Here is a 230686-nt window from a genome sequence, read left to right on the forward strand (position 1 = left end):
GAACCCGCAGGGTGAAGAATCTCTGCGTTTGAGACTCTTCGGCTATGCCTCAGAGTGACGTGGCTTACCTTGTGATAGTTGCCGAATAGAGTGACCAATATTTTACGTCACTGCGAGGGCTTTAGCCCGTGGCAGTCTTCCAATTTCATATAACCCGCCGCTTTGGTAAGTTCTACACTCGGGAGTTTCGTATTTCCCCCTTTAATAAAGGGGGACTAAGGGGGATTTACATTCCGGTTTTCCACACGTGGAAGACTGCTTCACTTCGTTCGCAGTGACGGGAAACCACATTTGCTTTTTAGAACCGAGCAGTTCAAGGCGGACGATGAAAAATTGACGAGCGTATATTGAAATACGTGAGGATAATTTTTATGAGGACAACGAAGAAATGCGAAGCGTTATAAAAAGCAAAAAAAAGGCGGGGTTAAAAACCCCGCCCTGCTTACTTAGCCATATTCCTCAGCACATAAGGCAATATGCCTCCATGCTTAAAGTATTCGATCTCGATCTCGGTATCCAGTCTGCACATGACATCAAACTTTATCTCTTTGCCGTCGGGCTTTTTAGCCGTAACAGCGAGGGTGCATCTGGGTGATACCTTGTCCACACCCACGATATCATATGTTTCCGTGCCGTCCAGTCCCAGCGATTTCCAGCTTTCGCCGTTCTTGAACACCAGAGGCAGAACGCCCATTCCCGCAAGGTTGCTTCTGTGGATACGCTCAAAGCTCTCTGTTATAACAGCTTTTACGCCGAGAAGAACCGTACCCTTCGCCGCCCAGTCACGGGATGAACCGGAACCGTATTCCTTGCCGCCCAGAATAACCGTGGGTACGCCCTCTTTGATATATTTCATTGCGGCGTCATAGATATACATATCTTCGCCGTCAGGCATGTGCTTGGTGAAGCCGCCCTCTTTGGGTTCTGCAAGTTTATTTGCGATCCTGACGTTGGCCAGTGTTCCACGCATCATCACCTCATGGTTTCCGCGTCTTGCGCCGTAGGAGTTGAAGTCAACGGGTTTTACTCCGTTCTCCTGAAGATATCTGCCCGCAGGGTAGTCCGCAGGGATGGAGCCGGCGGGTGAGATGTGGTCGGTGGTGATGGTGTCGCCCAGCAGGCACAGGGGCTTTGCGCCCTTGATATCTGTGGGTGCAACTGGTGTCAGGCTGAAATTCTCGAAGAACGGAGGTCTTCTGATGTAAGTTGATTTTGCCTCCCAGTCATAGATGCTGCCTTTGACTGTGGGGAGTGCTCTCCAGTTCTCGTCTCCGTCCAGAATTTCGCTGTAGCGTTTTTTGTACTGCTCGTTGCTGACGCACTTGTTGACCAGCGCCCATATTTCATCGTTAGAGGGGAAAACATCCTTCATGAAAACGTCTTTGCCGTCTTTTGACTTTCCGATGGGATCTTTATAGAGGTCGATGTCCATTGTTCCGGCCAGTGCGTAGACCACGACGAGCATGGGTGAGGCCAGATAGTTCTGGCGAACCTGAGGATGTATCCTCGCCTCGAAGTTTCTGTTGCCCGAAAGAACGGACGCAACGTTCAGTTTATTCTCTTTAACTGCCTTTTCAAGTTCGGGTCTAAGGGGACCTGCGTTACCGATACAGGTTGTACAGCCGTATGCGGCGAGGTTGAAGCCGAGCTTATCGAAGTACACATCCACACCCGCCTCACGCAGATAGTCTGTCACCACCTGAGAACCGGGGGCAAGGCTGGTCTTCACATATGGCTTGATGGTAAGCCCCAGTTCAACTGCCTTTTTGGCAACCAGACCTGCGCCTATCATAACATAGGGGTTTGATGTGTTGGTGCAGGATGTGATGGCGGCGATAACAACGTCGCTCTCTCTGAGGGTGACTTTTTTGCCGTCCAGTTCAACTTCGACGGTTCTGGGAGCGGCAACCTCTTTGGCCACCGTTTCCTTAACTGCATCCAGCGGAACGTGCTGATGGGGCTTTTTGGGACCTGCGATGCATTTTTTGACGGTTGAGAGGTCAAGCTCAAGCACCTGAGTGTATTCGGGTTCCTGCGAATAGTCGTTAAACAGCAGGTTTGCTTTCGTATAGTTTTCAACAAAGTCCGCAACGTCGGCTCTGTTTGTGTTGCGCAGATAGCGCAGGGTCTCGTCGTCCACTGCGAAGAAGCCCATGGTTGAGCCGAACTCGGGAGACATGTTGGAAATGGTTGCTCTGTCGGGCAGAGTGAGTGATTTAAGACCGGGGCCGTACACCTCAACAAACTTCTCAACAACTTTCGCCTTGCGCAGAAGCTCTGTGATTGAAAGAACAACGTCTGTTCCGGTGATTCCCTCTGCTATTTTGCCTGTGAGTCTCAGACCGATAACTTCGGGAATAGGCATATAATAGGGCTGACCGAGCATGACCGCTTCCGCCTCGATTCCGCCCACGCCCCAGCCCATAACGCCGATGGCGTTGATCATGGTTGTGTGTGAATCCGTGCCCACGAGGGTGTCGCAGTAGGCCGTCATTTCGCCGTGGACTTCACCTTTCAGAACCACCTGACCGAGGTATTCAAGGTTCACCTGATGGCAGATGCCTGATTTCGGGGGAACGATGCGCATGTTGTTAAAGCTGGCCTGAGCCCACTTAAGAAAAGCATAGCGTTCGCCGTTGCGCTCATACTCCAGCTTAACGTTCTTATCCAGTGCATCCGCCGTTCCGTAATAATCCACCTGAACGGAGTGATCGACAATGAGGTCAACGGGAACAAGAGGGTTGATGAAAGAGGCGTCTTTGCCCTTTTCCACCAGAGCGTCACGCATGGCGGCGAGATCCACCACGCCGGGAACGCCTGTGTAGTCCTGCATAATCACCCTTGCAGGGTGATAAGGTATTTCATAGGGCACTGCATAGGACTTTTTCCACTGGCCAAGCTCCTTAACAGCGTCCTCCTTAACTACCTTTCCATCGAAATTTCTTACGAGGTTTTCAAGTAAAACTCTTATGGAGAATGGAAGTTTAGCGATGTCGGCAACTCCGGCATCACGAACTTTCTTAAGGTCGTAATAGGCATATATCTTTCCGCCAAACTCAAAATGACTTCTGAATTGCTCTCTGTTCATCTTCGTCTCCTTGTTTATTTTCCGAAAGTATATATAATTTTACTATCATTATCAGAAGACGCAAATGAATAAGATAAGTTTTATGAAATTTTAAGAGGATAATTTGAAGGCTCACCGCTTAACAAGGACACAACTGCTCCCCATATCCATTATTGAGGCATGGAATTTCTTCTCATCCCCTATGAATCTGGCGGATATCACTCCCGAATGGCTGGGGTTTAAAGTTATGTCAGAACCGCCCGCAAAGATGTATGAAGGGCTTATAATTCAGTACAACGTGACGCCCATGATGGGGCTTCCGCTGTGGTGGGTCACCGAGATAACCCATGTCAGGGAGCCTTTTTTCTTTGTGGATGAACAGCGCAAAGGTCCTTATGCCATGTGGCACCACGAACACCACTTCGAAGATACCGCAGACGGAGTTCTCATGACGGATATGGTGCATTACATCCTGCCCCTCTCAACCATCACTCAGCCTGTTCTGGGCGGCTATGTGGCAAAAAAGCTGGACGAAATATTCGACCACCGATACAGGACTCTGGAAACCAGATTCAAGACTTTATAATTTATTTAACAACATCTGACAATTACATAACATTTTCCCACTATTTATGGCAGTATGTTAAAGACACTGGAACTGCCCTCCATCTGGCAGAAAAGACTTTTACATCTCGAACATGCATTTCAGCCCATAATCAATCCCCTCAGCGGCAGACTGTTCGCCGTGGAGGCACTTCTGCGGGGATGGGACAAGGCCGGGTTTGAAAGCATCTTCGACCTGTTCGACACGGCGTTTTCCGACGGCGTGCTCCTTCCTCTTGACATAGAGCTGAGGCGCAGGGCAGTTGAGAAATTCACCCGCATCCACCACCACAAAAAGATCAAGCTTTTCTACAACTTCGACGTGCGCATCACCGACATGGAGGACTACAAACCCGGAGTTTCCGGCCGCCTTATGCAGGATATCGGGCTTGATCCCGGAGTCTTCTGTTTCGAGATAAGCGAAAGGCACAAGATAAACGACAAACACATGAACTGCCTGCTGAACAGCGCAAAGACATCCGGCTGCCGCATAGCCATTGACGATTTCGGTTCCGGATTCGCAAACTTCGAGCTGTTCTATTTCAGCGAACCGGACTACATAAAGCTGGACAGGTTCCTCATCTCCGACATCCACAAGGACGTGCGCAAGCGCAAGTTCTGCTCACATATAATAAATCTTGCACATTTCTTCGGAATCAGCATCATAGCCGAAGGCATAGAGACCGAACGGGAGTTCCTCTCATGCCGGGATATGGGGGTTGACCTCATTCAGGGTTACTACGTCGCCCGCCCGTCACTGAACACCGACGACATGCTCCAGCTGTACAGCCACATTGAGGCACTTTTCGCCGGAAACAGACGACTGAACACACAGGATGCCCATCTGGTGAGCAACGAGATGGTATACATCGACCCCATAGACATAGGCGGTTCCGTTGAGGAGCTTCTGCACAAGATAAGCCTTAAGCCCGACCTGAACTTTGTCCCCGTGGTCGACGCAAACCTGATACCCGTGGGAATAATCAGCGAAACAGATCTGAAACAGTACCTCTATAAGCCATACGGAAAAGAACTGCTCTTCAACAAGAGCCACACGCCGTCCATCAAAAAATTCATGAAAAAATGCCCCATCATAGAGATAACCATCCCCCTTGAGCAGATGCTGGAGATATACGTTGCCAACCCCGAATCCGAAGGCATCATCATCACAAAAGACCTGAAATATCACGGTTTCATGACCGCCCAGTCACTGCTTAACACCCTGAACGAAAAGAACCTCGCCTTTGCCAGAGACATGAATCCGCTGACCAAACTGCCCGGCAACAGCCTTATCAACAACTATCTGAACAAGGCATACAGGGACGAGGACAGTTCATATGTCTTCATATACTTCGATTTCGACAACTTCAAACCCTTCAACGACCGTTTCGGCTTCCGTCAGGGCGACAGAGCCATAATGCTGTTCACCGAAATAATGCGGGAGCGCATAACCGAATCGGGTTCGTTCATCGGACACATCGGCGGGGATGATTTCTTCTGCGGAGTCTCCTTCAGAGCGGATGATCCGGAGAGCGGAGTAAACGTCATGGCTGTCATAAACACCGTCATACACGACTTCACCGATGCCGCCGCCAGCTTCTATGACCCAGAAGAGGTGTCGGCAAAAAGCTATGCCGGAAAGGACAGGGACGGAAACGAGCGCCTGTTCCCTCTGCTGTCTGTCAGCGCAGCCATAATAAGGCTTCCCGAAGGCAAAAGGGACTACACCTCCGACGACCTCAGCAACACCCTTGCGGTATTGAAAAAAGAGGCGAAAAAGTCAACGACTAAAACAGCTTTCATAGATCTCGGTTCGGAAAACAAGGTGGACACACGGATAAATATGCTTCTGAAGCACGCCATTAACACAATTTGATTGCGCACAGCCCTTGACAACCTGTAATATTCAACCTATAAAACCACACCAAATCAGTATTCCGGCATCTTCACGAGGTCAACATGTCAGAAGTTATTATCGTCGGCCACAAAAACCCCGACAGCGACTCCGTCTGTTCCGCATACGGCTATGCACAGCTTAAAAACCGTCTGAACGACGGGTTCCGATATACCCCCGCACGCTGCGGAAACCTGAACAAACAGACCAGATTCATCTTCGAGCGTTTCGGTGCTGAAGTTCCTAAGTTCATAGGCGACGTATACCCGAAAGTTAAAGACGTTATGACACACAAGGTTATAGCAATCGACGAAAACGACCCCATAAAGGGAGTTCTGCGCAATATTGATGAACTGAAGATCCGCATAACGCCTGTGACCACCGGCGGCGTAAAACTCTGCGGAGTCATCAGCATCCTCGAAATTGCACATTTCTTCACACCCGAAGACCCGTCACAGCGTCCGGTCTATCTTTTCAGAGGCTCGAACTTCGAAAAATCAGTTAAAGGATACACCCACATCAGGGGCGAAAAAGAGGAGCTCGAAGCGGGATTCATGATAGGTGCGATGCCCTACGACAGGTTCGTTGAGCGCATGGAGAACGTTGACAAATCACGCACCCTGCTCATTGTGGGCAAGCGACGTGACATAGTGGAATACGCCATCAGCAACGATCTGCCCGCAATCGTCCTTACAGGAATAAGGGGCGAGAGCGATATGGATTTCGACTTTTCCGGCTACAAAGGCTGGGTTTACGTTTCCGAGCTGGACACAGCGGAGACCCTGCGCAACCTTCAGCTCAGCATACCCGCAAAAGCCTTCATGAAAGCCGACATCCCCGAGCTTTCCGCCGAGGACTATCTGGAGGCGGCAAGCAACGTTCTTATGAGTGTTGACCACAAAGGCCTCCCCGTAACCAGTGACGGCAGACTGATAGGCATTTTCACCCGCTCGGACATCATAAAAAAAGCTCAGAAAGAGCTTATTCTGATGGACCACAACGAGCTGACACAGGCGGTTGACGGTGCGGAATCCGCAAAAATCGTTGAAATAGTCGACCACCACAAACTTGGCACAATAAAAACAAAAACACCCATACATTTTTTCGCAAAACCCGTGGGCAGCACCTGCACACTGGTATATCAGCTTTTCAGAATAAACGGACAGGAGGTCGACAGGATCACTGCGGCAATTCTGCTGTCGGGAATCCTCTCCGACACCGTAATTCTGAAATCACCCACAACCACCTCTCAGGACGAGCAGGCTGTTAAAGAACTGGCGGAGGTAGCCGGACTTGACTACACGGCATACGGGGTTGAGATGTTCTCGTCCACCGACAGCCTAAAGGCAAGAGACCCCAGAGATGTCCTGAACACAGACTTCAAGATATTCAGCGAATACGGAATAACTCTGGGCATCGGTCAGGTGGAGGTTGTGAACCTCGAAGAGCTTGCGGATGCGCAGGAATCACTCCTGAAGGTAATCGACGAGCTCAAGAACGAGAAGGGGCTGAACTGGTGCATGCTTCTGGTGACAGACATCATCAAAGAGGAATCGGTGCTTCTGACCAGCGGCTACGAGGCCGCCGAAAAACTGCTGGCATACAAACACATAGCACCGAGAAGATTCTCTCTGCCCGGCGTGCTTTCACGTAAGAAACAGCTTCTGCCGGAGATTCTCAGGGTTCTGGAAGACATAGCGTCTTAAAAGGCAACTGGATATTGCGTCATTGCGAACCTGCCAAAGCGGCGGGCTGTCTGGATTTGGAAGACTGCTTCACTGCGTTCGCAGAGACGGGATATATTTACGTCATTGCGAACCTGCGCAGCAGGTGTGGCAATCTCAACTTGTTTTGCAACAGCCACAGGCATAAAGCCCCCGCAATGATGCTGAAACTATAAAAATATCAAAGATAAGGCAGGCTGATGGTCATAACGGTGCCGACGGGCATTGAAGCGGCTGTCAGTCTGCCGTTCATATGCTCCTCAACAATAACCTTCGACATATAAAGTCCGATGCCCGAACCGCCGGCTTTGGTTGTGAAATACGGATCGAACATCCGTTCCGCAATATCACCGCTGATTCCGCATCCGTTGTCGGTGATGTATAGATTAAGCCTGTCTCCGGCCTCTTCAACCTTAAGGGAGACTCTTCCGTCGCCGGACTCCTTCTCTATGATGGCATCCACAGCATTGTTCAGAATGTTGATTATCACCTGCTTGAACTCCGCCGGAACACCCCTGAGTCTTATAAAATCGTTGCTTTCAAGCACCTGCTGAATATTGTTCTCGTCCGCATGAAGGTTCCTTGCGCCTGCAAAACAGCTGAAAGCCAGAGAAACCCCGCTGTTCTTCATTCTTGCGCTTTGCAGGGTGATAACCTCGCCGAGCACCCTGAACACGGAGAAAATCTCCTCCTCCTGTCCGGAGCGGAAGAAACTGCTCAAATCGTCCATTGTCTTTGAGATGGTCTTTATGAGAGCCATGGAGTCCACCGTCAGCTCTTTAATGTATTGCTCGTCCAGTTCGCCTGCGTTGTATGCGTCTTCAAGGTCTTCAATGTTAATTCCCAGAGCCGAAAGGGGCTGCCGCCACTGGTGGGCTATGGCGCTTATCATCTGCCCCATGGCCATGAAGCGTGACTGCTCGAAAATTATCTGTTCGTTCTTTCTTCTCTTGTCCGTCTCTTCGGCCACAGCCTTCGCCAGCTCAATATTCACCAACTCAAGCTCTTTCTGTTTTGCTATCAGCTGTTTCTCAGCTTCAAGCTGATCTGTTATATTGTGGAAGATGTGGACTATACTGCCGGACGGAAGTCTGTAGAGATAGCTGTTGAACCAGCCTCTGATAACATCGTCCTCGTAGTACATTTTTTCGTTTTTAAGGGGCTGTCCTGTCTCCTGAACCTGCCTCAGTGCCTCCAGAAAGCCGTATTCCTTTGCGTTTTTGTAAACGGCCGTCATTGGGCGGGACACAAGGTCGGTTCTGTCCCTTTTCAGCAGAGTGCAGGCGGCGTTGTTCACATCGGTGAAGATATATTTGCTGCCGAACTCTATCAGGTCGTAGATGGCGACACCGCTGGACATGTTGTTGAAAAGCTCGCGATATTTCAGCTCGCTCTCTTTAACAGAGGTATCGTTACGGAATTTGTGCAGTGCCAGCTCAATTGTCGTTTGCAGGGTGCCTTCGTCAAACGGTGTGTAGATGTAGCCGTAGTGGTTGGTCTTCATGGTCTGATAGAGGGTTCTGCTGTTGATGGCTTCTGTGAAATAGATCACGGGAACAGAGAGCTCTGTCTGAATCAGGGAGACTTTGGCTATAACGTTTCTGTCGGCGTTCACAGTCATATCGACTATGAGTGCATCAGGCATATAGGCCTTAACCTCTTCTGCGATATCGGAAGAACGCAGACCTATAACACGGACGCCGTACATCAGTCCTTTCAGGGCTTTTTCAAGATTTCCGGTGGCATCCTTTTTGGATTCCACAATCATAATGTTTCTGCTTTTCATATATGTTCCGATTTAGCCCAAATTACCGACAAATACAATATTAAACTGACCAAAATAATCACAGACAGAAAAAAAATGCATCAATATTTCAGTATTCCTAAAATTGACGAACGTTGAAAAACTTGATCAGATTCAGGTCGCAGAGCAGGCTGTACAGTTTTTTATCGTGCACCTTCAGCGACAAAGATATTCCGTCCCTGTGTATAATTTTTGTAAAGAAGCCTATGATAGAGGAGTTTATCGACATCGAATCGGTTATTTCGATTGTCAGCTCCTTTTCTCCGGATGCTATAAATTCCGTGAGCCTTCGTTTCAGCTCGACATAGTTCTCAATTGTTTTGACATCGCCTCCGAGGCGCATAACATTTGGTTCAGGAAATTCAACAATCATCATATTCCCCGGCAGCGGTTATCACTTTTTCTTTTTTTCATTTGTAATTATAAACTGAAATTGATAAGATTTCATCAAAATAAAAATGTCTTATTACGGATAGATATGAACGAAATCAGCATTATGACCGACCTGATGCGGGAGCTGACGGTTCTATGTGTGGATGATGAACCGCTGGCACTGGAATACCTGGGCGCAAAACTCGCCCGCAGGTTCAAATCCGTTTTAAAAGCATCCGACGGCACAGAAGGTCTGGAAATGTTCATCGCCCAGAAGCCCGATCTGGTCATAACCGACAACAGAATGGGTTTCATGGACGGCATCGACATGATCAAAGAGATCCGCAGGATCAATGCCGACGTGCCTATCATCCTTGTAACTGCATACACAGAGAAGGACGCTCTGGTTGAGGCGATAAATAACAACGTCACCCAGTTCCTCTCAAAACCTATAGACACTAAAAAGCTGACACAGGCCATTGAGAAATCAATGCAGTCGTTCGTAAACCAGAGACTGCACGAAACAAACCTGCGTCAGGAACTGGAACTGCTGAAATATCAGGAGAAATACCACTCCCAGCAGGAACTTAACGCATTCAAAAAAGAACTTAGCCTTATCCAGAACGATCTGTTCCTCGAAAAATTCGGACTTAAGAACTGCTACGGCGACGAATACAGCGTTTATCTGAACATCTTCTACAAACCGCTGGATATCCTCAGCGGCGATATATACTCAATCAGAAGGCTGGATGACGGTTCGCTGTTCATATTCCTTGCGGATTCAATGGGCAAAGGGCTTTCGGCATCGGTAACATCGATCCTGACCTCCGCCTACATGAATCACATCATAGACACTGAAATGTCTGTGGTGGTGGGGCCTTTAAGAAACTCGGTAAAAATATTCAATAACTACATAAGAAGCATCCTTCTGGATGACGAGATACTCTCAATAACATTCCTGAAAATAGACTTTGCCAAAGAGAAGATGGAGATAGCCAGCTTCAGCTCCCCTCCTGTCTATGTGAAGGACAGAGACGGCAACGTTGAGATAATCAAATGCAACAACCCGCCCCTGACGAAATATATGACGGATTTCTGCACGGACGAAACCGACATAAGGGACGTGTTGGGCATAATGGTCATAACCGACGGGCTTTACGAATGCAGAAGCCACGAGGGCGAAACCATGGTGGACAAGGTCACCGACGGTTTTAAAGCATCGGCAATGAAGACCGACTTCCACAAATACGTCGGCAGCCAGATGGCCACTCCTGAGGACGATATATCGTGCATCCACATCCTTAAGATTGATGAGAAACTTAAGGATGAGCGTGTATTTGAGTTCGAATCCAGCCTCAAAAATGTCGGCAGATCCATTGAATGGGCGGAAACCTGTTTCACAGAGATGCAGAGCGACTTTGAAACCATGAACATGCTCACGCTGGCATTCACCGAGATGGTGATGAACTCCTTTGAGCACTCTGTTCTGGAGCTGGACAACAGACAGAAATATCAGATGATAAATCAGGGCGTTTATGACGATTACATAGCCGCCGCATCATCGGAAAAGAAGATAAAGACCACAATAGGCATTCAACACCTCTGGGACAAGACCGCCATAGTAATCCGTATCGAAGACGAGGGCACGGGATTCAACCCCCATATCCTCAAAACATGGATGTATGACAAAGAGAAGAGCGACGGCAAAGGCATAAAGATATCACGACGTATCACGGACGAGATCTATTATGCCAAAGGCGGCAGGGAATCGATAATCATCAGGGTTCTGGAAGACCATTCATAAACAGTTCAAGAATGAGATTCTTCGTTACACTCACTAGTTATTATTAATTGCCGAATAGAATGACGTTAACCGTACAAACAACGTCACTCTGAGCGCAGCGAAGAGTCTCAAACAGAAGAGAGATTCTTCACCCTACGGGTTCAGAATGACAATAATTACTTTTGCCGTCATCCTGAGGCTTACGCCGGAAGACTGCGTTCGCAGTGACGGGGATTTTACGTCATTGCAAACTCTGCAAGAGTGAAGCAATCTTCCAACTACAGAGCTATCTTAAGTGGCGGTTTATCTATACACGGAAGACTGCCACGGGCTAAAGCCTTCGCAGTGACGGATACATATTCCCATTCGTTTTTTAGAGTCAAGCAGTTCAAGGCGGACGATAAAAAATTGACGAGCATACATAGAAGTATGTGAGGATAATTTTTTGAAGGACAACGAAGAAATGCGCAGACTATAAAAGACGAAAATATGGAATGGCCGCCTGCTCTGACGGCCATCAACATAAGGGGACTGTGTGAGATTAAAACGTAAACCCTGCTGCTCAATTCAGGGCTTACGCCTGATTTAATGATACACCCCTGAAATAATAAAACAAGTCTTTTCTTTGTTTCATTTTTCAAACATTATCTCGCTTTTTTTCATGAAACGCCAACAATTTCCTTGTCACATCCGTCTGTTAATGTATAAAAGACCTATGAAACTGAACATACTTTTCGATCTGGACGGAACACTGACAGACCCGTCCGAAGGCATCACCGGATGCATTGAATACGCATTGAACAGGCTGAACGTCCCCTGCCCGCCCCGTGAGCAGCTTAAAAAATATATCGGCCCTCCCCTCTGGCAGGCGTTCGCAGAACTTCTGAACACCACCGACAAGGCAGAGGCTGAAAACGGTGTATGCATCTACCGTGAGCGGTTCTCAACGATCGGTCTCTTCGAGAACACCGTGTATGAAGGCATAACAGACGCTCTTGAGGCGATCACCGCCGCCGGACACACACTTTTCATCTGCACATCCAAACCGAAAGTATTTGCAGACAGGATAGCCGACAGGTTCGGCCTCAGCCCGTTCTTTAAGCAGATATACGGAAGCGCACTGGACGGAAAGCATGTGGAAAAGGATATGCTGATAGCCCACCTGCTGAACACCGAAGGGCTGGATACCGGAAAAACAGTCATGATAGGCGACAGAATTTACGACATCAAAGGTGCTCTGGCAAACGGGATAAAGGGTTACGGGGTAACTTACGGTTTCGGAGAGAGGGAAGAGTTTGACGGTGCGGCCGGTATTTTTTCAAATCCCGCAGAGATAGCGGCATTTTTCGTACAAAACCCCTCTGCACCGGAAAACGGACGGGAGTGAGTCGTCCGCAGCGGTGCAGAGAAGTTATATCAATGCCGCACAAAACGGCAGTGAGAGCGTATTAAACGGTTCTCGTCTTCGTGAACTTGTCGTTTATGAACGCAGCAAGATCTGCCGCGATCATGTTTATGTTGCCGACATATGTCAGCGAATCTTCACCGGAAAGGTACAGGATCTCCTCTCTGGAGAGTCTTGTCTTTTCGAACTGGTTAACATAGGCCAGCTCTCTGTCTGTCCAGCGCTCGAAAGTTGAAAGGCTCAGGAGCGTGAAGTGTTCCTTTTCGATGATGAATCTGGCGAGGACAACGAGTTTCTCTTTCTGCAGTCCTCTGTCAAAAACCCTGAAAATGTCTCCAACGCAGTACATAGCTTGACTGTGCATCATAACCTCATAGCGGGCTTTGCCCGTCATTGTTGTGTAGCTTCAATTAGAATTATAAAGACTGTATCTGTTTCCGCAAGCAAAAGTTTTTTCTTAATTAATAACTTCTTTATGAAATCCCCCTTCGCTTTCACAAACAATGCAACGGAATGAAAAAAATATGCATGCTCAATATCTTCCGAAGAGGCATGAAAGAAAAGATGTTTTATTCATGAAAAATCGTCATTAAAAAAAATTATAGCGGCGCATAATTTTAACATACACCGAACAGATTGCTGATTTACAGTAATGATATCCGCAATGGGTTTATCCAATGACCATAATATAGTCACTGCTGATTAAAAATTGGATAGCCGGAAAATGTTTATCGTTTAACAATAAGTCTTTGCGGCTTCAAAAATCAATCCAGTACAGGGATACGCCCCATTGTAACAAATAAAACAATCCGGCTCTTTTTTGGCACAATCATTGCAAAACCTACCAAAAGCAGGAGGACGAATATGTGGGGAACGTCTAACAATTATTTCAATAATTTATTTACAAAGCTCGACAAAATGATTAACAGCGGACTGAATCTCAATCTCCGTTTCGAAAATTCCGGCAACAGTCTATGCTCCAAAACCGGCGATGCGCTGAACCGTCTTTTTGAGAGGATACAGACCTCGGTCTTCGACATCTCCTCCGCCTCGGTAAAGCTGTCGAAAACCGCACCTCTTCTGGAATCTGCCGCACACACACTGAAAGGTGCATCGGTTGCTCAGGCGGAACAGGCAATGCAGATTGCCGCCGCATCACGACAGCTCTCGGCAACCGTTGAGAATGTCACAGGAAGCACTGTGGAGGCATCAGAATTTTCATCAACAATAATAAAATCCGCAGATGCCGCAATGCAGAAGAGCAAAAGCTCTTCGGACACCATGCAGGAGGTTAAAAAGCAGGTCACCGAACTTCAGAACCAGATGCGTTCAATGGAGGAATACTCCAAAAGCATCGGTTCCATCATGGAGATGATCAAAAAAATAGCTGACCAGACAAACCTCCTCTCCCTTAATGCTTCAATAGAGGCGGCAAGAGCAGGAGAGATGGGCAGAGGCTTTGCGGTTGTGGCAACCGAGGTGCGCAAGCTGGCAGAGCAGTCCATGGAGGCCACTGACGGGGTGGAGAACATTCTGAACAGCATCCGCTACAGCATAATGTCCTCCAGCAAGTCCGTGAACGACGTTCTCAAGTCAGTGGACGAGAGCGCCGACATCAGCTGTGAAGCCGTGGTGCTTCTGGAAAGCGTTAACCTGAGCATAGAAAAGCTGGATGAAAGGCTGAACATGATAGCTTTGGCAGGCAAGGAGCAGGAGGAGACCGTACGCAGTGTTGCGGATTCCATTGAGCAGATTGCAGTGCAGGCTGATGAGCAGTCCGGTCTGGCATCCCGTCTGGAGGATATCGTAAACACCATAAACGGCGGTTGCGACGATCTTTTGATGGCTGTGGGCAAATTCAGGCTTAAAACACACGAAAAATCCGCACAGACAGCTGAAACAGCGGCGGCGGCAAGAGAGATACAGTCCATGGACGGATACGCCATGGAAAATTTCCTGAACGGTTTCATCTCACGCAACAGCTTCATAGAGCTTGCCTATGTCACCGACAGCAGAGGAAGGCAGATTTCGCCCAACGTCTGGAATAAAGCCGTTAAGGATTCCAACGACCGCTCCGCAGTGGGTTCCGACTGGGGCAGAAGGGACTGGTTCAGCATTCCGGCCAACACGGGAGAAACATATATCAGCGACATATACCGCTCGGTAGCGTCAAACAGTTTCTGCTTCACCGTTTCAGTCCCAGTGAAATCTCCCGAAGGAACTTTAAGGGGTGTTTTCGCAGTGGATATCAACTTTTCCACGATGCTTGACATCTGAAAATTAAAAATTTGACATATCTCAATTGAAACTCACCGAAAATAGTGCGATAAAATAGTAGCGGGCCGATTCGAAATCAACGGATCGGCTCGTTAACCTATTCAGAACTTATTGAGGTCAGAAAGATGGATTTCTACAGAATGCTCTCGGCAGCCTATGATGAAATTTTCCCCTACTCTCCCGACACAGCCTCAATGGTAAAGAGCTTCGCCCCCCACGGAGGGAATATTCTTGATGTGGGCAGCGCAACCGGACAATACGTCAAAAGGTATCTCCGGTGCGGTTACAGCGCTTTCGGTCTGGAATATGTGCCGGGACTTGTGCATTTCCACGAGTATACTGCCGTGGGCGACATGACCAGCCTGCCTTTTCAGCCTGTTTTCGATGTAATCGCCTGCACAGGCAACACCCTCGCCCATTGCAAAAACTACACCCACGCCGAAAGCATCCTCGGCGGATTCCACGACACCCTAAAACCCGGCGGAGCGGCTGTCATTCAGATTCTTAATTACTATAAAATTCTGATGCACAAACCTTCGCAGCTTCCGGAAATCAAGACCAAACACTATATTTTCAAAAGACACTACGAATACGTCAAAAACCATATAACCTTTAAAGGCACGCTGAAGAACGGAAGGGACACGAAAACATCATCCGTGACCCTGTATCCCCTCACCCCCAGAGAGGTTCTGGACGGTGCCCTGGCCGCAGGATTCAGCTATATTGAGTTCTTCGGCGACTTCAAGGGCAAAGGATTTGACATCGAAGAGGATTTTATGCTGGTGGCGGTACTTAAAAAATGAAAACACCCGTACTTTTCGTGGGACACGGCTCCCCAATGAACATAACGCTGGATAACGAATTTACCGGAAGTCTGAAAGAGTTGGGAAAAACACTGCCGAAACCCAAGGCCATAGGGATTTTCTCAGCCCACTGGCAGACGCAGGGAATAAAAGTGCACTGTGCCGACCGTGCCAAACAGATATACGACTTTTTCGGCTTTCCCGATGAGCTTTATCAGGTGACCTATAATCCTGCAGGAGCATCGGCCTACGGAAAAAAGGCTGCGGAACTGCTGGGCGGAAAATGCGACAGCTCATGGGGCAACGACCATGCCGCATGGAGCGTTCTGATGCATATGTACCCTGAAGCGGACATTCCGGTTTTCTATATAAGCTCCGACATGGCGGCGGAATATCAGACACTTCTGGAAACCTCCGCAAAGCTGAAACCTCTGCGTGAGGATGGGGTTCTGTTCATCGGCAGCGGAAACATAGTCCACAACCTGCGCAATGCTGATTTTTACAACATGGACGCAAAACCTCTGCCCAGAGCAACGGAGTTTGACACCGCCATCAAAGGCGCAATAATGTCGGGACTGTCGTCAAGAATATGCGACATTGCCCAATACGGCGAATGTGCAAAATTTGCAGTGCCCACCAGAGACCACTACATACCCTTTATAATGGCATGCGGACTGCGGGACAAGAACGACAGGGTCAGCTTCCCTTGTGAAATTTTCCAGAACGCCAGTATTTCAATGCGCTCGGTAATGTTCTCCTGATTTACCATTTCTTAGCGTTGACAAAGGCGGTTCTTGCCGTTTTAATTTGTGTATAAGGCAGAGGGGTCTGCCGGAATCCTGAAAAGCCCGTACCTTACCCACTAATTATTTATTTTGCGGTGTTTTATGAGTTCAAAACTGAGCAGGGAAGCGAAAATGTTTCTGCTGAAAGCGGCACGAAACAGTATTAAAAGCAGATTATTCGACACTTTGCCGGACATAGGGAAAATCCCCGCCGAGCTGAACTTTAAAAGCGGGTGTTTTGTGACACTCCATCTGCGCAAACGTCTGTGGGGGTGCATAGGCAACTTCCGTGAAGACATAAATATCGTCGACAACGTCATGGACATGGCCTGTCAGGCGGCGTTTTCCGATCCGCGCTTCGGCCCCGTCTCCCGTGATGAGTTCATGATGTGCGACGTTGAGATATCGGTGCTCTCCCCGATGTTGCCTGCAAATGCAGAAGAGATAACCGTGGGCAGGGACGGACTTTATATCATAAGGGGAGCAAACGGCGGCGTGCTTCTGCCGCAGGTGGCAAAGGAGCACTACTGGGACAGAGAAACCTTCCTTGAGCAGACCTGCGTAAAAGCCGGACTGCCGAAGGATGCCTATAAAGACAAAGAGACAGCTATATTCAGGTTTGAGGCCACCGTTTTCGGCGAAGACGACCTCTACCGATCAGAGGAATGATATGGAAAAAACTTTTGTATGGAAAGTGGGCGGCCCCGCCGGTTTCGGCATAACCACGCTAGGGCCTGTTTTCGCAAAGATCCTTAAGGACTGCGGCTACTTCATTCACGGATATCTGGAATATCCCTCACTCATCAGAGGCGGATACAACAGCTATCAGATGGTGTTCGGAAGAACCCCCGTAACAGCTCCGAAAAAGCGTATCGACCTGTACATCGCTCTGGACGATGTCTGCTTTGAGCGGGAAACTTTTGATGACGACACCATCGTAATAGGCGATTTCGACAACCTGAAAAAGGCTGACGGCATAAAGGGCATCAAGTGCAACGTGCCCCTTAAAAAGATTGTGGAAGACCTGAACGGAAAAGATATCATGCGAAACACTGCGGCACTGGGTGCCTCTGTTGCGGCGCTGGGTCTGCCCCGTGAGGTTATGACGGAAATTGTTGCGGCAAGCTACCCCGGCAAGATATCCAAACCCAACGTCGATGCGGCTCAGGCGGGCTTTGATGCCTGCTCATGCAAAATCCAGCTTGAAACTGCAAAGAACGGAGCCTGCAAAAGCATGGCGGTTATGACGGGAAACGAGGCCGTATGCATCGGAGCGATCCGTGCGGGGGTGTCATTTTTCAGCACCTACCCCATGACGCCAGCATCATCCATCCTGCATTATCTGGCAAAGGAAGCCCGCAACTATCATATAACCGTTAAGCACGCAGAGGACGAGATAGCCGGTATCCTTATGGCCATAGGCGCATCCCATGCGGGCGCAAGAGCCATGACAGGAACATCCGGCGGCGGTTTCGCCCTGATGAACGAAGGCTTCGGTCTGGCGGCCATAACCGAGATTCCCCTCGTTGTCGCACTCTCCCAGAGACCCGGCCCCGCAACGGGCATGCCCACATGGACAGAGCAGGCCGACCTGCAGTATGCGCTCCATGCATCACAGGGCGAATTCGTAAGAGCTATCTATTCGCCCGCCGACCTTGAAGAGGCATACAAATTTACAGTGGACGCTTTCAACCTTGCAGATAAATATCAGATACCCGTCATAGTACTTCTGGACAAATTCCTGTCCGAATCCCACTTCATGACGGACAAAATGTCCTCCGACTACGGAACCATGGACAGAGGGCTTATCTTTAAAGGCAATCCCGAAAAACCCAACGAGCATTTCAAAAGATATGAGGAGACTGAGAACGGCGTTCCCACCAGAAGCATCCCCGGCACACCCGGCGGACTCTTTGTGGCTGGCAGCAACGAACACGACAAGTTCGGATTCGTAACGGATGCCGCCGACAACAGGGTATACCAGACCGACAGACGCTTCAGAAAGGAGCCGTTCATTGCGGCTGAGATGCCCCATCCATATCTGATAGGCAAAGAGGATGCGAAACTGACCTTCGTCTGCTTCGGTTCCATGAAGCAGATACTGCTTGAAGCAATGAAGCATGACGACAGGTTCAACTTCATCTATTTCCCCTCCGTGCATCCGCTCAACTGGGAAAAGATAAAGCCGCTGTTCGCAGGCAGAAACCTTGTTGCCTTCGAAAACAACAGAACCGCACAGCTTCGTGCGCTCATAGCCGAAAACACGGGAATATACATTCAGAAGACCTGTCTTAAATATGACGGTCGCCCCTTCTTCACCGAAGAAGTGCTCGAATACGTAGGGGAGGCGCTTAAATGAAACCTGTAGAATACAACACCGGAAAAGTCCCCAACTGGTGCCCCGGATGCGGAAACTTCGCCATCTGGAACAGCATTAAAAAGGCACTCTCAACCCTTGAGATAGAACCCCATAAGCTCGCTCTGGTTTCTGGCATAGGATGCTCCGGAAAAATGGTCAACTATGTCCGAAGCTACGCCCTGCAAACACTGCACGGCAGAACAATGCCCGTAGCAACGGGAATAAAGCTGGCCAACCCCGAAATGACAGTTCTGGTTAACGGCGGCGACGGCGACGGATACGGAATGGGTCTGGGACACCTCATCCATGCCATCAGACGCAACATAAACGTCACATACATAGTCCACCACAACAAGGTATACGGCCTCACCACAGGACAGGCCGCACCCACGTCTCCAGAAGGAACTGTCACCAAATCCACCCCCTTCGGAGTTGTGGACGCAACGCTTAACCCGCTGATCCTTGCCATGGCCGCAGGGGCTACCTTTGTTGCCAGAGGCTATTCCGGCGAATCGGAGCACCTCACCGACCTCATCATGCAGGGAATAAACCATAAAGGCTTTGCCCTCATAGACGTTTTCCAGCCCTGCGTGACCTTCGGCGGCGAATATAAGTATGAATACTACGACGCCAGAGTGACCAGGATGGACAAAATACCCTCCCACGACGAGGCGATAGCCCTCGCCACGGATCAGGAGAAACTCTCCATCGGAATCTACTCTCAATACGAGCGTGCACCATATGAGGACAGGCACCCAGAAATAAGCAAACATACCGAACTGAAGGATATTTCCTCTCTGGTTCAGTCCTTCGTATAACAGATTTCTCTCAGGCTCCTCTTTTAAAGGGGAGCCTTTTTTTTCGTGAAAAACAAAATGAGACTCTTCGCAATGCTCAGAGTGACAACCAGCCGTTTTGGCATGGACACCTGTCATTCTGAACGAAGTGAAGAATCTCTAACACCGAAACTCATCGTAAAGCTCCGTATGACGAAAACCAACGATATTCTGCAAACCATTATCAGCAAACAAATACCGACACACTGCATCCATAATTCAACACTTATCAAAGCATATAAACTTATCTATCAACAACTTCACTGATAAAAAAAAATTTCTGCACGTTTATTTCAGTGCATCAGAACTTTAAATTCGGAGAATTATAAACCGTATTAAACGATAATATTTTTCGTCTTGACATCTCTGCTTGAAAGTGGAAATATTACTCAACGATAATTTTTATTATTCGTTAGAAAATAAAGAGGTGGATCATGAAAGTATTACACAAGAGTAAATGGGCTGATTTACTCGCAGTCGCTTCATTTTTCGCTCTGTTTCTGACATTCGGAACAGCAAGCGCAGACGCCCTTCAGAAAGAGGCACAGTCTCTTTTCAAACCCATTCCTGCAAAGGCTCCCGCCATTAAAGGCAACCCCGCAACACCCGAAAAGGTTGAGCTGGGCAAAATGCTCTTTTTTGAGCCCAGAATCTCAAAAAGCGGATTCATAAGCTGCAACTCCTGCCACAACGTAGGTATGGGCGGTGTTGACTATCAACCCACTTCAACCGGCCACGGCTGGAAACAGGGTCCCAGAAACGCCCCCACAGTTCTGAACTCTGTGTTCAACGTTGCCCAGTTCTGGGACGGCAGAGCAAAAGACCTTGCAGAGCAGGCTAAAGGCCCCGTTCAGGCAGGTGTTGAAATGAACAACACACCCGCAAACGTGGTAATTACTCTGAAAAGCATGCCCGAATACGTTGACCTGTTCAAAAAATCCTTCCCCGGCGAGAAAGACCCCGTTACTTTCGACAACATGGCTAAAGCCATCGAAGTTTTCGAAGCAACGCTCATCACTCCCGATTCAAAATTTGACCAGTACCTGAAAGGCAACACAAAAGCACTTACCAAAGTTGAATCCGAAGGTCTCAAACTCTTTATCGACAACGGTTGTGCGGGATGCCACTCAGGCGTTAACGTAGGCGGCGACGACTACTACACAATGGGCGTTGTTGAAAGACCCGCCGACAGCATCATGAAAGGCGACAAAGGCCGCTTTGCAGTGACAAACGCAAAAGCTGACGAGTTCTCTTTCAAATCTCCCACACTGAGAAACATAGAGCTGACAGGCCCCTATTTCCACTCAGGCTCGGTTTACAGCCTGAAAGAGGCCATCTCCATAATGAACGTGGCACAGCTCGGTTCCAAACTTTCCACAACTGACATTGAGAAGGTTGAAGCGTTCCTGAAAACTCTGACCGGAAAACAGCCCAAGGTTGTTTACCCGATCCTCCCCGCTCCCACTGACCTTACGCTGAAACCCGCTCTCGACTGATAACAAGCCTCCTTTCAAAGGGTGCACTAAAAAAAGTGCACCCTTATGTTCAAATTCACACCATCTTTTGTCAAAAACTTATAAAAATATGATAATATCTATCTGAATATTATTTTACTCCTCTGGAGCTTTAACAAAATGAACATCAGAACAAAACTTCTCGCCGCAGTCACCGCAGTCAATATCATCATTATTTCAATCTACGTTATCTACGCATCGGACATCAAAAGGGATGCGGTTTACAGCAGAATAGACGGAATACTCATCTCCTCTGCGTATTCTGTCACCCCGTTTCTGAGGGAATGGCATGAAAAAACGGCCAAGACGCCGCCCACAGAGGCAGAATATGCCGAGCTTATGGAAACTCTCTCTGAACCTGTTAAAGGTACGGGGGTGGAATATCTCTACGCTGTTATAGAAAAGGACGGAAAACTCTTTTTCACAGCCGATGCCGCAACGCCGGAAGAATATGCAAGCAAGGATTTCAGCGCATACATGAGCGCATATGAGGACGCAAGCCCCAAGGTTGCGGAAGCCATTAAAACCGGAAAACCTCAGTATGACGAATTTACCGATGACTGGGGCACATTCCGCTCAGTCTTTCTGCCTCTGGGCAGCATAGGCGGGTATCAGACTGTAATATGTGTGGACTACTCCCTTGCGGAAATAAAGAGCGAAGTCAACTCCGCCATTCTCGGAGCACTCTGGAGGGGCGGGCTGCTTTTTCTGATATCGACAGCCGCTCTGGTTCTGCTTCTGAATCCCATAATAAAAAATGCACGGTCGATAATAAGCCGTCTGGAGAGCATGTCGTCAGAAGGGCTTGACCTGCGCTCGAAAGTTGACATCAACTCAGGGGACGAGTTCGGAAAAATAGCGAACCATTTCAATAACTTTATAGACACCACCCGTGCCGCACTCTCGGACATCATGAGCCAGGTGGAGGTTATAACAGGTTCCGGCAGGAGACTTAAAACCAGTGTTCAGGAGATATACGGCGGGATAAGCTCGCAGGGGCAGGAGATAGAGATGCTGATGCAGTCGCTGAACGAGATGAACCTCAGCATAACCCAGATAGCCGAAAGCGCAGTGGAGACATCGCAGAAATCCACCGACACGCTTAACATAACCTCCGACAGCAGAAAATCCGTCGACACAACAGTGGCGCAGATCGAGCAGATAGCCGCAAGCGTTGAGCAGAACAAAAAATTCATAGAGAATCTTCAGCAGTCCGCAGAGGCAATCGGCTCAATCAGCAGCGTTATAAACGATATCGCCGACCAGACCAACCTGCTGGCGCTGAACGCCGCAATTGAGGCCGCAAGAGCCGGAGAACACGGCAGAGGTTTCGCAGTGGTGGCGGACGAGGTGCGGAAGCTGGCGGAAAAGACCCAAAGCTCAACCAAAGAGATAGACAGCATGATAGCCGCTCTTCAGGGCGAGATGCAGGGCATAGTTGAGAACTTTACCGAAACGACAAGAAAGTCTGAGAAAGGCAAAGATATAGCCGTTGTTATCGGCGCTAGCATAAGCAGGATAAACGAACATACGAACGTCACATCGGATATGATAGGCAGGATAGCCTCGGCCGCCGAAGAGCAGGCCGCAACCAGCGAGGAAATAACCTGCAAAGTTGGTAACATAAACGAGATAGCGCATAAGAATACTGATGATCTGGAAGAGATAAACAGCTCCGCCGCAGAACTTAACAGCGTTGTGACGGAGCTGAAAAAAGCAGTTTCCGTGTTCAGAATTTAAAGGGCGTTGTTAGGCGTTTTGCCTGCAAAAACAGAGAGAACGCTATCGCAGCAGAGTGCACCCATTGCCGCTCTGGTGTCTGTTGTGCCGCTGCCGATGTGGGGAGCGAGCACCACGTTGTCCAGAGCGAAAAGACGCTCCTCGATGACGGGCTCGAACTCGTAAACATCCAGTCCGGCGGCAAATATCAGCTTCTGCTCCAGAGCATCCGCCAGATCGGACTCCTTAACTATCTCCCCTCTGCCGATGTTCACCAGAACCGAGGTGGGCTTCATCTGTTTAAAGGCATCCATTGTGAATTTATGCTTTGTGCCTTCATTTGCGGGGGCTGTTATGATTATGAAGTCGGATTTTCTCAGCAGTTTTTCAAAGTCCACGAATGAGGCGTTCATAGCCATTTCCGCAGAGTATTTCTTAGAACGTGAGTGATAGAGTATCTTCATGTTGAATCCGGCGGCCATTCTGGCAACAGCCTGCCCGATGCGTCCGAAACCGAATATGCCTATGGTCTTTCCGTAGAAATCAACCCCCAGCATCATGTCGGATTTCCAGCCCCTGAACTTTCTGTCACGGGTGAATTTGTCCGATTCCACTATGCGCCTTCCGGCGGCCATCATCAGCGAAAAGCCAAGCTCCGCAGTGGCCTGAGTGAGCACGTCCGGTGTGTTGCAGACGGTTATTCCCAGTTCTTTTGCCGCCGCAACGTCTATGTTGTTATAGCCAACCGCATAGTTCGCCACAACCTTCAGGTTCGGGCATCCTTTCATAAAATCGGCGGTGATTTTGTCGCTGAGCATTGAAATGACAGCGTCCGCATCCTTCGCCCTTTCGGCAAGCTCTGCGGGTGTCAGCGGATCATCGGTGTTGTTGTAGTCAACTTCATGCCCCTCAAGATGTTTCAGCACATCATAGGGCAGTTTTGCGGTCACAAGAATCTTCATTCTCTCCCCCGTTTCAATTTTTCGAAAAGTCATATCGCATGAAATTAATTAATCGGCATCTTACTCCAATTTTGTAAACAATCAAACTTGAAAAATATCTGAAAGAAAGTCATAATGTCATTTCTCATTAAAACCATAGAGGTATGCAAAGTGTCCCAAACCGTTTCAAAACAGGATGTACTGCACATCGCAACCCTCGCCAGACTGAAGTTTGACGACGAGCAGGCCGAACGATTCACAAATGACCTTAACAACATTTTAGGCTATATCGAAAAGCTGAACGAACTTAATACCGACAACATAGAACCCACTTCCCACGCACTTGACGTTTTCACCGTCACCCGTGAGGACAAAGCCGCACCCTCACTCTCGAACGAAGACGCAGTGAGAAACGCTCCCAAATCTGAAAACGGCATGTTCCGCGTGCCCAAAGTAATAGAATAAGAGGCGCACACATGCTGGGATATACATTAAAACAACTCTCCGAAGCTCTTCAGAAAAAAGAGTTTTCCTCGGCGGAACTTACTCAGTTCTATCTGGACAGAATACAGAAATATGACGGCGAAATAGCCGCTTACAACTTTGTTAACGAAAACGTGCTGACGCAGGCAAAAGCTGTGGACGAAAGACGTGCGAAGGGCGAAGCTCTGCCCGCTTACGCAGGTATCCCCATGGCTCTGAAAGACCTTATCATTCAGAAGGATATGCCCGCAACATGCAGCTCAAGGATCCTGGAAGGCTTCGTTCCCCCTTTTCAGGGAACGGCTGCACAGCTTCTTGAGGACGCAGGGTTCCTCTGCCTCGGCAAACTGAGCATGGACGAGTTCGCAATGGGCTCATCCAACGAAACAGCCTACTACAAAAAGACAAAAAACCCATGGGATACCACCCGTGTTCCCGGCGGTTCATCAGGCGGCTCTGCGGCGGCTGTTGCGGCAGGGCTTACAACTTTCGCTCTGGGCAGTGACACAGGCGGCTCAATCCGTCAGCCCGCTTCCCTCTGCGGCATCACCGGAATGAAACCCACCTACGGAAGGGTTTCACGCTTCGGACTCATCGCATTTGCATCATCACTTGACCAGATAGGCCCCATGACGGCAACCATTCAGGACAACGCCGCCGTGCTCTCTGTCATCGGCAAATATGACAAAAAGGATTCAACCAGCCTCGACGTTGCGCAGGAGGACTACACCAAATACCTCACAGGCGACGTTAAAGGCATGAAAATAGGCGTTCCCAGAGAATACTTTGCGGAAGGTATCACCGCCGAGGTGCGTGAGTGCGTTAACAACGCAATCAAAGCATACGAGGCAATGGGATGCGAGATAGTGGACATCAGCATGCCCCACACGGAATATGCTGTGGCCACCTACTACATCATCGCAACAGCGGAAGCATCAAGCAACCTCGGACGCTACGACGGAATCCGCTTCGGATACCGTGCGGAAGCGGACAGCCTTAAAGACATGTTCTATGAGACCCGCTCCCAGGGCTTCGGAGACGAGGTTAAACGCCGCATCATGCTCGGAACCTACGTTCTCAGTGCAGGCTACTACGATGCATACTATATAAAGGCACAGAAGGTCAGAACCCTTATCAAACAGGACTTTGTGGACGCATTTGAAAAGGTTGACGCCATAATCTGCCCAACGTCCCCCACAACCGCTTTCAAAGCAGGCGAAAAGATGAGCGATCCTCTCCAGATGTACCTCAGCGACATCAACACCATTTCGCTGAACCTCTACGGCGGCTGCGGCCTCTCAATGCCTTGCGGATTCGGAAGCGACGGAATGCCCATCGGCGTTCAGCTTCTGGGCAAATATTTTGACGAGGGCAGACTCTATAACCTCGCATATGCATTCGAACAGCAGGCAAAACTGCCCGTTATGCCCGAAAAACTGAAATAAAAAGAATGTAAATCCCCCTCAGTCCCCCTTTGCCAAAGGGGGAATAAAGCTCCCTCCTTTTTCAAAGGAGGGTTGGGGTGGATTTAAATTATAAGGATAAAGAAAATGAGCTATGAACCCGTAATAGGACTTGAAGTACACGTGCAGATGGCTACCGACAGCAAAATATTCTGCACCTGTTCAAATAAATTCGGCTCAGAGCCGAACACCAACGTTTGCCCTGTCTGCCTCGGAATGCCCGGCGTTCTGCCCGTTCTGAACGAAAAGGTTGTGGAATACACCGTCAAGGCAGGCCTTGCGCTTAACTGCCAGATACGCACAAAAAGCGTATTCGCCAGAAAGAACTATTTTTATCCAGACCTGCCCAAGGCATATCAGATATCCCAGTATGAACTGCCAATCTGCGAGCATGGCTACATCGACATAGAGCTTGAAGACGGCACACAGAAACGCATCGGCATAACCCGTATCCACATCGAAGAGGATGCCGGCAAGCTGAACCACGAGGACGGATACAGCCTTGTTGACCTGAACCGCACGGGAACCCCCCTTATGGAGATTGTTTCCGAGCCCGACCTGCGCAGTGCGGAAGAGGCAAAGGCATATCTTACAAAACTTAAAACCATCCTTGAATACGTTGAAGTTTCCGACTGCAACATGGAAGAAGGCTCAATGAGATGCGATGCCAACGTATCCATCCGCCCCGACTCTAACGCACCCTTCGGAACAAGAGCGGAAATCAAGAACGTAAACTCTTTCAGAAACGTTGAAAGAGCCATAAAGCATGAGCAGAAGCGTCAGGAGAAGGTTCTCTCCGAGGGCGGCAAGGTAGTACAGGAAACACGCCTTTTCAACGCCGACACGGGCACCACAGCCTCCATGAGGGGCAAAGAGGATGCCCACGACTACCGCTATTTTCCCGACCCAGACCTTGTGCCCATCGTCCTTGAGGACAAGTTCATAAACGACCTGAAAGAGTGGATGCCGGAACTTCCTGACGCAAAACGTGCACGCTTCATCAGCGAATACGGCCTGCCCGGCATTGATGCGGATTTTCTTGTGTCCGTAAAGGCATATGCCGAGTATTTCGAACAGGCGGTAAAGGCTCACAACAACCCCAAAGGCGTCTGCAACTGGGTAATGGGCGAGCTGATGCGCAGACTGAACGACAAACAATGCACCATCTTCGAGGCGGGAATAACTCCCGAACACCTTGCAGAAGTGGTCAAACTGATAGATGAAGGCAAGATAAGCGGAAACATCGCAAAACAGGTTTTCGACGAATCCGCCGAAACAGGTAAAAAGCCTTCCGCAATCGTTGAAGAGAAGGGACTGGTTCAGAACAGCAACGAGGACGAACTGGAAAACATAGTCCGTCAGGTGCTTGAGGCCAACCCCGCAGAAACGGAAAGATTCAAAAACGGCGAAGCAAAACTTCAGGGCTTCTTCATGGGGCAGATAATGAAAGCCTCAAAAGGCAAAGCAAACCCCGGAATTGTTGCGCCGATACTTAAGAAATTAACCAGCTAGAGGTGATTTGCATGCTTGAGAAGATCGACCACATCGGTATAGCCGTCAGAAATCTTGAAGAGGCCACTAAGTTTTACGAGTCCATGGGCGCAAAACCTTACCACTACGAAGAGGTTGAAAGCCAGAAAGTTAAGGTTGCGTTTGTGAAGGTCGGCGAGAGCAATATTGAGCTTCTTGAGCCCACAAGCCCCGAAAGCCCCATCGCAAAATATCTTGAGAAGAAGGGCGAGGGTATACACCACATCGCATACAGCGTTGCGAATGTGTCTGCCGCACTTCAGAAACTGAAAGACGACGGCGCATCACTCATAAATCAGGAGCCGATGGACGGCGCACACGGCAAAAAGGTTGCCTTTGTGCACCCGAAAAGCGTGAACGGTGTCCTCACCGAACTCTGCATGGACGGCGACTGCGGCTGTCACCACTAAAATATCAGTCCGGGCGGGGCTTTTGCTCCGCCTTTTCTTTTTAAACACATCTAATGTTATGAGACTGCTTCGTCACTCCATCCCTCGCAGTGACGCTAATCTGCACGCAAAAACGGATGACGTTTCCAGTCATTCTGAACGCAGTGAAGAATCTCTGCCTTTTAATGAGACTCTTCACTTCATTCAGAGTGACCATAAATGTTATTATTGTCATTCTGAGCCCGAAGGGTGAAGAATCTCTCCTTCAGCTGAGACTCTTCGGCTTAAGCCTCAGAGTGACTAAAATAACGTCACTGCGAACGGAATGAAGCAGTAGTACATGATGCGAATGCTGTATCTGTGCGTGGAAGACTGCCACGTCATTACATTCCTCGCAGTGACGGGAATTTGTATTCCATCTTGGCTTTTAGATGCAAGCAGGACAAGGAAGGTTATCAATTTTGAAGGGGAGTGTACACATAAGTACATGACCCGAAAAATTGATAAACTGACGCTGTAATGCGCCGTATATAAGAGCCAATAAAAAAAGGCGGGGTTATTTAACCCCGCCTCTCTATAGTCTTCTGACTGATATAACTTACTTAACTACAGCTTCTACTCTGCGGTTTTTCAGCTTGTTCTCTGCTGTGTCGTTAGGAACGATAGGCTGAGATTCGCCGTAACCAACGCCTGTAAGTCTGTCTGCAGCAACACCGTTTTTAACGAGTTCTTTAACAACTGAATCTGCTCTTTTCTGAGACAGGTTTTTGTTGTAAACATCGTTGCCGTCGCTGTCAGTGTGACCCTGGATCTCTACTTTGATAGAGGGGTTAGCGTTCAGGAAAGCTGCAAATTCTGTGATGTCTTTGTCATAACCGTCAGCAATGATGTTGCTGTTGGTTTTGAAGTTTACGTGAAGTGTTACAGCGATGAAGCAGCCTTCAGCGTTAACTTTAAGACCTGCTTTTGTTCCGGGGCATTTGTCGAGGTAGTCGAAAACGCCGTCGCCGTCAGAGTCAAGGGGGCATCCTGCGATGTCAACGGGTGCGCCGGCGGGAGTTGCGGGGCACTGGTCTTTTTCATCGATAACGCCGTCTTTGTCGCTGTCAACGGGAGCAACAACAACTGCTGCGGGAGCGGGAGCCGCTTCAACTTTTGCAGGAGCAGCGGGTGCTTCTTCTTTAACGGGTTCTGCTGCTTTGGGAGCGGGAGCCGCTACGGATGCAGGAGCGGGCGCTGCCTTAACTGCGGGTGCGGGTTTGCCGAAAGCAATTGTCAGAGCCGCAGAGGGGATGATGTCGTTGAAGCTGTCTGTCATCAGTATATCTTTGACACGAAGGTCAAGACCGAAAGTTTTGTTAAAAGGAACTTTAACACCGACTCCGCCGGCGATTGCCGCACGAGCTTCGTCATAGAACTGTCCGCTTACACCAAGGAGAACATAGGGGCGGAAAAGGCCGTCAGTGTTGAAGTGGTAGAGACCGTTAAGAGCAACAGTGGAAGCGTTCATATCTTCGCCGTTGTCCTTATCCGTTGTTGTGAAGCCGAATTCACCCTCAAGTGCGCAGGTGTTGCTGAAAAATCTGCCCAGTCTGATCGCACCTTCAACGCTGTTGTCAGCATCGAAGTCGTTATCGAAAATGTGATAGCCTAAGGCGGGAGCAACATACATTTCGCCTTTATCATATGCAAAGGCGGTTGACACACATGAGAGTGCCAAAATGGAAACAAGCAATTTTTTCATCTCTGAATTCCTCCTGTATTGCTGGAAAAAAACATTATCACATAAAATAAAATACTAAAACACTCATTTCATGTAGTTATGTTATTTTTCACGTATAAACAAGTCAGCCGATCAGGAATACATCAGAAAACATCTTCTTTTGCCTTATACTCCAGAAGCTTAATGTATTTATCGACATCCTGTTTAGCCACACTCCCCTTTTCGGGAAGTGCACATATTTCTATTCTTTTATACATGTTCCACGAATCAATTTCAAGGATATCTCCGATCTTAAGCTGAGCCGAGGGTTTCGCAACCCGTCCGTTCAGCTTTACAAACCCTTCATCCGCCATCTCATTAGCTACCGTACGACGCTTAATGAGCATCATAACTTTCAGGAATTTATCAAGCCGCATATTTCCTCTGAATGAAGATGCCCTCTTTTTTATCCTGAAGCCACTGCTGAAAAGTTTCCGTGGCTTTTTTATCTTTAATGGCTCTCATTATGTTCTCTTTCTTGTCTGAACCGACCTCGGTCTTCTCTTTATAACTCTCAACATAGAAGACCCTGTAGCCGTCAACGTCTTCCAGAGGCTTTGTTACACCCTGTTTCATACCGACGATAAGTTCTCTGATCTTTTCGTCCAGAAATCCGAGTTCAACCCAGCCCAGATAGCCGCCGTCGGAAGCCAGTTTGTCCTCTGAATACTTTTTGGCAGTGTCTGCAAAGTTTTTGGCAGTGTTGAAATCTTTCAGAGCTTCGTCCAGTTTTTCCTTTGTGGAGACTTTCATCATACGCAGTTCGTAGGTATCGGAAAGGTCGAGGTTTTTTTCGTTCTGCGTAACGAATTTTTTAAAGTCGTCGTCTGTAACAACCACTTTCGCACGGAAGACCGAAGACATGAGTCTGGCTGAGAGGATATCAATCTTAATTTTCCATTTATACTGTTCATAGGTCTGGTGCTGTGCGGCCAGAAGTTCGTCCAGCATCTTTCTTGTTATGTTGTTTCTCTGCATGATGTCCTGAATGGCGGCTTCGGCCTCTGTGTCGGAAACACGGAAACCCTCCGTCTCGGCAGCAATTTCAATGACATAGTTATCTATAAGATTTTCCATGTTCTCACGGTAATATTCTTTTATCTGCGCCTGACGCTCTTCGCCCTGAAACTTTTCATAAATGAGCTTAAGCCTCTGAGGGTTCAGGGTTTCTATGTCGTACTGTGTTATGACCCTGTCACCGACAACAGCAAACACACGGTTAACAATCTCTGCATGTGCGCTATTTAGAGTCAGAATCCCCAGAAGAGCTGTCAGCATAAACAATTTTAGATTTCTGATATAAGCCATCGATATAGTCCTTTATTTTATTTTCCTCTTTTATCTCATAAAGCTCTTCTTTCAGCTGAGCCTTATAATAGTCATATGAGCTGACCTTGTCCTTAACGTCTATCAGCTTGAAAATATGGTACCCAAACTCGGATTTCAGCACACCGCTGACCTCGCCCTTTTTCAGTTTCAGAGCTTCCGAGAAGATGTCCGGATAGGTTGAAATGTCTATATATCCCAGATCGCCGCCCTGTTCGCCCTCGGGAGCTATGGAATATTTCTGCGCCACCTCTTCAAAGCTGATGCCCTTGTTCATCATTACAAGAGCCTCTTTTGCCTTCTTTTCGTCTGCGGTGACAATATGATATATATGAGCAAGCGTCACATCCGAAAGTTCACTTTTTCTCTTTTCATAATACGCTTTGATCTCTTTGTCGGAAACCTCTGTACGGCCTGTCTTTTTGTTCAGAAACTCCGTAACAAGCACACGCTGGCGCAGAATATCCTCTATCTTACTGAAATCAAGGTCATACTGCTTCTGCATCTCGGCTATGGTCTGTTCGCCCTGCTCATTTTTAAAGGCTTCCAGCATTGTGTTCAGTTTCTTTTCGTCGATCTTCGCCCCTTCCTTTTTCGCTGCCTGAAGCAGGAGTCTGTGGCGGACAAAGTCTTTCTTCAGATACTCCATGACAGCTCTGTTGTCTCTGTTCTCAGGATCCATCATGGCATAGGAATAGGATATGAAATCTCTGAAGTCACCGTTGGTCAGTTTTTCGCCGTTGATGGTGACAAAGGTTTCGGCGAGTGATGCGTCGTCGGCTCTGGATGACTGCTCTTCGGCCTGCGGCTCCTGTTTCTCCTTCTTTCCGCAGGAGAGAATCATAAAACAGGAAAAGAGCAGTACAGCGGCTATAAAAATTCTTTTCATATTCACAGATTACTTAATAGAGGCTTATTTTGCAATAGTCTTTATTCCCTTTCGGGCACTATGGACGAAAGGAAAACAGCCGAAGACCGAAGAGTTTTTTCAGCCTTTTCAAAGAGCAGGGAAAGGGTGTATTCGTCCTCAAATTTAAGCATTCCGCCGCATTTTGATGCGCTCTCCATGAGTATCTGCGGAAGTATCGGGCTGTTCTTTGAAAACTTCATTTTAAGTCTGTTGGAATAGATGTATATCTTCTCGATGTTCGCCCTGCCTGCAAGGTTTTTAAGCAGCATTATACGTGCAAAATTCCTCGTCTGTTCGCCGGGATCGCCGAACATTCCCGCCATCTCGTCCAGAAGCCCCAGAGCCTCCTCCTCTGTGACGACGTATGAGAATTTTCTGTAATAGTCCAGTCTCAGGCGTGTGTCCTCGATATAGTCCGCAGGGATGTAGTGGGGTATGCCTGTGATTATCTCGGTGTCGGTGAAGATATCCGTTATGCCTTTCAGCTCTTTAACAGCTTCGTCTATCATTGCTATGAACAGCTCATAGCCCACTTTGACAACAAAGCCCGACTGGTCGGCACCCAGAAGGTCCCCCGCACCCCTGAGCTGTAGGTCATAAAAGGCTATTTTAACACCGCTGCCGAGATCTGAAAGCTGCTGAATTATCTTGAGACGCTTCTGCGCCACAAGGGACAGGCCGGAGAAGTTCGGAACCACGAGGTAGCAGTAGCCCCTGCGCACGGAACGCCCCACCCTTCCTTTCAGCTGATATATCTGCGCCAGCCCCAGATGGGCGGCGTTGTTTATTATTATCGTATTTACGTTGGGAATATCGATGCCGTTCTCTATGATCGCTGTGCATACCAGAACGTCCGTCTCGCCGGAATAAAAATCCATAAGGATCTTTTCCAGCGCCTGAGCCTCCATCTGTCCGTGGGCAAAAGCGACTCTGGCTCCGGGAAGCATACCCCGGACACCTGCGGCAACCTGATCTATATCCTCAACCTTATTATGCAGATAGAAAACCTGACCGCCACGTTCAAGCTCACGCTGAATGGCAATCTTTATCTCCTCATCCTTCTTAACAACCTTTGTGATGACCGGCAGTCTGTCCACCGGAGGAGTGTCTATCACCGAGATATCACGGATGCCCGAAAGAGAAAGCTGGAGTGTTCTTGGAATGGGAGTTGCCGACAGATAAAGAACGTCCACGTTGGTCTTCATGGCCTTTATCTTCTCTTTGTGGGCGACACCGAACCTCTGCTCCTCGTCTATGATGAGAAGCCCCAGATCGGTGAACTCAATCTCCTTGCCGAGGAGCTTGTGGGTTCCCACCAGAACATCTATCTGACCCTTTGCCAGCTTATGCAGAATCTCCCGCACGTCCTTTGCGGAGCGGAAACGGCTTATATAGTCAACGTTTATGGGCAAATCGCCGAAACGCTTCTTAAACGTGAGATAGTGCTGACGGGCAAGAACTGTTGTCGGCACCAGCACCGCAACCTGTTTGCCCCCTGCAACGGCCTTACATGCGGCCCGCATGGCAACTTCCGTCTTTCCGAAGCCTACGTCTCCGCAGACGAGCCTCTCCATGGGAAGCTGATTCTCCATGTCGCTGTAAACGTCGTGTATGGCGGTGAGCTGGTCGTCCGTCTCGTCAAACTCGAAGAGCTGTTCGAACTCCTCAACCATCTTTCCGTCATCGTTGAATGCAAACCCTTTTTCCAGCTTGCGTTTTGCATAGAGCTGGAGCAGGTCGAAGGCTATTTTTTTTGCACGGGTTCTGGCCTGTGCCTTCAGTTTTTTCCATGTCTGTGTCTGTAGAGAGCTGATTCGGGGTCTGCCGCCCTCGGAACCGATATATTTCTGGAGCTGACCGATGGACGACAGCGGAACGTAGAGAAACTCACCGTTCTCGTACTCAAGCTGAAGGAAATCCCCCTCAACCCCGCCGATATTCTCGTGTACCAGTCCTTTGTAGATACCGATACCGTAGTCGACGTGTACAACGTAGTCGCCGCTCTCAAGGTCGGAAATGGAGGTTGAATAAACCTCCTTCTTGCCCCTTTTCGGCTTCTTGCGCGCCACACCGAAGATATCCTCATCCGAAAAAACAGCCAGCAGGCGTTTTTCGTCGATAAACCCCCCTCTTATCTTTTCATTAAAGAGGTAAAGTCCGGCATGGGTAACTTCCGAATGAACGGAGATCTTTGCGGCCGAATAGCCGTAGTCCACCGAAAAATTGTCGAAAAGTCCCATAAGCCGTTCGCTCTCTATGGCGCATACGACCCTGTAGCCCTTGTCGGTGTGACTTTTTATGATATCCATTGCGGCGGCCATGGACTGATATACGTTGCCCTTTTTATGGCCGAACAGCATGGCGCTGCTCTTGTAGGGAACGGAAACGGCAGTCTCCGTGACGATGTCCGCAAGTATCTGGTAGGTTTTTTCAGTATATTCGGGATATATCACCGACTGGTTTATGAAGTTGCGGGCAAAGAACTCCCCCTCAGGCCTGCGCCTGTCCGCCAGAGAGAGCAGATCGGTGAAATGTGTTTTGAAATCTTCAGTGAAAAATACAAAATTGTAGCTGTCCCCTGCATATTCCAGCAGGTTGGACATGCGGCCGTATATTGCGGGAGCAAGCCAGTGGCATCCGGCATATTTGCCGTAAAGCTCGGCCTTATCCAGTATATCTTTGTCCGTTATGTGTTTTTTGATATCCTCAGCGTCAAAGAGAGCCTCGGATGCGGGGAGCAGAACCGCCTGCTTCAGGGTTTTGATGGGCTTTCTGGTGGCTGAGTCGATGAGCGATATTCGCTCCGCCTCGTCACCGAAAAACTCTATCAGGCAGGGGTTGTCGTAGTCCGCAGGGAAAACCTCAAGTATATCCCCCCGAAAGGCATATTCACCCTGTCCGTCAACCAGCTCCACATGAACGTATCCGGCGTAGTTCAGCAGATATTCAAGCTCCTGCCTGTCATAGTCCTCGCCGACCTTTATGTTTATCACAGAGCTTTTGAAGACGTCTGCGGGGGGAAGACCTTTCAGCAGTGCATATGGAGTGGTCACAACGATGCAGGGCGCATCGGACGAAAGAAGAGTGTGGAGAGTTGCCGCACGGGCAGATATCAGCTCCGGCAGAACTCTGGCCTCCTCAAAAGGCTCCTGAGTGTATTCCGGAAACCCCAGCACCGCCGAGCGGGAGAAAAAATACTTGGTCTCCTGCAGAACAAGCTCATATTCCCTTCTGTTGGCGGCGACAAAAAAAGTGACCCGTCCCTCCGGCCTGTGGTTATAAAAATACCAGACGGAGGAACATCCCCATAGGTTGCAGAATCTCTTCATCAGGCAAATTTGCCGAACATCATCTCATCCACAAGCTGGCAGATTATGTGCGCCGCCGCTATGTGGATTTCCTGTATTCTGGGGGTGTTGTCTGTGGGCGACTGGAAAAGGATGTCGCAGAGACCCTTCATTTTTCCGCCGTCCCTTCCTGTGAAGCCTATTATGCGTATTTTCAGCCTGTCGGCCTCACGCAGAGCACGAACAACATTCTCAGAATTGCCGCTGGTGGATATTCCCCAGAGGATATCGTTTTCGTTGCCCAGTGCGCTAACCTGTTTCAGGAATATATCATTGAACTCGTAATCGTTTCCTATGGAAGTTATTATTGATGTGTCGGTGGTTATGGCGATGGCGGGCAGAGGGGGACGCTCCATCTTGAACCTGTTCACAAACTCCGCCGCAATGTGCTGTGCGTCCGCCGCAGAACCGCCGTTTCCGCAGATGAGCAGTTTTCCGCCCTTCTCAAAACACTGGGTTATCTCAGTTGCAATGGCGATGAGCACAGGCATGCTCTCCATAACGAACCTATTCTGAACCTCTTTCATTTCCTCAAAAATAGATGATATGTATTTATCCATAAATTCCCTTTAACAAAAGATTATTACTTTAATATACACCTGATCGGAATATAACAATAGAAAAAAATTATTATCTTACAACAAGCCTGTCCGGCTTAAACTTAACGGCGGCGTTGAGATAATACATCCCTTCGGCGTTTATCCCACATCCCTCGTCCTCTTTGGGGTCTGTGAGGTTGTAGTACATCTCCTCCGCACGGGGGCCGAAAGGACAGACGAAGATTATCTTTTTGGTGTCGGGCAGCAGGGGCATGACCCTTCCGCAGGCTCCAGCCTCTTCAAAAAGCGCAACGGGAATATTTACAGTGCCTTCGGTGTGCTCCTTTTCATACTCCTCCGCAGTCCTGACATCCACAACAACATAGTCGGCAGGCAGACCGTCATAAAACAGCGGTGCGGCATGTTCCACTGTCAGTTCGCCGCTTTCAGGAACAGGCAGGGGATTTTTCACACTTCTGGGGGTATTTTTTATGTAGGCATAAATACCGAAAACGGCCAGAACAAGTACAAGCAAAGCGGATATTATTACTGTTACTTTCTTTTTCATACTTCCTCCCCCTCATTTTTACCCCCGATTGTCGTCAGAATCAATATAAACATCTATATTGCGTAGATGAAACATGGGTAGTAAAATAAATTTTAAACGGTGTAAAGTGTATCAGAATAAAGAAAAGTTTAAACGTTACTACTTTGTGACAACTTTCGCAGTAATAGCGGCGATAGTCATGGCTTTCGGAATCGGATTTGTGGTGGAGGAACACCGTAACTTCGAAGAAACCCTGAGGATCAACCGCATCAACCTGCTGGAAAGCAAAAAAGAGACGCTCAAAGGCGTCGTGGACAGTGTCGCCCAGCAGGTCAGCCTGTCTATTGATGATTCTGAACGCCTTCTTGGCGAAAGAATAGACGAACGCCTCAACATTGCATATGAAGTTGCAATGTCAAACTATAACATAGCCAAGGACGATGCTGATGCCAGAAGGGACATAAAGGCTGCACTCTCCGGCATGGTCTGGGGCAACAACTACGTTTTCATCTTCGATACCGACGGATACGTCATAAGCTCCCCCATCCAGAAACACCTTGAAGGCAGAAACATTCTGGAAAGCCCGAACAAAGCCATGCGGGAGACGATGCTCTCATCAATTAAGAAACTTAAAACTGCGGAAACTGTCAGTGCTGTTTCCCCCTGGAGAAAGCCCGACAGTAAGGAAGTCGCAGTAAAGCATTACAAACTAAGGGTGTTCCGCCCGCTTAACTGGGTTATAGGCTACGGGGAATACGTTGACGATTTCACACTGGAGACCCAGCAAAAGATAATCAAACAGCTTGAATCCATAAAACTCCCTGAAGACGGCTACATCTTCATGGCCGACTATAATGGAACCTCCCTTACGAAACCCGCCAAGGGAAAACTCATGCTGAATATACAGGATTCGGATGGCAAATATATCGTAAAGGATATGATTGCTCTGGCAAAAATGGGCGGCGGATTCTATGAGTATCAGATGCCCCCTTTCCCCGGCTTGAAACCGGAAACAAAACTCAGCTATGTTACGGGTATCAAAGGCTGGAACTGGTATGTGGGAACCGGAATCTACCTGACCGACTTTGAAAACACCTATGCCGCCCGCATGAAAGAAGCAAGAAAAGATGCCCGCAAAGAGCTGATAATGATGATGGCTCTGCTGTCGGCGGTTCTTGCGGTCTCTGGAGTTATTACCTTTATGATGTCGAACCGGATGGAAAAGCTCATAAACAGGCACAGCAAGGAGATGCAACGGAAAAACGAGGAACTGCGCCAGCTGAACACCTCTCTGGAAACAAAGGTTCAGGAGAAGACGGCGGAACTGACAGCACTGAACTCATCCCTAGAACAGCGAATACGCGAGGAGATAGAGAAGAACAGGGAGCAGGAACACATTATGTTTCAGCAGGGCAGGCTCGCGGCCATGGGCGAAATGCTCTCAAACATTGCCCACCAGTGGCGGCAGCCCCTTAACAACATAGGACTTTATATTCAGGATATTCAGGATGCCCACGAAACCGGCAGACTGGACAACGAATATATGAACAGATCGGCAGACACCTGTCTGGACATCATCCAGCACATGTCGCTCACAATAGACAATTTCCGGGACTTCTTCAAACCAGACAAGGAGAGAGTGCTCTTCGACGTTAACGACTGCATAAGACACAGCATAACCCTTCTGGTTGCGGGAATTGAGAACAGCAGAATAGGCATAAGCACCGACCTGAAAGCTGTCGGCAAGGTTACCGGGGTTCCGGGGGAATATTCGCAGGTGCTCATAAACATCATAACAAACGCCAAAGACGCTCTGATAAACAGCAACAGCCCGAACCCGCAGATAAAGATACGCTCTTTCAGCTTCAACGGAACCGTCACCGTTGAAATTGAGGATAACGCAGGGGGCATCCCCGCAGAGATATGCGACAAGATATTCCAGCCCTATTTCACAACAAAGCAGGACGGTCAGGGCACAGGAATAGGCCTCTACTTCTCCAAGATAATCATTGAAAAGAACATGGGCGGCAAGATATCATTCAGCAATTCCGACAGCGGAGCAATATTCACAGTTCAGCTGCCGGAGGTGGCCGAAGAAAGCTCTTATCTGTAGTCCTCACGCACGGGATAAAAAACGTCCAGCATTTCGCAGTCGGATATTGCCCTGCCCTTGTGCTCAACTCCCGAAGGAATCATGGCAACATCGCTCAGGGTCATGACCTTCACCTCATCGCCCACCGTCAGCTCGAAAACACCGCTGAGCAGCTTTGTCATCTGCTCGTGGGGATGGGAATGTGCGGGAAGCTCGGCTCCGGCCTCAAAACGCCACAGAGAGAGCGTCATGTTCTCCGAATGAACAAATCTGGCCTTTGCACCTTTAAACATTTCTTTTTCTAATTTTTCAGTATCAATGAACGACATTTCTGCTCCTTTTTCACATATTTCAACAAAAAACAACATATAGAAATAATCAAATAACCACCATTTCTGGTAATAAAAGAAATTTTACAAAAATACAGGTAACATTCATTTACAAGATATAGTATTTAGGTTAGTATTTCTTGTTAATTTATTTATTTTCAGGAGAAATCATGAGTCAGGTCAAATCTAACCGTTTCATGCTCAAAGTTGTGGGAGTTCTCCTCCTACAGGGAATTGTAGCATTTTTTATTTTCTGGTTCAACTACAGTAAATTATCAAAAGCAGCCTCTCTTGATGCCGAAGCCGCAAAAGCATATCTGGCAGATGCTTCGGGCTCTGCGTTCCTCATTTCAATGCTTCTGCTCATTTTCGGGCTTCTGATAGCTATTGTAGTGGCATATTTTGTCAGCGGGGCATACGGAAAAAGTGTTGCCGAGGTCACAAGCGTCCTCTTCAAGGTTAAACAGGGAGACCTGAGAGTCCGTGTCGACGGAACGGTCGCAAAATCGATGCCTGAGCTGGGCGAGTCCATCAACTCCACTGTTGAGGATTTCGAAACCACCATCGCCAGCTTCGGATTCGCATCGAACAACATCAAAAGCGCATCTAAAAACCTCATCGAAATATATACCAACGTGGGCAACAGAATAAGCAATGTTAACGACAATGTCGTAAGCGTAAGCTCTGCGGCCGAAGAGCTCTCCTCCACAGGCTACAACGTTCTTGAAAAATGCCGGACGTCCTTTGAAAGCATCAGCAAATGCAACGAGGACGTTGTCAAAGGCAAAAATATAGTCTCCCAGAGCAAAGAGAGCATGGAGGAGATAGCAGGAAGCATCAACTCCATAGTAGACGTTGTATCCGGATTTCAGAAACAGTCACAGGAGATAGGACAGATAGTAATCTCCATCAACGATATAGCCGAGCAGACAAACATGCTGGCGCTCAACGCCGCAATTGAGGCCGCAAGAGCCGGAGAACACGGAAAAGGCTTTGCGGTGGTTGCGGACGAGGTTCGCAAACTGGCGGGCAAGACATCTGAATCAACGAAGAAGATCGAAGATGTTATCAAAGAACTTCAGACACGCATCAAAACAGTGTCCACATCCGTTCAGAGCTCCGTTCAAATGGTTGAAAAGGGTATTGAGCTTTCAGAATATTCAGTTCAGTCCATCGAGGCCATCGACAGCAACATAAGAAACGTTGCCCATCAGATAGAGGGTATCGTCCATTCTAAGGAGGAGGAGTCACTCGCCCTTGCCGATGTCACCAGAAGCACAACCGAGATAAGCTCCGAGACATCCGAAATAGTTGCTGTGGTTGCGGAATCTTTCAGCGCAGGGCAAAACCTTGTGGATCTGGCGGACGGACTGAGCGGCAAAGTTAAAAAGTACAAATCCGATAAAATGAACGTATATATGCCTTGGAGTAAAGACCTTGAACTAGGCATCAAGGTTTTTGACGATCAGCACAAAAAGCTCATCGAACTGATAAACCAGCTTTACGACGCAATCCGTGATAACAAGGTAAAATCAGCTATCGACAAGATACTTAACGACCTCGTTTCATACACCGTATACCACTTCAACACCGAAGAGGAAGCGTTCAGAAAATACGGCTATCCCGACTCGGCAAAACATGTCGAAATACACGAAGCCCTCAAAAGAACAGTGGGAGAGGTTAAGGCAAAACTTGATTCCGGTAAAGAAGTTATCGGATTCAACATCATCTCTTTCCTTGAAAACTGGGTTAAAAACCACATTCTGGTGGAAGACAAAAAATACGCCCCGTTCTTTAAGAAAAACGGTATGCAGTAAGACTGTTAAGCCCGCTCAACTGAGCGGGCTTTTTTTATGTCAATGAAGCAGTCTTCCATATTCAGGCAGCCCGCCGCTTTGGCAGTCTTTGCATTTGACGCTTATTTCCCGTCATTCTGAGCCTAGCGAAGAATCTCTCTGCTTATGAGACTCTTCGTTCCACTCAGAGTGACCAAAATGTAAATCCCCCTTTGTCAAAGGGGGAGAGAAAAACAAGTTGCTTGTCAGATGCGAGCAGAGAAAAATTCACAATCGCCGTTTTAATGCGAGCAGAACAAGGCGTTTATGAGGAAATTTCCGCAGTGTACGAGTGTGTACATGAGGAAAATTTCCGAATAAACAACGCAGTTATGCGACACATAAAAACGGTGATCTAGGGGTTTATCATGGGAATGTAGATACTGAACGTCGTCCCTATCCCCACCGTCGACTGCACCTCAATCCTTCCCTTATGCTTCTCGGTTATCTCCTTTGCGATGACCAGCCCAAGCCCCGTGCCTCTGTTCTTTGTGGTAAAGAACGGAGTGAACAGCTTTCCGATGGTCTCCTCGGGAACGCCCGGCCCTGTGTCGGATATTGACACTTTAAGCATGGGAACGGCCTGTCCGCTGGCTCTGCACATATACTTTATCGTGGGGTCAAGCCCGATATGCAGGGTTACCTGTCCTGAGCGCTGAGCCTCACAGGCGTTTTTCAGTATATTGTTGACAGCCATGAACAGTTTTTTCTTATCTGCATAAACAGTGGTGAGATCCGGCTCAACCTGAACGGAGAGCTTTATGTCGGGAAAAAGAACCGACAGCGAATTGAGCATCTCCTCCAGAAACTCCTTAACCTCAAACTCGCCGTATTCGAGAACCATGCCCGAAAGGAGTCTGATGTTCTGAAGCATATGCTTAATTCTCTGTGTCTCGTTCAGGATTATTCCTGCGCATTTTTTGATATAGTCATCGGAGGTTTTAGCAAGAACCAGCTGAGAGGTTCCGTCGATAACTGTCAGCGGGTTTTTCATCTCGTGCTGAAAGGAGCTGATGTCGAACAGTTCCTCCAGACTGGGTCGGAACTCGTCCAGTCCGAAAACAAGTATGCGCTGGGGTGTTGAGGGAGTTATTATCTTTATTCCGAACTCCCTGTGCTGGAGCCTGAAGTTGACCTCACCCGCAGAAACACGGTCGGCCAGCACCTTTTTAAAGTTCTTAATACCCGCCTCAAATGCGAGCTGCAGAAGTTTTTCGGCGGCAGGGTTCATATCGGTGACCCTGCCGTCCTGCAATTCGAAAAAGGCGATATTCAGGTCATTGACACTGCAATCGCTCATCAGTTTTTTACTCCGTAATGCTCATCGGGCGGTCATACGGCTCGAAGGAAAATTCATCGCTGTAGCCGTCCGTTATCTGTTTTGTCTCCGCATCAACACGGAAATATGAAACGTCCTTTGCAACGGGGAACATCTTGCGTCCGAACTTCGGATATACCTTTCCGGTGTAGCGTACCCACTGGGGCAGAGCGGCGTTTGAGCCGGATGCGCCTCTGGGCAGGGGTTTGAAATCGTCAAAGCCCACCCATGTTCCGGAGACGAGATCGGACATATAGCCCACAAACCATGTATCCTTGCTGTCGTTGGCTGTTCCGGTCTTTCCGCCCACAACTCTGGGTATTGCCAGAGCGCGTCGTGCCGTACCGTGGTCAACGGCATTGACAAGTGTATCGGTGATTATCTGCGCTGTGCTCTCTTTGATGACCGGAACGGGCTCGGAGGGAGGAAATTCCTTCTCAGGCTTTCCGTCCGGATAGACCAGCTTAGTTATGAAATAAGGTTTGTATCTTACTCCCATATTGGGAAAAACGCTGTATGCGTATACCATTTCCTGAAGTGTCACTGAGTTTGAACCGATACTGACCGCCAGCTCTCTGTTCATCTCCCCTTCTATGCCGAACTTGCGGGCAAGCTCGATTATTCTGCCGATGCCGACCTGCTCCGCCAGTTTGATGGTCACGAGGTTGCGGGAGTGGGTCAGAGCGTCTTTAAGGGTGGTGTTTCCGAAATAGTCGCCGGAGGAGTTTTTGGGTCTCCAGACCTCGCCCTCTTCGTTCAGCTGTTTCTCGATGGGAGCATCCAGCACCTGAGACATCATGTTCATTCCGCTCTCAAGAGCCGCAGAATAGACTATGGGTTTCTGGAGTGAACCCGCCTGACGCTTGGCCTGATATGCTCTGTTGAACATGGATTTTCTGTAGTCAAATCCGCCCACCATCGCATATATGGCTCCGTCCTGCGGTGCTATTGAAAGCAGTGCGCCCTCGATGGGGGGATCCTGAACCAGTCTGTATTTTCCGCCCTTCATACGGACGTAGACAATATCATTTTCGCTGAGTATCTCGGAAAAGCTGTTCAGCCTGCCTGTTTTGCCCTCGGCGGGTCTCGCCCAGCGGCAGTCTTCTATCTTAAGCTCGGCCTCTTCGGAAAGTGTCGTGACGTATGCCACGGAAGAGGTCACCTTTGTAACCAGCGCCTTTTCGAAGTCCAGTTCCGCCAGATATGATTTATCCATCTTGAGCTGTTCGCTCATTGTTCCGTTCTCTGAGAGGAACTTGGCGACGGGGCCGTAATAGCCGGTCTGTTCGGAAAGCTCCAGAAGGTTCTCTTTAACAGCCTCTTCAGCTTTGGTCTGCATGTCCAGATCGAGTGTGGTGTATATGGCCATACCTGAGTTGTCGAGATCTTCTATCTTTTCAACTTCGGTAAGATATTTTTTAACGTAATCAACGAAATAGCCCGCCAGAAGGTTTTTAGGCTGAATCTTGTCGACTATGACGGGAACCTCTCTTGCCGCTTCCTTGTACTGGGCTTCGGTAATGTAGCCCACTTCCGCCATGCGGTAGAGAACGTGGTTGCGTCTTTTTATTGATTTATCAAGGCTCAGGTGGGGTGCGTATATGCCGGGAGCTTTGGGAATCCCCGCTATCATGGCGCATTCGCCCAGCGTAAGCTCGGAAACGTCCTTTCCGAAGTAGTTCATGGCCGCCGCCTGAACGCCGTACGAGCCTCTGCCGAAATAGACCTGATTCAGGTACATCAGCAGAATCTCTTTTTTGGACAGTGCCTTGTCGATTTTATATGCAAGGATCTGTTCCTTGACCTTTCTTTTCAGTTTCTTTTCCGGGGTCAGATAAAGAATTTTCACAAGCTGCTGGGTCAGAGTACTTCCGCCCTCAACAACCCTTCCCGCGCGGATGTTTGTGACAAACGCACGCATGATGCCCATCATGTCCACGCCGCCGTGCTCATAGAATCTGGCGTCCTCAACGGCCACCACTGCGTTCTGGAGGTTGTCGGGGATCTTTTCCATGCCGACAGGATATCTGCGCTCTTCGCCCAGCTCGGCTATCTGCTTGCCGTTTCTGTCGTATATCATTGTGGGTCTTTTATATTTGAAGTTTTTCAGTTCCTCTGTTGAGGGGAGTTCACGGCTCATCATGAAGAAATAAAACGCAAGGGCGAGCATGCCCAGAAGAGCCATAGCCAGCATGGCCAGCCCCGCAGCCAGAACAACCTGACCTGCGGTGAGGCTCTTGAAATCGAAATCTTTAAAATTGAATTTCATAAAAGGGTTTCCTCTATTTAACGGAAAGCTCAAAAAGCATGTCACGGATCTTGGCCGCCTTTTCAAACTCAAGGTTTTTGGCGTGTTCCTGCATCTGCTTTTTCAGTTTCTCAATATCTTTTTCTTTATTTCCGGATAATGTTATACCGATATCCGTGTCAATATCAACCGTTACATAATCCTTTTCATAAATTGATTCGAGAATATTAACGATCTCGTTCTTAACTGTCTGGGGTGTAATGCCGTTTTCTTCGTTATATTTCTGCTGTTTCGCACGTCTGCGGGCTGTTTCGTCGATGGCGGACTGCATAGACCTCGTTATGTTGTCCGCATAGAAAATTGCCCGCCCGTTAACGTTCCTTGCGGCTCGTCCCACGGTCTGGATAAGCGCCTTGGCCGAACGGAGAAATCCTTCCTTGTCCGCATCCAGAACAGCCACCAGAGACACCTCCGGAAGGTCGAGACCCTCACGCAGAAGGTTGATGCCCACCAGAACGTCAAACTCGCCCATTCTCAGCGAACGCAGAATCTTGATACGCTCTATGGTGTCTATGTCCGAGTGGAGATATTTCACCCGAACGCCCATTCCGTCGTAATATTTGGTCAGCTCTTCCGCCATGCGCTTTGTAAGGGTGGTGACAAGCACCCTGCCGCCATCCGCCGTAACCTTTACAACCTCGGCGTAGAGGTCGTCCACCTGACTTCTGGACGGGCGGATATCGATAGGCGGGTCTATGAGACCCGTAGGGCGGATTATCTGTTCCGCCAGAAGCCCCTGCGAATCCTCAAGTTCATACTGGTCGGGAGTTGCTGAAACATACATAACCCTGTTCACACGCTCCCGGAACTCCTCAAACTTCAGCGGTCTGTTGTCCAGAGCGGCGGGCAGACGGAAACCGTATTCCACAAGGGTAGTCTTGCGGCTTCTGTCGCCGTTGTACATCCCCCGTATCTGGGGAACTGTCATGTGGGATTCGTCTATGATAACAAGAGCATCCTTTGGCAGGTAGCTGAGAAGTGTCGGAGGTGCATCCCCCGGCTTTCTGTTCTCGAAGAATCGGGAGTAGTTCTCAATTCCGCTGCAATAGCCAGTTTCAACTATCATCTCTATGTCGAACATTGTCCGCTGGGTGAGCCTCTGGCTCTCAAGGATCTTGTTCTCGTTCTCAAGCTGGGTGGTGCGCACCGCAAGCTCGCTCTTAATCTTTGCCAGTGCCTCATCCCGTGAAACCGCCGTGGTGACGTAGTGGGTGTTGGGATATATGGCCACTTTGGGTCTGTTGCGTATGGTTTTACCTGTGAGCGGGTCGAACTCGGATATCCTGTCGACCTCGTCGCCGAAAAATTCTATGCGGTATGCAACGCTGTCCTCGTGGGCGGGGAACACCTCAAGGGTGTCGCCCTTCATGCGGTATGTGCCCCTGTGAAAGTCGTAGTCGTTGCGGTCATACTGTATTTCCACCAGTTTCGCCAGAATGCTGTCCAGTTCAACGGTGTCGTTGACCTCAAGCACAACAAGCATGCCTGAATATGCCTCCGGCGAACCGAGGCCGTATATGCATGAAACCGATGCGACAATGACCACATCCCGCCTCTCAAGCAGGCTTCGTGTGGCACTGTGGCGCAGTTTGTCTATGTCTTCGTTGATGGATGAATCTTTCTCTATGAACGTGTCGGTCTGGGGCTTGTAGGCCTCCGGCTGATAGTAGTCGTAGTAGCTGACGAAATATTCCACGGCATTGTCGGGAAAGAACTTTTTAAACTCTCCGTATAGCTGCGCCGCAAGGGTTTTGTTGTGGGCAATAATAAGGGTAGGAACGTTCAGTTCCTGAATGACGTTGGCCATGGTATAGGTCTTTCCTGAACCGGTAACGCCAAGCAGAACCTGCGCCTTTGCGCCGCCGTTGTAATTTTCCACCAGCTGACGCACAGCCTCCGGTTGGTCGCCCGCCATCTCATATTCGGATACCAGTTTAAAACTCATTTGTACTTAAGCACCCTCTTGTTACTTTTGTTGATGAAAAGCCCTGTTTTATCAAGCTGTTCCATCAGAGGTATCAGCAGTTTCCTCGGCAGATCGAAATGCTCCTTCATCCGGTTCAGATCGATCTCTCCGCTCTTCCTTGCCTCCGTCTCCGCCCGCTCCACAAAGCTGTTTATAAGCTCCATTGAGATGAAGACGTTGCCCTCGACTTTTCTGGCCATGCTCCTGTTGCAGAGATATTGCAGGCACTTGCCGACCTTCTCCTCCGGCAGCCCCGTCTTTTCGGACAGGAGCTGTGCGTTTGAAAGGTTCGGTTCCTGCTTCATTGCCGCCAGAACAGAGAGCGACTCCTCCTCGAAGGGGTCTTTTTTGTTCTGTTTCAGCATGTTGCCGTCAAAAATATATCCCATCCTGCGGGCTGTCTCTATGATACGGTTAACAATGTCCGACCGCACCTGCTCCGGCAGCGAGCAGTCCAGTTTAAGCCCGTTCACCGACAGCACCCCTTTATCTTTAAGCTCCTGTATGGAGCTTTCGGCAAAGGAATCTATCATCCGGCTGTCTATAAGGAATCCGTAATAGTTCACAATGTTCAGCTGTGCCAGTTTGCCCGCCAGCTCGTTCCGGAAGAGACCAGAGAACTGGATAGGCTCGGACATCACGAACCCGCACCTGTACACCCGCATTATCTCACGGATGGCCTCGTCATAGTCGTATCTGCTCATGTGCAGAATTATTTCATGGCTGTTTCTGCGGTCTGGATAGGTCTGTTCCAGCCCCAGAACACGCCCTCCGGCGATGCTGTGCAGGGGGCTGGCTCCACGGATGACAAACGGTTCGTTGAAGAACACGACTGCGGGTTTGTCCAGTTTTATAAAACATATGGCCTCGGCTGAGGCTTTTAAGATCTTTTCGTCGTAAAAAATTATTCTGCCCTCGAAGGTTTCGGAGCCTATCACGAGGGAGTAGGTTTTGTTGTGCCTGATAAGTTCGGCATCGGTGCATCCGTCAAACGCTTTCACAATGGCGTATATGCCGTTTGTGTCTGTAATCTTGCCGTTTTCGGAGATTATGTCCCCTTTTTTCACATCATCTGTGGAAAAATCCGGCAGATTAAGAGCCGTTCTCTGCCCCGCAACGGATTTCTCTGCGGGTTTGTCGTGCACCTGAATGCTCTTTATGCGGGCTTTCTGACCTGTGCGAAGGTTATAGACGGTGTTCTCCACCCCTATCTTGCCGAAAAGGGACGTTCCAGTGACAACAGTTCCGTGCCCCTTTACTGCGAAAACCCTGTCCGTCCGCAGAACGTAGCACCTGTTCTGAGTTTTGGGTGTTGTCTTTCTTGCACACTCGGAGATTGCGTTTTTCAGGTTTTCAATGGATGCGTCATTATATATGGATACGGCAAGCACGGCCTCAGCCGTTATGCCGCTGTCTTTGAAAAGCTCACGAACCGCATTCTCTGAGGCTTCAAGCTCGGAAGCTGTGCACTTGTCGGCCTTGGTCAGCACAGCCACCGCATGCTTTATGCCGATGGTCTTTAATATATTGAAATGCTCACGGGTCTGGGGCATGATTCCCTCACGGCCGTCAACGCAGAACAGAACCGCATCAAACCCCACAGAGCCTGCTATCATCGTTTTAACAAGTTTTTCGTGCCCCGGAACGTCCACGAAGGAGACCAGTGCGCTGTCCAGCTCCAGTCCGGCATAGCCCAGCTCAATGGTTATCCCCTTCTCCTGCTCCTCTTTCAGCCTGTCGGGATCTTTCCCCGTCAAAGCCCGAACCAGAGAGGATTTGCCGTGGTCAATGTGTCCGGCGGTTCCCATTATTATGCTCTTTTTCATTTCAATGCACCCAGAGCATTTAAGATTGTCTCAAAATCCCTTTCGTCAAGTGTCCGCACGTCAAAACAGACCTTTTCGCCCACACGGGCTATGACGGGTGTCTCCCATCTTCGCAGATGTCTGTCCAGTGCGGCAGAGGACATACCCTTAACGCTCACTTCAACCCCGAAGGACTTCATCTCCGTCATGGGGCAGCTTCCGCCGCCCACAGTTGACTTTGTGCTTACTACTTTCCCGCCGATAAGAGCGGCAAGCTTGGCCGCACGAAGCCCCAGAACCTCTATGCCTTCGCTCAGCATGCGGTTAACGGGTATTTCGTTCTCCCGTCCGGTGAGATACAGCCTGAAAACAGACTGGAGCACCGCAATGGTCATCTTGTCCACCCGTAGCATCCGCATGAGAGGATTTTTTTTCAGTTTATTTATCAGTGTTTTCTTTCCGGCTATTATGCCCGCCTGACAGCCGCCCGCCATCTTGTCGCCGCTGAAGGATATCAGGTCGATCCCCGAAGACATGAAATCCGCTATGGTTCTGTCACGGCAGATATCGTCCGGCAGATGCTGCACAAACAGCCCGCTTCCCGCATCGTAATATGATATGCACCCCGCCCCGGCGGCCGACTGCGCCACTTCGCAGAGGCTGGCCTCTTCGGAAAACCCCACTATCTCGTAGTTGCTCCGGTGCACCTTCATCATAAGAGCTGTTTTTTGGGTTACGGCATCGTCATAGTCCGCTTTTCTGGTCTTGTTGGTGGTTCCCACCTCGACCATCTTAGCCCCGCTCTGCTTCATAACATCGGGAACCCTGAACGAACCGCCTATCTCCACCAGTTCGCCCCTGCTCACCACCGCCTCTTTGCCCTTCGCAAAGGTGTTCAGCACCAGAAAAACTGCGGATGCGTTGTTGTTTACTATAACGGCATCCTCTGCACCCGTCAGAATTTTCAGATACTCGGCCGCATGGTGATATCTGTCGCCACGCTTGCCGGTTTCGGTGTCGAACTCAAGGTTGGAATATCCGCATACGATGCTTTTAAGCTCGTCTGCGGCGCACTCTGGCAGGGGAGACCTGCCCAGATTGGTGTGTATGGGAACTCCCGTGGCGTTTATCACCCTTTTGAGGCTTCCGCCAGAAAGCTCCGAATATATTTTTGCTGTGTCTGTCAGAATATCTTCATAAACAGGTTCCTTTCCGGCGGCGGCCTCTGCCCTTGCGGCCTCAACAGCACGCTTTGCGGCCTCTTTCAGCAGAAGCTTAGGAAGCCCCTGAAACCGCTGTTCGCCTATGATCCTGTCCATTTTTGGGAGTAGTCTAAAGAGGTTGCTGTCCATTCAGATATAGTAAGCAAATTTCAGGAAATTATAAATACCTATTTAAAATAAAACTATGCGTGGTTATTATATAGAAATCTATGCGGTATGAGATCGCCACGTCGCTGCACTCCTCGCGATGACGCTAATCACACGTCACTGCGAGCGCAAGCGCGGCAGTCTCATAACATTGAACCGCCAATATTGCAGAAAATCGGTAAAGGAACACTCATGGAAACAATAAACATACGACAGGCGCAGCTTGACCTTAAAGAGCTTTTCGAAAGAGCCGAGCCGTCATTCGGCGAATACAGAACATCGGAATACATCAAAGAGCGTCTGAACGCAATGGGACTAACCGACTGGAAGACCTGTAACACCGGAATCTTCGGCACTATAGATGCCGGAAAAGAGAAGACGGTGGGAATCCGTGCCGATATGGACGCACTCCCCGCAAACACTGAAAAGACCGAATATATGCATCTCTGCGGCCACCATGCCAACATGACCACCATACTGGGTGTTCTGGAGAACATCACAAAGAACAGAGACAAGCTCAAATATAATGTCAGATACATCTTTCAGCCTGCGGAAGAGGTAATAGGCGGAGCGGTCACAATGATAGAGGCAGGATGTATGGAGGGAGTAGACGAGGTTTTCGCAACCCACACAACGCCCGACGTTGCCCTCGGCTCCGTCGCACTGATTGCGGGCGGATGCATGGCAGGCTCGAACCATTTCGAGGTGCGCATAAAAGGAAAATCCACCCATGCGGCGATGCCCAGCTCCGGAACGGACACTGTTACAGCGGCATGCGAATACGTCATGTCCATGCAGACGGCCATAACCCGACTGAAAAACCCCGTTGATCCCGGACTCATCTCATTCGGGATGATAAACGGCGGCACGGCGGCAAACATTCTGCCTGAAACGGTCGTGCTCCAAGGCACTTTCAGACACTTCGACCCAGTCGTAAAAGAGGTTATCCATAACGCAATGCAGACCCGTCTGAAAGCCATAGAAGAGTTTTACGGCGTTACGGGTGAGCTTATAATCCATGACGGAACGCCCCCTGTGATATGCGACAAAGACCTTGTGGCGAAACTAATAAACCTCAGCAACGCCAAAGACATCACAGTCTCAAGATATGACCGCAAAAGCATGGGCGGCGAGGATTTCGCTTTTATGACCGAACTGGCGAAGGGCGCATTCATCTGGCAGGGTGTCAGCACAGGAGGATATCAGCCCCCGCTCCACAACAAAGACTACAGAGTGCCGGACGAAGCGGTGTATCCCGGAATAAAGCTTCTGACCGCTTATCTGACGGACTGATATATTGATAAGCTCAAAAGCACTTAACACACTTAAACTGAAATGCATAAAGGGCATGAACGACACAGCCCTTTCCAGAATATATTCCGCCTGCGGAAGCCTCCACGACGCCTTCGGGCTGGACTTCGGCTCGCTGACGGGACTTGGCATAAAAAAAGAGCTGGCGGAGAACATTGTCACCGCAGATATTGACGAAAAGCTTTTTGAAAGGGAACTGGAATCGGTTCACAAACGTGATGCGGACGTGCTCTGCATTGACGATGAGGAATACCCTCAGCTTCTGAAAGAGACCGAGACCGCACCCGCAGTTCTGTTTGTGCGGGGCAGAAGAGAAGCCCTGCAAAGACCGTCCATAGCCGTTGTGGGCGCAAGAAGCGCAACACGTCAGGCATGCGACTTTGCAAAGAAGATATCGCAGGATCTCGCCGAGGTGGGGTTCAACGTCGTGAGCGGCTTTGCAATGGGAATAGACGTCTATGCCCATGCGGGAGCAGTCAACAAGGGAATGACCACCGCCGTCATGGGCTGCGGAATAAACCATTTCTACCCCGAAGCCAACAAACGGTACGAGGCGACAGTGCTTAAAAGCGGCTGCATAGTCACAGAGTTCTTCTCGGACGAACAGCCTAATTCATGGAATTTCCCCCAGCGCAACCGAATCATCAGCGGTATGTCATACGGCGTGATAGTCGTTGAGGCATCAGCCAAAAGCGGCAGTCTGATAACCGCCCGCTACGCCGCCGAACAGGGCAGAGAAGTTTATGCCGTACCCGCCTTTCCAATGTCAAAAAATTGTGCGACCAACCGTCTGATAAAAGACGGGGCGAGGCTCACAGAGGGCTATTACGACATTCTGGATGAGCTGAAATACCGGATTCAGGGACTTAAAGAGGTTGACAAGCCCGAAGCGATTGGGCTACAGTTTGGTAACCCAGATGACGCGAGACTCTATTCACTACTGGAAAACGGTATGCTGAACCCTGATGAACTCAGCACCCTTTCGGGGATGGATATCGGCAGTGTCACAATAAGCCTTGTGCAAATGGAACTTGAGGGCTATGTTATCAGGGAAATCGACGGTAAGTATCGAGCTGCCGGAGGAAACTATGGACAAAATAGTCATAGCTCTTAATCTCGTGATCGACTTTCTGGAATCCAGCGACAAGGTAAACGAAAAAAGTATCAAAGATTACCTCTTCAACACAGGGTTTGACGATCATGTAATCAGACAGGTGATGACTGTGCTGGATATCAGCAATTTTGACGGAAATATATGGTTTCGTGTTTTTACCAGAAAGGAGAAGAATCTGCTCACTCCCGATGCAATAAGCTACCTTCAGAAACTGCATCTGACGGGCATTCTCGACCCTCTGGGACTTGAAGACGTTATTGAAAACGCCATGTCCTCCGAAAACTACAAGGTGGATGTGGAGACTGTAAAAAATCTCGTGCTGTACTCACTTATGGAGAGAAAATCCCTCTATGCCTCAGGCGTGGAGGACGATGAGGAATATCTGCACTGATACGGGAATATAAATGCCTAAAAATCTAGTTATTGTTGAGTCACCTGCAAAAGCAAGGACAATCGAAAAGTATCTCGGAAAAGACTTCAAGGTTCTGGCGAGTGTCGGACACGTTAAAGACCTGCCCGCAAATGATCTCGGCGTGGACATTGAGAACGGATTCGAGCCTAAATACTCTGTTATCAGAGGAAAAAAGAAGGTCATTGACGACCTGAAAAAGGAAGCCGGCACAGCCGAAAAAATATTCCTTGCGCCTGACCCCGACCGTGAGGGAGAGGCCATCGCATGGCATATCGCCGAAGAGCTGGGCAAGAAGAATGCGGCCAAGATAAGCCGTGTTCTCTTCAACGAGATAACCCCCAAAGGTATCAAAGACGGCATAAGCAACCCCGGCCCCGTCAACGAAAACCGTGTGAACGCCCAGCAGGCAAGAAGAATCCTTGACCGCCTCGTGGGCTATCTGGTAAGCCCCCTTCTCTGGAAACCCCTGAAATACGGCCTCTCCGCAGGACGTGTTCAGTCTGTCGCACTTCGCCTTCTGGTGGAGCGTGAGGAGGAGATAGAAAAGTTCAAGCCGGAAGAATACTGGCTCATCGATGTCACCTTCGACAAGCACGAACAGGGCAAGCTGAAAGCCAGACTGGAAAAGAAAGACGACAAAAAGATAAAAGTTGATAACGAGACCGAGGCCAAGAAAGTTCTTTCGGAACTCAAAGCCGGAGAATACATCGTTGCGGACGTTGTGAAAAAGGAAGTGCCCGAAAAAGCACCCCTGCCCTTCATAACCTCCAGACTCCAGCAGGAAGCCAGCCGCAAACTGGGCTTCTCCGCCAAAAAAACAATGATGGTGGCTCAAAGACTTTACGAGGGTGTTGACCTCGGCAAAGAAGGCCCCGTGGGTCTCATAACCTATATGAGAACCGACTCCGTAAGGATATCCCCCGAAGCACAGGCAGAGGCCGCAGACTACGTTAAAAAAGAGTTCGGCGAAAAATTCCTCGCAAAAGCGGGAAAAACCGCCGCCAAAAAGAAAAACGTTCAGGATGCCCACGAAGCAATCCGCCCCACTTCCGTTCTGCGCACCCCCGACAGCGTAAAGAACAAACTCGACAACGACCAGTACAGACTCTATAAACTCATCTGGGACAGATTCGTTGCCAGCAACATGGCCGACGCAATCTACGACCAGAACACCATAAACATCAACAACGGCCCCTATGGCCTGAAATCTCAGGGCAAGGTTATAAAATTCCCCGGTTTCCGCACACTTTACATCGAAGGAACGGACGAAACGGCGGAAAAAGATCAGGAGATCATCTTCGAGACCGAAGCCGGCGAAAAGCTGAAAGCATCCAAGCACGACAGCAAGCAGATGTTCACACAGCCCCCCGCTCGCTATTCAGAAGCGACACTGGTCAAAACCCTCGAACAGGAAGGCATAGGCCGACCCAGTACCTACGCATCCATCATATCCACAATCATCGACCGTGAATACGCAGAGATGGTGGAAAAACGATTCAAACCCACAGAGCTCGGACGCATCGTCTGGAATCTGCTTCAATCCAACTTCGATAAATTCTTCGCCACCAAGTTCACCGCCAACATGGAAGAGGAGCTTGACGGTGTCGAAGAGGGCAAAAACACATGGAAGGGCGTTCTGGAAGACTTCTTTAAGAAGTTCAAACCGGAACTGACAAAGGCGGAGAAGAAATTCACCGTCGATCTCAAGCTCGACCTCACATGCCCCATATGCAGCAAGGAACTGACCATAAAACACGGACGCAACGGCTCTTTCGCCGCCTGTACGTCATATCCGGACTGCAAGTTCACCTCGAACTACGAAAGGCTTGAGGACGGAACCTTCCGCCTCACCGAAAAGCAGGGCGACGAGCCCAGCGGCATAGAGTGCGAAAAGTGCGGAAAGGAGATGGTGTTCAAAGCCACCCGATTCGGCAAGGTTCTGGCATGCCCCGGCTATCCTGAGTGTAAGAACATAAAGAACTACGTCAAACTGGCCGACGGTTCCATAAAGATTCTGGCAACAGGCGAAAAAGCCGCAGTGCCCTGTCCTAAATGCGACAGCGAACTCACTGTGAAAGCAGGCAAAAACGGCATGTTCATCGGCTGTTCAAACTATCCGAAATGCGACTTCACCGCCAACATGAAGGTCACCGACAAGGGCGAGATAATGCCCCACACCGACAAGGTTGACGAGAACGTCACATGTGAAAAATGCGGAAAGAAAATGGCTCTGCGCAAAGGCCCCAGAGGCAGGTTCTTCGCCTGTACTGGTTACCCTGAGTGCAAGAACATCAAGTCTACAAAGGTTCTTGAAGACGGAACCATAACGGTTAAATAATGTCAGAAAAGGTTACGATAATTGGCGGCGGGCTTGCAGGTTGCGAGTCCGCCTTTTTTCTCGCCGAAAGAGGCTTTCAGGTTGAGCTTTACGAAATGCGCCCAGAGCGCATGACACCCGCACACGAAACTAAATATCTGGGCGAACTGGTCTGCTCCAACTCACTGAAAAGCACCGCAGAGGACACCTCAAGCGGTCTGCTGAAATCAGAAATGAAGCTTCTGGGAAGCATAATCCTTAAAGTCGCAGAAAAGACCTCCGTCCCCGCCGGAAACGCTCTGGCAGTAGAAAGAGAACTCTTTGCGGCGGAGCTTGACAGCGTCATACGCAATCACCCCAACATCACCGTCATAAACAGGGAAATCACAGAAATTCCCTCCGACCGCCCCTGTATCATCGCCACAGGTCCTCTAACTAGCGATGTTTTCGCTGATACCATCAGGTCGCAGTTTGGCGGAAATCTGTACTTCTTTGACGCCATAGCACCTGTCATTGCGAAAGACAGCATCGACATGGACAGGGCGTTCTTCAAAAGCCGCTGGGAAAAGGGCGACAACGACTACCTGAACATCGGCATGAATCAGGAGCAGTACGAACACTTCTACAACGAGCTTATGGCCGCAGAGAAAGTTGCTTTCGAGGATTTCGAAAAGCTGAACGTATACGAAGGCTGCATGCCCATTGAGGAGATGGCCGCCAGAGGTATAAAAACTCTCACATTCGGCCCCTTCCGCCCCGTCGGTCTGCGCCATCCCGTCACATTTGAAAAATATGCCGCAGTGCTCCAGCTTCGCATGGAGAATAAAGAGGGTACCGCCTACAACCTTGTGGGCTGTCAGACAAAAATGAAGATACACGAACAGAAGCGTGTCTTCGGGCTGATCCCCGGACTTGAAAACGCCGAGTTTCTCCGCTACGGAAGCATACACAGAAATACATACATCCACGCCCCGAAGGTGCTCAACCGTCTGTTTCAGGTTATCGGCGACGAAAAGCTCTACTTTGCAGGACAGATAACAGGAGTTGAGGGCTATATGGAATCCGCCGCCAGCGGACTTCTGGCCGCCTATTCCCTTGCGCATCCCGAATTTGAAGGCTTTTCAGAGCTGACCGCTCTGGGCGCACTCTCCCGCCACGTTTCCGGCGAAATAGCTGAAAACAAAAAGGAATACGTCCCCAGCAACTTCCATTTCGGAATGCTCCCCCAGTTCGAAAAACGCATAAGAGACAAGAAAGAGAAGAAGGCCGCATACGCAAAACGTGCTCTGGAAGCACTCAGAGCAGACCTTAAACTCATTTGATTTGATATTTCGTTAAGCAAATTAATTTTTATTGACACTATGAACATTTGTGGCAGAATATGTCACGGAATACGAAATGCAACTATACATAATATTTATTCTTATTTTTACAGCTGTTTTCCCCGCCTTTGCCGATGTTACGGCGAACGGCATAAGCGACAGAGACGACCGCACGGTCTATCTTTACACAGGCGACGCATCGGTCACCGACCCTTTTCAGCTTGATGCCGCCAGATTCAAACCAATGCCCGACCGCTTCTCTCTGGGCTATACCAGAGAGCCCCACTGGTTCAAAATATCTTTTAAATCAGAAACAGATACGCCCCTGAAAAGATTCGTTTCCCTTGAGGACGGATTCATGTTCGACAGGGTGGATTTCTATCAGATACGTGACGGGAAGCTGATAAAGGTCACCAACGACGGTGTATACGTTCCCGCAAAAGTTAAAGAAGAGTATTACCACGGAGCGGTAAGCCTTTTGACCGCAGAAGGAAAAGGAGTCACCGACATTTATGTCCGTGCCGAAACAAAGACCCCCTGCCTTATCAACCTGCGCATAGTGGATGAAACGGCTTTCAACCACTACAACAAGCTCCGCATGTTCTTTCTTTCGCTTCTCACAGGTTCAATGCTGGCCATAGCCTTCTATAACCTGTTCATATTTTTCAGTCTCCGCTCAAAGGAATACGTCTACTACTTCATATATGTCATCAGCGCACTGATCTTTATGCAGGCGCAGACGGGGTTCGTAGTCGATATGTACGGAATGTACGGCGACACCCGCACAAACCTTTTCATAAGCGTTTATCTGATGAGCGTCTTCCTTCTGCTGTTCACCCAGCAGGTTCTGGAAACGAAAAAGCACCTGCCGATGCTGCATAAGATATTCAACGCCGTCATAGTAATAGACGTGCTCGGCATTCTGGCGGCTCTGGTTCTGGGCATGAAGGAGACCCTTTTCCTCCAGACGCCGTTCGTAATGCTCACCTCTGTGGTAATGGCGGTTCTCAGCGTTGCGGCTATCATCAAACGCATCCACTCCGCATGGTATTACTTTATTGCGGTGGGCATATCCATAGTAACGATCTTCATCTCCTCCATGATGCTCATGGGCAGGATCGAATATACGATATTCACCCGAAACGCCTATTTCTTCGGCTGTGTGGCCGAGGCAGTTCTGCTTTCATGGCTGCTTTCATACCGTATAAACAGCCTTCGCAGCCAGACCATCGCCGCTCAGCAGGAACTTATCGACATGAAGGACAGGGCGAACAAACAGCTGGAATCACTTGTGTATGAGCGCACGAAAGAGCTGGAGGTCAAAAACGCCGAGCTTGAGAACCTTGCGGTGATGGATGAACTGACAGGACTTTACAACAGAAGGTTCCTGCTTGCAACCTACGACAAAAAGCTGAAAACCTGTGCAGACGAAGGCAAATATCTTGTGTTTATTCTTCTGGATGTGGATTTCTTCAAAAAATACAACGACCTTTACGGCCACCACAAGGGTGACGATGCCCTGAAAAAAGTATCAGGTATCCTTATCCACAGTTTCCGTCGCACCAGTGACCACGTTTTCCGCATCGGCGGGGAGGAGTTTGTAGTCCTCTGCACAGCTGACACACAGGAGGAGGCCTCAGAACTGGGCGAAACCCTCCGCAGAAACATTGAAGCTGCCGATATTGAACACAAAGAGGGAGTGGACGGAAAACTGACATGCTCCGTCGGTGTATATGCGGTGAACGATGCCGAAGTGAATTTCTCAACAGCCTACCGAATAGCCGATCAGGAGCTTTATGAATCCAAGAACGGCGGCAGGAACATGGTTTCCGTGTTCAAAGGCTAGCCGAGAGCGCCGAGTATCTCCTCTGCAAAATCCCAGCACTGCTTCTTGTCCATCATTGTTCTGGGGCTCATGCGCTGAGCTTTTTCAGCTTCGCTGAGAGCTATGGAATGATAGAACTTCTCCAGACGGTGAACATCGCCCTCCGAGAGCCTGCTGAACACCATCTCTCCGCCAAGGATCTTTCCGGCTATACACTTCTGTCCAAGCATTGCGCCGTATCGCTCCAGCATGATAGCTCCGCCGTAGGCATTGCCTTTGCGAAAGAATGTCTCCGTCCGCATGGCCACACCGAAAAGCGCAGTCTTTTTTGTCATGAGCAGATTGATGTTTTCAGCGATATACTGCTCGATGGACGGCAGAAATTTATGGGAATATATACCCGAACCCAAAAGGATGAGATCGCACCCGAAGCACATGGGGTTTGTCTCAACATCCGCACACTCGGCTTTAAAGCCTTCCAGAGCGAATCTTTCGGTTATCCATTCGGCAACTGTTTTCGTTGAGCCGTATTTTGAAGCATAAATCGTAATTACTTTCATTTTTCAACCCTGTTGCGGCCGCTCTGTTTCGCCCTATAGAGGGCATCGTCCGCTCTTTTTACCATATTATCCGTTCCGGCTTCGTCTATCTGCGCCACGCCGAAACTGCATGTCAGCTTGTCCACCTCAGGAAACTCAAACAGCTCCACCTTCCTGCGCAGTTTTGAGGCGAGGTTGAACGCACCATCAAGCTCGGTTCCGCAGCAGATGACAAGGAACTCTTCGCCTCCCCATCTTCCGAAGACGTCCGCTTCCCTGATGGATGATTTTATGAGTTTCGCCAGTGCCTTAAGTACTTCATCACCTGCCAGATGGCCATATGTGTCGTTCACCCTTTTGAAAAAGTCTATATCAAACACTATCAGGCTGTAAGGCTGTCCGAAACGCCTGAACCTTGCGAATTCGGTCAGAAGAACCTCGTCCAGCTTCATTCGGTTGAATATTCCGGTCAGTTTATCCGTCACCGAAATTATCTCTATCCGCTTCTTATCCGTAATATCCGCCGAAATGGACACGAATCCCGTTTTTATGCCGTTTTTAAACACCGGATGCAGCATGCTCTGAGTCCAGAATATGTCGCCGTATTTTGTAACACGCTTTATCTCGCCCTTCCAGACCTTTCCGGCATAGATGTTCTCCAGCAGACCGGAGCGCACCTCGCTGAGAGAATCGTCGTGGAAAAGCTCGAAAGCAGTCCTGCCCAGAAGCTCCCCCTCTTCGTATTCCGATATCCTGCAAAAGGCCCTGCTCACCGACTGGATAACCAGATTTATATCCATGCGCACCACAAGAACGTTGTCGTCAACTATGGCAATATACTCCTGAAGTCTGTCCTCCGCCTCAACCCTTTCGGTGATATCGGAGAAAGCGACCACCCCCATATCGTCAAAGACTGAATAGAGGAAAACTATCTCGCGTTTACTCCCGTCCTTACAGGTCACAGTGGCCTGAACAGGTGTCGCCTGTTCGCCGTTCAGCACCGAACGGGCATATTTTTTCCACCGCTCACGGGTGATCACACGATACTGCTCGTTGGGAAAAGCCAGAGTCCACCAGACCCCTTTATGGGCAAGATCCTCCAGATTATATCCGAAGGTTTCCAGAAATTTTTTGTTCAACGCAACGGGTCTGCCCGTTCTGCTGTTCAGGCTGAGGGGTATCGGCGAGACCTCGAAAAGCTGCCGCAGATATTTTTCGCTTCTGGCGAGTTTCTGCTGATATTCTGTTATGGCCGAAACATCCCGCACCGTCAGCATTATGCTTCCGTTTGGCAGAAGGATCAGGTTCATCTGAACGTTTATCTCCTGACCGCCCTTTTTAATAAGCCTGAGTTCGAACCTGTCGTAATACCCTGTGGTCAGAAGAACCTGAAGCATATCCTCGGCTTTTTCCCTGTCTTCGCTGTGTATAAGCCCGGTAAGGTTTCTGTCGCTCAGTTCGCTCCTGTTGCGTCCTGTGAGGTTTTCAAAGGCTACGTTCATATCCTTTATAGTCCCCTCAACATCCAGAATGGCTATGCCGTCTCTGGACTGGCGGAATATCATCTCACGCTCACGCTTTGCCTTTATGTTTTCGGTGACATCCTCTATTATACCTCTGACCCTGTCCACTGCGGAACCCTCGAACGAAGGCACTGCGGTGAACCGGATCAGCTTCTCTTTTCCGTCCGTTTCGAAATATATCCGTATCTTTTCGCCCTTCTCAATGCAGTTCTGCAACAGCCATGCGGAAACGGAATCACGCTCCTCCGGATCGACCTTTTTCAGAAAGGCATCCAGCCCGGTCTTCCCCGCCTTCTCAAGCCCCATGTGCTCGGCGGCAACATCCGACAGAAACAGCATGCCGTCGCCCCTGCTCCATTCGAAACTGCCTATCCTGCCGATGGATTCCGCAAGGGACACAATGGACACATGTTTCTGGTTTTCTTTTTCCAGCCGATATTTGAATATGACAATGAACACTGCTGTCAGAAGCAGTCCGTAGAGTGCAAGATGTTTAATATGGGCTCTGGGCTGGGTGTCGCCGGAAAGGGACATGACAATGACGCCTGCAAATATGATGATAACCGCAATGAGTGTCAGCATGCTGAAGCTGTACTTTTTCATATGCACCGATGTTAAGTTATTACTACAATTAGGCGTCTAACCTAATATATAGCACCCTTGCATATTTTTAGCACTATAAATTGCTTCCAGATTGTAAAAAATTTCCGAAGATAATTGAGGATAAAAAAAGCGGGTGTTTTTCCACACCCGCTTAAATATGCTTAGCTTTTAAGGATATCCGCTATTTTGCGGTAGATTGCCTCTGTTCCCCTGACTATGTCTTCGGGGAGTTCCGGTCCGGGGGCTGTTTTGCCCCAGTCCAGCGTTTCCAGATAGTTTCTGACATACTGCTTGTCCATGCCCTGCTGGGGTTTTCCTGCGGCATAGTCGGCCTTGCTCCAGAATCTGGATGAATCGGGTGTGAGTATCTCGTCGATAAGGATTATCTCACCGTTCAGCTCGCCGAACTCGAACTTTGTGTCGGCGATGATGATGCCTTTTTCAAGTGCGATGTCTCTGGCGGTTTCGTATATTTTTATGGTGTAGTCTTTCAGCCTCTGGGCTGTTTCAACACCCACTTTCTCTTTCATCTGCTCAAAGGAGATGTTCTCGTCGTGCTCTCCCACTTCCGCTTTTGATGCGGGAGTGAAAAGGGTTTCGGGAAAACACTCGGATTCCTGAAGACCTGAGGGCAGTTTGATTCCGCAGATCTCGCCTGTGGATTTATAGTCTTTCCAGCCGGAGCCTGTTATGTAGCCTCTGGCAACACATTCAACGGGATAAGGCTTGCATTTGTGAACCAGCATTGTTCTGCCTTCAAGGATATCCGCATACTGGCGGCATTCCTCGGGCATTTCGTTCACATCGGCGGTTATAAGGTGGTTCTTGATGATGTGTTTCGTCTTCTCAAACCAGAAAAGGGACAGCTCGGTAAGTATTTTTCCCTTGTTGGGAATGCCGTTGGGCATGATAACGTCGAAAGCTGAGATTCTGTCTGTCGTAACGATGAGCATTTTGTCGCCCATGTCGTAAATGTCTCTAACCTTGCCTCTGCCGAGGAGTTTCAGCCCTTTAAGGTCTGTGGAAAGAACTGTTTCCATTTTATTAAGCACCTCTGTTTTTAGGATATTTTCTTAACCCTGAAATAGGCCTCTATGCCGCCTGTTATGTTGAATGCCTCAAAACCGAGGTTGCGAAGCGTCCGCACGGCCAGATAGCCCCTGAACCCGACAGCACAATATACATAAACGGGGAGGCTTCTGTCAATTTTATCCGTACAGTTTCTTACATCATTCACAGAAATATTAACGGCACCCTCAATTGCATACGCCGCAAACTCAGGTGCGGAGCGTACATCCAGAATCTGAAGTTTTGCGCCGCTTCGAATTTTTTCGTATATAAACTCAGGGGTCACGGTGAAACCTGTGCTTCTGAGGCTGTTCGCCGCAACGAATCCAGCGATGTTCAGGTTGTCCTTTGCAGATGCAAACTGGGGAGCGTAGCAGAACTCAAGATGCTCAAGGTCGTAGACAGTGAGTCCGGAATAGATGGCCACCGCCGCCTCGTCCGCCCTCTTCTCCGTTCCCTCGGCTCCGCATGCGGAAAGCCCCAGCAGACGGCTTGTCTTTCTGTCAAAAACCGTCATCATGAATATATAGCCGTGGCCTGGATAATATGAAGTTGTGTTCACGTCCTCGGTGTAAACGTAGTCCGCATCGAACCCCGCCGCCAGCGCCTGCTCGTATGTAAGTCCCGTCTGGGCGACAACAAAACCCTGAAAACCCAGAACGGATGAGCCTATCACGCCTTTGAATACCATATCTCCGCCCGCCATGTTGCATCCGGCGGTTCTTCCCTCACGGTTTGCAGGACCTGCCAGCGGCAGGAGCATCTTTTTTCCCGTAATGAGGTTGGTCTTCTCCGCAGCGTCCCCTGCGGCGTATATATCCTGTACACTGGTTTCCATCCGCTCGTTTGTGAGTATGCCGCCCTTCTCGCCTATCTGAACTCCCGCCGAAACGGCAAGCTCAACCTCCGGCCGCACACCTGTGCAGAGGATAACAAAATCAGCCTGAACAGTCTGTCCGTCGGAAAGCTCCGCCTCTATTCTTTCTGCTTTTCTGAGGCTTCTGACAAATCTTTTCGTGACGACGGTACAGCCGGACTCCTCCATCTTCTCACGGAGGTTCACGGCTATTATTTTAGGCAGGTTGGGCATTATCTCGTCTGCGGCTTCCGCAACAACAGGCTTTATCCCGCAGTGAAGCATCGCCTCCGCAGTCTCAACGCCTATGAAACCGCCGCCTATGATGAGGGCTGTCTGCGGTCTGTTCTTCTCTATGAAATCCTTTATGCCGTCAGCGTCCTCCACCGTGCGCATGGTGAAACAGGGCACGCTGTCCAGCCCGTCTATCTTCGGGATGAAAGTTTTCGCTCCGGTGGCTATCAGAAGTTTGTCATAAGGTTTTTCGGTGATCTTTCCGCCTGAACTGAATGTGACCCTCTTTGATTTCGGGTCTATGTTGACGGCTTCGGTTCCGGTCAGCACTTCTGCATTGAACCTCTGCCCGAATGACTGTCTGGTGTGGAGCAGGATGTCGCTTCTGCTTTCAATGACACCGCCGGTGTAATACGGCAGTCCGCAGTTTGCGAACGAGATGTACCGGCTCTTTTCGGCCATGGTTATGGAGACGTCCTCGCTGGTGCGTCTCGCTTTTGCGGCGGCTGTGGCTCCCGCCGCAACGCCGCCGATGATTACTATTCTATTGTTCATACCCTATTATCTCCGCTTCCAGTATATTGTCATTTCTGACTATATTAATATATACATCCAGAAGCAGATTTTGTTCAACACCTTTCGGGAACGCCACCGTAAAAAAGTTGTCGGTAAGTCCGGTGTTGTCGTTCTGAGTGAGCACCCTGAGCCGCTTTCCGATCATTCTTTCGGCTGAGGCACGTTTCATCTCAGCCGCAAGCTCACGCAGTGCCTTTGCCCTTGCAGACTTGGTCTTTGCGTCCACCTTGCCCTCCATTCTGCTGGCCTCTGTGCCGGAGCGGTCGGAATAGCTGAAAACGTGTATGTGGTCGATGCCCGCCCTGCGGACGGTATCCATTGTCTCGCTGAAGTTTTTGTCGGTCTCCGAGGGAAACCCGACTATGATGTCCGCACCGATGGTGCAGTCGGGAACAAGGCTTTTCAGCCTCCGCACACGCTCGATATAGTCCTCGGCGGTGTAGCTGCGCTTCATTCTGGCCAGAATCTCCGTAGAGCCGCTCTGAAGAGGGATATGGTAGTGTCTGCATATTCTGTCAGTATTCTGTGTCAGAAGCTCCACCATCTCGTCCGTCAGCTCGTTCGGTTCTATTGAGGTCAGGCGTATACGGCACCCTTCGGTTTCGCTGAGGATCTTTTTGATGAGTGTCACCAGATTTATCCCGCCCTCCAGATCAAGCCCGTACTTGCCCACATGGATACCCACGGGGACTATTTCTTTGTGACCGCTGGCAACAAGCCTTTTGACCTCCGCAACCACTGAATCCATATCTCTGCTGGAAGGTTTCCCACGCAGAGCCGGAATTATGCAGTAGGCGCAGAAGCTGTCACATCCGTCCTGAATCTTTACAAACGCACGGGTACGGGTTGACATTTTCGAATTTTCCGCCAGAACAAATTCGTGAGGCTCTGAAATACTCTTCAGGAAATCGGTATTTTCAGAAATATAACGCAGAATATCCATTTTTCCGGAGTTGGTAACCACAATATCTGCGCCTATATCTTTAAGTTTCTCTTTATCTTTCTCCGCCGCACAGCCTGTTGCGGCGATAATTACATCGGGTTTGTCATTTTTCAGTTTTTTTATGAGATTACGGAACTTTTTCTCTGCATTCTCCGTTACTGCACAGCTGTTTAAAATAACCAGTCCGGCCTCTTCAGGAGCGGCTACGTGAGTAAATCCGCAGGCTTCGGCATTATTCACAATATTCTCACTTTCGACTTGATTTACTTTACAGCCGAAGGTATAAACATAGATATTCATGTATTTCTGTGTATTCCCCTGTAGGTTTATGATAAAAAGAGCACTTTCTCGTTTAATGTGAAGGTGCTTTTTCCTTTTTCTGCAATATAACGGTTTTCATTCAAATGTATAGTGCTATATTAGTATCCAGACCTAAAACGGCAGATGGTCTGAAAATTCCATCAGCCTTATGCTATTCTTTATTATGACGTTATTATTTCTATCAGCCCGGAGATTTTTATGAAAAAAGCAGTTCAGATAGTATTATTTCTGATTTTCATCGTCCTTGTAGCGATCATTGTTTATCTCATGAGCGGAAATCTGTCGCTCAAGATAGGTGCCGTCGGTTCAAAAAAGAATGCCTTTGAGGACTATAAGGTTCAGGTTTTCAGCGGCAACGGAATGCACCGTGTTGAGATGAGAGACCTTGTCACCAGCACAGGATCAGGCAAACAGCAGTATTACAGATACGATATCATGTTCGAAATGGCCGACAAGGGCAGTACAAAGGTGATTCAGAACCAAAGGGATCAGGTTGCGGCGATAATAAACTCTGTCATGTCGACTTTTCCGCCGGAGGAGCTGACCACAGAAGCCCAGCGTCTGCGTGTTAAAAGACTGATAGCTGATAAGGTTCAGGAATTTTACCCTGATATTCAAATTAAGGATTTGTATTTTACAAATTATGTATATAATTAGTGGTTATCCGGTGAGATAACCTGAATAAAGTGCTGTTTGAGAGAAGGTTATAAATGTGCGACTCACAGACTATCAAGAAATTCTATAAAGAGACATGGGAGAAGATAAAAAAGAACCGTTTCTCCTATTCCACATCATGGCAGCTGAGCCAGAGGCTCACCGAGCTTGCCGATGAGATTGTCATTAAAACCTGTCAGGCGGCGGGAGAAACAGACGGTATAGCAGTTCTGGCTCTGGGCGGTTTTGCCCGTGAGCAGATGGCTCCCTTTTCCGATATAGATATCCTTATCCTCCACAAAGGGCGGATGAACAAGAACTATGAGAGGTTCATCAGCGAGTTCACCACTTTCATGTGGGATATCGGCGTTAACCCAGGCATACAGGTCAAGGAGATAAAAGAGGTCACCAAGGCCGCACTGGAGGACGAGGTCGTCCGCACATCGTTCATAGACAACCGGTTCCTCTTCGGCACACGAAAGGTCTATGACGCTTTCCTCAAAATCATCAACGAAAAAGTGATGGAGAAGGGTAAATACGAGTTTCTGCTCATGAAGATAGACGGAGTGCGCACCCGCAACAGCAAATTCCGTGACTCCATCTTCCGTCTTCAGCCCAACATAAAAGAGGGCAACGGCGGCATGAGGGACATAAACACCATCTACTGGATATGCAAGATTCTCTATAAAACAAAAAGCCTCCACGAAACTGTAAAACACAACATTCTGACCCCTTCGGAATATCAGAAACTTATAGAAAACGCCGAGTTCATGTTCCGTGTGCGCAACGAGCTGCACTACTACCACAACAGAAAATACGATGTGATGAGCCTTGAGGCTCAGATGGAGATAGCCAAAAACCTTGGCTACACTGCGACATCAAGCATCCAGAGCGTCGAGATTTTCATGCGGGACTACTACATAATGGCGAAAACCACAGCGGAGATAACTCAGAAGGTCATCAACCGCACACTGGCAGAGCTTTCCCAGAGACGCTTTCAGAAAAAAGTGTTCTCGCTCAAGCTCTCCGACGGATTCGTCCAGTATGCCAACACAATCACCGTTGAAAGTAAGAATATATTTGACGAGAACCCCAGAAAACTCATTTCAGTGTTCACCTATGCCGCCTCAAAAGGGCTTAAACTGGCTGATTCCACAATAGACCTGATAAAAGAGAAAACATATCTCATCGATGCCGAGTTCAACCAGCAGTACGGAATGCTGTTTTTAAAAGCTATATCCGCCTTTCCGGATTCCAGCCGTATCTCATCAAACATGGCGAAATGCGGTGTGCTTCAGGCCATCATCCCTGAGTTTGAATACATAATCTGCCGTGCCCAGTTCGACTATTATCACCACTACACAGTGGACGAACATACATACCTCGCCCTGAGCTATCTTGACAAGCTGACAGGCTCCCTTCCGCCCCATCTGGAACGCTATCAGATGGCCTTTAACAGGCTCAAAAGAAAAGACCTGCTGGCGCTCACCGTCCTTCTGCACGACATAGGCAAGGGGCAGGGCAAGAACCACAGCATTGTGGGCGCACAGATGGCACGCTCAATCTGCAAGTTCCTCGGAATGGGACTTGAGGACACGAACACAGTTTGCAGCATGGTCGAGCACCACCTGCTGATGAGCCATATCGCCCAGAGGCGTGACCTGCACAGCATCGACGTTATAAAGCACTTCGTAAGCTATCTGAACAACCAGCAGGATCTGGATATTCTGTTCCTGCTCACTTATGCCGACATGAACGCTGTCGGCGGGGCGGCCTTTAACGAGTGGAAGAACAGCCTGCTGAAAGAGCTTCATGAAAAGGCCGAACAGGCTCTGAACAACGAAGACCTCGTTCAGGAATACAACGCCGTGGTCGAACTGCGCAGAGAGAAGCTGGAGGAACGCTGCAAGCTGACCCCCGAAATCTTCGAAGCGTCAAAAATGCTGGAAGACGAGTTCATCTATGCAAACAAGGTCGGACAGATACTCAGCTATCTGTCTATGGCACTTAAGATAAACGATAACAACCGCATCCTCGTCGAGCTGGATTCCAGAGATGAACTGGACACCATGCAGGTGATAGTCTGCACCTACGACCACGTGGGCCTTCTGCGCAAAATATGCGGCGCACTGGCATCGCTGGGCTACAACATCAAATGGGCGCAGATCTATACAATGCACAACGACATCACCATCGACAACATCCTTGTGGACAACCCGTTCGCAGGATCAAAAATCCCCGAATCCAAAAAGGAACTGCTCATAAACCGCATAATCGCAACCATTAACGGCGAAACCGACATAGAAAAAATGCTGGAAAAGTCGTCCAGCTCTATTCTTGTCCAGCCGAAACTGGTTAGCAAAAAAGAGAAAATCATATTCGACAATCAGGTGTCTTCGCAGTACACTGTAATAGACATATATGCGCAGGACAGACTGGGACTGCTTTACAGTATTCTGGGCGTGTTTAACCGCATGGGGCTGAACGTTGACAAGGCAAAAATATCCACAGATGTTGACAGGGTCGTCGACTCATTCTACATAACCGACACCGACGGAAAGAAACTGACGGACACGGCACTGCTCGACAACATTAAAAAGGAGCTTCTGAGAGAAATTGAAAGCCGCAATATATAAGAGGCTGGCAAATTTTCGAGAACTGAGCGCAGAGCTTGAGAACTGTTTCCAGATTGCCGGTTCACCCGATGATGCCGACATCATCATAACCGACAATACGGATTTCATCAGGGAGAACAAGCTAAATATCATCATATCCGAACTTACGCCCGAAAATCATATAAGCATTAATCCAAAGATCCCAACGGCTTGCATGCTGAAGGACATTCAGTTGGCTGTCAAAACGTACTCCATATCCCCCAGAATAGACCGCATCAGCTTTCTGCAGGAGCAGAACGCCCTGCTGTCTGAGGCGAACAAGGGACTGGTGGAACTTTACAACCTGATAGACAACAAAAACCACCAGATCGAGTTTCTGAAGAACAAACTGGAGAACATCATAAACTCAGCAGGAGAGAGTATTGTAGAGCTGAACGAAGAACTCTCCATCACCTATGCCAACCTGAAATTCTCCGACACAACAGGCTACGGCAGAAACAACTCTGTGGGCAAAAACTTTTTCAACATGGTGCACCCGCAGGACAGCGACAGCTTTAAGAACTCCCTCGCTCTGGCGGCATCGGAAAAAACAGCCAACCTCCAGATGCGCCTCAGAGTCGATAACGGGGCATTCATAACCATCAATGCATACGTCACGATGGTAAAAAATACCCTGCCCCATTACGAGATAATATTTGAAGATATCAGCAAGAAACTGCTTATCGAACAGCATATGAAAAAACTGGAGGAGAAGGCCATCGTCGCCGGATTCTCAAGGCACCTCTCCCACAACATCCTGAACGCCCTTACGGTTGCCGCAGGCTTTCTGCGCAAACTCCGCACGGAATCCGCCCTGAACGAACAGCAGGAGCAGAAATGGAACGTTGTGGAGCATAAATGCAGGCTTATCGAAGAGATAGTCACAGGATACAACGATTACACCAACGCAATATCAATGCGACCGGATGAGGATTTCGACATCTCGGAGTTTTTGAAGGCGGCGTTCATCGAGATTCGGGACAAGAGCTTTTCGAAGAACTTTTCAGCCTTCCTCTACAACTTTTTAGATCAGTACACCATGACCGCCGAGTTCGGCGAGACCCGACCACGAATAGTTCCCGGCAGCCGCATGTTTCTAAAAATGGCCGCCTGCTACATCATAAAAGATTCCATCCGCTTCTTCGACGAATATGTTCCGCTGAAATTCCATATTTCGGCAGAGGACATAAACGGTAAATTCACCATCAACATACGGCTCCACGATGTCGACGTTGACACAAATATAATCAATACCATGCTCCAGCCATGGAACCATCAGGTTCTCTCCCAGAGCTTCGACTACTGGGGCATTGTCATATCGAACGTTATAGTGGAAAAACACGGCGGCAGCATGCACCTGACCAAGGATGCGGAAGGATTGAGCTTTATCATCGAGTTCTAAGAGAGACTGCGCACCACGCTCAGGCATATCAGCACCGAGCGCAGTGACGCAGCGACCTCATTATTTAATTCTTAACAGTTGTCTTTCGAAACAGCAGGCGCACGCAGAAGCACACTCTTCTGATGCTTTTTCCTCACTTTCGTATTGAGAGCCTCAACAATAAGCGAGAAGCTGATTGCGAAATACAGATATCCTTTGGGGATGTGGAACTGCAGACCCTCGCCCACCAGGCTCATACCTATGAGCATGAGGAAGCTGAGAGCAAGCATCTTGAAAGTGGGGTGTTTTTCGATAAATTCCGCAATGCGTTTGCTGGTGAGCAGCATAACGAGGACGGATATGATGATAACAGCCACCATCATTGAAACGTATTGAACCATACCCACGGCGGTTATGACCGAGTCCACAGAGAACACAAGGTCGAGCATGAGTATCTGGAAAATGATGCCGGCAACGTTAGCCGTAATACTGACCTCTTTTTCCTGTGAACTGCAATCCTCCACAGAGTGGTGGATCTCCATTGTACTTTTTGCGATAAGGAAAAGACCACCCGCAACAAGGATTATGTCTTTCCATGATATAGCTTTTTCAAAAGCGGTAAACACAGGTTCCGTAAGGCTTATCACCCACGAAATACCCATCACAAGCAGAATACGCATTATCATCGCAAGGGATATACCCAGCTTGCGCACTTTTTCCCTTTTTTCCAGAGGGAGTTTGTTTGTCAGAACGCTGATGAAGATGATGTTGTCGATACCAAGAACGATTTCAAGGAGCAGAAGAACCGCAAACGCGAACCATTGAGAAGGATCGGCAAGCCATTCCATATAGTTTTCACCTCAGTGTAGTTTTGTGGAGCGGATTATACATGATTCCACGCATAAATCCACAGGAACTAATTATGGAGAGATTATGGAGAAAAAAGTTCAGTTGGGAAATAATAGGTAGTTACACTAACTGTCATAGCAAATATATCAAATTATATAGCAATATTTTCCCATATAAATGGCAAATAATTTGCTTCTATATACATAATATAATTTTTAGTTTATAATATGGCATGGAGTTTATAAATGAATAATATGGCAAGAGAAGCAATTGGTAATCTAACAACCTATTTATTAGATTACTACTACAATGGAAAAATTAGCTTTCCTCTTAATATTGAAGAAATGATAATCAATAAACTTCAAGGAAGAATTGAACCTGATGCAACATTGGATATGTTTATAGATGCCAAGATTGTTAAATCATCAAGCAATAATAATCACAAGTTCACCATATTCATAAACCCAAACTTACCGCAGACAAGGAAAAACTTTACACTAGCTCATGAATTAGGGCACCTATTTCTCCATATGGGTTTTATGATAGATAACGCAAAGTGGGAAGCAGCCCCAGAATATATAGATGGTGCGTTTGCAAGAAATCAGTATGACACTGGTGAAAATGAAAATCAGGCTCATGAATTTGCTGGTTCATTACTAATGCCAGCTGAACAGTATAAACAGTTTGTTAGAGACAATGCTATAAATAACCAAATTGATGTTCAAGGTATTGCTAATTACTTTGGTGTGTCATACGATGCCGCATTAGTAAGAGGAAAATGGCTAGGAGTTTTTAATTGGTAAATAATACGAGTTTCAATCCGCCAGATACAAGTTTTCTTGAAACATCTGCTAATGAAGGAACATTATTTTTTCTATCTTTTGATTTGGTAAACTCAACTGAGTATAAAAATAGGTTCGCACAAGGATGGGTTAATAAAATCACTGAATTCTATTCTGGCTGCATAAACGGAGTTTCTAAACAGTTAGCAGAGAATTCTTGGCGTGAATGGAAAAAAAATGGTGACGAAGTCCTATTTTATTTCAAAATAGAATCCGATTTTGACCTTTACAAAACCATTCCTAAAATAGCTCAAATACTAAAAGAAATTATATCCATGGTTCAAAAAGGTGATGGAGCAGGCATCTTAAGCGTTAAAGCAACAATTTGGTCCGCTTTTGTTACAACAAAAAAAGAATATGTTGACAACTCAAATTTAGCTATCATTGACAAGAACACTGAAAACATGGATTTTATTGGACCAGATATAGATTTTGGATTTAGAATAGCAAAAGAAAATGCGCCAGGGATTATATGTATTGATCCTAAAATTTTGGCAATGTTTGAAGATATTCCAGCAACAGTTGGATTTCATGTTGTCGATTTCGTACAGGTCAAGGGGGTTTGGAATGGTAGGTATGTTCCTGTAGTTTGGTATCATGAAGATATTAAAACTCCTCAAAAAATATTTGAATTTGATGAATCAAAAAGAAACCACCTTGTCAAAACACTTTTTGAAACTGTCTTGAATTCTACTCAAGTTAGCATGAAACAAGTTATAAAAGACGTCAACATTAAGACTAAACTTGATAAAATTTCAAATAATCTGCAAAAATTTGAAATCCCTGGTTATAAAGACAATAGCAATATAAGAAACGTTGCTATTGATAGAATTTCTGAAACTCATATTGTAGCTATTCTTTTCAATAAAGAATTGAATAAAGTTTTCTGTGCATTAAGAGCCAACGTAAAACCAAATTTTCCTAATCAATGGGAATTTGGTTGTACTCAGCTTATCGCTGGTAATCTTACAGTTACTGAACAATTGAAACAAGCATATAAAGATGAATTTAATTTAAATATAACTAGTTTTTTTGGCGACACTGAACACCCGTATGTCGTTGACAACTATAAATTTATAGATAGTACAACAAAAAGGTGGATTCCTGGTTTCCGCTACACAGGTATCGCAGAAGGGGATCCTTCTTTTAACCCAGCAAAACATTCAAAGTCAGAATGGATTCTTTTATCTGATATTGATACAATAGCACCTGTAACTGCAGTACCCAATTTCCATGATGGCATCAAAAAAGCACATCAATTATTGAGCAAAAGTGTCATTTCTTAATCATTCTTACTCTCACCAAAACTGGCATTTCAAGACTGACGAGAAAAAAAATAACGAGCATACGTATAAGTTTGTGAGCAGTTCCGAGCGAGAACTGACGCCGTAATGCGCCGCATATCAGTGCCGAAATAAAAAAGGCGGAGGTTAGATGCCTCCGCCTTTTTACTTTATACCTGCTGATCCAGCAGCATCTTCCTGATGTTCATTATCGCTTCTGTGGGGTTCAGCTCTTTCGGGCATGCCTCAACACAGTTGTAGATAGTGTGACATCTCCAGACGCCGTGTTTGTCGTTCAGGATAGGCAGACGCTCTTCCGCACCTTCGTCTCTTGAGTCGACAATATATCTCCATGCACGCAGAGCTGCGTTGGGTCCGAGATATTTTTTGTCTGACCAGAAAGAGGGGCAAGAGGATGAGCAGCATCCGCAAAGGATACACTCATACAGTCCGTCCAGTTTCTTTCTGTCTTCCGGTGACTGATAAATTTCTTTATCAGGGTTCGGAGACTTTCTGATGAGGTAGGGTTTAACAGTTATGAACTTGTTGAAGAAGTCATCGACATCGACAACAAGGTCTCTCATAACGTTCATACCGGGCAGGGGCTGAACAACGATGTGGTCAGCACCGAGATCCTCAACTTTTGTCATGCAAGAGAGCATGTTAACGCCGTTAACGTTGAGACCGTCAGAACCGCATACGCCTTCTCTGCAAGAGCGGCGGTATGTCAGTGTGGGATCCTGCTCCCATTTGATCTGGTTAAGAGCATCCAGCATAAGGTAGCCGGGTCTTCTCAGCTCAACCTTATATGTCTGGTAGTAAGGCTCTTTATCCTTATCAGGGTCGTATCTGAATATTTCAAATGTAACTGTATTCATATTTCCGTTCTCCCCTTAGTACACTCTAGCCTTAGGCGGGAAAGGCTCAACTGTGAGAGGTTTCATACGAACGTTTCTGTATTCAACTCTCGGAGTTTTGCCGTCTTCTTCCAGATACACTTCTGTGTGTTTAAGGAAGTTCACGTCGTCCCTGTCCGGATAGTCGTCACGGAAGTGACCGCCTCTGGACTCTTTTCTGAGGATTGCAGCCTGAGTACAAGCCTTAGCAACAAGGATCATGTTGTTAAGCTCAAGTGCCTCGATGAGGTCGAGGTTGTAGACGGATGACTTGTCGTTGACACGGTAGTCGTCCATTTTGGCTTCAAGCTCAAGAAGTGTAGAGTAGCACTCTTTCATGAGTTTTTCGGTTCTGAAAACGCTCATTTTCTTCTGCATAACGTCTGTCAGTTCGCCCCAGATCTCTCCGAAGGAGTATTTACCGTTGGCGTTTCCATATTTCTGCAGAGTTGCGAGGCCTTCAGAGCCTGCATTTTCAGCAAGGGGAACAAGGCTGTTTGCCGCAGCGTATTTAGCCGCCTGCTCACCTGCCGTACGTCCGAAGACAACGAGGTCGAGCAGAGAGTTTGTTCCGAGACGGTTTGCACCGTGAACGGAAGCTGAAGCGCACTCACCCGCAGCGAAGAATCCGGGAACGAATTCCTCTTTCTCCATGTTGCCTTTGATAACCTGAGTGAGGTAGCCTGTGGGGATACCGCCGTTCTGGTAGTGGGCAGTGGGAGTAACGGGGATGGGTTCTTTAGTACAGTCAACACCCGCAAACACGAGAGAAAGCTCGTGGATACCGGGGAGTTTTTCCATAATGTTAGCCGCACCGATGTGGTCGATCTTAAGGAGAACGTGGTCTTTTCTGGGGCCGACGCCTCTTCCGTCAAGAACCTCTCTCATCATTGAGCGTGAAACGATGTCTCTGGGTGCAAGGTCTTTGATGGTGGGAGCATATCTCTCCATGAAACGCTCGCCCTGAGCATTCAGAAGGATACCGCCCTCGCCTCTAACGCCTTCAGTGATAAGGTTTCCTGCGCCGTAGATGCCTGTGGGGTGATACTGGAAGAACTCAGCGTCGCACCATGAATAGCCTTTGCGCATTGCAAGGGCGAGACCGTCACCTGTGTTGATGTGTGCGTTTGAGTTTGTCTGGAAGATACGGCAGTTACCGCCTGTTGCGAAAACAACTGCTTTCGCATTGAAGACGTGGAGTTCGCCGTTCTGTATATCGTAGCAGAGAACGCCGTTCACTGCGCCATCGTTAACGAGCAGTTCCAGAGCGTAGAACTCGCTGTAGAAGTGAGTTCCCTGAGCCACTGATTTTTCATAAAGGGTCTGAAGCATAGCGTGGCCTGTACGGTCGGCCGCATAGCAGGCTCTTTTAACGGCTCTTTTTCCGAACTCTGCGGTGTGACCGCCGAAGGGACGCTGAGCGATTTTGCCTTCGGGAGTTCTGGAGAAGGGGAGACCGATGTGCTCCAGAGCGATGATCATTTCGGGAGCCTGTTTTGTCATGTATTCAGCGGCGTCCTGATCGCAAAGGTAGTCGGATCCTTTAACCGTGTCATACATGTGCCAGTGCCAGTGGTCCTCTTCGAGGTTGCCAAGGGCTGCGGATATACCGCCCTGTGCCGAAATAGTGTGGCTTCTTGTGGGGTAGACTTCGGAAACGACCGCAGTTTTGCAGTACTGAGAAGCAACCTGTGCTGCGTTCAGACCTGCGCCGCCCGCACCGACAACCACAACGTCAAACTTATGATATTCTATTTTTACTGACATACCCTATAACTCCTGTCTTATATTTTAACGGCAAGAATCACAAGAGCGATTCCCAGCAGCCAGTAGATGCCGTAGAGAACAGCTCTCCAGCCTGCGCAGGAAACGTAGTCATCAGTGATCATTTTGAAGCCGTTAAAAGTGTGGAATACGCCGAAAGCTGCGATGGGGCCTGTAACAACCTGCATCATACCTGCTTCGCCGCCTTTCAGCATGGAGAAAAAGTGTACGAACACAACGAGGATCAGGATTATGCCGGATACTCTCTGCATTATCCATCCGATGGTTCCTGCGTCGCTTGTTCCGTTATACTTATAGTGTCTCATTGATATTCCCCCCTTACGCCGCGAATATCGGAATTATTCCGATAATTGTGATTACAAGTGTGAGAAACACAACGGCCATAAAGTATTTCTTGAATGATTCCCTTTCAGCTGCGGCGCCGAATTCCATAAGGACGATGCGCACACCGTTAAAAGCGTGAAAAGAGAAGCTGGCAAGAAAGAGCGCTTTCACAACAGAAAGCTTAGTCACTTCCAGAAAGGGGGCAACCGTACCGGAAACGCCCAGAATGTGAAGGATCAGATAGAGTCCGATTATCACTCCTGTGCCACGGTGAAGAAGCCACGCCACCATTCCGGGGTGTTTGCGGTACCCTGTTTTCTTAGGGTAGGTTTCAAGGTCTTTCCTCGGCATCTTACACTCCTGAAAAAAGTTTTTAAGATACAAACACTGTTAAAATCTCAATTACCACTGTTATCATAATAGTGTTTCCATGTCAACCGGATTGTATACAATATACAGCAATAAAATGAGAAACACCCGCTCAAACAGACTATTACAGAAAGGAGTCCAAGTTTTCGCAAAAACTTAAACCACGTTTTAAAATACATAAAACCCCTCGGAAACGCACTGCATATTGACAGCGTAAATATGCTCGGATGCCCGCTGTGCAATGTTTACCCCCGTTCATAACCCGCCATGAAGCGCATTTTGTTCTGTAAAAATCCATAGACATGATTTATGCTGAACCATGGAAATAATGTTCGGACTCATTCAGGAAATGTCGGTCTTTGCGGTGGCGGCATATCTTTTCAGCAAAACGCCAGCCTTCCGCCCTCTTTCGGCAGGGCTTCTGAAGCCGCTGGACAACATATCGGTCTATCTTTTCTTCACAGCAATAACTATCATGGGAACTTATCTCGGTCTCCACGTCAACGGTGCGATAGCTAACACCAGAGCTATAGGAGCTGTTATGGCTGGACTTCTGGCGGGGCCGTGGATGGGGCTTGCGGTGGGGATAACAGGCGGCCTGCACAGGTTCATGCTGGGCGGATTCACAGCCTCCGCATGCGGAATATCAACAACGGCGGAAGGACTTATAGGCGGTCTGGTGTTTCTGTGGTTCAGACGCAAAGGACAGCCGGACGGCATTTTCAACTTTAAGACGGCATTCGCCACCACCTTCATCAGCGAAATGGTTCAGATGGCGATCATCCTTATATTTGCAAAACCTTTCAGCGAGGCGTGGGAACTGGTGCAGATAATAGCTCTGCCGATGATGTTCGCAAACGCCGCAGGGGCCGGTCTCTTCGTCAGTATATTCAAAGACAGCAAGAACGCTCTGGACAGCTACGGAGCCGAGTTTTCAAGAAAAGCCCTGAACATCGCAAACAAAACTCTGCCGGTGCTTTCAAAGGGTTTCAACGAGCAGTCGGCACAGACTCTGGCAGGAGTTATCCTGAGCGAAACAGGCGTGGGCGCAGTGGCCATAACCGACAGAACACACGTAATGGCATTCAAAGGAATAGACGCAGACCACCATCTGCCCCAAAGCAATATCTCTTCCCGAAAGACTCTGGACTGCATAAACAGCGGCGAGGTAATCTTCATTGACGGAATAACCGAACACTACACCTGTGCAATCCATGAAAACTGCCCCCTCGGCTCGGCACTGATAGTTCCTCTGGTGCTGGAGAAAGAGGTAATAGGCACAATAAAGATGTATGAACCGAAGAACAGACGCTTCCTCGGCTTCAACCAGTCATTCGGCGAAGGTATCGCCGAAGTGCTCTCAACCCAGCTGATGCTCTCGAAATATGAAGAGCAGAAAAGGCTTCTTACTGAGGCCGAACTTAAGCTGATGCAGGCGCAGGTGAATCCCCATTTCCTGTTCAACACACTGAACACCATCGGCGCTGTCGTCCGCAGTCAGCCCGAAAAGGCAAAAGAGCTTATCAATCATCTCTCAATTTTCTTCCGCAGTAACCTGAAACGCTCGTCGGAAACGGCAACGCTTGCAGAGGAGATAGAGCATATCCGCTCCTATCTGGTCATAGAGGAGGCAAGGTTCAGCGACAGACTTAAGGTAGAGATAGATATCGACGACACCCTGCGGCAGGTTGCAATGCCCGCATTCACCATTCAGCCCATAGTGGAGAACGCCATCAAGCACGGACTTTCAAATATTCTGGGGGATGCTCTCATAAAGATAACCGCCAGAGCGGAGGACGGCCGATGCATCATCCGGGTGGAGGACAACGCCGGAATCTGGTGCGAAAGCGGAAAAAGCCGAAACGGAATAGGTATGAACAGTGTTGACACACGGATAAAAAACATGTTCGGCGGCGAATACGGTCTGAGCGTAAGATGTCTGGAAGGCTCGTTCACTATTGTGGAAATACATCTTCCCGTGAGTAAGTTATGAGATACAAGGCACTCATCATTGACGACGAACCCTATGCGAGGGAGGAGTTGCGGTTTCAGTTGGAAAAGACAGGACTTTTCGACATAACCGCCGAGGCGGGAAACGCTGTGGAGGGTGTCAGGCTGGTTAACAGCCACAGGCCGGACATAATCTTCCTGGATATAAATATGCCTGTCATCAACGGGTTCGACATGCTGAGCATGATAGAGAAATCCATAATGCCCTATGTTGTGTTCGTCACAGCATACGATCAGTACGCCCTGAAAGCCTTCGAGGAGAAGGCTCTGGACTATCTGCTGAAACCTGTTGAACAGGACAGACTGGAAAAGACACTGGAAAAGATAATCCGCTCCCTTGAAAAGGGCGAAATTCCCTCCTATGAACGCAAGGACCTGACACGCATCCCCTGCTCGCTCATCAACACAATCAAACTGGTGGATCTCAGCGAAATTGAATACATCTACTCGGACATGACGGGCGTTCACGCCGTCACCGCAGGAAAGGAATACCTGACAGACCTGACCCTTAAACTAATCGAATGCCGCACGGAGCTTTTCCGCTGCCACAGACAATATCTGGTTAATCTGGCGAAGATAGACAGAATTGTGCTGAACGGGAACTTTTCCGCCGATGCCTACACAGCCTCCGGCAGGGTCGTCCCCGTCAGCAGAAGATATCTTAAACTATTGAAGGACGCACTGGGACTATAGACACACTATTCACGCCAAAGGAATGCCGAAGCGACGGGCGACCTCATCAAGGTCAATGTTAAGCCCCATCTCCTTGGCATCTTTGATAACATCCCACGAGGCCTCCGCCTGAGCCGCCAGAACAAACTCCGCCCCGCACTCGCCGCCGAAGTTCAGCTCCCATATCCAGTTTATCAGTGTCGCAGTGATGGTCTCCGCCGCCGCACGGGCTATCTTTCTGCCCTTTCGGTCAAGGGTCTGCTGATGCTGTGCCGCCAGAGAATATGAACCGGAGGAGCCTGTGTCACTGGTGAGCACCTCGCCCGTTATCGCCTTTGAAATCTCTGTGTTGCAGACCTGAACCAGCGAGGAAAAGTCTGCGGAACTGCCCTTGGTCTCAAGTACCTGAACACTGTCAACGTTTGCCAGAGCCACCGCCGCATCGTTCTGAATGTTGTAAAGGTTCTCAGCCAGTTCCCTGGCTCTGGTTCTGGAATCATCATCGTCAGCTGATTCAAACAGCGCAAGCACGGTGGGCACTCCGTATTTCTCAGCAACAGTGAGCCAGTAACGGAAACCCGCCTTCTTGAACATCCACGGCCAGTAGCATTTTGACAGAACCGGCGTGCCGTAGGGGTTCTCATCCTTGGGGCTGTTGCGGTGGACAATGAACTTATAATGTTCATCAAGGGCGGAAGCCGTATTGCCATCAGTCAGCATAAGCCCGCCTTCGGGTGAAAATGCAAATCTGTCCGCACGTCTGGCGAGGGATTTCACAGGCAGCCACCTGCCCTCTTTCAGCTCCCAGACTATCTCCGTCACCGAAAAGCCGTATTCAACGGCTGTCAGAATGTCCTGAATAAGCCCCGCAACACCCAGCCTGCCCATGGCTGTTTTAATGAATGCCGCCTGCTCTGCCGTCTCCTGCGACAGGGGCTTGATGTCCCACTGCATTGACAGCACGGTATCCTTTAGCTGTTCCAGCTTCGCATAGATGTGTGCGTCCTGAAGCATTTCGTCAAAAACACTCATGCGCACTCCGCCCTTGCCGAAAAGTACATCGGGGTTGGGCATTATGTTTCCGAACCAGTTTCCCGTCCCTGCCGTAAGAACGTTTGTAAGTCTTTTCATATTTATAGCTCCGTAATGTAAATCCCCCTCATTCCCCCTTTGCAAAAGGGGGAAGAAAAGCCTCCCTTTGTCAAAGGGAGGTTTGGAGGGATTTTGATTTCTCTTAATACCTGTTTATCATCCTGCCGACACCCCTGCCCGCCCCCGAAAAGGCCGTCAGCGGGGCTGTCCGCTCCTTATTCGCCGAAAGTGCCTGTGTCATGGCATCAACCATGTCGTCGTGCTTTCCTGCCGGAAAATAGACCGCTTCTTCAATAAGCTGCTGGGTAAACGCCGCCCCCCGCTTCAGAAAAACGTTGCCCGCCTCGATAAGGGGACTGACCGCATTGGCTCTCGCCGTCTTGCTCCCTCTGGGATTAACAGCTATAAGCCCGCCCACCGAGCCTTTCAAAGCCGATATCACAGCAGGACCGTTTGCCTTGTCCTCAATATATTTTGCCGCAGCATCTGGATACTGTGCCGAAAGGGCTTTCAAGGCTTTGACAGCCTGTGAGAAATCCATCCGCTCCCGAACCTGATCTATCAGATAATATTCAGAGCCTTTAACTCCCCAGACCTGCCCCACGACATAGTCCGCCCCTGCGCTGTCCTTAAAGGTCATATCCCACGACTGGAACAGCTTAAGCCCCGCAGGCAGCTCATCATAGAACCGCCACCACTCCCGCCGGAAAACAGCTCCGGATGCGGGCGCAGGTCTCTGCTGATACAGTGCGTTCCACACACGTGAGCCAACCGCCTTCTCCATCCGTTTAAGGGTTTCGAGACTGTATTTCTCAGGCCACAGGGCATCGCCTGTGCGCCGGAACTCCTCCTCTTCCTCCGCCACAGCGGGAAAGCTGACCACAGTCCAGTCCTCTCCGCTCTGCTGAAGAAGCCTTCCGGCCAGATCGTCCTCGTGCCATCTGGTGAGTATCACCAGAATTTTGCCGCCCTTTTCGATGCGGGTGTAAAGGGTGGACTGATACCACTCCCACACCTTTTCACGGTAGACCTCAGAATCCGCCTCCTCCTGATTTTTAAATGGGTCGTCAATGATCAGCAGGTCGCCGCCCATTCCTGTGATGGAACCGCCGACACCGGCCGAAACGTAGCCGCCCCCTTCTGTTGTCTCCCAGCGGTTTGCGGCCTTTGCGCCCTCTTTCAGTCTGAGGTTCGGAAAGACGAGCCCAAAGGTTCCGCCCGCCGCAAGGTCACGCACACGCCGCCCGAAAACCTCGGCCAGCCTTGCGCTGTATGATGTGGCGATGATCCTTTTCTGCGGAAAATGCCCCAGAAACCAGGCAGGAAAACGGACAGAGGCAAGTTCCGATTTTCCGTGTCTGGGGGGCATAAGCACCATCAGACGGTCGATTTCGCCATGCATAAGTTTTGTGAGGTTTTCGGCAAGAACCTTATGGTGCCAGTTAGGCCTGTATCCACGGCAGGTCAGAACGGCGAAGGAGGCGAGGTTTTCCCTCGCCATCTTCAGTGCCGCCAGCTTCCTTGCCCGTTTCAGGTCAGGCGTTATCAAAGACTTCGTCAACGTCGGCCTCCGACAGGTTTTCAAGCTCCGCCTGAAACTCTATCAGGGCGGAACGTTTTGAACTGTCGAACATCTCCTCCGTCACTTTTCCGAGGCAGATATCGCGATAGTTCTTCACCGTTTTCGAGTGAAGCTCCACATCCCGCAGGCTGTCGCATTCCGCAAGAAGGTCGTCGGCTTTTTTAAGCCCCTCCATTGTGCTGGTGCAGATCGCCTGAAGCATCTGAACCCTGTGGGCTTTCAGCCTGCGAACCGTTCTGTCGGTTTCGGGGCGTTTCCACCTCTGGGCTGACGACTGTCTGCGCACGGAATCGAAATCGACTCCGTAGTGCTCCGCCAGCTCGGACAGATCATAAAGTCCGTCCTCATAATCCTGTCTCAACTGTTTCCATTTTTCCGCCGTAGGTCTTGCCATATACCTCTCCGTTTCGGCGGATTATACAGGCGGGGGGCGCAAGATATGTTTAAGGGCGAAAGCCTATGTGCGGCTTGCATTGAAAATTTCATATGTTATAATGGATTTATCACACACAAGAGGCTCTCATGATCAGAAAGGTTATCACAGGAAATTACGAAAACGTACACTTCAGCGACAGATACGACAGCGAACAGGTCGCAGTCATGCTGCGTGAGGTGGATGTGCGTTCGTCCCATTTCGCAAAGCTCCCGATCCTCCCCGACGTCCGTGCCTTTCTGACAGGTGAACTTGTGACGGCTTCAATCTTTGCAAACGCATCCATAGGCATGCCGGAGCTTTACGAATCTGAGGCGAGATCGTTCCTTAAAGGCGGAAAATCTATCCTCGAACCACATCAGCAGCGTTTTGTGGGCAACGTCAAACGTGCCTATGAATATATGGACAGAAACCACAAAAAATTTGAGATGAACACCGAAGAACTGCGAAAACTCCATATGATGTTCACTCTGGACACGGAGAACGCCCTGCCGGGAGTCTTCCGCACCCGCAAAAGACAGGAGGAGAACAAGGACTACACTCCCCCTGCAACCTCTCTTCAGGAACTGACAGAAGACCTCTGCAAGTGGTTTTCCACTGACGATATGAAGAAACAGCACCCGCTTATCCGTGCATTCCTCGCACATTACCACATCGGGATGCTACAGCCCTTCACAAACGGTAACGGCAGAACAGCCAGAGCCGCAGAGGGGATGCTTCTCATGCAGAGCGGTCATAAGTATCTGCACCACGCCCTTACGCAGTATTATCACCGCAATCGCAAGGACTACATAAAGGCTTTCATCCAGAACGAAAAGACAGGCGGATTCGATATGACGCCTTTCCTGCTCTTCTGTCTGGACGGAGCCGCCAGAGCCTACAGACTGCTTAACGACATGGCAGTGAGCGGTCTGCGAATGATAGGCGTAAAGGATTACATACGACTGCTTCGCACCCAGAAAAAGATAACCGAGCGCCAAAGGGAGCTTCTGGACATCCTGTTCAGATATGATAAACCCTTTTCCCTGAACGATCTGCTGACAAACCCCGTTTTTGCGGGGCTCTACAAAAGCGTTACGGAGAACACCGCCAGAAACGACATAAAGAGACTGAAAGAACTGAGCATGATAGCTTCTGAGGACGACAGGACGTTCGTTTTCAACCGTTTCGTGCTGGGATAGGCCTATGTATATCTGTTTTGACATAGGCGGAACAAACATTAAGGCGGGACTTTTCAGCCACGACGGCGAGATGATTGAGAAGGTATCCGTCAAAACACCGCCTGAATATGACCGCATTCTGGACATACTTATCAGCATAGCCGAAAGCTACCACAGCCTGAAAGCCTGTGCTGTGGCTGTTCCGGGGACATGTATGCCCGCTGACGGCAAAGTGCTCTTCTGCCCCAACCTTTCAGCTCTGAACGGACATAACCTGAAAAACGACATCGCCGCAAAACTGGGTATTCCGGTTTTTCTTGAAAACGATGCGAACATGGCGGCGCTTGGCGAGTATTTCTTCTTTGAAAAGAACAACATAAAGAACATGATATTTCTGACGCTGGGAACGGGGGTCGGCGGCGGAGCTATCCTGAACGGCCAGCTTCTCACATCCGACATATCCCTCTTTGAAGCGGGGCACATAAACATCAACCCCGAAGGCCCCAGATGCGGATGCGGAAAGCGGGGATGCCTTGAGACCTATGCCAGCGTTAGCGGACTTCTGCGCACCTATGCGAACCTCTCATCGGCACAGGAACTGCCGGACGGAGCGAACAAGGTATTTTCACTTTATAAGTCCGGAGACAGGGTTGCTGGGCTGAGTTTCGAAGTGCTCGGCGGCTGTCTGGGAATAGGAATGGCAACACTGGCAAATATCCTCGTGCCTGAAAAGATTAAAATAGGCGGCGGACTTTCTGAAATGTCCGAAGCTTTCCTGCCAAACACCCTCAAGGTGTTCTCAAAACACATCTACCCTGCCTACAGGGACAAGGTGACCATCGAGCTTTCAGGGCTTAAGAACAATGCGGGACTTTCCGGATGTGCGGCAACCTGCATGCTCGGCAGGTAAATTGATAAATCAGCAGAAATGTTTGATGAACAGGTATATTTTTCTGATACTGCCGTTGTCGGCCTTTTTCAGATATGCCTCAATTTCGGCCAGCAGTTCTGATTTGTCTGCTGTGTGACGGTTTTCCATAAGCTCTGCAACAGTGGTATCAAGGGCGTTCGCAAGCTCTGTAAGCACTGACACAGAGATATTCACCTCTCCCCTCTCAATCTCTCCGACATATTTCGGACTGATATTGGATCTTTGAGCTAACTTCTCCTGAGAAAGGCCTTTTTTCTTCCTAAGTTCTCTTATTCTGTTTCCGAGCATTGTTAGTGTTTCTGACATACTATAAGTATCGGTATTTTTATGCCTATAAATACCTCCTTTAGGTGTTGACTTTGCAAAAAATATGAACTATAGGTGTTTTGAGTGTGAATAATATAACCTATAGCTGTAATTTGCCGATAACAAACGGGGTGGTTTGATGAAAAGTTATATAAGTATAGGGGTGTGCGTAGGGCTTATTTTCTGGCTGTGCTTTATGTTTCACAGGGTATTTCTGAAATGCGTGATGCTGCCTTTCAGGTAAATGTTTTTGGTGTATGGCTGTTCTGTGAATGGAAGTTTGCTTCGCCTGCGGCTCGCAAAGACGGCGACCTCTTAAGCCTGTCTGTGATTAGATGCGAGCAGTACAAGGAAGAGCCTTTGAGCGGGCTGCGAGCATACGCACCGGTATGTGAGCAGTTTCGAAAAGGGGCTGACGCAGTAATGCGACGCAGATAGCCGCAAACAGTCTGTGATTAGATGCGAGTTATGCAAGGCAGCGTATGCGAACCGAGCAAAAGCGTACTTACCGGTACGTGTTGCGAGTGAGCAAACGATAACGCAGCAGAACGAAGTATATAATCGCAGATGGTCTGTGATTAGATGCGAGCAGTACAAGGAAGAGCCTTTGAGCGGGCTGCGAGCATACGCACCGGTATGTGAGCAGTTTCGAAAAGGGGCTGACGCAGTAATGCGACGCAGATAATCGCAGACTACAGGAAGAGGGGGACGAATACGGGAGCCAGTGTTGATAGTATTACACCGTGGACAAACCCAACTATCGCCGCCTTTTTACCCGCATACTTCTCAATGACGGGAAGTGTCACGTCCATCGTGGTGGCTCCGCCGGGCGCAACAGCCGCATAGGGGCCGAAATATCTGACGATGAAAGGCACTGTGAGAAGAGTGATTGTCTCACGGAATATGTTGGACAGGAAGGCTATAGCTCCCAAATCACTGCCCCGCACCTGCGAGATGAGCACTGCGGAGAACGAATACCAGCCGAAGCCGGAGGCTATGGCCAGTCCGTCCTTTACGGACAGAGAGGTTATAAGCGCCGCCATGTATCCGCCGAAAAGCGTTCCGAGGATCGTACCCACGGGAACAAGAATGGTGAACCTGTCCGCAGACATAAGGGTTTTCATGGACTGCTTGTTGTTCCCGATATCGAACCCGATGAGAAACAGAAGCAGAATGAGCGACCAGTCGGTGAGGGATCCGTTTATGCTGATAAGCTGTTCGGGAAGCCAGCCAAGATATGCCGAAACAGCGCCCGCAAGGATAGCGATAAGCATTACAGCTATCATTTTTCCGCCTTTTTGAACAGTTTTGTGATTATCAGCACGCCGATTATACTGAAAACAACAACCGAAACGCTCATAATCCCTGAGATAATGCCGAAATCCGTGATTTTAGACAGGATATCCTTGTCTTTTCCCAGATTCACACCCATAAAGAACAAGAGAGCAATAAGCGAGAAGTTGAATAATAATCCTTTAATCTTCGCCGCGAAGCCAGCAGTGAGGCATATCCCCGCGATCATCCCCGCAGCCAAAGCCACAACATAAGCAAACATCGTCTTCCTTTATCTCTGCGGCCGCAAAGGCCTTTTTTATCTCGTTCAGTGTCAGGATGCTGAAAACATCCTCTCTGCCCGCCTTGTCGATTATAACGGCACGGCCGACTATCTCCGCTCCCGCCTGTGCGGCGATGGATTCTATGGCTTTCAGCGTGTTGCCTCCGGCATAGAAATCATCCACAAACAGAAGTCTGTCACCCTTTTTAAGAACCTCTTCCGAAACATAGAGCGTTGTCTCCTCCTTTTTGGTGAAGGAATAGCTCTTTTCGGAGTAGTGTTTCTCCATGGTGATCGGTATTCTCTTTTTTGCATAGACCATGTCACAGCCGATATACATTGCGGCGGCCATTGCGGGAATAATTCCGCTGGCCTCAACCGTGATTATCTTGTCGATGCTTTTTCCTGCGTAATATCGGGCGATGTCATGCCCGATGTGTTTTGCAAGATTCATGTCCACGCAATGGTTGATGAAAGTATCAACCTTAATAATGTTTCCGGAGACGTTCCCTTTTTCTCTCAGAGCCTTGATTAACAGCCCTCTGGATTCTCTCTTCACTTTCTGTCCTCACGGTCATAGGGTGTTCCCAGAGCTTCCGGTTCGGGAGTTGACCCTTTTTCAAGTCTGAGTGTTGCTATCACAAGCACCACAATTGTAAATATATAGGGAAGCATCATCAGCAGATGGGGCGAAAGGCTTGTGCCCACCGCCTGCATACGAAGCTGCATGGCGTTTATTCCGCCGAACAGATATGCCCCCGCCATTGCTCTGGTGCTGTTCCACTGGGCAAAAATGACCAGCGCAACGGCGATCCAGCCCCTTCCTGCCGACATGTTCTCCACCCAAAAGGGTGTATAGGCAAGGGAGAGGTATGCACCGCCAAGTCCCGCAAGACCTGAGCCGATGAGCACTGCGGACATTCTGTACAGCCCGACGTTGATTCCCGACGTATCCGCCGCTCCCGGGTTTTCGCCCACCGAGCGCAGATACAGACCTGTTTTTGTTTTATAGAAGAAAAGGTGCATCAGAACAACCATCAGGATTGAAAAATACACCAGAACATCCTGATTGAAAAGTGCCTGACCTATATAAGGTATTTTGGAGAGCACAGGTATCTCGAACTTCGAGAATCCGTGTATCGTTATGCCGACGAATGAGCGTCCGAACAGGGAGGTTATTCCTATTCCGAACATGGTGAGCGAAAGTCCGCTCACTATCTGGTTGCCTCTCAGATAGACGCATATGAAGCCGTGGATGGCTCCCGCCGCCATGGCCGCAAAGAAAGCCGCCATAACGCCCATGAAAAGGCTGCCTGTGGTATGTGCGGCGGCGAATCCCGTCAGCGCACCCACCAGCATAAGCCCTTCGACACCAAGGTTTATCACCCCTGAGCGTTCCATAAGGATTGCGCCCAGCGTGGCGAAAAGCAGAGGCGTACCCGCCTTTATTGTTGCAAAGAGCAGTATTTCAATCATTTGCCGCTCCTTTTTATGACGGGTTTGTTGTTTATGAAGAAGTCAGAGGCCAGAATGAAGAACAGTATAAGCCCCTGAAACAGGTTTACGAATGCGACCGGAAGCTGCATGAGGATCTGGAGGCTGTCGCCGCCGACCAGAATAACAGCCATTATGACGGACACTACAAGAACGCCTATGGCACTGCGCCCCGCCAGCCACGCAACTATAATGGCCGTGTAGCCGTAGCCGTGGGATATTCCCTCCTGAAGTCTGCCCTGAACGCCCGCAGACTCGCTGAAACCTGCGATTCCCGCCAGTGCGCCGCTTAAGAACATAACGCCGATTATCTTTTTGTCGATGCTTATCCCTGCATATTTTGCCGCTTTGGGGTTGTTTCCGATAACTTTTATCTCATATCCCCAAACGGTCTTCTCCATGAAAATATAAACCACTGCAACCAGAACCAGAGCCAGCAGGAAACCCGCATGGAGCCTGTAGGTTGAAAGGGTCGGCAGGATAAGGTCGGGCGAAAATCTGGGGGTAAGCGGAAAGTTGAACCCGTTTGGGTCTTTCCAGGGGCCATAGACAAGGTAGGATACCCATGCGATGGCTATATAGTTCATAAGCAGGGTAACGATAATCTCGTTTACTCCCGCCTTTGCTTTCAGAAAACCCGAAACGCTCGCCCAGAGGCCGCCGAACACCACCGCAGTGAGAAACATCACGACTATGCCGGTTATGCCCGTGAGACCTGAATGAAGAGCGATGAGCGATGCGCCCATTGCACCCATATAGAGCTGGCCTTCGGCTCCGATGTTCCATATCTTCATGCGGAAGGCGATGGACACGCCCAGACCGGTCAGTATCAGGGGGGTAGATTTGACCAGTGTCTCGGTGATACCGTAAACGGAGCCGAGAGACTCGTTAAGCATTCCCATGTATGCCTTAAGGGGGTTAACCCCTGCGATAAGCATTATTATTGCCGCCGTTGCCAGTGCAAACAGAACCGACATGAAAGGAGCTACGGCAACAAAAAGTTTTGATGCGTCCTTGCGCTTTTCAAATCTTATCATCGTGCCGTCTCCCCGCTCATGAGAAGGCCAATCTCCTCACGGCTGGTTTTTTCGGGGTCAACGATCCCCGTAATACGTCCTCTGAACATAACCGCTATCCTGTCGGACAGTTTCAGCAGTTCGTCGAGGTCTTCGGATATGACTATTGTGCTCATGTCGTCCTTTCTCGCATCCATGATGACCTTGTGGACATATTCCGCAGAGCCCATGTCCAGTCCTCTTGTGGGATACAGCGCAACAAGAACGCTGGGGCGCATGGAAAGCTCTCTGGCAATTATCACCTTCTGGATGTTTCCGCCGGAAAGCAGTCTGATGGGCGTCCCTTTGGGGCCGGCCTTGATTGCGAATGACTCTATCTGTTTCTCGGCGTTCTCTTTTATGGCTTTAAAGTTCTGGAAGACGAACTTCCTGAACGGCTTTTCCTTGTAACTTTTAAGAATAAGGTTCTCGTCCACAGACATTTCAGGGGCGATCCCCATGCTCTTTCTGTCTTCGGGAACGTGTGCGATGCCTGCGATGTATGCCTTGCGGCTGTCTGCATTGGTGATGTCCCGCCCGTCGGCGAATATCTTTCCTGAGGTCGGGGGCTTAAGCCCTGTGAGCACCTCGGCCAGAGTCTTCTGACCGTTGCCTGCAACACCTGCTATGCCAAGTATCTCCCCTTTGCGGAGGGCTAGGGAGAAGTCGATAAGGTCGCTCATGCCCTTCTCTTTGTCGGCGTTCAGGTTTTCTATGTTGAGCACCGTTTCGGTGAACTCTTTTTTCTCTTTTTCCCAAACGGGGATCTCGTCGGTGCCTATCATTAGACCCGCCAGAACGTTCTCGTCGAACTCGCCTCTGACAAGCTCCTGAACAGTGGTTCCCTTTTTAAGCACCGTAACTCTGTCGGAAAGCTCCATCACCTCACGCATCTTGTGGCTGATGAAAATGACCGCTCTGCCCTCTTTTTTAAGCTGTTTCAGAAAGCCGAACAGTCTGTCGGATTCCTGCGGGGTGAGAACGGCGGTGGGCTCGTCCAGAATAAGCACTTTGCAGTCACGGATAAGCAGTTTGATAAGCTCCACCCACTGCTGCTGACCGATGGAGAGCTTGCGGATGGGTTCGTCCAGCTCAATCTGGAGGCCGAAACGCTCAACTATCTCCTGAATCTGCGCGCGGAGCTTCTTTTTGTTAAGCCAAAAGGACAGGTCGGAAACGGAAAGCAGGATATTTTCAAATACAGTATGGTTGTAAACCAGCATAAAATGCTGATGCACCATGCCGATCCCGGCTTTGATGGAATCTTTGGGCGATCTGAAGATATGCGGCTGTCCGTTAATTCTCAGCGTGCCGCCGTCGGGGCTGTACAGTCCGTTCAAAACGTTCATCAGGGTGGATTTGCCTGCGCCGTTCTCTCCGAGCAGGGTATGTATCTCCCCTTCGAAGATATTCAGGCAGACACCGTCCAGAGCCTTTACCCCCGGAAATGTCTTAACTACGGATTCGACTTTCAGTAGTGCTTCCAATGTTTTTCCTTTTGCTGTAATGTCTCCCCCTTTTTTAAAGGGGGATTAAGGGGGATTAAATTTAAATATAATAAAATCCACCCCGTCCCTCCTTTATGAAAGGAGGGGGAAAGAGGTAAAAAAACAAGTCCCCCCGTCTTTTGGGCGGGGGGACCTGAAATATGAAAATTTCTTTTACTTATTTAGGGATAGTGCCCTGAACGCCCTCAACGAGGAAGTTCATGCTGAGCTGCTCGGGATCTGTCATGCTCTTTCCGGCCTCAACAACAACTTTGCCTGCGTTGTCTTTAATAGGGCCTGCGAAGAGAACGAACTTGCCTGCCTGCATTTCGGCCTTTTTCTCGTTAACGAGTGCCTGAACTTCAGCGGGAACAAGTTTGCTCATAGGAGCAAGGTCAACCAGATTATGCTCAATTCCGTACCAGATCTGCTCGGATTTCCATGTTCCGTTGTGAACAGCTTCAGCAATCTGAGTGTACAGAGGACCCCAGTTCCAGACGGGAGCCGTCAGCCATGCGCCGGGGATCTGAGACGCCATGTCGGTGTTGTAGCCGATGGCGAATGCGCCTCTTTTTTCAGCTGCCTGAAGGGGTGCGGGTGTATCCTGATGCATGGTTATTACGTCTGCTTTAACATCGAGAAGGGACTCAGCCGCATCACGCTCTTTCGCAGGGTCGAACCATGTCTGTGTCCAGACGACTTTAACCACCGCTTTGGGGTTAACACTGCGAGCGCCCATAGTGAAAGCGTTGATGCCTCTGATAACCTCGGGGATGGGGAAAGCGGCAACATAGCCGAGTACGTTTGATTTAGTCATTTTACCGGCAACAATACCTGAAAGGTAACGTGCCTGCTCGATACGGCCGAAATATGTGCCCACGTTGGCGGCAGTTTTGTAGCCTGAGCAGTGCATGAACACTACGTCGGGAAACTTTGCCGCAACTTCAATTGTGGGATCCATATAACCGAAGCTGGTTGTGAAAATAAGGTTGTAGCCTTTCTGTGCAAGGCTGGTGATGATTCTTGTGGATTCAGCGCCTTCCGGAACTGACTCGATGAATGTTACATCTTTAACATAGGGCAGTTTCGCCATAACCTGTCTGCCCATATCGTGAGCAAATGTCCAGCCGCCGTCGCCAACGGGACCGACATATACAAACGCAGCTCTGATCTCTTTGCCCTCGGGAGCAGCTGCTGTTTCAGCGGGAGCCGCAGTTTCGGGAGCTTTCGTTTCCTCTTCCTTTTTCTTGGAACAGCCGGGAAGAACGAGGAAAGCCGCAAGAACCGCCAACAATAACAGTTTTTTCATATAACCACCTCTAAAACGGTCATTACCGTATTCATACATAATTCAGGCCGGAACTTCTGTCAAATTAATTTTGACCCCATGAATCAGCACCGATGTCGATGACGACAGAGTACTCCATAAGAACGTTGAGCATGTATATCTGATTGTTTGAATAGCTAACCTTATATATCTCGTAACCGTCTGTGTCGTAAACTATTTTTGTTTTGCCTTTCATTTCGGTCTTTCCGAACATCTTAACGGAGGATTTGTGAGGATAGTCTCCGGCATAATATATAGCGTATATATCTTTTTCGAACTGCTGAAATTTCGACTCGTCAAGAGGGAGGTTGCGAACCTTTATGGAGTATTTTCCGTCCTCAAGTTTAACATCGGCATTGCCTCTGAAAAACTCGGATTTAAGCTTGAGCGCAAGAAAATCGTCCTCAACCGCAACTTCGCCGTCCAGTGAAAGGGTTCTGTCGCCGCTTGAGATGCTCACTATCTGCTTTGTCACAGGCTTGTTCATAAAGAAATCATAGCCGCACCCGGCAAGCAGAACAGCCGAAAGAACTGAAAACAATATAAGTCTCAAATCGTGCCCCCTTCAAAGAGCGTACTCTATCAGAATAACAGCAAAAAATCAAAAATATTTATGACAATAACCTTACCGTCATGGTCTCCACCTCTTCATCCGTCAGAACCGCCGTTTCCCCGTCCTTCTGAACCTGCCAGCCGTCGTCCGTGTGGGTTATCCTGACGATGTCCCCCGCCGAAATGCCCTTGTCGGTATCCACAGAGACTATCTCCACCTCTTTGTCCGAAAAGCCGTAAACGGCCGTCAGGCAGAAAGAGCCGTCCGCATATACAGGAGGAATCACCGCACCGTGGGGATCCGTAGCGGGGTAGCCCATCTTTCCGTGGATATAATCTATGGCGTTATGGTCGTTAAAGTGCTCCAGAACGTGGGCTTTCGCATGGAGTTCGTTCTCCGGCACGCCCATATAGTGCAGATAAGTTTCCCACACCCTGTGGGCTTTTTTCAGCCTAAGCGCCTCTGTCTTTCCCTTATCCGTCAGTACATATTCTGAACCCTCAGGTTTTGCATATCCCTCTTCGGCAAGGTATTTCATGGCATTGCGCATCACTTTCGCCTTGACCTTCACATATCCTGCGATGTGTTCGGCGGTGACAGCCCTGCCGGATTTATACATACTGGCGATGATATCCTCTATCACCTGCTGGGGAACCATGTTTCTCCTGCGCAGCCAGTCCGCCAGAAGGCCGTATCTGGGCGCAAGCACCAGAACCGCAAGAAACTGCACGGTTGAAAACAGCATGATGGCCCCGCCGCCCGCACTGTTAAGCCAGACCGAAAGATAAAGCCCGCCCAGAATGCTGGTGAACCCGAAAAGCGCCGCAAGCGCCATCATCTTCTCCAGTCTGTCCGTCAGCAGATATGCCGTTGCCGCAGGGGTTATCAGAAGCCCCACGACAAGTATCACACCCACCATGCTCACCGCCGAAACAACTATCAGCGAAACGCACCCTGTGAAAAGATACTTGAACAGCAGAACGGGAATACCTATTGAAGCCGCCATTACCGGGTCGAAACTGGTCAGCTTGAAATATCTGAAAAACAGGATGATAACCGAAAGCACCGCCGCCGAAACGATGGCCGAAACCACCATGTCGAAGTCGGAAATGCCCAGAATATCCCCCATTATGAAGTGCATAAGATCGATATGGATATATTTGCCGAACACCGACACCAGAACAACGCCGCCCGCAAAAACTCCGGTGTACATTATTCCGATGGAGGCATCCTCCTTAATTCTGGATACCTTTGCAACAAAGCCTATCATAAACACTGTGATGAACGCCGAAATGAGCGAACCGACGAGCATTGCCCCCGCCGCCGCCTCCACGCCGAACACCAGTTTCATGAACAGATAACCCGCACCAACCCCCGCTATCATGGCATGGGAGAGAGCATCGCCCAGAAACGCCATCCGCTGAAGTATCACCAGACAGCCTGTCACAGCGCACACCACTGCAACGATACTGCCGCCTGCCAGTGCCTTAAGAAAATATATCTTCGTAAGCGGGTCTATGAATAATGTATATAATGTTTCCATAAATCATCCTTTCAGAAGGTCGGTGAAGACCTTCAGCTTACCTTCATAGACTTCGGAAAGAAGCTCCTGACGAAACACCAGACTGGGAGGCCCCGCCGCATAAAGCCGCTGTTTCACCAGAAGGAGCTTGTCAAAATATTCGGAAGCGGTGGCTAGGTCGTGGTGAACCACAACCAGTGTTATTCCCGCCTTTTTAGCCTCTGCCAGAACATCCAGAATGGCGCTTTCCGTTGCGGCATCAACACCTGCAAAAGGCTCGTCCAGAAGGAGTATCTGCGCACCCTGCGCCAATGCTCGTGCCATGAACACCCTCTGCTGCTGTCCGCCTGAAAGCTGACCTATCTGACGTTTTTTAAAATCGCTCATCCGCACCATCTCCAGTGCGCTGTCGACTATCTCCCTGTCCGCCTTTGATGGGTTGCGCCACCATTTCAGGTGTCCGTAGCGTCCCATCATGGCAACATCCTCCACAGTCACTGGATAGTCCCAGTCAACGGTTCCCCTCTGGGGAACGTAGGCTATCGCCCCTCTGGTCTGCTCAACGGGCTTGCCGAAGACATAAACATCGCCGATATCCCTGCGCACAAAGCCAAGCATTGCCTTCATCAGAGTGGACTTCCCTGCCCCGTTGGGACCTATTATGCCCACCAGTTCGCCCTTCTGTATCATAAAGCTGACGTCGAGCAGAGCGGGTTTAGGTCCGTAGCTCACCGTCAGGTTGCGCACCTGTATTGCGTATTCAGCGTTCATTGTTCTTTTCCTGTATCAAACATAAGGGCGGCGGAGATATCCTGACCGTCCTCAAACCATTTAGTATCCTCGGCGATAACCAGCCCGCCCTCCAGCACCTTTATGCGGACAGCATTCGCCCCGCCTTCTGCCGGAGGAACGGCGTTCACAGCCACCTCATGCTTTCCGCCGCTTATGTGCAGAGCGTTCAGAACCAGCGGAATACCTTTTGTAACTCCCTCATCGGCCTCAAAAACCTTTTTTCCGTCCAGAATAACAGTGAATCCCTTTGTTTTTTCGCCCACATCCAGAGCAAAAGGGTCTTTGGCGGTGGAGAAGGTCGGGGTTATCTCAACGGTTATCTCCCGTTCTTTGGCTATGGTGCGAACATATTCGCCGCCTTTTTCCGCTCCCCGATAGGCAAAGAAAAAGAGGACTATGCCCGCTGTCACAACCCATACCGCAAGGGTCAGTAAAAATTTCATCTGAGCCCCCTTACTATCTTGATAACGTTCTCACGCATCATTCCTATGTAGGTCTCTCCGGCTGTTCCGGTGTCGCCCATTGAATCGGAATATAAAGTTCCGCCCACGGTTACGCCCGCATCACGGGCTATCTCCCGTATCAGCTTGGGGTTTATGGTGGATTCAACGAAAATAGTTTTTACATTGTGCTGCCTGATGGAGCTTACAGCCGCCTCCCGCCTCTGGGGAGTGACCCCGCCGCCAACCTCGCCCCCTGTTGACCAGCCCACGGGAGCCGTGTTGACGAATCCGTACTCCTTGGCAAAATATCCGAACGCATCATGGTTGGTCACCAGAATCCGCTTCTGAGGCGGAATTGCGGCGACCTCTCTGCGTATCCACGAATCCAGCGCACGAAGCTCTGAAAGATAGAGCTTCGCCCGCATTATGAAATTGTCTTTATGTTCAGGGGCTATGCCTATCAGCCCCCTTGTTATGTTGTTGACATACACGGCGGCGTTTGCAGGAGTGAACCACGAATGGGGATCGTTAATCTTCTCTCCCCCCGTCTCAAGGATAAGGGGTTTTATACCGTCTGTGGCGGTTATCAGCGGTTTTTTGGAGTCTACGGCCAGAGAGCGCATCCAGTTCTTGCCCTCCAGATGGAACCCGTTCTCTATCAGCAGGTCGCTTTTGCGCACCCTGTCCATGTCCGCAGGAACGGGAGTATAGGTGTGAGGATCCTGTCCGGGAGCAAGGATGCACAGCACTCGGACATCATCTCCGGCTATGTTTCTGGTGATGTCATATATCTGTGTGGTGGAAACTGTCACGGTTTTTTGTGCCTGTGCGGCGGAAAATGTGAAAAAAACCCAAAAAACCACCAAAAATCTGATAAACATACTCAACTCCGTAAAAAAAACTGTTGATATTTTTTATCATCTTCGAATATTATACACCATATAAATATACAAATCCCATGTATCGGAACAAGTAATTATTTTGCGGAGAGTATAATGTACGACAGAATTTTAAGAGACAAAGAGCTAAAGGTTACACCCCAGAGAATCTTTATTCTGGAAGAAATAAGAAAAATGGGGCACGCCGGAATTGAAGATCTCCACGACAAAGTTAAAGAGGTATACTCTTCCGTAAGCCTTGCAACCATCTACAAGAACATACACATCCTCGTTGAGGAGAACATCCTCAGAGAGGTTCCCGTTCACGGCAGAAAACCCGTTTACGAGATAAACATAGGCGACCACGTTCACCTTTGCTGTTCAAAATGCGGCGAAATATCCGACCTGATGGATGTTGACACTGCGCCCATGCTGGCCGAGGCCGAAAAGCAGACAGGCCACAGATACGAGCGCATCGCAGTCATGCTTCAGGGAACCTGCAAAAGCTGCTCTAACTAGGCACAAACAGAATAATAACAAAGCCCGCTTCGGCGGGTTTTTTTTATGGCCTTATTGACATACGCAGATTTATACGCAATATTATACGCAAGAGGTGACGTATGTACGGCGTAAAATATGAAATTGACGAGATGATGAGTGCAAGCTCCTTCTCAAGAAACATGAACAAGGTCAGTGAACTGCTGGAAACCATGAAAAGGGTCGTTGTGCTGAGAAACAACACTCCCGAAATGGTTGTTCTGCCCATTGCAGAATACGAGCACATAAAGGCTCTTGCCGATCTGGCGGAACATCTTGAGATAGCGCATCTGATTGAAAAGAGAAAAGAAGAAAAATATCACTCGCTTGAAGATGTTCTTAAGGAAAACGGCCTTGGCTAAGGTGTTTCAGATCAGACTGTCGGATTCAGCAAGGGCTGATTTCGGGCAGTTGGAAGGCAGTATAAAAAATCTTGTTGCAAAACAGCTGAAAGCTCTTGAGACAAACCCTTTCAAAGGCGAAGCTCTGGGAAACAAGGCTGGAATCGACCTCACCGGATACTACAAACTGTATGTGTGCAAAAAGCAGGTCAGAATAATCTACAGAGTTGAGAATCACGAACTGATAGTATGCGTTGTCGGGATAGGCAGACGTGATAATCTGGACGTATACAGAAGCACATACGAAAAGCTCAAGCCCGAATAGGATTATTTAACGCAAACCCTGTCACGGCCGGAGTTTTTTGCCTCATACATTGCGGCATCGGCTCTGAGAAGCATACTGTCCGCAGTGTCGCCCTCGCCGAAGGAGGCAACGCCTATGCTCACCGTGTGCTCATGCCCTGTGGAAAACTGCCTGTTCTTAACTGAAATACGAATCCTCTCCGCCAGAATCTGAGCCTGCTCAACTCCCGTTTCAGGACAGATCACCAGAAATTCCTCGCCGCCCCACCTGCCGATGAAATCCGTTGTGCGGATGCTTTCCGAGGCCGCATGAACAAACTCTATAAGCACTCTGTCACCTGCAAGATGCCCGAACTCGTCATTGATTCTTTTAAAATAGTCTATATCCAGCAAAACTATGGAAAGCTCACGCTTATATCTTTTCGCCCTGTCCAGCTCCTGCATGAATATGAAATCCAGACGGGTGCGGTTGCTTATTCCCGTCAGGTGGTCTATCTGTGAGATGCGTACCAGCTCACGGTTGAGCCTTCTTATGCTCACTATCCAAAGCCCCGCCGCAATACCTGTAAAGCAGAAAACGAGCAGAATTATGACAACTGGCTTATAGTCTATGCCTGTCTGGGCTTTGATGTATATGTGTTTATTGACTATGGACTCTCTGTCGGAAGGGGTTATCTTTGATACACCGAAGTTGAGTATTTCAGCCAGAGCAGGCTCGCTCTTAACCACTCCGATGCGCAGTTTGTTGGTATAGTTAGGGAGCTGACCGGATATTTTGAGGTTGAAAAGCCCCTCTTCCTTGATGGTGAATGCCGCCATGATGAGGGAGCGCATGGTCATATCCGCTTTTTTGGTGGAGACCATTTCGAAAGCCTCCCTTTCGCTCCCGCAGTTGAGCACTCGCAGGTTCGGATAGTCTTTGCGGATAAGCTCCTCCATAGCCGTTCCTGAGGGAAATACAATGGTTTCGTCAGTAAGCTCGGCAGGATCTGGGATGTATCTGTGCTCCTCACGGGTGACAAAAACGTTGACATCGGTAAATACGGGTTCCGTGAAGTTAAGCCATGTATCTCTTTCGGGGGTACTGTTCAGAAAGCTTAAAATCTCGCATCTGCCCGTCTGAGCAAATGCCAGACTTTCGTCCCAGTCTCTGGTGGGCACTATCTCAAGCTGCAATCCGGCATTTTTTGCCGCCAGCCGCAGAAGATCCGCTGCGATCCCCTCGTGCTGTCCCTTTTCGTTTATCCTTTCGAAAGGATACCAGTCGGGATCCACACATACCTTAACCGCACCGTGATTCTTGATATATTCTTTCTGGGAATCGCTCAGTTCATCGGCATGACTGAAAAAGACGAATGAAAGGGTGAGAAGAGCAAACAAAAAAACTTTCAATATAAGCCCCGCAAGGAATGTCTATCTGTACATTTTAAGCCTGCGGCAAAAAATTGTCAACTGTGTTGACGATTAATAAACTCCATATCCTCTTCGAGGTCGGGTCCCTTCACCGTAAGATAGTCGCCCACCATCATTCCGCTTGCTCCCGCAGAGAAAACCTTTTCAGCTCCGCCTGATTTAAACACGGCGTTGCGTCCGCCGCAGACCCTGAGGATCCTGTCGGGCAGAACAAATCTGTAAACAGCTATGATGCGCATGGCCTCCTCTTCGGTGAGGATGTCCGTGCCCTCTTTGGGCGTACCTGTCACGGGATTCAGAAAGTTTATCGGAACCGACTGAACGCCAAGCTCACGCAGAAGTACAGCAAGCTCGTATCTGTGCTCCCATTTTTCCCCTATGCCGAAGATTCCGCCGCAGCATACGTCTATTCCCGCTCTCAAGGCCTCTTTAACTGCGTTAACATCGTCTGCGTATTCATGGGTGGTGCAGATGTTGGGGAAAAAACTTTCTGATGTTTCAAGGTTGTGGTGATACGAGTCCAGCCCCGCCTCTTTCAGCTCAATAAGCTGTTCATAGGTGAGGCATCCAACTGATATATCCGTTTGCAGACCGATGGATTTGACAAGCTCCACCGCCGCTTTTATCTTCCTGAATTCTTCATCGTCGGGTCCAAGTCCGCTTGAAACTATGCTGAAACGCTCAACGCCCAGTTCCTTTGTGCGGATGGCTGCCTCTTTAATCTTTGCAAGGTCGATGAAGGGGAAAACCGGTGCTTTTGTGCCGTAGTGTGCCGACTGGGCGCAGAAAACGCAGTCCTCGCTGCAAAGCCCGCTTCTGGCATTGATTATTGAGCAGGTCTTAACCGTTCGCCCTGTGAAACCGTCTCTCAGTTTTTGTGCATAGTCCGTAACAACGGCCAGATCGCCGTCAATAAGCTCAAAGAACTCGGCAGAGGAGATAAGCTCCCCGCCGAGTGCCTTTTCATATATGTTTTCAATCATCATTTTCCGCCGTAAAGTTCAATTATCTCCAGAATATCGTTCAGAATGTCCTTTGTATCCTCAACACCCAGCGAAAGCCTGACCAGACTGTCGCTGATGCCTCTGGCGGCACGTTCCGCAGGGGGCATGGCCGCATGGGACATTTTAGCCGGATAGGAGATGATGCTCTCCACACCGCCCAGACTCACAGCGAAAGCCGCATATTTTGCGTTTTCCAGCAGTTTGTGGGCAAGATCGGCCGTTTCAAGCTCGAACGACAGAACGGCTCCCGCCCCGTCACTCTGCTTTTTGTTTATCCCGTATCCAGGATGGCTCTCAAGTCCGGGGTAGTATACCTTTTTAATCTTCGGATGCTTGGACAGTTCCTCAGCTATTATGCCTGCGGAGCGCTGTCCGGCCTCCATTCTGACTCCGAGGGTCTTAAGCCCTCTTATCACCAGCCAGCAGTCGTTTGGCGGCAGAACCGCTCCCACTGCGTTCTGAATATATTTTATGCGCTTGGCCAGATCCTTGTCCGCCGTCACTGCAAATCCGCAGAGAACGTCGCTGTGGCCGTTGATGAACTTTGTGCCGCTGTGCACCACTATGTCGCACCCAAGCTCTATGGGTCTCTGGAGATAGGGGCTCATGAATGTGTTGTCCACAATGGTGATAAGCTCATGCTCTTTGGCGAGGTTCGCCATAGCTTTCAGGTCGGTTATCTTCATAAGGGGATTCGAGGGTGTTTCCAGATAGAAGGCCTTGGTATTGGGCTTTATTGCCGCTTCAAAGGCCTCAACGGACGTTGCATCCGCAAAGGTGGCCTCTATGCCGAAACGGGAGAGAAGTCCTGTGAGCACCCTCCATGTTCCGCCGTATACGTCCTCACAGACCACGATATGGTCACCGGGTGAAAATATCATCAGAACCGATGATATTGCCGCCATGCCGGAGGCGAAGGCGTAGCCGTGGGTGCCGCTTTCAAGCTCGGCTATAATAGTCTCCAGAGCCTCCCTTGTGGGGTTGCCGGAGCGGGAATAGTCATATTTTCCGAAATGGTCTGCGGAATCCTGCGCAAAGGTTGACGCATGGATGAGCGGAACGCTCAGTGCACCTGTGCCGGGGTCGATTCCGAATCCGTTATGTACCAGACGGGTGTTTCTGCCCGCTTTGTTCGCTTTCGCCATTATCTTACCTCGCTTTCAAGAGCCTGTTTCAGGTCACCTATGAGGTCGTCCGCATCTTCAACGCCTATGGACGCCCTGAGCAGTCTGTCTGTCACACCCAGACGCTCCCTCACCTCCGGCTCGATGTCCGCATGGGTCTGAACGGCAGGGAAAGTTATGAGGGATTCCACACCGCCAAGGCTCTCTGCGAACAGGAACACTTTAACCTTTTCCAGAATAACCGGCAACAGTTTAGGATCGTCCAGTTCAAAAGAGACCATTGCGCCGAACCCTCTGCCCTGCTCTTTCAGCAGTCTGTGCCCGCTGTGGCTCTCCAGCCCGGGATAAAAAACTTTTGTCACTCTGGGGTGGGTTTCAAGAAATTTTGCAACCGCCAAAGCGTTCTCCGCCTGCTTTTTAACACGCAGATGGAGGGTCTTCATTCCTCTGAGCACCAGATATGCATCATTGGGACCGAGGATAGAGCCCACAGCGTTCTGGAAGAATGCCAGTCTGTCGCCCAGTTCCTGAGTCTTTGCCACTATAACGCCTGCCACAACGTCGTTGTGACCGCCGAGATATTTTGTTGCACTGTGCAGAACAACGTCGGCTCCCAGATCCAGAGGATTCTGGAAGCAGGGGGAGAGGAATGTATTGTCCACAACGGTGAGTATGCCCCTTGCGGCGGCCTCAGCCGAAATGGCTTTAATATCCGCAACTTTCAGAAGCGGATTTGTGGGATTTTCAACGAATATCATTTTTATGGAGGCATCTTTCAGGGCTTCTATGACCTGAGCGATGTCCGAAGTATCCACATACACGGCCTCTATGCCGTAAACTGCGTAGACCTGCTGAAAAAGACGATATGTTCCGCCGTAAAGGTCTTCGGTAACAAGGATTTTGTCGGCGGGTTTAAGAAGACGGATGATGTTGTCCACAGCCGCAAGGCCGGACGAAAAAGCAAGACCCCGTGCGCCGTTCTCGGCATCGGCAATTGCATCCTCCAGAGCCTGTCTGGTGGGGTTTTTTGTTCTGGAATAGTCATATCCCGTGCTCTGTCCGAGCGCAGGATGTCTGTATGTTGCGGAGTTATACACAGGAACGGTCACCGCTCCCGTTGACGGGTCACGTCTGCTGCCGGCCTGCGCCAGTCTCGTTTCTATCTTCATAAAACACTCCCCTTAGTCAAATATCTTTTTGTAGTAGGATGCACAGGTGTAGACAGCGGCGGCGGGGTTGTGCGCCAGCACACGATCCTTTACGATAAAGTATGTTACGGGAACTTTTGAGTGGTGGATAAAGATTGAATCGTGACCCACGCAAAGCCCCACGATGATGTTATATTCAGTTCCGTGCTCCGCCAGAAGTCTGGCCTGAAGAGCAGGGTTGCACATTGCCTCGAAGTTTCCGGGGGCAATCTTGTCCCCGTCGGGGATCCCGCCCTCGGTCTTGTCCACAGAGCCTATCTTGCAGATGAAATCGTGAACCTCGAACCCCTTTGAGCGAAGGAATTTGGCGAAGACGGCAGTCTCTTTCGCCAGCCCCACGCAGGAAGCTATTCCAAGTGTCTTATAGCCCATGCGTTTGGCAAACTCGGCTATCTCTTCGATTCGGGTGAGCTTTCCGTAAAATTTCCCTTCGACCTCCGCCGAAGCTCTGGACGCTTCACGTGTGAAATCATCATCAAAATAGGCTTTTAAAACCTCATTTTTCAGAGATTCATCAAGATTTGCAGTGGGACATCCAGCCGGAAATTGCGACTCTCTCTTATAGCAGTTCAGGCTTCCGCAAACGGAGCAGTCGTGGAGTTTTGCAGACATTACTCAACCTCTTTGTAAAAAAACGGAGGCACAATTTTGTCTCCCCCTTTGTCAAAGGGGGATTAAGGGGGATTTACATTTATTTCAATGAAAATCCACCCCAACCCTCCTTTATTAAAGGAGGGAGCAGGAACCTGTGCCTCCGCTTCTGAAATTCTATTAAGCAGTAGCTTCGTTGAAAAGCACCGTAGACAGGTATCTTTCGCCTGTGTCCGGCAGAACAACGACAATCAGCTTGCCTTTGTTCTCGGGTCTTTTGGCAACTTCATATGCCGCATGGAAAGCCGCTCCGGAGGAGATGCCCACCAGAAGTCCCTCTTCTTTGGCCAGTCTGCGGGCGGCGGCGAAAGCCTCCTCGCTCTGCACCTGATAGATCTCGCTGATAACTTCTCTGTCCAGAACTGCGGGAACAAAACCTGCGCCGATACCCTGAATTTTGTGGGGGCCGGGGTTTCCGCCGGAAAGAACGGGTGACTCAACAGGCTCGACAGCGATGACCTGAACTGAGGCTTTTCTCTGTTTCAGAACCTGTCCCACACCTGTTATGGTTCCGCCTGTGCCCACACCGCCGATGATTATGTCGACTTTGCCGTCAGTATCTCTCCAGATCTCCTCAGCTGTTGTTGCTCTGTGGATTGCGGGGTTTGCAAGGTTGTTGAACTGCTGGGGGACGAAAGAGTTGGGGGTTTCAGCCGCCAGTTCCTCAGCCTTCTGCACAGCACCTTTCATGCCCAGTGCGCCGGGAGTGAGAACGATCTCCGCTCCGTATGCCTTAAGCAGTGAACGTCTCTCAACGCTCATTGTCTCGGGCATTGTAAGAATAAGTCTGTAGCCCCTTGCGGCGGCGACCAGCGCCAGAGCGATACCTGTGTTTCCGCTTGTGGGCTCGATGATTATTGTGTCTTTAGTAATAAGACCTTTCTTTTCCGCATCCTCGATCATTGCGAAGCCGATCCTGTCCTTAACGCTTCCGCCGGGGTTGAAGGATTCCAGCTTTGCAACTATCTCTGCGTTCAGTCCGCCTGCGGCTCTGCCGAGTTTCAGCAGGGGGGTGTTTCCTATAAGATCCGTGAGTGTTTGTGCGATGTTAGCCATAGTACCGTCTCCTTGTATTTTTATATATTACCTATCGATTTAGTAGATTTAATGGGATAATACAATCCGGCTTCGATTATGTCAATGGTTTTTTTAATGAAAAAAGCCCTCTTTCGCTGACGAAAGAGGGCAAATGATTTATACTGTTTGCTTTTTAATTTCCCACTTTTTCCATGAGAAATAGATTGCCGGAATGATGATAAGGGTTAGAATTGTCGAAGTGACCATACCTCCTATCATGGGGGCGGCTATGCGTTTCATAACGTCCGCACCGCTGCCCGTAGCCCACATTATGGGCACAAGACCTATGATGAGCGTGGCAACGGTCATTATCTTCGGCCGCACCCTTTGCACTGCGCCGTATATAACGGCATCTTTCAGGTCTTCGTCGGTGTTCATCTGTCCTCTGGCCTTCCAGTCGTCATAGGCCTCGTCCAGATAGACGATCATGACCACCCCCGTCTCTGCCGCAACCCCCGCAAGGGCTATAAGCCCCACCCAGACCGCCACGGACATGTTATACCCAAGCAGATACAGGTAGAGGAATCCGCCCACGAGGGCAAAGGGAACCGAGAGCATCACTATCGCCGTTTTCGCAACCGACCTGAAGTTCAGATACAGCAGCATGAATATCAGCCCGAGGGTCAGGGGCACTGCAAATTTCAGCTTCTCCTTCACCCTCTGCATGGATTCGTATTCGCCGCTCCATCTGAGGGTATACCCCTGAGGCAGTTTTATGCTCTGGCCGACCTCGGCCATTGCTTTTTTGACATAGCTTCCCACGTCAACGCCCGCCGCAAGGTCAACATATACATATGACACAAGCATGCCGTTCTCCTCTTTCAGCATATCGGGTCCGGGCTTGAGATACACGTCCGCAACATCGCCCAGCGGGATGTAGTTTGCCCTGCCCTCCATGCCGCCGATGGGCACAAGAACGTTCTTTATTGATTCAACGTCGTTTCTGAACGATTTTTTATAGCGAACCGCCACTGGATAGCGTTCACGCCCTTCAACTGTCTTTGTCACGGGCATGCCGCCTATTGCGGTCTCTATCACCATGTTTATCTCTTCAACGGTGATGCCGTAGCGAGCCATTTTAAATGCATCCGGCTCGATATACAGATAATATCCGCCGTCCGTCCGCTCGGAATAGACGCTTCGGGTTCCCTCAACGTTTATCAGCGAACTCTCAAGCTCCTCGCCTATTGTCTGGAGCTTCGCAGGGTCGGGACCGAAAACTTTTATGCCCACAGGGGTTTTGATACCTGTTGAGAGCATGTCTATTCTGGCCTTGATGGGCATTGTCCATGAGTTGACCCAGCCCGCAACCTTTGTCTTCTCGTTCAGCTCATCAACCAGTTTGTCAAAGGTCATATCCTTGCGCCACTGGTCGTGGGGCTTCAGAGTAATGACCGTTTCCGCCATGGAAAGCCCTGCGGGATCGGTTGCCGAGTTGGCATTGCCCGCCTTGCCGAACACAGTGTCAACCTCCGGGATGCTCTTTATGAGCTGATTCTGCGTCTGAAGGCTCTTTGCCGCCTCAGCAGCCGAAATTCCCGGCAGAGTTGTGGGCATATAGAATATCGTGCCTTCGTTCAGCACCGGCATGAACTCCGAACCCAGCTTTTTCAGGATGGGATATGCCGCAAGCATGGATATCACCGAGAGGGCGATAACAAGATATCTGAATTTCAGGGCGAACTTTACAAACGGGTTGTAAAGAAACACCAGAACCTTCGTTATGGGGTTGTCCTGCTCATGGCGTATCTTTCCTTTGATAAAAATGACCATCAGAGCGGGAACCAGAGTCACCGACAGGATGGACGCAAAGAGCATTGAAAAAGTCTTTGTGTATGCCAGCGGTTTGAACAGCCTGCCCTCCTGCGCCTCAAGGGCAAAAACGGGCAGGAACGAAACTGTAATTATGAGAAGCGAGAAGAAAAGCGGCTTGCCCACCTTCTGTGCGGCGGCGATTATGACCTCTTTTCTGTCCGCATCTGGGTTATGCTCCAGCTGTTTATGGGCGTTCTCGACCATAACTATGGCCGCATCCACCATGGCACCGATTGCGATGGCTATACCGCCCAGCGACATTATGTTTGATGTTATGCCCAGCCAGCGGAACATGATGAACGACATTATGATTGCCACAGGCAGGGTGAGTATCGCCACCAGAGCCGAACGAAAATGGAACAGGAAGATGATGCACACAAGACTCACGATGATTATCTCCTCGATGAGCTTGTCACGCAGGGTCTTTATTGAATCTATGATAAGGGTGGAGCGGTCGTATACCGGAACTATCTCCACGCCTTCGGGCAGAGAACCTTTCAGCGAGGCAACCTTCTCTTTAACGTTGTTGATGACGTTCAGTGCGTTCTCGCCATAGCGCATCACAACAACGCCGCCCACAGCCTCGCCGTCACCGTTGAAGTCCGCTATGCCTCTGCGCATTGTGGGGCCTGTTTCAACGGAGGCCACATCGCCCACCAGAACGGGAACACCCATTCCGTCGCTGGCGATGACTATATTTCTTATATCGTCCAGATTCTTTATGTAACCGACACCCTTCACCATGAAGTCACGGCCGGAAAGCTCCACCGAGCGTCCGCCTGTGTCACGGTTGCTGTCACGCACCGCCTTAACTATCTGGTTCAGGCTCAGTCCGTATCCTCTGAGTTTGTCGGGATCGATGTTTATCTGATATTCCTTGACATGGCCGCCGATGGAAGCCACCTCGGCAACACCTTTGACCTCTTCCAGAGCGTATTTCAGATACCAGTCCTGATATGAGCGCAGATCCGCCAGATTATGCTTGCCGGATTTGTCCACAAGTGCGTACTGATAAATCCAGCCCACACCCGTTGCGTCAGGTCCCAGAGCGGGGCTGACGTCCGGCGGCAGTTTTCCGCTTATCTTGCTCATGTTCTCAAGCACACGGCTGCGTGCCCAGTAGATATCCGTGCCGTCCTCAAAAATTGCATACACATAGGAGTAGCCGAAGAACGAGTAGCCGCGGACAACCTTTACCTTGGGCGCCGCCAGCAGACTGCTGACGATGGGATAGGTTATCTGGTCTTCGATAAGGTCGGGTGAACGTCCCTGCCACTCAGTAAAAACTATTACCTGAACGTCGCTGAGGTCGGGAATGGCATCAAGGGGAGTTTTTTTCACCGACCACAGACCAAGTCCAACTGTCGCCAGAGTAAAGAGGATTATCAGAAACTTGTTTCTGGCCGAAAAGCCGATAAGTTTCTCAATCATCACTGCACCTTAACGGGTTTAATGCCTTTCAGCTGTGCCTCGGAATCAAGCAGGAAGTTGGCTCCTCTGGCCACTGTGTCGTTCTCTTTCAGGCCTCTGCGGATCTCATAGAACCCGCCCGCCTTAACGCCGGTAACTATCTCTCTGGGCTCAAATTTTCCTGCACCCTTCGAAACGAAGACTATTTTGCGTCTGCCGTCGTCGATAACGGCATCCTCTTCAACTTTAAGAGCCTTGCCGGATTTGACGTTCAGAACTATATCCCCGTACATTGCGGGCTTAAGCAGGTTTCCGCTGTTGCGCACAGGAAATCTGACCTTGAGGGTTCTGGTGCTGCCCGAAACCTCGGGGTAGATGTAGTCGGCTTTTATATCAAAAGATTTTCCGGGCATGTTGGGAAGTGTGAACTTCGCCGTTGCGCCCTGTCTGATGAATTTCATATCCTCTTCGTACACATCCGCAATCACCCACATTCTGTCGGTTCCTGCCAGAGTGAAAAGCTCCATTCCCGGCTGAACCATCATTCCTGCGGCAACCCTCTTCTCCATGACGTAGCCGTTGGCAGGGCTGTATACCGCAACTGTGCGGCGTACCTTTCCGGTGCGCTCAAGCTCACGAATCTGAGCCTCGCTGAGATCCCACCAGCGCAGTCTCGCCCTTGCGCCCTCGGCAAGTTTTCTCGCATCACCGGCGAACATACTGCCGTAGCTGTCGGTGGTCTGCTGAGCGTCAAACGATTTTGCATGGCGCAGGAAAGAGAGATACTCCTCCTGTGCGGCAACCATTTCGGGGCTGTAGATGTCGGCAACCTTTGCGCCTCTGGCAACGGTTTTGCCCTGATAGTCGACATAGAGTCTTTCTATCCAGCCTTCGAACTTGGTGTTAACGGCGAATGTGGATGTTTCGTCCACGTTCACGATACCGGGGAGTTTTATTGTTTTGGAGGCATCGCCGTATTTAACCTTGGTCAGGCGCACGCCCATCTTCTGGAGCATCTGGGGGCTGACCTCAAGGAGCTTCTGCTCCTCGAAAGCGTCGAACTCGTCCGCAAAAGCAGGCAGAGAAATGGCAAATGCCGCCAGCAGAGTAAATATAAAAAGCTTAATTTTCATCGATGATCGTTCCATACAGTGCGCCTCCGGTAAGTACGTTCAGTGCGCTGAGAGATTTTTGTTTCTCAGCATATTTGTCCAGATATTTCATGCCGTATTCAACGGAAGTGTTTACGGCGGTTATAACGTTTTCAGCGGAGCCTCTGCCCTGTCTGTATGATGCGAGAGCCGCATCCCTTGTCTGGTCAGCCTTGGCGGATATGCCTGATTTATAAAGCTCCATTATGCGGCCGGATGCGTCGGCGGAGGCCATCTGCTCGGTTATCATGCTTCTGAGCTCGTGGCGCATGTTGTAGTAAACGGTGTCGGCCTTGAACTTCTGAGCCTTGGCTTCGTTTATTGCCGGAAGCTGTCTTTTGTTGTAGTAAAGGGGGACGTTGAAGGTCACAGCCGCAGAATAGACATCGGACATTGTGAAACCCGGTCTGGGTTCATACCCGAGGCTCACTGTGAAATCGGGATATTTCTCAAGCTCCTTCATCTTAACGTTTGCCTTCATAGCCTCGACCTCGTTCTCCATGCTTTTAAGGGTGTAGGAGTTCTGAGCGGCCATGTTGTAAAGCTCCTGAGCGGAAAGCTTCACCTCTCTTTCGGGCAGCTGAACAAAATCGCCGAACTCGTCCGAGTCACGCCCTGTGGCATGGGCAAGGGAGGTGCGGAGCATCCTGTCCTTCTCCTTCAGCATCTCTATGTCTTCCAGAACCATATATTTCTCACGCTGAATCATCAGCACATCTCTGGAATCCATCATGCCGGAGCTGTATTTCGCCTGAGCGGAGCTTTCGGTCATTTCCAGCAGTTTCAGTTTTGTGTTCTGGAGCTTAAGGGACTCCTGAACAGCATATATATCAAGATATAAAGACTTTACGGTGTGGATAACATTCAGCTTTTCAGCCCTCAGCAAATCTTTCTGGGCAAGTGCCTTATATTTGGCTTCGGCCTCTTTGCTGCCAAGCTTGCCGAAGAAGGGGAACATCTGGCTCACCATTATGGTGTAACGTGACATGCCCTCTTCGCCTATGGTGTAGTATGTGCCTTCGTTAACAACGCCGAGGCTCACCATGGGGTCGTTCAGTGTTCCGGCATATTCGGAGGCATGCTCCAGAGCACGGACATCATATTTCATGGATTCCAGATTGATGTTTCTGGAAAGAGCGGTCTCAATCAGTTTATCTATATCAGCCGTCTCGGCATGGGCTGCCGCTGCGGTCAGGAGAATAAGCATTGCCAATATGTATCTTTTCATGATTTCCTCGTTAATGACTGTCAAAGTAAAGTCCGTCTCTGCGAGGAACGTAGTGATGCGGCAGTCTCATCGGTTGAGTTTGCTTCGTCACGTTGTTCCCCGCAAAGACTTATGCCTGCTTAACAATCTTCCAAACTTCTGATTATCTTACGTCTACAGTGTAGGCCACTTTGCGGAGTTCTTTGTTGGGCAGGATGAACCTTACCTCAACGTTCCAGGGGCCTGACATGCCAAGGTCAAGGGTGGCTGTGTACACGCCGTTCTTGCCGTCGGCAACCGTTTTGTAGTCCATTGCGGGCATGCCTGCCATTGCGGGCATTGAGTAATAGACTGCAACTTTGGCGTCAACGGGTGCCTGTTTGCTGTCTTTGATAGTGACAGTTACCTTGTTTTTGCCTGTCACAGGGGGATTCTTGTCAAAAACTGATGCCACGGTGATGTCGCCTGCTTTTTTGCTGACCTCATAGGGAGCCGCAAATGCCAGCGCCGCAACGCTGAGAATAATAAAAAGTGTCATGATGAGCTTTCTCATTATGTTCCTCCTGAAATGATTTCTGGAAGTGTATTATCATTTAACATGCCAACTCTTCCGCTCACACTGAAAACATACAATAAGCACTTAATTACAAATAATTTAACAATAACTAGAAAAGATGGAGCGGCTGTGTTTATCAGGGTGTTATGACGACTATTCTTCATGCCGGAAAACGGCGGTGTATAATTTTCTACAACGGAGTTGAGTTTGCGTCATTGAGAACCTGCGTAAGCAGGTGTGGCAATCTCATCCGCCAAATTTAAGAAAATGTAAATCCCTCCAAACCTCCCTTTGCCAAAGGGAGGCTTAAATGGCGCATATTTACACGTCACCCTGAGGCGCACGGAGAACAATGACAAAAAAAAGGCGCAGGATGACCTGCGCCCTTAAGAAACGGCTTAGTATTTGCCGTAGTTACGTTTTATGTTCTTGTACTGATCGAGACCGGGAAGATCGGCAAACACGAATTTTGCCAGTTTCTCGGGATCAGTTGAGGGGGCAAGAATATCAACCTTTTTCAGCTCTTTCGCCGCATAAAGAACGGCTGATTTTGCTGCGTTTGTGGAGGGCTGATAGTCGTAGTGTTCAACAATCTGCGCCGCAAACTCTTTGTCGATGGGAACGTATTTTTTCTCTGTAATGATAGCCGCTGCCTCGGCTCTGTTCAGGCTTATCCACTTGGCGGATTTTGCGAAGGCTCTTGTTATCTTGGCCGCAAGTTCAGGGTTTTCTCTGACCAGTTTGCCGTTAACGCCTATCAGACAGCAATATTCATCCACATAGGGCTTTGTTTTTGCGCTGTCAACCAGTGTGACCGCACCGGGAACTCCCTTTTCAATAATTGCGCCGATGGGGTCGGCAACGGCAACAGCATCAACCTCGCCCTTTTCCAGAGCTATCTTAAGCTCGGCGGGAGGGAATATTTTCCACTGAATATCTTTTTCGGGGCTGAGTCCGGCAATTGCTGTGGCTCTGAAAGCCAGCAGATGGGGAGCGGAACCGATTGAAGGAACGCCGACCTTTTTACCCTTAAGCTGTGTGACAGCGGTTATACCGGAGGCTTTCGAAGAAATTATCTTAAGACATCCGGTGTGAACGCCCACTGTGAGCTTAACGTCCAGTCCCTGCTCAATGGGTTTCAGCCAGTTCATCAGAAGCCCCTGAGCTGCGGCAATCTTGCCGGCGGCCAGTCCGTCTTTAACCGTGTTCCAGTCGCCTTTGACCAGTGTCACATCAAGTCCTTCCTCAGTAAAGAAACCCTTTTCCACTGCGATGTAGGTCGCAATTTCACACAGAACGCCCTGATAGCCGATGTTGACGGGTGTTCCTGCGTTTGCCGCCGGAATGACGGTGATGGTCAGAAAGGTGTAAACCATGACCAGTGCGCAAAACTTCTTTATCATAAGACTCCTCCTTTAATCCGCCGTGCGGAATTTTTTTACCATTTAACAAAAGACGGCTGCCATCCCATGAGCTTGTCCCTGAAAAGGAACAGCAGTTTTATGAATCCCGAAAAAATGACAGCAGAGATTATCAGCGTGGCGTAAACTTTCGCATATGCCGCCCAGCCTATCGCCCAGACGATATACCAGCCAAGACCGGAGCTTGCGCCCACCATTTCCGCAGTTATCAGCACCAGAAACGATGCGCCCACACCCATGAACTGTCCGACAAAAATCGTAGGCAGGGCATGTGGAACAGCCACTCTGAAAAACTGCCCCCTCTGGCTTGTGCCAAGGAGTGCGGCGGCTTCGTAATATGCTTTGGGAACGTTATATATTGCTGATGCCGTCATAAGGGTCACAGGGAACCAGACCGCCAGAGACACCAGAAAAACACTTGCCGTGAAAGCGTTCGGAAAGACCAGAAGACAGACGGGGATCCATGCCGTGGCGGGCACAGGCCCCAGAATCCGCACAACGGGTGAGAGCCAGTAGGCCGCCCGTTTGCTCCACCCCAGAAGCGAGCCGCAAACTATTCCGGCCAGAGAACCCAGCAGAAACCCGCCCACAATAAGCTTTAAGGATGAGAGTGCGCTCCTTGTCAGAGTCTCCGTGTCCTCTATGAACACGTTGATCACCCTTTCGGGGCCGGGGAAATAGGGCATGGGGAGGCGTGCCGTCTTTGAGGTGTAATAGTCCCAGACCACCACCAGAAGTACAGCCGCCGCCGCCAAAGGCGCCCTTTCGCCCCAATATTCTCTGAAGCCTTTAACGAAGACCGAAAGGAGGTAAAACACTCCGGTCACCCCTATAAGCCCCAGAATGAAAAGCTCGTAATATTCTGTTGAAATGGGAGAAAATATATCCGTGGGAAATTTCTGAAACTCCTTCAGACCTATTGAGGCCAGAAGGGGCAGAAGACCCGCATTAATAGGTTTTATCTTCATGAAATCCCCCGTTATATTGCGAAATCCTGCGAAAATTCCTTCGCAAAACCGAATGTTTTAAGTATCTGCGAGCGAAGCTCGGTAAACGTAGGCGAGTTCCTCTTGCGGGGACGCTCAAGCTCAACGTTGATTATGTTCTTTATCCTGCCCGGCCTGTCGGACATTATTATGATGCGGTCTGACATATAGATGGCCTCGTCAATGTCGTGGGTGACCATTATCATCGTCGTGTCACGCCTGTTGCGGATGTTCAGGATCTCATCCTGCATCTTCATGCGGGTGAAGGCGTCCAGTGCGCCCAGAGGTTCGTCCAGAAGCAGGATGGAAGGTTCGTTGGCCAGCGCCCTTGCAATGGCCGCCCTCTGCATCATTCCGCCTGAAAGTTTATGGGGATGCGCTTTTTTAAACCCTTCAAGCCCTGTCAGGGTGAGGTATTCGTCCACTTCCTCGTCAGTGATGGTTATGCCCCTCGATCTGGGGCCGAACTTTATGTTGTTCTCCAGAGTAAGCCACGGAAAGAGTGTCGGCTGCTGAAAGATAAGGCCTACCTCGGGGTTTGTTCCTGCGATGGGACTGCCGTCCAGAGTTATCTGACCTGCGGTTGCTGTCTCAAGTCCCGCAACGATCCTCAGCAGAGTGGATTTTCCGCATCCGGAAGGCCCCACGATGCTGACGAACTCGCCCTTTTTCACATCCAGATCAACAGGTGTCAGCGCCTCAAGGGCTGTGCCGTCCGAGTCTTTGAAAACTTTGGATACCCCCCTGACCGACAGTGCGGCGGAATGCGCATGCTGTAAGTGTTTCGTTACCATTTAATCAGCTCCTTCTGCCAAGAGAGAACCTTGTCTCTGAGTTTGAAAAGCAGTGTCATTATTGTAAAAAATATTATTGAAGCCACGATGAGTGACGCATATATCCTTGCATAATCCGCATAGTCCCTCGCCCAGACGATGTAAAAACCTATGCCCGCCTTAACCCCCGCCATCTCCGCCGCAACCAGTGTGAGAAACGATGAACCAAGCCCCATGAAAAGCCCTGTGAAGATGGTGGGCAATGCCGCAGGAAAGGCTACGAAAAGAGCCAGACGAACCCTGCCCGCACCCAGAATCCTCCCTGCCTCAATGACCCCGGAAGAAACGTTCATCACACCCGATGCCGTCATAACCGAGACGGGGAACCACACGGAAACCGCAATAAGAAACAGTGCGGCTGAAAATGATGTGGGAAATGCGACTATTGCTATGGGCAGCCACGCCGTTGCGGGAATAGGCCCGATAAGCTTTATCAGCGGCATGAGCCAGTAGCGGCTGAGGGAGAATGAACCCGCCAGAACCCCTGTCAGAAGCCCGGCTAAAGCACCCAGAAAATATCCCTGCGCCAGAAGGAACAGAGAGTGGGCTACGCTTTTAGCTATCACACCTGAATCGCTGATCAGAACGGTGACTATTCTGTATGGAGATGGGAAATAATCTGGGTTGAGAACAACATACAGCTCAGTTATCAGATCGTAGAACACAAAAAGCCCAAGAACAGTAAACCAGAACGGCAGATTGTGTCTGTATGTTTTTCTGAAACTCTCCGAAACAGATGCATACAGAGCCGAACCCAAAAGCAGGGTGACAAGAATCAGCAGGAGAACCAGAAGCCCGTCGATGCCCTCTGTCAGAGGTTTTGCATATTCACGCTGAATGGTGAATGCGGTCAGGAATACGGCGGGAACAAAGAGGATATGATTGTTCCTCACTGTTTCCGTTATATTCAGAGCGGCAGCCGCCTGTCCTTTTTCCATCAATACCTCCGGCAATATTAATCTATAAAATCTATGGATATTATGTGCAATTAAAAATAGACGAAATAAAACCCGTTGTCAACACGGGTTTTTGAAAACAGAACAAAAAGTTGAAATTGTTTTGAAAATTATGATTAGTAAGAGGTGATTATGCGGCCTCTGCCAAGAACTTTTTCACCGTCATAAATGACAACAGCCTGCCCGGGAGCGATGGCCGAGACTGGTTCTATAAAGTCCACCCTGCCGTTTCCGCCGCCCAGCGATGTATAAACAGCCTTCGCAGGCTTCTGACGGTAACGCACCTGCGCCTGACAGGGAACGGTCTGCCCGTTCTCGTATTCGTACGCCGTCACCATTCCGTCTGCCGTAAGGCCTCTGCCCTGCACGTTATCGGACTTGTCCGTCACTACAACTGTGCTGTCCTCGGCTCTTATGCCTTTCACCCAGTAGGTCTTGTGGGTGTTCAGGTTCAGCCCCCTGCGCTGTCCCACCGTAAATCTGTGTATACCTTCGTGAGGGGCTATCTTTTTTCCTTCCTCATCAACAACTATGCCCTTTTTCGGTTCGCCTTTGAACCTGTGGCGAAGCATCTCCGAAAAACTGCCGAACGTGCCCACAAGGCAGGCATCCTGACTTTCGGGGCTTTCGGCACTGGGGATATCATGGATTCTGGCATATTCACGCACCTGCGGCTTGGTCATTTCGCCAAGGGGGAACAGAATGCGTTTCAGCTGATCTGTGGTCAGACCCGCCAGAAAATATGACTGATCCTTATTGGCATCCAGTCCACGCATAAGGCAGGTGACGCCGTTTTCGTCGGTCTGTATTCTTGAATAGTGGCCTGTGGCTATGTAATCGGCGTTCAGCTCGTCCGCAAATTTCATCAGCAGACCGAACTTCACCTTCTCGTTGCAGTGAAGGCAGGGGCTGGGAGTGCGTCCGTTTGCGTACTCCTCCCATGAAGGTTTAAGAATAAGCTCCTCGAAATCCTTCACGCAGTCGTAAACATAGTGCCTCATACCCAGTTTCCCGGCGGCGGCGGCGGCTTTCAGAATACCGTCAACCCCGCAGCAGGATGGGCTTGTGCCCGTATCGGAGCATTCATGGAGCTTCATGGTGACACCTATCACCTCAAAGCCCTGTTCGCAGAGCATGGATGCCGCAACGCAGGAATCCACACCGCCGCTCATGGCGGCTATTACACGTTTTTTAGCCAAGTCTGCCTCTCATTCTCTCAACAGTTCTGCGAATCCTCTCAACAGCGGTAACAACCTCCTCTTCGGTGTTGTATCTGCTGAAAGAGAAGCGCACGGAAGAGCGTGCCTCGGCGGAGGACATGCACATTGCCGTAAGCACGTGGGATGCCTCCTTCTTGGCCGAACTGCATGCCGCACCTGTGGAAGCGGCTATGTCTTCTATATCCAGATTTATCACAAGCGCCTGATTGTCTATATCTTTGAAGCCGATGTTTGCCGTGTTGGGCACCCTCGGCGCATTCTTTCCGTTTACGAATGAGTCAGGAACGTTTTTAATAATAAGCTCCTCGAACATATCCCTGAGCCTGCTGTCGCAGCACTCGGAAGCCAGTTCGCAGGCCTTGCCTATTCCAGCTATGCCCAGAACGTTCTCTGTGCCGGGGCGCATGGTATGCTCCTGACTGCCGCCCAGAACAACTGGCAAAACCTTCACTCCGCCTCTGATGTAGAGCGCACCTATGCCTTTGGGGCCGTGGAACTTATGGGCGGATATGCTCAGCATGTCCACACCAAGCTCGTCAACGTTCAGCGGGATCTTTCCCGCCGCCTGAACAGCATCCGTATGCACCAGAAGCCCCTGAGCCTTTGCGGCCTCAACAAGCTCACGCACAGGCTGAATAACGCCCGTTTCGTTGTTGGCAAGCATAATGGTGACCAGTCCTTTCTGAACACTGCGGATAGCCCCCAGAGCATCCTTGACAACAATACGCCCGTCGGCATCCGGAAGAAGCTTTATTGCGGTGCGTCCCTGATCCTCCATCCTGCATACGGGTTTCAGAACTGCGGAATGCTCTATCGCCGTGGTTATTATCATTCCGTCAGGTTCCGCCAGAGCATACCCCGCAACGGCAATGTTGTTCGCCTCGGTTCCGCTCCCGGTAAAGACTATCTCCTCGGGTCTCGCTCCTATGAAATCAGCAACCCGCCTGCGAGCCTTCTCTATCACCTGACGGGACTTCTGCCCTTCAAAGTGGAGACTGGACGGGTTTCCGAAGATGTCGAAACAGGCCGCCATCTCATCTTTAACCTCTTTTGCAAGGGGGGTTGTCGCATTGTTATCGAAATAGATCATGGGTTCACCAGTTAAATCATCAGAAATTATATAGCCATTATAGATAATATATACGGGGCATTGGGCTGTCAAGGGTGCAGGAAACCGGATTGAACTATTTGAGGCAGAGCAGGTCAGAATAAATATCAAAACGTGAGGTAACGTATGGCATTGAAAGCAGCTTTTATTTCGCTCATCATGATGCTTTTCGCATATGCGGCTCATGCGGCGCAAAAAGAAACAGATCTCCCCGCTCTGTCCGGCTGTTCTGTCGTGGCGGAAAGAACAGGCAAGGCCGCACTGACCGAGATAGCATATCTGCACAGAAAACAGATCGACGCAAAAGACGCCTACTCTGTTGAATATAAATGCTCAAAAGGCAGTGTTTTCATCTGGGCGTCGTTCTCGAAAGACCAGCATCAGGCACGGAAACTGTTCATGGATATGGACATGAAAATGCCTCAGAGCAAGGTTTTCACAGATATGAAGAGGATGAAGGTAGACGGAATGTCTGTGACCGAGGTTCAGGGAATGGGTATGGACAACTACTATTTTCTGAAAGACACAGCCAACTACTGGCTTGCGGTTAAGGATGCAGACAGCTCAAAATATCTGAAAGAGCTTATCAAAGCGGTTAAATAGTATAGTTTATGATCTTTTTCGAGTTCTGAACGGCTTCGTCCGTCATGGCCTGCATATCCTGCAGGGTGGTCTCACGCAGCGAAGAGACGAACTGATCTGTCAGATTTGACATCACCAGACGGACGCCGCAGACCGAATTGTCGTCGCAGTATTCGCATTTTGATCCGGATTCCTCCGCAACACAGGGAACCAGAGCAACAGAACCCTCCAGAGCGGAAACGATGCGCTCCATCGTTATGGACGAGGCGGGGAAAGCGAGCAGATAGCCGCCGCCCTTGCCTATCTTGCTGGTGAGCAGTCCTTCGTTTTTCAGCGTCAGCAGAATTGTCTCAAGGAATTTTTTCGGAATCTTTTCATGTTCGGCTATTTCGGATATAAGAACGGGATCGTTCGTTCCTCTGGATGCCAGAAACTGAAGTGCTTTAAGTCCGTATACCGTTTTCATCGAGAACATAGTGCCAACCTGCCGTTTTTTTCAATTTTCAAGATATATACATTAGACCGGATATTCAACAGAAATGTGCATAAAATTTATAGGAAATTGCGGAAAATATTATTTTCATATTCCTATGTTTTTTACATTCGTTCTGTTGAAATGAGTTCATTCAGTGTTATAATTTTAATAGATACATGAACTTTAAACGGTGAAGTATGATTCACAAACAACTTAGCCCGAAGTTTATTAATGAACTCAATATCTTTCTCCGTCTGCACACAGAGGATCTGATGGACAGGATATTGAAATATGCCATCGACCTTGACTATTCAAAGTATACATCCACACTGAGGGAAGCATGGAGAGCATCCATTGAGGGGTTGAACACCTCCATTGCGCAATATCTGCAACAGTCTGACGTAACCCCTGAGATAACATGCAGAGATGCGGCAAAGGTTGACCCTGTTGCGGCATTCGGTGTTCTGGAGGCCAGAAAGCACAGGCAGAGAGGGATAACCCTTCAGATGTTTCTGGGGCTGTTCAAGTATTACCTCTGGGCATATCTGGACGAGCTGGAATATTTCGGCGGCTGCGAAGACGACAGAAAGACCGCAAAAGAGCTTATCATAAAGGTATTCAGCAGGATAGAGCATGCCTTCGTCGTTGAGTGGGACACCCTTTCGCCCGAATTAAAAAACAGTGAACTGGCTGTGGAGAACCGTCTGCTGACAAACGAAAAGAATAAATATCTCACCATGTTCGAAAGCGTATTCATTCCCCTGCTCTATCTGGACACCAACGGAAACATCGAGAACCTGAACCATTCCGCACTGAATCTTTTCGCCTCATGCGACAGGTCGGGCGCATTCTATTACAGCGATATGACAGTGGGGCTGCCCGCCGAACTGAACAGAGAGGTTCAGAGATTCATAGGCTCCATAAACGATAACAGCAACAGCATTCTTGAACTGAACCTGAACGGCAGGGCATATGTTTTCGAACTGCGGTTCAAGCGCATGCTGGACATCAGCAGCAAATTTTCAGGAGTTATACTCAGCATGCACGATGTGACCGAGGTGGGAAATCTGCTTTCCGAAAGTAACTCGCTGAAAAAGCTGAATGCCGCTCTGGGAGAAATGCTGGACAAACAGCAGGATATAAGGCGCAAGCACGAGGCCGAGCTTTTCCAGATGAAAAAACTGACGGACATGGGGCTTATGATAAACGCAATAGCCCACCAGTGGCGACAGCCCATAAACGCTCTGGGGCTGTATGTTCAGGATATGGCGGAGGAAGCGGCCTGCGGAACTGTTTCCGGTGAATATATCGATGAGTTCAGAGAGAACGCAATGAGCCTGATATCAAACCTCAGCGAAACAATAGACGATTTCCGCACCTTTTACAAACCGGACAAGGAAAGATCCGACTTTGATGTGATAAAGACCATAGGCGAGCTTCTGCGGCTTGTCGGGGTTCAGTTTTCTTCAAAGCAGATAGATATTTCGCTGGAATGCACCTGCGGGCATAAAAACAGCGGATGCATCAGCAGCCATATGAACATAGCCTGCCCACAGGGACAAACAGCCGTTTTCGGCTTCAGCGGCGAGTTTAAACAGGTATTTCTTAACATCATATACAACGCCCTCTACTCCATATGCGAAAGAATGGAACGGGAAAAAAATCTGAGAGGCCGTCTGGAGGTACACGTCTCCTCTGTGAACGGTTCCGTGTCAGTAACAGTTCAGGACAACGGAACCGGCATCCCCTCCGGCGTTCTTTCGAAGATATTCGACCCTTATTTCACAACAAAATGCGAAGGAAAAGGCACGGGGCTGGGGCTTTATATGTCTAAAATGATAATTGAAGAACATATGAAGGGGAGCATTCTGGCAGAGAACAACTCAACAGGTGCGCTTTTCACGGTGAGAATCCCTTCAAGCACGGTTATCGGCCTTTCACAAAAGGCAAGGAGCGGGGCTTTCGGAGCATAATCATCTATGGATTTTAACAATCCTAACGTTTATACTGTGTGCGGCTGCAAAAGCCTTATTTAAGTTTACAAGGAGGATACCATGCACCCACACGGCCCCATGAGAAGAAAAGAACGCCAGATAACCGAAATGGCGGAGATAGCCGACATTCTTAAGCTCGGAAAGGTTATGAACATTGCCCTTTCAGACGACAACGTCCCCTTCACAGTTCCTGTTTTCTATGCCTACGACGGAAAAGCAGTCTATTTCCACTCGTCACTGGCGGGAACAAAAATTGCAATTATGAAAAAGAACAGCAAGATATGCTTCAGCGTGTCTCTGGACAACGGACACTTGGAAAGCGACAAAGCCTGCGATTTCGAAGCGAAGCACAGAACGGTCATAGGTTTCGGCAACGCAGTTTTTGTCGAGGATGAAGCGGAGAAAACAAAGGCTCTGGATCTTATAGTCGCACTCTTCACCGACAAAAAGTTCGAATATCCCGCAAACAGCCTCAGAGGCACAGCGGTGATACGGATCGACATTGAATCCGTCAAAGGAAAAAAACACGGCATATAAATTAAAAAGGGTGCGTCCGGCAAGCCACTACCCGATGCACCCTCTATAAACCAAAAGGAGGCTGGTTTATTTGTTATTAAGTAAGACAGCCATATCAGAGATTTGTTTTATGAATTTTTCATGGAAATTATTACCCGCCTGAAACTGTAACATTTCTTCATCGGTTGTGCAGATTTTGCACACTGCATTTCATGCAATCATTTGAATATTATGGTGTTACAATATGGCATGCTTATTGCCTTTAAAATCTCCGGAGGTAAGTATGCCGTTAGTTACTGCCGAGAATATATCAAAAGTGTACAGGCTGGGTTCCGAACAGGTCAAAGCCTTGTCAAACGTCAGTTTTTCACTGGAAAAGTCTTCATTCATAAGTTTTGTGGGCCCTTCGGGAAGCGGAAAAACAACTCTGCTTAACATGCTGGGCTGTCTGGACAGACCCACAGAGGGCAGGCTCACTGTCTGCGGAACGGACACAGCCGGACTTAAACCTTCCCAAAGAGCCGATTTCAGAGGAAAAAACATCGGGTTCATCTTTCAGGACTTCAACCTTATCCCCGTTTTAAGTGTTTATGAAAACGTGGAATATCCCCTTGTGATGGTGCAGAACATCTGCGCAAAAGAGCGCAGGGAGAGGATAATGCGCATGCTGGATGCAGTGGGCATGGCGGAACACTCAGAAAAAAGGCCTTCACAGCTTTCAGGCGGACAGAAACAGAGGGTTGCGGCGGCCAGAGCACTGGTGACAAATCCGTCGCTGATTCTGGCGGACGAACCCACAGCAAACCTTGACCACGAAACATCCATGAAAATAATAACCCTTATGAAATCCATGCGGGACGATTTCGGAACAACTTTCGTGTTCTCGACCCACGACCCTAAGGTGGTCAGCGAAGCCGAGCACGTCTTCGTTCTGGAAGACGGAAAGCTCGTTCGGGAGGAGGCGTAATGTTCAACATATTCAAAATGGCTCTGAGAAACCTTATGCGCTATTCCCGCAGAACGATGCTCACAGTTTCGCTGATAGTCATCGGCGTGGTGTTCGTTTCGGTGTTCGTTTCGGTTTCCGGCTCGTTCAAAAACATGATGATATCCCAGATAACCGACTCCATGACCGGACACGTTCAGGTGCACCGCAGAGGCTATATGGGTGCGGCGGAGACACTGCCCCAGAACATGAACATAAAGCTGATGGGGCTTGACAGGTTCGACAATGCCATGAAAGACGTTGAGGGTGTTGAGGCCGTCAGCGAGCGGATAAAGTTCGGCGGAATGTTCTCGACATTCACCGAAACATCAAACATAAGGCTGAACGGAATAGATCCTGTGCAGGAATACAAGGTCGTTCCCCTGCTCCCCTCAAGGATCCTCGAAGGCTCAAAGGAGCTTAAGACCGGATCGATAATCATCCCCAGACTGTTCGCCAACTCCATGAAGGTGAAAGTGGGCGACACGGTGGTGGTGGTTGCCACAAACAGGGACGGCTCGGTGAACGGAAAACAGCTTAAAGTCACGGGAATAATAGAGAGTGCCACAGGCCCGGGCGGGCGTGACGGCTACGTCCACATAGAAGATGCGAAAGAGATACTCCGCATGGACATTCCGGAGATAAGCGAAATTGCCATAAGACTTAAGGATTTCGACAAACTCCACGAGTTCGAGGCGGCTCTGACAAAGAGGCTGTCAACGGAGCTGAACAAAAAGGGACTGCCCATTTTCGACGTCCACACATGGGAGAGGCTCTCGCCGTTTTACAACATAGCCAGAATGATTGACCTTATGACCCTGTTCGTTAAGGTGCTTCTGGTGGCGGTGGTGCTGATATCCATCCTGAACGTGATGATAATGGCTGTTTACGAGCGCATCCGGGAGATAGGCACAGCGGCGGCCATAGGCACCAGACCCCACAAGATCATGCTGCTGTTTCTCATCGAAGGTCTTCTGATGGGGATAATCGGAGCGGCGACAGGCGCTCTGGTGAGCATAGCCGCAGTTTTCATCATAAACGCCCAGAAGTTCACATTCAGCTTCGGACAGCAGAAGGAAATACTGCTGACAGCATCGGTCGATTACAGACAGCTTCTGGCAATCTGCCTCACTGTCGCCGCAGTCGCTGTTGTAGCCAGTCTTCAGCCTGCAATAAAAGCATCACGAACCGAGCCTGTAAACGCTCTCAGACATGTATAAAAAGAGGTGCATCATGAAAAAGTTACTCATTATTATGCTTTCAGTTTTCGTTTCAACGGCGGCCTTTGCCGCCGGCTCACCATATCTTGCCGCCGCCGCAAACGGCAGCAAGCCCTCCTCCGCCATGAGCAATACGCCCGGCAAAGCCCCTTTCTTCATTCTCTTTGACGACAAGGGAGCATACATAGAATCCATCCCAAACCCCTACGCGGGTGAAGAGGGCGCAGGCCCCATGGCCATAGGCATGCTGAAAGATAAGGGCGTGAAGATCTTTGCCGCAGAGAGCTTCCCCGGCGAACGTTTTAAGGGGTTTCTCAGCTCGAAGGGAATGACCTCCGCCGTCTTTAAGGGCAGTGCAGAAGCCGCCGCAAAATCAATAATCAAAAAGAAGTAGGATAACATGCTGAAACTAGCCGCCTTAATGCTCCTTCTGCCTGCGGTGGTGTTTGCCGCAGACGGAACGGCGCTTTTAAAGGAGATAGACAGAAATCTGACCCCCGAAAGCTACGAGTCATACAGGAAGCTCATAAACATCGAGCCTAACGGTGCAAAACGGGAATACACAATGTTCACAGTCAAAAAGGGACTGGACAGAGTGGCCTCGCTGTTTCTGGCTCCGGCCAGCGAAAACGGCAGAAGCACCCTGCGTCTGGGTGAAAATATGTGGCTGTACGTCCCCGGTGTTGGCAAACCCATAAGGATAACCAGTCTCCAGTCGGTTGTGGGCGGGGTGTTCAACAATGCCGACATCCTTCAACTGGACTATGCGGCGGAATATGACGTTTCGGCTGTTGACGAGAAGGACGGCGATTACGTTCTGCGGCTGAAAGCGAAAACCAGAACTGTGGCCTATGACAAACTGGTCATAACCGCTGACAAAGCCGGAAAACTGCCGAAAAAGATAGAATGCATGACTCAGGACGGAATGCTCATCAAAACTCTTTACTTCAAAGAGGTTAAAGACTTCGGCGGCGGAATAGTCCGCCCCTCCGTAATTGAGACCGACTCGCCGCTGTACCGCGGGTATAAATCCGTAATGATCTTTGCGAAGATAAAGAAGCGGGAGTTCAAGGACGAGGTGTTCACCATGGGCTTCATGTCACGCATGGCGGAGCTCAGATGACGAAATATATAAAAGGCGGAGCGTTTCTGCTCTGCCTTTTCTTTTCACCCGCTCTTTTCGGCGGCGAATATGACTTCGACATGAGCGAAATCGAAAAAAAACCCTATTCTTTCGACGGGAGCATCGAACTTTTATCGAATATCTATGGATACGACAGGGATTCAGCCTTTTTCCGCCTGAAATATCCTGAAAAACCGGAAAAATACGACTATTCGGCCGACCTGAGGCTGAACGGAGGATATGAAGCGAACGGTTTCAGATACGTCGTAAAGACATCAACAAAACATACTTCACAGCCGGACGGCGATGACAATTCGGAATTCACATTCATGGAGCAGTATGCAGGGTATTCGTCGGGAAATTTCAGCCTGACAGCGGGCAAAATGACCATGAAATGGGGCAAGGGCTATGCGTTCAACCCTGCGGCGTTTCTGGACAGACCGAAGAACATCGACTCTCCGGAGGATGCAATGGAGGGGTATCAGCTCGTTGCGGCGGACTACACCCGCAGTTTTTCCGGTTCGCTGAAAACCGTTTCATATACCCAGACGGCATACGCCGTGAACGACGACATGAACCAAACTCTGGGGACTGATAACGGCCTGAACCATGCGGGAAAGCTCTATCTTCTCCTGAACGACACCGACATTGATCTGATGTATTCCGCCGGGGAATCAAGGGGCAGAAGGTTCGGGATGGATTTTTCAAAGAATATTCTGACAAATCTTGAGATACATGGCGAATACGCCCAATATAAGGACGTGCGCCGTCAGCTGATAAACGGATATGAAACGACAGACACTAGCAACTGGCTCATCGGAGCCAGATATCTGACAGAAAGCGACGTAACGTACATAATCGAATATTTCCGCAAGTCGGGCGGATATACTCAGGACGAAATGGACAGGTTCTATCAGGCGGCTGAAAACGCAGGCAACCCAGATATGCTCGCCAACAGCCCATATACGAGAAACAACCCCATGCGCAGTTATGTCTATCTGCGGGCATCGGTTAAAGAACCCTTCGACATCCTCTATTTCACCCCCGCCCTGACAATGACGGCCAACGCAGAGGACGGCAGTTTCTCACTGGCTCCCGAAGCTGTCTGGACAGGCATCACCAACGCCGAGTTTAAGCTGAAAATCTATCTGCTGAGCGGAGGAGACAACACCGAGTTCGGCGAAAAGGTCATGGACAGACGGCTTGAGGCACGCTTTAAATACTACTTCTGATAAAAGCACCCGCCAGACAGAAAAGTGTCACAGCCCACACAGGTGTTTTCGAGAACATCAGCAGTCCGAAAGATGCGCAGAACAGCGCAAAGTCAGAAGCGGAAGCCACTCCCTTAACCCATACGGGGTCATAGAGTGCCGCTCCCAGTATCCCCACCACTGATGCGTTTATCCCCTTCATGGCCGCAGATGCGAACCGCTTCTCCGATATTCTGTCCCAGATGGGCATAACGGCGGGAATAAGCAGGAAAGTGGACATGAAAACAGCTGTCAGTGCGGCCAGTCCGCCGAGAAGACCGCCGGAAACCGTTCCGGCAAAGGACGCAAAGGTGAACAGAGGCCCCGGAACTATCTGTGCTATGCCGTATCCGGACAGGAACATTTCATCGGCCATGTAGCCTCCGGCGACTATCTCATCATGGAGAAGCGGCAGAACCACATGACCGCCTCCGAAAACAAGCGCACCCGCCCTATAGAACGTGTCGAAAAGTTTCAGACTCCTGCTGTCATACATTCCAGCAAGCACGGGAAGCAGGATCAAAAGACCGAAAAACAGCCCCAGAAGGAGCACAGCCGGCTTATAGCTGAAACTGCGGCTATTTTCAGGAGTTCTTTCCCCGCCCTCTCTGAACATGAAATAGCCCGCAATCCCTGCGGCAATAATCACAATGACCTGAACGAAAGGAAAGCGGAACACCGAAACCGCAAACAGAGCTGCAACGGCGACGAATCTTGTTTTTGTGTCGGGGCAGAGTTTTGTGCCCATAGCCCAGACAGCCTGCGCAACAACAGCCGCAGTCAGAATGAGAAGCCCTTTGACCGCAAACGAACTTCCGAAATCTGAAAACGATTTTAGTCCGTATGCCGCAGCGGTCATAACCGCAGCCGAAGGCAGGGTGAACCCCAGCCATGCGGCGTATGCACCGGCGATGCCGCCCCTTTTAAGCCCTATTCCGAAACCTGTCTGACTGCTCGCAGGCCCCGGGAGAAACTGGCAAAGAGCCGTCAGGGATGAAAATTCCTTTTCCGACAGCCACTTTTTCTTATTCACGAACTCGCTGTAAAAATATCCGAAATGAGCTATTGGGCCGCCGAAACTGCGAAGCCCCAGCCACAGGAAAGTCACGAAAATATCGGCAATATTTCTCATACTTTCTTATCCGAAAGAGAGTTATTGTTTCTGAGACATTTTTCCGCCCTGTTTCTGCACACGGCGGCGGTGTCTTCATCGCAGAAAGGGCAGAGTGCGAACTTATCCGTGAGTATCACGCTGTTCCCTTTTATTTTAACGCCCAGCCCTTTTATCTGTGCAAGCGTTCTGGAAAAGGTCTCGAATGACATTCCCAGATGACTTGCCACCAGATATCTGCTGAAAGGCATCACAAACTCTTCGGAATTTGCCCCCTGATAAAGCTGAAGCAGATAATAACCCGCCCTCTGGGTTGCGGATTTGATTGAAAGTCCGTCCAGCTGATAGAGAGCGTCTTTGTAATATTTTGCAAGGATATGAAGCAGGTTCACCGCAAAAACAGGATTTGTTGCCGCCATTTTTTCTATGGCGGAACGTTTGATATAAAGCACTTCCGAATTTTTCACAGCCGAAACACTTATGGGCGAGATTGAACCCATGAATATCACTGCGTCCATGCAGGTTTCGCCTCTGCCCAAAAGCCTTATGGCGTTCATGTTTCCTTCGCTTCCGGAACGAAAGGTCATAAGAGCGCCGTCCATAACATAAAGAAGGTGCTGGGGAATATCCCCCTGCTGAACCAGAAGCTGTCCTTTGGCATGCTTTTTAACACTGCCGTTCTGAAGGATCTCCGCTATTTCGCTGTCGGAAAGCCCTTTGAAAAACGATCTGTTCCTATGTTCTTCTGAGATAATGTCAATATTCATACGCTATTATAAAAGCTATTTCAGGAAGTTACAAGGCTTCACATTCTTTACTTTTTTGTTGATGCAGGTCAAATCCTGTGAATCTCCGTCCTGATATAGTTACTCCATGATCCTGAAAAGCTTTTTATTAAAAATACAGGAGTTTTATATGTCGAGGTACATTACGGAGTGGGACGTTGAAAATGCTCAGTTCTGGGAGCAGAAGGGCAGAAAAACGGCCGTAAGAAATCTTTTGATATCGATTCCGGCAATGCTTCTGGCATTTGCCGTGTGGATGATGTGGAGCATCGTCACCACAAAAATGAAGGAGTTCGGGTTCAACTTCGGACTGACGAATCCTTCCATGTCCCCCGAAGAGCTCACCGAAACCCTGAAAAAGGTCAACTCGCTTTACTACACCCTGCCCGCCATAGCGGGACTTTCGGGAGCCACACTCAGGATTCCCAACTCGTTTCTGATAGCACTCAGCGGCGGACGTAACGTTATCTTCACGGTGACCTCCCTTCTGCTGATACCCTGCGCAGGGATAGGCTTCGCCCTGAGAGACGTAAACACGCCCTATTATGTTTTTGCGGTTCTGGCGGCACTCTCCGGTCTGGGCGGCGGCAGTTTCGCATCGTCCATGAGCAACATAAGCTTCTTTTTTCCAAAAAGGATGCAGGGAACATCGCTGGGGCTTAACGCCGGAATAGGAAATCTGGGTGTGGGAGTGATGCAGAAGGCTGTTCCGTGGGTGACAGGTATTGCACTTTTCAGCGCATTCGACAGCACGGGGGCAGTGACAAATTCAGCCATTTCAGGAGTTCAGAACGCAGGATGGCTCTGGGTGATCCCCATAGCTCTGCTGGCTCTGGCGGCCTTTTTCGGCATGAACAACCTGCGGATCGCAACCCCCGGCATGCCCTCGACACTGGCGGGCGTTGCAAAGACCCTCTATCTGCTTGGCATAGGTCTCACCTCAACGGGTATAGGGGCATATCTTCTGATAGGCCTCGGGCTTAACATGTGGGCGGTTCTGCCGCTGGTGGTGATAATGACGCTTCTGCTGATGCGCTATGCCACCCCGAAAGAGATAAAGGGCGGTCTCAGCAAACAGTTCGCCATTCTCCGCCTGAAACATAACTGGATAATGACAGTACTCTACACCATGACATTCGGCTCGTTCATCGGCTTTTCGGCCGCATTTCCGAAGCTGTGTCAGGATATATTCGTATACACCAACCCCAGCGACCCAGGCTTCATGAACCCCAACGCTCCGGATTTCCTCTTCTGGGTATTTCTGGGGCCTGTTCTCGGTGCGGGCGTTCGTCCTCTGGGCGGCTGGCTTGCGGACAAGGTCAACAGCGGGGCGAAAATAACCGCCGTCAGCACTGTTTTTCAGATATGCGCAACTCTGGCAGTGGCCTATTTCATAAAGGCGGCGAAGAACAGCCCCACCCCCGAAGATTACTGGTGGCCGTTCTTCATCATGTTCATGGCTCTTTTCATTACAACCGGAATAGGCAACGGCTCAACCTTCCGAAGCATCCCCTACATATTCAGCAGGGAGCATGCGGGGCCTGTCCTCGGCTGGACATCCGCCATAGCGGCATACGGAGCTTTCCTGATTCCCGGTATCTTCGGACAGCAGATAGCCGCCGGAACACCCGAAAATGCATTATACGGCTTTGCGGTCTTCTATGTGGTCTGCCTTTTCATAAACTGGTGGAACTATCAGAGACCCGGCGCAGAAATAAAGAATCCCTGACACTGCAAAGGAGGCAACATGAGATCATTACTTTTGGCTGCTGTATTGTTTTTGTTCATACAGCAGGGATATGCAAAACAGCCGGACAGCACCTTCGCAAAACCTTTCAGAGACGGCTCGCCTGCATGCACATCCTGCCACTCCATAGCGGCGGCGGGCTACACTGCGACGGCATGGGGGCCCGACATAAGCGGTCTTGCGGATATGCTGGGCGACGACCCTCAGGGATGGGCTGACTTTGCAAAGAGCAGCGGCATCCCCGCAATGGATGCGGCATATGCAGGAAGCAGGCTCACCGCTGAGGATTTCAGAGATCTTGCGGCGGCCTATGCGGCACTCCCCCCCGCAGAGGGCGAACCGAAGCTCACAGGCAGGGAGATAGCAGGCTACGCAGTTCTGGTTCTTTTGATAACGGCAGGACTGGCAAAGATCATATTCCGCAGAAACCCCGAACTGGAGAACGACTGATGAGCACAAAAATAAAAAAGAACGACTGGTTTCAGAAGATTAGAAAAAGCTCCGACCGAAGCTGGGAGGAGATATACCGAAACAGATGGCAGCACGACAAGATAGTCCGCAGTACCCACGGGGTCAACTGCACAGGAAGCTGCAGCTGGAACATATACGTCAAGGACGGACTGGTGATAGGCGAGGCGCAGGCCACCGACTATCCATCCATCGGCGGGGAGATCCCCGGAACCGAGCCCAGAGGCTGTGCCAGAGGCGCAAGTTTCTCATGGTATCTCTATAACCCCATGCGGGTGAAGTTTCCCTATATGCGGGGCGCACTGGTCGACCTCTGGAACGAAGCCAGAAACAGACACAGTGATCCTGTTCAGGCATGGGCGAGTATAATGGAGAACCCTGAGAAACGCTCCGCTTACATCTCCCGCAGGGGAAAGGGCGGATTCCGCAGGGTCAGCAGGGAGCTTGCCGAGGAGCTGATCGCCGCATCCAACATCTACACAATAAAGAAGTACGGCCCCGACAGGATAATAGGCTTTTCGCCCATTCCCGCCATGTCTCAGGTGAGCTATGCCGCCGGAAGCCGATATCTTAACCTCATCGGCGGGGTTGTCATGAGCTTTTACGACTGGTATTGCGACCTCCCATGCGCATCGCCGCAGGTTTGGGGCGACCAGACCGACGTATGCGAAAGTGCCGACTGGTTCAACGCAGGATACATAGTAGTAATGGGTTCAAACGTAAGCGTGACCCGTACTCCCGATGCACACTATCTGAGAGAGTGCAGACACAAAGGCACAAAGGTCGTCGTTATGTCCCCTGACTACAGCACGGTGACAAACACAGCAGACCTCTGGGTTCCCCTGAAAAAAGGCGAGGACGGAGCTTTCTGGCTGGCGGTTAACCACGTTATCCTCAACGAGTTCTACAACAGGAAAAAAACCGAATATTTTGAAGAATATACAAGAACATACACCGACCTGCCCTTCCTCGTCTGTCTGGACAAAGACGGCGAAAACCTTTCAGCAGGCAAATTTCTGAGAGCGTCCGACATGGCGGCTTTCTCCGGCGAGGAGAAGGCGGAATGGAAGATGGCCGTTCTGGACGAGAACACCGGAGATATATGCTTCCCTCTGGGCACAGCAGGCTACCACTACGCCGAAGAGGACAAAAACAAAAAGAAATGGCGGCTTGACCCCGTCTGCGGAATCACCGGAAAAGAGTTCCGCCCCGCTCTCTCACTTCTTGAGAGAACCGACAAAAGGGCGAAGATCAGAATCCCCGTTTTCTACGGCGACAAAAAGAGCTTCCTGCGTGAAGTTCCCGCCGTTGAGATAGACACCGCCGAAGGGAAAAAACTGGTTACAACGGTGTTCGACCTTCTCAACGCCCAGATGGGCGTTGGCAGAGGACTGGGCGGAGACTATCCCGCAGACTACTCAGATGCGTCATCATATACCCCAGCATGGCAGGAGAAGCTGACGGGCATAAAGGCCGAAACTGTCATTCAGGTTGCCAGAGAATTTGCGGAGAACGCCGAAAAGACCCGTGGAAAATCCATGGTGATAATCGGTGCGGGGATAAACCACTGGTTCCATCAGGATCTGATGTACCGCACGGCCATAATGGGGCTGATGCTCACAGGTTCCGTGGGTGTGAACGGCGGCGGACTGGCACACTATGTGGGTCAGGAGAAGGTCGCCATGATATCCTCATGGTCAACGATCGCCATGGCAGGGGACTGGCAGAAGCCGCCGAGGCTCCAGAACACCCCCTCGTTCTGGTATATGCACTCCGACCAGTGGAGATATGAGAACAGCGTCTTCGATTATTTCGAAGTTCCCGATAAAAATGACTTCAAAGAGAGACACAACGCCGATTTCACAGCCAAGGCAGTCCGTCTGGGCTGGCTCCCCTTCTATCCCAGCTTTGCGGAAAACCCCCTTTCGCTGGGCAGTGCGGAAAAGCCTGCGGACAACGTTGTAAACAGACTGAAAGACGGCTCGATGAAATTCGCATCCGAAGAACCCGACAGAGAGCAGAACTGGCCGAGAAACTGGTTCATCTGGCGGGCGAACGCAATAGCGTCCAGCTCCAAAGGGCACGAATATTTCATGAAGCACGTTCTGGGCGCATCGGACAACCTTGATGCCGAAGAGGTGGCGACAAGACTTCAGACCGTATCTGCGGAGGGCAAAGCTCCCTCGGCCAAGATGGATCTCATCGTGGATATCAATTTCCGCATGGACACCTCCGCAATGTTCTCGGATATCATCCTCCCCGCCGCCACATGGTATGAAAAGGAGGATCTGAACACCACGGATATGCACACCTTCGTGCACCCCATGAAAAAGGCAGTGGCTCCCCTCTGGGAGTCCATGAGCGACTGGGACACTTTTAAAGGTATAGCTGAAAAGTTCAGCGAAATGGCAAAGCAGCATTTCAGGGAACCGGTTAAAGACCTTGTGTCGGTTCCGCTGATGCACGATTCGCCTGACGAGATAACCCAGCCCTCGGTAAAGGACTGGAAATACGGCGAAGCGGAAATGATACCCGGCAAGACCATGCCGAAATTCATCGTGGTTGAGCGGGACTATAAAGAGATATACAGCAAGTTCACTTCTCTGGGGCCAAACGCAGGCAAAATGCTTTCCGGTCACGGCGTAAGCTGGAACTCGGAGCAGGAATATGCCGAGCTTAAGGCTATGAACGGCACAAAAAATGCCGCAGGTCACGAATGCCCCGACCTCAGCGAAGACGTACACGCAATAAACGCCATCCTGCACATGGCTCCCGAAGGCAACAGCGCAGTAGCGAAACGTGCCTTCGGAAGACTGCAGGAATCAACAGGCATAGACTTTTCGCCCCTTACAAAAGATGCTGGGAAGAACCGCATGAGCCTCGATGACATAACCGCACAGCCCCGCAGGATACACACATCCCCATGCTGGAGCGGCATAATCGAAGAGGGACGCCCATATTCCGCCTTCACAATAAACACCGAGTTCAGAAAGCCGTGGCACACACTCACAGGCAGACAGCAGTTCTACCTTGACCACGAGTGGTACATCAAGGCGGGTGAAGCGTTCGGCATATACAAGCGGAACCTTTCGGAAGCATCCCTGAACGAGCTGGACGAAAACAGCACAGGGCTTAAGCTCAACTACCACACGCCCCACGGCAAATGGAACATCCACTCCACGTTCTTCGACAACCTGCGGATGCTGACCCTCTCCAGAGGCGGACAGGTGATCTGGCTGAGCAACAAAGACGCAGAAGAGCACGGCATAGCCGACAACGACTGGGTGGAGGTTCACAACAAGAACGGCACGGTGGTCTGCAAAACCGTTGTCTCCGCCAGAATGCCCCGTGGTGCATGCTACATCTACCACGCCACGGAACGCACCATAAACGTTCCCATAGCCGAACGCACGGGCAACAGGGGCGGCAGCCACAACAGCCTTACCAGAGTCAGGCTTAAGCCATTGTGCATGGTGGGCGGCTACGGCCAGTTCAGCTACTATTTCAACTACTGGGGGCCCACAGGCGTGAACAGAGACAGCTACGTCATAGTTAAAAAACTCGATAAAGTGAGGTTCTGATATGGAAGTAAGAGCACAGCTTTCAATGGTGCTGAATCTCGATAAATGCATCGGATGCCACGCATGCAGCGTCGCCTGCAAAAACATGTGGACCAACCGCAAGGGTGCGGAATACATGTGGTGGAACAACGTCGAGACCAAGCCGGGAACAGGATATCCCTCCTCATGGGAGGATCAGAACAAATACAACGGAGGCTGGGAAAAGACCGCAAGCGGCATGAAACTGAAAATGGGCGGACAGGCAAAGCTCTTTTCAAGGATATTCTACAACCCCGACCAGCCGGTTATGAAAAACTACTACGAGCCATGGACATATCAGTTTGAAAATCTGATAAATGCGCCCGACGGCGATGTTCTGCCCACTGCAAGAGCGGTTTCGCAGATAACGGGCGAATTTATGGACATAAAAAAAGGCCCCAACTGGGATGACGACCTCTCAGGCTCCGACCTCTATGCCGTCAACGACCCGAACCTGACGCAGGAGGAACAGCAGATGATAAGGGATTTCGAAACGGTATTCATGTTTCATCTGCCCCGTCTCTGCAACCATTGTCTCAATCCGGCATGCGCCGCTTCCTGCCCCTCCGGCGCTATCTACAAGCGTGGAGAGGACGGCATAGTTCTGGTGAATCAGGAGAAATGCAAATCCTGGCGATACTGCGTCACCGCATGCCCCTATAAAAAAGTATATTACAACTGGAACACCCAGAAGTCCGAGAAATGCATAATGTGCTTCCCCAGAATAGAGAACGGCGAACCCACCCTCTGTGCACAGTCCTGCCCGGGCAAGATAAGAAGCCTCGGCGTTCTGCTCTATGACCTCGACGCTCTCACAGAGGCAATGACAGCCGACGAAAAGGATCTGGTGGAGGCTTTCAGAAGCTGTGTCCTCGACCCCAAAGACCCGATGGTGAAAAAAGCGGCGGCCGAGAACGGAATCACCGCCGAATGGATTAAGGCGGCTGAAAACTCCGTGATCTACTCATATGTAAAGGAACTCGGAATAGCCCTTCCGCTTCATCCGGAGTTCAGAACCTTTCCGTCGTTCTTCTACGTTCCGCCCCTTTCGCCCGTTGTCCGCTCGTCCGAAACACACAGCGGCATTCCGGAGCTGAAAGACCTGAAGATACCCGCCCGTCTGCTGGCGGACAAATTCACTGCTGGCAACGTTGCCGAAATTGAAAGGGTGCTTAAAAAACTGCTGGATATAAGACGCTACAAAAGAGCACTCATGCTGAAAGACGAACACGAGGCCAGGAAGACGGCCGCAGAATCACTGCTGTCCGCTGAGCAGATGGAAAAAGCATACAGGCTGTTCACTCAGGCAACAATGAAAGAGAGGATGCTGATCCCCATGTCCTCCAGAGGCGAGGACGGCGACCCCTACGAAAAGCAGGGATGCACGGGCTTCGGCATTCAGGGGAAAAAGGGGTGGCGCAAATGAATGGAATAACAGAACTCTACAGCAGACTGCTGAAATATCCGTCTGACGAAACCATCCTGATGCAGATTGCGGCGGAAACGGGCGCAGACGTTTCGCAATATTCCCTGAGCAGGCTTCAGGAGGAGTATGTCGAGTGCTTCGACTTCAACCCCAAGGCCGCACTGACCCTTACCACACACACCGCAGGAAACGACAGCGAAAAGAGCGACCTGATGGAGACCATGAACGCCCTGCTCTGCTGTTATGAAATAGCCCGAACGGACAACGCATCGCCGGACTACATCCCCGACGTTCTCAGTGCATACTGTCTGGCCGTTGCCTCGGAAGAGGAGCAGGAAGCCCTGATATTTCTGACGGATATCCTGCTGAAAGGCTGCGGAAATATCCGGACAGCACTGAAAAAGGGCATTTATGCCGACCTGATGAAAAAATTATGCAGCATTCTGGAATCGGAGGTGCGCTATGCTTGATACCCTCTTACTGGTGGTTATCCCCTATATATGCATTGCCGTGATGCTGACGGGCATCTTCATGAACATGTTCTCGTCAAAGCTGAGAATATCCGCTCCGGCAACGGGTTTCTTTGAAAACAAGACCCAGCTGTGGAGCTCCGTTCTGTGGCACTACGGGATATTGACTGTTCTGACAGGCCACGTTCTTGGAGCGGTGTTCCCCGGATTTGTGAAATCGCTGTCCGGAAGCTATAAGGCTATGACCATTCTTGAGACCCTCGCCCTTGCCGCAGGTCTCTCCGCACTTACGGGAGTGGCTGTGTTCATTTTCCGCCGTGTGGCCGAAAAAACGGTTTCGGCAAACTCACGTCCGGCTGACTACGCAGTTCTTCTGGTGCTGGGCGTTCAGATCGTTCTGGGGCTTACCATCGCACTGAAATACAGATGGGGAATAAGCTGGTACGCATCGAACCTGAGCGGATATCTGCACGATATCTTCACACTGAACCCTTCCGCCGCAAAAGCAGCCGGAATGCCCCCGCTCGTGATGGCGCATATCGTCGGCGGATTCGTTCTGCTGGCCATTCTGCCGTTCACAAGGCTTATGCACCTACTTTACGTTCCCGTGGGCTACCTTTTCAGGAAACCGCAGATACTGCTTTATTACGATAAAGATAAATAATATTCAGATGCCGTGTCCCTCTTAAGTGGATGCGGCATCGATTTTTAACGCATACTTATTTTCCGGTTGAGCATATCGGAATTTAACATGTTATACTTAATCAGTTTCACCATTTAAGTTAGGAGGTAACTAAATGAGCATGTTTTGTTTTCAGTGTCAGGAGACAGCGAAAGGCACCGGATGTACTGTTCAGGGTGTCTGCGGAAAAAAAGAAGACACCGCAGGACTGCAGGATCTTCTGGTCTACATTCTTAAAGGACTTGCTGTGGTTTCCGAAGAGGCAAAAGCCAGAGGCATCAAAACAGAATCTAACGGTCTGTTCGTATGTCAGGCACTCTTTGCAACAATTACCAACGCAAACTTTGACAACGACAGAATAATAGAGCTTATCGGCGATGCAATGGCCAGAAGAGACGCTTTGAAAGCGGAGCTGAGCATTGCCGGAGGAATAGACTGTGTTACATGGAAAGGCAGTGTTGCAGACTATCCTGCAAAAGCGGCCTCTGTGGGCGTTCTGTCTCAGGCCAACGAAGATGTCAGATCCCTTCGTGAGCTTCTGATATACGGTCTCAAAGGTATGGCGGCATACACGGAACATGCGGCCATGCTCGGTTTCCAGAAGCAGGAGATCTATGACTTTATGTCTGCGGCTCTGGCCTCCACAACTAAAGACCTCTCTGTGGACGAAATGGTCGGAATGGTGATGAAGTGCGGCGAGGTCGCCGTTACCGCAATGGCTCTTCTGGACGAGGCGAACACCTCAACTTACGGCAATCCTGAAATAACTCAGGTTAACATCGGCGTAAGACAGAATCCCGGAATCCTCATCTCCGGTCACGACCTGAAAGATATGGAAGAACTTCTCAAACAGACAGAGGGAACAGGGGTCGACGTTTATACCCACAGCGAAATGCTCCCAGCAAACTACTATCCCGCATTCAAGAAATATAAGCATTTCGTAGGAAACTACGGAAACGCATGGTGGGAGCAGGCAAAAGAGTTCGAATCGTTCAACGGTGCGATCCTTATGACAACAAACTGCATCACACCCGTTAAAGATTCATACAAAGACAGATTTTTCACAACAGGAATGGCCGGCTGGCCGGGATGCACCCATATCGGCGACAGACCCGAAGGCGGCGCAAAGGACTTCTCAGCCGTAATTGTGAAAGCTAAGACCTGCAAACCCCCTGTTGAAATCGAGACAGGATCGATAGTCGGCGGATTCGCACACGCACAGGTCATGGCTCTTGCGGACAAGGTCGTGGACGCTGTTAAGAGCGGAGCCGTTAAACGCTTCGTGGTCATGGCCGGATGTGACGGCCGCCACAAAACAAGGGAATATTTCTCTCAGGTGGCGGAAGCTCTGCCCAAGGACATGATAATCCTTACAGCCGGATGCGCAAAATACCGCTATAACAAGCTCCCCCTCGGCGACATCGGCGGAATCCCCCGTGTTCTGGATGCCGGACAGTGCAACGACTCATATTCGCTGGCGTTCATCGCCCTTAAACTTAAAGAGGTTTTCGGGCTGAAAGACATCAACGAACTCCCCATATCCTACGACATCGCATGGTATGAGCAGAAGGCCGTTGTGGTTCTGCTGGCTCTGCTCTTCCTCGGGGTGAAGGGCATCAGGCTCGGACCGACCCTTCCCGGATTCCTCTCCCCCAACGTTGCGAAAGTGCTGGTGGAGAACTTTAACATCAGGCCCATCGGCTCCGTTGCCGATGATGTTGCGGCCATCACCGCAGGCAGATAAATATCTTAAAAGGGTACGGCTCCGGCTGTACCCTTTTTTCTCACCGAAGGAGAACAGGTGCTTTCTGATAAATCAAAGAAATTCACTCTGATAGAAATATCCGACGAAGATGTTTTCGAGGCCATGAGATCCATTCAGGGATACATCGACATTACCCCCGCAGACTTTCGTGAAGTATACAAAGCGGCATACGGACTGGCAAAAATGAGATTCATGCAGACACTCACCGCAGCGGACATAATGACCGAAGGAGTGCACGTTCTGGGTGAGAACACGTCCCTTTATGAAGCCGCCCTGTTTCTGGCTGAAAAGGGCATAACCGGGGCTCCTGTGACGGATGCGCAGGGGAAACTCAGCGGAGTGATATCCGAAAAGGATTTCATGAGCTGTATGGGAGCGGAAAAAAGGGATTCCTTCATGCTTATTGTGGCACGTCAGCTCAGAGACGGAAAAAACCTTGCCGAAAACCTGAACGGACGAACCGTAGGCGACATAATGACCGCTCCGGCCATAACAATATCCGCAGACACACCCGTCAGCCGGATATCATCAATCATGGGTGAGAAGAACATCAACAGGCTTCCTGTTCTGGATTCTTCAGGCAGTCTGGCGGGCATAGTCACCCGATCCGACCTCATAAGTTCTTTCAACATGCTTGGTGACGGCGATGCGTAACTTTTTCGGCAAAATGAAAGGCCGCACCCAAAGCCCCCCCAGAGTGGACATGTCGGAGGTTATCTGGTCATGGACAGGCAGTTTCATAGGCATATCCGCCGTGGGACTCATCCATTTCAGCCTGCTGGATCAGACCTCGCTCATTATGATAATCGGGTCATTCGGCGCATCGGCGGTTCTGGTTTACGGTGTCACCCGAAGCCCGCTCTCACAGCCGAGAAATCTCATCGGCGGACACATAATCTCGGCGGCAACAGGTGTCACCGCATATCTCATAGCAGGAAAAATTCCGTGGCTGGCGGCGGCACTGGCCGTTTCAAGCGCCATCGCCATAATGCATATCACAAAAACCCTCCACCCGCCCGGCGGAGCAACCGCTCTCATTGCCGTCATAGGCGGAGATTCAATTCACAACCTCGGCTATCTCTACGTTCTCATGCCCGCAGGACTGGGAGCACTGACCCTGCTTGTAATAGCCCTGCTGGTTAACAATCTGGCTCCCAAAAGGCGATACCCTGAATTCTGGCTGTAAAACCACAGGCGTACGCTTTAAAAAGGAGTTTCAGACTATCCTGTCGGCATCCTCAACAAGGTCGACAAAAGCTCCGGTAGGCTCCACAATTTTTATAATTCTGCTTAAACCGTATACTATTATACTCTTATGCCCTTGCCCGCCGCCCTCTTCAATTATAAACATTTCTATGACACCCACCGCAATCACGGCAACAGCCAGAGAGGTCTCCAGTTTCGGGTGATTAAAAAACCGTGATATTTTCGGAACCAGCTTCCGCATAAATTCGTTTTTATGCTCCTGCTTCCGCATAAAAGTCACTGAATCCAGCAGAACACTCTGACTTTTAAAGAACAATATCAGTCCGCTGAGCACCGCTCCCAGATGCCATACGGACATTTTGTCCTTAACGTCGGAAAACTCCTCGATCATCTCAACCGTGCCTATGATCATGAGCAGAAGAGCAACAGCCAGATTGAAAACCCAGTGTTCGGAAATACTGCGCATAAACGCCAGCACACCCTTTTTTTTATCCACCGTGTCGCCTATGAGCGCAGTTCCCGTCATCAGCGAAAGCAGCCCTTTAAAAAAAATGACAAGGCTGAAAACGGCAATGGCATGGTGGGTTTCAACACCTTCTGAAACCTCCTGCCTGTAGCCGAAAAGCTCCTGAAATTCGGTGAGGGCGCAGACGAACATGAGGATACCCACCGTTACGTCCAGATATTTGTTGGATGCAATCTTTTTTAAAACCATATTTACACAGTACCTGCAGTGTTTTTCTATTTTATGTCGTCGGGACTGTTTATCACTTCGCATTCTTCTTCAAGCTCCTCGCTTCCGATCTCCTCAAGAGGCTGACCCTTTGCCCCGGCTATATAAAATGGTTCGTCGAGGTCGAGCTTCTGCCGCTCAAAAGTTATGGCACGGACACCTTCGGGTGAAATATACGTCAGACCCGACATTACTATAACAACCTTCTCCGCACCGCTGATATCCTCACAAGCCTTACGGAATGCACCGAGGCCTCTGCTGTCGAACTCGCCGCTCATATATATCTTCCCGATATTTCCCGCCATTTCGCCGTAGCAAGTGAAATGAACTGAAAAGCCCGTGGGCACCAGCCGCACCTTGACCCTCACCCTGTCCGCCGATTCGGGCAGCCGAACCGTGAGATTCTCAGCATCAAACTCCGAATAGGGTTTTCCGTCTATCTCAACAGAAGCTATCGAAACGCTGCCCTTTGGAAGAATATCCGGCGAAACACGCAGAATATTGTCGGGCAGGTTGTTCGGATATGGTTTGAAATAAAAATCCATAGGTTCCTTGGTTATCAGCAGATTTGTATAAACCGCCGCCAGATAGCAGAGTTCGAACGAGTGATATCCGCTCATGGAGTGGCTGCCTTTCTCACGCTCCGTTCCCAGAAGATATGGCAGACCGTTTGCAAGAACGTTGAAATATACACCGCCGGAATCATGGTCGAGGAACCATGCGTTATAGAAAGATGATGATTCCCGTGCATATTTCAGATATTCGGGTTTGCCCAGAATTCCGTAAAGAATCAGGTATGCCAGAATCCCCTGCTCCTGCTGCCACCATGCCTTTCTGTCATGCCATGCGAAACGGTGAAATTTTTCTCCCTGCGCCAGTTCGCGCTCAACCACGTCGTACCAGCCGCATCTCTGCTTATCCATTCCGTGTTCCGGCATCAGAGTGGCTATCCGTTCCGCCATCAGCCTGTACTTTTCGTCTCCGGTTTCGGAGATTATACGCATAAGGTTCCATGCTATCTTAAGATTGTGCCCCACAACCGCTCTGTTCTGCTGCCATCCCCATGTCTGGTCTTTGCTCCAGTCCTCGTGGAACTTTTCCTGAACGAAGGCGGAATTTTCATAGTCGGGGAACCTTTCTATTATGGTATCGGCACAGTATTTCAGCATGTCGCCGTATTTTTTCTGGCCTGTTGCAAGATAAAGGTTGATGAGATACGCCGGAGCATGGTCGCCCACGGAGTTCCAGTTTTTTCTGGCTCTGTCATGTGTGAGAGAATCCGCACGGGGATCGAAAGTTATGGGGTCGATATGGGAGAAATAGCCGCCGAGTTCCGTATCTTTGAAATATTTTTCAAACAGGTTGATGGTGAGCCTTGCGTCTTCGGCGATACGCTTGTCACCTGTCGCCCTGAATGTCTGGACGGGACCTGCCAGAGCATATATCTGCTCGTAGGCGGGAATTGCGTCATAATCGTCGCCGAACTCCGAAGCCAGAATTTTTTTCTCTCTGCTGCCTTTAACGTCTATGGCGTGGTACCAGTAGCACATGTCCTCCGATGATTCCAGAGCTCTGAAATGACTTCGGAGATATTCGGTTCCCTTTTCCGCCGCTTCAAGATATTTTTCGTTGCCCGTGATCAGATATGCCGAAGCAAATCCATATACAAGTCTGGAGATCGTGTCGGTTTCCTGACGGAAATCCCCCTCTTTGGAACCGCCGAGAGAGAGATGGGTTCTGTAGTTTCTATAGTCTATCTCGCCGTCGCCGAACTGGGCGTTGATATAAAAATCCGCAAGCTGTTCAACCTGCTTTATCCACCAGTCCTGCTTTTCGAAACGGAACTCGGATCTGGTTCTGCCGACGAAAACAATGTGTTTTGCCTCGAAAGGTTTTCCTTCTTCCGGAAAAAAGATGCCGTAGACGAACAGAAACCGTCCGTTTTCCAGCATATCTCTCAAAGTTCCTGTGCAGTCGAGATACCCCTCGCCGAGGTTTCTGGACATCTCCGCATAAACGGTGGGGGTGAGTTTCACCTGAAAATCCCTGCCGTCGGATGTTTTAAGAACGAAAATATCGGTTTTGAAATCGAAAGACTCCACGTAGCCTGCTATCATGTCCGAAAAAGTAAAATCAGCTTTCATTCAGCCCTCCGTCAGTTTGATAAGAGTATGACAATGCTTCTGCCTTGCACCGTGACCGAATCAGCTTCAACGGAAGGCATGCTTTTGAAATCCGAAAAATCGTCGGGGGAATTTTGTGCGGTATCTGCCAGAAGTCCCCATTTTATTCCTTTAATAGCCGGAACCCCGAACCGAAGAGGTTCCCAGTACATATTCATCATCACGTGCAGATAGGTTTTTCCGTCCATGGCACTGAGGGTGAAAGCAAGCACCCTTGAGCCTTCATCATCCCAGTTCGGTCTGTTAAGCTCCGTCCCGTGCCATGTAACCTCCGGCATGCCGTTCTTGTCCTTTCCGTCGGAGAAAAACTCCGCCGAACGTAAGGCATGGAACCTTTTCCGCATCTTTATCAGTTTCTGCACATATTCCAGAATGTCGGCGTTCTTTTCAGCAAACGTCCAGTCTGTCCAGCTGATTTCATTGTCCTGACAGTATGCGTTGTTGTTGCCCTGCTGGGTGCGGCATATCTCGTCCCCTGCCGTTATCATTGGAACACCCTTTGAAATCAGCAGTATTGTCAGAAAATTCTTTATCTGTCTTTTGCGCAGGCTGTTGACCGCCTCGTCGTCGGTTTCGCCTTCTGCTCCGCAGTTCCAGCTCAGGTTTTCGTCTATGCCGTCCCTGTTGTCCTCTCCGTTTGCATGGTTGTGTTTAGAGTCGTAAGCCGTAAGGTCGTACAGGGTGAACCCGTCGTGACAGGTGATGAAATTCACGCTGTTGACGGGCATACGCCCCGAAGGGCTGTAAAGGTCGCTGCTGCCGGACATTCTGTTCGCCAGCTCTCCGATAACCCCCGCATCGCCCTTAACGAATCTGCGCACCGCATCCCGGTATTTTCCGTTCCATTCCGCCCATCTTATACCCGGGAAAGAGCCTATCTGATAAAGTCCGGCCGCATCCCAGGCCTCGGCTATGAGTTTTGTGTCCGCCAGAGCCTCCGAAAGCTCTATCTGCCACAGAATCGGGGGGAATTTGAGAGGTTTCCCGTTCTCGTCTCTGGAAAGTATCGAACCTTCGTCGAACCTGAACCCGTCCACGTGCATCTCTTCAACCCAGAATTCCAGACACTCCCTTATCAGCTTTTCAGGGATAGGATGGTTGCATTTAAATGTGTTTCCGCATCCGGTATAGTCCATGTAGAACTGTTTTTCGCTCTCCACCAGATGATAATAGACACTATTGTCGAACCCTTTGAAATTTATCATCGGCCCCTTGTGGTTGCCCTCGTCAGTGTGGTTAAAAACCACATCCATAATGACCTCGATGCCCTCTTTGTGCAGAGCCTTGACCATATCCCTGAACTCCTTTATGTGTTCGCCCTCTTCGGGTGAAACGCAGTAGCCGGGGTGGGGAGAAAAAAAGCTGATAGTGCTGTATCCCCAGTAGTTTGTCAGAGGTTTTCCGTCGGGTGAGTGGCCGATGACGGCCTTGTCGTCGAACTGCATTACAGGCAGAAGCTCAACGGCGGTTATCCCCAGTTTTTTGAGATAAGGTATCTTTTCGATAATCCCCTTGTAAGTCCCGGGATTTCTGACCTTTGCACCTTTTCCCGCCGTAAACCCCTTAACGTGCATTTCATATATTATTGTCTCGTTCATGGGACGGTTCAGGGGTCTGTCGCCCTCCCAGTCATAATTTTCTATATCAATGATAACATTGCGCATTGCCGTGGTCAGGTTGCTGCCTTTGACGCACGCATTGCCCCTTACCCACAGATTGTCCGTTGAACCGAATCCGTAAGGATCCAGCAGAAGTTTCTCATGGTCGAACCTGTGCCCCAGTCCTGTATCTCTGGGACCGTCCACGCTGTAGCCGTAGTGCATCCCCTCTTTCAGTCCTTCAACAAAAACGTGCCAGAAATAGAAGGTTCTGTTCTTTTTAGGGTCAAGTTCGATTATCTGAAACGGTTCGGGGTCGTCATGTTCATTGAACAGATACAGACATACAGATGTGGCGCTCTGAGAAAACACGGAAAAGTTGACGCCGTTTTCACAAACCCTCGCCCCGAGAGGATGGGGACAGCCTCTTTGAACCTTATATTTCATTTCCTATCCTCTCTTCCAGCCTGCCGAGCCTGTTTTCAATGTCTGCCAGTCTGTCGGTTTCCCCGCTGTCCGGCTCAACCGCAGTTTCAATATTCATCGCCCCCATAATGATAAAAGCAAAGGCCGCTATTATGTTGAACGCACCCAGAATCAGGTAGCCGTAGGCAATATTGAACTCAACACCCAGAATGTTTTTGAAAAGATTCTCCGAAAGGGATATCAGCCCCATGATTATCAGAACCACGCCGATAAAGAAAACGGTATGGTGGTCTCTGACTATCTTTTTGACAAGGAGGTTCAGATGTTTCATTTTATCATCCCGATTATGGTATGGGCAAAAAGCCCGCAGTGTTCGCCTGTTCTGGCTGTCACAAAGTCGCCGTCGGTGAATACGTCGCTGTCGACGTATTCAAGCCCGTAGTTTTTCGCATCACCCAGAAGATTGTTGTGAACAACCCCTTTGCGCCCCTTAAGAACTTCCGCCACAGGCGACATCAGCCAAAGGCCGTGACAGATTATCCCCTTGATAATATTCTTATTTTCAAACGCACGCTTCATAAACAAAGATGCGGGCGGCAGTTTGGTGATGTCCTCGGTATATCTCAGCCTGTCGGCTGAGTACCCCGCCGGGACTATCACTGCGCTGTAAGATCCCAGCTCTTCGTCCGTCATATTTTCGAAACTTCTGTCACAGTCGAACGGGGCTTTGAACTCGTGTCCGTAAAAGGTCAGTTTGGGCTGCCCCCACAGTCTGGACATGAAATGCGCCTCTATCCCCTCTTCTGCGAAGCGGAAATGATAATAGAATATCTCCTTTTCGAAAAAATCCGTCTCGATGAGTATGGCAACCTTCTTCATAAGCCGCTCCGTTCCCTGATTTTAACCGTCAGAGGATGTTTATCGCCGAACACCTCCAGCGCAAGGTCATAGGGAGTAAGCCCGTCGTGCCCCCTGAGCTTCAGAGCGCATCCGCTGTTGACCAGCACCTCGGCACACTTGTCAAAGCCGTGCCAGAGAGCGTCGTGCAGAGGAGTGTAGCCGTTGGAAGGCCCCTGATAGTCCATGTTTATTCCTGCCTGCGAGCAGAGAAGCTGTGTTATATCCGCAAATCCGTTATAAGTTGCCTTATGGAGAGGTACTGCGCCGAAGGTCGGCTCTATCGCATTGATGTCCGCTCCCGCTTCGATAAGTATTTTCGCTATATCGTAAAATCCGCTTCTGCATGCAACGTGCAGAGGGGTGTGTCCGTCGTTGAAACCGTTCAGAATAGGAGCCCGTTCGTTCACGTCCGCCCCCGATCCGATACATGCTTTCACCTCGTCACATTTATTATCGATAACAGCCTGCATCAGTTTCTGGCTCTCCGCCCTTTTCCTGTCGTCTTCTATGCGTTTGTCAACCATATCCTTGATGGTATACAGCTTATCCTTACACCTCGTTGAAACATTCAGTGCGTAGTTAAGATGATCAAGGAGGCTGAACCCGTAATTGGTCTTAATGTTAAGCCACGCTCCGTTATCCAGAAGATACTGAACTATCTCAGGATATTTGAACCATATCGCCTCTATAAGAGGAGTATGCCCGGTGGAAACCGCCTGCGTGTTTATAAATGCGCCGTGTTCCGCAAGCAGCTTAACGATTTCGAGATAACCGCCCTGACATGCCTTGTGCATTGCGGACGCTCCCGCAAGCTCGTCAAGGGTGTTGGGATTCGCCCCCTTTCTTAGGAGCATTGAAGCTATCTCCGCTTCACCTATTCCTGCGGCGGTCATGAGCAGGGTCAGCTTTGTTTCGGGATTTACATAATTAGGGTCTGCGCCGAATTTCAGAAGCTCCCTCGCCGAATGTCTGTCCTTTGAAAGCACAGCACCCAGAAGCCTTTCGTTCAGATCTCCACGAAAAGCTACTATACCGAAAGCGGTATCCCAGTAAGACTTCCATCTTACTATTTTTCCGTCTTTAACCGTGAGCCTGTGGATGAACTCTATGTCGTAGTACAGTCCGGTGGGGATTATCTTCGCCTTTTCATGGACAAGCCCTATGGCCTCGTCGCCGTTTATAAAAAGTTCCAGCAGCTCAAAGCTCTCCACCTCGGAGAGTTTCGCCCACACCATAAATGTCTGGTGAACTTCGCCCACGCCGTGATATTCGCCCAGCCACGGAATTATCTCGGAAAGCCCGGGAATGGGTTTCGTATTAGACCAGACGACGTTTTTGTCCAGATACTCCATGGCCGAAGCGCCGTCCCTTTCACGCAGTGCTTTGAACCATTTGTCGGCAACCGCTTTCGTATCGTTTTTTAACAAGCTCATATGTCAGTCCATTTTAAGCCCGGAGGCGTAGTATATTTTTATTTTACCGTTTTCCAGAAGCCACGCATCGGAAGTCATCCATTTTCCGGTGTTGGAGGAGGTTACTATCAGCTGGAATGCAATCATGTTGCCCATTCCGATAAAATTAAGCGGTTCGCTGACTGTAACGTCCCCCTGATTTTTCGGGTCGAATATCACTTTCTCCGCCGCAATTATCTCATCGTGTCCCGAGTGAACGTATGGAGCCTCGCCCTCAAAAAAAGGAAAGTTATGATAAAGCACCGCATCTTCCGTATAGGTATCCTTCACCATGTTTTCGAAATCCTTTCTGAAGACATATTCCATGTGCTCTTTGAAAAACTGTTTATGATCCATGATTTACCTCGGCTGTGGAAAGCCGTTTTTAACATCTTCTATGAATCCTTCGTAGTCCCTCAGTGCCCAGACGTGCTCAAACTCCAGATATTCCCGCATGGGCAGCCAGCCCATGGAATTTCTGTCCAGATCCTCAAGGGAATCCACGTCAACAATGGCTATCACCCTGTGCTGGGAAACAACTTTAAAAAGCTGAACCTTCCCTGTTTTTATACCCGCAATGCCGTGGTTGCCCTCTATCGCCTCCATCTCCCAGAGCTGATCCTGACTGATCCTGCCCTGATAATTCCATTTCATCTGTACGAAAAAAAGCATCAGTCCCTCCCTTTGATTATCCAGTTTTCCTGAACAGTCATGGAAAACAGATATCCGGTTTCAACCAGTCCCGCCAGACAGGGCATTATGTCGAAAACGTATTCGCTTGATTCTATGAATGTGTTCAGGTCGTCGGTATTCAGAAACGAAAAAACCTCGACGGAATCGAACCTCGCCTCGCCTACCGCATATGCGCCGTCCACCGCATGGCAAAGCATGTATCTTTTTATTTCGTCAAAATATGTGTTCATGGGGGCGTATACCTTTTGAAGGTCACTTCTGTATGTGCCGAGTTTCAGCCCTTCCTTACGTTTAAGCAGTCTGACCAGCTTAACGTATCCTGTTTCCGTTATCTCCTCATCGCCGAATACATAATCTTCGGTGGTATCGACCACCAATGATTTCCAGAACGCCGCCCAGTTGGGTTCGTCCAGCCTTGCACCCTGAAGAAATTCTTTGGTCTGGAGCGAGGCTATCTGCTCCTCCGGCTTTATCCATATTTCCGCTATGCCGCTGAAAAGCGGTTCGCCTGTCTCGTTTTCCTGTTTTATCCTTGTGTCAACGATGTACTTTTTGATCTGCGGTATCTTCGAGGCATAGTTAACCGCATGATTGTTCACCCAGTAATCCTGAAAGGCCTCTTCCGTCATGCCCGGTTTTGGCGAGGCAAATATAAACTGATGTATCATCACGTCCTCCGAATTCACTGCCCGCAGCGGCATCCCGCCTGATGGTTTTTGTGGTCAGTATCCACGGACAAATCTATGAGAAACGGTTTGTCCGTCGACAGCATGGCGTCTATTGCGCCAGCGATGTCCTCTCTTCGTTCAACCCGCAGTGCATCAACCCCGAACCCCCTCGCTATGGACACAAAATCCACTGCAGGAGAGTCTATGGAAAAGCACTCGGGGAAAATTTCGTTCTCCATTGCCTGCTCTCTCCAGTATTGGCTGATGTTCAGCTTCAACAGTTTATAACTCATGTTGTTGCACACCACGAACTTTGCGCCTATGCCGTGGTGAGCCGCTGTCCAGAGAGCCTGAATCGTATACAGACATCCGCCGTCACCGCTGAAACCTATAACTGTTTTTTCGGGGTTTGCGGTTTTTATACCTATCGCCCCCGGAAAACCCACCCCGAGGGAGCCGCCTCTGGTCTGGAAATAGGTTCCTCTGTCTTTCGGCACGATAAATGCCGTAAGCTCAGGCGATGATGTCAGTGCTTCATCAAAAATAACCGTATCCGCCGGAATCTTTTCCTTAAGAACCTTTGCAAACTCGTGCATCTTTAGAGGCGCATCCTTCTCAAGCTCAGGAAAATCGGGGGACTTGACCGTATTTGCAAGGGTTTCAAACCTGCTGCGGAACCTTTTCCTGTCGGCTTCCGAAGCGTTCTCTTTTATCAGAGCCGTGACCTTTTTCAGTGTCAGCCCGATGTCCGCACTGACGGCGGTGTCGACCCTGTGGTTCTTAGCTATCTCGTAATCGTTGAGGTCGATATGCATGACCTTTGCAGACGCATTGAAAATTTCTCCAGTTTCAGGGAAAACCTCTGGAAGCATATAGGTTCCCAATATCAGCGCCGCATCCGCTTTCATTGTCACTGGAAGGCTCGCAAACCCGAACATATGCCCTGTCATGCCCTTCCAGCAGGGGCTGGTGTTGTCCATATTCAGTTCGCCGCAGTCAGCACCGTACACCTCCGCACCGATAAGCTCCGCAAGTTCCTTAACGGCCTCTTCCGCACCGCAGTACGCAACTCCGTCACCTATGAAAAACACAGGTGTTTCGGCGCATACAAGAGATGCGGCTATTTCGGCACACACGCCGTCGTCGGCGGGAGCTGTCTTTATTACTGATGCGGAAGGGAAAACCTGTTCGGTGTTGATTTCATCCAGAATGTCCGCAGGCAGGCAGACATATACAGGCCCCATTGGCGGTGTTGAGGCTATCTTCACGGCTCTGCGCAGGGTGCGCAGGACACTGTCCTTGTGCAGAACCATCGTCGAATACTTTGTAACGGGCTTCATTATGCCCGTCAGATCCGCCGCCATCTGGGCATCCATGTTCATATATTTCACGCCCGCATCCCCCGCTATTATCACAAGGGGGGAGTGGCCTCTGTATGCCTGATACACCGCGCCGACGGCATTTCCTATGCCGGGGGAGCTGTGGAGCTGAACAACAGTGGGCTTTTTCGTGCTTCTGGCGTATCCGTCCGCCGCCATAACGGCGATACTCTCCTGAAGCGTCAGGATATACTTGAGCTGCGGGTAGTTTTTAAGCTCGTTCAGAAAACCCTGCTCGACAGTTCCCGGGTTGCCGAAGATATATTCGATACCGTCGGCGATGAGCTGTTCAAGGAGCTTGCGGTTTCCCGTTTTACCATCCATATCTCTTAAGTCCTTTGTCGAGCATGTTTACAAGCTGCTCGCCGAACTCGTGCGAACACTGGAGCGAACGGGCGGTTATGAACGGATAGTCCACTATGACCGACGTCTCTTTTCCGAAATTGCCGTGGTATCCTCCGCCGGAACCGACAGCATCCCGAAGCATATACTCAAGCACATAGGGAGGAGGCCCGATGTTGAGGTCTGTTCCCACAAAGCCCGTGCCGTCGTGATAGTCGTATTCTATGCAGTGACCCGTGACGTGCTTGCCCTCAATGATGGGTTTACGTTCGTTGAAATCCCTTGCAAAAACAAGACAGGCAACGCCGTAGCATATTGCCGCTATGGGCTTGTCCATTTTTCTGAATGCAAGGATAAGGTCGTGTACACGCTGGTTGTTCACCATGTCGATAAGCGGACCGCTTCCGCCCACAAGCAGTATTCCTGCGTATTCGGAAAGCTCCGCCTCCAGCTTTTTAAGCTCCGAATAATAGGCTTCGAGCTTGCGGAGAAAATTTTCCGTACTGTAGTAGGGTCTTTCGGGAACCCATGCAGATAAGTTTTTAGGATTGTCCAGTTTGGGTGAATCTTTGATGCTTTTGACCTGCTCTGCATCGAAAGGTGTTGTTACACATTTTCCGAGGGGAGGATCCATATATGAAGTGTCATAGCTCGGGGGAAGAGCTACCGGTCTCATTCCTCTGGGTGTGGCAAATGTCAGCTCATAGCCGGCCTGCTCCAGCTTGACCATGGGTCCGGTAAGCTCAACACCCCAGTATCCGTAATTGGAAAGAATCGCTAAAATTTTCTTAGCCATCTCAAATCTCCTTAGTGTGCTTTTTCCTCCCTAGTGCCCCGAAATCGCAAAAAAAAGTCAGACGTGCCCTGTGCCCCGGTTCTGTATGTTTGCACGAGGGACGGAAACTATCTGACCTGTTTATAGTATAACATTGATGTCAATAATTTTCTGTGGGAAATAAGTCAATAATAATAAGCGTATGGTAAATAAGGGCTTTTAAATATTGAACTTAAAACGCAGAAAAGCCGCCGTATCTTCCGATACGGCGGCTCTATGTTATATGCCTGAATAGATTTCAGTCAGTTCGGTTCAGAAACAGCTCTATGAATATTGAGTTTATATATATCAACTCTTTCTCCGATGCCGGAGTTCAGTATTTATAATCAGCGGCATCGCCAACAAGATTTTCAGTGCAATCAGCAAAATACATTGAAGACAGTAAACCTGTTATCCCTGCTATAATGAAAATACTGCCTATTCCGGCAAACTTCAGTAAAAGCCCGTTTATAATGGGACTGACGGAAAACCCAAGCCCCATGACCGTGTTGAACAATCCGATAGTCCTGCCTGTCTGTCCGTCCGGCGCTGACTCCAGCAGAAGCGCTGCCAAAGCAGGCTGAGAAAATGCGCCAGCCGCTCCTCCTATGATTATGATAAGAATAATCGAAGGCAGGTCATAAGCAAAAGGGATACTGAGGTATGAAGCCGCCGCCACTGCTCCTCCGGTGAAAACCATGGTATTCTTTTTCAGAATATCCGCCAGCCTCCCTGTGAAAAGCAGAAAAAAAGCCATCACAAACGGCGGGATGCTCACTGCAAAACCGATATTTGAAGCAGTGAAACCCTGATTATGCATCAGCACAGGCAGGTATATACACACCGAAGATATTCCCCATGCTTTAAAGAAAATATAGACGAGATAGCCTGTTAAGGCGGGATTGGCGGCTGGTATAAGCCTGTTTGCGGATGGTTTTTCTTTTGCAGTTCCATGTGTTTTAAGGCATTCCCTGAACAGGAGGAACAAAAGCAATGACATTACACAACAGAGGGCAATTGATATAAAAACACCTGTTTTGCCCGATGCATCAAACAAAAAACCACCGTAAAATGTACCAGCCGCCAATGCTAGATAGAACGATATGTCCAGTTGTCCCGCTCTTCTGCCCAGGTTTGAAAATTTTCCTTCGGAGGCTATTGCGCAGAGAAGAACGGGACGGAAAAAAGCACATGCGCAACCTTGAATGATCCTTGCTGTAAGGATTATAATTTTATCATCAGAAAGTATAAAAACGGCGGACACTGCCGTAAACAGCACCAGAGAGAAGCCAAGCACCCTCTCAACCCCCATGCTGTCCAGTATCCGCCCGGCAAAAGGAGAAAATATGATTTTGGAAAAAGAATAGAAAAAAAAAGCAAAACTGAGGAAAATACCATTTCCGACAACATCTTTAAATACAACGGCAAAAAGCCCGTCGCTAACGGAAAAACCGAACGTTATCAAAAAATTTATAAGTATCAGTATAATAGCTTTCATATTTTCTCCATGAAAAGAGGGCGGATGAGCTGAATCCGCCCCTCCCTGTAAAAGTCTCCCCCCTTGGAGGCTTTTATTTTCCCGCTAATGCAAACGTATATCTCAGATATATTCTGGTGTCAGTGTAGTCATCGGCATCTTTGTTATCTATAAAGGCATATCTTGCCCTGACGCTGAATCCGTCCAGAATGCCGCCGAAGTTTTTGCCGAAGTCATACTGAATGTTATAGTCCATTTCGTTGGCGTCAGTAGTTTTTCCGTTGATCTCAGGTGCGTTGTACACACCGTAAAGGACATATGCTGACAGTCCTTTCAACCCGAGCTGACCAAAGTCGTATCCGATTTTTGCCGCGATAGCTTCCTCTTTGGCAAACTGAGAGGCCAGAACCTGCTGGTTGATCACACGACTGTCACCCCAGGGCGTAAGAAGGTTTGTATCGCCGGTTTTGGCGTAATATGCGTTCAGTGAGATGCCGTATGCAGATGCACCCGCAGCAACACCAATCTGGTCGCTGTCCAGATTGCCTGCCAGTTCATCCCCTTTGGATTTTTGAGTGAAATATGTGGGTTCAAGGCTCAGTTTAAAATCGCCGAGCTGTTTTGCGGCAGTGACTTTATAATATGTCATATCCATAACATCGGACATGCTGTACAGCCAGCCCTCTGCTGATACATCCAGAACATTTACAGGAAGTTTGTATTTAGCACCTCCGATCAGCATCGGTTTGTTCTCGTCCGCTGTTTTTGCCGCAGAGTCTGAAACCTGCATGTAGTCATCATCGGCCCACCCCATGTAGCCTGTGATGAAATATCCCTGAAGTTCCAGATTAGGTATGCTTTTATTGATAACAGATGCGCCTTTATAAGATTTCGGAAGCAGACGGATGTCGTTTCCGTTCATAAAGGGCGTGTTGATCATTTGACCGCCGTATTTCAGGGTTGTGTTAAACCACTGTCCCTGAACGTACATTTCCTGCATTCTGGTGACGCTGTCATGGTTTCCGTTCTGATCCTTCGGCAGAAGTCCGTATACGGCTTTACCGTCGCTGCTTCCCGTATCATTTACGGTTGCGAAAGTAACACCAAAGCTGACACCTTTCAGTGCTGCGGACTTATAGCCGAAAAGTCCGCCTGTGGCGTAGTCTTCCCTCTCTTTCTGGGTGGAATCAAAATCCCTGTCATAATAATATGACCTGAGTTCTCCGTTCACACTGCCCTGACTGAACATCTCTTTAAGATTATCTGCAGCAAAGCAGGTGGAGGAGGTCAGAAGAGCAAATGAACCGAGAAGAATCGGTATCCTTTTAAAATCCATGTCACACTCCTTGAGTAAAAAAGTTATGCAAAACCAATACTCAAGAAGCGTGCCAACGGATGCTTCACCTATATATATTTAATAAATAAGCACTTATACCCGAACAACCCAACCGGATATTTTTCAGAAGAGACACATTGTCTCATCAGAAGTGTCTTAATATTCTATGTCGTACTCCTGCATTTTCCTGTAAAGTGTCGCCCTTCCCATTTTCAGAATACGGGCAGCTTTCGCCTTATACCCCTTGGCTTCATCCAGCGCCTTAAGAATCATCTCTTTCTCTTCATCAGGATTCTGCGGCTTGTCGGATGTTAAATCGGCAGGCAGGGCATTTCTGGTTATGAAAGACGTTCCGGTCATGAGGCAGGCATACTCAATAACATGTTCAAGCTCTCTGACATTGCCCGGCCAGTCATATTCGATAAGTATTTTTTTCACATCGTCCGCTATATCCACAATATTCTTTCCGAGTTTTATGTTGAACCTGTTTATAAACTCCATGGCAAGAGCGAGAATGTCATCTTTGCGTTCACGCAGAGGCGGAACAACCAGTGTCACAACCTTAAGCCTGTAATACAGATCCTCACGAAAATTCCCTTTTGACACCATATCTTTCAAATCTCTGTTTGTGGCGGCAATAACCCGCACATCAACCTTGACGGGTTCATTCCTTCCTATGATCTCAACTTCTTTCTCCTGAAGCACTCTGAGGAGGCGAACCTGAACATTAGGCGATATGTCGCCTATTTCATCCAGGAATATTGTTCCGCCATCAGCAGCCTCAAATTTTCCGGTTTTATCCTTATATGCTCCTGTGAATGCCCCTTTGACATGACCGAACAGTTCGCTTTCAAGGAGATTTTCCGGAATGGCTGAACAGTTAAGCTTTATGAAAGGTTTGTTTCTGCGTTTCCCGCTCTCGTGTATTCCTGCGGCCACAAGCTCTTTTCCAGTGCCGCTCTCGCCGAGGACAAGAACAGTCGAATCAACATCCGCAAGGGATCGCATCATGCTGAATACTGACCGCATGCTGTCGCTCCTTCCAATCATCTTTTCAAATGGACTATCCTCACCGGCATCCGGCAAAGCTGCTGTCTCATCTGAAACAACCACAAGAGTTCCGAAATTCTTCCCGTCACTGTCCAGAAGAGGCGTTATATTGAGCTTAAGAAAACGGACTCCGCCTTCAAACTCATATTCAGCCATTACACTCTTGTTCTTTGCAGTTTTTTTGACTGAAGATATCAGGGTTGTCGCAAAAAATTCATTTATATTTTCCATGGATTTGCCCATGTCTTCCGGTTTAAGCAGAAACAGTTTTTCCGCCTCGCTGTTATAACAGCTGAGACAACCGTTTTTATCGAAAGATATGATCCCCTCGGAAACGCTTTTGATTATAGCTTCCATATGCTTGACATATTTGCTTATTTCCGTTTTCACAGCCATACGGCTGAGCTCTTCGTTCCTTTTCATTTTCCCTGTGATGTCCGTTCCGATCACCATGTATCCGGATACGCCGTGTTCTTTGTATGTCAGCATGTTTATATGCCAGAGATAATGGTATACACTGCCGTAAACAATAAGATCGGACTCTATCTCAACGGTCCTTTTCCCTGAATTGGACTGTAAATGGGCTTCTACCCTCTCCTGACTTACGTTAAGGTAGGGGAACATTGCTGAACCGACAGAACATGTAAGAAGGGAATATGCTTTTTCGTTATGTTCCGTGATCAGGAAGTTTTCATCTGTGAAAACAACGGGTGATCCTGAATTCTGTATCAGCATACGATACTTTCTTTCACCGGAGATCAGCTTCTCTTCAGCTGTTCTGGCTGAAGTTATATCAGTGTAAGCTCCCCGCAAACCGATGAAACGATCATTATCGAATATACCTTTGCAATGGTTGCTGAGCCACTTTACAGCCCCATCCCTGCTTATGATCCTTATGTCTGTTTTGCAGGCTTCCCTGTGAAGTCTGGCCGACTGTTCAGTTCTGAGCCATTTTTCATAGTCTTCAGGATGAATAAGTTTTTCATAAAACAAAGGATAATCAGAAAGCTCCTCTTTTGTGTACCCTGTTATTTCTTCTGCGGCGGGAGAAATATAGATGAGTTTTCCCTTATCGTTCACCCAGTAAACCCAGTCGGTGGAAAAGTCACATACTATCTGCAGCAGCTCGTTGCTGCTTTTCAGTTCCTGTTTACCCCTATTTATCTCCTCAAGGAGTTCGTTAAAGGCATCGGCGGTATCCATCACTTCATCATTGGAATCCACTTTTATAACTTTGCCGGAATCCGGATCGCTCAAAAGGCTGCGTACCTGCTCTTTCAGAGATATGAGTGGATTGATGAGGCTTCTAAGCACAAACGAAAGCATGAAAAAAACAATGAACGCACCTGAAATGACAAAGAAAATCAGTGTGGACTCAGCTCTGTATATATGCCTGAAAATACTGTCGGATTTATAGTTGGCTATAACAGTCCATCCGGCGATGGGAATTCTGCTGAACGATGCCTGAATTGTCCGGTTTTTTCCATCCTCATATTCCATGCTGCCTGAGCCGGCTTTTATCATATCTTTTATTCTGGGGTTTTCCACCATATCGACTTTTCCGACGATCTTGCTTCTGTCGGGGTGCATAACCACATTCGCACCTGAATCAACAACATATATCCATCCTTCATTGTTCAGATGGGTAAATACGCTGTTGTCGAATATATTCTTCCTGTAAAGATTCACTGAACCGCATAGAAAACCTTTCAGTTTGCCTTTGATTATCACCGGTGCGGAGATAACTACCATGGGACTTTTAAGCTTCGTGCTTGCTGCGGCCATGAGCGGAGCCGAAATATACAGCTTTCCGGTCTTCATCGGAACGGAAATATAGTCCCTCCAGAGAAAACTCATCATTCTCCTCTCGGGACTGTTGTCGCCGGATTCGGCAAGAAGCTGGCCATGTTCGTTAAATATAAGTATGTTATCATCAAAAACAGAATTGAGTGAAATGTGCTTTCTGATATACAGATCGGCAGATGCATGGTCTTTGAAACTGTCTTCACTCATCATCTGTGCGGATGTACGAAGGACTCTCGTAAGTATCAGCAGTTTCGTGTCAATCTCGTCGGCAAGTTTAGACACAAGCTCAAACTGCTGCGCCCGGACGGATTTTTTGGCATTATATTTAAAATAGTAAATACCCATCCATGTAAACGCAGGAAAAATGAGAAAAAATATAAGAAGAACACTGAATATCACTTTTGTTTTAAGACTGCGCATTTTCATGATACATCCCGATAAAAGACAAATTTGAACCGGCTCACGTTTTTCATGTAATGAATCATATCACTTTTACATTTCCATTTCCATCCCAAAAATAAAACTAAACTATTATCAACAAAGCCAATTTATCCCACAACATGATTATTAACGTCATTATGAAACACTTTTAATGAGACACCCTGTCTCGTCAAATACAGCAAATTTCACAACAAACAACAAATGCCGGAACACAAACCATTGATACTCCAAGATATCGAACCTTCGTCATTATATGGCACGGCAATTGACTATTAGGATGGCATAACAGACCGGAATAACATGCAGATTTCCGGTGTCTGGTATTAATTTTTAGGAGGAAGCAATGAGATTGCTTAACAAAGTTATCATGGTGTGCGCTCTGCTCGCACTCGCAGTCCCCAATGCATTTGCTGTGCAAAAGCTGACGGCGGACATCGTTGTTGTCGGCGGAGGTCTCTCAGGTCTTTCCGCAGCTTTAACAGCTGTTCGCAGCGGTGCTTCGGTGATTGTATTTGAAAAACTCCCGGGGCTTGGCGGCGCAGGCAACTATCCGGAAGGTTCAACAGGTGTAGGAACAAGGATGCAGGCAAAAGCCGGCTACAACGTGACTGTTCAGCAGGTTTTTGATGCAGCAATAGATTTTCACCACTGGAGAGCAAATGCCGCAGTTCTTAAAGAACTTCTGGCTAATTCCGGAAAAACTATAGACGACATCGAAGACATGGGAGTTGAATTTAAAGGCATAAAAACAATGTTCCCTGAAGAAAAATCTCTTCATATCTGGCACTGCTACAAAAACAACGGTGCAAGCGTTGTCAGAGCCATGCAGAAAGAGATTTACGCAAAAGGCGGAAGAATATTTCTTGAAACGCCTGTGACAAAGCTGATGACAGACAAGTCAGGAAGAGTTACCGGTGTTTACGCCACAGACACAGCATACGGCGAAAAATATGAAGCTACTGCCAAAGGCGGTGTCATAATTGCAACCGGCGGATTTCCCACCAACAAAAACATGCTTAAAGACTATGTGTCGGACAGCAGCGGCGAAGGAATGCTGGAACCTATTTTCCTCAGAGGACCTATGCTTGACGGAAGAAACGGCGACGGCATCAATATGGCTAAAAACGCCGGAGCAGGTCTTGCGGGCATGCAGGCCGTTGCAGGAAACGCACCCTACCTTTTTGACAAAGTCAACCCGCTCATCAGACAGTTTAATGGTGCAGATTCTCTTAAACAGACAAGAACAGCCCTCAGTCAGCCATTCCTCTGGGTTAACCAGACCGGCGACCGTTTCTACAATGAATCTCAGGGTTCCAGCTTCACAAACGTATACAACGCCATGACATCTAACGGCGGTGTTATGTACAGCATCTTCGACGAAAGCATGAAACAGAAAATGATAACCAGCGGCCCGCTGACTCCTTTCAACGCTATTGTTGTTGTCGGACAGAAAATGACGGAGCTTGACCATGGTATCGAAAACGGTATCAAACAAGGATACGCTTTCAAAGCCGACACTCTCGATGAACTCGCTAAAAAGATTGGAGTGGATGCAAACCACCTCAAAGCAAGCGTGTCCAACGTCAATAAATTCGCAGCCAATAAGAAAGACACCGAATGGGGACGCAAACCTGAGCACCTGTTTGCATTTCAGGATCAGGGTCCCTACTACGCACTTAAAGGTATCCGTGCATTCTTCCTGACACTGGGCGGAGTTAAGATAAACACAGAGTTTCAGGCTCTCTCTACTCATGGACAGCCTGTTAAAGGCCTCTATGTAACAGGTCAGGATATGGGCGGGCTTTATGACAGCTCATACGATCTGCTCGTAGAAGGTTCTGCAAGCGGTTTTGCACTGACCTCAGGCAGACTTGCAGCACAGAACATCATTAAAAATGAATTAGGCAGATAAGGAGCAGCAGAATGTCCAGAAAATTTTCTATAATCACAACAGCAGTGTTTGCTGTGTGCCTGTTCTTTGCTTTCGCAGGCGGTGCATCTGCTGCCACAAAAGCAATTGTTTCAACACTGGCACACAAAGAGGCAGGGCTTAAATGCATCGACTGCCACGAAACCGATAAGCCGACAAAAATGCCGCACCACAGTGCATGTATTAAATGCCACGACTCAGGCAGCGGTTACTATACCGGAGAAATGAGAACCTACATTAACTCCGGGAAAGAAAGAAAATTCAACATGCACGATTCACACCAGGGTCCTGTCAGATGTACAGTCTGCCACACAGTGCACAAAGCTCCCAACGAAAAGATGCACTGCAACTGGTGCCACCAGATAGAAGTTAAGGTTAAATAGCAAAAAACCCGGCGCAAGAGAGTTACGCCGGGTTTTTATATTCAACTCACCAAACCTCTGTAAAACACCCGAAAAATCCACATATCATACAAACAGAAAAGCCGCCGTATCTTCCGATACGGCGGCTCTATGTTATATGCCTGAATAGATTTCAGTCAGTTCGGTTCAGAAAATTACATTGCTGTTAACGAAGATCTTCGAGCCTGCCTCATCGTGCTCCGGATTTCTCAAGCAACGCAACGAACTTGGTAAAGGGAACTCGCTTCGCAAGAATAAGTGGGGTCGTGTTCGGATTGGGTCCTTCGTTCACGTTAATCCCAGCTTTGATGATGATTTCAAACTTCCTCAGATAAGCGTTCGTGATCCTGTTTTCGTCCATGGAGACCTTGTATGCTTCATTGGCATTCTTCAGGTTATTTACGAGGATGCTTTCCTTCGTTTTGTTCAAATGGTGGACGTTTGCACCGGATTTGAGCAGGAAGGTAACCACTTCAGGATCGGTAACAGCAAAAAGCGGGGTATAGCTCCAATCGCTCTCGTGGTTGACATCGGCTCCGGCAGCAACCAGAGCACGGGACACGGCCATCACATTGGTCTTGAAAAGTGCATTTTCGCCGTACTCGCAACGCTCGTTAACCCTGATGCCATTGACGGCCAGAAGGGTTCCGACCCTGGAGGGGTTCCCCACGACAGCGGCATTACACAGCGGCGTATTATTATTTACGTCTTTACTGTTGATGTCGGCTCCGGCATTGACAAGGGCTTTCACTACCGCTGCGAAGTCGTTGTTTCCGTTCTTGCTCTGACTATACCGTGTGATGATGGCGAGCGGATCGTTGCCGGCCTTGTCCTTCAAATCCGGCCGTGCGCCGGCTGCTATGAGGATCTGCATCAAGGTGAATTTATCCTCCATAGCTGCTATGAGAAGGGGCGTCTGTTTATCTATATTGGATGTCTGGTTGATGTCGTATTTAAAAGACTGGTGGATCTTCACCGTCTCCACCAGATCGGCACGAGTGAGCCACGTCGTATTCTCAAACTGCTCACGTTTCGCTTTAAGTCCCTGACTTTTGATTGCATCCATAACTTGCTTCTTCTCCGCCTCAGTCGTGATATGGGCAGTGGAATAGCACCAAGACTCCAGGGGGGAATAGCGGTTTTTTTCTGTGCGGACAAAAGGATCCGCACCGTTTTCAAGAAGCAGTTTGTGCATCTCAGGCTTCTTCGCCATATGGAGTGCCGTCAGCCCGTCACGGCTGACCAGATTGACATCACCCTTGTTACGCAGCATCATCTTAACTATCTCGATGTGGCCGCTTACTACAGCATTCTGCATGATGCTGTTGCCGTTGGGCACAATTGCGTTTGGCGAAGCTCCCGCCTGAGTGAGGCGTGTTGCCTCGCTGAGATTGTTCCTCAGAACGGCTTCGAACAGTGCCATATCCTGAGGTGCAAGGGGCTTGGGAAACAGATTAAACCAACCTGCCCAGGCGGTAAAAGACAGCATTGTCAGGACAATGGTCAAGAAAAAAATTCTGATTTTCATCATATCTCTCCAGCCTTTCTGAGGCATTTTAATCGTATTATACCAATAATTATCAAACTGCTGTTAATAAAGATATGGGCTGCTTGCCTTGATTGCTTAAAACGTACTTCAATCTGCCCGATACCATCATAAGGCTCACCTGCATAAAAGGTTTGTGTTACTCCGTACACATAAGGTCTAAGTCTATCGCAACTCTGTCGAAGTCGTCAACCGCATTGAAAGTCCTGCCAACAATTTAGAGCAATTCGGAGCAGTTGGAACGAAAAAGGCAACCAGCGTAAACCATTGATTGCCTTTTAAGTTATTGAAATATAAAAGCCCCACTGAAGATATTTCAGCCAGCCCAGTTCAGAAACAGCTCCGAAAATAATGTCGCTGTTTTTGAACTCCTAACCTTTTGATCCGTAGAAATCTGTGATATTCAAAATTTTGTGTATTTATCAAAAATGCACGTAACACTTCAGGCAGATTAATATTTTCTACTATTATCTTTATAGCCATACAAAATAAAATAAGTTGGTGGAACTTATCTTCAATCTATCAAATCAGAGTTTCCAATGTGATATATTATATAATTAATATTAAACAATGGAGCATGGATATAATGCTTGTAAAATACTACGGGTTCTATTTCGACAACAATTCAAATAAACATATATTAAGAGATGATTTTATATCCAATGGTTTTTTCCGCATAACGCAGCCAAAGTTTCTTAATGATAAAGGGAGTGAAGCAAAGCTTTTTCCGTATTTTAACGAATTTTCACCAGCAGATTTAGCATGGGCAAGGAAGCGTCATGACAAAATACAAAAAGATCCAAATTATACTCCTTCTGAGGAAGAGTTAATTAATTTCTTTTTAAAGCCTGTGGGCGAGAGATATGGAGAACATTTTCCACATCTACTCAGAATGGAAACAGACTATGAGACAATGGATGAATATGATAAAGACCAATTTACAAATATTGTAGAAAAAATGAATCACTATATGATAGAAATTATAAGTTGCCAACTCGGAGTACTCTCTTTATGTAAATCTGATACGAACGAACTTATGTGGACACATTATGCAAGCGCAGGCGAGGGAATCGCAGTAACATTTAAAGAAAGTCATGAATTTTTTAAAAAATATGTACCTAAAGATGTCAGTTATCTTCCAGAAAAAAGAGCTTCGCTAACTTATTATAAGGGCAGTATAAGAATCAACGGAGAACCTATCAAAACATTTACACAACCTAACATTACTAATCCATTTGCAGCTTTAATAGTTTTGAATAAAAATGGCGTTGATATTCAAAATTTCACAGAAAGATTGATCTATGCTAAAGCAGAAAAATGGAAATCAGAAGATGAGGTAAGAATAATCTGCATGTTAAATTCTTGTGAACACAAAACAGGAAAAGTAATCACTCCAAAATTAGATATTGATTTCCCTCAGGCTACATTACACAGTTATTCTGAAATTTGCCTAAAAAAAATCCCATTCGATGCTTTTGAAAGCATAGTCTTAGGTTACGGTATTAGCAAAGCTAATAAAAATATGATAATAGAAAAAGTTAAGGCAAACCCAGAGCTGTCACACATCAAGATCAAGATTGCGCAACACAATATATATGGAAATTTAGAAACTACAGAGATAAATACATAATGATACTAAATTAACCTCTTCATGCCCCAATCAGCGACTCATAAGGAATATCAAGTTCTTTGTGGAGGTTTTGAATCATTCTCAGATTGAGTTTACGCTTTTTATTCAGAACTTCGCTTACTCTGTTCTGACCACCGAAGGATTTTTCAATATCCTTGTTGGTAAGCCCCATCTGCTCCATACGGAATTTGATGGCTTCTATAGGGTCGGGCGCATCAATAGGAAAATTATTATCCTCATATTTTTCAACAAGCAGAGCCAGAACCTCAAGTTCATCAAGGCTGTCCTGATCCTCTTTATCCATCAGAAAATCTATTCTGTTAAGAGCCTTATCGTAATCTTCTTCTGTTTTTATCGGTCTAAGCATCTCACACCTCTGAGGCGTTAATTTTGTCATATTCCTTGTGTGTGCCCACGAACCGGACAAACACAATCTCTGCCTTATAGTTTATTTTAACAATCAGCCTGTATTTGTTTCCGCAAATATTAAAAACCACTCTGTTGTCAACAATCAGGCTGGCACTGCCGTATTTTTCTTTAATTGACGAAAAATCATGCCACTTTTCCTGCCTAACCTCGTAATACCATGCTTCCAACTGATTCTTACTGTCTGCATATTTAGAGTAAAACTCAACCAGAGCTTTTTTCGCAATTATTCTCATATCTTAAAATAGTTGAGTGCCATTAAGTTGTCAATAGAATATTTCCCATTCTGGGATATATCAAAAATAGCAACAAAAAAGCCGCCGTATCTTCCGATACAGCGGCTCTATTTTACGCGCCTGAAGAGATTCGAACTCCTAACCTTTTGATCCGTAGTCAAATGCTCTATCCAGTTGAGCTACAGGCGCAGGGAGGGAAGTTATATAGTATTTAAAAGTCTTTGTCAACCACCTAAATCAATAAACTGCCGCAAAATCTTTAATTTTGACCTCTGTCTCTGCTTTCAGCCTTTGCAGCTGCTTTTCGCTGAGGTTTATCCCCGTTCTTTTCATAGCATCTTTCAGCTCTTCGTCAATCTCGTCCATGCGGAAATAGTGCACCATGCTAAATGCGAGATGCAGAATCTTCGTTTCATTCATATACTGATTGTCCTTAAGAGATGACGAAAACAGAAGTGGCATATAAAACTCTTCGCCGAATTTCCATTTTTTCATAAGCGTTCCGCCCACCAGAATGTTATTCTGAGAGGCTATTTTCCTGTAGCTCCCGCCTTTAACATCCTCCGGACGCTCGCCGGAAAGATAATCGGAAATGATGGCCAAAATGAATATCTCCCCTATTTTGGAGAGAAGCCCCACGGAATACATCTGGCTTTTTGAGCAGACCTTGAAAAACTCCGACATGACATAGCAAAGGCTTGCGACTATCTGCGAGTCACGTATTGCCTCCTCTATTTCATCGGCAAAAAGCAGGTTTTTGTTCGCCGCCAGTGATTTATTTATGAAGTTGACCAGATATGCCTTGACGTTGTTAATGCCAAGCCGCACCAGCGCCTTCTGCACATCGGCTATGCTGCCGTAGCTCCCGCTGAAATAGGCGGAGTTTGCCATCCGGATTATTCCAGAATGAAGCGCAGGGTCGAGCTTGGTCATATCGTCTATGGCTTTGAAGGTGATATTATCTCTGTCGAGAACGCTCAGAACACGCACAGCGCACTCCCCCTCTACAGGCAGAGTTATGTTGCCGCGAACGAGCATGAACTTTATATGCTCAAAAATCTTTTCGGGAGAACGTGTTGATGTGCTCTCTTTGAGGTATGGCTTACAGATGTTCGACTTTGCCATGGTTTCGGCAAAATCCATTGTGACCGTTTTATGGCTGAGGGCTATTATCTTCTGGCTGGAAACCTGCTGTATCAGCCCCTCGTCCACACAAATGAGAAAAACTGTCTTCTGCCGCTCATCGATCATATCTTTCAGCTTGTTATAGGTTAAAAGGTCGTCTCTGTTTTCGATTATGACGAGCAACGCAGTGATGCTTTTTTCCATTACAGCCCTTTTAATGCCCACGTTAATGGAATTATAAGACTCATTAAGCACACCAAGCATATCCATGTATGAACTGTAGAAACTGACAATTCTCGGATTTGAGCCAATAATAGAACTTTTCATTTAACCACGCTGATATTACTGTATAGCCTGAAAAAAGTACCATGTATGAAAAAAATGTTCAATGTATTTCCACATATAAATAAACAGCTTGTACACAAACACCGGGCATTAATTATTTATTAATCTCTCAAAAGGTCGAAGTTACGAGCCTGTGACAAAAAATGACTTGTAATAATTATTTTTAACCATATAATTGAAACAATCCATCGGAGTTTAACTTAATGAATATCTTATATGTTGAAGATGAGAAGTTCACGAGAATGCTGGTTAAAAAGCTTCTCGAAAAAGAGGAACTTAATGTCTGGGAAGCTGCGAACGGCGTTCTCGGCCTGAAGAAGTTTCTCGAAGTAAAGCCTGACATCATTATAACAGACCTCGCCATGCCCGAGATGGATGGTTTTGAAATGATTCTCAAAATAAGAGAACACGATCCGAAAATCCCCATAATAATCACCACTGCATACAGAGAAGAAGCGGCAAGGGTTAACGCACAGGTTACGGCCTGTATCTATAAACCCATTATAAAAGAAGACCTTATAGCCGCCATTAACAACATTCAGCAATCGGCCTGATTTTTTTATGTTGACATGGCGTCCGGATTGGAATATTTAGCACTATTGAACACACGGAGATAAATTTACAAATGCTCGGCAGACTTTTTTATGGATTCTTTTTTGGTTACTTTTACTTCTTTAGCCATAGGGGTGTAGCCGTCTGAATCCGGTCTGTCCATTGAGATAAGATTTTTAAGACCGCGGCGGCTGCAAAGGCTTCCGCGGTTTTTTTATGCCTGCGGAGGCGCTTGAAGTCGCTGAAAATTTAAATACCGGAGGTATAAAATGATAGTTGTAATGAAGATCGGAGCCAAACAGGAGGCCATCGCCAGGGTCATAGAGACCGCAGAGGAGATAGGCTTCAGCGCCCATATCATCGAGGGCAAGGAAAGGGTCGTCGTCGGCCTTGTCGGCGTGGACGGCCAGCGGGACAAGATGATAACGATGGGCGAGATGGACGGCGTCGACAAGATCATCCCCATCAGCAAGCCCTACAAGCTCTCCAGCCGTGAAGTCAAAAACGAACCCACCATCGTTGACTGCTGCGGAGTTCTCTTCGGAGGAGAACACATACCCGTCATAGCAGGCCCCTGTTCAGTTGAATCTGAAGAACAGACAATCAAAACAGCAGAATTCGTCAAAGCCGCAGGTGCATCGATGCTCAGAGGCGGTGCATTCAAACCCCGCACATCCCCCTATGCATTCCAGGGTCTCGCCGAAGAGGGGCTTAAAATCCTTGCGAAGGCAAGAGAGGTGACCGGACTTCCCGTTGTGACAGAGGTTACAAACCCCAAATATGTCGATATGGTATACAAATACGCAGATATGTTCCAGGTGGGCGCACGCAACATTCAGAACTTCGCCCTGCTGACCGAGCTGGGCAAGACAGACAAGCCCGTTCTGCTTAAAAGGGGTATGTCTACCACAATCGAGGAATTTCTCACTGCGAGCGAATATATCCTTTGTGAGGGCAATAAAAACGTCATCCTCTGCGAGAGAGGACTGAGAACGTTCGAAACAGCAACAAGGAACACTCTGGACATCAGCGCAGTACCGGTTATAAAGGCGAAGAGCCATCTGCCCATAATGATAGACCCCAGCCATGCCGCCGGACACTGGCAGTATGTTGGGCCGCTCAGCAAAGCCGCAGTGGCCATAGGGGCAGACGGACTTATCATCGAGGTGCACCCCAACCCCGAAAAAGCATGGTCCGACGGAGCACAGTCGCTCACGCCGACACAGTTCATCGAGCTGATGGGCAGCCTCCGTTCGATAGCACTCGCTGTCGGAAGAACGATTTAAGGCGGGTTGTATCAGGCTGAAACTTTTTTATGAAAAAAATGCAAAATAGGTGTTGACATTGCAGAGGTTTTTCGATATTTATAGACCTCGCTTTTGAGAGCGCACCGCCCAGGTAGCTCAGTCGGTAGAGCAGTGGACTGAAAATCCACGTGTCGATGGTTCGATTCCGTCCCTGGGCATTACAAAAATCTGAATAATATCAGAAAGATAAAAAGCCTCTGTTTTCACAGAGGCTTTTGTCGTTTTAGGCTATGTTGTAAATTTGTTGTAAATCACATCCTACTTTATAATCAATTCACATACCTCTTAATAACACCTAATTTATTTGCAGGCAATTCTTCAATCGATGGTTTAAAGTTAATACTATTTTCATCTATAGAATCAACATAATCCTTAACCCATTCAATATCTTCAAATGTAAAACCATATTTAAGTAACCAAATTTCAGTATTATCATTAGTTCCATATTTAATATAATTACTTAATACCAAAGCTCTTCTATCATTGCTTTTTTCCATATATTTTGACAGTGCCGCACACAATGGATCAGCTAAAGACAATTCAATAACTTTATCTAAATAATCATACGTATCATAAACCAAAGTATCATAATCTAATTCAGTAACTTTTGTGTTTTGAGGAAAAAGAATACCACCTGTCAAATTCGAATTAGGCAAAATTGATGCTGTAGGAGAACGTTTAATTGTCATTTTATCAATTGTATTTCTTGCATCCATTTCGGATAATAATTGTTCTCTAACTTGTCTCATAATCACCCTAACCTCTGCCCCCCTTGACAGAAAGCCATGCCTTAATGAAACAATTTCTTTAAAAGATTTACCCTGAATCCTCCAAAGAAGAATTGGAATAGATGCACTTAGAACGGATTGCTCTGCTCTTGAAAGTGTCTGTCTCCTCAAATGGCTTGAGTACACAAATTTAAATGATTCCTTAATTCTTTTTCTTTCTGTTTCCCCTAAGTTATAATACTGGCTACCTGTTATGGGTTTGTCATTAACCAATATATGATCTAAAATATATAAGATATGATTAAAAACATTTTGATTTTCAAGTCGTTCAACTTGGTCATTAGTCAGCTGCAAATCATCATTGAATGAATCATCTTTAATTGCGTTAGCAATGTCAACATAATCAGTATCAATTGTAGTAAAGTCACTATCCAATAATGATTGATCTGAAATTCTAGGCTTCAATAAGAATCTATCACAAAACGTCTCAATATTTTTCTGTTCCACAACAACAAAACCATAATCGAAATAATTTTTACGCTGAGATGTCCTCCCTGCTCTTCCGATTAAGTTTTGCATGGTCAAACTCCGCTCATCCTCAGAGCCTTCAAAACGAAAATTATCAATCCAAACAATATCAAAAGGCATATTGATACCTTGAAGTAATGTTGATGTTGCAAAACAGATACGAGCAAAACCATTATTTATGAAATTTTCTACCAACAATCTTGCCCTAAGCGGCATTGATCCATGGTGTAATACAATACCTTTTTTCATTAATCTTACAAGATTAGAAACTTTAGAACCATCTGTAGCACCAATATAACTTTTTAAAACATCGATAAGCCCTAAGGCAAATTTATCTGTAATTTCTGGGCACAAACCAATGTATTCAGCAAAATCAGACATAAATGTTTGATTAACAATCTTATTTTTAGATGTATATACATATAAACTTCCACCTTCTGATATAACTTTTTTGAGATGATGTTCATCAAAGTTTACGTTAAACTCTCGATTATATGGCGAAAAAAAAGAAATACTTTTATTTGAATGTGCAATAAATATTTTTCCAACTGAAACTTGCAAGAATTGAGAATGGTTAGCAGATGCTGAGAAGTTGTGTTTGAGTAATTGCGCTTCAGGATTCTCTATAAATGGATGTGCAAAAACCTTCTTTGCATTTGGAAGTAACTTTTCAACTCTTCTTACAAAAGAATCAAACCTAACACCTCTTAAACCTGCCTCTGAGATCTGAGCCTCATCAAACAAAAATAACTTGATATCTAAATTTTTCAAATGTTTAAATAACTCAACTCCTCGCTCAGGTGTGATTACATAAATTCTTCTTCTTGCATATTTTCTATTAACATCTTCTATAAACTGTAAAACTAGAACAGATGTATCATCTTCGAAAATACTCAATATCTTAGACATATACTCTGCAATCAAAGCTCTGGAAGGCAAAACAATAACTATATCCCCTTCTATTTCTTTAATAAGCTCTCTAAACAAATGAGATTTACCAGCACTTGTCGGAGCGCTAAAAGAATAGTAACGGTTTTGTTGTATATTACTATTAATACTAGCTTGAGTTGGCGTATAAAAGTGCCCCATTTTCTCATTAAATGTATCAATAAAAACATAATAAACTGCTTCCAATAAAGAAGAAGGCTCAGTAGTTTTATAAAACAACCCCATTAAATACATGATCTTATTTTCGTAAAGCGAAAAAAGATCAGGATTCTTGAGTTTAATATGGGCTAATATTTCGAAGTTATGAATATTTACAGGACCATTACGGTGCATATCTAACAGCACAGCTTCAAGTACTTGTTCATAATCTATTTTATCTTTGTATAAATCAACAAGAGCAGTATTAAGCATTTGTCACAATCCCGAAAACATACACATGATGATATTTCAGCAATTTTTTAAAATCTTTATGATCAAGTACTTTTTTAAATATACTGATTTTATTTACAGCATTTAAACTAAAAGCTGCAATATAAGCTTTTTTACCATTATCGGTGTAATTTTTAAGCGATTCTTTGGATACGAAATGACGTAAATCGGATAAGTCTTGATCATCTTTTTTATCTTTTATAAAAGTATTAATTTGGTTAATCGCATTATCATATGGATTATTGTTACTTGAATACTTTGCCTCACCGAAAGATAATACATTCTGGCTGCACTCAGTATGGAAATCAAAACCAGAATTACCTGACACACGTTTTCCAAATACTTCCGCAAGAACAATCCTTTTATGTTCACATTCGCTTTCAAGTGAATACTGAGCAACAAATGATATTAGATATTCCCCTGCATCCTCAGTCACTTCATTATTTATCTTCTTGAAAATATTATTCACTATCTTATCTATTGTAGGAATTGCTTTTGCTTCATATGCCTTCCGATCAATAATATCCATTTTATTAATCCAGCTAGTATCCAACATGTCAGTAATAATCTGACCTATCACTGGAGTAATATCACTGATTGTCACTTCATAAAGACTCGCATTTTTAGGTATTTCTGCAATATCTATCGGTCTGATATGTAAACTTAAACCACCCATTTAGCCTCTTTCACAATATCTAAAAGAATATAAATAATTAAATACCACCAAAATAAACTAATCAAGACGAATATAAATTAACTCTTTAGAAATCGCGTATTAATACTCTTTTCTTAATATTACCTTCCTCTGCCTCTTTAAATTAATGACTTGATAAATCATACTCAGAACTCTATTTTCATTTTCCATATATAATAATTTCATCTATAGATCATTCACATCATCATCTTTCACAAAACAATTATTGATCATATTCTGAATGAATTGCTTATACTCTTGAGGGTTATCAAACTGAATTTCTCTTTCCTCTATGGATTTGACCTCCTTCATACCAACAAAATAAGTTGCCTGTCCATTTTCAATCATCTTTGTCAAGTCATACAAACCGATGTCCTGCTCCTTGAGTTCCTTATAGAACTTATTAAAAATATAAAACGGCACAAGCGTTCTTGAATATGAAATCATCTTGAGTTTGTTATAGCGAATTAGCACGTCTTCTTTTCTGCTTCTGCTTGTACCTTTGCCATCTTCACGCTGCCCTATGCTCTTCATAACGTACTTGCTGATATAACGCATGACTTGAATGTAATAGTCTTGCTGATGCTTCTTTTCGTCATTAATAAACTTGAGATACAAAAAGTCACCATGTCTGATGTCGATGTCATACTCAACAAAACAGTCCGGCTTTTTCAGGTCAAACGATTCAAAAGTATATTTCCGCATGAAATATTCTTTATATTTCTCAGGAACAACAAACTCAGTTCGCCCAATTACGACATTTCTGTCTTTTTTCCGCTTCACAACTTCGTATAGATTAATGAACGCATCCGGTTCGTCAGGTATATAACAAGCGTAGTGAGAATGAAGCGTGTAGTCTTTCTGAAACTCCAACGTATAGATGTATTGAAAGCGTTCAGGTGATATATAATACCAACCGTCTTTCATACGCAATCTGCGCCTGCGCTCTTCTGTCGGCTCTCTAAATAGTTTGTCGTCTCTGATGCTTCTTGTGAAGCCCCTTAAGATTCTCGACTGTAGTTTTACTACTGCGACATTGCTATCATCAAACCTGTTATCTTTAAGCGTTGCCGTGATGAAAGCCATAGCAAGGCTTTTATCTGCCGCAAACCTGTTCATTGTATCTATCAGGTTGAGATACTGCGCATAGCGTCTCTTCTTATAGACCGCTCTCACATCTTCCAAGCTGAAAAACTTACCGTTAGAGAAAATGAAGTGAGTTTTACGATATATTTTACTCAACTCATCCTTGATGTCATAGAACTGCAAAAGTTGTGTCGTCGTGTATCTGTGCGTTGCTACCGCATTTGGTGTAGAACTAAACAAGCGGTCACCCCTGCGTCTTCTCGCCATGCCTGACCGCACACGCCACGACGTGCCGTGAATCGCTCAGTCATGGCTAACCTCTCTCGGTTTGACCGTGTTTTCTTCAATCAGCCTATCCAGAGTTTCTTTCTTGAAAAACACACGCCTTGAGATTTTCACATACTCAATCTTACGCCTGTAAATCCAGTCGTAAAAAGTCTGTTCAGCGAAGCCCGCATACTGGCTTGCTTCCGCAACGGATAATAGTTTTTTGTCTTTGGGTATTTCCATGATGTCCTCCTATGTTCGATTTGATAGGAGGATTATTTGAGATTTTATTGGAAAAAGTATATCACCATCGCCTTATAAAACTGACGGGAAAAATAAACTTAAATAATTATAATTTATATACTTTTTTTATTTCGCTAAAATCGTTTTGAAGCGTCTTAACAGATATGCCTAGTTCATTTGCCAATGATGCATAACTCTCATCATTACTCATCCCATACAACTCTGTATTCACACTGTGCTGTAGAAATTTAACTGCCCTCAGCTTGTATTCCATATCCTTTTGGAGATTATTCATAAAGTCTCCTTTCTCATACTCTTCAAATTTCAGAAACTGCGGGCAATTTTCATGACTATTTATCAAATTTATCATTTCGGGAGTAAGCATATTGCGAATCAGGCTTCTGAAACTTGCGCCATGGGGTAAAAATGTTTTTCTGATTTGTCTATTATTTCTTGAAATGACTATGAACTCATCGTCTATACCCATCTTTCTCAAATTCTCATTATAATCAGTGCCTTGATATAACAAACCGAGAGTATTCATCACTATAGACAGCTCATAGTATGAAAATATGTTGAAACATAAACCTTTTAATATCACTCTTTCTTCAAAAGAAAAGTCTGCATTTTCTTTATACTTCACAAGTGAATATAAAATTCTAAATGCCATATCTGTACTTATTTTAAGAGAGGTATACTTTTTTCTGCGGAATAAACTGCATAGAGCTTTTAAATAACTCACAGGATACTCGATAGATGTTAGATGCTGGATAAAAATGTGCTGTGCTTCTCCGACAAAATCACGCAGTTTCTTTTTAAAATCAGTTGAATCAACTTCACTGTAAAACTTCTTTGCTTCCCTGCTTTTATCAAGCAACTCATAATAAAGCGGTCTGAATGATACAACAAATTCCTGTCTATCAAGAACCATCGCATTTATACATGCATTGTAAAATATCTCTTCAAACTCATCCTGATATTTATCAAGAAACTCTAAACTCTCATCAGACATAATGATTCACGCACTCTTGCGGATTGCAGTAAACGAATAACCAAGTTCAGAAAGAATAAGCTGAATAGTTTTCAGTTTCGGGTTGCCGTTGCCAGAAAGAGTTTTGTACAAAGACTCTCTGGACAGACCAGTATTTTTTGCAAGGGCAGTAAAACCTATCCCCGCCTGAACAACCTGTCTGATTGCCAGAAGTAACTGGATCTCGTCTCCAGTCTCTGTATATTCCTCTATGGCAAGCTCCAGATACATCTTCCGGTCTTCAGATGTTTTCAACTCTTCCTGAATTATCTCATCAAGGGTTCTGCCTTTCATTGTACATCCTCCAATAACTCTTAGCCTGTTCAATATCTCTGTCCTGCGAACCTTTGTTGCCACCGCAAAGCAGTATTACGATTTTATCATCTTCAAAAGCGTAATAAACCCGATAGCCACCGCCGTATCTGAAACGAAGCTCGTAAACATTATCGCCGACAGATTTATAATCGCCGAAATTGCCATGCGCCAACCTGTCAACCCTCTGCAATATTCTTAACCTGTCCATTTTATCAACAGACTTAAGCCATTCAGCAAAAGGCGACCTGCCATTATCCAGCACAAATTCATTAATTACATACACCATAATGTATCCTATAGACTACGATTGTCAATATTTTTTGATTCATCAAGATATGCCGAGAGCCTATCTATCGTTCTGTGTGCCTCTTTCAAACCAACGTGGGTATACCGCTGAACCATTTTAGCAGTCTTATGACCAGAAATCTGCTGTATCTCTGGAACAGATGCACCGGAAGCAGCGAGACGGGTTATCATAGTGTGGCGCATCTCATGAATGCAAATATAAGGCATATCTGTATTTTTCACGGCAGTTCGGAAAGCCCGCTTTATATAGTCAATCTTTTTACCCGTATCAGGGTTGGTGAGGACATATTCAAAATCGCCTGTTATCGCACGCAACTCTTTCATAGCTTGGTAGAGCTTTTCCATCATGGGAATCTCTCTTATCTCATTTGATTTGGTTTTATACAATTTGATGCTTTTCATCTTAAAGCTAACGTTCGACCATTTAACATCCATTATTTCACTGTAGCGCATACCGGTATACAGACCAATGATAATGAAATAGTAAAGAAGTGGGCTTTTTGACGTGAGGCTTGTTTGCAAGAGTTTATCTTCATCCTCAAGGCTGATTACTTTTCTTTCAGCATGTTCCTCTTTGAACATCTTAAGCCTTCTGGCGGGGTTTCTGTCTATCAGTTCAAGCGATTCCGCATAGTTAAAGGCGAACTTTACAACCTGAATGTATCTGTTGATTGTAGCCTTGTTTCTTTTGCCGTTATTCAGCGAATCACGATAGGCTTCAATATCCGAACGTGTGATTTTATTCATGGACTTGTGGAAGGTCTTAAAGTTTCTGGCTGAATCGAAGCGTGAGCGGGTAAAGCCGGATAAGTTATTAAGGCAGTAATTCAAATACTGGTTATCAAAGAACTCTAACCAATGAATAGACTTTGAATCACCAAAAAACTTACCCTCTCTGACATCAGTCTGCCTTTTTGCCAAAACCTCTTTAGCAAACCCCAGACTATCACCTATCTTTTCGGTCTTCCGTCTTCCGTCAATGGAGTATTGGATATAGAAATCTTTACCCAGTTTCCTACCACATCTTTTGCAGACTTTTGACCTTTGGCTATTAAATGCACTACACTCACAACGGTTGAAAATTGCCATACGAATCTCCCATATGTTGCATATTTGTTGTAAAATGTTGTAAATATACCCTTGAATCAACCGTACATCACAAAATCAGATAGCGCAATATTTATTTTTAATAATAGATACTTAACGAAGTTGCCGTAAGTTCTCAAAAACTTAATTTTCTATTCTGAAAATCCACGTGTCGATGGTTCGATTCCGTCCCTGGGCATTTAACAAAAAAGGCAGTCTTCGGACTGCCTTTTTTTGTTAAATAATCTGGCTCGACGGAATCGAAGCCTGTGAACGCCGACCGAACAGGGAGGATGAGCCGACAGGATGTCGGCGGAAGTGAGCAGGCAGGCCTTTTTGGAGACTGCACGATGCAGGCAAACAAAAAGGATTCCGTCCCTGAGTTTTAAGCACAGGCAGTCTTCGGACTGCCTTTTTTTGTTAAATAATCTGGCTTGACGGAATCGAAGCCTGTGAACGCCGACCGAACAGGGAGGATGAGCCGACAGGATGTCGGCGGAAGTGAGCAGGCAGGCCTTTTTGGAGACTGCACGATGCAGGCAAACAAAAAGGATTCCGTCCCTGAGTTTTAAATACAGGCAGTCTTCGGACTGCCTTTTTTTGTTAAATGATCTGGCTCGACGGAATCGAAGCTACAAGCTCAAACGCAAATTGCAACTTTTTATAGGGTATTTTGCAACCCTCTAGGATAAAATGCAACCTCTCAACCAGAGCTACCTGACGATTTTCTGCCATTTTGCATCTTTTGTCGCTCACGACAGCGAGATAAAATCATCAACATGTACTTTTATATTCTTTATTTTACGGTCAAATCTCTAAGTTAAATACATCAAGAATCACATTTTACAAATTTACACAATTTTAGATGTATAATTTCAGAAAGATTATTATATTTATTATTGCTTTCAGAACTCCATATAAAACATACACAAGGAGTAGCTGTATGAAAATTGATATGTCATTAAAGAAAAAAATTGTACTTTTAGGTGCGACGGTATTCGTCGGTCTGAGTCTCATCATTATTAGTTCGGTTATAAGCTCTACAAAACTCACAAATCTCTTTCAGGACAAGGAACTGACATTGAATATCAAAGCTGAAATGCTTCAGCTTCGCAAAAGTGAAAAAGATTTTATGATGCGTAACGACACAAAATATGCGGAAGAATTCAAAACTCACATAGATATACTGGATGAAAATCTTGATCAGCTTGTGATCCACTACCCTGAAAATAAGGCACTCAGTGGAATTATAGACAATCTTAAAGAGTATGAAACGCAGTTCATAAGCCTTGTGGAACTCAAGAAACAGATAGGTCTCAATGAAAAAGAGGGGTATTACGGAAATCTGCGCCAAAAAGTGCATGAGGTGGAGGACTTCTCAAATAAGCTCGGACTGACGGCAGTCACCAGAGATATGCTTATGTTGAGGAGACATGAGAAGGATTTCATGCTCAGACGCAACATGAAATATAAGGATTCATTTGAACAGGATTTTAATAAACTCATTTCATCTGTAAAATCAAATGTAGCCGACAAAGCTACAGCTGATCAAATGATTGGGTTATCAAATGAATACCGCAATAATTTCCTGAAACTGGTGGAAAAAGAAAAAGAGTTCGGGCTTCAGTCCACCGACGGAGAACAGGGAAAAATGCGCTCAGCCGCACATAATCTGGAGCAGAATGTTAACACTGCAATAGATCATTTTTCTGAAGAGATCACTGCAAAAGAAAAGATCAACCGAATTCTGAATACTACTATTATATCCATAGTCGTAGTCATACTCACAGTGATAATACTTGCACTCCTGAAAAACATAATAGAGCTTATAAACCGCCTTGCAGCAACGACAAAGGACCTTCTCCAGTTCGGCAATCTGGAAAGCAGCGAAACAGCAGAGCAGAAATGTGAGATAAGCACCATTTCAATTCTGTTGGAAAGATTCAAACAAAAAGTATACAACACAATGACAGTCGTCAAATCCAGTTCCCACAGCGTAGCTTCCGGCAGCACGCAGCTTTCAGCGGCAACAGAGGAGCTTTCATCCACATTCACTTCCCAGTCGGAACAGATGACGGCATCCGCAGGAGCAATGGAGGAGATGACAGCTTCGTCAAAACTGGTAATAGACAACATCGAACAATCGGCGACAATGAATATCCGCACACTGACATCCACCGAAACCGGAAGGAAGAAACTGGATACACTCCTGATGAATATAAACAATATCGAACAGGACACTAAAAAGCTCTCCGCAACCATCAGAGAACTTTCAGGCTCATCTGAAGAGATAGGCAATATTCTGGTTGTGATCAACGATATTGCCGACCAGACAAACCTGCTCGCACTTAACGCCGCCATCGAAGCCGCCAGAGCCGGAGAGGCAGGCAGAGGATTCGCTGTTGTGGCGGACGAGGTAAGGAAACTTGCGGAAAAAACTCAGCAGGCTATAAAAAACATCAGCGACATAATCAACACACTTGTAAAAGACACCAGATATGCATCAGAGGACATGGAACGGGCTGCACACACAGTCACGCAGGTATTCACGGCAGCCAACGAAGCCGGCAGATCGTTTAACGAAATAACGGATACTATTCATGAACTTAACCGTACCAACAATAACATTGAGGTAGCAGTGAAAGAACAGGTGGAAGCGATACAGAATATAAACGACAGTTTTCAGGTGCTTGTTTCCGGTATAGAAGAGAGTAACGCAGCAGTGATTGAAATAGGGCACACAGTGAACGACCTTCAGAAGCAGTCCGAAGACCTGAATTCACTGATCAAAGAATTTAATATATAACTGAAATTCCCCGCTCAAAAAGCGGGGTCCATACTAAGGTGGACCAAGGTGGATTTACATTTAATATCAATGAAAACCCACCCCAACCCTCCTTTCCGGCTAGCCCGGTGCAGAAACAGTTGCATAAAATAGTGCAAATGTTTTGACAAAGGAGGGTTCAATATCAGTATCTTTGCCTTGCAAACGACAAGTGAATACTTTACATGATTAAATTTATAACCAGAAAATTTTCAATCAAAATCCAAGGAATTGATAATAGTTTGCCTGCAAATTAAATAACAGTTTTCTTCACTAAAAGCTAATAGTGCCGACCCTCTCAGGAAAATTTTTACAAACTACGGCATACGCTCATGATAACAGGATCAACAATCATATACTTATTTATCAGTATATTATAGCAATACTCACATACAAATTCACATTTACACAAGCACGAAAACATGTTACTTAGAGAGCTAACAATCGACGGATTTCTCTTCTGAAAGTATCTGCAAATACTGCGAAGAGCTCATCCAAACACACACAGTATCATTATATTTTAACCGAAGCCCGTGGACTATTATTCAGCAGGATGTGTATGGTAAAAACTGCTATTGATGAGTTGCATATTGGAGACGAAGTCCTTAAATTTGACAGGGGTTGGCTGTCGACGGACTTTTTGTCGCACAGGGTCACAGTCACAGACAAATCCATAATCGATCGTTTCAGAAAGAACGGCGTACAGTTTGTCTATATCAAACCCAGAAACAAGGAAATTGAACAGATAAACGAGCTGGTCAGCGGAAAATCTGATGAAATAATCAGCATCATTAAGCAGGAAGCTCCTAAAAATCAGATAAACCTCAAAGATTTCAACCTCGGTTCCGAGGTTTACACTGAATCAGTGAAGATAATCGGAAACGTTCTGGGGGATGTTAAAAGCGGAAAGATGTTCAACGTTGGCGCTGTTAAGCATGTTGCAGAGAACATCACCGAAATGACCATTAAGCACAAGGGCGTTCTGGCCAGCATAACAAAGCTGAAAAAGCACGATGACTATACGTTCCGCCACTCTATGAACGTGAGCATCTTTGCCGCCAGCCTTGCGGCTCATCTGGGGCTGAACAAAAAGGATATCAACATTGCCGCCAATGCAGGGCTGATGCACGACATAGGCAAGATGCTGGTTCCGGATGAAATTCTGAACAAGCCAGATCGGCTCTCTGAAAAAGAATATGAAATAATGAAATCCCACGTTGAAAAGGGCTATGAGTTTCTGAAGGCCGACGGAACCCAGAAGGAATATCTCTGTCTGGTGCGGGAACACCACGAAAGACACGACGGTTCGGGATATCCTTTCGGTCTTAAGGACAGCGAAATCAGCATCCACGGGAAAATAGGCGCAGTGGTCGACATTTATGACGCAATCACCAGCGACAGAGTATACCGCAAAGGGATGATGGCCACCGAAGCATTGAAAATGATGTTCCAGTGGACAGACAAGCACATAAACAAATCCGTATTCGAGTTTTTCATAAAGAACATAGGAATTTACCCAGTCGGTTCAATCGTGATGATGGCTTCGCAGGAGCTTGCCATGGTCGGCAAAATAAATCAGGGCAGGCCCACTGACCCCGTCGTAATAGTTTTCAGAAACAAAAGCGGCAGTTACCAGCCGATCAAAGTTGTCGATCTTTCAAAAAGCGCAATAGACAGGCAGAAGATTGTCGGGCTTATAAACCCTGACAACATCAAAGTGCCTGATGATGTTTTGAAATATGTTGATAATCTGAACAGGATGTCATGAAAAAAAGGGCAGCCCGAAGACTGCCCTCATAATCTATTTTTTAAATATCTCTCCCAGATATTCAGTGAATCTGAGCCATGATTTCCGGTCGGCATCCGCACGATAGGCGGGTGAACCGAAAACCGTGAACGCATGGGGTGCGCCGCTGTAGGTGTGCATCTCGTGGCGGATCCCCGCTTTTTCAAGCTCTTCGGCCAGTCCTGCAAACTCTTTCATACTGACAGATGCATCGGCAGTTCCATGGAAAACTACTATCTCACCTTTTGTCTTCGCAAAATCCTGTCCTGCGGGGGTGGCAAGTCCGCCGTGAAACGGTATGAAGGCCTTGAGGGGTGCGCCCGCTCTGGCGTATTCCAGTGCAACTGCGCCGCCGAAACAATAGCCCATCATGACCGCATTGCTGACGTTAGCGCCAAGCTCCTTAGCCTTTGCATATCCTGCGTCGAGAAGTCTGCGCATCTTCGCCCTGTCGGCGTAGAGCTCTCCCGTGAGCCGTTTTCTGTCCTCAACGGCGGCCGGACGTATGCCTTTGCCGAACATATCGATGGCAAACACGGAATATCCGAGTTTATTGAGCATTTCAGCACGTTTTATCTCATAATCGGTGATGCCGTCCCAGTCCTGAATCATAAAGACCAGCGGAGCAGACGCCGAAACAGGGGCATAATAGCTTTCATATTCGCCGTCACCGGATTTATAGACCACGTTTTGCCCTGCGAAAGCCGCAGAGGCCATCAGAAACACTGTAAACAGAACCGTTAAAAATTTCATTTCAGCCCTCCGATATCATGGAATTTCTTTATAATAATATCCTTAAGCGGAAAGTTTGCCAGAATTTCCACAATCTTCGCCGTGTTGTCCCCTTCTCCGTATGGGTTCACCGTTTCGGTCAGAATTTTCTGAAACTCAGGCGTGTCAATTTTTTTAAAAGCCGCCAGAATACTTTCTGCGGCGGGTTCGCAGTCGATAACGCTCTGCGCTCTCAGCCTGCCCGCCTGCCGGCAGCCTATGTTTATCGTGGGCGTCTTAAGGCTCGGAGCTTCCGCAAGGCCGCTGGAACTGTTGCCGACAACCGCATATGCGTGTCTCACAGCCGATAGATACCTTTGCATCCCCAGCGAGTCGAAGGCCGCCGCCCTGCCCCCGCTGTTTGCGACATATTCCGCAAGCATCCGGTTGATAACAGTTCCGCCCGCATCTGCGTTCGCTCCTGTGAAGATGATCTTTCCGTCAAATCTGTCCAGAGCCCTGAGCAGCTGGCCGAGCTGTTCCTCCTCCGGAGTGCTGTCCAGTGTCACCGGATGGAAGGTCACAACGATATATTTATCCCCCAAGCCGAAACCGAGGCTTTTTTCAAGTTCCTCTCTCTCCATCAGCTTCATCCGGCTGATTGCCGCCGCACCCATCCCGCCGACGTTAAAAACTCTTGCAGGGTCTTCACCAAGCTGGATCACCCGCCTGCGGTAGTCCTCTGCGGCCGTAAAATGGAGGTGACTCATCTTGGTTATGCTATGCCTGAACGCCTCGTCTGCGGCACCCTCGGTGGTCTCTCCTCCGTGAAGGTGGGCAACGGGTATTCCTGCGATCAAAGCCGCCGTAACAGCGGCGAATATTTCATATCTGTCCCCGAGTACCAGAAGGATATCGGATTTGATTGTCTCAAGAGCGTCGGCAAAGGCTATCATAGCCCTGCCCGTGGTTTTGGTTATATCGGACGGAGAATCGCCGCCCAGTTGAAGGTCGATTCTGTGCACGTCGGGAAAATCCTCTTCAACGGCATCCACAGTCATTCCGTGAGCAGGGGAAAGGTGTGATCCGGTGGCAATTACAGAAAGCTCAAGCTCCGCCGCCGCCTCTATGCCTTTCAGAAGGTTCCGCATGAGGTAATAGTCGGCTCTGCCGCCTGTCACGGCGCAAATCCTTCTCATATCAGCTCATCCTCCTGATAATCCCTTTCAGCCGGTCTGCCTATTAACTCGTCTATCCGCATGGGGGATATTCCGGTTCCCGGCCGTTTTGCCGTCAGGTTCTCATCGCTGAAAAGCTCCCCTTTCCGTATGGCATATCTCGCCACCAGAGATTTTCTGGCCACCGGCCTGTTGCCGGATTCGCTGGGGCTGGGTTTCTTCTCGGCTGAGCCAAGTGCCTTCTCTATGTTCCTTACAGCCCTGACCATGGCCGCAAGCTCCTGCGGTTCAAGGGATGCCTTATGGTCGGGCCCTTCCATGTTCCTGTCGAGGGTAAAATGCTTTTCAATGACCGATGCACCCAGAGCCGCCGCTGCCACAGGAACCTCTATGCCCGCCGTGTGGTCGGAATAGCCGTAGCAAAGCCCCAGTTCTGCGCCCATAGCGGGCATGGCCAGCAGGTTCACATCCTCAAACGGTGTCGGATACTGAGTGTTTGCGTGCAGGATGGTTATGTGCTCCTTCGGCACTCCTGCTTTATAAAAGACTTCCAGAGCTTCCCTGACCTCGGTCAGGTCGCTCATTCCGGTTGAAATGATATATTTTTTGTTCAGCGATGCCAGTTTCTGCAGATAGCGCAGGTTGGTGATCTCGCCTGATGGAATTTTATAGGTCTGCATGTTCAGCCCGCTGAGGCAGTCGATGCTGGGCAGGTCGAAAGGCGTGGACATGAACTCTATGCCGATTTTCTCCGCCCTTTTCTTAAGATTTTCAAAGGCTTCAGCATCCAGCGAGAGCTTTATCAGCATGTCATACTGCGATTCCGACTCTCCTGCGGCCGCTTTCTGATATTCGGCCTTTTCGGAGCTTTTCGTGACCAGTTCCGCCGCATTGAAGGTTTGAAACTTGATTGCGTCCGCTCCGCATTCTTTCGCCGTATGCACCATTTCAAGGGCAGTTACAAGGCATCCGTTGTGGTTGACGCCCGCTTCGGCAATAATAAACACGCCCATATAAGCCTCCTGTCAGCCTAATGATACACGGGCGGCAGAGGCATTACAACTGTGTTTATCTGCCTATTATCTTTGAAAAATGCCTTTTTGCGGAATCCTGAAGTTTTCCCGCCACCTTAAAGGCCTCCTTCAGCAGAACAGCCTCCTGATCCGTCAGTTCGTCCGGATTCAGGAAATGCCCCGGCGGCAGACCCTTTTCGATAAGGCGTATCTCGTTCTGGATCCGCAGATAGGTGAAGGATTCAAACGCCGCCTTAATGTGGTCGGCTGTGGCCTTGTTAAAAACCTTCAGTTCCTCCAGCCTGTCCAGTCTGTCCAGAGTGCTGACGGCATATATTCCCTTCTCCAGCATATACATCCGCACACAGTCCACTATGAATATGCTTCCGTTTTCTTTAAGCGAGAGCAGACCTTTGTTCTCGCCGCTTTTGTGGGTTATGAACCTGTCCAGCAGGTTCAGAGGCACTTTATGTTTATAGTCCAGTTCCATCATCTGAAACAGAAACAGCGGGTTCTCTTTTATAAGCCTGCTGACGGTCTCACGCAGTTCCCCGCAAAGCGATGAATCGCCCCATATAGGCATAAAGTCAAAAAATATGGACGAATAGCGCACCCTCTGCGGTTCGGGAACCTTTATCCAGCGTGCCACCCGCTCCCGCCATTCACTGATCCGCCCACGCCACATGGGGTTGTTCACCATCACCTGACCGTTGCAGAGATGATAGCCCACCTCCGCCAGAGCATGCACAAGCCGCTCGGCAAAAGGTACAAAGAATGCTTCCACAGCTTCGTTAAGCTCCTGCGGGAAGTCCTCATAGATAAATCCGTTGTCCTGATCAGGTCCCAGAAGCATCTCTCTGCGGCCTCCGCTTCCCATTATCATGAAACAATAGCGGATGTCCGGCTGAACGTAGCCTTCGTCCAGCATCTGCTGACGGATTATCTCGAAACAGCGTCTAATCACATTGTGATGCACATATGAGAGTATCTCCATGGTCTCCGCATGGGAGCGGTTTTCGATGAGCAGAACTCCGGCGATCTTCGCAATCTCCCTGTAAACTTCAGCAAGCTCGGCAACACTTTTCGCCTCGTTAGCCCCGCCCACCAGAAGCATGGATTTCTGGCTGCGAAATCGCATAAGATCCTGCACGGAAACCATACCGACGATGCTTTCGCCATCCAGCACAGGCAAATGCCTTATGCTGTGGCGCAGCATGAAGGTAGCCGCCTCATACATGAACGTGTCCGGAGTCATATAATACGGATCCGGCGACATAACCTGTCTGACACAAATGGCAGAATCGGCTCCTGATGACATCACCTTTCGCACAAGATCCCTCTCGGTAACAATTCCTGTCATTTTCCCTGAACTGTCTGTGAGCACAACGGCGGCAACACCAGATTCGGTCATCCGGACGGCAATATCACGCACAGAAGATGTCACCGGAGCGGTTATCACAGGCTTTGACATAATCTCGCTCAGACGCTTCTGAAAAGGATAAGCCTCCATCTGGGCTGCCGGATTCATAGAGTTGCGCTCAACCATATCCTTATACAGCTTGCGCACCTGCGAAAAGATTGCTTTGTTGAAGAAATTTGAGATTATTGGATACTGCTCTGCACTCTTCAGCACCAGTCCCTTAGGGATCAGCAGACAGGAGGAATCCTCCGCCGCTCTCGCCCCTGCGGTGTAGCCTTCGTTTGTAAAAACTGGTGTCCAGCCGAAATATCCGCCTGCGGTGCGGCTGTCCACAAGCATTTCAACACCCTCCGGTGTCTCCACCATAATGTCGATCCTGCCGCTGCGGATGAAATATAAAAAACCGGAAGGCTCGTCCTTCTGATGAAAAATGACAGTGCCTGCGGTATATTCGGTCATTACCGATGCATTTTCAATTTCCAGTGCCGACTCAGCGGGAATCCTCCCGAACGGCGCACACTCATGAAGCCTGCAAATCAATGCCATCTGTCACCCCCGACAGTATAGTATGTAAGTTTAACAAAAAAAGTCCCCTTACGAGGACTTTTTTTGTTGCAGATTTATCAAAGGAGTTGTGGAAAAGTCATGGTTTCAGGCGGATACCGCCTCTTTTTTCTTCTTTCCGAAAACAAACGGGTGCGCCTGCTGACGGAGGATGAAGTCTGCAAATATCTTCGACCATATTGTGCTGCCTGCCAAAGCCGACCATACCTCATACGGATAGCCCAGAAGCAGAACACCGACTATCGCCCAGCCGCATCCGATTGCCGCCGCAAGGTTTATCAGCCCTGCAAATGGCGCCCATTTCTTCGGGTTGGCAGGCGGTTCGCCCTTTTTTAGGGCAACCTCGGAATAGTCTTTTTTTATAAAAATCCTGTAGGCTCTTCTGCTCCAGTAGAAACACGTCGGGAACAGAGCCAGAAAGAGAATCCATGTTAAAACTACACTTGCATCCAGAACCATATGAAACCCCTTTGATGTTAATCTTTTAAGTTTGCCCCCACAGAAGTTTCCGCAGGGGCATATATATTTTAGTGGTCTATTGCGCCGCCCGCACCTTTGGGGATACGAACGTTTTCAACCATGGCCGCTATGTCGGAGGGAACGGGAGTTGTCATGTTTTTCACTGCGAAAGCCACAGCAAAGTTAACAACCGCACCGATAGCACCGATTGCGTTGGGAGAAATTCCGAAGAAGAAGTCCTTCTTACCGAATATCTGCCAGTATTCTGTTCCGTGGATATAGAATATACCCGTGTGAGCGAACACATAGAACATTGTGAACACCAGACCGGCAATCATGCCCGCAACTGCTCCCTGTCTGTTCATGGTTTTGCTGAATATACCCATCATAAGAGCGGGGAATATGGACGATGCCGCCAGACCGAAGGCTATGGCCACTGTGCCCGCCGCAAAGTCGGGGGGATACATTCCCAGGAAACCTGCAACAACAATTGCGCATGCCATTGCGATTCGTCCGGCCATAAGCTCTCCCTTTTCGGAGAGGTCTTTCATCATCATGTTTTTAAGCAGGTCATGAGATATGGCGGAAGATATCGCCAGAAGCAGACCGGCCGCTGTTGAAAGTGCCGCCGCAAGACCGCCCGCCGCAACAAGGGCGATTACCCAGTTGGGAAGGTTTGCTATTTCGGGGTTTGCAAGAACCATAATGTCGTTGTTGACCGTAAGTTCGCTGCCTTTCCAGCCTGCCGCATCGGCTTTTGCAAGAAACTCTGCGTTCTTGGATGTATCGTTGTAATACTGGATACGTCCGTCGCCGTTCTTGTCTTCGAATTTAAGCAGTCCTGTAACTTCCCAGCGCTTCATCCAGTCGGGGCGTGCATCGTACTGGATGCTGGCATCGGGAGCGAAAACATCGCCGCCGGACTGAACCGCTGTGTTGATTGTTGCATGAAGGTTAAGACGAGCCATAGCCGCAACTGAAGGAGCTGTGGTGTACAGAATTGCGATGAACACCAACGCCCAGCCTGCAGACGAGCGGGCATCTTTAACTTTCGGAACGGTGAAGAAACGGATGATAACGTGGGGCAGACCCGCCGTTCCTATCATAAGTGAAACCGTGTAAACGAACATGTTCAGTTTGTCGCCGGGAACGGATGTGGTGTATTTTCCGAAACCGAGGTCTGTTACGATATGGTCAAGTTTCGCAAGCAGAGCCATGTCTGATCCGGTATACTGACCGCCCAGACCAAGCTGAGGAATGGGATTTCCCGTAAGCTGAAGGGATATGAATATTGCGGGGATTGTATACGCAAGGATGAGTACGACGTACTGGGCAACCTGTGTATACGTTATGCCTTTCATACCGCCGAAAACCGCATAAACAAACACTATAGCCATACCGATAATAACACCCATCTCACTGGAAACACCGAGGAAACGAGAAAACGCAACGCCGACACCGGTCATCTGACCGATGATGTATGTGGTTGAAGCAACCAGAAGACATACAACGGCAACTACTGTGGCTGAGTTTGAATAGTAGCGTGCTTTGAAGAAATCCGGAACGGTGAACTTGCCGAATTTACGCAGATAAGGAGCAAGAAGCATGGCCAGAAGAACGTAGCCCCCTGTCCATCCCATGAGAAACAGCGCACCGCCGTATCCCATATATCCGATCATACCCGCCATGGATATAAACGACGCAGCAGACATCCAGTCAGCTCCGGTCGCCATACCGTTCAGAACAGGGTGAACCCCGCCGCCGGCAACATAAAATTCCTTTGTACTGCCCGCACGGGTCCAGAACGCTATTCCCAGATAAAGTGCAAATGTCAGACCGACAACAAGATAAGTCATAGCTTGCAGACTCATAGGTTCCCTCCTTAATCTTCCGCAACGTCAAAGTCTTTGTCTATTTTCCCCATCATTTTTGCATAAATGAAGATAAGGGCGACAAAGATGTAGATTGAACCCTGCTGTGCAAACCAGAATCCCAGCGGATAGCCGCCGAGCTTGATGTTGTCCAGCGCACCTGCAAACATGATCCCCGCTCCGTATGAGCAGAGGAACCATACAATGAGGACGTTTCTGATAAGTCCCAGAACCTTTTTCCAGTAAAGCTCTTGCGATTGTTCCATAAAATAACACCTCACAAATAATTTGTTGATGACGGGCGGGTCACTCCCACTTTAAATATCCGACCCACTGCCTCCTTTTCCTTATTAACTACAAAACAAAAAACGTAAGTTAAATTTTAAAAACCACCCACACAAAACACACGCTTTCTTATTATGCGTTTTTATAATACATTGTTTGATGTTTAATATCATCTCATAACCCTTAATTCAAGAGGAAATTTTCAAAAGAATCAAGCAGGAACCAAAAGATAAAGAAAAATTATCAAACATAGATTGATTATTTTTTTACACTTGATTAACCAATATGGTTAATAATCAGTTCATGTTAAACCCATGAAAACATAATACAACTAATAATTAATCATCAAAAATCTCAATAATGATATTTCTGAAAATAAATATCCATAATATTAGCAAATTAATTTCATGATTGAAAACTTACATGCATAAGATTTTAATTCAGTATTTGATTAATTTATAATAAACCAGCCAGAATACGCCAAATCCGACAGCTAATCATAATTAAATAAAGCAATATTAATCACTTAGCGATTAAGAGCTAAACAGAATCAAACAGGAAAGACTGATTTTTCATAACTTTTGTTAAAATTGTAAAGAGGGATTGAATGCCGTTATTGCGGCAGGAACTAATTGTTTTGCGATCATCGCTGAGCAACAGCTAACTTTGCTTGATTTTGAGCATCATGGTGCTCATAATTAAGCAGGAGACAACCATGAAGAACATTCTGATTATTGACGATGATGAATATTTCCTTAAATCCGTTTCAAGGGTTCTTAAAACCATAGGGGATTTCAACCCTGTCACACCCGATTCAGGTGTACGCAGCCTCCTTAAAGAGAGCGTTCTGAAACAGTACGACGCTGTTTTTCTGGACATCCATATGCCGAAACCAGACGGCAGAGAATGCCTTTCGATAATAAAAAGCATCGTGCCTTCAATGCCCGTCCTTATAATAACCGGGGAGAACAGCGCCGAAACAGCTGTGGAATATCTCAAACTGGGAGCCTATGACTTCCTGACGAAACCTATCGACATAAACAGGCTGAAAGCCACGCTGGACAACCTTTTCCTGCTGAAATCACTCGAAGAGGAGCTTGATCTGGTAACACGGCATCTGCTGAAAAACGAGTTGGAATATCCGGAGCATTTCCACAGGATAATCACCAACGATGAGCAGATGATGAGGAATTTCAGATACATAGAGGCCATAGCACCTACCTCCAAACCTGTAATGATAATAGGCGAAACCGGAACCGGGAAGGAACTGGCGGCCGAGGCTCTGCACAGATGCAGCGGGAGGAAGGGGCAGTATGTGACCCTTGATGTCTCCGGAGTGGATGATGCCGTGTTCTCCGACACCCTTTTCGGACACGTCAGAGGAGCTTTCACAGGAGCGGACAAAAGCCGCAGCGGACTGCTTGAAACTGCCGCCGACGGAACCATATTTCTGGATGAAATATCCGATCTGCCGGAGGCCAGCCAGATAAAACTTCTGAGACTTCTGCAAACAGGAGAATACTATCCCCTTGGCAGCGATCTGCCGAAAATAAGCAGGGCAAGGATAGTTACAGCGGTTAACAGGCCTGTGGATGAGCTTCTGGCTGGGCGTTTCCGCAACGATCTTTACTACAGGCTGAGCACATTCAAAATAGAGCTTCCGCCCCTGAGGGAACGCAGAGAGGATATTGATGCTCTGGCGAGATATTTTTATGCGGAAACAGCAAGGGAACTGAGACTGACATCGGAGGAACCGCCGAAGGAATTGCTTGATATACTTAGCAATTACAGCTTTCCCGGAAACATACGTGAGCTCAAGAGCATGGTCGAGGATGCACTGCTCAATTTTAAGCTGGGATACAGCATACCCGAAACTCTGAACAGAAAAGTGAATAAAAATCCCCGTCAGAGCAGCTCCAAGTCAGGATTGAAGAGTCTTTTCGGGCATTTTCCCACATTACAGGAGACCACCGACAGGCTGATAACCGAGGCGATGGAAGAAACGGGCGGAAAACAGAAAGAAGCCGCAGATATCATAGGCTTAAGCAGGCAGGCGTTCAACAGGAGGCTGAACATTCTCCGCCGCAGATAGTGGCACGGATTTTGATTAATAAAGGGCAGAGGCTCTTTATGAAATACACAATTATTCTGCTCTTCGGCATTATTATTCTATTTGTTTCGGGCTGTTCAAGGGAGAAGAAACAGCCCATACACATTGGGGTCAACGACTGGCCCCCCTGTGAAATATGGTATATTGCAAAAGCCAACGGCTATTTCGGCAGCGTACCCGTTGAGCTGATCCGTTTCTCTGTGTGGTCGGACAACATGCGCTCACTCTACATGGGCAACACCGATATAACCCATTCAACATATTTCAACGCAATGCATTACAGCGACAAGGGTGAAAAAGCGAAAATAATCCTCTCATCCGACACCATCGAAGGCGGGGACGGACTGGCTGTAAAATCTGAAATTGCCCGGTTAAATGATCTTAAAAATAAGCGTATCGCTGTGGAAATGAACACCGATGAGCATTTTCTGCTTTATAAGGTGCTGAAGCAGAGCGGAATAAGCATCAGCGACGTTACGATAATAAACGTTCCCGCCGCAGAGGGCATGGAGCTTTTCATAGCGGGCAAAGCGGATGCGCTGTACACCTATGAGCCTTTTCTTTCGGAAGCGGCCGCAAAGGGAAACGGACGTATAATCTCCACAACAGCCGATATGCCCGGCTATATGACAGACACCCTGCTGGCATCTGAAAAGCTGATACAAAACAGACCGGAAGACCTGAAAATAATCATTTCTGCATGGTATAAGGCTCAGAATTTCATAAAAATGAATCCGGACGAAGCCTATAAGATAATGGCCGCCAACGAAGGCATGCCCACGGAAGATTTCAAAGGGTTTTATGAGAGCTTCCGCTTCCACACAGCGGAAGAGAACAGAGAAATCGCCGATTCACAGCAGTTTAAAAGAGTTATCGCCGAGGTGTCCGCTTTTCTGAACAAAAAACCGGAAGAATTTGAAAACATATACACAACGGAATTTCTGCCATGAAACATTTTGACCAGAGCAGGATAAAAAGAAAAAATTCGCTGTTCATAACTCTGCCGCTGTACATCATTACCATCATGGTCATTTCAGGGTTCTTCTCCTCCATAATCTTCAACAAGAGGATGGAGGAAAAAACGGCAGAGCAGATATCCGAAGTGACCTCTATGACCCTCACCAGTCTCGACTGGTCGGCGGCATCCCTTATCAATTCGCAGGATATTAAAGGCTTGCAGAGGTTAATTGAAAACGCCGCATCCAACAGGTTCATAAGCTATATGAACGTCTGCGGCGCAAACGGCAGGATAATCGCCAGCAGCAGTCCTGCGGAAATCGGCAAACCATGGAAATCAGAACTGGTTAAGGCCGTTTTTGAAAAACACGCTCTCATACGCCGCAAAATGCACTCGGACAACACCTTCGAAGCCGCAGTGCCCGTTTCCGGCCAGATATTTGACAACCTTTCCCAGAGCAGCATTCAGGCCGTGATATATCTGAAAGTGGATAAATACTATGCCGACCAGATATACAGGGAATACAGCGACTTTTTTGTAACCCAGTATGCGTTTGTCTCCGTTCTGGTAACGATCTGCTTCCTGTTCCTTATCTCCCGCATGGTTCTGAGCCCGCTGAAAAAACAGCAGAATGCCATCAACAGCATAACCACCGGCAACTACGACGTTCATCTGGAAGTGCTCCGCAAGGACGAGCTGGGAAGGTTTGCAGATACCATAAACGCAATGAGCTCTGAAATACTCTCAAACAGACTGGAACTGGAAAAGACCAACAAAAACCTCTCCGAATATCTGAAAGCCATCGACGAAAGCGTCATAGTCATAAGATCTTCTCTGGAGGGCAAAATAACCTATGCGAACAAGAAATTCTACGAGATAACCGGATACACCAAAAACGAGATAATCGGCGCTCCCGTCGGCATGATAAGAAACTACGATACCGATGAAGACACCCTCATCAACTACTGGGAAACGATCCTCAACCGTTTCATATGGCGGGAGGTCATAGAGAAAAGGGCGAAGGACGGCAAAAAGTTTTATGTAAACGCCACCATAAACCCCATAACCGATACAGACGGCGAGGTTATCGAGTTCATAGACATCTGGTATGACATCACGCAGATATACGAACTCAAAGAAGAGCTGAAAATGCATAAGGAGAATCTGGAGGATATCGTCTGTCTGCGCACAAAGGAACTGTTCGATTCCCACCAGAAACTTAAAAACGCATATGCCGAATCCGAACAGCTGAACAACACGCTCAGGCTCACTCAGGCCAGAATGGTTCAGCAGGAGAAGCTGGCATCCATAGGTCAGCTGGCCGCCGGAGTCGCCCACGAGCTGAACAACCCCGTGGGTTTCATCTCCAGCAATTTCGATGTGATGAAAAGGTATTACGACCAGACCTTCTCATATGTTAAGGAACTGGAAAACAGCATAGCCGAAATGGAAAAAAGGTGCGGCAGAAAGTGCGGAAACGATATACAGAGCCTTTTTGACGAAATGGAAAAGAGCAGAAGCAACAGCAGAGTGAATTTCATAATGTCCGACACTCAGGACATCTTTAAAGAATGCGAGCACGGATTCGCCAGAGTTTCAGGGATAATAAACAGCCTCAGGGACTTCTCCAGAATAGACATAGAGGAGAAACTGGCTCCCTATAACCTGAACGAGGGTATCAGAAGCACGGTCACAGTGGCAAAGAACGAGATAAAGTACGTTGCAGATGTCAATCTCGACCTGCGTGACCTACCGGATATACTCTGCAACGGCGGCGAGATAAATCAGGTGCTTCTTAACCTTATAGTCAATGCGGCTCACGCCATTGAGGATTCCGGAGAAAAAAAGGGAACCATAGACATAGCCACAAGGCTGGATCTGGGATTTGTGGTCTGCACTATCAGAGATTCAGGCAAAGGCATCCCTGCGGAATATCTGGGGAAGGTATTTGACCCGTTCTTCACAACAAAAGCGCCCGGAAAGGGAACCGGACTGGGCTTAAGCATTTCATACGATATCATTGTCAACAAACACAAAGGCATGCTCTATGCCGAAAACGACGGCGGAGCAAAATTTACTATCACGCTTCCTTTAAAAAGCGGATCAGTGGAGGAGAAGGATGTTCAGTTTTAACGAAATAGCCGAAATGCTCAAATCAGATATAAAAGATCCGGCGGAATACGTTCAGTATGCGGCGGAAGTTCTGGAACAGGAGATATGCGGACTTAATGCGAAATTCAGACCGGACACCCACGGCGGCAATATGCCCTCTGCCGGAAACCATATCATCTCAGCGGGGGAGGCAGGCCGCATACATATCTCATATTTTCCTGAGATGGCAGAAAGTCTTATACCATTTTTCAGGATCATTGAACTGGAAACGGAGGTCAGACTGGCAAACAGCCGTCTGCGCAGACTGGAAATGTCGCTGGCGGACACGGACACAGAGACTCTGGAAAAACTGAGGGTGACTCAGGCGGCTCTGATAAGGCAGGAGAAACTGGCCTCACTGGGACAGCTCTCCTCCGGTGTGGCGCACGAGCTGAACAACCCTCTCGGTTTCATCTCCGGCAACTTTGACGTCCTGAAGAACTACAGGAACCTTTTTCTTGCCTTTCTGATGCAGGCGAAGGGGCTGATCCCCGCCGACAGGCTTCCTGAATATGAAGAGCTGAAACACCTGCACAGGGTGGATTATCTTCTGCAGGACACCGAAGACATATTCAAGGAATCCTCGGACGGTTTCAGGCGTATATCCCACATTGTAGAGGGTCTGCTGGCATTCGCCAGAAACGACACCGGCCGAATGGAACCTGCCAGCCTGAACGACAGTATAGAATCCACAGTGGACATCTGCCGCAGTCAGTTCAGGTTTGTGGCCAAGGTGACAAAGGAACTGGAGGATATCCCCGATTTCGAATTCTGCTCCGGCGAGATAAATCAGGTGCTCCTCAACCTCATCCTGAACTCTGTTCAGGCCATTAAAGCACAGGAGAGGGACGACTACGGAACCATTGCCATCCGCAGTTTCAAATTCGGAAACATGGCCTGCTGTTCAGTGACCGACGACGGAGGCGGCATAAGCGAAGAGGATCTGGACAGGATATTCAGTGCGTTCTACACCACCAAGCCCGAAAACAGCGGAACAGGGCTGGGGCTTAGCACCTCATACGAAATAATCGTAAATAGACACAAGGGAACCATAGACGCTGAAAGCAGTGACGGAAAGACCACTTTCACTTTCAGAATCCCAATGAGAACTGGCGGAAGGTAACGGATGAACTCAACTCAGGGAAAGATACTTATTGTTGATGACGAACTGAATATAACCAACTCACTAAGGCGCATGTTCGTTTGTGAGGGTCTGGATGTGCTTATAGCCAACAGTGCGGAGGAGGCTCTGGATATCCTGAGCAAAAACGAAGCCGAGCTGATCCTCAGCGACTATAAGATGCCGGATGTTAACGGCATACAGCTGCTGACGACCGTAAAATCACAGTACCCCAACGTTTTCCGTGCCATCCTCAGCGGATATGTGGAAACGGACACCATAACCTATGCCATAAGCAAGGGCATAGCCATGGCCTATTTCAAAAAGCCCTGGACCGACTATAACCTTGCGGAGAAGATAATCCATATCATCCGGACTGTGCGGCAGGTAAAAAACAGAGACCTTGTCAGAATATTCAGCCGGATGGACAAACTGCCCGGCATCCCCGAAATATATCTCAGGCTGGAGCGTGCCATTCAGGCGGGTAAATCCATTGAAAAGATCGCCTCAATAGTGAAACAGGATGCCTCCATGACAGCAAAGATAATGCAGATAGGCAATTCAGTGTTTTACAGCGGAAAGAAATATCTTCCTCTGGAACAGGCCATTCTGATGATAGGGCTGAACACCATAAAAGAGATAGTGCTGATGTATAAGCTTTCAGAGGGGATGGTGCCTTCAAAAGTTAACGAAGACGACCTGAGAGCAATATTCCGGCATGCGCTGATACTGAACAAAGCGGTAGAGCTGTGTCTGCATGATTCGGGCAAAAAATATAACCGCAGCGTATCGGACACGATAGGGATACTCTCATGCATCGGGATGATAATTCTACTTTCATCAAAACCGGATGCATTCAGGGAAATTTACGAAACCGCCCTGAGAAACGGAATAACCTTTCACGAGGCCGAAAACCTCATGGGCATAAAAGAAGACCTGAGCCTGAATATCACATGTCATCTGCTGGATCTGTACAATATGCCGTTTGATATTCTGGAAATTATACACTACAGAAACAACCTTGATTCTGTTTCGCCGGAAAACAGGTTCATTGCCTGCGTGCTTAATGCAGTGTCCTCTGTGGCGGCCAGAGTGCGGGCGGGAATGGAGTCTGAACCAATGCCCGCAGTTGAGGGATTATCTATACAAACAATTGAAAAAGCCGAGCGACTGATTACGGAGGCCTATTATGCATACGATAACAGATTCTGACATCGTTCTCTTTGTTGACGACGAGGAGAGCATTCTTAAAGCGATCGACCGCAGTCTGAGCGACGTCAGGTTCAGCACTATGTTCTGCAGCGACTCAATGCAGGTCATGGATATGCTGGAACAGCACAGAATAAACGTAGTTGTTACAGATTTGAAAATGCCGGGCAAAAACGGAATAGAGCTTGTGCGGATGATAAACGCAAAATTCCCGCATATACGCATAATCGTACTGTCAGGATACTATCAGGTGTCCACTGTGATGTCTGTAACCCGTGCCGGAAAGATCTTCCATTTTTTCACTAAGCCATGGAAGATGGACAACGAGTTTATCTCCGTTATAGAGAAGGCTATAATCAGCAGCAGAGAGAGCAGGGAATCCGCAGACGGGCTGTCTGCTCAGGTCTGACCTGCGTCAGCAGCACTCGGACTCGCATTTCTCCAGAGCGTGTGCTGCGTCCTCATCTGCCACGGCATCAAAGAGTTCTCCGATGTTTGATGCGCAGGAGCAAACCATATAAAGCAGGACCTCTTTGGGGTCCTGTTTTGGGTCTCGTGCGTAGTAAGCATCAGGGATTCTCGTCACAAATCTTTCCCAGTAGGCGTTTGCATTCCGAGGCTCTTTCAGTATCCTCAGAAGATGGTCAATGACAACGCAGGCATTTTCGAAGCAGTTGATGTTCTTAAAGCTGACATAGCTTTCATCAACCTTGATCTCTTTCTTGCAGTTACACATTTTTGTATGTCCTCAGGGGTATTTTATCGCATTATACATGTTTACTACCGCTTTTGTATGCTATATCATGAATTATTACTGACATTTTACGAAAACTCAAAAGGTTGAACAATGACTCTGGTCTCCTCCATAACTTTCCAATACGTTCTGAAAGCTCTGGAACAGAACACAAAAATACCCTCCGGAGAGATGCTCGCCCATGTGGGGCTCAGAGCTGAACAGCTTTCAAAGAACGTCCACGGCATCGACAGCCGCAGGCTCTCCGCCATATTCCGCTACTGCATGGAGAAAACGGACAACCCCTATCTTTCGCTGGATATCGGCCAGTCCATACCCTATCAGTCGCTGGGGATTCTCGGCTATCTGCTGATGAACACAAAGACCCTGCGGGAGATGATAGAAAAATTCAGCGTCTATCAGAAGCTCATAAGCGAACACCTGAAGTTTCATTTCTCTGACGACGGAAAATTCTGTAAATTTGCAATATACATAGACGGCAACAGAAACATTCCCGTGCCGCCTTATCATGCCGAAGTACACATGAGCGGCATTCTGAACATTCTTTCAGGGGTTCTGGGCAGACATGTGTTTCCGGCTCATACGCATTTCACAGGGGAAAAACCGGCCGACTGTGCAAAACACAGGGAACTTTTCGGAGACAGCATCCTTTTCGGAAAAGAGGAGAACGCCCTCTTCTTCAAAAAGGATGAACTTGATATTCCGGTGGACAATGCAAACCAGTCCATGCTGGAATACTTTGAAACTCAGGCCGCAAACCTGCTTCAGGAGCAGGAAAAAAGCTCATGGTTCGGCAGAGTGGAAAAGGAGATACTGAAAAACATAGGCGACAGGGGCACGTCCATAGAGTTTATCTCCTCCCGCCTGAATGTCAGCGTGAGGACACTCCAGAACTATCTGAAAGCCGAAGAAAAAACCTTCATGCAGGCTCTGACAAACGTCCGCAGACGTCTGGCCGAACATTACATCATGCACACAAAACTGGACGACGCATCCATATCCGCCCTTCTGGGCTACAGCGAGGTCAGCGCATTCTACAGGGCATATAAAAAATGGAATAAAAACACACCGAAATATTTAAGGAAAAAATAAGAAAGCACTGGAGCCGGAATAGTCATTATAAATACTAGCGTATAAAAATGGCAAAAGGAGGCTACCTTTTTTATTTTTCCGAATCCAGTGCAAATCGGAGATTCTCTGCCGTATTCTTTCAGGTGCAGACCGGAGAAACCTGTCACCGGATTGCATATGAAAGAATTTAAAAGAGGCTCCGCACCCCTTACAGGGCACGGAGCTTTCTTTGTTTTCAGTTACTTAGAACAGTTTGAACACTGCCTTGACAACATCAAGGTAGCTCATATCGCTTACAGCCACTTTGTAGCCGAAAGTTTTAGTGTGAGCGTTGAAGCTGGCAAGTTTACCTGCGTCGCCGATGATCAGCGGGTATGCTCTGTGGCAGCCGCCGCAAGCAACAGCTGCAGGACCGTATGTGAACTGGTCTGCTGTTGTGTTTTTACCTTCAGATCCGCTCAGTATACCGCCGATAGCTTTAGACTGATCCGGAACTTCATATGTGCCGGAATCGTGGCAAGCAAGGCAGTCTGCTGTGCTCTTAGGATATTCGATCTTAAGTGAACCGTAAGATGCGAATGTTGCCTGTCCTTCGTGGATGGCGTGGATGTAAGAGTCGATGGATCTTGACTGCTGAGGATAGTGACCTGCAGCGGCGCTGGGAACGTGGCAAATGCGGCATACGTCAACTTTTCCGATAGCCGTGTGACCGTGAGCGCCTGTAGATGCTTCCTCAAGGTGGATAGCTATTGAGTTGTGGCAAGCGTCGCATTTTGTGTCGTTCGCAACTGCTCCTCTGGGAGCTGTTACAGCTGTGCCGTCAACGTTGTATTCAGCAGCAACGCTTCTTACGATAGCGTTTTCGCCGTTAACCCACGGAATACCGATGATACCAACGATACCGCCGGTTACGCTGTAGTTAGCGATTGTAGTCGCATTCAGCTTAACGGTTGTTGTGGCTTTGCCAGTTGAAGCGTCATAAGTTGTGTAGCCGGAAGTTGCAGCACTGGTTGTTGTAAGGTTGGTTTTTGTGTAACCGTCGTATGCAACAACATCTTTTGTGCCTTTTCCATAGTAGCCCACAAGGATTCTGACACCGTCAGATTTTGCTACGCCGTCAACAACTCTGTCTGTGTATGACTGCATGAAGATAGGCTTAGTTGTGTCAGTTGTGTTTTTCACATCAACTTTAGTATCTGTACCGGCTTCATATGTTCCGTTGCTGTTTGTGTCGATGAACGCACCCCAGGTAATTGTCATTACGCTGGTAGTTGTGTTGACAGCCACTTCGGGAGTGAAGTAGTAAATGTTTTTACCGTTCTCTCTGGATGCGCTTTTGCCGGTGTGTATTTTGTTGAAGCTGCGGGCGATACCTGCTGCACCGTGGCAAGTGAGGCAGTTGCTGGCTTCTGTCATGCTTGTGTGGATATCACGAACTGCAGTTGTTGAGAAGGGTATGGCTGCCCAAACATCTGCGATAGCATCAGAGTAGCCTGCGCCGGCTGAGTTCCAAACGTTTTTGTTTCCTCTGTGGCAAGATTTGCAAAGAGTCAGGTTCATCTGAGTGTCTGCTGTAACAGCTGCAACCTGAGTTGAAGATGTGTGGCAAACTTCGCAATCAGCTACGTTTGTGGGGAAACCTATAGCAAATGTGCTGCTTCCGTTAGGAGTGGTTGTAGTGGGTTCGTTTGTTGTAGAGTTGTATGATCTTACGAATATTCCGCCGAGCATGTTCTCAGAGTTGTGAACACCGTGGACATAGTTTGTAAGTCTGTGACCAAGCTCTGTGCTGGAACCGGAACCGCCGCCAAGTGTACCGTTTGAATAACCTGCTGCTCTTGAGTGGCAAACAACGCAAGCTTTGCCCTGAGGCTGGTATGCGCCGTGGTGAGCTGTTGCTGTTGCAGCATTTGTTTCAAATACGCTTGTGTGGCATCTTACGCATCCGTTGTCATCAACGAGAAGCTCGGGAAGAGTGCCGGAGTCATAAGTGAAGGTCATGGCCTGGGCAGACTGAGTTGAAGATACAGGCTTATTGAATGTAAGCATGAATCTTACGGGAGTTGTTCCGAGTGTAAGGTTGGGAGCGTTTACTGCCATGTTTGACAGAACTACAGTATAGTTACCTGTTGTTCCTGTCTCAGAAATAGCAACGCTGGCAGAGGGGATGCTTGCGCGTACGAAGCCCCTTGTTGTTTCCTGTGTGCCTGCGATAGCTGTGCTCTGAGCTGCAACATAGTAGTATGCATACGCAGAAACAGTGGGTGTTACACCCTGAGCAGCACCGGAAAGTGCAACGCCGTCAACTTTTGCGCTGAAAGTGATTGTCGCCGTATCAGCACCGTATGTTACGCCGATGCCTGAAGCAGCGGGATATGCTTCAACTTCGTGTGTTCCTGCAACGTCGTTGTGGCAAACGGCGCAAGATTCAACCTGTGTGATCTTTCCTGCTGTTGCAGCTGCCTGCAGGTCTGCAATTGCCTGCTCATACTGAGCAATAGTGATAGCTCCGCTTTCGAGCTGAGCTTTAAGTTCCGCAATGATAGCTGCTGAATCTGCATCTGCGCCATCCTTGCCGTCAGAACCGTCGCTCCCGCCGCAACCCACAAGTAAAAACGTGCAGGTGAGGGCGAGCATCAAAAGAACTAAAATTCTTTTTGACATAAATTAGCCTCCATTGGTATTACGCTTTTATTTCCCAAAATGAAAACAATAGCCGTACTTAATAAAAAGCGGTCAGAAGGTATCCGGACACACCGAAACGAGGCTCCGCAGATAAAACTGCAAACCCCCATTCTTGCGTCATCGCACCTCTGATTTTAATAACTTCCTCTAAAACAAAACCTTTAATGTACGGGCTCAGTCAAAAACTGTGGCTTAAAACTGTGGATTTCTGCATAAGAAAAACACAATTAGGCTTTTGATTTACCCGTAGCTTTTTGTTATAAAAGGAACTGGATGATGTGTTCTTACTGCGTGGATTATATAGCGGCGGGATTTATAAACAATCCGGCTGAAGTGACAATCAATCTCTAAATTCTGACAATGTTCGGATTTAGAGGCTTTATTTGGTGGACACATTATGGATATTTCTTCAAAAAGCGGCCCTTGTGCAAGGGCAATAATTCTCAGCAGAGACAAAGAACACATAAAAGAGAAACACTCGCACCCGGAAGGTGAGCTTGTCCTCAACCTGAAAGGTAATATCAACTGCACAGTTAACAATACCTTATGGGTCATACCCCAGCACTGTGCGTTCTTTATCCCCGGAAACAAACCGCATCAGGTTAAAACAGCTGCACACACAGACTACTGTCTGGCGTTCGTTAACCCCATCATTGATGGGCTGCCTGAAAAGTGCGGATTCCTGACCCTCTCCCCCCTTCTGCGGGAGATGATCCTCCACATGGCAACTATGCCCGAAAACTATTATGAGAACGATCACGACCTGCATTTCGCAAACGTCATGATAAACACTCTCATAAAAATGCCCGTTGCAAGCTACAGCATGTCAATTCCCTACAGCCCGAAACTGAAAGAGATTGCAGACGTGCTCTCCTCGGACCCTTCAGACAGAAGAACCGTTGCCGAATGGGCGAAAACAATGGGCATGTCGGAAAGAACCCTCGCAAGGCTGGTCATAAACGAGACCGGACTGACGTTCGGTCAATGGCGCCAGCAGTTCCAGCTTTTTGCGGCTCTGCGGAAACTGGAAACCGGAAGCTCAATTCAGCAGACGGCCTGGGATCTCGGGTATGAATCCGTTACAGCATTTATAACCATGTTCAAAAAGCACTTCGGAAAACCGCCCCGCAAGTATCTGGCGGAACACGAAGACGAAATTTTATACCCAAGTTTTCACGGAATTTAAAAGTTTCCGGTTTTTTTATATTTTTTAAATGAAAAGAGGGCATCATTCCTGACGGAGTGATGCCCTCTTTCTTTCAAATCGGGATGACAGGATTGATGGCGAAACAAGTTCGCCAAATCTTGCATCCTTCAAATTAAAAAAGGGACATCAGCCATTCGGCTAATGCCCCTTTTTTTCAAATCGGGATGACAGGATTTGAACCTGCGACCACCTGTTCCCAAGACAGGTACGCTACCAAGCTGCGCTACATCCCGAACGTTATATTCATAAGTTAAACTCAAATCCTGAAGATGACAGGATTGAGCCCGAAACAAGTTCGGGCGCCTGCGGCTGAACCTGCGACCACCTGTTCCCAAGACAGGTACGCTACCAAGCTGCGCTACATCCCGAACTCTTTTCAAAGAGATATATCTATAGTTGACCGGAACATAAATGTCAAGCTGATACAAGCATAAAAAAAGGGAGAGCCTCGGCTCCCCTCAGACTGATGACAAACTATAGTTTTGCTTTATTGCACCCTCCTTTGGGAAAGGAGGGCAGGGTGGATTTCCCTGCTAATAAAAGAAAATCCCTCCAAACCTCCCTTTGGCAAAGGGAGGCTTAAGAGCGCAAAGCAAACTTTGTCAACAACATAAGGGGGAGCCTCGGCTCCCCTTATGTTGATTATTTAACTACGTTCAGTGCCCACTCAGGAACAACACCAAACTGTATGCCGAACAGAGGGACAGATATCAGATAGACTATAAGCACAGTTACCACGATACCTATTATATTAAGTCCGAAGCCGCTCTTAACCATCTGCGGGATGGTGACATAACCCGAACCGAAAACTATCGCATTGGGAGGAGTCGCAACTGGCAGCATGAATGCGCACGAAGCGGCTATGGCCGCAGGAATAGTGAGCAGAAGCGGGCTTTGGCCAAGTCCGATTGCAACAGCAGACAGAATGGGCATTACCATTGCCGCTGTGGCGGTGTTTGACGTAAGCTCCGTCAGGAAGATGATGAGCGTTGTGACGGCAACTATCAGAACAAAAATTGAAGCTCCCTCAAGCAGGCTCACCTGATTTCCGATCCACTCCGCAAGACCTGTGGCCTGAAATCCATCGGACAGTGCAAGACCGCCGCCGAAAAGGATAAGAACACCCCAGGGCATTTTGGAGGCCCAGTGCCAGTCCATAACAAAGCTGTTCTTTTTCAGGTCTATGGGAATAAGGAAAAGAAGCAGTGCGCCCATCATGGCCACGGCAGAATCCGTCACCATTGAAGGATCGGGGAAAAGTGCTGAAACAGGCTTAATGAATATCCAGCCAAGAGCCGTTACAGCGAAAACAACTGCGGTGTATCTTTCGCCCTTGTTCATTTTTCCCATCCCTTTCAGTTCTTTATCAATAAGTTCCTTACCGCCTGGAACCCTTTTCAGATCCATGGGGTTTGCGAACTTGACGAGCCATAACCAGCAAAGAGGCAGGAAGATGACCACAAGGGGCACGCCCACAAGGAGCCAGTTGGCAAATGTTATTTCAAAGCCGTAGGTTTTGTTAAGATATCCGGCAAGAACCGTGTTGGGAGGCGTTCCGATAAGCGTTGCGATACCGCCGATGGAAGCCGCATATGCTATACCCAGCATAAGGTTAAGGCCGAAAGTAAATTTTTCGGGTGAAAAGTCTATCTCTTTATCAAGGCCTTCTTTTTTGCCCTCGTCAATAACGTGTGCAATGATAGCAAGGCCTATGGGCATCATCATAACCGTTGTTGCGGTGTTTGAAACAAAAGCGGAAAGAGCCGCTGTTGCAACCATGAAGCCCAGAACTATTCTGTTAGGCGAAAAACCGATGAACTTGACAATGTTCATAGCGATGCGTCTGTGCAGGTTCCACTTCTGCATGGAAAGTGCAATGATGAAGCCGCCCATGAACAGGAAAATAAGGTGGTTAGCATAGGGCGTTGTCGCTTTTGCGGCGGGCAGAAGCCCCAGTGCCGGAAACAGAGGGATAGGCAGAAGGCTGGTTGCAGGAATCGGGAGCGATTCGCACATCCACCATGTGGCCATCAGAAAAGTGATGGCGGCCATTTTCTGAGCCGCAGGCTCCATTCCCGCAGGTGCAGGCAGAACAAGAGCCAGAATGAAGAGCAGCGGACCGAGAAACAGACCGATAAGCTGTCTTCTGGTATAGCCTTTGGGTTCTTCAACGTTCATTCCGCCGGGAGTGGGCTTCACCCTGTTTGAAGTTTCAGCGGGTGATGATTCCATTTCGTCGGCGATGTCCACATCCTTTTCGTTGGACATGGATGACTGCATGGCCTTTCTCATCTTCATGGCCATCGCTTTCGGGCTGAACAGAACGAGAGCTTTCGTCTCGTAGTGCATGTCCCACATACGGGACCAAAATGCTGTTAACATGACAACTCCGTAAATAACGTTTTTTGATTTTTACCTGATGTTGAAATAATCAACTAAAACAAATCATAAAAATACAGCACCTGTTTGTTTCGGGTATGTAATATATCTAAGTAAAAAAACACAATCAAGTTTTATTTTGGCATGCACTTATCAAAAATCCTCATAGGGAACATATGTTTATAAATTTTATTCCGCCGACAGCCTAACTTATTGACTTTTTTCTCCAAAGAGCTTATCCATATCTTTTGCCTGTGGGGATGATAAATGTTAAAAGGAATTATTGCCGCCGCTCTCTCGGCGATCTGCTATGGCACGCTCGTTATTTTCGGCAAAATAGGCATGACGCTGGAGCTGACATCCGTCCGTATGCTCACCCTGCGGTTCATTTTCGCCGCTATTCTGCTGTTCCTTTTTTTCGGGATAAAAGATATCAGACAGCTCCGCCCCACAAAGACCATGCTGGCAAAATGCGCTTTTCTGGGCATATTTTTCTATCTGGGTCAAAGCCTTATGTTTTTCAGATCAATAGAGTACATCCCCGCCTCAACGGCATCTCTGATACTCTATTTCTATCCTCTGGTGGTTCTCATAATTTCTGTGATATTTCTGAAAGAAAAATTCAGGATGTCGTCTCTGTTTTCTGTTCTGCTTATTCTCGGCGGTTGCAGTCTGGTCTTTTTCGATGCGTTTCAGCGCAGTTTTGACATAAGGGGAATAATGTTCGCCGGACTGTCGGTTATACTGTTTTCAACTTATCTTATAGTGGCACAGATAATTCTGAAAAATGAGAACTCAACCACGGCAACATTTTATGTGACGCTCTTCACAGCAATAGGCTACACTGTCTTAAACGGCGGCACAGGCTTGGCAGGGATCACCCAGCAGCAGCTTGCCCTCTGCGTCGCTCTGGGGCTTATCCCCTCTGCACTTGCAATGTGGCTTCTTTATGCAGGCCTTAAAATTATCGGTGCGGCATACACGTCCATTTTCAGCTCCATCGAACCTGTAATGACACTTATTCTGGCGGGAATTTTCCTTGGCGAGGAGATAGTGGCGTTTCAGATATTCGGTGTGATTCTGCTGATAGCGGGAATTATAGTACCGAATTTGAGGCTGTATAAAAGGTATTGAACAAGCAAGGATTTTCGGGTCATTCTGAATGAAATGAAGAATCTCGGCATTAAGAAGCAATTTCTACACCTAGAAACAGCCATCACCTTTATGGCAGTAACTCGTCCAGCTTCTCTAACATCTTGTAAAAAATGACCTCCTGTCATTTTTTACCAACGCTTCGCACAGGTAAAACCTTTGCTCCGCTCACACTACGGCGGTTCTCAGGAATAAATACCTTCAAACCTCCTTCGTGAGGTGCATCCTGCACCTTTATGGCAATAGTTCGTCCAGCTTCTCCTTCCAGTCGTCAGTGTCCGATATGACTATTGTGTTGTAGCCTTTGGCTTTGATGTATGATGTGATGCGGGTGAGGCTGTTTTTGTCCCTTGCCTGAACCACGACAAAATCGCCCTCCAGCTTAGCAGGTTCGCCTATTGAGCTTCTCACCTGTTCAAGGAGCGCAACAAGTCTCTTAACCCCTTCCTGAAAAACGTATTTATCTCTTGAAACTTCTTTTGCATCGTCAAACGACAGACCGCTCATGTCTCTGGCGGAGAAGACTATCATCCCCAGCTTCTGCATATAGATGCTTGTGGAGCCGAACTCCTCGCTGATGAGCTTTCCGGCATATTCCAGCACCTTATCCTTTGCGCTGTGGTCGCCGTATTTCAGCTTTTCGGCCATTTTCACCAGATTGTCGGCGATGTCGTATGTTTTTCCCATTTACCTACTCGCAGCAGAAAACGAATCTGTTTTTGCCGCTGCCCTTTGCAATATACATTGCTCTGTCGGCCTGCGCCATCAGTTTTACTGCATCCCGACTGTCGTCCGGATATATGCTTATGCCCATACTGGCACCGACATGGAACACCTTGCCTTTTATGGTCAGTTCTTTGTTTATGTTCTCAAGGATGCGTTCGGCAACCTCTTCTATCTCCCGCACATCGTGCACGCCCTCCAGAAGCACCACAAACTCATCCCCGCCTATTCTGGCGGCGGTATCGGATTTTCTGACAGACTCATTAAGCCTGTCGGCTATCTCTTTAAGGGCTATGTCCCCTGCGGCGTGGCCGAGGGTATCGTTAACGGGTTTGAAGCCGTCAAGGTCTATGTATATAAGAGCGGAACGCTGTCCGTCCCTTTTTCTGCGCTCAATGGACTGGTTTATCCTGTCGGAGAGCAGGTCACGGTTGGGGAGCCCCGTCAGGGTGTCATGGAGAGCCAGATAGCGGATGTACTCCTCCTGAATCTTCTTCTGAGTGACATCACGGATAACCACCTGCACAGCCATCCGCCCGTCAAGACTGAACGGTATGGAGGCGAACTCTATATGGGCTATGCGTCCGTCCTTGCGCACTATTTTCGATTCGGACAGCGGCATTGAGGATTCCTCTTCGTAGAGCTTTTTCAGCCGCTCGGCTATTCTGGGTCTGTCCTCTTCCGGAAAAAAGCCGAGAACCTCTGCTCCCAGAATATCCTCTGCTGCACCGCCGAATATTTTTGCGGCGGCGGGATTGACGTATTTAACAACGCCGTCACGGTGGATAATGATTCCGTCCGGCGAATATTCCACAAGCTGTCTGTATCTCTTCTCGGAATAGATGAGTTCCTTTTCTATTGCCTTTTTGTCGGTGATATCCCGAACTGAGGCAACTATCATCTTTCTGCGGCTGTCCAGCACACGGGTCAGAAACACCTCGACATCCAGAACAACGCCGTCAGCGGGTCGCTTGATCTGCCATGTAAACGCCTGATCCTGACCGTTCACTGCATCGGCAAAATATTTTCGTCCCGCCTGAAAATTGATATCGTCGGCGGAGAAATGATAGAAATTCGCCAGAATCTGCATCTGTTCATCGCATATTCCGAGCATTTTCAACAGCTTATTGTTATAGCTCAGTATATTGCCCTTAACGTCGTGAACGATTATGGCATCGTGGATACCATGGAGCACCCCCGCCAGAAAGCGTGGATTCTCGTGACCGTCAATGGGTCTGGGAAGCTGAACCGATTTTGTTTTGCCGCCGGACTTCAATGTAGTCATAAAGTTAAAACCCGTATTTAAACACTTTTAATACTCTAATTATATAGCTATAATTCCGTTATGCTCAATATATTTATCGGCAACAAACTGGAAAACCTGCTGAAAGAGATGCAGAAAAGACTTTATAACCCCTCCCGCCCGCTCAAAAAGCCTGTCGTCTGCGTCCAGACGTCCGGTATGCAGAGGTGGATAGGGCTTGCTCTGGCCAGAGAAACGGGCATATGCGCCAATCTGGACTATCTTTTCCCCGCCGCTCTCATAAAGAGACTGGCTGAGCGTCATTTCGGTTCGGAAAAATTATGGGCCGACAAGCAGGAGCTGACATGGCGGGTTTACCAGACATTGCTCTATGCCAAGGACGATGGCAGAAACTCGGAACTTATTGAATATATTGACAACGACCCCTTGCGGATAAAACTGTTCAGGCTGTCCCAGAAGATAGCGGACATCTTCGACCAGTATCAGGTATACAGACCGGAAATGACGCTGGACTGGCTGAACAAAGGATTCAGCAAGCCCACAAAGAGCATCGAGGGTTGGCAGCCCTGGCTTTTCAACGAGGTTTTCCCCGACAGGCGAAGATGCAAGACCCACGTTCTGGACAGGTTCTACAGCGACTGCAAGGCGGGCAAAGTAGACTTTTCCGGCACGGATACACTGCACATCTTCGGAATCAGCGTTATCCCCAGATTTTTCATGAACATCCTGCTTGAGGCGGGAAACCATACCGACGTTAATTTCTATCTGCTCTGCCCCACCATGCAGTATTGGGGCGATTCCATGTCCGACTGGGAGAAACGCCGCTATGAAAAACGGACGAAAATGTCCGCAGAGGAACTTCTGATACTGGAAAACCACAGACTTCTGGACAATCTGGGCACAATGGGCAGGGATTTCTTCGAATATCTCACCGAAAATGCCAGCGCATCCATAAATTCCGACAACTTCGAAGAGCCTCATCCTGAAAGCATGCTGGGCGGGATTCAGGCCGAGATTTATGATTTCACACAGACAACGGACGCTCAGGCGGACGATTCCATATCGATAAACTCATGCCACAACCCGCTGAGGGAAGTGGAGGTGCTCTACGACTTCATTCTGGACACCATAAACCGAGACGGGAGCATCACCCCTGCGGACATTCTGGTAATGACACCGGACATCCGCAAATATGCACCCTATATCCGTTCGGTGTTCGACAATCCATACAGCACCGAAACAGCAGTTCCATACACCATAGCCGACATCCCGCAGAAGATGCAGAGCGGGAACGCAAAGGTGTTCACCGAGATAATCCTCGCCGTGACGGACGAATTCAGTCTGTCGGCGGCGGCAAAACTGATAGAAAGCCCTGTTGTGGCGGAAAAATTCGGACTGACTTCCGTGCAGTATCTTCTGGATATTCTGGAGCGCAACGGAGCCTACTGGGGGCTGGACAGCGAAACCCTGAGAGCGGAAGGCATAACCGCCGACACCCCCTTCACATGGGACAGGGCAATGCGCAGGCTTGCGCTGGGGCTGGCCGAGGGCGGCAGACACACCATCTATTCCGAAGCCGCAGGAGCGGACGTTCCCTTCTCTATGGCGGAGCAGATAGGCGGTCTGATGAGCTTTGCAGAGCAGTGCGCAAAATATGCAAAACTGCTGACAGGTGAGAAGAAACCGGACGAATGGTGCTCTGTTCTTGCCGAAATGGCGGACAGGTTCCTTTCGGACGATCCGAAATATGCCGACGATGCGGTTGAGCTGTCAAAGGCCATCGCCGACATCAGGGAAGAAACGGCGCAATGCCGCATAAAGATGCCTTTCAGACCCGTTTTCGAATCCCTGAACGGCATTCTGGACGAGGTTAAGACCGCCAAAGGGTTCATCACGGGCAAAACCACCTTCTGCGCCATGATGCCCATGCGGAGCATCCCCTTCAAGGTAATATGCGTTCTGGGGTTGGACGACGGCAGTTTCCCCAGAGAAAAAACGTCGCCGGAGTTCGACCTTATCGCCGCAAAGCCCCGGAAAGGGGACAGAACCCAGCGGGAGAGCGACAAATATCTGTTCCTTGAAACGCTAATCAGCGCACAGAAGCGGCTTTTTCTGAGCTACACAGGGCGAAGCGAGACCGACAACAGGGAGCTTGTTCCCTCTATAATTGTTACGGAGCTTATCCGCCATCTTGAAATGCGGTTCGGCGTGGCAGCCCCTGTCACAGAGCATCCTCTGCACAATTTCAGCAGAAGATATTTTGAAAACAACCCGAAACTATACACATACAGCTCACAGCGGTTCAATGCCGCATCGGTTTTCGGCACACAGGCGCAGGAGAAAAAATTCTGTCCCTCGCCCCTTGAGGCGGAGATCCCCGCCGAGGTGACCATCGCCGATCTTGAACGGTTTTTCAGCAACCCTCCGGCCTATTTTCTGGGCAGGACACTGGGAATAGACCTGTCTATTCAACAGACCGCATATCCTGAGACCGAGCGGATGGTGCTGGACAATCTGCAGGAGTTTCAGCTGAGAACCGAAACCACAGCCAGAGTGCTTTCAGACGGAAGCCCCGACGATATTCTGGCCTATGCCGCCGCAACGGCACAGCTTCCTGCGGGAGGACTGGGCGAAGGATATAAAGCGAGGATAGTTGATTCCGCAGTGCAGATGGCAAACGAGATAACTAAACACGGACAGCCCCGCAGTGCGGACATAGACCTTACAGTAAACGGTCTTCGCATCCACGGGCGTATCGAGGGAATAACAGATAACGGGCTGATATATCCCAAAACAGGCGGACTGAAACCCAAAGACCTTATGCGGGCGATGATACGCCACGTTCTGCTTCTCAAAAGCGGGGACAGCATACGCACCCTGCTGGTAAACGACAAAGGGGACATGGCAGAACTATCGGGAGAAGGCTTTAAAGAAACACTTGAAACGCTGGTCAGGCTGTTCATCGATGGGCACAGAGCACCCCTATGCTTCCACCCCACCGAAGGGTTCGCCGCCGCAAAGAAAACACTCAAAGACAGCCGCAAATACAGCGGCATAGGCGGAGACCTTTTCTACAGCGCATCGAACCTCCCGCAATACTCTCTGTGCTTCGGAACAGAGGATATAACCGAAAGGCTCATGCAGACGGGAATTGAGATTTTCAAAGGACTGGAGAACACCGATGACTGGCAGTAACATCGACATACTGAGCTGTCCGCTCAGAGGCACACATCTCATTGAGGCAAACGCCGGAACAGGCAAGACCTACACCATAACCGCCCTCACGGTTCGGATGCTCGTTGAGCTTGATATCCCCATAGAAAAAATTCTGGTGGTCACCTTCACCAAAGCATCTGTGGCCGACCTGAAAACCAAGATATACGACAGGCTTACTCAGCTGAACGATGCTCTGGACGGAAAGGACTGCACCGACGGATTCATAAATGCATACATTAAGGAACATCCGGAGGAACTGCTGAAAAAGCGTATCGGGGCGGCTATCCGTGATTTCGACATGAACCTCATCTGCACCATCCACGGATTCTGCCAGAAAATGCTCACCGAAAACTCGTTCGGCGGCAACATCGCCTTCGGAACCAAGCTGTCAGGCGATTCGGCAAACCTGCTGAAACGCCCTGTTCAGGATTTCTGGCGCAGACGCATCTATCCCCTGAAACCCGAATCCGCAAGGCTCCTTTTGGGAGTAACTCCTGACGATATCGTCAACTTCGTAAAAAAACTGACTGACAATCCCTCCATGCGCATCATCAACCGCCCCCATGTTGAGGAGAGCGAACTTGAGGCGGCGGAAAGGAGCATTAAAGAGGCATTCGAAAGTGTTAAATCCGCTTTTGCCGCATGCGACCTGAAATCTTTTCAGGCGGAGATGGCAGACAGCCTGAACGCCAGAACCTATAAACCGGAAAACACGGATGCCGCATTCAATGAACTTGAAAGGTTCATCGAAAACGATATCTGCAACTTCGGCGAATCCTCAAAAATTGAGATACTCACTTCCGAACGTATTGAAAAAGCCCGTAAAAACAATAAGCAGATACCACAGAATCCGCTTATCTCCGCAGTCGACAGGTGGAAGGAAGCATCGGAGCACAGCTTAGGGCTGAACAGGGATTTCCGCACAATGATATATGCAGAAGGCTATGACCATTGCGCAGAGACCCTTGAAAACTACAAAATGAAGGCCGACAGCCAGTCATACACCGACCTGATAGTGCGTATGCGTGATGCGGTGATGCACGGGCAGGCTATGAAAGAGAGCCTGCGCAGAAGCTGTCACGCAGTCATGATAGACGAGTTTCAGGACACAGACCCCTATCAGTACGATATTTTTTATGAAACATTCGGAACCTCCCCCGCCCCGCTCTTTATGATCGGCGACCCGAAGCAGGCTATCTATGCCTTTCGGGGTGCGGACGTTTTCACCTATCTGAAAGCAGCGGACAACAGGGAATCCAGATACACGCTGACAACAAACCACCGCTCCGGCAGGGGGCTGGTGAACGCTGTAAACAGCCTTTTCACCTCCCAAAACCCCTTCTGCATAGACCGAATAGGCTATAATCCTTCAGAAGCCAGAAAAGACATCAGCCTCAAAGACGGCGAAGACACGTCCAGCCCCATGATAATGTGGCACTCATTACAAGGCTCGAAATGCTCCGTGGCAAACGTTGCGGATGCCTGCGCATATGAGATAACGAGGCTTCTGAACAGCGGTGCACAGCTTACGGACGAAAAAGGGACACGCCCCGTCCGCCCGAACGATTTCGCAGTGCTCACCCAGACCAACAGTCAGGCGCTGACAGTGCGTGATGCTCTTACAAAATGCATGGTTCCGTGCGTCATAACCGGAGCTGAGAGCGTTTTTCTCACCACACAGGCAAGGCAGACGGTTCAGCTTGTGGCGGCAATGGTTCGCCCCTATTCCGAAAAAGCCGTGCGGACTGCACTCGCAACGGATATTTTCGGCTACGATGCCCATGGGATATTCAATCTGAACGACAGTATGGAGCAGATATTTGAGGATTTCGCCGAGCTTTCCGACATAATGAAGACCAAAGGCGTTGCGCCAATGTTCTTCCGTGCGGCGCAGAAATACGGCATGACGGCCAGACTTGCCCAAAGCCCCAGCGGAGAGCGGGTTCTCACCAACTTTGTGCATATAATCGAACTGGCTCAGGAGTATGAAGCGGAACACAAAGCATCCCCGGCACAGCTTCTTCTCTGGCTCACAGACAAGGTTAACGGCGCATCCACCCGTGAGGACGAATATCTGCTGAAGATGGACAGCGATGACAACGCAGTGACCATCACCACCATCCACAAAAGCAAAGGATTGGAATATAATATAGTTTTCACCCCGTTCCTGACTTTCAGCAGAAAGAGCGGTGACGAATTTCCCAAATATCATGACGCTGACCTGAACCTCGTTTTCGACATGAAGCCCGAAGGCACAGCAAAGGAAGAGGCGGCGCAGGAAAACCTTTCGGAATCACTCCGGCTGGCATATGTGGCCCTCACCCGTGCAAAGGCAGTCTGCTATACGATGTTCTCTGATGTGAGAGAGTATTACAGCTCACCCATGTGCTACATTGTTTGCGGAACAACGGGCAAAGGGTCGGTTGAATACTCTACGGATATTGTCCGTCAGTTCCTGTCTGACAAGGGCGAGATAGCCCTTCTGGAAATGCCCGAAGCACCTCTGCAGGTCTATGCCGCCCGCAGAACACCGCCATCAGGCGAAAACCTCGCCTTTTCGGGGCGGGTGAAGGGAGGCTGGCAGATGAACAGCTTCTCAAGGCTGGTTCACAGTGCATCGTCCGACAGGGACGTTGACCAGTTCGCAAAAACAGAGACCGAAAAAGCAGTCTACTACAATATATTCACCTTCCCCAAAGGGGCAAAGGCGGGCAATTGCCTCCACGAATGCATGGAGGAGATCCCACTGAACAGCTTCACTGCGGAGCACATCGAAGACGTGGTTAAAAGCAGGCTTGAGCAATACTTTTTCGATGAGAAATTCGTTCCCGCTGTGGCTCAGAGCATAGAGACCATACTGACCCGTGAACTTAAAAGCGGCCTGCGGCTGGCAGGTATTTCACAGGACGATTTCGTCCACGAGATGGAGTTTTCGCTCTCGGCAGGTCAGTTCAGCTCTGCACAGATAGCCGAAATTTTCGCCGCAGAGGGCGAGGAACTGTTCGCCAGAGCGGCATCAACTCTTGATTTCAACGCTATGGAAGGCATTCTGACGGGATTTGCCGACCTTATCTTCGTTCATGACGGCAGGTTCTATATCCTCGACTGGAAATCCAACTGGCTTGGAAGCACTGCGGAAGAATACTCACAGGTAAGGATGCTTGATGAAATGCTGAACAGCCACTACTACTTACAGCTTTACATCTATACCCTCGCACTGCACATGCATCTGAAATCGAATATGCCCGATTACGACTTTGACACCCATATGGGCGGCGGGCTTTACATTTTCATGCGGGGAGTGGAAAAGATAGGGGATAACGGAATATACTTCCACAGACCAAAAGTCGGAATAATCGAAAAAATGGAAAGGATAATACGGAAATGAACACCGCAGACAGACTATACGAAGAGGGATATCTGAGGGACATCGACATACAGTTTTCAAAACAGATGTGCGCTGTTTTCGGGTACGATGACGCATACCTTTTCTTTGCTGTGCTCTTCTACGCCGTTTCATCCGCCCACACATGCCTGAAAACCGACAGGCTGGACATCCTCCCCTTTTATGCGGAAAACAAAGACGAACTAGAAACCGCTTTTTCAGCGGAGAACATACAGAAAATAGCCCTGACAGGAGCTGTCTCCGACAGAGACAACGCACCGGTAATATTCAGCGGCAGCAGGCTCTATCTCGCATCATTCTACAGAAGCGAGCGCATAGTAGGCGATTTTATCCGACGCAACTGCGAGACACCCGTTCAGCATGACCTGACCAGACTGAAGGACCTTCTGGAAAAAGAGTTCGGTGAAGGGGAGAACATGCAGAAAGCGGCGGCTCTCTGCGCCTGTTTGTCACCCTTCTGCGTCATAACCGGAGGCCCCGGCACAGGAAAGACAACCACCGTAAGGAAACTGCTGAACGTGCTTAAAGGACTGAGCGAAAAACCTCTGAACATAGCTGTCACAGCACCCACAGGCAAAGCGGCGTTCCGCCTCACCGAATCCCTTGCCGAAGCAGACGCAGGGCTTAAGGCCATCACTCTGCACAGGCTTCTGGGAATTTCAGGAAGCCGTGACAGAAGCCGTTTCAGCCCGGAACATCCTCTGGCATACGATATTGTGGTGGTTGACGAGGCATCCATGGTGGATCTGAGGATGATGTCGGAACTGGTCAGCTCACTCAGCCCCGATGCCAGACTGATCCTCCTCGGCGACAAAGACCAGCTCTCTTCTGTTATGCCCGGCTCGGTTCTGGGCGACATATGCACGGCATCCGACACGGAGAACTTTACGCAGGAGCGGGCACAGCTCATAAAAGATTACGCAGAAACATCAGTTGCGGGGACTTCCGCCACTGCTGTTTCCGACATAACCGTTGCGCTTTCCGTCAGCCGCAGATTCGATGACACACTTGGCATAGGCAGACTTGCAAAAGCATGCAGAGACGGTGATTTTGAATCGGCAATGGACGTTATGCTCAGTGACAGCTCGAAACAGATAGAGTTTCTGAACGCAGATACTGACATGAAAGGTTTTTTCAGGGATTATTTCATAGATTTTCACCGGAGGGTCACGGCGGCTGAAACGCCGCAGCATATGCTTTCGGCGGCGGCACAATCGGTTATTCTCTGCCCGAACGTAAAGGGTAAAGGCGGCACAGAGTCTCTGAACACTGCCGCACTCTCAGCTCTGGCCAGAGAGGGAATGCGCAACAGTACGGAAAAATATTTCCACGGCCAGCCCGTGATGATAACCGAGAACGATTACAACCTGAACCTGTTCAACGGCGAAACGGGGCTTATCGTCCGGCAGGACGGGATACGGGCATATTTCCAGAACAGGGATAAGCCTGTGGCAGTCATGCGGATGCCGGTCTGGTCAAACGTTTATGCCATGACGGTTCACAAAAGTCAGGGATCGGAGTTTGAGCACGTGATTCTGGTTCTTCCTGAATGGGAATCGCCCATTGCAACTAGGGAGCTTTTCTACACAGCCGTTACGAGGGCAAAGAACAGACTGACGGTTATTTCAACACCAGATGCGGTTAAAATGTATCTGAGCAGACGGAGCGAACGCTTTTCTGGACTTTCCGACTACCTTAAGTAGGCAGAGACTCTTCACTTCGTTCAATAGCCGAAGGCTGTATGAGTCCACTTTCAACTAGTTGTCGAATAGACTGACTTTAAAGTGTGGTTTTGAGGGATTTTCATTACGGCTTTTTGAGCATGGAAGACTGCTTCGTCGCTACGCTTCTCGCAGAGACGTTTAGCTGTCATTCTGAGTGTAGCGAAGAATCTCTTCTTTTTTCGTCACTGCGAAGCACCGCAGGTGCTGTAGCAGTCGCCTAACACACAAAAAACCGGAAAACAATATCACAGCAACCGTCATGTGATGAGATTGCTTCACTCCGTTCGCAATGACGCAGAACCACCACCACAATGAGACACAATCAAAATTACTCCGGTGATTAGATGCAAGCAGTGCAAGGAAGATTCGATGAGAGGACTGCGAGCATACACATAAGTATGTGAGCAGTTCCGAAGAGAAGCTGACGCAGTAATGCGCCGCATATAATCGCCGGAAAAAAAAGGGGAGCCGAAGCTCCCCTTATTGCCTTACTTCTTATGGCAAGTGTTACAGGAGGCCTTAACCTTCCTTTCTTTGTGACACTTGATGCAGAGTTCATCGTGGAAGACGTTTTTAGAGCCTTTCACTTCTGTTATTTCAAACTTGAGAACACCGGGTTCGCTGTGGCAGTCTGCGCATGCAACCCTTTCTGCGTGGCCTTTGTGGTCAAAGATCACGGCAGGTTTTGTGGGTGCGGGAACGTGACGCTCAGCAAGGTTGATGGTCTCAGAGCCTTCGAGCATAGCCATGTCATCAGCCGAGTTGACAGGACCTGCGGGCTTTGCAGCCTCTTTTTTAGGTTCTTCTGCTGCTTTAGCCTGCACGGGAGCCTCTGCTTTTTTCTCTTCGGGCTTCCATGTGTCGATGGCTGTGGCCAGTTCGGGAACCTTGTCGAACATCAGGTCGAAGTATTCGGGGTTATGGACGCCTTTAGAGCCGTCGTTCTCCAGAACACGAAGGATGTTCTTCATTTCGTTATAGATAGCCAGCTTGGCAGCGGGCATTCCTTTTGTCTGAGCTGCGTATTTGTCACGAACAGCCTGAGCCTGAGCAAGTTTCTGCTTATAAGTGGACTGGATGTCCTTCATTATGTCGGCATAACTCGCATCATGGCATCCTGCGCACGTCTCAGGCGTGGGCAGAGTGAACGCATCTGCGTGGCAGTCCGTACAGTTCAGGTCAGCCATATACCATTTGTCGCCTTTAACAGTTTTTGCATATGTTCCCTGCTGGTTGCCCTTCTGCATTGTGTGGCACTGGGCGCAGTTGTCGTTTGCGGGAACTTTTGCAACGTTTCTGTTCTCGTCGTGACATTTGAAGCAGGTTTCCATTTTGGGCTTGTGGTTTTTAACCCCTGCGTGTCCGATGCCAAGGTGGCAGTCGAAGCAGGTTACGCCGGCCTTATAGTGTTTAAGGTGGTCAGGGTTAACGCCGATAGGCCCTTCGGTCATTATATCGGGTCTGCCGAATTTCTCACGAAACTCGGGGTTCTTTACATCGTCAATGAATCTGAACTCGCCGAGAACTTTGATGACTTTGTCACGTCTCATCTTTTTGTTAAAGTCATCTGAGTGACAGAATACGCAGGACTCAAGAGAAGCGGCATGTTCCGCTGCTTTCGGGTCTGTGGCGAATTTTGTGAGGTCTTTGATGACCTGTTCTTCGGAAGTGAAGATCTCATGGTACAAACTTCTCATACCGGCGACAACGTGGGCATTCAGATAGCCGTCGATGCCGGGTGCGCCGTGACAGTCAAGACAGCTTACGCCTGCCTCACTGTGGATGCCTCTTTTGAAGGAATAGTACTCTCCTCTTACCTCAACAGCCTCTTTCGGGTGGCAGGTTTTGCAGAATTCAGCAGTGCTTGTAGCATGCATCATCTGAATGGAACCGAAACCGCCGACAACCAGAACAACTGCAAGGATAAGTGTGAAAATGAGAGGATCCTTCTTGCTAAAATCTTTCAGCTTTTGCCACATGGCAACCCCCTAGATAAAGCTGAAAGGGCGGACACCCGTTAAATGTCCGCCCGATCATATTTTTTGATATTAAGCTACGAAGAGAAGGATAAGAGCTACAACAAGTGCGTAGATAGCAAGTGATTCGATCAGTGCAAGACCGATGATCATTGTTGTAGAGATTTTACCAGCAGCGCTGGGGTTTCTGGAGATACCTTCAACAGCACCTTTGATAGCGTTACCCTGACCGATACCGGTACCGAGAGCCGCAACACCGATAGCAAGACCTGCTCCGATGTATTTCGCCCATGAAGCGTCGGCAACTGCGCCTGCTTCAGCAGCGGAAGCTACGCCTGCAACTGCGAAAATAGCTGCAACAGAAAGAACGATTCTTACAAGTTTAGACATTTGAGTCCTCCGTGTTTATTATATCTCTTAGTGTGCTTCTTCAAGTGCACCACTGATATAGATCATAGAAAGCATCATGAACACATAGGCCTGAAGCAGACCTGTGAACACGCCCAGCATGAACATGGGCAGCGGAACAAGGAACGGAACGAGTATGAACAGGATCACAATAACAAGCTCTTCACCGAAGATGTTACCGAAAAGTCTCATGGACAGTGAGAGGGGTCTTGCGAGGTGTCCGATAAGCTCGATGATGAGCATCAGAGGTGCAAGCCACACGACCGGTCCGAGGAAATGGTGAATGTAGTGTGCTCCGTGGGTTTTGATACCGATATACTGATAGAGCAGGAAAACCACTATTGCGGGAGCAACTGTGGAGTTCAGGTTTGATGTGGGAGCAAGGAAACCGGGAATAAGACCTATCAGGTTGGAAAACGCAACATACAGTCCGATACCGAAGATAACGGGAATGTAGGGTCTTCCGTGGGGTCCCATCACATCGTCACACATGCCGTATATACCTTTAACCAGCAGCTCGACAGCGTTCTGGCCTCTGCCGGGCACTTCTGCCTTGGCGCGCAGAGAGAAACTGCCTACCAGAATAACCAGAAGCAGTACGATGAAGGTCATCACAACATGCCAGTAGGTATGGGAAAATTCCATGCCGAAGAGCATGGATACATTAAGCGGGTGTTCCATCATTCTTCCCCTTTAAGTTGTTATATATCGCAGTTATGGGCACACACACGGGCATAACAGTGAGCCCGACCAGCATGCCTGCAACATTCATTTTTAACTGCACAAGGCAGTACCATGCGAAAACACCTGAGACCAGAAGCCTTATCTGCGAGTAGATAACGGCGGTTCCGGGTCTCCCCTCCTCCGCAACCTTCCTTACTCCCCTTGCGAGGTACCGGAAGTTCACCGCCCCAAGCAGGTAGCCCGCAGGGATGGCGTTTGAAAACGAGGGTTCAAATATAAACCTGAATACTGTATACAATATTCCGCAAAAAATCAACGACAGAATTAATATTTTATTTTCTATCTTCATCATCAAAAAGGTCTGTTTTCTTTATGAAATAAACCATGTTCTTAAATCCGGCGATGATTCCGCAGACAAGAAACAGCAGGAAAAGCCATGGCTTTGTGTCGAACGTTTTGTCCAGCCACCAGCCCATGGCCGCTCCGATTATAACGGAAAACGCCAGCGATGTTCCCGCCGAACTGGCGTTTGCCATTTTTTTAACAAATTTATCTACTTCTTTCTTCTGCACCATTATCAAAGTGCCTTAAGGCTCTCGTAGTGGGCTTTGGCAGTCTTCTCAAGATCCTCTTCGCTATGCGCGGAGGAAACGAACATTGCTTCAAACTGGCTGGGAGCGAGGTTGATGCCTCTGTTCAGCATTTCATGGAAGAATTTTGCATATTTTTTGGTGTCGGACTTCATTGCATCCTGAAAGCTCTCGACCTTTCCTTCGGTGAAGAACAGGCACGCCATCGACTCGACACGGTTGTATGCATAGTTCAGGCCGAGCTTCTTGCAGTTTTCAGCCATGGCATCATAAAGGATGTCGGACTTGGCTTTCAGATTTTTGTAGAAGTCGGGCTGAGACAGTTTTTTAAGCATTGCGATTCCAGCCGCTGTTGCCAGAGGGTTTCCGGAGAGCGTTCCCGCCTGATAAACAGGTCCTACGGGAGACATCATCTGCATGATCTCTCTCTTGCCGCCGAATGCGCCGACAGGGAGACCGCCGCCGATTATCTTGCCCATGGTGGTTATGTCGGGCATAACATCGTAGTATGCCTGTGAACCGCCCTTTGCGATGCGGAATCCGGTGATAACCTCGTCAAACAAAAGCACTATACCGTCGCTGTCGCAAGCTTTGCGCAGGTCGGCAAGGAATCCCTCTTTGGGAAGCACCAGTCCCATGTTGCCTGCAACAGGCTCAACCAGAAGACATGCTATCTGGCCTTTGTTATCGGCAATGAGGCTTTTAACGGATTCTATGTCGTTGAACTGAGCTATCAGTGTGTGTTTTGCGAAATCTTCGGGCACGCCGGGGCTGGAGGGCTGATTAAATGTCAGCAGACCGCTTCCGGATTTAACAAGAAGGCTGTCGGAGTGGCCGTGGTAGCAGCCTTCGAATTTGATTATCTTGTCCCTTTTGGTGTAGGCACGGGCAAGACGGATTGCGCTCATGAGAGCTTCCGTTCCGGAGCTTACCAGACGAACCATCTCAACGGAGGGAACCATATCGCAGATCATCTTAGCTATGTCCAGTTCAGCCTTTGTGGGTGCGCCGAAGCTCGTTCCCATATCAGCCGCACGCTTAACCTCGCTGATGATATCGTCGTCGGCGTGTCCGGTTATCATGGGACCCCATGAACCGACATAATCTATGTATTCTTTGCCGTCTTCACTGTAAATTTTTGATCCTTTTGCGCTTTTAACGATAACAGGGTCGCCGCCCACAGAACCGTATGCACGCACGGGGCTGTTTACGCCGCCGGGAATAAATTTTTTGGATTCTTCGAAGATATTCATTCAGCATCTCCCGAAAATATATTTGAGCAGATAATACTAAATTCGGGAGCGTCTCTCAACTGTTAGTTTGCCGGAATCCGGATTTTATATGCGTCCTTGACAACTGTGTCGTTAAACTTATTATATCTCTATGAAGTTCTCTAGGGTTCCGCGGGAGACCGGACAGTGACCGAGAGAGAACGGCAGTAAAACAAACTGTTACACGGCGGGATAAAAGCCCGGGAGATGACGCAGATATTGCGCCCTCTTCCGGGCTATTTTTTTGTGAGGACATATGACAAGGACATGGATAACTGTGGTAACAGCCGCATTTTTTGAGGTGGGCTGGGTGATAGGGCTTAAGGCATCCGACAGTTTTACAGACTGGGCGGCAACAGTGTTTGCAGTGGCTGTCAGCTTCCGACTGCTGATAAAGGCCACAAAACAACTGCCCGTGGGCACGGTTTATGCAGTTTTCGTCGGGCTTGGAACTGCGGGAACGACCATAGCCGAGATAATCCTTTTCGGTGCAGAGATTCAGCCTGCAAAGATAGGGCTTATCGCCCTTCTGCTTGCGGGGGTTATAGCCCTCAAGCTCGAAAGCGCATCAGCCAAAGGAACTTGACATGGAATGGATATATCTGATACTCGCAGGAATTTTTGAGATAACAGGCGTAGCCTCAATCAGCATTCTGAACAGAAAGCAAAACGCCGCCTCGTTCTTAGCCATGGTTGCAACCTTCGGGCTGAGCTTTCTTTTTCTGTCGATGGCGATGAAAACAATCCCCATGAGCACTGCATACGCTGTGTGGACGGGGATAGGAGCATCCGGCGGAGCGGCGGCGGGGATCTTTTTATACAATGAACCCAAAAGCTTCATCAGGGTGGCCTCGATTATAATAGTGCTTGCTTCTGCGGTCGGACTGAAACTAATTAACTAGCGAATTTTAAAAAACTTCCGGTACTCTAAAGATATAGTTACCCGTCTAATCAGAACCATATTTTGAAATGCATGCAAATAAAGTTGCGCACTATTCGAACTATGGTAAAATACCCCATGGGTGATTAATTATTCTTTTTGCTTATTGGAGGCTCCTGCATGTCTAAAACCATCGCAATCGAGCCGCTGACTAGAATCGAAGGACACTTGAAGGTCGAAACACAAGTAGAAAACTCAAGAGTGACCAACGCCTTTATCAGCGGACAGATGTTCCGCGGGTTCGAAAAATTTCTCGAAAACCGGCATCCCATCGACGCAGCCAGAATCGCACAGAGAGTGTGCGGTGTGTGCCACGAGGTACACGGCGTAGCGTCCGTTCTGGCTCTTGAAGAGCTCTATTCAAAACCATCGCCAAAAAACGGGCATATCCTGAGAGACATGATTCTTGGTCTGCACCTTATAACAGACCATTTTCTTCATTTCTATACGCTGTGCTTACCCGATTTTATTGATTTTACACAGATACTTAACTACAAAGGAAACGACACCGAGATCAACTCTCTGAAAAGCTGGGTCGCCAGCACCAAGCCCGCCTTTGTTTTGAAGCGGAACGCCGGAAACTATATCACGCATACACCCACTGCGCTGAATATCATGGCAAACTATTTCAAAGCTCTCAAAATACGCAGCAAAGGTGCCGCCGGAATAGCCATTATAGGCGCAAAGGCGCCTTTTTCCCATGCTGTTCTGCCCGGCGGAATAACCACCGACATAACACCGGACAAACTTATGTATTACCACAACGTGCTTGAAGAGGTACGCCAGTTCACGGTCAACTGCTACATTCCCGATGTGATGACCGTTGCCAAGCACTTCAAGGACTATTTCAACATAGGGGTCAGCCATGGAAACTTCTATGCCAACAAGACATTCACCGCTCTCGGCAAACCTGTCTTCGAGGGCGGAGTTTTTCTTAACGGCAGAACCGAACCTTTCTCAATGGCAAACGTAAAAGAATTTGTCGACAATTCATTCTATGACAGCAACGGAAATCCCAACCCAAAGAAAAAAGGCGCATACAGCTGGGTGAAAGCCCCCCGCTATAAGGGCGAGCCTGTTGAGGTAGGGCCTCTGGCAAGGGTTATAATTTCCGACACACCCTATTTCAAAAATCTTATGAAGACCCTGAACGCCCCCGTAAAATCATCAACCATGGCAAGACACGTTGCCAGAGCGGCGGAATCCCGTGTTCTGCTGGATCATATGTACGGCCTGCTCGATGCCTACAGAATCGGCGACCCCACCATAAATCAGGTGGATTTCTCCAAAAAGGTTTCGGGCAAGGGAACAGGACTTTCGCTGGCGGCCAGAGGAGACCTCATCCATCAGGTTGAGGCGTCCGGAGGCAAGATAACCAGATATAACATGATAGTGCCCAGCACATGGAACTTCAGCCCTGCGGCAAATGGCAAAAGGGGCGTTGTGGAGCAGTCGCTGGTGGGAACTCCCGTTGCATACGGCGAAGATGCCATCGAGGTTGGCAGGGTTATTAGAAGCTACGACCCCTGCACAGCCTGTTCCGTACACTGAGAAGGAGCCTGTCATGAATATATCAAGACGCCAGTTCCTGGACAACTGTGCCAAAATATCCTCAATGGTGTTCGGCTCATGCCTGTTCACCAACGAGATAGCCGAAGGTTTCATGAAGCTTTCCGCAACGGAAAGACCGCAGATAATCTTCATACAGTCGCAGTGCTGCACCGGATGCAGTATCTCCGCAACCTACGGTAACGAAGATGATTTCATCAACTTCATCACGAACATAGTCAGGCTTCAGGTTCACCCGAACCTGTCTTTCAGTCAGGGACACACCTATCTGAAGACCATAGAGGAGACGGTCGCATCAGGGCCTTTCTATCTGGTTTGCGAAGGCTCCGTCCCCGCCGGAATGAAAGAGGCCTGCATCTTCAACGACGAACCGATGTACGACTATCTCCATAAGCTCATGAAAAAAGCCGCCGCAATAGTGGCATCAGGCACCTGCGCCTGCTACGGAGGCATTCCGGCATCAAACCAGAATGTCACCGGAGCCATTTCAATGGAAGCCTATATGAAGCGCACAGGGGTCAATAAGCCCCTGATAAAGATTCCCGGCTGCCCCATAAACCCCGACAGGCTTATGGGCACAGTGGCATACATTGTGGCCACGGGGAAGATTCCGGAACTGGTGAAGGGAGTACCGAAAAAATACTATCCCGACCTGATACACAACCAGTGCGGACGCTATCAGGCTTTCAATCAGGGGCACTACACCAAGAATTTCGAAAGAGAGAAGCTGAACTGCCTGCTCAAAAACGGCTGCCGGGGGCCTGTGACCTATTCCGACTGCCCCACCCGCAGATGGAACGGCAAGGTCAGCGTGTGCATCGAAAGCAACGCACCCTGCATAGGATGTGCGCATCCGGAGTTCCCGTTCAAAACAGCCCTCTATCTGGAAGAGGAATCTTTCAAAGACCTGACATGGTCTGAAATGAAGAAAATGATGGAGAAATAGCCGTGAAAATAGAATTAAAGCAGTCCATAAAATTCAGAGCGGCGGTTTATATAATAACGCCCCTGCTGTGCCTTTTTGCGGTTCTCATGTTTATGGATTACAGGAAAAACCAGCTCACCAAGGTGACCATGCACAGATACATGGACTACCTGAAAGAGATGATATTCATGTCCACCTACGACTCGCTGAAAAAAGGGAACATGACCCTGTTCAGCGAGCTTCTGGCGGAGATAGGCAACTATGAACTGGTGAAGGAGTTCTCTCTGCTGACCCCCGAAGGGGTGGTGCGATACTCCTCACACAACGAATCGGTGGGCAAAACAGAAGACCTCTCCCATGCCTCCAAGGAAAAGGAGGTGATGTATGTTGAAGACGGCGTCACAACCTTTTATTACCCTGTCGCAACAGCTCAATACTGCCTGCGCTGCCACAGAGAATGGGACGAGAACAGCATAAACTCATTCTATAAGGTCTCTCTGGATTCATCAGCCATCTCAAAAATAGAAAATGCCTCATACATAAACGATATTCTGCTGATAGCCGCCGGAATACTATCCATCGTGATACTCATTTCCGTCATGCAGAAGCTGGTTTTCGAAAGGCTCCAGAAGGCCAACGAGATAATGGACGACCTCTGCACAGGCGACGGCGACCTGACCATTCAGCTCAAAGTCAGGCGGATGGACGAAATAGGAACCCTGAGAAGCAAGATAAACAACTTTATCAGCCACCTGAGGGGAATGGTATCGGAGCTTAAGGACAAGATAGAGGATGTGGACGGTGACGTTTCGAACATCAGAACATCCCTCACGGCCATAAACAGCTCGGTTCAGGACAACGTTTCAAGTATAGCCACAATATCGGCTTCGTCCGAGCAGGTTTCGGCAACCCTCCACGACAATATTCAGAACCTCACAAGCATAACCGACAGCGTCAACGAGAAGAAAAAATCCATCTCCGCGTCGCTGAACAACGTTATGACCATAACAGGCATGATAAACGAAATGACCTCGTCGGTGGAGTCGCTGAGCAAGACCATCTATAATCTGGAACAGCGGTCGAACGATATCAACAGCATAACCAACCTGATAAACGAGATAGCCGACCAGACGAACCTGCTTGCGCTTAACGCCGCAATTGAGGCCGCCAGAGCCGGAGAGGCGGGAAGAGGCTTTGCTGTGGTCGCCGACGAGATAAGAAAACTGGCGGAGCGCACAACCAGCGCCACCAATGACATCAAATCCATCGTGTCTGACAACACAAAGATAATCACGGGAATAGTCAGCGAGATAGACCGGAACAAAGACCATGCCCAGAGCATGAATCAGGGCATAACGGATATCCAGAACTTCACCTGTGAAGTTGAAAAGACCATGGAGGACATCACCCGCAACATCGTCAACCTCACCCAGATGATGACCCAAAGCATCTCAGCACTGGAGGTGACCCTGAGCAGCATCGAAAACGTCAACGAAAACATGGCGCACACGGGCGAGATTTCGAACAGGATTGCGGAAACGTCGAAATACCTCGGTGAAAAAAGCTCCCAGATGAGGGTTATTGCCGACAAGTTCAGAACGAAGTGACAAAAAAAGCGTCATCCTGAGGTTCAGCCGAAGGATTTCTGCATGAGATTCTTCATTTCATTCAGAATGACGGAGTACAGACAACAAAAAAGCCGCCCCGAAAGGCGGCTCAGGTTGTTGACAAAGTTTGCTTTGCGCTCTTAAGCCTCCCTTTGCCAAAGGGAGGTTTGGAGGGATTTTCTTTTATTAGCAGGGAAATCCACCCTGCCCTCCTTTCCCAAAGGAGGGTGCAATAAAGCAAAACTATAGTTTGCCATCAGTCTGAGCCGCCCCGAAAGGCGGCTTTTCTTTTTTTTATTCCTGAGGAGCCCGCCGGAACTTTGCCCCGACAGCCTTTGTGAGCATATAGATAGCCTTCGACTCCTTTGTGAGCAGAGGCCCCAGAACCGCCAGAATAAGCACATACACCACCGCAAAGGACTGGAGCACGGGAAGAAGCCCGCCCGCCTTGCCGATGCTCGCCATGATGATTGAAAACTCACCTCTGGAAACCAGCGTAAAGCCGATGTTCGCCGACTGCTTATTGGAAACACCTGCGATCTTTCCGGCTATCATGCCCGAAATGGAGTTTGCCGCTATCGTCAGCAGAACGCCTATTACAGCCGCACCCACAGCCCCGCCCAGCGACATGGGGTCGATGCTGAGTCCGAAGCTGAAAAAGAACATTGCGCCGAAAAAATCCCTGAACGGAACTATCATATGCTCAATGCGCTTGCCGTGAACCGAATCCGCCAGCACCAGACCGATGAGCAGTGCGCCGATGGCCTCGGCAACGTGCACTGTTTCGGAGAGTCCCGCCGTTATGAACAGCAGAGCCGAAACAGTGAGCAGAAAAAGCTCCGATGATTTGATCTCCAGAGCGGCATCAATGTACTTCATGAATTTACGTCCCGCCGCAATGAACAGCAGGATAAAGGCCAATGCGAAAACGGATGTTTTCAGAATTGCGCCGACGGATGTTGCCCCGCTGAGCACCAGACCGGAAAGGAACGACATGTGGATGGCAATGAAGAGGTCGTCGAACATTATCATTCCCATGATGATCTCTGTTTCAGGGTTCGCCGTGCGTTTCAGATCCACCAGAACCTTTGCAACAATGGCGGTTGAAGAGCTGGTCATGATACCGCAGACAACCATGGTCTCCTTAAGCGGGAAACCCAGCAGCCAGCCCAGAAGCAGACCCGAAACGAAGTTCAGACCCACATAAAATGCGCCGCCGGCAACAATTGACTTTCCCGACTTCAGAAGACGGCTGATGGAAAACTCCAGCCCCAGATAAAACAGCAGGAAAAGAACTCCCACCCTGCCCATGAACTCTATGAACTCGTAACTCTCTATGAACCTGAAATCCAGTATGCCGAAATGGGGCATATGCGGCCCCATGGCCATACCGACGATTATGTAAAAAGGTATAACCGAGAATCTGAACTTCTCGGAAACCAGTCCCACAAGGGCAATAAGCCCCAGTGCCAGACCTATCTCAAATACGACTGCGTCCATTTATCCCCCGTCAGGCTTTTATAGCCAGAAGCTCCTTAAAGAGTTTGATATGCTGCCTTTCTCCGGCAATGACCAGTACAGAATCGCCAACGAACCTGAAGTCGGGTCCCGGAACTATGTTCTTTTTCTCTTTCTCCACCACCGCAATGATGGATACTCCTGTGGTCTGTCTGACCTTCAGTTCGCCGATGGTCTTTCCGATCCACTCAGAATCCGGATCGATCCTGTGCCATTCGATAACGAGGTCATCTATCTCAATATCAAGATTTTCAAGGGCTTTGGGTTTATACGCCATTCCGCCGATGATGCCCGCCAGTTTTCTGGACTCGTCGTCGGTAAAGGAACCCACGGAAAGCCTCTCATCCGGATCCGCAGGGTCGGGGATATAAAGTTCTCTTGTCCCGTTGTCGTGAACGATGACGATCATTTTTCCCTTTGCCTTGGTCTCCATAACAAATTTGCGGCCGATACCCGGTAAATCAATCTCTTTAACCAGCATTTTTTGTTCCCTCCTGCAAAACTTACACTATGTAATTTTTCGATATGACATAATCTAGAGTTATTTTGTTCAATAGAAAAGCGTTATTTATTATATCATATATATTTGTTTTGATTTTCCTCAGGTTTTGCACTATCTTTTCTGAACACAAATCAGGCGGAGGGTGCGATGATAGTTTCCGTAATCGGGGCAACCGGCTACACCGGATATGAACTAATAAAAATTCTGGCGAGACATCCCCTCTTCCGCATAGGCCATCTGGTCAGCGAAACCTACGAAGGCAAAGCATTCAGCGAGGTTTATCCTTATTTCAGAAATATATGCGACACCGTAATAATCGGCAGGGACTATGAAAAGGTAGCCGCAGAATCCGAAGCGGTTTTCCTCTGTCTGCCCCATGCGGCGGCACAGCAGGCGGCTGAGTTCTTCCACTCCAAGGGACTGAAAGTGGTGGATCTGTCGGCAGATTTCAGGATTAAAGATGCCGTGCTTTACGAAAGCACATACAAAACAAAACACCTGTTTCCGGAGCTTCTGGCTTCGTCCGCATACGGCATACCGGAGATATTCGGCGAAGAGATAGCCAAAGCCTCACTTGTGGCAAACCCCGGCTGCTACCCCACAACGGTGATAATGCCGCTCTATCCTCTGATAAAAGAGGGCATGATAGACACGTCGTTTGTGATAGCCGATGCCAAATCCGGCGTAACAGGCGCAGGGCGCAAGGCCGACCTCTCCCTCTCATTCTCCGAGGTGAACGAGGATTTCAGAGCCTACAACATCTTCGGACACAGACACAACCCCGAAATGATACATATCCTTGAAAGAGCGGGAAAAAGAGCCGACATAACCTTTACGGCGCATCTGCTCCCCGTAAACAAGGGCATCGAGACCACCATATACGCAAAAACCGACAAGAGCCTTGCGGAGCTTGCCTCCTGCATGAAGGCTTTCTATAAAGACCGACGTTTTGTGAGGATATACGACAACGGACACATCCCTTCCATAAAGGATGTCGTTGATACTAATTTCATCGACATATCCCTGTTTGTGAAGGACGGAAAGCTGATAGTCGTTTCCTGCATCGACAACCTGATAAAGGGCTCCAGCGGCGCAGCCGTTCAGAACCTGAATGTCATGTGTCAGCTGGACGAAACGGCTGGTATAATCTGATACAATCATAAACGTAAAACACGGAGAAAAATATGATCCAGAAAATAAATAAAGCGGGCGTATGTGCGCCCCTCGGATTCCTTGCAAGCGCAGTCAACGCAGATGTGAAAGGCAAGGGCAAAGACAAAAAAGACCTCTGCCTGCTCTATTCGGAAGTTCCTTTCAAAACCGCCGCAGTTTTCACTGCAAACACATTCAAGGCGGCTCCCTTAAGGCATGCAATGGAACTTATGAAGCAGGGAAAAGAGTTTCAGGCCGTTCTGGTTAACAGCGGAAACGCAAACGCATGCACAGGGGCACTGGGGATAGAAAACTGCGAAACACTTGCTCAGGCAGTGGCCGACAGCCTCGGCATTGACCCTTCAAAAGTGCTTACAGGCTCAACGGGAACCATAGGCGTTCAGCTTCCCGTGGACAGAATGGTATCCCACATCGAAACACTGGCGGACGAGCTTGACGACGGAAATTCAGACCTCTTCGCAGAGGCCATAATGACCACCGACACCTTCCCGAAGCAGGCGGGTGTGCTGGTTGAAACTGCAAACGGCGCATACGTTGTTGCAGGCGTAACAAAGGGTGCAGGCATGATAGCCCCCAACATGGCCACAATGCTCTGCTACATAACGACAGACGCAATGGTGAACGACAAAAACCTTCAGGCGGCTCTCGACCATGCAGTAAAAGGCTCTTTCAACAGTATCACGGTTGACAACGACATGAGCACCAACGACACGGTTTTCCTCATGGCGAACGGCATGAGCGGAATAATCCCCGACATGGACGAGTTTAAAGAGGCCGTGGCAACGGTCTGTCTTGAACTTGCGAAGATGATAGTCAAAGACGGCGAGGGCGCAACCAAGTTCATCACGGTGAACGTTAAAAATGCCTCTACGGAAGAGGATGCAAAAAAATGCGCATTCCTCATCGCCAACTCACCGCTGGTAAAAACCATGTTCCACGGCGAAGACCCCAACTGGGGCAGGCTGATGGCCTGTGTGGGTGCAAGCGGCGTTAAAGCGGACGAAAGCACGACTGATCTCTATTTCGAAGACCTGCTCTATGCCAAAGGCGGACTGATAATAGACCCCGCAATGGAGCCGAAGGCCGCCGCAATAATGAAGCAGCCTGAAATATCCATAACACTGGATTTAAACACCGGTTCAGAATCGGCCACAGTATACACCTGTGATCTCAGCAGGGAATACATCGCCATAAACGCAGACTACAGAAGCTAAAAATCACAAAGCCCCCTGACCTGAAAGGGGGCTTCTTTAATTTTTTTACACTTCCCTTTCAATTTTTTTATGGTAAAATAATAACATCGTTTCAGAATAAACTATTTTAACGGTTTATTAAGTTGCGACTGATTTCATAATTTATTGTTTTGCGGAGACGTTTATGAATTTTAAAGTGCCCGTATGGGTCAAGATCTTCATGCCTATAGGAATATCCATAGCTCTGTTCCTGTATATCGTCTTCGGAATCCACCTGCCCGATGTTGAGACCCGACTTCTGGAGCAGAAGAAATCTCAGATATACGACCTGACCCAGACCGCAGTCGATGTTATTGAGCATAACTACAAAATGTTCAAAAGCGGTAAAATGACCGAAAAAGAGGCTCAGGCACTTTCAGTCAGCATCATTTCCAGCATGAAGTTCGGCCCTGAGGGCAAGGACTATTACTGGATAACCAATTTTCAGCCTAAAATGATAATGCATCCCTACCGCACCGATCTTGACGGCAAAATGCTGGACAAGTTCGCCGACCCTTCCGGCAACCAGCTTTTCAACGAAATGGTGAAGGTGGTCCGAAAGAGCGGCGAAGGGTATGTGAACTATATGTGGCAGTGGAAGGATGATCCGAACAACATCGTCCAGAAGATATCATATGTAAAAGCGTTTCCAGAGTGGCAGTGGATAGTCGGCACAGGGATATACATAGACGACATCAAAAAAGAGGCATCGTCTCAGGTTCAGAAACTGATGTTCTTCACTCTCATGGTCTTCTTTTTCATTTTGATCCTATCCGGCTACACCATAATATCCGGCGTTGAGACCAACAAAGAACTGATGCGGCGGGAATCGGAACTGGAACAGCTGAACCGCGAGCTTGAAGACAGGGTCGAAACAAGGACAAAAGATCTTAAAAACTCTCTGGAAAACCTGAAAAGAACGCAGAATCAGCTCATTGAGGCGGAAAAGATGGCCTCACTGGGCAACCTTGTGGCGGGCGTTGCCCACGAGATAAACACACCGGTGGGCATTGGGGTCACCACGGCAACCTTCCTTGAGGATAAACTGAAAACAATTACGGCGGCATATCAGTCCGGACAGATGAAAAAGAGCGACCTGGACAAGTTTTTTGAGATAGCCGACCAGTCACTTAAAGGTATAACATCCAACCTTATGAGAGCCGGAACCCTTGTCCGCAGTTTCAAACAGGTGGCTGTCGACCAGTCCAGCGAACACCCCAGGGTTTTCAACGTTAAAAACTATTTCGAAGACATTCTCCAGAGCCTCGGCCCCAGATTCAAAAACACAGGGCATAAGGTTTATCTTAACATCCCCGATGATGTAGTTATAGAATCCTTCCCCGGCGCATTCATGCAGATATACACTAACCTGATAATGAACAGCCTGATACACGGGTTTGACGAGATAGAGAACGGCGTAATAGAAATATCTCTGGAAAAGGGCGACGGCGAAATAAGCATAATCTACTCCGACAACGGCGTCGGAATGGACGAGGATCAGCAGAGCAGGATATTTGAACCGTTTTATACCACAAAGCGAAACGCAGGAGGCTCCGGTCTCGGCATGAACATCGTATATAATCTGGTCAGCAGACAGCTGAACGGTACCATAAAAACATACAGCAAACCGGGGCAGGGAACGACTTTCACAATAACCATGCCCGTCAAGGGGGTCTGAGAATGATTGACAACGGCGATGACAGCCTTATTTTTGCTCCGGAAAACGGGAAAACCGCAGAAAAAGTTCAGGAAGAATACTGGAAAGTGCTCATAGTGGACGACGAACCGGACGTTCACTCCACAACAAAACTTGTTCTGGAGGATTTTTCCTTTGAGGACAAGGGGCTGAAATTCATAAGCGCATACTCGGCAAAAGAGGCCATGGAAATACTTAACAACCAGAAGGATATCGCTGTGATACTCCTTGATGTTGTCATGGAGAGCAACAGCGCAGGGCTTCAGCTGGCAAAGATAATCCGAAACGAAATGGGCAACAGGTTCAGCAGGATAATCCTGCGCACCGGACAGCCCGGCGAAGCACCTGAAAAGAAGGTCATAGCCGAATACGATATCAACGACTACAAAAACAAGGCGGAGCTGACAAGCCAGCAGCTTTACACCAGCATGTTCTCCGCTCTCCGCTCATACAGAGACCTGAAAATAATCAACAAGAACAGCGAAGGTCTGAAACAGATAATAAACTCCACCGCAAACCTCTTTCAGAGGCAGAACGTGGAACAGCTGGCACAGGGTGTTCTCACTCAGGTGGTCTCCATTCTGGGGCTTGAAAACTCTTATTACGTCAGCACATCCGGCTTCACAGCGGCACAGACAAGCGACAGCGATTTCCGTATCATAGCCGCAACCGGACGTTTTACAAAATGCATCGGAACAAAGGTCGAAGACTGCACCCCTATTCCTGCGGATATAGTTCCATATCTTCAGGAGGCCATCAGCAAGGAGAAGAGCGGCTTCATCGACACACACTACGTTGGCTATTTCCCCACAATGAAGGACAAGATACACCTGCTTTTCATTGAGGACTGCTCAAAGGATCTGGGACCTGAAATAGAAAACCTGCTCACCATCTTTAACCACAATGCAGGCATAGCGTTTGACAACGTAATCCTTAACAAAGAGATACACGACACCCAGATAGACATAATCTACCATCTGGGCGAGGTTGTGGAGAACCGCTCAAAAGAGACCGCATACCACGTCAAGCGTGTTTCCGAATACACCTACACTCTGGCAAGGGAGATGGGATTCAGCGAAGAGGAGTCACAGCTTTTCAAAATGGCCTCGCCCATGCACGACATAGGCAAGATAGGCATTGCCGATTCCATTCTGCTGAAACCCGAAAGGCTCGACCACGACGAGCTGAACATAATGCGCACCCATACGGAGATAGGCTACAATATGCTTAAAAGCTCGTCCCGCCCGCTGCTCCAGACCAGTGCCGTGATAGCCCGTGACCATCACGAATACTGGGACGGAAGCGGATATCCCAGAGGGCTGAAAGGCGAAGATATACATCCTGCGGCACGCATTGTTTGTCTTGCGGACGTTTACGATGCTCTGGGCAGCAAAAGGGTTTATAAGGAAGCGTGGAAAGAGGAGGACGTCCTCACTTTTGTCCGTGAGAACAGAGGAAAGATGTTCGACCCCAAGGTTGTGGACGCACTTTTTACAGCTTACGAAAGAATATCCCGCATAAAAGAAAGGTTTAAAGACCCGGAATAAAAAAGGGAGCCGCAAGGCTCCCTTCACTTTTATAGATCAGGCCTGTTTTATGTTGGCCTTTCTGAGTTTTCTCAGGATAACCGCCAGACTATCCTGCTCCTCCTCAGTCAGGCATTCGAAATATCCCTCCATGTTCAGCGCATGGGTGGGGAAGATATCCGCTATCAGCGCCCTGCCCTTCTGAGTTATGGAGGCAACAGTCACCCGTTTGTCGTCATCTCGGCGGACAGTTTCTATAAGTTCTTTCTGTTTAAGATTTTTCAGAACAACTGTCATGTTTCCGGGGGTGCTGATCACCAGCTTTGTCAGCTCGCCCACAGTCAGTTCGCCCATGTGATACAGGGCTTCCAGAACTCCGAACTGCTGAATCGTCAGACCGTTCACCTCTACAAATGCGTTCTCTCTGGCACGCACGGCAGAAAACGCCCTGACAATCTCAATCCACGTTCTCATGGCCATGTCGGCCCGTATTCCGTAAGAGTGTTTTCTTTTCATATTTTTCTCCTATGGAGAGAAATATATTACTAATTAGTAATATTTCAATAGTTTTTTCTGTCGGTATAAAATAAATAAAAAAATCAGCCGAGTTTAAAGATTACGCTTATGACCAGAACGAGGATTATCGCCAGACTGAACAGCACCATAGGTCTGTTCTTCTCGCTCAGATAGTGGAAAAAAGCCAGCAGAACACCTGCGAAAGGCGTAGCTATGAACATGAAGGCGGTTGCCATTGCCGCATAATAGTCGAGACCGGTGTCAGATCTAAAAACACTTCCGCCGAAAAGCGACAGCAGAATAACCCCCACAGCCAGAACTATTCCGGCCTTGGTTGTCATGGTATACAGCTTTGCGATCCTCTCTTTAAGCACTCTGTCCGTCATTGTATCCCCTTGTAGAACATCTGAACGGCTATCACCGACAGCACGGCGGCAAACATTATCCTAAGCCTTTTGTCAGTGATCTTCTGAAATTTCGATGCACCGAATCTTGAACCGAAGATAACCCCGAGAACCATCGTGATTGAGGTTACAGGCGAGGAAGTTCCGTAGATTATATAAGGTATGCTTCCTGCGGCAGCTGTCAGGCCTATCATATAGTTGCTGGTGCCGATGGACACCTTTATGGGTATTCTGGACACCAGATTCATCACCGGAACCTTGATAACCCCGCCGCCTATGCCAAGCGCACCGGAGGCAAACCCCGCAAATGCGGAAACTGCCGCAACTATTTTGAGCTTAACAGGGGTATACTTCACCTCTTCGCCCCGTTCCGCATCGAAATAGCTGTCGGAGAACCGGTTGGAAACGGACGTTTCATAGGTTATAGCATCGGATTTTTTAAGGCTTTCACGCACATAAAGCATCGCTATCATGAACAGCATCACGCCGAAGGAAATCTCAAGAACGTGTTCGGGGGTGTGGTTACCCGCCATTCCGCCTATGAACGCCGCAAGAACTGTAAGCATTTCAAGAAAAAGGCTGAAACGGAGATTAACAAACCCTTTGACGATATTTACAGGCACAACGGAAGTGCTGGTGGAAACTATGGTCATAAGCCCCGCCGCAACCGCATAGTGCATGGGAATATCAAAGAAAAGAACAAGAACGGGAACAATTATGGAACCGCCGCCTATGCCAAGCATAGCGCCGATGATCCCTGAAAAAAAACCCACAAGGAGAAGGAGAATAACCGTCATTTGTTAACTCTGTGATGTAAAAGATTAAACAGGTGTATATACTAGCCCCGTGCACCACTCAAGTCAACCCATAATCACCCGCCGTTGACCTCCAGAGACTCCCTGAGTATGTCTGCGAAATAGTCCCTGACTATGTGAGGCGACAGGATGCGGATGTGGGGAAGCCATTCCAGACAAAGCTTAACGCACTCCAAAGGCGAACCTGCCTGAAAGCTGAACCTGACGCTAAGATTCTCGTACTCTTCCAGAATCTGCTGATGTGGAAAAAACCGCTTCCGCCGCAGAAAATCTGCCATGGGGTGAGCCAGAATGCACTCAACCTTTATCTTTTTGCCTGCGTCGAAGAACATGCTCTTGGCCTCGTCTATCTCAGCATCGAGCCCCTCAGGCACTCCGTCGAATATACTTCCCGTTGCCTTCAGGTTTTCTATCAGATCAAGGCTGAATTTGCGTATCTCTCCGTTCTTGTCCCCTGCCAGATACCAGAAACCGTCGCCGTAAATTATTCTATACGGCTTTATGATGTAGCTCTTGCCGTTCTTGCTGTACAGAAATGATATTTCCTGCCTGTTCATTATAAATGTTTCAAGTTCGGCGAATATGTCCGCTATCTTCTCAAACTCTATGGAATCCTGCTTGAGAAACCGAACCACCCTTTCCCTGTTTGATGCGGAAATGACCTTCTTTTTTATCCTGCGGAGGGTGCCCGAGAACTCATTGTTCAGAATGTTCTCCGCATAGTCGAAAAGTCCGGACAGCACAGCCAGTTCGTCCTGTTTCAGATAACTCTCCGACAGGCCGTATTTTTCAGCCATATACCAGCAGTGGCGTGAATCGTCATAGCAGACGCCCGGCAGACTGCTCATCTCCAGAAGATATCTCTGGGCGGTGCGCAGGCTTATCCCCATGTCCTCTGCCACCAGAGCGGAGGTCACGGTGCGGTTTTCGTTCAGAAGTCTTATCAGGTTGAGTGCTACATAGAGTTTATTCATAAATGCATTATACCATAACGACAATTATTGGCGCATCGAAATTATACAAAGCCGTCATCCTGAGCGAAACGAAGGATCTCAGTCTTACGATGACACGAGACTCTTCGCAAAGCTCAGAGTGACAATCTTTTCGTCTCTGCGAACGCAGTGAAGCATAATTGTCATTCTCAAAAACGCTGAAAGCGGAGTGAAAAATCTCATTTCTCTTTTTTGCAACGACAGAAACTGTCGCCATACCCCTGTATATTACAATAAAAGGAGGACGAAATGGACAAATATGCAATTCACATCGCACTTACTATTTTTCTGGGGTTTCTGGTGCTTTTCTGTGTCAACGGCGGGAAGCCTGCGGAAAGATTAGCCGTAAACGATTCCGAAAGGGTCGTTTCCGCAGGATTTGTCAGGCAGTGAGCCTATTTGAATTTCTTTCTGCGGAACAGGT

At 48.4% G+C, this 230686-nt stretch carries 197 protein-coding genes, 4 tRNA genes and 1 riboswitch (1 of these 202 cut by a window edge); of the genes, 84 read left to right on the plus strand and 117 right to left on the minus strand.

The annotated features are described in order from the left end of the window. Positions 1-442: 442 nt before the first annotated feature. Positions 443-3088 carry an aconitate hydratase AcnA gene (gene acnA, locus C8D98_RS09655; protein ID WP_132873947.1) on the minus strand — a complete coding sequence of 882 codons (2646 nt, stop codon included), beginning with the start codon at positions 3086-3088 and terminating at the stop codon, positions 443-445. Between the two features lie 103 nt (positions 3089-3191). On the opposite strand from acnA, the gene C8D98_RS09660 reads away from it, so the two are divergent. The 3 genes from C8D98_RS09660 (at position 3192) to C8D98_RS09670 (ending at position 7270) form a co-directional block, all read left to right on the plus strand. Continuing rightward, positions 3192-3653 carry an SRPBCC family protein gene (locus C8D98_RS09660; RefSeq protein ID WP_132873948.1) on the plus strand — a complete coding sequence of 154 codons (462 nt, stop codon included), beginning with the start codon at positions 3192-3194 and terminating at the stop codon, positions 3651-3653. Positions 3654-3707: 54 nt separating this feature from the next. Next, positions 3708-5546, plus strand: coding sequence for a GGDEF domain-containing protein (locus tag C8D98_RS09665; RefSeq protein WP_132873949.1), 1839 nt, complete (start codon positions 3708-3710; stop codon positions 5544-5546). An 83-nt stretch (positions 5547-5629) separates the two neighbouring features. After that, positions 5630-7270 carry a putative manganese-dependent inorganic diphosphatase gene (locus C8D98_RS09670; protein WP_132873950.1) on the plus strand — a complete coding sequence of 547 codons (1641 nt, stop codon included), beginning with the start codon at positions 5630-5632 and terminating at the stop codon, positions 7268-7270. 199 nt (positions 7271-7469) lie between these two features. Here C8D98_RS09670 and C8D98_RS09675 read toward each other — a convergent pair whose 3' ends face one another. Further along, entirely contained in the window at positions 7470-9074 is a 1605-nt protein-coding gene (locus tag C8D98_RS09675; RefSeq protein ID WP_132873951.1) for an ATP-binding protein, read from the minus strand. A 97-nt stretch (positions 9075-9171) separates the two neighbouring features. After that, complete coding sequence (locus C8D98_RS09680) at positions 9172-9465, minus strand: hypothetical protein (protein WP_132873952.1); 294 nt, start codon at positions 9463-9465, stop codon at positions 9172-9174. Positions 9466-9570: 105 nt separating this feature from the next. Here C8D98_RS09680 and C8D98_RS09685 point away from each other — a divergent pair, with 105 nt between their 5' ends. Together C8D98_RS09685 and C8D98_RS09690 are read left to right on the plus strand one after the other, a co-directional pair. Continuing rightward, the gene (locus C8D98_RS09685; RefSeq protein ID WP_132873953.1) at positions 9571-11268 is read left to right on the plus strand and encodes a response regulator; all 1698 of its coding nucleotides are present in this window, start codon (positions 9571-9573) and stop codon (positions 11266-11268) included. 694 nt (positions 11269-11962) lie between these two features. Continuing rightward, positions 11963-12634, plus strand: a complete 672-nt coding sequence (locus C8D98_RS09690; protein ID WP_132873954.1) for an HAD hydrolase-like protein — start codon at positions 11963-11965, stop codon at positions 12632-12634. Between the two features lie 61 nt (positions 12635-12695). On the opposite strand, the gene C8D98_RS09695 is transcribed toward C8D98_RS09690, so the two are convergent. Further along, the gene (locus C8D98_RS09695) at positions 12696-13016 is read right to left on the minus strand and encodes a hypothetical protein (protein ID WP_165871272.1); all 321 of its coding nucleotides are present in this window, start codon (positions 13014-13016) and stop codon (positions 12696-12698) included. A 554-nt stretch (positions 13017-13570) separates the two neighbouring features. Here C8D98_RS09695 and C8D98_RS09700 point away from each other — a divergent pair. The 8 genes from C8D98_RS09700 (at position 13571) to C8D98_RS09735 (ending at position 22966) form a co-directional block, all read left to right on the plus strand. After that, positions 13571-14929: a methyl-accepting chemotaxis protein gene (locus tag C8D98_RS09700; RefSeq protein ID WP_165871273.1), complete on the plus strand. Its 1359-nt coding sequence runs from the start codon at positions 13571-13573 to the stop codon at positions 14927-14929. Positions 14930-15054: 125 nt separating this feature from the next. After that, positions 15055-15732, plus strand: coding sequence for a class I SAM-dependent methyltransferase (locus C8D98_RS09705; protein WP_132873957.1), 678 nt, complete (start codon positions 15055-15057; stop codon positions 15730-15732). After that, positions 15729-16493 carry a dioxygenase family protein gene (locus tag C8D98_RS09710; protein WP_132873958.1) on the plus strand — a complete coding sequence of 255 codons (765 nt, stop codon included), beginning with the start codon at positions 15729-15731 and terminating at the stop codon, positions 16491-16493. Before C8D98_RS09705 ends, C8D98_RS09710 begins: the two co-directional genes overlap by 4 nt. Positions 16494-16619: 126 nt before the next feature. Further along, a complete protein-coding gene (amrA, locus tag C8D98_RS09715; RefSeq protein WP_132873959.1) occupies positions 16620-17186 on the plus strand; it encodes an AmmeMemoRadiSam system protein A in 567 nt (188 codons plus the stop codon). 1 nt (position 17187) lies between these two features. Then, positions 17188-18876 (plus strand): 2-oxoacid:acceptor oxidoreductase subunit alpha, encoded by a 1689-nt coding sequence (locus C8D98_RS09720; RefSeq protein ID WP_132873960.1) that lies wholly within the window; start codon positions 17188-17190, stop codon positions 18874-18876. Continuing rightward, positions 18873-19694: a thiamine pyrophosphate-dependent enzyme gene (locus C8D98_RS09725; RefSeq protein WP_132873961.1), complete on the plus strand. Its 822-nt coding sequence runs from the start codon at positions 18873-18875 to the stop codon at positions 19692-19694. Before C8D98_RS09720 ends, C8D98_RS09725 begins: the two co-directional genes overlap by 4 nt. Before the next feature lie 452 nt (positions 19695-20146). Further along, positions 20147-21208 carry a cytochrome-c peroxidase gene (locus C8D98_RS09730; protein ID WP_132873962.1) on the plus strand — a complete coding sequence of 354 codons (1062 nt, stop codon included), beginning with the start codon at positions 20147-20149 and terminating at the stop codon, positions 21206-21208. 138 nt (positions 21209-21346) lie between these two features. Continuing rightward, on the plus strand, positions 21347-22966 hold the full coding sequence (locus tag C8D98_RS09735; protein ID WP_132873963.1) for a methyl-accepting chemotaxis protein: 1620 nt from the start codon (positions 21347-21349) through the stop codon (positions 22964-22966). Here C8D98_RS09735 and C8D98_RS09740 read toward each other — a convergent pair. Continuing rightward, positions 22963-23907, minus strand: a complete 945-nt coding sequence (locus C8D98_RS09740) for a 2-hydroxyacid dehydrogenase (protein WP_132873964.1) — start codon at positions 23905-23907, stop codon at positions 22963-22965. The two genes, C8D98_RS09735 and C8D98_RS09740, sit on opposite strands and share 4 nt — an antisense overlap. Positions 23908-24021: 114 nt before the next feature. On the opposite strand from C8D98_RS09740, the gene gatC reads away from it, so the two are divergent. The 4 genes from gatC (at position 24022) to mce (ending at position 27772) form a co-directional block, all read left to right on the plus strand. Then, complete coding sequence (gatC, locus tag C8D98_RS09745) at positions 24022-24351, plus strand: Asp-tRNA(Asn)/Glu-tRNA(Gln) amidotransferase subunit GatC (protein WP_132873965.1); 330 nt, start codon at positions 24022-24024, stop codon at positions 24349-24351. A gap of 11 nt (positions 24352-24362) precedes the next feature. Continuing rightward, positions 24363-25814, plus strand: a complete 1452-nt coding sequence (gene gatA / locus C8D98_RS09750; protein ID WP_132873966.1) for an Asp-tRNA(Asn)/Glu-tRNA(Gln) amidotransferase subunit GatA — start codon at positions 24363-24365, stop codon at positions 25812-25814. A gap of 96 nt (positions 25815-25910) precedes the next feature. Beyond that, positions 25911-27344 carry an Asp-tRNA(Asn)/Glu-tRNA(Gln) amidotransferase subunit GatB gene (gene gatB / locus C8D98_RS09755; RefSeq protein WP_338156635.1) on the plus strand — a complete coding sequence of 478 codons (1434 nt, stop codon included), beginning with the start codon at positions 25911-25913 and terminating at the stop codon, positions 27342-27344. 11 nt (positions 27345-27355) lie between these two features. After that, positions 27356-27772 (plus strand): methylmalonyl-CoA epimerase, encoded by a 417-nt coding sequence (gene mce / locus C8D98_RS09760; protein WP_132873968.1) that lies wholly within the window; start codon positions 27356-27358, stop codon positions 27770-27772. A gap of 577 nt (positions 27773-28349) precedes the next feature. Here the strand turns inward: mce and C8D98_RS09765 are convergent. The 7 genes from C8D98_RS09765 to C8D98_RS09795 form a co-directional block, all read right to left on the minus strand. Beyond that, entirely contained in the window at positions 28350-29495 is a 1146-nt protein-coding gene (locus C8D98_RS09765) for an OmpA family protein (RefSeq protein WP_132873969.1), read from the minus strand. Positions 29496-29617: 122 nt separating this feature from the next. Beyond that, the gene (locus C8D98_RS09770) at positions 29618-29890 is read right to left on the minus strand and encodes an RNA-binding S4 domain-containing protein (protein WP_132873970.1); all 273 of its coding nucleotides are present in this window, start codon (positions 29888-29890) and stop codon (positions 29618-29620) included. Beyond that, a complete protein-coding gene (locus C8D98_RS09775; RefSeq protein ID WP_132873971.1) occupies positions 29880-30821 on the minus strand; it encodes a peptidylprolyl isomerase in 942 nt (313 codons plus the stop codon). The genes C8D98_RS09770 and C8D98_RS09775 overlap by 11 nt, the downstream gene beginning before the upstream one ends. Next, entirely contained in the window at positions 30754-31728 is a 975-nt protein-coding gene (locus C8D98_RS09780; RefSeq protein ID WP_132873972.1) for a peptidylprolyl isomerase, read from the minus strand. Before C8D98_RS09780 ends, C8D98_RS09775 begins: the two co-directional genes overlap by 68 nt. Before the next feature lie 41 nt (positions 31729-31769). After that, positions 31770-35078 carry a transcription-repair coupling factor gene (gene mfd / locus C8D98_RS09785; protein ID WP_132873973.1) on the minus strand — a complete coding sequence of 1103 codons (3309 nt, stop codon included), beginning with the start codon at positions 35076-35078 and terminating at the stop codon, positions 31770-31772. After that, complete coding sequence (gmhA, locus tag C8D98_RS09790; RefSeq protein WP_132873974.1) at positions 35078-35656, minus strand: D-sedoheptulose 7-phosphate isomerase; 579 nt, start codon at positions 35654-35656, stop codon at positions 35078-35080. The genes mfd and gmhA overlap by 1 nt, the downstream gene beginning before the upstream one ends. 70 nt (positions 35657-35726) lie before the next feature. Then, positions 35727-36203, minus strand: a complete 477-nt coding sequence (locus tag C8D98_RS09795) for a rhodanese-like domain-containing protein (RefSeq protein ID WP_132873975.1) — start codon at positions 36201-36203, stop codon at positions 35727-35729. 106 nt (positions 36204-36309) lie between these two features. Here C8D98_RS09795 and C8D98_RS09800 point away from each other — a divergent pair, with 106 nt between their 5' ends. Beyond that, positions 36310-38295 (plus strand): sensor histidine kinase, encoded by a 1986-nt coding sequence (locus tag C8D98_RS09800; protein WP_165871275.1) that lies wholly within the window; start codon positions 36310-36312, stop codon positions 38293-38295. Here the strand turns inward: C8D98_RS09800 and C8D98_RS09805 are convergent. After that, the gene (locus C8D98_RS09805) at positions 38286-38603 is read right to left on the minus strand and encodes a cupin domain-containing protein (RefSeq protein WP_132873977.1); all 318 of its coding nucleotides are present in this window, start codon (positions 38601-38603) and stop codon (positions 38286-38288) included. The genes C8D98_RS09800 and C8D98_RS09805 overlap by 10 nt on opposite strands. A 170-nt stretch (positions 38604-38773) precedes the next feature. On the opposite strand from C8D98_RS09805, the gene C8D98_RS09810 reads away from it, so the two are divergent. Next, on the plus strand, positions 38774-40420 hold the full coding sequence (locus C8D98_RS09810) for a bacteriohemerythrin (protein WP_132873978.1): 1647 nt from the start codon (positions 38774-38776) through the stop codon (positions 40418-40420). Positions 40421-40793: 373 nt separating this feature from the next. On the opposite strand, the gene C8D98_RS13755 is transcribed toward C8D98_RS09810, so the two are convergent. From C8D98_RS13755 to selA, 5 genes are read right to left on the minus strand one after another with little or no spacing between them, the layout of a single operon-like run. Continuing rightward, positions 40794-41738 carry a two-component system sensor histidine kinase NtrB gene (locus tag C8D98_RS13755; protein ID WP_145065537.1) on the minus strand — a complete coding sequence of 315 codons (945 nt, stop codon included), beginning with the start codon at positions 41736-41738 and terminating at the stop codon, positions 40794-40796. A 7-nt stretch (positions 41739-41745) separates the two neighbouring features. After that, on the minus strand, positions 41746-44025 hold the full coding sequence (locus C8D98_RS09820; RefSeq protein ID WP_243640957.1) for a penicillin-binding protein 1A: 2280 nt from the start codon (positions 44023-44025) through the stop codon (positions 41746-41748). 13 nt (positions 44026-44038) lie between these two features. Then, a complete protein-coding gene (gene uvrB, locus C8D98_RS09825; RefSeq protein ID WP_132873979.1) occupies positions 44039-46009 on the minus strand; it encodes an excinuclease ABC subunit UvrB in 1971 nt (656 codons plus the stop codon). Then, entirely contained in the window at positions 46006-47856 is a 1851-nt protein-coding gene (gene selB / locus C8D98_RS09830; RefSeq protein ID WP_132873980.1) for a selenocysteine-specific translation elongation factor, read from the minus strand. Before selB ends, uvrB begins: the two co-directional genes overlap by 4 nt. Then, positions 47853-49187: an L-seryl-tRNA(Sec) selenium transferase gene (selA, locus tag C8D98_RS09835; protein ID WP_132873981.1), complete on the minus strand. Its 1335-nt coding sequence runs from the start codon at positions 49185-49187 to the stop codon at positions 47853-47855. Before selA ends, selB begins: the two co-directional genes overlap by 4 nt. 210 nt (positions 49188-49397) lie before the next feature. Between selA and C8D98_RS09840 the strand changes: the two genes are divergently transcribed. The 6 genes from C8D98_RS09840 to C8D98_RS09865 all read left to right on the plus strand — a co-directional run bounded on the left by C8D98_RS09840 (position 49398) and on the right by C8D98_RS09865 (position 57527). Continuing rightward, entirely contained in the window at positions 49398-50498 is a 1101-nt protein-coding gene (locus tag C8D98_RS09840) for a M20 metallopeptidase family protein (protein WP_165871277.1), read from the plus strand. A gap of 4 nt (positions 50499-50502) precedes the next feature. Further along, positions 50503-51630 carry a DNA-processing protein DprA gene (gene dprA, locus C8D98_RS09845; RefSeq protein ID WP_132873983.1) on the plus strand — a complete coding sequence of 376 codons (1128 nt, stop codon included), beginning with the start codon at positions 50503-50505 and terminating at the stop codon, positions 51628-51630. Then, on the plus strand, positions 51605-52021 hold the full coding sequence (locus tag C8D98_RS09850; protein ID WP_132873984.1) for a DUF494 family protein: 417 nt from the start codon (positions 51605-51607) through the stop codon (positions 52019-52021). Before dprA ends, C8D98_RS09850 begins: the two co-directional genes overlap by 26 nt. Before the next feature lie 13 nt (positions 52022-52034). Then, entirely contained in the window at positions 52035-54380 is a 2346-nt protein-coding gene (gene topA / locus C8D98_RS09855; RefSeq protein ID WP_132873985.1) for a type I DNA topoisomerase, read from the plus strand. After that, entirely contained in the window at positions 54380-55681 is a 1302-nt protein-coding gene (gene trmFO / locus C8D98_RS09860; protein WP_132873986.1) for a methylenetetrahydrofolate--tRNA-(uracil(54)-C(5))-methyltransferase (FADH(2)-oxidizing) TrmFO, read from the plus strand. The genes topA and trmFO overlap by 1 nt, the downstream gene beginning before the upstream one ends. Positions 55682-55757: 76 nt before the next feature. Next, positions 55758-57527, plus strand: coding sequence for a sensor domain-containing diguanylate cyclase (locus tag C8D98_RS09865; RefSeq protein WP_132873987.1), 1770 nt, complete (start codon positions 55758-55760; stop codon positions 57525-57527). Here the strand turns inward: C8D98_RS09865 and C8D98_RS09870 are convergent. From C8D98_RS09870 to mtaB, 5 genes are all read right to left on the minus strand, one after another. Beyond that, on the minus strand, positions 57524-58066 hold the full coding sequence (locus tag C8D98_RS09870; RefSeq protein WP_132873988.1) for a flavodoxin domain-containing protein: 543 nt from the start codon (positions 58064-58066) through the stop codon (positions 57524-57526). The genes C8D98_RS09865 and C8D98_RS09870 overlap by 4 nt on opposite strands. Then, positions 58063-60171, minus strand: coding sequence for a sensor domain-containing diguanylate cyclase (locus C8D98_RS09875; RefSeq protein ID WP_132873989.1), 2109 nt, complete (start codon positions 60169-60171; stop codon positions 58063-58065). The genes C8D98_RS09870 and C8D98_RS09875 overlap by 4 nt, the downstream gene beginning before the upstream one ends. A gap of 161 nt (positions 60172-60332) precedes the next feature. Continuing rightward, on the minus strand, positions 60333-61211 hold the full coding sequence (locus C8D98_RS09880) for a phosphoribosylaminoimidazolesuccinocarboxamide synthase (RefSeq protein WP_132873990.1): 879 nt from the start codon (positions 61209-61211) through the stop codon (positions 60333-60335). 20 nt (positions 61212-61231) lie between these two features. Then, on the minus strand, positions 61232-62884 hold the full coding sequence (locus tag C8D98_RS09885) for an FAD-dependent oxidoreductase (protein ID WP_132873991.1): 1653 nt from the start codon (positions 62882-62884) through the stop codon (positions 61232-61234). After that, the gene (mtaB, locus tag C8D98_RS09890; protein ID WP_132873992.1) at positions 62874-64148 is read right to left on the minus strand and encodes a tRNA (N(6)-L-threonylcarbamoyladenosine(37)-C(2))-methylthiotransferase MtaB; all 1275 of its coding nucleotides are present in this window, start codon (positions 64146-64148) and stop codon (positions 62874-62876) included. Before mtaB ends, C8D98_RS09885 begins: the two co-directional genes overlap by 11 nt. A gap of 219 nt (positions 64149-64367) precedes the next feature. On the opposite strand from mtaB, the gene C8D98_RS09895 reads away from it, so the two are divergent. Genes C8D98_RS09895 through C8D98_RS09905 form a run of 3 tightly spaced genes read left to right on the plus strand, consistent with a single transcriptional unit; the run spans position 64368 to position 68879 of the window. After that, positions 64368-64826 carry a flagellar basal body-associated FliL family protein gene (locus C8D98_RS09895; protein ID WP_132873993.1) on the plus strand — a complete coding sequence of 153 codons (459 nt, stop codon included), beginning with the start codon at positions 64368-64370 and terminating at the stop codon, positions 64824-64826. Positions 64827-64879: 53 nt separating this feature from the next. Continuing rightward, entirely contained in the window at positions 64880-67459 is a 2580-nt protein-coding gene (glnD, locus tag C8D98_RS09900; RefSeq protein ID WP_132873994.1) for a [protein-PII] uridylyltransferase, read from the plus strand. Then, positions 67440-68879, plus strand: coding sequence for a PAS domain S-box protein (locus tag C8D98_RS09905; RefSeq protein WP_132873995.1), 1440 nt, complete (start codon positions 67440-67442; stop codon positions 68877-68879). Before glnD ends, C8D98_RS09905 begins: the two co-directional genes overlap by 20 nt. A gap of 71 nt (positions 68880-68950) precedes the next feature. Here the strand turns inward: C8D98_RS09905 and C8D98_RS09910 are convergent, their stop codons facing one another. Next, entirely contained in the window at positions 68951-69706 is a 756-nt protein-coding gene (locus tag C8D98_RS09910) for a TerC family protein (RefSeq protein ID WP_132873996.1), read from the minus strand. Positions 69707-69952: 246 nt separating this feature from the next. Here C8D98_RS09910 and C8D98_RS09915 point away from each other — a divergent pair, with 246 nt between their 5' ends. After that, positions 69953-70510 carry an ImmA/IrrE family metallo-endopeptidase gene (locus C8D98_RS09915; RefSeq protein WP_132873997.1) on the plus strand — a complete coding sequence of 186 codons (558 nt, stop codon included), beginning with the start codon at positions 69953-69955 and terminating at the stop codon, positions 70508-70510. Continuing rightward, complete coding sequence (locus C8D98_RS09920; protein ID WP_132873998.1) at positions 70504-71835, plus strand: hypothetical protein; 1332 nt, start codon at positions 70504-70506, stop codon at positions 71833-71835. The genes C8D98_RS09915 and C8D98_RS09920 overlap by 7 nt, the downstream gene beginning before the upstream one ends. Before the next feature lie 167 nt (positions 71836-72002). Here C8D98_RS09920 and C8D98_RS09925 read toward each other — a convergent pair whose 3' ends face one another. The 4 genes from C8D98_RS09925 to C8D98_RS09940 are packed head-to-tail and all read right to left on the minus strand — an operon-like array spanning position 72003 to position 75188. Then, on the minus strand, positions 72003-72710 hold the full coding sequence (locus C8D98_RS09925) for a succinate dehydrogenase iron-sulfur subunit (protein WP_132873999.1): 708 nt from the start codon (positions 72708-72710) through the stop codon (positions 72003-72005). A 15-nt stretch (positions 72711-72725) separates the two neighbouring features. Beyond that, entirely contained in the window at positions 72726-74495 is a 1770-nt protein-coding gene (sdhA, locus tag C8D98_RS09930; protein WP_132874000.1) for a succinate dehydrogenase flavoprotein subunit, read from the minus strand. 17 nt (positions 74496-74512) lie between these two features. Further along, positions 74513-74818 carry a succinate dehydrogenase, hydrophobic membrane anchor protein gene (locus C8D98_RS09935; RefSeq protein ID WP_132874001.1) on the minus strand — a complete coding sequence of 102 codons (306 nt, stop codon included), beginning with the start codon at positions 74816-74818 and terminating at the stop codon, positions 74513-74515. Positions 74819-74831: 13 nt separating this feature from the next. Next, on the minus strand, positions 74832-75188 hold the full coding sequence (locus C8D98_RS09940) for a succinate dehydrogenase, cytochrome b556 subunit (RefSeq protein WP_132874002.1): 357 nt from the start codon (positions 75186-75188) through the stop codon (positions 74832-74834). A gap of 337 nt (positions 75189-75525) precedes the next feature. Between C8D98_RS09940 and C8D98_RS09945 the strand changes: the two genes are divergently transcribed. Together C8D98_RS09945 and btsR are read left to right on the plus strand one after the other, a co-directional pair. Then, a complete protein-coding gene (locus C8D98_RS09945; protein ID WP_132874003.1) occupies positions 75526-77199 on the plus strand; it encodes a sensor histidine kinase in 1674 nt (557 codons plus the stop codon). After that, a complete protein-coding gene (gene btsR, locus C8D98_RS09950) occupies positions 77196-77909 on the plus strand; it encodes a two-component system response regulator BtsR (protein WP_132874004.1) in 714 nt (237 codons plus the stop codon). Before C8D98_RS09945 ends, btsR begins: the two co-directional genes overlap by 4 nt. 9 nt (positions 77910-77918) lie before the next feature. On the opposite strand, the gene C8D98_RS09955 is transcribed toward btsR, so the two are convergent. The 3 genes from C8D98_RS09955 to C8D98_RS09965 all read right to left on the minus strand — a co-directional run bounded on the left by C8D98_RS09955 (position 77919) and on the right by C8D98_RS09965 (position 80956). Next, on the minus strand, positions 77919-79019 hold the full coding sequence (locus tag C8D98_RS09955) for a phage portal protein family protein (RefSeq protein ID WP_132874005.1): 1101 nt from the start codon (positions 79017-79019) through the stop codon (positions 77919-77921). A 103-nt stretch (positions 79020-79122) separates the two neighbouring features. Next, a complete protein-coding gene (gene terL, locus C8D98_RS09960; RefSeq protein WP_207891264.1) occupies positions 79123-80541 on the minus strand; it encodes a phage terminase large subunit in 1419 nt (472 codons plus the stop codon). Continuing rightward, entirely contained in the window at positions 80516-80956 is a 441-nt protein-coding gene (locus C8D98_RS09965) for a hypothetical protein (protein ID WP_132874006.1), read from the minus strand. Before C8D98_RS09965 ends, terL begins: the two co-directional genes overlap by 26 nt. Before the next feature lie 128 nt (positions 80957-81084). On the opposite strand from C8D98_RS09965, the gene C8D98_RS09970 reads away from it, so the two are divergent. After that, positions 81085-82176 carry a Fic family protein gene (locus tag C8D98_RS09970; protein WP_132874007.1) on the plus strand — a complete coding sequence of 364 codons (1092 nt, stop codon included), beginning with the start codon at positions 81085-81087 and terminating at the stop codon, positions 82174-82176. Between the two features lie 4 nt (positions 82177-82180). Next, the gene (locus C8D98_RS09975; RefSeq protein ID WP_132874008.1) at positions 82181-83065 is read left to right on the plus strand and encodes an ROK family protein; all 885 of its coding nucleotides are present in this window, start codon (positions 82181-82183) and stop codon (positions 83063-83065) included. Between the two features lie 9 nt (positions 83066-83074). On the opposite strand, the gene C8D98_RS09980 is transcribed toward C8D98_RS09975, so the two are convergent. From C8D98_RS09980 to C8D98_RS10040, 13 genes are all read right to left on the minus strand, one after another. Continuing rightward, on the minus strand, positions 83075-83392 hold the full coding sequence (locus C8D98_RS09980; RefSeq protein WP_132874009.1) for a helix-turn-helix domain-containing protein: 318 nt from the start codon (positions 83390-83392) through the stop codon (positions 83075-83077). A gap of 692 nt (positions 83393-84084) precedes the next feature. Continuing rightward, the gene (locus C8D98_RS09985; RefSeq protein ID WP_132874010.1) at positions 84085-84678 is read right to left on the minus strand and encodes a LysO family transporter; all 594 of its coding nucleotides are present in this window, start codon (positions 84676-84678) and stop codon (positions 84085-84087) included. Continuing rightward, on the minus strand, positions 84675-84947 hold the full coding sequence (locus C8D98_RS09990; RefSeq protein ID WP_132874011.1) for a LysO family transporter: 273 nt from the start codon (positions 84945-84947) through the stop codon (positions 84675-84677). The genes C8D98_RS09985 and C8D98_RS09990 overlap by 4 nt, the downstream gene beginning before the upstream one ends. Further along, complete coding sequence (locus C8D98_RS09995; protein ID WP_132874012.1) at positions 84868-85506, minus strand: phosphoribosyltransferase family protein; 639 nt, start codon at positions 85504-85506, stop codon at positions 84868-84870. Before C8D98_RS09995 ends, C8D98_RS09990 begins: the two co-directional genes overlap by 80 nt. Continuing rightward, positions 85503-86423, minus strand: a complete 921-nt coding sequence (locus tag C8D98_RS10000) for an ABC transporter permease (RefSeq protein ID WP_132874013.1) — start codon at positions 86421-86423, stop codon at positions 85503-85505. Before C8D98_RS10000 ends, C8D98_RS09995 begins: the two co-directional genes overlap by 4 nt. After that, entirely contained in the window at positions 86420-87478 is a 1059-nt protein-coding gene (locus C8D98_RS10005) for an ABC transporter permease (protein WP_132874014.1), read from the minus strand. The genes C8D98_RS10000 and C8D98_RS10005 overlap by 4 nt, the downstream gene beginning before the upstream one ends. Next, on the minus strand, positions 87475-88983 hold the full coding sequence (locus C8D98_RS10010; RefSeq protein ID WP_132874015.1) for an ABC transporter ATP-binding protein: 1509 nt from the start codon (positions 88981-88983) through the stop codon (positions 87475-87477). The genes C8D98_RS10005 and C8D98_RS10010 overlap by 4 nt, the downstream gene beginning before the upstream one ends. A gap of 178 nt (positions 88984-89161) precedes the next feature. Next, positions 89162-90292, minus strand: a complete 1131-nt coding sequence (locus tag C8D98_RS10015; RefSeq protein WP_132874016.1) for a BMP family ABC transporter substrate-binding protein — start codon at positions 90290-90292, stop codon at positions 89162-89164. A 64-nt stretch (positions 90293-90356) separates the two neighbouring features. Continuing rightward, the gene (locus C8D98_RS10020) at positions 90357-90863 is read right to left on the minus strand and encodes a hypothetical protein (RefSeq protein WP_132874017.1); all 507 of its coding nucleotides are present in this window, start codon (positions 90861-90863) and stop codon (positions 90357-90359) included. 58 nt (positions 90864-90921) lie between these two features. Next, the gene (locus C8D98_RS10025; RefSeq protein WP_132874018.1) at positions 90922-92406 is read right to left on the minus strand and encodes a metal ABC transporter permease; all 1485 of its coding nucleotides are present in this window, start codon (positions 92404-92406) and stop codon (positions 90922-90924) included. Positions 92407-92409: 3 nt separating this feature from the next. Then, positions 92410-93156, minus strand: coding sequence for a metal ABC transporter ATP-binding protein (locus C8D98_RS10030; RefSeq protein WP_132874019.1), 747 nt, complete (start codon positions 93154-93156; stop codon positions 92410-92412). Continuing rightward, the gene (locus C8D98_RS10035; RefSeq protein WP_132874020.1) at positions 93153-93620 is read right to left on the minus strand and encodes a hypothetical protein; all 468 of its coding nucleotides are present in this window, start codon (positions 93618-93620) and stop codon (positions 93153-93155) included. The genes C8D98_RS10030 and C8D98_RS10035 overlap by 4 nt, the downstream gene beginning before the upstream one ends. After that, on the minus strand, positions 93617-94501 hold the full coding sequence (locus C8D98_RS10040) for a metal ABC transporter solute-binding protein, Zn/Mn family (RefSeq protein WP_132874021.1): 885 nt from the start codon (positions 94499-94501) through the stop codon (positions 93617-93619). The genes C8D98_RS10035 and C8D98_RS10040 overlap by 4 nt, the downstream gene beginning before the upstream one ends. A 114-nt stretch (positions 94502-94615) precedes the next feature. On the opposite strand from C8D98_RS10040, the gene C8D98_RS10045 reads away from it, so the two are divergent. The 3 genes from C8D98_RS10045 (at position 94616) to C8D98_RS10055 (ending at position 95701) form a co-directional block, all read left to right on the plus strand. After that, the gene (locus C8D98_RS10045) at positions 94616-95017 is read left to right on the plus strand and encodes a Fur family transcriptional regulator (protein WP_132874022.1); all 402 of its coding nucleotides are present in this window, start codon (positions 94616-94618) and stop codon (positions 95015-95017) included. 101 nt (positions 95018-95118) lie between these two features. Continuing rightward, on the plus strand, positions 95119-95397 hold the full coding sequence (locus tag C8D98_RS10050) for a type II toxin-antitoxin system Phd/YefM family antitoxin (protein WP_132874023.1): 279 nt from the start codon (positions 95119-95121) through the stop codon (positions 95395-95397). A 1-nt stretch (position 95398) separates the two neighbouring features. Beyond that, complete coding sequence (locus C8D98_RS10055; protein ID WP_243640964.1) at positions 95399-95701, plus strand: type II toxin-antitoxin system RelE family toxin; 303 nt, start codon at positions 95399-95401, stop codon at positions 95699-95701. A 2-nt stretch (positions 95702-95703) separates the two neighbouring features. Here the strand turns inward: C8D98_RS10055 and C8D98_RS10060 are convergent, their stop codons facing one another. The 16 genes from C8D98_RS10060 to C8D98_RS10135 all read right to left on the minus strand — a co-directional run bounded on the left by C8D98_RS10060 (position 95704) and on the right by C8D98_RS10135 (position 114801). Continuing rightward, positions 95704-97071: a diguanylate cyclase gene (locus C8D98_RS10060; RefSeq protein WP_207891265.1), complete on the minus strand. Its 1368-nt coding sequence runs from the start codon at positions 97069-97071 to the stop codon at positions 95704-95706. Between the two features lie 56 nt (positions 97072-97127). Beyond that, entirely contained in the window at positions 97128-98075 is a 948-nt protein-coding gene (gene bioB, locus C8D98_RS10065) for a biotin synthase BioB (protein WP_132874025.1), read from the minus strand. Beyond that, a complete protein-coding gene (locus C8D98_RS10070) occupies positions 98075-99241 on the minus strand; it encodes a trans-sulfuration enzyme family protein (protein ID WP_132874026.1) in 1167 nt (388 codons plus the stop codon). The genes bioB and C8D98_RS10070 overlap by 1 nt, the downstream gene beginning before the upstream one ends. Then, positions 99241-100389, minus strand: a complete 1149-nt coding sequence (locus C8D98_RS10075; protein ID WP_132874027.1) for a trans-sulfuration enzyme family protein — start codon at positions 100387-100389, stop codon at positions 99241-99243. Before C8D98_RS10075 ends, C8D98_RS10070 begins: the two co-directional genes overlap by 1 nt. A gap of 12 nt (positions 100390-100401) precedes the next feature. Beyond that, the gene (locus C8D98_RS10080) at positions 100402-101040 is read right to left on the minus strand and encodes a DUF1847 domain-containing protein (RefSeq protein WP_132874028.1); all 639 of its coding nucleotides are present in this window, start codon (positions 101038-101040) and stop codon (positions 100402-100404) included. 159 nt (positions 101041-101199) lie between these two features. Next, positions 101200-102135, minus strand: a complete 936-nt coding sequence (gene cysK, locus C8D98_RS10085; protein ID WP_132874029.1) for a cysteine synthase A — start codon at positions 102133-102135, stop codon at positions 101200-101202. Positions 102136-102273: 138 nt separating this feature from the next. Further along, positions 102274-105402, minus strand: a complete 3129-nt coding sequence (locus C8D98_RS10090; protein WP_132874030.1) for an efflux RND transporter permease subunit — start codon at positions 105400-105402, stop codon at positions 102274-102276. Then, complete coding sequence (locus tag C8D98_RS10095) at positions 105402-106529, minus strand: efflux RND transporter periplasmic adaptor subunit (protein ID WP_132874031.1); 1128 nt, start codon at positions 106527-106529, stop codon at positions 105402-105404. Before C8D98_RS10095 ends, C8D98_RS10090 begins: the two co-directional genes overlap by 1 nt. Further along, a complete protein-coding gene (locus C8D98_RS10100; RefSeq protein ID WP_132874032.1) occupies positions 106504-107760 on the minus strand; it encodes a TolC family protein in 1257 nt (418 codons plus the stop codon). The genes C8D98_RS10095 and C8D98_RS10100 overlap by 26 nt, the downstream gene beginning before the upstream one ends. 142 nt (positions 107761-107902) lie before the next feature. Continuing rightward, positions 107903-108292 carry a FixH family protein gene (locus tag C8D98_RS10105; protein ID WP_132874033.1) on the minus strand — a complete coding sequence of 130 codons (390 nt, stop codon included), beginning with the start codon at positions 108290-108292 and terminating at the stop codon, positions 107903-107905. Between the two features lie 401 nt (positions 108293-108693). After that, complete coding sequence (locus C8D98_RS10110) at positions 108694-109698, minus strand: ABC transporter substrate-binding protein (protein ID WP_132874034.1); 1005 nt, start codon at positions 109696-109698, stop codon at positions 108694-108696. 35 nt (positions 109699-109733) lie between these two features. Beyond that, complete coding sequence (locus C8D98_RS10115) at positions 109734-110684, minus strand: ABC transporter permease (RefSeq protein WP_132874035.1); 951 nt, start codon at positions 110682-110684, stop codon at positions 109734-109736. Positions 110685-110695: 11 nt separating this feature from the next. Beyond that, positions 110696-111496 (minus strand): ABC transporter ATP-binding protein, encoded by an 801-nt coding sequence (locus C8D98_RS10120; protein ID WP_165871280.1) that lies wholly within the window; start codon positions 111494-111496, stop codon positions 110696-110698. Further along, positions 111490-112473 (minus strand): ABC transporter permease, encoded by a 984-nt coding sequence (locus tag C8D98_RS10125; protein ID WP_165871281.1) that lies wholly within the window; start codon positions 112471-112473, stop codon positions 111490-111492. The genes C8D98_RS10120 and C8D98_RS10125 overlap by 7 nt, the downstream gene beginning before the upstream one ends. Before the next feature lie 134 nt (positions 112474-112607). Next, positions 112608-113690 (minus strand): tRNA 2-thiouridine(34) synthase MnmA, encoded by a 1083-nt coding sequence (mnmA, locus tag C8D98_RS10130; RefSeq protein ID WP_132874036.1) that lies wholly within the window; start codon positions 113688-113690, stop codon positions 112608-112610. Next, a complete protein-coding gene (locus tag C8D98_RS10135) occupies positions 113683-114801 on the minus strand; it encodes a cysteine desulfurase family protein (RefSeq protein ID WP_165871282.1) in 1119 nt (372 codons plus the stop codon). Before C8D98_RS10135 ends, mnmA begins: the two co-directional genes overlap by 8 nt. Positions 114802-114945: 144 nt before the next feature. Here C8D98_RS10135 and C8D98_RS10140 point away from each other — a divergent pair, with 144 nt between their 5' ends. Then, a complete protein-coding gene (locus C8D98_RS10140; protein WP_132874038.1) occupies positions 114946-115422 on the plus strand; it encodes a hypothetical protein in 477 nt (158 codons plus the stop codon). Here C8D98_RS10140 and C8D98_RS10145 read toward each other — a convergent pair. Then, positions 115415-115876: an RrF2 family transcriptional regulator gene (locus tag C8D98_RS10145; RefSeq protein WP_132874039.1), complete on the minus strand. Its 462-nt coding sequence runs from the start codon at positions 115874-115876 to the stop codon at positions 115415-115417. The two genes, C8D98_RS10140 and C8D98_RS10145, sit on opposite strands and share 8 nt — an antisense overlap. A gap of 272 nt (positions 115877-116148) precedes the next feature. On the opposite strand from C8D98_RS10145, the gene C8D98_RS10150 reads away from it, so the two are divergent. The 7 genes from C8D98_RS10150 to C8D98_RS10180 all read left to right on the plus strand — a co-directional run bounded on the left by C8D98_RS10150 (position 116149) and on the right by C8D98_RS10180 (position 122946). Next, positions 116149-117849: a sensor histidine kinase gene (locus C8D98_RS10150; protein ID WP_165871283.1), complete on the plus strand. Its 1701-nt coding sequence runs from the start codon at positions 116149-116151 to the stop codon at positions 117847-117849. A gap of 81 nt (positions 117850-117930) precedes the next feature. Beyond that, on the plus strand, positions 117931-118407 hold the full coding sequence (locus tag C8D98_RS10155) for a pyridoxamine 5'-phosphate oxidase family protein (protein WP_207891266.1): 477 nt from the start codon (positions 117931-117933) through the stop codon (positions 118405-118407). A 262-nt stretch (positions 118408-118669) separates the two neighbouring features. After that, positions 118670-119353: an ABC transporter ATP-binding protein gene (locus C8D98_RS10160; RefSeq protein WP_132874041.1), complete on the plus strand. Its 684-nt coding sequence runs from the start codon at positions 118670-118672 to the stop codon at positions 119351-119353. Further along, the gene (locus C8D98_RS10165; RefSeq protein ID WP_132874042.1) at positions 119353-120591 is read left to right on the plus strand and encodes an ABC transporter permease; all 1239 of its coding nucleotides are present in this window, start codon (positions 119353-119355) and stop codon (positions 120589-120591) included. Before C8D98_RS10160 ends, C8D98_RS10165 begins: the two co-directional genes overlap by 1 nt. Positions 120592-120604: 13 nt before the next feature. Beyond that, on the plus strand, positions 120605-120985 hold the full coding sequence (locus tag C8D98_RS10170; protein WP_132874043.1) for a NifB/NifX family molybdenum-iron cluster-binding protein: 381 nt from the start codon (positions 120605-120607) through the stop codon (positions 120983-120985). A gap of 6 nt (positions 120986-120991) precedes the next feature. Next, positions 120992-121714, plus strand: a complete 723-nt coding sequence (locus tag C8D98_RS10175) for an outer membrane lipoprotein-sorting protein (RefSeq protein WP_132874044.1) — start codon at positions 120992-120994, stop codon at positions 121712-121714. Beyond that, on the plus strand, positions 121711-122946 hold the full coding sequence (locus C8D98_RS10180) for a hypothetical protein (RefSeq protein WP_132874045.1): 1236 nt from the start codon (positions 121711-121713) through the stop codon (positions 122944-122946). Before C8D98_RS10175 ends, C8D98_RS10180 begins: the two co-directional genes overlap by 4 nt. Here the strand turns inward: C8D98_RS10180 and chrA are convergent. Together chrA and C8D98_RS10190 are read right to left on the minus strand one after the other, a co-directional pair. Continuing rightward, positions 122930-124096, minus strand: a complete 1167-nt coding sequence (gene chrA, locus C8D98_RS10185; protein ID WP_132874046.1) for a chromate efflux transporter — start codon at positions 124094-124096, stop codon at positions 122930-122932. The two genes, C8D98_RS10180 and chrA, sit on opposite strands and share 17 nt — an antisense overlap. After that, positions 124093-124842, minus strand: coding sequence for a Crp/Fnr family transcriptional regulator (locus tag C8D98_RS10190; RefSeq protein WP_132874047.1), 750 nt, complete (start codon positions 124840-124842; stop codon positions 124093-124095). Before C8D98_RS10190 ends, chrA begins: the two co-directional genes overlap by 4 nt. Before the next feature lie 148 nt (positions 124843-124990). Here C8D98_RS10190 and C8D98_RS10195 point away from each other — a divergent pair, with 148 nt between their 5' ends. The 9 genes from C8D98_RS10195 to C8D98_RS10235 all read left to right on the plus strand — a co-directional run bounded on the left by C8D98_RS10195 (position 124991) and on the right by C8D98_RS10235 (position 136203). After that, the gene (locus C8D98_RS10195) at positions 124991-126589 is read left to right on the plus strand and encodes an MFS transporter (RefSeq protein ID WP_132874048.1); all 1599 of its coding nucleotides are present in this window, start codon (positions 124991-124993) and stop codon (positions 126587-126589) included. 18 nt (positions 126590-126607) lie between these two features. Then, positions 126608-127057 (plus strand): hypothetical protein, encoded by a 450-nt coding sequence (locus C8D98_RS10200; protein ID WP_132874049.1) that lies wholly within the window; start codon positions 126608-126610, stop codon positions 127055-127057. Beyond that, a complete protein-coding gene (locus tag C8D98_RS10205; protein ID WP_132874050.1) occupies positions 127057-130656 on the plus strand; it encodes a nitrate reductase subunit alpha in 3600 nt (1199 codons plus the stop codon). The genes C8D98_RS10200 and C8D98_RS10205 overlap by 1 nt, the downstream gene beginning before the upstream one ends. Position 130657: 1 nt before the next feature. Beyond that, entirely contained in the window at positions 130658-132100 is a 1443-nt protein-coding gene (narH, locus tag C8D98_RS10210) for a nitrate reductase subunit beta (protein ID WP_132874051.1), read from the plus strand. After that, the gene (locus C8D98_RS10215) at positions 132097-132570 is read left to right on the plus strand and encodes a hypothetical protein (RefSeq protein WP_132874052.1); all 474 of its coding nucleotides are present in this window, start codon (positions 132097-132099) and stop codon (positions 132568-132570) included. The genes narH and C8D98_RS10215 overlap by 4 nt, the downstream gene beginning before the upstream one ends. Next, the gene (locus C8D98_RS10220; protein WP_132874053.1) at positions 132563-133234 is read left to right on the plus strand and encodes a respiratory nitrate reductase subunit gamma; all 672 of its coding nucleotides are present in this window, start codon (positions 132563-132565) and stop codon (positions 133232-133234) included. Before C8D98_RS10215 ends, C8D98_RS10220 begins: the two co-directional genes overlap by 8 nt. 139 nt (positions 133235-133373) lie before the next feature. Continuing rightward, positions 133374-134996, plus strand: a complete 1623-nt coding sequence (gene hcp / locus C8D98_RS10225; protein WP_132874217.1) for a hydroxylamine reductase — start codon at positions 133374-133376, stop codon at positions 134994-134996. A 57-nt stretch (positions 134997-135053) separates the two neighbouring features. Then, positions 135054-135671: a CBS domain-containing protein gene (locus tag C8D98_RS10230; RefSeq protein WP_207891268.1), complete on the plus strand. Its 618-nt coding sequence runs from the start codon at positions 135054-135056 to the stop codon at positions 135669-135671. After that, entirely contained in the window at positions 135664-136203 is a 540-nt protein-coding gene (locus C8D98_RS10235; protein WP_132874054.1) for an HPP family protein, read from the plus strand. Before C8D98_RS10230 ends, C8D98_RS10235 begins: the two co-directional genes overlap by 8 nt. Positions 136204-136233: 30 nt before the next feature. On the opposite strand, the gene C8D98_RS10240 is transcribed toward C8D98_RS10235, so the two are convergent. The 14 genes from C8D98_RS10240 to C8D98_RS10305 form a co-directional block, all read right to left on the minus strand. Then, complete coding sequence (locus C8D98_RS10240) at positions 136234-136938, minus strand: hypothetical protein (RefSeq protein ID WP_132874055.1); 705 nt, start codon at positions 136936-136938, stop codon at positions 136234-136236. 26 nt (positions 136939-136964) lie between these two features. Next, positions 136965-139100, minus strand: coding sequence for an AGE family epimerase/isomerase (locus C8D98_RS10245; RefSeq protein WP_132874056.1), 2136 nt, complete (start codon positions 139098-139100; stop codon positions 136965-136967). Positions 139101-139111: 11 nt separating this feature from the next. Continuing rightward, on the minus strand, positions 139112-141184 hold the full coding sequence (gene glgX / locus C8D98_RS10250; protein ID WP_132874057.1) for a glycogen debranching protein GlgX: 2073 nt from the start codon (positions 141182-141184) through the stop codon (positions 139112-139114). Next, complete coding sequence (locus C8D98_RS10255; protein WP_132874058.1) at positions 141174-141494, minus strand: hypothetical protein; 321 nt, start codon at positions 141492-141494, stop codon at positions 141174-141176. Before C8D98_RS10255 ends, glgX begins: the two co-directional genes overlap by 11 nt. After that, entirely contained in the window at positions 141491-142042 is a 552-nt protein-coding gene (locus C8D98_RS10260; protein ID WP_132874059.1) for a DJ-1/PfpI family protein, read from the minus strand. The genes C8D98_RS10255 and C8D98_RS10260 overlap by 4 nt, the downstream gene beginning before the upstream one ends. Next, complete coding sequence (locus C8D98_RS10265; protein WP_132874060.1) at positions 142039-143496, minus strand: ankyrin repeat domain-containing protein; 1458 nt, start codon at positions 143494-143496, stop codon at positions 142039-142041. The genes C8D98_RS10260 and C8D98_RS10265 overlap by 4 nt, the downstream gene beginning before the upstream one ends. A 3-nt stretch (positions 143497-143499) precedes the next feature. Further along, positions 143500-143871, minus strand: a complete 372-nt coding sequence (locus C8D98_RS10270) for a hypothetical protein (RefSeq protein ID WP_132874061.1) — start codon at positions 143869-143871, stop codon at positions 143500-143502. Between the two features lie 3 nt (positions 143872-143874). Then, the gene (locus tag C8D98_RS10275; protein ID WP_132874062.1) at positions 143875-144186 is read right to left on the minus strand and encodes a muconolactone Delta-isomerase; all 312 of its coding nucleotides are present in this window, start codon (positions 144184-144186) and stop codon (positions 143875-143877) included. Continuing rightward, complete coding sequence (locus C8D98_RS10280; protein ID WP_132874063.1) at positions 144186-144875, minus strand: EthD domain-containing protein; 690 nt, start codon at positions 144873-144875, stop codon at positions 144186-144188. The genes C8D98_RS10275 and C8D98_RS10280 overlap by 1 nt, the downstream gene beginning before the upstream one ends. A gap of 14 nt (positions 144876-144889) precedes the next feature. Then, positions 144890-146578: a thiamine pyrophosphate-binding protein gene (locus C8D98_RS10285; protein WP_132874064.1), complete on the minus strand. Its 1689-nt coding sequence runs from the start codon at positions 146576-146578 to the stop codon at positions 144890-144892. Further along, the gene (locus tag C8D98_RS10290; RefSeq protein WP_132874065.1) at positions 146568-147392 is read right to left on the minus strand and encodes a type 1 glutamine amidotransferase domain-containing protein; all 825 of its coding nucleotides are present in this window, start codon (positions 147390-147392) and stop codon (positions 146568-146570) included. The genes C8D98_RS10285 and C8D98_RS10290 overlap by 11 nt, the downstream gene beginning before the upstream one ends. Before the next feature lie 352 nt (positions 147393-147744). Further along, positions 147745-148908: an MFS transporter gene (locus tag C8D98_RS10295; RefSeq protein WP_132874066.1), complete on the minus strand. Its 1164-nt coding sequence runs from the start codon at positions 148906-148908 to the stop codon at positions 147745-147747. A gap of 73 nt (positions 148909-148981) precedes the next feature. Beyond that, a complete protein-coding gene (locus C8D98_RS10300; protein WP_132874067.1) occupies positions 148982-150223 on the minus strand; it encodes an OprD family outer membrane porin in 1242 nt (413 codons plus the stop codon). A 156-nt stretch (positions 150224-150379) separates the two neighbouring features. Further along, entirely contained in the window at positions 150380-153505 is a 3126-nt protein-coding gene (locus tag C8D98_RS10305) for a sigma 54-interacting transcriptional regulator (protein WP_132874068.1), read from the minus strand. A gap of 358 nt (positions 153506-153863) precedes the next feature. Between C8D98_RS10305 and C8D98_RS10310 the strand changes: the two genes are divergently transcribed. Both C8D98_RS10310 and C8D98_RS10315 read left to right on the plus strand, forming a co-directional pair. Next, complete coding sequence (locus C8D98_RS10310; RefSeq protein ID WP_132874069.1) at positions 153864-155432, plus strand: FAD-dependent oxidoreductase; 1569 nt, start codon at positions 153864-153866, stop codon at positions 155430-155432. An 11-nt stretch (positions 155433-155443) separates the two neighbouring features. Beyond that, positions 155444-155833, plus strand: coding sequence for a cytochrome c3 family protein (locus tag C8D98_RS10315; RefSeq protein ID WP_132874070.1), 390 nt, complete (start codon positions 155444-155446; stop codon positions 155831-155833). A 208-nt stretch (positions 155834-156041) separates the two neighbouring features. Here C8D98_RS10315 and C8D98_RS10320 read toward each other — a convergent pair whose 3' ends face one another. Continuing rightward, positions 156042-157379, minus strand: a complete 1338-nt coding sequence (locus C8D98_RS10320) for an ankyrin repeat domain-containing protein (RefSeq protein WP_165871284.1) — start codon at positions 157377-157379, stop codon at positions 156042-156044. A 604-nt stretch (positions 157380-157983) separates the two neighbouring features. Between C8D98_RS10320 and C8D98_RS10325 the strand changes: the two genes are divergently transcribed. Then, a complete protein-coding gene (locus C8D98_RS10325; protein WP_132874219.1) occupies positions 157984-159027 on the plus strand; it encodes a DUF2971 domain-containing protein in 1044 nt (347 codons plus the stop codon). Positions 159028-159046: 19 nt separating this feature from the next. On the opposite strand, the gene C8D98_RS10330 is transcribed toward C8D98_RS10325, so the two are convergent. From C8D98_RS10330 to C8D98_RS10345, 4 genes are all read right to left on the minus strand, one after another. Beyond that, the gene (locus C8D98_RS10330) at positions 159047-159394 is read right to left on the minus strand and encodes a helix-turn-helix domain-containing protein (protein WP_132874072.1); all 348 of its coding nucleotides are present in this window, start codon (positions 159392-159394) and stop codon (positions 159047-159049) included. Between the two features lies 1 nt (position 159395). Beyond that, positions 159396-159689 carry a type II toxin-antitoxin system HigB family toxin gene (locus C8D98_RS10335; protein WP_132874073.1) on the minus strand — a complete coding sequence of 98 codons (294 nt, stop codon included), beginning with the start codon at positions 159687-159689 and terminating at the stop codon, positions 159396-159398. 115 nt (positions 159690-159804) lie between these two features. Then, positions 159805-159878: transfer RNA gene (locus C8D98_RS10340), tRNA-Arg, on the minus strand. A gap of 48 nt (positions 159879-159926) precedes the next feature. Continuing rightward, positions 159927-161141 (minus strand): HDOD domain-containing protein, encoded by a 1215-nt coding sequence (locus tag C8D98_RS10345; protein ID WP_132874074.1) that lies wholly within the window; start codon positions 161139-161141, stop codon positions 159927-159929. 221 nt (positions 161142-161362) lie between these two features. Here C8D98_RS10345 and C8D98_RS10350 point away from each other — a divergent pair, with 221 nt between their 5' ends. From C8D98_RS10350 to C8D98_RS10360, 3 genes are all read left to right on the plus strand, one after another. After that, positions 161363-161713: a response regulator gene (locus C8D98_RS10350; RefSeq protein ID WP_132874075.1), complete on the plus strand. Its 351-nt coding sequence runs from the start codon at positions 161363-161365 to the stop codon at positions 161711-161713. Between the two features lie 267 nt (positions 161714-161980). Further along, positions 161981-162997, plus strand: coding sequence for a 3-deoxy-7-phosphoheptulonate synthase (gene aroF / locus C8D98_RS10355; protein WP_132874076.1), 1017 nt, complete (start codon positions 161981-161983; stop codon positions 162995-162997). Between the two features lie 106 nt (positions 162998-163103). Next, positions 163104-163176, plus strand: a tRNA-Phe gene (locus C8D98_RS10360). 111 nt (positions 163177-163287) lie between these two features. On the opposite strand, the gene C8D98_RS10365 is transcribed toward C8D98_RS10360, so the two are convergent. The 8 genes from C8D98_RS10365 to C8D98_RS10400 all read right to left on the minus strand — a co-directional run bounded on the left by C8D98_RS10365 (position 163288) and on the right by C8D98_RS10400 (position 170681). Further along, positions 163288-165633, minus strand: a complete 2346-nt coding sequence (locus C8D98_RS10365; protein WP_132874077.1) for a DEAD/DEAH box helicase — start codon at positions 165631-165633, stop codon at positions 163288-163290. Continuing rightward, the gene (locus tag C8D98_RS10370) at positions 165626-166327 is read right to left on the minus strand and encodes a Hachiman antiphage defense system protein HamA (RefSeq protein ID WP_132874078.1); all 702 of its coding nucleotides are present in this window, start codon (positions 166325-166327) and stop codon (positions 165626-165628) included. Before C8D98_RS10370 ends, C8D98_RS10365 begins: the two co-directional genes overlap by 8 nt. 204 nt (positions 166328-166531) lie before the next feature. Beyond that, positions 166532-167698: a hypothetical protein gene (locus tag C8D98_RS10375; RefSeq protein WP_132874079.1), complete on the minus strand. Its 1167-nt coding sequence runs from the start codon at positions 167696-167698 to the stop codon at positions 166532-166534. Between the two features lie 36 nt (positions 167699-167734). Next, positions 167735-167941, minus strand: coding sequence for a helix-turn-helix domain-containing protein (locus C8D98_RS10380; protein ID WP_132874080.1), 207 nt, complete (start codon positions 167939-167941; stop codon positions 167735-167737). A 106-nt stretch (positions 167942-168047) separates the two neighbouring features. Further along, positions 168048-168953, minus strand: a complete 906-nt coding sequence (locus C8D98_RS10385; protein ID WP_132874081.1) for a hypothetical protein — start codon at positions 168951-168953, stop codon at positions 168048-168050. Between the two features lie 6 nt (positions 168954-168959). After that, complete coding sequence (locus C8D98_RS10390) at positions 168960-169265, minus strand: addiction module antidote protein (RefSeq protein ID WP_132874082.1); 306 nt, start codon at positions 169263-169265, stop codon at positions 168960-168962. Further along, positions 169246-169572: a type II toxin-antitoxin system RelE/ParE family toxin gene (locus tag C8D98_RS10395; RefSeq protein WP_132874083.1), complete on the minus strand. Its 327-nt coding sequence runs from the start codon at positions 169570-169572 to the stop codon at positions 169246-169248. The genes C8D98_RS10390 and C8D98_RS10395 overlap by 20 nt, the downstream gene beginning before the upstream one ends. A gap of 8 nt (positions 169573-169580) precedes the next feature. After that, the gene (locus C8D98_RS10400) at positions 169581-170681 is read right to left on the minus strand and encodes a tyrosine-type recombinase/integrase (protein WP_132874084.1); all 1101 of its coding nucleotides are present in this window, start codon (positions 170679-170681) and stop codon (positions 169581-169583) included. Positions 170682-171621: 940 nt separating this feature from the next. Between C8D98_RS10400 and C8D98_RS10405 the strand changes: the two genes are divergently transcribed. Both C8D98_RS10405 and C8D98_RS10410 read left to right on the plus strand, forming a co-directional pair. Next, the gene (locus tag C8D98_RS10405; protein WP_165871285.1) at positions 171622-173484 is read left to right on the plus strand and encodes a methyl-accepting chemotaxis protein; all 1863 of its coding nucleotides are present in this window, start codon (positions 171622-171624) and stop codon (positions 173482-173484) included. Positions 173485-174061: 577 nt separating this feature from the next. After that, complete coding sequence (locus C8D98_RS10410; RefSeq protein WP_243640959.1) at positions 174062-175270, plus strand: cyclic di-GMP phosphodiesterase; 1209 nt, start codon at positions 174062-174064, stop codon at positions 175268-175270. A gap of 33 nt (positions 175271-175303) precedes the next feature. Here C8D98_RS10410 and C8D98_RS10415 read toward each other — a convergent pair whose 3' ends face one another. The 7 genes from C8D98_RS10415 to C8D98_RS10445 all read right to left on the minus strand — a co-directional run bounded on the left by C8D98_RS10415 (position 175304) and on the right by C8D98_RS10445 (position 182770). Beyond that, complete coding sequence (locus tag C8D98_RS10415; protein WP_132874087.1) at positions 175304-176041, minus strand: dienelactone hydrolase family protein; 738 nt, start codon at positions 176039-176041, stop codon at positions 175304-175306. After that, positions 176038-177198, minus strand: a complete 1161-nt coding sequence (gene neuC / locus C8D98_RS10420; protein WP_132874088.1) for a UDP-N-acetylglucosamine 2-epimerase — start codon at positions 177196-177198, stop codon at positions 176038-176040. Before neuC ends, C8D98_RS10415 begins: the two co-directional genes overlap by 4 nt. Then, positions 177195-178190, minus strand: a complete 996-nt coding sequence (gene neuB, locus C8D98_RS10425) for an N-acetylneuraminate synthase (RefSeq protein ID WP_132874089.1) — start codon at positions 178188-178190, stop codon at positions 177195-177197. The genes neuC and neuB overlap by 4 nt, the downstream gene beginning before the upstream one ends. Positions 178191-178245: 55 nt before the next feature. Continuing rightward, complete coding sequence (locus C8D98_RS10430; protein ID WP_132874090.1) at positions 178246-180156, minus strand: DUF294 nucleotidyltransferase-like domain-containing protein; 1911 nt, start codon at positions 180154-180156, stop codon at positions 178246-178248. A 105-nt stretch (positions 180157-180261) separates the two neighbouring features. Further along, positions 180262-180633, minus strand: coding sequence for a hypothetical protein (locus C8D98_RS10435; protein WP_132874091.1), 372 nt, complete (start codon positions 180631-180633; stop codon positions 180262-180264). A gap of 68 nt (positions 180634-180701) precedes the next feature. Continuing rightward, positions 180702-182504 (minus strand): sodium:solute symporter family protein, encoded by a 1803-nt coding sequence (locus C8D98_RS10440; RefSeq protein ID WP_132874092.1) that lies wholly within the window; start codon positions 182502-182504, stop codon positions 180702-180704. Between the two features lie 11 nt (positions 182505-182515). After that, positions 182516-182770: a DUF4212 domain-containing protein gene (locus C8D98_RS10445; RefSeq protein WP_132874093.1), complete on the minus strand. Its 255-nt coding sequence runs from the start codon at positions 182768-182770 to the stop codon at positions 182516-182518. Positions 182771-183504: 734 nt separating this feature from the next. Here C8D98_RS10445 and C8D98_RS10450 point away from each other — a divergent pair. Genes C8D98_RS10450 through C8D98_RS10475 form a run of 6 tightly spaced genes read left to right on the plus strand, consistent with a single transcriptional unit; the run spans position 183505 to position 190746 of the window. Next, positions 183505-184881: a sigma-54-dependent transcriptional regulator gene (locus tag C8D98_RS10450; RefSeq protein WP_165871286.1), complete on the plus strand. Its 1377-nt coding sequence runs from the start codon at positions 183505-183507 to the stop codon at positions 184879-184881. Between the two features lie 38 nt (positions 184882-184919). Next, the gene (locus C8D98_RS10455) at positions 184920-185849 is read left to right on the plus strand and encodes an ABC transporter substrate-binding protein (RefSeq protein WP_132874095.1); all 930 of its coding nucleotides are present in this window, start codon (positions 184920-184922) and stop codon (positions 185847-185849) included. Further along, positions 185846-187990, plus strand: coding sequence for an ATP-binding protein (locus tag C8D98_RS10460; RefSeq protein ID WP_132874096.1), 2145 nt, complete (start codon positions 185846-185848; stop codon positions 187988-187990). The genes C8D98_RS10455 and C8D98_RS10460 overlap by 4 nt, the downstream gene beginning before the upstream one ends. Next, positions 187977-189131 carry a sensor histidine kinase gene (locus C8D98_RS10465; protein ID WP_132874097.1) on the plus strand — a complete coding sequence of 385 codons (1155 nt, stop codon included), beginning with the start codon at positions 187977-187979 and terminating at the stop codon, positions 189129-189131. Before C8D98_RS10460 ends, C8D98_RS10465 begins: the two co-directional genes overlap by 14 nt. 3 nt (positions 189132-189134) lie before the next feature. Continuing rightward, entirely contained in the window at positions 189135-190340 is a 1206-nt protein-coding gene (locus tag C8D98_RS10470; protein ID WP_132874098.1) for an HDOD domain-containing protein, read from the plus strand. Then, positions 190318-190746, plus strand: coding sequence for a response regulator (locus C8D98_RS10475; protein WP_132874099.1), 429 nt, complete (start codon positions 190318-190320; stop codon positions 190744-190746). The genes C8D98_RS10470 and C8D98_RS10475 overlap by 23 nt, the downstream gene beginning before the upstream one ends. Before the next feature lie 6 nt (positions 190747-190752). Here the strand turns inward: C8D98_RS10475 and cowN are convergent, their stop codons facing one another. Beyond that, entirely contained in the window at positions 190753-191073 is a 321-nt protein-coding gene (cowN, locus tag C8D98_RS10480) for a N(2)-fixation sustaining protein CowN (RefSeq protein WP_132874100.1), read from the minus strand. A gap of 111 nt (positions 191074-191184) precedes the next feature. On the opposite strand from cowN, the gene C8D98_RS10485 reads away from it, so the two are divergent. Then, positions 191185-192183, plus strand: coding sequence for an AraC family transcriptional regulator (locus tag C8D98_RS10485; RefSeq protein ID WP_132874101.1), 999 nt, complete (start codon positions 191185-191187; stop codon positions 192181-192183). 222 nt (positions 192184-192405) lie between these two features. On the opposite strand, the gene C8D98_RS10490 is transcribed toward C8D98_RS10485, so the two are convergent. After that, the gene (locus C8D98_RS10490; protein WP_132874102.1) at positions 192406-194826 is read right to left on the minus strand and encodes a multiheme c-type cytochrome; all 2421 of its coding nucleotides are present in this window, start codon (positions 194824-194826) and stop codon (positions 192406-192408) included. A gap of 418 nt (positions 194827-195244) precedes the next feature. On the opposite strand from C8D98_RS10490, the gene C8D98_RS10495 reads away from it, so the two are divergent. Next, entirely contained in the window at positions 195245-196033 is a 789-nt protein-coding gene (locus C8D98_RS10495; RefSeq protein WP_132874103.1) for an AraC family transcriptional regulator, read from the plus strand. 180 nt (positions 196034-196213) lie between these two features. On the opposite strand, the gene C8D98_RS10500 is transcribed toward C8D98_RS10495, so the two are convergent. The 3 genes from C8D98_RS10500 to C8D98_RS10510 form a co-directional block, all read right to left on the minus strand. Continuing rightward, positions 196214-196287, minus strand: a tRNA-Pro gene (locus tag C8D98_RS10500). Between the two features lie 31 nt (positions 196288-196318). Then, positions 196319-196421 (minus strand) — tRNA-Pro (locus tag C8D98_RS10505). 275 nt (positions 196422-196696) lie between these two features. Continuing rightward, positions 196697-198436, minus strand: a complete 1740-nt coding sequence (locus C8D98_RS10510) for an SLC13 family permease (protein ID WP_132874104.1) — start codon at positions 198434-198436, stop codon at positions 196697-196699. A 264-nt stretch (positions 198437-198700) separates the two neighbouring features. On the opposite strand from C8D98_RS10510, the gene C8D98_RS10515 reads away from it, so the two are divergent. Next, entirely contained in the window at positions 198701-199567 is an 867-nt protein-coding gene (locus C8D98_RS10515) for a DMT family transporter (protein WP_132874105.1), read from the plus strand. A 252-nt stretch (positions 199568-199819) separates the two neighbouring features. On the opposite strand, the gene C8D98_RS10520 is transcribed toward C8D98_RS10515, so the two are convergent. After that, on the minus strand, positions 199820-200272 hold the full coding sequence (locus C8D98_RS10520; protein WP_132874106.1) for a hypothetical protein: 453 nt from the start codon (positions 200270-200272) through the stop codon (positions 199820-199822). Between the two features lie 4 nt (positions 200273-200276). After that, complete coding sequence (locus tag C8D98_RS10525) at positions 200277-201593, minus strand: diguanylate cyclase domain-containing protein (protein ID WP_132874107.1); 1317 nt, start codon at positions 201591-201593, stop codon at positions 200277-200279. Between the two features lie 60 nt (positions 201594-201653). Here C8D98_RS10525 and recC point away from each other — a divergent pair, with 60 nt between their 5' ends. Genes recC through recD form a run of 3 tightly spaced genes read left to right on the plus strand, consistent with a single transcriptional unit; the run spans position 201654 to position 209897 of the window. Next, positions 201654-204767 carry an exodeoxyribonuclease V subunit gamma gene (recC, locus tag C8D98_RS10530; protein WP_132874108.1) on the plus strand — a complete coding sequence of 1038 codons (3114 nt, stop codon included), beginning with the start codon at positions 201654-201656 and terminating at the stop codon, positions 204765-204767. Continuing rightward, positions 204754-208176: an exodeoxyribonuclease V subunit beta gene (gene recB, locus C8D98_RS10535; protein ID WP_132874109.1), complete on the plus strand. Its 3423-nt coding sequence runs from the start codon at positions 204754-204756 to the stop codon at positions 208174-208176. The genes recC and recB overlap by 14 nt, the downstream gene beginning before the upstream one ends. Then, positions 208173-209897 (plus strand): exodeoxyribonuclease V subunit alpha, encoded by a 1725-nt coding sequence (recD, locus tag C8D98_RS10540; protein ID WP_132874110.1) that lies wholly within the window; start codon positions 208173-208175, stop codon positions 209895-209897. The genes recB and recD overlap by 4 nt, the downstream gene beginning before the upstream one ends. A gap of 509 nt (positions 209898-210406) precedes the next feature. Here recD and C8D98_RS10545 read toward each other — a convergent pair. The 6 genes from C8D98_RS10545 to hemL all read right to left on the minus strand — a co-directional run bounded on the left by C8D98_RS10545 (position 210407) and on the right by hemL (position 214829). Further along, entirely contained in the window at positions 210407-211897 is a 1491-nt protein-coding gene (locus tag C8D98_RS10545; protein WP_132874111.1) for a cytochrome c3 family protein, read from the minus strand. A gap of 69 nt (positions 211898-211966) precedes the next feature. Beyond that, positions 211967-212284 (minus strand): ATP synthase F0 subunit C, encoded by a 318-nt coding sequence (gene atpE / locus C8D98_RS10550; RefSeq protein ID WP_132874112.1) that lies wholly within the window; start codon positions 212282-212284, stop codon positions 211967-211969. Between the two features lie 27 nt (positions 212285-212311). After that, positions 212312-212983: a F0F1 ATP synthase subunit A gene (gene atpB / locus C8D98_RS10555; protein WP_132874220.1), complete on the minus strand. Its 672-nt coding sequence runs from the start codon at positions 212981-212983 to the stop codon at positions 212312-212314. Then, the gene (locus tag C8D98_RS10560) at positions 212967-213338 is read right to left on the minus strand and encodes an ATP synthase subunit I (protein ID WP_132874113.1); all 372 of its coding nucleotides are present in this window, start codon (positions 213336-213338) and stop codon (positions 212967-212969) included. Before C8D98_RS10560 ends, atpB begins: the two co-directional genes overlap by 17 nt. Further along, positions 213319-213561, minus strand: a complete 243-nt coding sequence (locus C8D98_RS10565; protein WP_243640961.1) for an AtpZ/AtpI family protein — start codon at positions 213559-213561, stop codon at positions 213319-213321. Before C8D98_RS10565 ends, C8D98_RS10560 begins: the two co-directional genes overlap by 20 nt. Before the next feature lie 2 nt (positions 213562-213563). Then, positions 213564-214829 carry a glutamate-1-semialdehyde 2,1-aminomutase gene (gene hemL / locus C8D98_RS10570; protein ID WP_132874115.1) on the minus strand — a complete coding sequence of 422 codons (1266 nt, stop codon included), beginning with the start codon at positions 214827-214829 and terminating at the stop codon, positions 213564-213566. A 129-nt stretch (positions 214830-214958) separates the two neighbouring features. Then, positions 214959-215056, plus strand: a riboswitch (guanidine-I (ykkC/yxkD leader). Positions 215057-215103: 47 nt separating this feature from the next. On the opposite strand from hemL, the gene C8D98_RS10575 reads away from it, so the two are divergent. From C8D98_RS10575 to C8D98_RS10595, 5 genes are all read left to right on the plus strand, one after another. Then, complete coding sequence (locus C8D98_RS10575; protein ID WP_132874116.1) at positions 215104-215433, plus strand: DMT family transporter; 330 nt, start codon at positions 215104-215106, stop codon at positions 215431-215433. 1 nt (position 215434) lies between these two features. Continuing rightward, positions 215435-215749 (plus strand): DMT family transporter, encoded by a 315-nt coding sequence (locus C8D98_RS10580; RefSeq protein WP_132874117.1) that lies wholly within the window; start codon positions 215435-215437, stop codon positions 215747-215749. Between the two features lie 158 nt (positions 215750-215907). Continuing rightward, positions 215908-217338 carry a nickel-dependent hydrogenase large subunit gene (locus C8D98_RS10585; RefSeq protein WP_132874118.1) on the plus strand — a complete coding sequence of 477 codons (1431 nt, stop codon included), beginning with the start codon at positions 215908-215910 and terminating at the stop codon, positions 217336-217338. A 13-nt stretch (positions 217339-217351) separates the two neighbouring features. Next, positions 217352-218302, plus strand: a complete 951-nt coding sequence (locus tag C8D98_RS10590) for a hydrogenase small subunit (RefSeq protein WP_132874119.1) — start codon at positions 217352-217354, stop codon at positions 218300-218302. Positions 218303-218304: 2 nt separating this feature from the next. Continuing rightward, positions 218305-219888, plus strand: a complete 1584-nt coding sequence (locus tag C8D98_RS10595; protein ID WP_132874120.1) for a methyl-accepting chemotaxis protein — start codon at positions 218305-218307, stop codon at positions 219886-219888. 294 nt (positions 219889-220182) lie between these two features. On the opposite strand, the gene C8D98_RS10600 is transcribed toward C8D98_RS10595, so the two are convergent. Both C8D98_RS10600 and C8D98_RS10605 read right to left on the minus strand, forming a co-directional pair. Further along, the gene (locus C8D98_RS10600) at positions 220183-221388 is read right to left on the minus strand and encodes a cation:proton antiporter (protein WP_132874121.1); all 1206 of its coding nucleotides are present in this window, start codon (positions 221386-221388) and stop codon (positions 220183-220185) included. 10 nt (positions 221389-221398) lie between these two features. After that, positions 221399-221887: a cation:proton antiporter regulatory subunit gene (locus C8D98_RS10605; protein ID WP_132874122.1), complete on the minus strand. Its 489-nt coding sequence runs from the start codon at positions 221885-221887 to the stop codon at positions 221399-221401. Positions 221888-222055: 168 nt separating this feature from the next. On the opposite strand from C8D98_RS10605, the gene argC reads away from it, so the two are divergent. From argC to C8D98_RS10625, 4 genes are all read left to right on the plus strand, one after another. Further along, positions 222056-223060 (plus strand): N-acetyl-gamma-glutamyl-phosphate reductase, encoded by a 1005-nt coding sequence (gene argC, locus C8D98_RS10610; RefSeq protein WP_132874123.1) that lies wholly within the window; start codon positions 222056-222058, stop codon positions 223058-223060. A 32-nt stretch (positions 223061-223092) separates the two neighbouring features. Beyond that, positions 223093-224295 (plus strand): bifunctional glutamate N-acetyltransferase/amino-acid acetyltransferase ArgJ, encoded by a 1203-nt coding sequence (gene argJ / locus C8D98_RS10615; RefSeq protein WP_243640962.1) that lies wholly within the window; start codon positions 223093-223095, stop codon positions 224293-224295. A gap of 163 nt (positions 224296-224458) precedes the next feature. Next, positions 224459-225991: a cache domain-containing protein gene (locus C8D98_RS10620; RefSeq protein ID WP_132874124.1), complete on the plus strand. Its 1533-nt coding sequence runs from the start codon at positions 224459-224461 to the stop codon at positions 225989-225991. A 2-nt stretch (positions 225992-225993) separates the two neighbouring features. Beyond that, entirely contained in the window at positions 225994-227556 is a 1563-nt protein-coding gene (locus tag C8D98_RS10625; protein ID WP_132874125.1) for a response regulator, read from the plus strand. 36 nt (positions 227557-227592) lie between these two features. On the opposite strand, the gene C8D98_RS10630 is transcribed toward C8D98_RS10625, so the two are convergent. The 4 genes from C8D98_RS10630 to C8D98_RS10645 form a co-directional block, all read right to left on the minus strand. Continuing rightward, a complete protein-coding gene (locus tag C8D98_RS10630; RefSeq protein WP_132874126.1) occupies positions 227593-228051 on the minus strand; it encodes a MarR family winged helix-turn-helix transcriptional regulator in 459 nt (152 codons plus the stop codon). An 83-nt stretch (positions 228052-228134) separates the two neighbouring features. Further along, positions 228135-228437 carry a hypothetical protein gene (locus C8D98_RS10635; RefSeq protein WP_132874127.1) on the minus strand — a complete coding sequence of 101 codons (303 nt, stop codon included), beginning with the start codon at positions 228435-228437 and terminating at the stop codon, positions 228135-228137. Continuing rightward, positions 228434-229252 carry a sulfite exporter TauE/SafE family protein gene (locus tag C8D98_RS10640; RefSeq protein WP_132874128.1) on the minus strand — a complete coding sequence of 273 codons (819 nt, stop codon included), beginning with the start codon at positions 229250-229252 and terminating at the stop codon, positions 228434-228436. The genes C8D98_RS10635 and C8D98_RS10640 overlap by 4 nt, the downstream gene beginning before the upstream one ends. A 74-nt stretch (positions 229253-229326) precedes the next feature. After that, the gene (locus C8D98_RS10645; RefSeq protein WP_132874129.1) at positions 229327-230244 is read right to left on the minus strand and encodes a helix-turn-helix transcriptional regulator; all 918 of its coding nucleotides are present in this window, start codon (positions 230242-230244) and stop codon (positions 229327-229329) included. 267 nt (positions 230245-230511) lie between these two features. Between C8D98_RS10645 and C8D98_RS13760 the strand changes: the two genes are divergently transcribed. Further along, positions 230512-230655 (plus strand): hypothetical protein, encoded by a 144-nt coding sequence (locus C8D98_RS13760; protein ID WP_165871287.1) that lies wholly within the window; start codon positions 230512-230514, stop codon positions 230653-230655. Between the two features lie 2 nt (positions 230656-230657). Here C8D98_RS13760 and def read toward each other — a convergent pair whose 3' ends face one another. Beyond that, positions 230658-230686: the final stretch of a peptide deformylase gene (def, locus tag C8D98_RS10650; protein WP_132874130.1), read on the minus strand. 475 nt of this gene lie beyond the right edge of the window; 29 of the gene's 504 nt are visible here — the last part of the coding sequence; its start codon lies off the right edge, out of view; the stop codon is at positions 230658-230660.

This window comes from Seleniivibrio woodruffii (genome assembly GCF_004339245.1).
In the GTDB taxonomy this organism is placed as follows: Bacteria; Chrysiogenota; Deferribacteres; order Deferribacterales; family Geovibrionaceae; genus Seleniivibrio; species Seleniivibrio woodruffii.

What these genes read in the sequence shown, in the direction of transcription:
- acnA (WP_132873947.1), bottom strand. Translation starts at nt 3,088, where the DNA reads ATGAACAGAGAGCAATTCAGAAGTCATTTTGAGTTTGGCGGAAAGATA.
- C8D98_RS09665 (WP_132873949.1), top strand. Translation starts at nt 3,708, where the DNA reads ATGTTAAAGACACTGGAACTGCCCTCCATCTGGCAGAAAAGACTTTTA.
- C8D98_RS09670 (WP_132873950.1), top strand. Translation starts at nt 5,630, where the DNA reads ATGTCAGAAGTTATTATCGTCGGCCACAAAAACCCCGACAGCGACTCC.
- C8D98_RS09675 (WP_132873951.1), bottom strand. Translation starts at nt 9,074, where the DNA reads ATGAAAAGCAGAAACATTATGATTGTGGAATCCAAAAAGGATGCCACC.
- C8D98_RS09680 (WP_132873952.1), bottom strand. Translation starts at nt 9,465, where the DNA reads ATGATTGTTGAATTTCCTGAACCAAATGTTATGCGCCTCGGAGGCGAT.
- C8D98_RS09685 (WP_132873953.1), top strand. Translation starts at nt 9,571, where the DNA reads ATGAACGAAATCAGCATTATGACCGACCTGATGCGGGAGCTGACGGTT.
- C8D98_RS09690 (WP_132873954.1), top strand. Translation starts at nt 11,963, where the DNA reads ATGAAACTGAACATACTTTTCGATCTGGACGGAACACTGACAGACCCG.
- C8D98_RS09695 (WP_165871272.1), bottom strand. Translation starts at nt 13,016, where the DNA reads ATGCACAGTCAAGCTATGTACTGCGTTGGAGACATTTTCAGGGTTTTT.
- C8D98_RS09700 (WP_165871273.1), top strand. Translation starts at nt 13,571, where the DNA reads ATGATTAACAGCGGACTGAATCTCAATCTCCGTTTCGAAAATTCCGGC.
- C8D98_RS09705 (WP_132873957.1), top strand. Translation starts at nt 15,055, where the DNA reads ATGGATTTCTACAGAATGCTCTCGGCAGCCTATGATGAAATTTTCCCC.
- C8D98_RS09710 (WP_132873958.1), top strand. Translation starts at nt 15,729, where the DNA reads ATGAAAACACCCGTACTTTTCGTGGGACACGGCTCCCCAATGAACATA.
- amrA (WP_132873959.1), top strand. Translation starts at nt 16,620, where the DNA reads ATGAGTTCAAAACTGAGCAGGGAAGCGAAAATGTTTCTGCTGAAAGCG.
- C8D98_RS09720 (WP_132873960.1), top strand. Translation starts at nt 17,188, where the DNA reads ATGGAAAAAACTTTTGTATGGAAAGTGGGCGGCCCCGCCGGTTTCGGC.
- C8D98_RS09725 (WP_132873961.1), top strand. Translation starts at nt 18,873, where the DNA reads ATGAAACCTGTAGAATACAACACCGGAAAAGTCCCCAACTGGTGCCCC.
- C8D98_RS09730 (WP_132873962.1), top strand. Translation starts at nt 20,147, where the DNA reads ATGAAAGTATTACACAAGAGTAAATGGGCTGATTTACTCGCAGTCGCT.
- C8D98_RS09735 (WP_132873963.1), top strand. Translation starts at nt 21,347, where the DNA reads ATGAACATCAGAACAAAACTTCTCGCCGCAGTCACCGCAGTCAATATC.
- C8D98_RS09740 (WP_132873964.1), bottom strand. Translation starts at nt 23,907, where the DNA reads ATGAAGATTCTTGTGACCGCAAAACTGCCCTATGATGTGCTGAAACAT.
- gatC (WP_132873965.1), top strand. Translation starts at nt 24,022, where the DNA reads ATGTCATTTCTCATTAAAACCATAGAGGTATGCAAAGTGTCCCAAACC.
- gatA (WP_132873966.1), top strand. Translation starts at nt 24,363, where the DNA reads ATGCTGGGATATACATTAAAACAACTCTCCGAAGCTCTTCAGAAAAAA.
- mce (WP_132873968.1), top strand. Translation starts at nt 27,356, where the DNA reads ATGCTTGAGAAGATCGACCACATCGGTATAGCCGTCAGAAATCTTGAA.
- C8D98_RS09765 (WP_132873969.1), bottom strand. Translation starts at nt 29,495, where the DNA reads ATGAAAAAATTGCTTGTTTCCATTTTGGCACTCTCATGTGTGTCAACC.
- C8D98_RS09770 (WP_132873970.1), bottom strand. Translation starts at nt 29,890, where the DNA reads ATGCGGCTTGATAAATTCCTGAAAGTTATGATGCTCATTAAGCGTCGT.
- C8D98_RS09775 (WP_132873971.1), bottom strand. Translation starts at nt 30,821, where the DNA reads ATGGCTTATATCAGAAATCTAAAATTGTTTATGCTGACAGCTCTTCTG.
- C8D98_RS09780 (WP_132873972.1), bottom strand. Translation starts at nt 31,728, where the DNA reads ATGAAAAGAATTTTTATAGCCGCTGTACTGCTCTTTTCCTGTTTTATG.
- mfd (WP_132873973.1), bottom strand. Translation starts at nt 35,078, where the DNA reads ATGAAGAGATTCTGCAACCTATGGGGATGTTCCTCCGTCTGGTATTTT.
- gmhA (WP_132873974.1), bottom strand. Translation starts at nt 35,656, where the DNA reads ATGGATAAATACATATCATCTATTTTTGAGGAAATGAAAGAGGTTCAG.
- C8D98_RS09795 (WP_132873975.1), bottom strand. Translation starts at nt 36,203, where the DNA reads ATGAAAAAGAAAGTAACAGTAATAATATCCGCTTTGCTTGTACTTGTT.
- C8D98_RS09805 (WP_132873977.1), bottom strand. Translation starts at nt 38,603, where the DNA reads ATGTCGTTCATTGATACTGAAAAATTAGAAAAAGAAATGTTTAAAGGT.
- C8D98_RS09810 (WP_132873978.1), top strand. Translation starts at nt 38,774, where the DNA reads ATGAGTCAGGTCAAATCTAACCGTTTCATGCTCAAAGTTGTGGGAGTT.
- C8D98_RS13755 (WP_145065537.1), bottom strand. Translation starts at nt 41,738, where the DNA reads ATGAGCGATTGCAGTGTCAATGACCTGAATATCGCCTTTTTCGAATTG.
- C8D98_RS09820 (WP_243640957.1), bottom strand. Translation starts at nt 44,025, where the DNA reads ATGAAATTCAATTTTAAAGATTTCGATTTCAAGAGCCTCACCGCAGGT.
- uvrB (WP_132873979.1), bottom strand. Translation starts at nt 46,009, where the DNA reads ATGAGTTTTAAACTGGTATCCGAATATGAGATGGCGGGCGACCAACCG.
- selB (WP_132873980.1), bottom strand. Translation starts at nt 47,856, where the DNA reads ATGAAAAAGAGCATAATAATGGGAACCGCCGGACACATTGACCACGGC.
- selA (WP_132873981.1), bottom strand. Translation starts at nt 49,187, where the DNA reads ATGGACAGCAACCTCTTTAGACTACTCCCAAAAATGGACAGGATCATA.
- C8D98_RS09840 (WP_165871277.1), top strand. Translation starts at nt 49,398, where the DNA reads ATGGAAACAATAAACATACGACAGGCGCAGCTTGACCTTAAAGAGCTT.
- C8D98_RS09850 (WP_132873984.1), top strand. Translation starts at nt 51,605, where the DNA reads ATGGACAAAATAGTCATAGCTCTTAATCTCGTGATCGACTTTCTGGAA.
- topA (WP_132873985.1), top strand. Translation starts at nt 52,035, where the DNA reads ATGCCTAAAAATCTAGTTATTGTTGAGTCACCTGCAAAAGCAAGGACA.
- trmFO (WP_132873986.1), top strand. Translation starts at nt 54,380, where the DNA reads ATGTCAGAAAAGGTTACGATAATTGGCGGCGGGCTTGCAGGTTGCGAG.
- C8D98_RS09865 (WP_132873987.1), top strand. Translation starts at nt 55,758, where the DNA reads ATGCAACTATACATAATATTTATTCTTATTTTTACAGCTGTTTTCCCC.
- C8D98_RS09870 (WP_132873988.1), bottom strand. Translation starts at nt 58,066, where the DNA reads ATGAAAGTAATTACGATTTATGCTTCAAAATACGGCTCAACGAAAACA.
- C8D98_RS09875 (WP_132873989.1), bottom strand. Translation starts at nt 60,171, where the DNA reads ATGAAAAAGTACAGCTTCAGCATGCTGACACTCATTGCGGTTATCATC.
- C8D98_RS09880 (WP_132873990.1), bottom strand. Translation starts at nt 61,211, where the DNA reads ATGGAAACAGTTCTTTCCACAGACCTTAAAGGGCTGAAACTCCTCGGC.
- C8D98_RS09885 (WP_132873991.1), bottom strand. Translation starts at nt 62,884, where the DNA reads ATGAACAATAGAATAGTAATCATCGGCGGCGTTGCGGCGGGAGCCACA.
- mtaB (WP_132873992.1), bottom strand. Translation starts at nt 64,148, where the DNA reads ATGAATATCTATGTTTATACCTTCGGCTGTAAAGTAAATCAAGTCGAA.
- C8D98_RS09895 (WP_132873993.1), top strand. Translation starts at nt 64,368, where the DNA reads ATGAAAAAAGCAGTTCAGATAGTATTATTTCTGATTTTCATCGTCCTT.
- glnD (WP_132873994.1), top strand. Translation starts at nt 64,880, where the DNA reads ATGTGCGACTCACAGACTATCAAGAAATTCTATAAAGAGACATGGGAG.
- C8D98_RS09910 (WP_132873996.1), bottom strand. Translation starts at nt 69,706, where the DNA reads ATGGAATGGCTTGCCGATCCTTCTCAATGGTTCGCGTTTGCGGTTCTT.
- C8D98_RS09915 (WP_132873997.1), top strand. Translation starts at nt 69,953, where the DNA reads ATGAATAATATGGCAAGAGAAGCAATTGGTAATCTAACAACCTATTTA.
- C8D98_RS09925 (WP_132873999.1), bottom strand. Translation starts at nt 72,710, where the DNA reads ATGAATACAGTTACATTTGAAATATTCAGATACGACCCTGATAAGGAT.
- sdhA (WP_132874000.1), bottom strand. Translation starts at nt 74,495, where the DNA reads ATGTCAGTAAAAATAGAATATCATAAGTTTGACGTTGTGGTTGTCGGT.
- C8D98_RS09935 (WP_132874001.1), bottom strand. Translation starts at nt 74,818, where the DNA reads ATGAGACACTATAAGTATAACGGAACAAGCGACGCAGGAACCATCGGA.
- C8D98_RS09940 (WP_132874002.1), bottom strand. Translation starts at nt 75,188, where the DNA reads ATGCCGAGGAAAGACCTTGAAACCTACCCTAAGAAAACAGGGTACCGC.
- C8D98_RS09945 (WP_132874003.1), top strand. Translation starts at nt 75,526, where the DNA reads ATGGAAATAATGTTCGGACTCATTCAGGAAATGTCGGTCTTTGCGGTG.
- btsR (WP_132874004.1), top strand. Translation starts at nt 77,196, where the DNA reads ATGAGATACAAGGCACTCATCATTGACGACGAACCCTATGCGAGGGAG.
- C8D98_RS09955 (WP_132874005.1), bottom strand. Translation starts at nt 79,019, where the DNA reads ATGAAAAGACTTACAAACGTTCTTACGGCAGGGACGGGAAACTGGTTC.
- C8D98_RS09965 (WP_132874006.1), bottom strand. Translation starts at nt 80,956, where the DNA reads ATGGCAAGACCTACGGCGGAAAAATGGAAACAGTTGAGACAGGATTAT.
- C8D98_RS09970 (WP_132874007.1), top strand. Translation starts at nt 81,085, where the DNA reads ATGATCAGAAAGGTTATCACAGGAAATTACGAAAACGTACACTTCAGC.
- C8D98_RS09975 (WP_132874008.1), top strand. Translation starts at nt 82,181, where the DNA reads ATGTATATCTGTTTTGACATAGGCGGAACAAACATTAAGGCGGGACTT.
- C8D98_RS09980 (WP_132874009.1), bottom strand. Translation starts at nt 83,392, where the DNA reads ATGTCAGAAACACTAACAATGCTCGGAAACAGAATAAGAGAACTTAGG.
- C8D98_RS09985 (WP_132874010.1), bottom strand. Translation starts at nt 84,678, where the DNA reads ATGATAGCTGTAATGCTTATCGCTATCCTTGCGGGCGCTGTTTCGGCA.
- C8D98_RS09990 (WP_132874011.1), bottom strand. Translation starts at nt 84,947, where the DNA reads ATGTTTGCTTATGTTGTGGCTTTGGCTGCGGGGATGATCGCGGGGATA.
- C8D98_RS10000 (WP_132874013.1), bottom strand. Translation starts at nt 86,423, where the DNA reads ATGATTGAAATACTGCTCTTTGCAACAATAAAGGCGGGTACGCCTCTG.
- C8D98_RS10005 (WP_132874014.1), bottom strand. Translation starts at nt 87,478, where the DNA reads ATGATAAGATTTGAAAAGCGCAAGGACGCATCAAAACTTTTTGTTGCC.
- C8D98_RS10015 (WP_132874016.1), bottom strand. Translation starts at nt 90,292, where the DNA reads ATGAAAAAACTGTTATTGTTGGCGGTTCTTGCGGCTTTCCTCGTTCTT.
- C8D98_RS10025 (WP_132874018.1), bottom strand. Translation starts at nt 92,406, where the DNA reads ATGGAAACATTATATACATTATTCATAGACCCGCTTACGAAGATATAT.
- C8D98_RS10030 (WP_132874019.1), bottom strand. Translation starts at nt 93,156, where the DNA reads ATGAACGCTGAATACGCAATACAGGTGCGCAACCTGACGGTGAGCTAC.
- C8D98_RS10035 (WP_132874020.1), bottom strand. Translation starts at nt 93,620, where the DNA reads ATGAAATTTTTACTGACCCTTGCGGTATGGGTTGTGACAGCGGGCATA.
- C8D98_RS10040 (WP_132874021.1), bottom strand. Translation starts at nt 94,501, where the DNA reads ATGTTTATCAGATTTTTGGTGGTTTTTTGGGTTTTTTTCACATTTTCC.
- C8D98_RS10045 (WP_132874022.1), top strand. Translation starts at nt 94,616, where the DNA reads ATGTACGACAGAATTTTAAGAGACAAAGAGCTAAAGGTTACACCCCAG.
- C8D98_RS10050 (WP_132874023.1), top strand. Translation starts at nt 95,119, where the DNA reads ATGTACGGCGTAAAATATGAAATTGACGAGATGATGAGTGCAAGCTCC.
- bioB (WP_132874025.1), bottom strand. Translation starts at nt 98,075, where the DNA reads ATGATTGAAAACATATATGAAAAGGCACTCGGCGGGGAGCTTATCTCC.
- C8D98_RS10070 (WP_132874026.1), bottom strand. Translation starts at nt 99,241, where the DNA reads ATGGCGAAAGCGAACAAAGCGGGCAGAAACACCCGTCTGGTACATAAC.
- C8D98_RS10075 (WP_132874027.1), bottom strand. Translation starts at nt 100,389, where the DNA reads ATGAAGATAGAAACGAGACTGGCGCAGGCCGGCAGCAGACGTGACCCG.
- C8D98_RS10080 (WP_132874028.1), bottom strand. Translation starts at nt 101,040, where the DNA reads ATGTCTGCAAAACTCCACGACTGCTCCGTTTGCGGAAGCCTGAACTGC.
- cysK (WP_132874029.1), bottom strand. Translation starts at nt 102,135, where the DNA reads ATGGCTAACATCGCACAAACACTCACGGATCTTATAGGAAACACCCCC.
- C8D98_RS10090 (WP_132874030.1), bottom strand. Translation starts at nt 105,402, where the DNA reads ATGATTGAGAAACTTATCGGCTTTTCGGCCAGAAACAAGTTTCTGATA.
- C8D98_RS10095 (WP_132874031.1), bottom strand. Translation starts at nt 106,529, where the DNA reads ATGGAACGATCATCGATGAAAATTAAGCTTTTTATATTTACTCTGCTG.
- C8D98_RS10100 (WP_132874032.1), bottom strand. Translation starts at nt 107,760, where the DNA reads ATGAAAAGATACATATTGGCAATGCTTATTCTCCTGACCGCAGCGGCA.
- C8D98_RS10105 (WP_132874033.1), bottom strand. Translation starts at nt 108,292, where the DNA reads ATGAGAAAGCTCATCATGACACTTTTTATTATTCTCAGCGTTGCGGCG.
- C8D98_RS10110 (WP_132874034.1), bottom strand. Translation starts at nt 109,698, where the DNA reads ATGATAAAGAAGTTTTGCGCACTGGTCATGGTTTACACCTTTCTGACC.
- C8D98_RS10115 (WP_132874035.1), bottom strand. Translation starts at nt 110,684, where the DNA reads ATGAAGATAAAACCTATTAATGCGGGTCTTCTGCCCCTTCTGGCCTCA.
- C8D98_RS10120 (WP_165871280.1), bottom strand. Translation starts at nt 111,496, where the DNA reads ATGGTAACGAAACACTTACAGCATGCGCATTCCGCCGCACTGTCGGTC.
- C8D98_RS10125 (WP_165871281.1), bottom strand. Translation starts at nt 112,473, where the DNA reads ATGGAAAAAGGACAGGCGGCTGCCGCTCTGAATATAACGGAAACAGTG.
- C8D98_RS10135 (WP_165871282.1), bottom strand. Translation starts at nt 114,801, where the DNA reads ATGATCTATTTCGATAACAATGCGACAACCCCCCTTGCAAAAGAGGTT.
- C8D98_RS10140 (WP_132874038.1), top strand. Translation starts at nt 114,946, where the DNA reads ATGGCATTGAAAGCAGCTTTTATTTCGCTCATCATGATGCTTTTCGCA.
- C8D98_RS10145 (WP_132874039.1), bottom strand. Translation starts at nt 115,876, where the DNA reads ATGTTCTCGATGAAAACGGTATACGGACTTAAAGCACTTCAGTTTCTG.
- C8D98_RS10150 (WP_165871283.1), top strand. Translation starts at nt 116,149, where the DNA reads ATGGACAGGATATTGAAATATGCCATCGACCTTGACTATTCAAAGTAT.
- C8D98_RS10155 (WP_207891266.1), top strand. Translation starts at nt 117,931, where the DNA reads ATGCACCCACACGGCCCCATGAGAAGAAAAGAACGCCAGATAACCGAA.
- C8D98_RS10160 (WP_132874041.1), top strand. Translation starts at nt 118,670, where the DNA reads ATGCCGTTAGTTACTGCCGAGAATATATCAAAAGTGTACAGGCTGGGT.
- C8D98_RS10165 (WP_132874042.1), top strand. Translation starts at nt 119,353, where the DNA reads ATGTTCAACATATTCAAAATGGCTCTGAGAAACCTTATGCGCTATTCC.
- C8D98_RS10170 (WP_132874043.1), top strand. Translation starts at nt 120,605, where the DNA reads ATGAAAAAGTTACTCATTATTATGCTTTCAGTTTTCGTTTCAACGGCG.
- C8D98_RS10175 (WP_132874044.1), top strand. Translation starts at nt 120,992, where the DNA reads ATGCTGAAACTAGCCGCCTTAATGCTCCTTCTGCCTGCGGTGGTGTTT.
- C8D98_RS10180 (WP_132874045.1), top strand. Translation starts at nt 121,711, where the DNA reads ATGACGAAATATATAAAAGGCGGAGCGTTTCTGCTCTGCCTTTTCTTT.
- chrA (WP_132874046.1), bottom strand. Translation starts at nt 124,096, where the DNA reads ATGAGAAATATTGCCGATATTTTCGTGACTTTCCTGTGGCTGGGGCTT.
- C8D98_RS10190 (WP_132874047.1), bottom strand. Translation starts at nt 124,842, where the DNA reads ATGAATATTGACATTATCTCAGAAGAACATAGGAACAGATCGTTTTTC.
- C8D98_RS10195 (WP_132874048.1), top strand. Translation starts at nt 124,991, where the DNA reads ATGTCGAGGTACATTACGGAGTGGGACGTTGAAAATGCTCAGTTCTGG.
- C8D98_RS10200 (WP_132874049.1), top strand. Translation starts at nt 126,608, where the DNA reads ATGAGATCATTACTTTTGGCTGCTGTATTGTTTTTGTTCATACAGCAG.
- C8D98_RS10205 (WP_132874050.1), top strand. Translation starts at nt 127,057, where the DNA reads ATGAGCACAAAAATAAAAAAGAACGACTGGTTTCAGAAGATTAGAAAA.
- narH (WP_132874051.1), top strand. Translation starts at nt 130,658, where the DNA reads ATGGAAGTAAGAGCACAGCTTTCAATGGTGCTGAATCTCGATAAATGC.
- C8D98_RS10215 (WP_132874052.1), top strand. Translation starts at nt 132,097, where the DNA reads ATGAATGGAATAACAGAACTCTACAGCAGACTGCTGAAATATCCGTCT.
- C8D98_RS10220 (WP_132874053.1), top strand. Translation starts at nt 132,563, where the DNA reads ATGCTTGATACCCTCTTACTGGTGGTTATCCCCTATATATGCATTGCC.
- hcp (WP_132874217.1), top strand. Translation starts at nt 133,374, where the DNA reads ATGTTTTGTTTTCAGTGTCAGGAGACAGCGAAAGGCACCGGATGTACT.
- C8D98_RS10235 (WP_132874054.1), top strand. Translation starts at nt 135,664, where the DNA reads ATGCGTAACTTTTTCGGCAAAATGAAAGGCCGCACCCAAAGCCCCCCC.
- C8D98_RS10240 (WP_132874055.1), bottom strand. Translation starts at nt 136,938, where the DNA reads ATGGTTTTAAAAAAGATTGCATCCAACAAATATCTGGACGTAACGGTG.
- C8D98_RS10245 (WP_132874056.1), bottom strand. Translation starts at nt 139,100, where the DNA reads ATGAAAGCTGATTTTACTTTTTCGGACATGATAGCAGGCTACGTGGAG.
- glgX (WP_132874057.1), bottom strand. Translation starts at nt 141,184, where the DNA reads ATGAAATATAAGGTTCAAAGAGGCTGTCCCCATCCTCTCGGGGCGAGG.
- C8D98_RS10255 (WP_132874058.1), bottom strand. Translation starts at nt 141,494, where the DNA reads ATGAAACATCTGAACCTCCTTGTCAAAAAGATAGTCAGAGACCACCAT.
- C8D98_RS10260 (WP_132874059.1), bottom strand. Translation starts at nt 142,042, where the DNA reads ATGAAGAAGGTTGCCATACTCATCGAGACGGATTTTTTCGAAAAGGAG.
- C8D98_RS10265 (WP_132874060.1), bottom strand. Translation starts at nt 143,496, where the DNA reads ATGAGCTTGTTAAAAAACGATACGAAAGCGGTTGCCGACAAATGGTTC.
- C8D98_RS10270 (WP_132874061.1), bottom strand. Translation starts at nt 143,871, where the DNA reads ATGGATCATAAACAGTTTTTCAAAGAGCACATGGAATATGTCTTCAGA.
- C8D98_RS10275 (WP_132874062.1), bottom strand. Translation starts at nt 144,186, where the DNA reads ATGCTTTTTTTCGTACAGATGAAATGGAATTATCAGGGCAGGATCAGT.
- C8D98_RS10280 (WP_132874063.1), bottom strand. Translation starts at nt 144,875, where the DNA reads ATGATACATCAGTTTATATTTGCCTCGCCAAAACCGGGCATGACGGAA.
- C8D98_RS10285 (WP_132874064.1), bottom strand. Translation starts at nt 146,578, where the DNA reads ATGGATGGTAAAACGGGAAACCGCAAGCTCCTTGAACAGCTCATCGCC.
- C8D98_RS10290 (WP_132874065.1), bottom strand. Translation starts at nt 147,392, where the DNA reads ATGGCTAAGAAAATTTTAGCGATTCTTTCCAATTACGGATACTGGGGT.
- C8D98_RS10295 (WP_132874066.1), bottom strand. Translation starts at nt 148,908, where the DNA reads ATGAAAGCTATTATACTGATACTTATAAATTTTTTGATAACGTTCGGT.
- C8D98_RS10300 (WP_132874067.1), bottom strand. Translation starts at nt 150,223, where the DNA reads ATGGATTTTAAAAGGATACCGATTCTTCTCGGTTCATTTGCTCTTCTG.
- C8D98_RS10305 (WP_132874068.1), bottom strand. Translation starts at nt 153,505, where the DNA reads ATGAAAATGCGCAGTCTTAAAACAAAAGTGATATTCAGTGTTCTTCTT.
- C8D98_RS10310 (WP_132874069.1), top strand. Translation starts at nt 153,864, where the DNA reads ATGAGATTGCTTAACAAAGTTATCATGGTGTGCGCTCTGCTCGCACTC.
- C8D98_RS10315 (WP_132874070.1), top strand. Translation starts at nt 155,444, where the DNA reads ATGTCCAGAAAATTTTCTATAATCACAACAGCAGTGTTTGCTGTGTGC.
- C8D98_RS10320 (WP_165871284.1), bottom strand. Translation starts at nt 157,379, where the DNA reads ATGAAAATCAGAATTTTTTTCTTGACCATTGTCCTGACAATGCTGTCT.
- C8D98_RS10325 (WP_132874219.1), top strand. Translation starts at nt 157,984, where the DNA reads ATGCTTGTAAAATACTACGGGTTCTATTTCGACAACAATTCAAATAAA.
- C8D98_RS10330 (WP_132874072.1), bottom strand. Translation starts at nt 159,394, where the DNA reads ATGCTTAGACCGATAAAAACAGAAGAAGATTACGATAAGGCTCTTAAC.
- C8D98_RS10335 (WP_132874073.1), bottom strand. Translation starts at nt 159,689, where the DNA reads ATGAGAATAATTGCGAAAAAAGCTCTGGTTGAGTTTTACTCTAAATAT.
- C8D98_RS10345 (WP_132874074.1), bottom strand. Translation starts at nt 161,141, where the DNA reads ATGAAAAGTTCTATTATTGGCTCAAATCCGAGAATTGTCAGTTTCTAC.
- C8D98_RS10350 (WP_132874075.1), top strand. Translation starts at nt 161,363, where the DNA reads ATGAATATCTTATATGTTGAAGATGAGAAGTTCACGAGAATGCTGGTT.
- aroF (WP_132874076.1), top strand. Translation starts at nt 161,981, where the DNA reads ATGATAGTTGTAATGAAGATCGGAGCCAAACAGGAGGCCATCGCCAGG.
- C8D98_RS10365 (WP_132874077.1), bottom strand. Translation starts at nt 165,633, where the DNA reads ATGCTTAATACTGCTCTTGTTGATTTATACAAAGATAAAATAGATTAT.
- C8D98_RS10370 (WP_132874078.1), bottom strand. Translation starts at nt 166,327, where the DNA reads ATGGGTGGTTTAAGTTTACATATCAGACCGATAGATATTGCAGAAATA.
- C8D98_RS10375 (WP_132874079.1), bottom strand. Translation starts at nt 167,698, where the DNA reads ATGGCGAGAAGACGCAGGGGTGACCGCTTGTTTAGTTCTACACCAAAT.
- C8D98_RS10380 (WP_132874080.1), bottom strand. Translation starts at nt 167,941, where the DNA reads ATGGAAATACCCAAAGACAAAAAACTATTATCCGTTGCGGAAGCAAGC.
- C8D98_RS10385 (WP_132874081.1), bottom strand. Translation starts at nt 168,953, where the DNA reads ATGTCTGATGAGAGTTTAGAGTTTCTTGATAAATATCAGGATGAGTTT.
- C8D98_RS10390 (WP_132874082.1), bottom strand. Translation starts at nt 169,265, where the DNA reads ATGAAAGGCAGAACCCTTGATGAGATAATTCAGGAAGAGTTGAAAACA.
- C8D98_RS10395 (WP_132874083.1), bottom strand. Translation starts at nt 169,572, where the DNA reads ATGGTGTATGTAATTAATGAATTTGTGCTGGATAATGGCAGGTCGCCT.
- C8D98_RS10400 (WP_132874084.1), bottom strand. Translation starts at nt 170,681, where the DNA reads ATGGCAATTTTCAACCGTTGTGAGTGTAGTGCATTTAATAGCCAAAGG.
- C8D98_RS10405 (WP_165871285.1), top strand. Translation starts at nt 171,622, where the DNA reads ATGAAAATTGATATGTCATTAAAGAAAAAAATTGTACTTTTAGGTGCG.
- C8D98_RS10410 (WP_243640959.1), top strand. Translation starts at nt 174,062, where the DNA reads ATGGTAAAAACTGCTATTGATGAGTTGCATATTGGAGACGAAGTCCTT.
- C8D98_RS10415 (WP_132874087.1), bottom strand. Translation starts at nt 176,041, where the DNA reads ATGAAATTTTTAACGGTTCTGTTTACAGTGTTTCTGATGGCCTCTGCG.
- neuC (WP_132874088.1), bottom strand. Translation starts at nt 177,198, where the DNA reads ATGAGAAGGATTTGCGCCGTGACAGGCGGCAGAGCCGACTATTACCTC.
- neuB (WP_132874089.1), bottom strand. Translation starts at nt 178,190, where the DNA reads ATGGGCGTGTTTATTATTGCCGAAGCGGGCGTCAACCACAACGGATGC.
- C8D98_RS10430 (WP_132874090.1), bottom strand. Translation starts at nt 180,156, where the DNA reads ATGGCATTGATTTGCAGGCTTCATGAGTGTGCGCCGTTCGGGAGGATT.
- C8D98_RS10435 (WP_132874091.1), bottom strand. Translation starts at nt 180,633, where the DNA reads ATGGTTCTGGATGCAAGTGTAGTTTTAACATGGATTCTCTTTCTGGCT.
- C8D98_RS10440 (WP_132874092.1), bottom strand. Translation starts at nt 182,504, where the DNA reads ATGAGTCTGCAAGCTATGACTTATCTTGTTGTCGGTCTGACATTTGCA.
- C8D98_RS10445 (WP_132874093.1), bottom strand. Translation starts at nt 182,770, where the DNA reads ATGGAACAATCGCAAGAGCTTTACTGGAAAAAGGTTCTGGGACTTATC.
- C8D98_RS10450 (WP_165871286.1), top strand. Translation starts at nt 183,505, where the DNA reads ATGAAGAACATTCTGATTATTGACGATGATGAATATTTCCTTAAATCC.
- C8D98_RS10455 (WP_132874095.1), top strand. Translation starts at nt 184,920, where the DNA reads ATGAAATACACAATTATTCTGCTCTTCGGCATTATTATTCTATTTGTT.
- C8D98_RS10460 (WP_132874096.1), top strand. Translation starts at nt 185,846, where the DNA reads ATGAAACATTTTGACCAGAGCAGGATAAAAAGAAAAAATTCGCTGTTC.
- C8D98_RS10465 (WP_132874097.1), top strand. Translation starts at nt 187,977, where the DNA reads ATGTTCAGTTTTAACGAAATAGCCGAAATGCTCAAATCAGATATAAAA.
- C8D98_RS10470 (WP_132874098.1), top strand. Translation starts at nt 189,135, where the DNA reads ATGAACTCAACTCAGGGAAAGATACTTATTGTTGATGACGAACTGAAT.
- C8D98_RS10475 (WP_132874099.1), top strand. Translation starts at nt 190,318, where the DNA reads ATGCATACGATAACAGATTCTGACATCGTTCTCTTTGTTGACGACGAG.
- cowN (WP_132874100.1), bottom strand. Translation starts at nt 191,073, where the DNA reads ATGTGTAACTGCAAGAAAGAGATCAAGGTTGATGAAAGCTATGTCAGC.
- C8D98_RS10485 (WP_132874101.1), top strand. Translation starts at nt 191,185, where the DNA reads ATGACTCTGGTCTCCTCCATAACTTTCCAATACGTTCTGAAAGCTCTG.
- C8D98_RS10490 (WP_132874102.1), bottom strand. Translation starts at nt 194,826, where the DNA reads ATGTCAAAAAGAATTTTAGTTCTTTTGATGCTCGCCCTCACCTGCACG.
- C8D98_RS10495 (WP_132874103.1), top strand. Translation starts at nt 195,245, where the DNA reads ATGGATATTTCTTCAAAAAGCGGCCCTTGTGCAAGGGCAATAATTCTC.
- C8D98_RS10510 (WP_132874104.1), bottom strand. Translation starts at nt 198,436, where the DNA reads ATGTTAACAGCATTTTGGTCCCGTATGTGGGACATGCACTACGAGACG.
- C8D98_RS10515 (WP_132874105.1), top strand. Translation starts at nt 198,701, where the DNA reads ATGTTAAAAGGAATTATTGCCGCCGCTCTCTCGGCGATCTGCTATGGC.
- C8D98_RS10520 (WP_132874106.1), bottom strand. Translation starts at nt 200,272, where the DNA reads ATGGGAAAAACATACGACATCGCCGACAATCTGGTGAAAATGGCCGAA.
- C8D98_RS10525 (WP_132874107.1), bottom strand. Translation starts at nt 201,593, where the DNA reads ATGACTACATTGAAGTCCGGCGGCAAAACAAAATCGGTTCAGCTTCCC.
- recC (WP_132874108.1), top strand. Translation starts at nt 201,654, where the DNA reads ATGCTCAATATATTTATCGGCAACAAACTGGAAAACCTGCTGAAAGAG.
- recB (WP_132874109.1), top strand. Translation starts at nt 204,754, where the DNA reads ATGACTGGCAGTAACATCGACATACTGAGCTGTCCGCTCAGAGGCACA.
- recD (WP_132874110.1), top strand. Translation starts at nt 208,173, where the DNA reads ATGAACACCGCAGACAGACTATACGAAGAGGGATATCTGAGGGACATC.
- C8D98_RS10545 (WP_132874111.1), bottom strand. Translation starts at nt 211,897, where the DNA reads ATGTGGCAAAAGCTGAAAGATTTTAGCAAGAAGGATCCTCTCATTTTC.
- atpE (WP_132874112.1), bottom strand. Translation starts at nt 212,284, where the DNA reads ATGTCTAAACTTGTAAGAATCGTTCTTTCTGTTGCAGCTATTTTCGCA.
- atpB (WP_132874220.1), bottom strand. Translation starts at nt 212,983, where the DNA reads ATGGAACACCCGCTTAATGTATCCATGCTCTTCGGCATGGAATTTTCC.
- C8D98_RS10560 (WP_132874113.1), bottom strand. Translation starts at nt 213,338, where the DNA reads ATGATGAAGATAGAAAATAAAATATTAATTCTGTCGTTGATTTTTTGC.
- C8D98_RS10565 (WP_243640961.1), bottom strand. Translation starts at nt 213,561, where the DNA reads ATGGTGCAGAAGAAAGAAGTAGATAAATTTGTTAAAAAAATGGCAAAC.
- hemL (WP_132874115.1), bottom strand. Translation starts at nt 214,829, where the DNA reads ATGAATATCTTCGAAGAATCCAAAAAATTTATTCCCGGCGGCGTAAAC.
- C8D98_RS10575 (WP_132874116.1), top strand. Translation starts at nt 215,104, where the DNA reads ATGACAAGGACATGGATAACTGTGGTAACAGCCGCATTTTTTGAGGTG.
- C8D98_RS10580 (WP_132874117.1), top strand. Translation starts at nt 215,435, where the DNA reads ATGGAATGGATATATCTGATACTCGCAGGAATTTTTGAGATAACAGGC.
- C8D98_RS10585 (WP_132874118.1), top strand. Translation starts at nt 215,908, where the DNA reads ATGTCTAAAACCATCGCAATCGAGCCGCTGACTAGAATCGAAGGACAC.
- C8D98_RS10590 (WP_132874119.1), top strand. Translation starts at nt 217,352, where the DNA reads ATGAATATATCAAGACGCCAGTTCCTGGACAACTGTGCCAAAATATCC.
- C8D98_RS10600 (WP_132874121.1), bottom strand. Translation starts at nt 221,388, where the DNA reads ATGGACGCAGTCGTATTTGAGATAGGTCTGGCACTGGGGCTTATTGCC.
- C8D98_RS10605 (WP_132874122.1), bottom strand. Translation starts at nt 221,887, where the DNA reads ATGCTGGTTAAAGAGATTGATTTACCGGGTATCGGCCGCAAATTTGTT.
- argC (WP_132874123.1), top strand. Translation starts at nt 222,056, where the DNA reads ATGATAGTTTCCGTAATCGGGGCAACCGGCTACACCGGATATGAACTA.
- argJ (WP_243640962.1), top strand. Translation starts at nt 223,093, where the DNA reads ATGATCCAGAAAATAAATAAAGCGGGCGTATGTGCGCCCCTCGGATTC.
- C8D98_RS10620 (WP_132874124.1), top strand. Translation starts at nt 224,459, where the DNA reads ATGAATTTTAAAGTGCCCGTATGGGTCAAGATCTTCATGCCTATAGGA.
- C8D98_RS10625 (WP_132874125.1), top strand. Translation starts at nt 225,994, where the DNA reads ATGATTGACAACGGCGATGACAGCCTTATTTTTGCTCCGGAAAACGGG.
- C8D98_RS10630 (WP_132874126.1), bottom strand. Translation starts at nt 228,051, where the DNA reads ATGAAAAGAAAACACTCTTACGGAATACGGGCCGACATGGCCATGAGA.
- C8D98_RS10635 (WP_132874127.1), bottom strand. Translation starts at nt 228,437, where the DNA reads ATGACGGACAGAGTGCTTAAAGAGAGGATCGCAAAGCTGTATACCATG.
- C8D98_RS10640 (WP_132874128.1), bottom strand. Translation starts at nt 229,252, where the DNA reads ATGACGGTTATTCTCCTTCTCCTTGTGGGTTTTTTTTCAGGGATCATC.
- C8D98_RS10645 (WP_132874129.1), bottom strand. Translation starts at nt 230,244, where the DNA reads ATGAATAAACTCTATGTAGCACTCAACCTGATAAGACTTCTGAACGAA.
- C8D98_RS13760 (WP_165871287.1), top strand. Translation starts at nt 230,512, where the DNA reads ATGGACAAATATGCAATTCACATCGCACTTACTATTTTTCTGGGGTTT.